203 protein-coding genes, 1 tRNA gene and 5 pseudogenes (2 of these 209 cut by a window edge) are annotated in these 230,686 nt (G+C 66.5%); 88 read left to right on the plus strand and 121 right to left on the minus strand.

The features are described 5' to 3' along the window. The 7 genes and pseudogenes from nrdE to A7U43_RS20905 all read right to left on the minus strand — a co-directional run. On the minus strand, nt 1-949 hold the beginning of the coding sequence (nrdE, locus tag A7U43_RS20880; protein WP_082902232.1) for a class 1b ribonucleoside-diphosphate reductase subunit alpha. It extends 1,220 nt beyond the left edge of the window; the window shows 949 of its 2,169 coding nt (coding positions 1-949); the start codon lies at nt 947-949; its stop codon lies off the left edge, out of view. Next, on the minus strand, nt 916-1,368 hold the full coding sequence (gene nrdI / locus A7U43_RS20885; protein WP_067999027.1) for a class Ib ribonucleoside-diphosphate reductase assembly flavoprotein NrdI: 453 nt from the start codon (nt 1,366-1,368) through the stop codon (nt 916-918). The genes nrdE and nrdI overlap by 34 nt, the downstream gene beginning before the upstream one ends. 35 nt (nt 1,369-1,403) lie before the next feature. Then, complete coding sequence (locus A7U43_RS20890; RefSeq protein WP_067999029.1) at nt 1,404-1,649, minus strand: redoxin NrdH; 246 nt, start codon at nt 1,647-1,649, stop codon at nt 1,404-1,406. A gap of 420 nt (nt 1,650-2,069) precedes the next feature. Further along, nucleotides 2,070-3,797, minus strand: a complete 1,728-nt coding sequence (locus A7U43_RS20895; RefSeq protein ID WP_067999032.1) for an amidohydrolase — start codon at nt 3,795-3,797, stop codon at nt 2,070-2,072. A 248-nt stretch (nt 3,798-4,045) separates the two neighbouring features. Continuing rightward, the gene (locus tag A7U43_RS29245; protein WP_082902234.1) at nt 4,046-4,387 is read right to left on the minus strand and encodes a DUF2202 domain-containing protein; all 342 of its coding nucleotides are present in this window, start codon (nt 4,385-4,387) and stop codon (nt 4,046-4,048) included. A gap of 43 nt (nt 4,388-4,430) precedes the next feature. Continuing rightward, a pseudogene (locus A7U43_RS29795) lies at nt 4,431-4,529 on the minus strand (universal stress protein); the annotation flags it as partial. A 468-nt stretch (nt 4,530-4,997) separates the two neighbouring features. Next, a complete protein-coding gene (locus A7U43_RS20905) occupies nt 4,998-5,558 on the minus strand; it encodes an NADPH-dependent FMN reductase (protein ID WP_067999036.1) in 561 nt (186 codons plus the stop codon). 90 nt (nt 5,559-5,648) lie between these two features. On the opposite strand from A7U43_RS20905, the gene A7U43_RS20910 reads away from it, so the two are divergent. From A7U43_RS20910 to A7U43_RS20925, 4 genes and pseudogenes are all read left to right on the plus strand, one after another. Further along, nucleotides 5,649-6,257, plus strand: coding sequence for a TetR/AcrR family transcriptional regulator (locus A7U43_RS20910; protein WP_067999038.1), 609 nt, complete (start codon nt 5,649-5,651; stop codon nt 6,255-6,257). Continuing rightward, nucleotides 6,254-7,284: pseudogene (locus A7U43_RS20915) on the plus strand (DNA polymerase IV). The gene A7U43_RS20910 and the pseudogene A7U43_RS20915 overlap by 4 nt, the downstream one beginning before the upstream one ends. Beyond that, complete coding sequence (locus A7U43_RS20920; RefSeq protein WP_067999041.1) at nt 7,278-8,432, plus strand: AAA family ATPase; 1,155 nt, start codon at nt 7,278-7,280, stop codon at nt 8,430-8,432. The pseudogene A7U43_RS20915 and the gene A7U43_RS20920 overlap by 7 nt, the downstream one beginning before the upstream one ends. A 19-nt stretch (nt 8,433-8,451) precedes the next feature. Next, the gene (locus tag A7U43_RS20925) at nt 8,452-8,664 is read left to right on the plus strand and encodes a hypothetical protein (protein WP_067999043.1); all 213 of its coding nucleotides are present in this window, start codon (nt 8,452-8,454) and stop codon (nt 8,662-8,664) included. Here A7U43_RS20925 and A7U43_RS20930 read toward each other — a convergent pair. Together A7U43_RS20930 and A7U43_RS20935 are read right to left on the minus strand one after the other, a co-directional pair. Beyond that, nucleotides 8,661-9,518, minus strand: a complete 858-nt coding sequence (locus A7U43_RS20930) for an SDR family oxidoreductase (RefSeq protein ID WP_067999045.1) — start codon at nt 9,516-9,518, stop codon at nt 8,661-8,663. The genes A7U43_RS20925 and A7U43_RS20930 overlap by 4 nt on opposite strands. Before the next feature lie 17 nt (nt 9,519-9,535). Next, nucleotides 9,536-10,180, minus strand: coding sequence for a TetR/AcrR family transcriptional regulator (locus A7U43_RS20935; RefSeq protein ID WP_067999047.1), 645 nt, complete (start codon nt 10,178-10,180; stop codon nt 9,536-9,538). 143 nt (nt 10,181-10,323) lie between these two features. Here A7U43_RS20935 and A7U43_RS20940 point away from each other — a divergent pair, with 143 nt between their 5' ends. Both A7U43_RS20940 and A7U43_RS20945 read left to right on the plus strand, forming a co-directional pair. Then, the gene (locus A7U43_RS20940; protein WP_067999049.1) at nt 10,324-11,811 is read left to right on the plus strand and encodes a cytochrome P450; all 1,488 of its coding nucleotides are present in this window, start codon (nt 10,324-10,326) and stop codon (nt 11,809-11,811) included. 122 nt (nt 11,812-11,933) lie between these two features. Continuing rightward, nucleotides 11,934-13,421, plus strand: coding sequence for a cytochrome P450 (locus A7U43_RS20945; protein WP_067999051.1), 1,488 nt, complete (start codon nt 11,934-11,936; stop codon nt 13,419-13,421). A gap of 87 nt (nt 13,422-13,508) precedes the next feature. On the opposite strand, the gene A7U43_RS20950 is transcribed toward A7U43_RS20945, so the two are convergent. Beyond that, nucleotides 13,509-13,979, minus strand: a complete 471-nt coding sequence (locus A7U43_RS20950) for a 2-isopropylmalate synthase (protein ID WP_082902235.1) — start codon at nt 13,977-13,979, stop codon at nt 13,509-13,511. Nucleotides 13,980-14,156: 177 nt separating this feature from the next. On the opposite strand from A7U43_RS20950, the gene A7U43_RS20955 reads away from it, so the two are divergent. Then, complete coding sequence (locus tag A7U43_RS20955; protein WP_082902236.1) at nt 14,157-14,915, plus strand: sulfite exporter TauE/SafE family protein; 759 nt, start codon at nt 14,157-14,159, stop codon at nt 14,913-14,915. 3 nt (nt 14,916-14,918) lie between these two features. Here the strand turns inward: A7U43_RS20955 and A7U43_RS20960 are convergent, their stop codons facing one another. Both A7U43_RS20960 and A7U43_RS20965 read right to left on the minus strand, forming a co-directional pair. Beyond that, nucleotides 14,919-16,274 (minus strand): neutral zinc metallopeptidase, encoded by a 1,356-nt coding sequence (locus tag A7U43_RS20960; protein WP_067999056.1) that lies wholly within the window; start codon nt 16,272-16,274, stop codon nt 14,919-14,921. Between the two features lie 109 nt (nt 16,275-16,383). Further along, on the minus strand, nt 16,384-17,163 hold the full coding sequence (locus tag A7U43_RS20965; protein WP_067999057.1) for an SDR family NAD(P)-dependent oxidoreductase: 780 nt from the start codon (nt 17,161-17,163) through the stop codon (nt 16,384-16,386). Nucleotides 17,164-17,262: 99 nt separating this feature from the next. Here A7U43_RS20965 and A7U43_RS20970 point away from each other — a divergent pair, with 99 nt between their 5' ends. Beyond that, complete coding sequence (locus A7U43_RS20970; protein WP_067999059.1) at nt 17,263-18,795, plus strand: molybdopterin-dependent oxidoreductase; 1,533 nt, start codon at nt 17,263-17,265, stop codon at nt 18,793-18,795. Here the strand turns inward: A7U43_RS20970 and dosR are convergent. From dosR to A7U43_RS21005, 7 genes are all read right to left on the minus strand, one after another. After that, a complete protein-coding gene (gene dosR / locus A7U43_RS20975) occupies nt 18,776-19,429 on the minus strand; it encodes a hypoxia response regulator transcription factor DosR/DevR (RefSeq protein WP_068003308.1) in 654 nt (217 codons plus the stop codon). The genes A7U43_RS20970 and dosR overlap by 20 nt on opposite strands. A gap of 13 nt (nt 19,430-19,442) precedes the next feature. After that, nucleotides 19,443-19,871, minus strand: a complete 429-nt coding sequence (locus A7U43_RS20980; protein WP_067999061.1) for a pyridoxamine 5'-phosphate oxidase family protein — start codon at nt 19,869-19,871, stop codon at nt 19,443-19,445. A gap of 108 nt (nt 19,872-19,979) precedes the next feature. Continuing rightward, nucleotides 19,980-20,708: a respiratory nitrate reductase subunit gamma gene (narI, locus tag A7U43_RS20985; RefSeq protein ID WP_067999063.1), complete on the minus strand. Its 729-nt coding sequence runs from the start codon at nt 20,706-20,708 to the stop codon at nt 19,980-19,982. A 1-nt stretch (nt 20,709) separates the two neighbouring features. Next, nucleotides 20,710-21,366, minus strand: a complete 657-nt coding sequence (gene narJ, locus A7U43_RS20990) for a nitrate reductase molybdenum cofactor assembly chaperone (RefSeq protein WP_067999065.1) — start codon at nt 21,364-21,366, stop codon at nt 20,710-20,712. Then, a complete protein-coding gene (gene narH, locus A7U43_RS20995) occupies nt 21,363-23,009 on the minus strand; it encodes a nitrate reductase subunit beta (RefSeq protein ID WP_067999067.1) in 1,647 nt (548 codons plus the stop codon). Before narH ends, narJ begins: the two co-directional genes overlap by 4 nt. Next, a complete protein-coding gene (locus A7U43_RS21000) occupies nt 23,009-26,692 on the minus strand; it encodes a nitrate reductase subunit alpha (protein ID WP_067999069.1) in 3,684 nt (1,227 codons plus the stop codon). Before A7U43_RS21000 ends, narH begins: the two co-directional genes overlap by 1 nt. Beyond that, a complete protein-coding gene (locus tag A7U43_RS21005; RefSeq protein WP_231963712.1) occupies nt 26,689-27,816 on the minus strand; it encodes a nitrate/nitrite transporter in 1,128 nt (375 codons plus the stop codon). The genes A7U43_RS21000 and A7U43_RS21005 overlap by 4 nt, the downstream gene beginning before the upstream one ends. Nucleotides 27,817-28,126: 310 nt before the next feature. Between A7U43_RS21005 and A7U43_RS21010 the strand changes: the two genes are divergently transcribed. From A7U43_RS21010 to A7U43_RS29255, 3 genes are read left to right on the plus strand one after another with little or no spacing between them, the layout of a single operon-like run. Further along, nucleotides 28,127-29,656, plus strand: coding sequence for an ATP-dependent DNA ligase (locus A7U43_RS21010; RefSeq protein WP_067999072.1), 1,530 nt, complete (start codon nt 28,127-28,129; stop codon nt 29,654-29,656). 45 nt (nt 29,657-29,701) lie between these two features. Then, nucleotides 29,702-31,990 (plus strand): carbon starvation CstA family protein, encoded by a 2,289-nt coding sequence (locus A7U43_RS21015; protein ID WP_067999074.1) that lies wholly within the window; start codon nt 29,702-29,704, stop codon nt 31,988-31,990. Next, on the plus strand, nt 31,990-32,127 hold the full coding sequence (locus tag A7U43_RS29255; protein ID WP_231963365.1) for a CstA-like transporter-associated (seleno)protein: 138 nt from the start codon (nt 31,990-31,992) through the stop codon (nt 32,125-32,127). Before A7U43_RS21015 ends, A7U43_RS29255 begins: the two co-directional genes overlap by 1 nt. Here A7U43_RS29255 and A7U43_RS21020 read toward each other — a convergent pair. Genes A7U43_RS21020 through A7U43_RS21030 form a run of 3 tightly spaced genes read right to left on the minus strand, consistent with a single transcriptional unit; the run spans nt 32,124 to nt 35,305 of the window. Next, nucleotides 32,124-33,356: a cytochrome P450 gene (locus A7U43_RS21020; protein WP_068003311.1), complete on the minus strand. Its 1,233-nt coding sequence runs from the start codon at nt 33,354-33,356 to the stop codon at nt 32,124-32,126. The two genes, A7U43_RS29255 and A7U43_RS21020, sit on opposite strands and share 4 nt — an antisense overlap. A 22-nt stretch (nt 33,357-33,378) precedes the next feature. After that, nucleotides 33,379-34,233 (minus strand): SDR family oxidoreductase, encoded by an 855-nt coding sequence (locus A7U43_RS21025; RefSeq protein WP_068003313.1) that lies wholly within the window; start codon nt 34,231-34,233, stop codon nt 33,379-33,381. A 13-nt stretch (nt 34,234-34,246) separates the two neighbouring features. After that, nucleotides 34,247-35,305 carry an LLM class F420-dependent oxidoreductase gene (locus tag A7U43_RS21030; RefSeq protein ID WP_067999076.1) on the minus strand — a complete coding sequence of 353 codons (1,059 nt, stop codon included), beginning with the start codon at nt 35,303-35,305 and terminating at the stop codon, nt 34,247-34,249. A 73-nt stretch (nt 35,306-35,378) separates the two neighbouring features. On the opposite strand from A7U43_RS21030, the gene A7U43_RS21035 reads away from it, so the two are divergent. Continuing rightward, nucleotides 35,379-36,875 carry an acyl-CoA carboxylase subunit beta gene (locus tag A7U43_RS21035; RefSeq protein ID WP_067999078.1) on the plus strand — a complete coding sequence of 499 codons (1,497 nt, stop codon included), beginning with the start codon at nt 35,379-35,381 and terminating at the stop codon, nt 36,873-36,875. Between the two features lie 115 nt (nt 36,876-36,990). Then, complete coding sequence (locus A7U43_RS21040) at nt 36,991-38,196, plus strand: integrase core domain-containing protein (protein WP_067993882.1); 1,206 nt, start codon at nt 36,991-36,993, stop codon at nt 38,194-38,196. Between the two features lie 82 nt (nt 38,197-38,278). On the opposite strand, the gene A7U43_RS21045 is transcribed toward A7U43_RS21040, so the two are convergent. From A7U43_RS21045 to A7U43_RS21055, 3 genes are read right to left on the minus strand one after another with little or no spacing between them, the layout of a single operon-like run. After that, nucleotides 38,279-39,316 (minus strand): TIGR03857 family LLM class F420-dependent oxidoreductase, encoded by a 1,038-nt coding sequence (locus A7U43_RS21045; RefSeq protein ID WP_068003314.1) that lies wholly within the window; start codon nt 39,314-39,316, stop codon nt 38,279-38,281. Continuing rightward, nucleotides 39,313-39,681 carry a nuclear transport factor 2 family protein gene (locus tag A7U43_RS21050; protein ID WP_067999080.1) on the minus strand — a complete coding sequence of 123 codons (369 nt, stop codon included), beginning with the start codon at nt 39,679-39,681 and terminating at the stop codon, nt 39,313-39,315. Before A7U43_RS21050 ends, A7U43_RS21045 begins: the two co-directional genes overlap by 4 nt. Continuing rightward, the gene (locus tag A7U43_RS21055; protein WP_067999082.1) at nt 39,678-40,733 is read right to left on the minus strand and encodes a phosphotransferase; all 1,056 of its coding nucleotides are present in this window, start codon (nt 40,731-40,733) and stop codon (nt 39,678-39,680) included. Before A7U43_RS21055 ends, A7U43_RS21050 begins: the two co-directional genes overlap by 4 nt. A 66-nt stretch (nt 40,734-40,799) precedes the next feature. Between A7U43_RS21055 and A7U43_RS21060 the strand changes: the two genes are divergently transcribed. Beyond that, nucleotides 40,800-41,417, plus strand: coding sequence for a TetR/AcrR family transcriptional regulator (locus A7U43_RS21060; RefSeq protein ID WP_067999083.1), 618 nt, complete (start codon nt 40,800-40,802; stop codon nt 41,415-41,417). Nucleotides 41,418-41,640: 223 nt separating this feature from the next. Here A7U43_RS21060 and A7U43_RS21065 read toward each other — a convergent pair. The 3 genes and pseudogenes from A7U43_RS21065 to A7U43_RS21075 all read right to left on the minus strand — a co-directional run. Then, nucleotides 41,641-42,729 (minus strand): annotated as a pseudogene (locus tag A7U43_RS21065) (flavin-containing monooxygenase); the annotation flags it as partial. Between the two features lie 10 nt (nt 42,730-42,739). Then, on the minus strand, nt 42,740-43,183 hold the full coding sequence (locus tag A7U43_RS21070; protein ID WP_067999085.1) for a nuclear transport factor 2 family protein: 444 nt from the start codon (nt 43,181-43,183) through the stop codon (nt 42,740-42,742). Then, nucleotides 43,183-44,004 (minus strand): mycofactocin-coupled SDR family oxidoreductase, encoded by an 822-nt coding sequence (locus A7U43_RS21075; RefSeq protein ID WP_067999088.1) that lies wholly within the window; start codon nt 44,002-44,004, stop codon nt 43,183-43,185. Before A7U43_RS21075 ends, A7U43_RS21070 begins: the two co-directional genes overlap by 1 nt. Nucleotides 44,005-44,096: 92 nt before the next feature. Here A7U43_RS21075 and A7U43_RS21080 point away from each other — a divergent pair, with 92 nt between their 5' ends. From A7U43_RS21080 to A7U43_RS21090, 3 genes are read left to right on the plus strand one after another with little or no spacing between them, the layout of a single operon-like run. Next, the gene (locus A7U43_RS21080) at nt 44,097-45,107 is read left to right on the plus strand and encodes a Rieske 2Fe-2S domain-containing protein (protein WP_067999090.1); all 1,011 of its coding nucleotides are present in this window, start codon (nt 44,097-44,099) and stop codon (nt 45,105-45,107) included. Further along, a complete protein-coding gene (locus A7U43_RS21085) occupies nt 45,104-45,694 on the plus strand; it encodes a cysteine hydrolase family protein (protein ID WP_067999093.1) in 591 nt (196 codons plus the stop codon). Before A7U43_RS21080 ends, A7U43_RS21085 begins: the two co-directional genes overlap by 4 nt. Further along, a complete protein-coding gene (locus A7U43_RS21090; protein WP_067999094.1) occupies nt 45,687-47,339 on the plus strand; it encodes an acyl-CoA synthetase in 1,653 nt (550 codons plus the stop codon). Before A7U43_RS21085 ends, A7U43_RS21090 begins: the two co-directional genes overlap by 8 nt. A 6-nt stretch (nt 47,340-47,345) precedes the next feature. Here A7U43_RS21090 and A7U43_RS21095 read toward each other — a convergent pair whose 3' ends face one another. Both A7U43_RS21095 and A7U43_RS21100 read right to left on the minus strand, forming a co-directional pair. Beyond that, a complete protein-coding gene (locus A7U43_RS21095) occupies nt 47,346-48,551 on the minus strand; it encodes a cytochrome P450 (RefSeq protein WP_067999096.1) in 1,206 nt (401 codons plus the stop codon). After that, nucleotides 48,548-50,053, minus strand: coding sequence for an aldehyde dehydrogenase family protein (locus A7U43_RS21100; RefSeq protein WP_067999098.1), 1,506 nt, complete (start codon nt 50,051-50,053; stop codon nt 48,548-48,550). Before A7U43_RS21100 ends, A7U43_RS21095 begins: the two co-directional genes overlap by 4 nt. A gap of 196 nt (nt 50,054-50,249) precedes the next feature. Here A7U43_RS21100 and A7U43_RS21105 point away from each other — a divergent pair, with 196 nt between their 5' ends. From A7U43_RS21105 to A7U43_RS21115, 3 genes are all read left to right on the plus strand, one after another. Continuing rightward, nucleotides 50,250-51,449 carry a cytochrome P450 gene (locus A7U43_RS21105; protein WP_068003316.1) on the plus strand — a complete coding sequence of 400 codons (1,200 nt, stop codon included), beginning with the start codon at nt 50,250-50,252 and terminating at the stop codon, nt 51,447-51,449. 14 nt (nt 51,450-51,463) lie between these two features. Beyond that, nucleotides 51,464-52,156: a TetR/AcrR family transcriptional regulator gene (locus A7U43_RS21110; RefSeq protein WP_067999100.1), complete on the plus strand. Its 693-nt coding sequence runs from the start codon at nt 51,464-51,466 to the stop codon at nt 52,154-52,156. A gap of 61 nt (nt 52,157-52,217) precedes the next feature. Continuing rightward, nucleotides 52,218-53,510: an amidohydrolase family protein gene (locus A7U43_RS21115; protein WP_067999102.1), complete on the plus strand. Its 1,293-nt coding sequence runs from the start codon at nt 52,218-52,220 to the stop codon at nt 53,508-53,510. Between the two features lie 70 nt (nt 53,511-53,580). Here the strand turns inward: A7U43_RS21115 and A7U43_RS21120 are convergent, their stop codons facing one another. Both A7U43_RS21120 and A7U43_RS21125 read right to left on the minus strand, forming a co-directional pair. Further along, nucleotides 53,581-54,432 carry a mycofactocin-coupled SDR family oxidoreductase gene (locus tag A7U43_RS21120; protein ID WP_067999104.1) on the minus strand — a complete coding sequence of 284 codons (852 nt, stop codon included), beginning with the start codon at nt 54,430-54,432 and terminating at the stop codon, nt 53,581-53,583. Nucleotides 54,433-54,453: 21 nt separating this feature from the next. Continuing rightward, nucleotides 54,454-55,980, minus strand: a complete 1,527-nt coding sequence (locus A7U43_RS21125; protein ID WP_231963713.1) for an aldehyde dehydrogenase family protein — start codon at nt 55,978-55,980, stop codon at nt 54,454-54,456. A 97-nt stretch (nt 55,981-56,077) separates the two neighbouring features. Between A7U43_RS21125 and A7U43_RS21130 the strand changes: the two genes are divergently transcribed. The 3 genes from A7U43_RS21130 (at nt 56,078) to A7U43_RS21140 (ending at nt 58,968) form a co-directional block, all read left to right on the plus strand. Next, a complete protein-coding gene (locus A7U43_RS21130; RefSeq protein WP_067999106.1) occupies nt 56,078-56,500 on the plus strand; it encodes a Zn-ribbon domain-containing OB-fold protein in 423 nt (140 codons plus the stop codon). A 2-nt stretch (nt 56,501-56,502) separates the two neighbouring features. Further along, nucleotides 56,503-57,648, plus strand: a complete 1,146-nt coding sequence (locus A7U43_RS21135; RefSeq protein WP_067999108.1) for a thiolase family protein — start codon at nt 56,503-56,505, stop codon at nt 57,646-57,648. Between the two features lie 87 nt (nt 57,649-57,735). After that, nucleotides 57,736-58,968 carry an amidohydrolase family protein gene (locus A7U43_RS21140; protein ID WP_067999110.1) on the plus strand — a complete coding sequence of 411 codons (1,233 nt, stop codon included), beginning with the start codon at nt 57,736-57,738 and terminating at the stop codon, nt 58,966-58,968. Nucleotides 58,969-59,211: 243 nt separating this feature from the next. Here A7U43_RS21140 and A7U43_RS21145 read toward each other — a convergent pair whose 3' ends face one another. The 11 genes and pseudogenes from A7U43_RS21145 to A7U43_RS21190 all read right to left on the minus strand — a co-directional run bounded on the left by A7U43_RS21145 (nt 59,212) and on the right by A7U43_RS21190 (nt 69,968). Then, the gene (locus A7U43_RS21145; protein WP_067999112.1) at nt 59,212-60,444 is read right to left on the minus strand and encodes an acyl-CoA dehydrogenase family protein; all 1,233 of its coding nucleotides are present in this window, start codon (nt 60,442-60,444) and stop codon (nt 59,212-59,214) included. Further along, complete coding sequence (locus A7U43_RS21150; protein WP_156525979.1) at nt 60,444-61,199, minus strand: acyl-CoA dehydrogenase family protein; 756 nt, start codon at nt 61,197-61,199, stop codon at nt 60,444-60,446. The genes A7U43_RS21145 and A7U43_RS21150 overlap by 1 nt, the downstream gene beginning before the upstream one ends. A 107-nt stretch (nt 61,200-61,306) precedes the next feature. Beyond that, nucleotides 61,307-61,537: pseudogene (locus tag A7U43_RS30680) on the minus strand (acyl-CoA dehydrogenase family protein); the annotation flags it as partial. Further along, nucleotides 61,537-62,712 carry an acyl-CoA dehydrogenase family protein gene (locus A7U43_RS21155; protein WP_067999114.1) on the minus strand — a complete coding sequence of 392 codons (1,176 nt, stop codon included), beginning with the start codon at nt 62,710-62,712 and terminating at the stop codon, nt 61,537-61,539. The pseudogene A7U43_RS30680 and the gene A7U43_RS21155, both read right to left, overlap by 1 nt. Nucleotides 62,713-62,714: 2 nt before the next feature. Beyond that, the gene (locus tag A7U43_RS21160; RefSeq protein ID WP_067999115.1) at nt 62,715-63,785 is read right to left on the minus strand and encodes an acyl-CoA dehydrogenase family protein; all 1,071 of its coding nucleotides are present in this window, start codon (nt 63,783-63,785) and stop codon (nt 62,715-62,717) included. Beyond that, on the minus strand, nt 63,785-64,615 hold the full coding sequence (locus tag A7U43_RS21165; RefSeq protein ID WP_067999117.1) for an amidohydrolase family protein: 831 nt from the start codon (nt 64,613-64,615) through the stop codon (nt 63,785-63,787). The genes A7U43_RS21160 and A7U43_RS21165 overlap by 1 nt, the downstream gene beginning before the upstream one ends. Beyond that, nucleotides 64,612-66,219 carry an acyl-CoA synthetase gene (locus A7U43_RS21170; protein ID WP_067999119.1) on the minus strand — a complete coding sequence of 536 codons (1,608 nt, stop codon included), beginning with the start codon at nt 66,217-66,219 and terminating at the stop codon, nt 64,612-64,614. Before A7U43_RS21170 ends, A7U43_RS21165 begins: the two co-directional genes overlap by 4 nt. Before the next feature lie 5 nt (nt 66,220-66,224). Beyond that, nucleotides 66,225-67,475, minus strand: coding sequence for an amidohydrolase family protein (locus tag A7U43_RS21175; protein WP_067999120.1), 1,251 nt, complete (start codon nt 67,473-67,475; stop codon nt 66,225-66,227). 12 nt (nt 67,476-67,487) lie between these two features. Then, on the minus strand, nt 67,488-68,309 hold the full coding sequence (locus tag A7U43_RS21180; protein ID WP_067999122.1) for an enoyl-CoA hydratase: 822 nt from the start codon (nt 68,307-68,309) through the stop codon (nt 67,488-67,490). A gap of 100 nt (nt 68,310-68,409) precedes the next feature. Then, nucleotides 68,410-69,207 (minus strand): SDR family NAD(P)-dependent oxidoreductase, encoded by a 798-nt coding sequence (locus A7U43_RS21185; RefSeq protein ID WP_067999124.1) that lies wholly within the window; start codon nt 69,205-69,207, stop codon nt 68,410-68,412. Next, on the minus strand, nt 69,207-69,968 hold the full coding sequence (locus A7U43_RS21190; protein ID WP_067999126.1) for a crotonase/enoyl-CoA hydratase family protein: 762 nt from the start codon (nt 69,966-69,968) through the stop codon (nt 69,207-69,209). The genes A7U43_RS21185 and A7U43_RS21190 overlap by 1 nt, the downstream gene beginning before the upstream one ends. A 179-nt stretch (nt 69,969-70,147) precedes the next feature. On the opposite strand from A7U43_RS21190, the gene A7U43_RS21195 reads away from it, so the two are divergent. Beyond that, nucleotides 70,148-70,888: a TetR/AcrR family transcriptional regulator gene (locus A7U43_RS21195; protein WP_067999128.1), complete on the plus strand. Its 741-nt coding sequence runs from the start codon at nt 70,148-70,150 to the stop codon at nt 70,886-70,888. Here A7U43_RS21195 and A7U43_RS21200 read toward each other — a convergent pair. The 3 genes from A7U43_RS21200 to A7U43_RS21210 form a co-directional block, all read right to left on the minus strand. Next, nucleotides 70,885-72,060: a thiolase family protein gene (locus A7U43_RS21200; protein ID WP_067999131.1), complete on the minus strand. Its 1,176-nt coding sequence runs from the start codon at nt 72,058-72,060 to the stop codon at nt 70,885-70,887. The genes A7U43_RS21195 and A7U43_RS21200 overlap by 4 nt on opposite strands. 144 nt (nt 72,061-72,204) lie before the next feature. Continuing rightward, nucleotides 72,205-73,074 (minus strand): enoyl-CoA hydratase/isomerase family protein, encoded by an 870-nt coding sequence (locus A7U43_RS21205; RefSeq protein WP_067999133.1) that lies wholly within the window; start codon nt 73,072-73,074, stop codon nt 72,205-72,207. Continuing rightward, complete coding sequence (locus A7U43_RS21210) at nt 73,064-73,834, minus strand: FadR/GntR family transcriptional regulator (RefSeq protein WP_067999135.1); 771 nt, start codon at nt 73,832-73,834, stop codon at nt 73,064-73,066. Before A7U43_RS21210 ends, A7U43_RS21205 begins: the two co-directional genes overlap by 11 nt. Nucleotides 73,835-73,925: 91 nt before the next feature. On the opposite strand from A7U43_RS21210, the gene A7U43_RS21215 reads away from it, so the two are divergent. From A7U43_RS21215 to A7U43_RS21255, 9 genes are read left to right on the plus strand one after another with little or no spacing between them, the layout of a single operon-like run. Then, the gene (locus A7U43_RS21215) at nt 73,926-74,717 is read left to right on the plus strand and encodes an enoyl-CoA hydratase/isomerase family protein (RefSeq protein WP_082902239.1); all 792 of its coding nucleotides are present in this window, start codon (nt 73,926-73,928) and stop codon (nt 74,715-74,717) included. A 9-nt stretch (nt 74,718-74,726) separates the two neighbouring features. Then, nucleotides 74,727-75,527, plus strand: a complete 801-nt coding sequence (locus A7U43_RS21220; protein WP_068003321.1) for an enoyl-CoA hydratase/isomerase family protein — start codon at nt 74,727-74,729, stop codon at nt 75,525-75,527. 2 nt (nt 75,528-75,529) lie between these two features. Next, nucleotides 75,530-76,303, plus strand: coding sequence for an enoyl-CoA hydratase/isomerase family protein (locus tag A7U43_RS21225; RefSeq protein ID WP_067999139.1), 774 nt, complete (start codon nt 75,530-75,532; stop codon nt 76,301-76,303). After that, nucleotides 76,303-77,751: a class I adenylate-forming enzyme family protein gene (locus A7U43_RS21230; protein ID WP_067999142.1), complete on the plus strand. Its 1,449-nt coding sequence runs from the start codon at nt 76,303-76,305 to the stop codon at nt 77,749-77,751. Before A7U43_RS21225 ends, A7U43_RS21230 begins: the two co-directional genes overlap by 1 nt. Next, on the plus strand, nt 77,744-79,195 hold the full coding sequence (locus A7U43_RS21235; RefSeq protein ID WP_067999143.1) for a class I adenylate-forming enzyme family protein: 1,452 nt from the start codon (nt 77,744-77,746) through the stop codon (nt 79,193-79,195). Before A7U43_RS21230 ends, A7U43_RS21235 begins: the two co-directional genes overlap by 8 nt. Then, on the plus strand, nt 79,188-80,684 hold the full coding sequence (locus A7U43_RS21240) for a class I adenylate-forming enzyme family protein (RefSeq protein ID WP_067999145.1): 1,497 nt from the start codon (nt 79,188-79,190) through the stop codon (nt 80,682-80,684). The genes A7U43_RS21235 and A7U43_RS21240 overlap by 8 nt, the downstream gene beginning before the upstream one ends. Further along, complete coding sequence (locus tag A7U43_RS21245) at nt 80,681-81,499, plus strand: SDR family NAD(P)-dependent oxidoreductase (RefSeq protein ID WP_067999147.1); 819 nt, start codon at nt 80,681-80,683, stop codon at nt 81,497-81,499. Before A7U43_RS21240 ends, A7U43_RS21245 begins: the two co-directional genes overlap by 4 nt. Continuing rightward, nucleotides 81,496-82,323, plus strand: a complete 828-nt coding sequence (locus A7U43_RS21250; RefSeq protein ID WP_067999149.1) for a TIGR03619 family F420-dependent LLM class oxidoreductase — start codon at nt 81,496-81,498, stop codon at nt 82,321-82,323. The genes A7U43_RS21245 and A7U43_RS21250 overlap by 4 nt, the downstream gene beginning before the upstream one ends. Then, nucleotides 82,320-82,811, plus strand: coding sequence for a nuclear transport factor 2 family protein (locus tag A7U43_RS21255; protein ID WP_067999151.1), 492 nt, complete (start codon nt 82,320-82,322; stop codon nt 82,809-82,811). Before A7U43_RS21250 ends, A7U43_RS21255 begins: the two co-directional genes overlap by 4 nt. Here the strand turns inward: A7U43_RS21255 and A7U43_RS21260 are convergent. The 10 genes from A7U43_RS21260 to fabG form a co-directional block, all read right to left on the minus strand. Then, the gene (locus A7U43_RS21260; RefSeq protein WP_067999153.1) at nt 82,808-83,995 is read right to left on the minus strand and encodes a CaiB/BaiF CoA transferase family protein; all 1,188 of its coding nucleotides are present in this window, start codon (nt 83,993-83,995) and stop codon (nt 82,808-82,810) included. The two genes, A7U43_RS21255 and A7U43_RS21260, sit on opposite strands and share 4 nt — an antisense overlap. A 67-nt stretch (nt 83,996-84,062) precedes the next feature. Continuing rightward, nucleotides 84,063-85,643 (minus strand): HNH endonuclease signature motif containing protein, encoded by a 1,581-nt coding sequence (locus A7U43_RS21265; RefSeq protein ID WP_197499884.1) that lies wholly within the window; start codon nt 85,641-85,643, stop codon nt 84,063-84,065. Nucleotides 85,644-85,666: 23 nt separating this feature from the next. Continuing rightward, entirely contained in the window at nt 85,667-86,890 is a 1,224-nt protein-coding gene (locus A7U43_RS21270) for an ISL3 family transposase (protein WP_197499853.1), read from the minus strand. A gap of 291 nt (nt 86,891-87,181) precedes the next feature. Next, nucleotides 87,182-88,069 carry an alpha/beta hydrolase gene (locus tag A7U43_RS21275; RefSeq protein ID WP_067999155.1) on the minus strand — a complete coding sequence of 296 codons (888 nt, stop codon included), beginning with the start codon at nt 88,067-88,069 and terminating at the stop codon, nt 87,182-87,184. Continuing rightward, a complete protein-coding gene (locus A7U43_RS21280; RefSeq protein WP_067999157.1) occupies nt 88,069-88,668 on the minus strand; it encodes a TetR/AcrR family transcriptional regulator in 600 nt (199 codons plus the stop codon). The genes A7U43_RS21275 and A7U43_RS21280 overlap by 1 nt, the downstream gene beginning before the upstream one ends. After that, nucleotides 88,665-90,011 (minus strand): flavin-containing monooxygenase, encoded by a 1,347-nt coding sequence (locus tag A7U43_RS21285; protein ID WP_067999159.1) that lies wholly within the window; start codon nt 90,009-90,011, stop codon nt 88,665-88,667. The genes A7U43_RS21280 and A7U43_RS21285 overlap by 4 nt, the downstream gene beginning before the upstream one ends. Before the next feature lie 76 nt (nt 90,012-90,087). Continuing rightward, nucleotides 90,088-90,801: a GntR family transcriptional regulator gene (locus A7U43_RS21290; protein WP_067999161.1), complete on the minus strand. Its 714-nt coding sequence runs from the start codon at nt 90,799-90,801 to the stop codon at nt 90,088-90,090. Further along, nucleotides 90,785-91,975: an acyl-CoA dehydrogenase family protein gene (locus A7U43_RS21295; protein ID WP_067999163.1), complete on the minus strand. Its 1,191-nt coding sequence runs from the start codon at nt 91,973-91,975 to the stop codon at nt 90,785-90,787. The genes A7U43_RS21290 and A7U43_RS21295 overlap by 17 nt, the downstream gene beginning before the upstream one ends. After that, complete coding sequence (locus A7U43_RS21300; RefSeq protein WP_067999165.1) at nt 91,972-93,201, minus strand: acetyl-CoA C-acetyltransferase; 1,230 nt, start codon at nt 93,199-93,201, stop codon at nt 91,972-91,974. The genes A7U43_RS21295 and A7U43_RS21300 overlap by 4 nt, the downstream gene beginning before the upstream one ends. A gap of 1 nt (nt 93,202) precedes the next feature. Further along, complete coding sequence (fabG, locus tag A7U43_RS21305) at nt 93,203-93,943, minus strand: 3-oxoacyl-ACP reductase FabG (protein WP_067999167.1); 741 nt, start codon at nt 93,941-93,943, stop codon at nt 93,203-93,205. A gap of 106 nt (nt 93,944-94,049) precedes the next feature. On the opposite strand from fabG, the gene A7U43_RS21310 reads away from it, so the two are divergent. After that, a complete protein-coding gene (locus A7U43_RS21310; RefSeq protein WP_067999169.1) occupies nt 94,050-95,231 on the plus strand; it encodes an acyl-CoA dehydrogenase family protein in 1,182 nt (393 codons plus the stop codon). Here the strand turns inward: A7U43_RS21310 and A7U43_RS21315 are convergent. Next, nucleotides 95,228-95,680: a MaoC family dehydratase gene (locus tag A7U43_RS21315; protein ID WP_067999171.1), complete on the minus strand. Its 453-nt coding sequence runs from the start codon at nt 95,678-95,680 to the stop codon at nt 95,228-95,230. The two genes, A7U43_RS21310 and A7U43_RS21315, sit on opposite strands and share 4 nt — an antisense overlap. 413 nt (nt 95,681-96,093) lie before the next feature. Between A7U43_RS21315 and A7U43_RS21320 the strand changes: the two genes are divergently transcribed. Then, nucleotides 96,094-96,843 (plus strand): hypothetical protein, encoded by a 750-nt coding sequence (locus tag A7U43_RS21320; RefSeq protein WP_067999173.1) that lies wholly within the window; start codon nt 96,094-96,096, stop codon nt 96,841-96,843. Nucleotides 96,844-97,026: 183 nt separating this feature from the next. Beyond that, nucleotides 97,027-98,850 (plus strand): putative bifunctional diguanylate cyclase/phosphodiesterase, encoded by a 1,824-nt coding sequence (locus A7U43_RS21325; protein WP_068003326.1) that lies wholly within the window; start codon nt 97,027-97,029, stop codon nt 98,848-98,850. Between the two features lie 48 nt (nt 98,851-98,898). Here A7U43_RS21325 and A7U43_RS21330 read toward each other — a convergent pair whose 3' ends face one another. Continuing rightward, entirely contained in the window at nt 98,899-99,903 is a 1,005-nt protein-coding gene (locus tag A7U43_RS21330) for an alpha/beta hydrolase (RefSeq protein ID WP_231963368.1), read from the minus strand. Between the two features lie 181 nt (nt 99,904-100,084). Beyond that, on the minus strand, nt 100,085-100,474 hold the full coding sequence (locus A7U43_RS21335; protein ID WP_067999176.1) for a hypothetical protein: 390 nt from the start codon (nt 100,472-100,474) through the stop codon (nt 100,085-100,087). A 385-nt stretch (nt 100,475-100,859) separates the two neighbouring features. Here A7U43_RS21335 and A7U43_RS21340 point away from each other — a divergent pair, with 385 nt between their 5' ends. After that, nucleotides 100,860-103,478 carry an ATP-binding protein gene (locus tag A7U43_RS21340; RefSeq protein ID WP_231963369.1) on the plus strand — a complete coding sequence of 873 codons (2,619 nt, stop codon included), beginning with the start codon at nt 100,860-100,862 and terminating at the stop codon, nt 103,476-103,478. 50 nt (nt 103,479-103,528) lie between these two features. Here the strand turns inward: A7U43_RS21340 and A7U43_RS21345 are convergent, their stop codons facing one another. Next, on the minus strand, nt 103,529-104,320 hold the full coding sequence (locus tag A7U43_RS21345) for an FAD-binding protein (protein ID WP_067999178.1): 792 nt from the start codon (nt 104,318-104,320) through the stop codon (nt 103,529-103,531). 367 nt (nt 104,321-104,687) lie between these two features. On the opposite strand from A7U43_RS21345, the gene A7U43_RS21350 reads away from it, so the two are divergent. Together A7U43_RS21350 and A7U43_RS21355 are read left to right on the plus strand one after the other, a co-directional pair. Further along, nucleotides 104,688-105,920: an acyl-CoA dehydrogenase family protein gene (locus A7U43_RS21350; protein ID WP_067999179.1), complete on the plus strand. Its 1,233-nt coding sequence runs from the start codon at nt 104,688-104,690 to the stop codon at nt 105,918-105,920. Next, nucleotides 105,921-107,036, plus strand: a complete 1,116-nt coding sequence (locus A7U43_RS21355) for an acyl-CoA dehydrogenase family protein (protein WP_067999181.1) — start codon at nt 105,921-105,923, stop codon at nt 107,034-107,036. On the opposite strand, the gene A7U43_RS21360 is transcribed toward A7U43_RS21355, so the two are convergent. Beyond that, entirely contained in the window at nt 107,033-107,290 is a 258-nt protein-coding gene (locus tag A7U43_RS21360; RefSeq protein WP_067999183.1) for a hypothetical protein, read from the minus strand. The two genes, A7U43_RS21355 and A7U43_RS21360, sit on opposite strands and share 4 nt — an antisense overlap. Before the next feature lie 187 nt (nt 107,291-107,477). On the opposite strand from A7U43_RS21360, the gene A7U43_RS21365 reads away from it, so the two are divergent. The 5 genes from A7U43_RS21365 (at nt 107,478) to A7U43_RS21385 (ending at nt 110,632) form a co-directional block, all read left to right on the plus strand. Next, a complete protein-coding gene (locus A7U43_RS21365; RefSeq protein ID WP_335582824.1) occupies nt 107,478-108,518 on the plus strand; it encodes a catalase family peroxidase in 1,041 nt (346 codons plus the stop codon). After that, nucleotides 108,515-109,072 carry a cytochrome b gene (locus A7U43_RS21370; RefSeq protein ID WP_067999185.1) on the plus strand — a complete coding sequence of 186 codons (558 nt, stop codon included), beginning with the start codon at nt 108,515-108,517 and terminating at the stop codon, nt 109,070-109,072. The genes A7U43_RS21365 and A7U43_RS21370 overlap by 4 nt, the downstream gene beginning before the upstream one ends. Nucleotides 109,073-109,216: 144 nt before the next feature. After that, complete coding sequence (locus A7U43_RS21375) at nt 109,217-109,699, plus strand: sigma-70 family RNA polymerase sigma factor (protein WP_231963370.1); 483 nt, start codon at nt 109,217-109,219, stop codon at nt 109,697-109,699. Then, nucleotides 109,696-110,298: an anti-sigma factor family protein gene (locus tag A7U43_RS21380; protein WP_067999190.1), complete on the plus strand. Its 603-nt coding sequence runs from the start codon at nt 109,696-109,698 to the stop codon at nt 110,296-110,298. The genes A7U43_RS21375 and A7U43_RS21380 overlap by 4 nt, the downstream gene beginning before the upstream one ends. A gap of 97 nt (nt 110,299-110,395) precedes the next feature. Next, the gene (locus tag A7U43_RS21385; RefSeq protein ID WP_067999192.1) at nt 110,396-110,632 is read left to right on the plus strand and encodes a hypothetical protein; all 237 of its coding nucleotides are present in this window, start codon (nt 110,396-110,398) and stop codon (nt 110,630-110,632) included. On the opposite strand, the gene A7U43_RS21390 is transcribed toward A7U43_RS21385, so the two are convergent. After that, nucleotides 110,629-112,194 (minus strand): 4Fe-4S binding protein, encoded by a 1,566-nt coding sequence (locus A7U43_RS21390; RefSeq protein WP_067999194.1) that lies wholly within the window; start codon nt 112,192-112,194, stop codon nt 110,629-110,631. The two genes, A7U43_RS21385 and A7U43_RS21390, sit on opposite strands and share 4 nt — an antisense overlap. Nucleotides 112,195-112,384: 190 nt before the next feature. Here A7U43_RS21390 and A7U43_RS21395 point away from each other — a divergent pair, with 190 nt between their 5' ends. Together A7U43_RS21395 and A7U43_RS21400 are read left to right on the plus strand one after the other, a co-directional pair. After that, nucleotides 112,385-112,981: a TetR/AcrR family transcriptional regulator gene (locus tag A7U43_RS21395; protein ID WP_067999197.1), complete on the plus strand. Its 597-nt coding sequence runs from the start codon at nt 112,385-112,387 to the stop codon at nt 112,979-112,981. Between the two features lie 36 nt (nt 112,982-113,017). Beyond that, a complete protein-coding gene (locus A7U43_RS21400; protein ID WP_067999200.1) occupies nt 113,018-114,460 on the plus strand; it encodes an AMP-binding protein in 1,443 nt (480 codons plus the stop codon). 12 nt (nt 114,461-114,472) lie between these two features. On the opposite strand, the gene A7U43_RS21405 is transcribed toward A7U43_RS21400, so the two are convergent. Continuing rightward, a complete protein-coding gene (locus A7U43_RS21405) occupies nt 114,473-115,231 on the minus strand; it encodes a DUF2127 domain-containing protein (RefSeq protein ID WP_068003336.1) in 759 nt (252 codons plus the stop codon). Between the two features lie 27 nt (nt 115,232-115,258). After that, the gene (locus tag A7U43_RS21410) at nt 115,259-117,397 is read right to left on the minus strand and encodes an Rv1355c family protein (RefSeq protein WP_067999202.1); all 2,139 of its coding nucleotides are present in this window, start codon (nt 117,395-117,397) and stop codon (nt 115,259-115,261) included. Nucleotides 117,398-117,494: 97 nt separating this feature from the next. Between A7U43_RS21410 and A7U43_RS21415 the strand changes: the two genes are divergently transcribed. Then, complete coding sequence (locus tag A7U43_RS21415) at nt 117,495-118,868, plus strand: cytochrome P450 (protein ID WP_067999204.1); 1,374 nt, start codon at nt 117,495-117,497, stop codon at nt 118,866-118,868. Nucleotides 118,869-118,926: 58 nt separating this feature from the next. Here the strand turns inward: A7U43_RS21415 and A7U43_RS21420 are convergent, their stop codons facing one another. Further along, nucleotides 118,927-119,571, minus strand: coding sequence for a TetR/AcrR family transcriptional regulator (locus A7U43_RS21420; RefSeq protein WP_068003339.1), 645 nt, complete (start codon nt 119,569-119,571; stop codon nt 118,927-118,929). A gap of 149 nt (nt 119,572-119,720) precedes the next feature. Here A7U43_RS21420 and A7U43_RS21425 point away from each other — a divergent pair, with 149 nt between their 5' ends. Further along, nucleotides 119,721-120,425 carry a dienelactone hydrolase family protein gene (locus tag A7U43_RS21425; RefSeq protein ID WP_067999206.1) on the plus strand — a complete coding sequence of 235 codons (705 nt, stop codon included), beginning with the start codon at nt 119,721-119,723 and terminating at the stop codon, nt 120,423-120,425. A gap of 21 nt (nt 120,426-120,446) precedes the next feature. Next, on the plus strand, nt 120,447-121,112 hold the full coding sequence (locus A7U43_RS21430) for an SAM-dependent methyltransferase (protein ID WP_231963371.1): 666 nt from the start codon (nt 120,447-120,449) through the stop codon (nt 121,110-121,112). A 15-nt stretch (nt 121,113-121,127) separates the two neighbouring features. Here the strand turns inward: A7U43_RS21430 and A7U43_RS21435 are convergent, their stop codons facing one another. From A7U43_RS21435 to A7U43_RS21450, 5 genes are all read right to left on the minus strand, one after another. Next, complete coding sequence (locus tag A7U43_RS21435) at nt 121,128-122,957, minus strand: putative bifunctional diguanylate cyclase/phosphodiesterase (RefSeq protein ID WP_067999209.1); 1,830 nt, start codon at nt 122,955-122,957, stop codon at nt 121,128-121,130. Nucleotides 122,958-123,071: 114 nt separating this feature from the next. Beyond that, complete coding sequence (locus A7U43_RS29260) at nt 123,072-123,329, minus strand: hypothetical protein (RefSeq protein ID WP_082902243.1); 258 nt, start codon at nt 123,327-123,329, stop codon at nt 123,072-123,074. Between the two features lie 27 nt (nt 123,330-123,356). After that, nucleotides 123,357-124,298 carry an EAL domain-containing protein gene (locus A7U43_RS21440; protein WP_197499885.1) on the minus strand — a complete coding sequence of 314 codons (942 nt, stop codon included), beginning with the start codon at nt 124,296-124,298 and terminating at the stop codon, nt 123,357-123,359. A gap of 306 nt (nt 124,299-124,604) precedes the next feature. Next, complete coding sequence (locus tag A7U43_RS21445) at nt 124,605-125,606, minus strand: NADP-dependent oxidoreductase (protein WP_067999211.1); 1,002 nt, start codon at nt 125,604-125,606, stop codon at nt 124,605-124,607. Then, on the minus strand, nt 125,603-126,202 hold the full coding sequence (locus A7U43_RS21450; RefSeq protein ID WP_067999214.1) for a TetR/AcrR family transcriptional regulator: 600 nt from the start codon (nt 126,200-126,202) through the stop codon (nt 125,603-125,605). Before A7U43_RS21450 ends, A7U43_RS21445 begins: the two co-directional genes overlap by 4 nt. A 161-nt stretch (nt 126,203-126,363) precedes the next feature. Here A7U43_RS21450 and A7U43_RS21455 point away from each other — a divergent pair, with 161 nt between their 5' ends. Continuing rightward, nucleotides 126,364-127,197, plus strand: a complete 834-nt coding sequence (locus tag A7U43_RS21455) for an alpha/beta fold hydrolase (protein WP_067999216.1) — start codon at nt 126,364-126,366, stop codon at nt 127,195-127,197. Between the two features lie 28 nt (nt 127,198-127,225). Then, nucleotides 127,226-128,098, plus strand: coding sequence for an alpha/beta fold hydrolase (locus tag A7U43_RS21460; RefSeq protein WP_067999218.1), 873 nt, complete (start codon nt 127,226-127,228; stop codon nt 128,096-128,098). A 130-nt stretch (nt 128,099-128,228) separates the two neighbouring features. Here A7U43_RS21460 and A7U43_RS21465 read toward each other — a convergent pair. The 3 genes from A7U43_RS21465 to pgm form a co-directional block, all read right to left on the minus strand. After that, nucleotides 128,229-128,301, minus strand: a tRNA-Ala gene (locus tag A7U43_RS21465). 56 nt (nt 128,302-128,357) lie between these two features. Beyond that, nucleotides 128,358-129,626 carry an MFS transporter gene (locus A7U43_RS21470; protein WP_067999220.1) on the minus strand — a complete coding sequence of 423 codons (1,269 nt, stop codon included), beginning with the start codon at nt 129,624-129,626 and terminating at the stop codon, nt 128,358-128,360. Next, nucleotides 129,623-131,269, minus strand: coding sequence for a phosphoglucomutase (alpha-D-glucose-1,6-bisphosphate-dependent) (pgm, locus tag A7U43_RS21475; RefSeq protein ID WP_067999222.1), 1,647 nt, complete (start codon nt 131,267-131,269; stop codon nt 129,623-129,625). The genes A7U43_RS21470 and pgm overlap by 4 nt, the downstream gene beginning before the upstream one ends. Before the next feature lie 95 nt (nt 131,270-131,364). Here pgm and A7U43_RS21480 point away from each other — a divergent pair, with 95 nt between their 5' ends. Next, nucleotides 131,365-132,036 carry a hemerythrin domain-containing protein gene (locus tag A7U43_RS21480; protein ID WP_068003341.1) on the plus strand — a complete coding sequence of 224 codons (672 nt, stop codon included), beginning with the start codon at nt 131,365-131,367 and terminating at the stop codon, nt 132,034-132,036. Nucleotides 132,037-132,119: 83 nt separating this feature from the next. On the opposite strand, the gene A7U43_RS30590 is transcribed toward A7U43_RS21480, so the two are convergent. Next, nucleotides 132,120-135,416 carry a BTAD domain-containing putative transcriptional regulator gene (locus tag A7U43_RS30590; protein WP_067999224.1) on the minus strand — a complete coding sequence of 1,099 codons (3,297 nt, stop codon included), beginning with the start codon at nt 135,414-135,416 and terminating at the stop codon, nt 132,120-132,122. A 48-nt stretch (nt 135,417-135,464) separates the two neighbouring features. Between A7U43_RS30590 and crcB (A7U43_RS21490) the strand changes: the two genes are divergently transcribed. From crcB (A7U43_RS21490) to mbtN, 6 genes are read left to right on the plus strand one after another with little or no spacing between them, the layout of a single operon-like run. Continuing rightward, entirely contained in the window at nt 135,465-135,860 is a 396-nt protein-coding gene (gene crcB / locus A7U43_RS21490) for a fluoride efflux transporter CrcB (protein ID WP_067999226.1), read from the plus strand. A gap of 26 nt (nt 135,861-135,886) precedes the next feature. Beyond that, the gene (gene crcB / locus A7U43_RS21495) at nt 135,887-136,231 is read left to right on the plus strand and encodes a fluoride efflux transporter CrcB (protein ID WP_068003344.1); all 345 of its coding nucleotides are present in this window, start codon (nt 135,887-135,889) and stop codon (nt 136,229-136,231) included. Then, nucleotides 136,228-137,277 carry a DUF190 domain-containing protein gene (locus A7U43_RS21500; RefSeq protein WP_067999227.1) on the plus strand — a complete coding sequence of 350 codons (1,050 nt, stop codon included), beginning with the start codon at nt 136,228-136,230 and terminating at the stop codon, nt 137,275-137,277. Before crcB (A7U43_RS21495) ends, A7U43_RS21500 begins: the two co-directional genes overlap by 4 nt. Nucleotides 137,278-137,332: 55 nt before the next feature. Then, the gene (locus A7U43_RS21505) at nt 137,333-137,602 is read left to right on the plus strand and encodes an acyl carrier protein (RefSeq protein WP_067999229.1); all 270 of its coding nucleotides are present in this window, start codon (nt 137,333-137,335) and stop codon (nt 137,600-137,602) included. Nucleotides 137,603-137,619: 17 nt separating this feature from the next. Next, nucleotides 137,620-139,194 (plus strand): long-chain-fatty acid--ACP ligase MbtM, encoded by a 1,575-nt coding sequence (mbtM, locus tag A7U43_RS21510; protein ID WP_156526161.1) that lies wholly within the window; start codon nt 137,620-137,622, stop codon nt 139,192-139,194. Beyond that, nucleotides 139,191-140,372: a mycobactin biosynthesis acyl-ACP dehydrogenase MbtN gene (gene mbtN, locus A7U43_RS21515; RefSeq protein WP_067999231.1), complete on the plus strand. Its 1,182-nt coding sequence runs from the start codon at nt 139,191-139,193 to the stop codon at nt 140,370-140,372. Before mbtM ends, mbtN begins: the two co-directional genes overlap by 4 nt. A gap of 5 nt (nt 140,373-140,377) precedes the next feature. On the opposite strand, the gene A7U43_RS21520 is transcribed toward mbtN, so the two are convergent. Beyond that, the gene (locus A7U43_RS21520; protein ID WP_067999234.1) at nt 140,378-141,007 is read right to left on the minus strand and encodes a GNAT family N-acetyltransferase; all 630 of its coding nucleotides are present in this window, start codon (nt 141,005-141,007) and stop codon (nt 140,378-140,380) included. Between the two features lie 105 nt (nt 141,008-141,112). Between A7U43_RS21520 and A7U43_RS21525 the strand changes: the two genes are divergently transcribed. Both A7U43_RS21525 and A7U43_RS21530 read left to right on the plus strand, forming a co-directional pair. Beyond that, nucleotides 141,113-141,322 carry a hypothetical protein gene (locus A7U43_RS21525; protein WP_067999236.1) on the plus strand — a complete coding sequence of 70 codons (210 nt, stop codon included), beginning with the start codon at nt 141,113-141,115 and terminating at the stop codon, nt 141,320-141,322. Nucleotides 141,323-141,345: 23 nt separating this feature from the next. Beyond that, nucleotides 141,346-142,980, plus strand: coding sequence for a patatin-like phospholipase family protein (locus tag A7U43_RS21530; protein WP_068003350.1), 1,635 nt, complete (start codon nt 141,346-141,348; stop codon nt 142,978-142,980). Here A7U43_RS21530 and A7U43_RS21535 read toward each other — a convergent pair. The 4 genes from A7U43_RS21535 to A7U43_RS21550 are packed head-to-tail and all read right to left on the minus strand — an operon-like array spanning nt 142,977 to nt 145,769. After that, nucleotides 142,977-143,372, minus strand: coding sequence for a DUF2237 family protein (locus tag A7U43_RS21535; RefSeq protein WP_067999238.1), 396 nt, complete (start codon nt 143,370-143,372; stop codon nt 142,977-142,979). The genes A7U43_RS21530 and A7U43_RS21535 overlap by 4 nt on opposite strands. Before the next feature lie 25 nt (nt 143,373-143,397). After that, entirely contained in the window at nt 143,398-144,522 is a 1,125-nt protein-coding gene (nagA, locus tag A7U43_RS21540; protein ID WP_067999240.1) for an N-acetylglucosamine-6-phosphate deacetylase, read from the minus strand. Next, nucleotides 144,523-145,308 carry a glucosamine-6-phosphate deaminase gene (gene nagB / locus A7U43_RS21545; RefSeq protein ID WP_067999242.1) on the minus strand — a complete coding sequence of 262 codons (786 nt, stop codon included), beginning with the start codon at nt 145,306-145,308 and terminating at the stop codon, nt 144,523-144,525. Continuing rightward, the gene (locus A7U43_RS21550; protein ID WP_067999244.1) at nt 145,308-145,769 is read right to left on the minus strand and encodes a PTS sugar transporter subunit IIA; all 462 of its coding nucleotides are present in this window, start codon (nt 145,767-145,769) and stop codon (nt 145,308-145,310) included. The genes nagB and A7U43_RS21550 overlap by 1 nt, the downstream gene beginning before the upstream one ends. Nucleotides 145,770-145,837: 68 nt before the next feature. Here A7U43_RS21550 and A7U43_RS21555 point away from each other — a divergent pair, with 68 nt between their 5' ends. Next, nucleotides 145,838-147,358 carry a PTS transporter subunit EIIC gene (locus A7U43_RS21555; RefSeq protein WP_067999246.1) on the plus strand — a complete coding sequence of 507 codons (1,521 nt, stop codon included), beginning with the start codon at nt 145,838-145,840 and terminating at the stop codon, nt 147,356-147,358. A 1-nt stretch (nt 147,359) separates the two neighbouring features. Here A7U43_RS21555 and A7U43_RS21560 read toward each other — a convergent pair whose 3' ends face one another. After that, nucleotides 147,360-147,908, minus strand: coding sequence for a chorismate mutase (locus A7U43_RS21560; protein ID WP_067999247.1), 549 nt, complete (start codon nt 147,906-147,908; stop codon nt 147,360-147,362). Beyond that, the gene (locus A7U43_RS21565; RefSeq protein WP_067999250.1) at nt 147,908-149,668 is read right to left on the minus strand and encodes an N-acyl-D-amino-acid deacylase family protein; all 1,761 of its coding nucleotides are present in this window, start codon (nt 149,666-149,668) and stop codon (nt 147,908-147,910) included. Before A7U43_RS21565 ends, A7U43_RS21560 begins: the two co-directional genes overlap by 1 nt. 241 nt (nt 149,669-149,909) lie before the next feature. On the opposite strand from A7U43_RS21565, the gene A7U43_RS21570 reads away from it, so the two are divergent. Next, nucleotides 149,910-150,755: a hypothetical protein gene (locus A7U43_RS21570; protein WP_067999252.1), complete on the plus strand. Its 846-nt coding sequence runs from the start codon at nt 149,910-149,912 to the stop codon at nt 150,753-150,755. On the opposite strand, the gene A7U43_RS21575 is transcribed toward A7U43_RS21570, so the two are convergent. From A7U43_RS21575 to A7U43_RS21585, 3 genes are all read right to left on the minus strand, one after another. Beyond that, entirely contained in the window at nt 150,727-151,386 is a 660-nt protein-coding gene (locus A7U43_RS21575; protein WP_156525981.1) for a TetR/AcrR family transcriptional regulator, read from the minus strand. The two genes, A7U43_RS21570 and A7U43_RS21575, sit on opposite strands and share 29 nt — an antisense overlap. Nucleotides 151,387-151,465: 79 nt before the next feature. Continuing rightward, nucleotides 151,466-152,425 (minus strand): LmeA family phospholipid-binding protein, encoded by a 960-nt coding sequence (locus A7U43_RS21580; protein ID WP_067999253.1) that lies wholly within the window; start codon nt 152,423-152,425, stop codon nt 151,466-151,468. A gap of 67 nt (nt 152,426-152,492) precedes the next feature. Further along, nucleotides 152,493-152,771: a hypothetical protein gene (locus tag A7U43_RS21585; protein ID WP_067999255.1), complete on the minus strand. Its 279-nt coding sequence runs from the start codon at nt 152,769-152,771 to the stop codon at nt 152,493-152,495. A 131-nt stretch (nt 152,772-152,902) separates the two neighbouring features. On the opposite strand from A7U43_RS21585, the gene A7U43_RS21590 reads away from it, so the two are divergent. Then, nucleotides 152,903-154,654 carry a sulfatase-like hydrolase/transferase gene (locus A7U43_RS21590; protein WP_068003356.1) on the plus strand — a complete coding sequence of 584 codons (1,752 nt, stop codon included), beginning with the start codon at nt 152,903-152,905 and terminating at the stop codon, nt 154,652-154,654. A 1-nt stretch (nt 154,655) separates the two neighbouring features. On the opposite strand, the gene A7U43_RS21595 is transcribed toward A7U43_RS21590, so the two are convergent. Next, nucleotides 154,656-155,339: a YceI family protein gene (locus tag A7U43_RS21595; RefSeq protein WP_067999257.1), complete on the minus strand. Its 684-nt coding sequence runs from the start codon at nt 155,337-155,339 to the stop codon at nt 154,656-154,658. 144 nt (nt 155,340-155,483) lie between these two features. Between A7U43_RS21595 and A7U43_RS21600 the strand changes: the two genes are divergently transcribed. Next, the gene (locus A7U43_RS21600; RefSeq protein ID WP_068003360.1) at nt 155,484-157,103 is read left to right on the plus strand and encodes a peptide chain release factor 3; all 1,620 of its coding nucleotides are present in this window, start codon (nt 155,484-155,486) and stop codon (nt 157,101-157,103) included. Between the two features lie 4 nt (nt 157,104-157,107). Here A7U43_RS21600 and A7U43_RS21605 read toward each other — a convergent pair whose 3' ends face one another. From A7U43_RS21605 to A7U43_RS21650, 11 genes are all read right to left on the minus strand, one after another. After that, nucleotides 157,108-158,061, minus strand: coding sequence for a mechanosensitive ion channel family protein (locus tag A7U43_RS21605; RefSeq protein WP_067999259.1), 954 nt, complete (start codon nt 158,059-158,061; stop codon nt 157,108-157,110). Nucleotides 158,062-158,101: 40 nt separating this feature from the next. Then, a complete protein-coding gene (locus tag A7U43_RS21610) occupies nt 158,102-158,599 on the minus strand; it encodes an O-acetyl-ADP-ribose deacetylase (RefSeq protein WP_067999261.1) in 498 nt (165 codons plus the stop codon). 13 nt (nt 158,600-158,612) lie between these two features. Next, entirely contained in the window at nt 158,613-161,723 is a 3,111-nt protein-coding gene (locus tag A7U43_RS21615; protein ID WP_067999263.1) for a helicase HerA domain-containing protein, read from the minus strand. Next, nucleotides 161,723-162,340 (minus strand): hypothetical protein, encoded by a 618-nt coding sequence (locus A7U43_RS21620; RefSeq protein WP_067999265.1) that lies wholly within the window; start codon nt 162,338-162,340, stop codon nt 161,723-161,725. Before A7U43_RS21620 ends, A7U43_RS21615 begins: the two co-directional genes overlap by 1 nt. Before the next feature lie 50 nt (nt 162,341-162,390). Next, on the minus strand, nt 162,391-163,431 hold the full coding sequence (locus A7U43_RS21625) for a DUF7159 family protein (RefSeq protein WP_067999267.1): 1,041 nt from the start codon (nt 163,429-163,431) through the stop codon (nt 162,391-162,393). Nucleotides 163,432-163,596: 165 nt separating this feature from the next. Continuing rightward, nucleotides 163,597-164,163, minus strand: coding sequence for a GIY-YIG nuclease family protein (locus tag A7U43_RS29805; RefSeq protein ID WP_156525983.1), 567 nt, complete (start codon nt 164,161-164,163; stop codon nt 163,597-163,599). Nucleotides 164,164-164,167: 4 nt separating this feature from the next. After that, the gene (locus tag A7U43_RS21630; protein WP_231963373.1) at nt 164,168-164,452 is read right to left on the minus strand and encodes a type II toxin-antitoxin system VapB family antitoxin; all 285 of its coding nucleotides are present in this window, start codon (nt 164,450-164,452) and stop codon (nt 164,168-164,170) included. Between the two features lie 84 nt (nt 164,453-164,536). Further along, nucleotides 164,537-165,340 (minus strand): RNase H family protein, encoded by an 804-nt coding sequence (locus tag A7U43_RS21635; RefSeq protein WP_197499886.1) that lies wholly within the window; start codon nt 165,338-165,340, stop codon nt 164,537-164,539. 129 nt (nt 165,341-165,469) lie between these two features. After that, nucleotides 165,470-166,045 (minus strand): DUF2510 domain-containing protein, encoded by a 576-nt coding sequence (locus A7U43_RS21640; protein ID WP_067999271.1) that lies wholly within the window; start codon nt 166,043-166,045, stop codon nt 165,470-165,472. A gap of 90 nt (nt 166,046-166,135) precedes the next feature. Next, nucleotides 166,136-166,639: a hypothetical protein gene (locus A7U43_RS21645; protein WP_156525984.1), complete on the minus strand. Its 504-nt coding sequence runs from the start codon at nt 166,637-166,639 to the stop codon at nt 166,136-166,138. A 140-nt stretch (nt 166,640-166,779) separates the two neighbouring features. Further along, a complete protein-coding gene (locus A7U43_RS21650; protein WP_156525985.1) occupies nt 166,780-167,142 on the minus strand; it encodes a hypothetical protein in 363 nt (120 codons plus the stop codon). Between the two features lie 301 nt (nt 167,143-167,443). Between A7U43_RS21650 and A7U43_RS21655 the strand changes: the two genes are divergently transcribed. The 3 genes from A7U43_RS21655 (at nt 167,444) to A7U43_RS21665 (ending at nt 169,455) form a co-directional block, all read left to right on the plus strand. Then, entirely contained in the window at nt 167,444-168,733 is a 1,290-nt protein-coding gene (locus A7U43_RS21655; RefSeq protein ID WP_067999275.1) for a plasmid pRiA4b ORF-3 family protein, read from the plus strand. A 93-nt stretch (nt 168,734-168,826) separates the two neighbouring features. Next, nucleotides 168,827-169,069: a type II toxin-antitoxin system Phd/YefM family antitoxin gene (locus A7U43_RS21660; protein WP_067999278.1), complete on the plus strand. Its 243-nt coding sequence runs from the start codon at nt 168,827-168,829 to the stop codon at nt 169,067-169,069. Continuing rightward, entirely contained in the window at nt 169,066-169,455 is a 390-nt protein-coding gene (locus A7U43_RS21665) for a type II toxin-antitoxin system VapC family toxin (RefSeq protein ID WP_067999280.1), read from the plus strand. Before A7U43_RS21660 ends, A7U43_RS21665 begins: the two co-directional genes overlap by 4 nt. Before the next feature lie 54 nt (nt 169,456-169,509). Here A7U43_RS21665 and A7U43_RS21670 read toward each other — a convergent pair whose 3' ends face one another. After that, the gene (locus A7U43_RS21670; RefSeq protein ID WP_067999281.1) at nt 169,510-170,172 is read right to left on the minus strand and encodes an NUDIX hydrolase; all 663 of its coding nucleotides are present in this window, start codon (nt 170,170-170,172) and stop codon (nt 169,510-169,512) included. A gap of 66 nt (nt 170,173-170,238) precedes the next feature. Here A7U43_RS21670 and A7U43_RS21675 point away from each other — a divergent pair, with 66 nt between their 5' ends. After that, complete coding sequence (locus tag A7U43_RS21675; protein WP_067999283.1) at nt 170,239-171,648, plus strand: ADP-ribosylglycohydrolase family protein; 1,410 nt, start codon at nt 170,239-170,241, stop codon at nt 171,646-171,648. A 160-nt stretch (nt 171,649-171,808) separates the two neighbouring features. Here the strand turns inward: A7U43_RS21675 and A7U43_RS30395 are convergent, their stop codons facing one another. From A7U43_RS30395 to A7U43_RS29810, 3 genes are all read right to left on the minus strand, one after another. After that, nucleotides 171,809-172,654: a hypothetical protein gene (locus A7U43_RS30395; protein WP_067999285.1), complete on the minus strand. Its 846-nt coding sequence runs from the start codon at nt 172,652-172,654 to the stop codon at nt 171,809-171,811. Nucleotides 172,655-172,714: 60 nt separating this feature from the next. Beyond that, the gene (locus A7U43_RS21685; protein ID WP_068003366.1) at nt 172,715-173,518 is read right to left on the minus strand and encodes a hypothetical protein; all 804 of its coding nucleotides are present in this window, start codon (nt 173,516-173,518) and stop codon (nt 172,715-172,717) included. A 150-nt stretch (nt 173,519-173,668) separates the two neighbouring features. After that, nucleotides 173,669-174,130, minus strand: coding sequence for a hypothetical protein (locus tag A7U43_RS29810; protein WP_156525986.1), 462 nt, complete (start codon nt 174,128-174,130; stop codon nt 173,669-173,671). 158 nt (nt 174,131-174,288) lie between these two features. Here A7U43_RS29810 and A7U43_RS30400 point away from each other — a divergent pair, with 158 nt between their 5' ends. The 5 genes from A7U43_RS30400 (at nt 174,289) to A7U43_RS21715 (ending at nt 177,686) form a co-directional block, all read left to right on the plus strand. After that, nucleotides 174,289-174,645, plus strand: coding sequence for a hypothetical protein (locus A7U43_RS30400; protein ID WP_231963375.1), 357 nt, complete (start codon nt 174,289-174,291; stop codon nt 174,643-174,645). 80 nt (nt 174,646-174,725) lie between these two features. Beyond that, nucleotides 174,726-175,799 (plus strand): HNH endonuclease, encoded by a 1,074-nt coding sequence (locus tag A7U43_RS21700; RefSeq protein ID WP_067999289.1) that lies wholly within the window; start codon nt 174,726-174,728, stop codon nt 175,797-175,799. Nucleotides 175,800-175,872: 73 nt separating this feature from the next. Beyond that, nucleotides 175,873-176,580, plus strand: a complete 708-nt coding sequence (locus A7U43_RS21705) for an endonuclease/exonuclease/phosphatase family protein (protein WP_067999291.1) — start codon at nt 175,873-175,875, stop codon at nt 176,578-176,580. 57 nt (nt 176,581-176,637) lie between these two features. After that, nucleotides 176,638-177,018: a hypothetical protein gene (locus A7U43_RS21710; RefSeq protein ID WP_067999293.1), complete on the plus strand. Its 381-nt coding sequence runs from the start codon at nt 176,638-176,640 to the stop codon at nt 177,016-177,018. Between the two features lie 23 nt (nt 177,019-177,041). Then, the gene (locus tag A7U43_RS21715) at nt 177,042-177,686 is read left to right on the plus strand and encodes a vWA domain-containing protein (protein WP_067999295.1); all 645 of its coding nucleotides are present in this window, start codon (nt 177,042-177,044) and stop codon (nt 177,684-177,686) included. 87 nt (nt 177,687-177,773) lie between these two features. Here A7U43_RS21715 and A7U43_RS29815 read toward each other — a convergent pair whose 3' ends face one another. The 5 genes from A7U43_RS29815 to A7U43_RS21730 form a co-directional block, all read right to left on the minus strand. Next, entirely contained in the window at nt 177,774-177,944 is a 171-nt protein-coding gene (locus A7U43_RS29815) for a hypothetical protein (RefSeq protein WP_156525987.1), read from the minus strand. Beyond that, the gene (locus A7U43_RS29820; RefSeq protein ID WP_156525988.1) at nt 177,944-178,120 is read right to left on the minus strand and encodes a helix-turn-helix domain-containing protein; all 177 of its coding nucleotides are present in this window, start codon (nt 178,118-178,120) and stop codon (nt 177,944-177,946) included. The genes A7U43_RS29815 and A7U43_RS29820 overlap by 1 nt, the downstream gene beginning before the upstream one ends. Nucleotides 178,121-178,362: 242 nt before the next feature. Beyond that, on the minus strand, nt 178,363-178,674 hold the full coding sequence (locus tag A7U43_RS21720; protein WP_068003371.1) for a type VII secretion target: 312 nt from the start codon (nt 178,672-178,674) through the stop codon (nt 178,363-178,365). After that, nucleotides 178,671-179,240, minus strand: coding sequence for an LppA family lipoprotein (locus tag A7U43_RS21725; protein ID WP_067999298.1), 570 nt, complete (start codon nt 179,238-179,240; stop codon nt 178,671-178,673). The genes A7U43_RS21720 and A7U43_RS21725 overlap by 4 nt, the downstream gene beginning before the upstream one ends. Beyond that, entirely contained in the window at nt 179,237-181,066 is a 1,830-nt protein-coding gene (locus A7U43_RS21730) for an alpha/beta hydrolase (RefSeq protein ID WP_067999300.1), read from the minus strand. Before A7U43_RS21730 ends, A7U43_RS21725 begins: the two co-directional genes overlap by 4 nt. Before the next feature lie 173 nt (nt 181,067-181,239). On the opposite strand from A7U43_RS21730, the gene A7U43_RS21735 reads away from it, so the two are divergent. The 5 genes from A7U43_RS21735 to A7U43_RS21755 all read left to right on the plus strand — a co-directional run bounded on the left by A7U43_RS21735 (nt 181,240) and on the right by A7U43_RS21755 (nt 185,347). Then, nucleotides 181,240-181,938: an endonuclease/exonuclease/phosphatase family protein gene (locus tag A7U43_RS21735; RefSeq protein WP_067999302.1), complete on the plus strand. Its 699-nt coding sequence runs from the start codon at nt 181,240-181,242 to the stop codon at nt 181,936-181,938. A 52-nt stretch (nt 181,939-181,990) separates the two neighbouring features. Then, nucleotides 181,991-182,359: a hypothetical protein gene (locus A7U43_RS21740; RefSeq protein ID WP_067999304.1), complete on the plus strand. Its 369-nt coding sequence runs from the start codon at nt 181,991-181,993 to the stop codon at nt 182,357-182,359. Between the two features lie 22 nt (nt 182,360-182,381). Next, nucleotides 182,382-183,026, plus strand: a complete 645-nt coding sequence (locus A7U43_RS21745) for a vWA domain-containing protein (RefSeq protein ID WP_067999305.1) — start codon at nt 182,382-182,384, stop codon at nt 183,024-183,026. Nucleotides 183,027-183,542: 516 nt separating this feature from the next. Continuing rightward, nucleotides 183,543-184,877, plus strand: coding sequence for a hypothetical protein (locus tag A7U43_RS29825; RefSeq protein ID WP_156525989.1), 1,335 nt, complete (start codon nt 183,543-183,545; stop codon nt 184,875-184,877). A gap of 140 nt (nt 184,878-185,017) precedes the next feature. Further along, nucleotides 185,018-185,347, plus strand: a complete 330-nt coding sequence (locus A7U43_RS21755) for a hypothetical protein (RefSeq protein WP_067999309.1) — start codon at nt 185,018-185,020, stop codon at nt 185,345-185,347. A gap of 809 nt (nt 185,348-186,156) precedes the next feature. Here the strand turns inward: A7U43_RS21755 and A7U43_RS21760 are convergent. The 5 genes from A7U43_RS21760 to A7U43_RS21780 form a co-directional block, all read right to left on the minus strand. Continuing rightward, nucleotides 186,157-186,690, minus strand: a complete 534-nt coding sequence (locus A7U43_RS21760) for a hypothetical protein (protein WP_067999311.1) — start codon at nt 186,688-186,690, stop codon at nt 186,157-186,159. Beyond that, complete coding sequence (locus A7U43_RS21765) at nt 186,687-187,214, minus strand: hypothetical protein (protein WP_197499887.1); 528 nt, start codon at nt 187,212-187,214, stop codon at nt 186,687-186,689. The genes A7U43_RS21760 and A7U43_RS21765 overlap by 4 nt, the downstream gene beginning before the upstream one ends. A 274-nt stretch (nt 187,215-187,488) precedes the next feature. Continuing rightward, complete coding sequence (locus A7U43_RS21770) at nt 187,489-188,091, minus strand: HD domain-containing protein (protein ID WP_067999313.1); 603 nt, start codon at nt 188,089-188,091, stop codon at nt 187,489-187,491. Between the two features lie 64 nt (nt 188,092-188,155). Further along, entirely contained in the window at nt 188,156-189,103 is a 948-nt protein-coding gene (locus A7U43_RS21775; RefSeq protein WP_067999314.1) for a hypothetical protein, read from the minus strand. Between the two features lie 76 nt (nt 189,104-189,179). Beyond that, nucleotides 189,180-189,551 (minus strand): hypothetical protein, encoded by a 372-nt coding sequence (locus tag A7U43_RS21780; protein ID WP_067999317.1) that lies wholly within the window; start codon nt 189,549-189,551, stop codon nt 189,180-189,182. 382 nt (nt 189,552-189,933) lie between these two features. On the opposite strand from A7U43_RS21780, the gene A7U43_RS21785 reads away from it, so the two are divergent. Together A7U43_RS21785 and A7U43_RS21790 are read left to right on the plus strand one after the other, a co-directional pair. Continuing rightward, nucleotides 189,934-190,305 carry a hypothetical protein gene (locus A7U43_RS21785; protein ID WP_197499888.1) on the plus strand — a complete coding sequence of 124 codons (372 nt, stop codon included), beginning with the start codon at nt 189,934-189,936 and terminating at the stop codon, nt 190,303-190,305. Continuing rightward, nucleotides 190,305-190,934 carry a DUF6308 family protein gene (locus A7U43_RS21790; RefSeq protein ID WP_067999320.1) on the plus strand — a complete coding sequence of 210 codons (630 nt, stop codon included), beginning with the start codon at nt 190,305-190,307 and terminating at the stop codon, nt 190,932-190,934. Before A7U43_RS21785 ends, A7U43_RS21790 begins: the two co-directional genes overlap by 1 nt. Before the next feature lie 3 nt (nt 190,935-190,937). Here the strand turns inward: A7U43_RS21790 and A7U43_RS21795 are convergent, their stop codons facing one another. The 4 genes from A7U43_RS21795 to A7U43_RS21810 all read right to left on the minus strand — a co-directional run bounded on the left by A7U43_RS21795 (nt 190,938) and on the right by A7U43_RS21810 (nt 195,605). Continuing rightward, nucleotides 190,938-191,276, minus strand: coding sequence for a hypothetical protein (locus A7U43_RS21795; RefSeq protein WP_067999323.1), 339 nt, complete (start codon nt 191,274-191,276; stop codon nt 190,938-190,940). Further along, entirely contained in the window at nt 191,273-193,687 is a 2,415-nt protein-coding gene (locus tag A7U43_RS21800) for an AAA family ATPase (RefSeq protein ID WP_067999325.1), read from the minus strand. The genes A7U43_RS21795 and A7U43_RS21800 overlap by 4 nt, the downstream gene beginning before the upstream one ends. 74 nt (nt 193,688-193,761) lie before the next feature. Next, complete coding sequence (locus A7U43_RS21805) at nt 193,762-194,499, minus strand: endonuclease/exonuclease/phosphatase family protein (RefSeq protein WP_067999327.1); 738 nt, start codon at nt 194,497-194,499, stop codon at nt 193,762-193,764. Nucleotides 194,500-194,534: 35 nt separating this feature from the next. After that, nucleotides 194,535-195,605, minus strand: coding sequence for a DUF2510 domain-containing protein (locus A7U43_RS21810; protein WP_067999329.1), 1,071 nt, complete (start codon nt 195,603-195,605; stop codon nt 194,535-194,537). Between the two features lie 600 nt (nt 195,606-196,205). On the opposite strand from A7U43_RS21810, the gene A7U43_RS21815 reads away from it, so the two are divergent. The 4 genes from A7U43_RS21815 to A7U43_RS21830 are packed head-to-tail and all read left to right on the plus strand — an operon-like array spanning nt 196,206 to nt 203,533. After that, nucleotides 196,206-197,963: an ATP-binding protein gene (locus A7U43_RS21815; protein WP_231963376.1), complete on the plus strand. Its 1,758-nt coding sequence runs from the start codon at nt 196,206-196,208 to the stop codon at nt 197,961-197,963. An 11-nt stretch (nt 197,964-197,974) separates the two neighbouring features. Continuing rightward, nucleotides 197,975-199,144, plus strand: a complete 1,170-nt coding sequence (locus A7U43_RS21820; protein ID WP_067999334.1) for an exonuclease SbcCD subunit D — start codon at nt 197,975-197,977, stop codon at nt 199,142-199,144. Nucleotide 199,145: 1 nt separating this feature from the next. Beyond that, nucleotides 199,146-202,553, plus strand: a complete 3,408-nt coding sequence (locus A7U43_RS21825) for an AAA family ATPase (RefSeq protein WP_197499889.1) — start codon at nt 199,146-199,148, stop codon at nt 202,551-202,553. Further along, nucleotides 202,553-203,533 (plus strand): hypothetical protein, encoded by a 981-nt coding sequence (locus tag A7U43_RS21830; RefSeq protein ID WP_231963377.1) that lies wholly within the window; start codon nt 202,553-202,555, stop codon nt 203,531-203,533. Before A7U43_RS21825 ends, A7U43_RS21830 begins: the two co-directional genes overlap by 1 nt. A gap of 807 nt (nt 203,534-204,340) precedes the next feature. Here A7U43_RS21830 and A7U43_RS21835 read toward each other — a convergent pair. Next, a pseudogene (locus A7U43_RS21835) lies at nt 204,341-206,878 on the minus strand (DEAD/DEAH box helicase); the annotation flags it as partial. Nucleotides 206,879-207,181: 303 nt separating this feature from the next. Between A7U43_RS21835 and A7U43_RS21840 the strand changes: the two are divergent. The 3 genes from A7U43_RS21840 to A7U43_RS21850 all read left to right on the plus strand — a co-directional run bounded on the left by A7U43_RS21840 (nt 207,182) and on the right by A7U43_RS21850 (nt 219,716). Continuing rightward, nucleotides 207,182-212,401, plus strand: coding sequence for a RecQ family ATP-dependent DNA helicase (locus A7U43_RS21840; RefSeq protein ID WP_231963378.1), 5,220 nt, complete (start codon nt 207,182-207,184; stop codon nt 212,399-212,401). Beyond that, on the plus strand, nt 212,398-218,838 hold the full coding sequence (locus tag A7U43_RS21845; RefSeq protein ID WP_067999338.1) for a DEAD/DEAH box helicase: 6,441 nt from the start codon (nt 212,398-212,400) through the stop codon (nt 218,836-218,838). Before A7U43_RS21840 ends, A7U43_RS21845 begins: the two co-directional genes overlap by 4 nt. A 65-nt stretch (nt 218,839-218,903) precedes the next feature. Continuing rightward, the gene (locus A7U43_RS21850) at nt 218,904-219,716 is read left to right on the plus strand and encodes an endonuclease/exonuclease/phosphatase family protein (RefSeq protein WP_156525990.1); all 813 of its coding nucleotides are present in this window, start codon (nt 218,904-218,906) and stop codon (nt 219,714-219,716) included. A gap of 39 nt (nt 219,717-219,755) precedes the next feature. Here A7U43_RS21850 and A7U43_RS21855 read toward each other — a convergent pair. Then, nucleotides 219,756-220,900 (minus strand): IS3 family transposase gene (locus A7U43_RS21855; protein ID WP_156525814.1). Its coding sequence is split into 2 segments (ribosomal slippage): nt 219,756-220,633 and nt 220,633-220,900, totalling 1,146 coding nucleotides; the frame shifts between segments, so codons are not numbered across the junction. 745 nt (nt 220,901-221,645) lie between these two features. After that, the gene (locus A7U43_RS21865; RefSeq protein ID WP_067999342.1) at nt 221,646-223,298 is read right to left on the minus strand and encodes a nuclease-related domain-containing DEAD/DEAH box helicase; all 1,653 of its coding nucleotides are present in this window, start codon (nt 223,296-223,298) and stop codon (nt 221,646-221,648) included. A 313-nt stretch (nt 223,299-223,611) separates the two neighbouring features. Here A7U43_RS21865 and A7U43_RS21870 point away from each other — a divergent pair, with 313 nt between their 5' ends. Continuing rightward, nucleotides 223,612-224,910 (plus strand): SIR2 family protein, encoded by a 1,299-nt coding sequence (locus tag A7U43_RS21870; protein WP_197499890.1) that lies wholly within the window; start codon nt 223,612-223,614, stop codon nt 224,908-224,910. Nucleotides 224,911-224,914: 4 nt separating this feature from the next. Here A7U43_RS21870 and A7U43_RS21875 read toward each other — a convergent pair whose 3' ends face one another. The 4 genes from A7U43_RS21875 to A7U43_RS21890 form a co-directional block, all read right to left on the minus strand. Next, on the minus strand, nt 224,915-225,949 hold the full coding sequence (locus tag A7U43_RS21875; protein WP_156525991.1) for a hypothetical protein: 1,035 nt from the start codon (nt 225,947-225,949) through the stop codon (nt 224,915-224,917). Nucleotides 225,950-226,137: 188 nt separating this feature from the next. After that, complete coding sequence (locus A7U43_RS21880) at nt 226,138-227,274, minus strand: Wadjet anti-phage system protein JetD domain-containing protein (RefSeq protein WP_067999347.1); 1,137 nt, start codon at nt 227,272-227,274, stop codon at nt 226,138-226,140. Further along, nucleotides 227,271-230,636, minus strand: coding sequence for an ATP-binding protein (locus A7U43_RS21885; RefSeq protein WP_068003399.1), 3,366 nt, complete (start codon nt 230,634-230,636; stop codon nt 227,271-227,273). The genes A7U43_RS21880 and A7U43_RS21885 overlap by 4 nt, the downstream gene beginning before the upstream one ends. After that, on the minus strand, nt 230,629-230,686 hold the final stretch of the coding sequence (locus A7U43_RS21890; protein WP_067999349.1) for a DUF4194 domain-containing protein. Its footprint extends 521 nt past the window's final position; only the last 58 of its 579 coding nucleotides appear in the window; the start codon falls outside the window, past its right edge; the stop codon is at nt 230,629-230,631. The genes A7U43_RS21885 and A7U43_RS21890 overlap by 8 nt, the downstream gene beginning before the upstream one ends.

Genomic DNA, 230,686 nt, shown 5'->3' on the forward strand with positions numbered 1-230,686 from the left:
ACAGGTACATGTCCTCGTTCTTCTTGGCCAGCTCGAAGGTGATGTCCGGGATGACCACGCCCAGCGAGAGGGTCTTGATCCGGATCTTCTCGTCGGCGTTCTCCCGCTTGGTGTCCAGGAACCGGTAGATGTCGGGGTGATGCGCGTGCAGGTAGACCGCACCGGCACCCTGGCGCGCACCGAGCTGATTGGCGTAGGAGAAGGAATCCTCCAGCAGCTTCATGATCGGGATGACACCCGAGGACTGGTTCTCGATGTTCTTGATCGGCGCGCCGTGCTCACGGATGTTGGTGAGCAGCAACGCGACTCCGCCGCCGCGCTTGGACAGCTGCAGCGCGGAGTTGATGGAGCGCCCGATGGACTCCATGTTGTCCTCGATGCGCAGCAGGAAGCAGCTCACCGGCTCGCCGCGCTGCTTCTTGCCCGAGTTGAGGAAGGTCGGGGTGGCCGGCTGGAACCGTCCGTCGATGATCTCGTCGACGAGCTTCTCGGCCAGGTCGGTGTCACCGGCGGCCAGCGTCAGGGCCACCATCACCACCCGGTCTTCGAAGCGCTCCAGGTAGCGCTTCCCGTCGAAGGTCTTCAGGGTGTAGGAGGTGTAGTACTTGAACGCACCCAGGAAGGTCGGGAACCGGAACTTCTTGGCGAACGCGCGGTCCAGCAGCGACTTCACGAAGTTGCGGGAGTACTGGTCGAGCACCTCGCGCTCGTAGTACTCCTTCTCGATCAGGTAGTCGAGCTTCTCGTCTTGCGAGTGGAAGAACACCGTGTTCTGGTTGACGTGCTGCAGGAAGTACTCCCGCGCGGCCAGCACATCCTTGTCGAACTGGATGTTGCCGTCCCGGTCGTACAGGTTGAGCATCGCGTTGAGCGCGTGGTAGTCCGTCTCCCCCGGGAGCGCATGAGCGCCGGTGGTTACAGGCTCTGCAGCTGTGACGGTTGGTGGCACGTCTGTTCCTTCCAGAATTCTTCCAAGCCGGAACGGACGGCATCGACGTCGTCCGGGGTTCCCATGAGTTCGAAGCGGTAGAGGTAGGGCACGCCGCACTTGGCGGAGACCACATTGCCCGCGTAGGCGAATTCCTCACCGAAGTTGTTGTTGCCCGCGGCGATGACACCGCGGATCAACGACCGGTTGTGCTCATTGTTCAGAAAAGCGATGACCTGTTTGGGGACATAACCCCCGCTGTTGATGTCGGGGGTGGCCCTGCCGCCGCCATAGGTGGGCAGGACGAGCACGAAGGGCTGGTCCACCTCGACACGGCCGTGAAGCGGGATCCGGGTGACGCGGTCGGCCGGATAGCCCAGCTTCTGCACGAAGCGATGGGTGTTCTCCGACACGCTGGAGAAGTACACGAGATGACTCACGGTCTCCTCCTCGCGGTCGTCGGGTGTGTCGTGTGTCAGGCCGTAACCGCGGCCGTGGTGCCGGCGAGCGCCTTGATGCGGTCCGGACGGAAACCCGACCAGTGGTCATTGCCGGCGACCACGACGGGCGCCTGCAGGTAGCCGAGCGCCATCACGTAGTCCCGGGCTTCGGTGTCGAGGCTGATGTCGACCTTCTCGTAGGCGATGCCCTCTTTGTCCAGCGCCTTGTAGGTGGCGTTGCACTGCACGCACGCGGGCTTGGTGTACACGGTGACGGTCATCTGCGGCACGGCTCCTGTGGGTGTGGAAGGGGTAGAGCTTGTAGGGCACCGGCAACTCACCGGGTACTGCTCTCTGCTGAGTTTCAGCGGACCGCGGGGCCCGGAAATTCCGGATCCGCGGAAGCTGAACCTATTGTTGCCGGGGGCACCGACACGCTTTCGATTCCTGCTCCGCCGGCTCCTGAAGCATTGGGGCCTCGCGGTCCGTCAGACACTACACCTAGTGTCCGACAAACCGAAGAGATACAAGATGTTCTGAACAACATTCGTGAAATTCCCAGGTCGTAATGACTTCCGCAAGCTCGCTCCCGGCGTGTCGCACGTCACAGCTGCTGCCGTGTCGCCCGTCGCCCGGCCCGCGTCGGACCGCCCGCCCGCCGCGGACATGCCCGGCGGCGGCCGACATGCCGGTCAGCAAAGTCAGCACTGATGCGGTTGCGCGCCCCGGATCAGGGCTCCATCGTGGCGGTGGGCGATTGCTTTGACCGACTGCATGAACCGGCCAAGGTCCACGCGACGACCCGACAGCCACGTTCCCTCGAACTGCATGGTGTCTTGCAGTTGTGCAGGATCAACGGTGTATGGGTCCGTGTTGAGCAGGGCGAGGTCGGCGAGCTTGCCCACGGCGATCGAGCCGATCTCGTGATCGCGCTTCTGCTGCCAGGCCGCATTGATCGTGTGCGCCTGCAAAGCCTCGTCGAGGGTCAGCGACTGCTCGGGACCATGCACCGTCCCGGACGCGCTGCGCCGGGTCACGGCGTTCTGAATGTTCAACCAGGGCAGCGGGGGCGAAAGATAGCCGTCGTTGTGGAAGGTGGGTCGAACGCCGCCGTCGTAGGCATCGCGATAGGGCTGCCAGCGAGCACCATATTCCGGTTCGAAGACGACCCCGTCGTAGAGGTCCCCCCAATACAGCGCCTGGAAGGGCGACATCGAGGCGCTGATGCCCAGGGCTCCGGCCCGGACACATTGTTCCCTGGAGGGCGTGGCGAAGTGCTCGACCCGCCAGCGGTGATCGGTGACCGACAGTCCGTGACGTTGCAAGGCCCGTTCGTAGCCGTCCAGCACCACCTCGATGCCCACGTCACCGTCGATGTGGGTGGCGATCTGGACATCTTTGTCGGCGAACTGACCTATCAGCGTCAGGAATTCGTCCGGCGTGTAGTTCAAGACCGACGATCCGGGCACGGTTCCGACGGGGACATCCGCGATCCGGGCGCGGGCAGAGTCCAGGTAGGGCACGCTGATGGCCGCCGTGCCGATGGACGGACTGCCATCCATCCATATCTTGTATCCGACCCGGGAGATCATCCCGGACAACTCGCCGAAGTCCAGGCTCGCGTGCGCGTCGTCGTCATAGGTGGCCTGGTACAGGGCGTACCGCACCGGGCAGTCCGGCAGCGCTGCGAGGTGCTCCATCGGCGCGCGCAGTTTGGTGACGAAGCCGAGGTCGCCTGCGGCAGTGAAGCCGTTCCGCGCCAAGGTCGAGTACCACGCACCGAGATTCAACAGCGGGGACTGGACCACCCCCGGCAGGAAGGCGCCGAGCGTCATCATCGTCGCCTGGGTTTCGAACCCGACACCCCCCGCGGTTCCATCCGGTCGCCGGGTCCACCGTGCGTCCGGAGTGTCCTTCGGCGGTACGGCGTGCATCCAGCCGAACAACCCTGTGGCGCGCGAGTTGAAGTACACGGCGTGGCCGGTGATGTCGAGGATGAGCACCGGATGGTCGGGGAAGTACCGGTCCAGGCTCGCACGATCAGGCATCGGAATCGACAGCAGAAGACGGTCGAGACCATTGAAGAGCAACGGCTGCCCGGCCGGTGTCCGACGACGGAGCTGATCGAACAGCGCCTCGACGTCGTGCCAGGTCGGGAATCCCATGAACGGTGCGATCCACTGCGCGGGCTGCTCACAGAGCACCGCGGCGGGGACCGGGTGGTCGTGTGCCTGAATGAAGCCCGGCATCAGCACACCTGGACCGAGGTCCTGCACAGGAGCGTGCAAAGCCGCGGCCTGGCACTGCGCGAGCGAACCCACAGCGACAATGGCGCCGGAGTCCATATCCATCGCCAAGGCCTCGGCGCGCGGCTGAGCAGGATTCATGGTGATGAGCGAGGCGGCGCGCAGAATCGATTGCTGTCCCAAGGCAACTCCTTCACGAAGGGCAGAACACGGTGCGACACCTCTGGTGGCAATCAAACCGTGTCAGACCCCGATTCCGTCGCAATTGGCCGCGGGTCGAAGCCGCGGAAGATCGTGCTGCGAATCTGCCGAAACCCTGGATCCACCTGGCCGATCCGCGCACAGTTGTCCCATGACCCAAGCAGGTCAGCGAGGACGAGGTGGAGAGCGCCATCCGCGCGCGATGATGCCGGGCCACGGGCACGACCGCCTCACCTGGCGGGTCGTCCCCGTCCACCGCGTTGGCCGTCACCATGTCCACCGCTGCGGGTGGCGCCGCAACCATCCCCGCCGCGCCAGCGTGGCCGCCAACCTCGGCCGCCACCAACGGGCCGGCCTGAGGTCTGCCTCTCGAATGCGCGCAGATGATTCTCCGATGCGGCGAGCAAGTTCTCGTACACCCGGCGGATGACCGCCTTGTCGCTGTCTTCCACAGCCGCGGACAGGTCAGCAATGTCACCGGTTTCGAGTTCGACGCCGTACCGCTTGAGCAGCCGCCCGACCGCGTCGTGATGACGCTGCTCGCTGGCGGCGATGTTGCCAAAGACGGGCACCCCCCGTGCCTGGTGGAAGCGCCGGTACACGTCGCGGGCGAGTCCGTGCCGAGTTCACGACTGCCCGGCTGACCGAGCCCAGCAGCATGCCCGGGAATCCGCCCCGGCCGTGGCTACCCACCAGCACCAACTGCGCGGACTCGGCCTGATCCAGCAGTCGCGGTTTCGAGCAGATCGCTGACGTCCTGTGAGCATCGGTTTGGCGGCTCAACCCGGTCCTCACTCGTCGGTCGGTGTAACCGATGGCAATGTTCGGGCGCGTCAGCAGGTTACGTGCCCTGCACCTCTGTCATTGGTTTACCGCAGCACACCTCATTGTGCTCCATCCCGGGCGGGCACGGGCACGCCTTCTCGTAAACGAGAACCGCTCCGCAATCCTTGCACTCGTACCGTTCGCCGACGCTTCGGGGCATCTTGACCTCCCTGGGTGACCTGTTCCGCACCGCCGAAATCAGCGATGGCTCGATCGACAGAGCCCGAACAGGCTGTCCGGACCGCAACGTGAGCCGACTTGCGGTTTTCAATGTAACCCCGCCAGCAGCCCCACGTACGCGAGTTGGCCTGCGTTGCGAATAGTCGCGGGGGCCGGCTTCGGCCGGAACAATGTGCCTCAGTTGACTTCGGCCGCCAGTTTCTCGACCACCTCGCGCACGTTCGCGGCGACCTCGGCGTTCTCCCGCGGATGATTGTCCCCGAACGTCTTGGACGGGATCGACAGCTTCAGATCCTCGATGACCCGCGGGCCGGCGATGCCGAAGGATTTGCGGGTCTCGTCATGCGCCCAGACCCCGCCGTAGCCACCCAGCGCGGTGCCGATCACGGCGACCGGCTTGTCCTTGAGCGCGCCGTCTCCCCACGGCCGCGACAGCCAGTCGATGGCGTTCTTGAGCACGCCGGGGATCGAGCCGTTGTACTCCGGGGTCACCACGAGCGCCGCGCCCGCGGCCGCCGCGGCCGCGCGCAGCGCCCGAACCGGCTCCGCGACATCTTCGGTGTCGATGTCCTCGTTGTAGTGCGGCAGCTCACCGAGGCGATCGAACACCTGCAGCGCCACACCCTCGGGGGCCGACTCGACAGCGAGTTCGGCCAGTTGTTTGTTGATCGAGGCGGCGCGCAGGCTCCCGACGAGTACCAGCACCTTCGCCTCGGCGCCAACCTGGTTTTCGGTCATGGTGGTGTTCCCTTCCGTGTTCTGGGGTGATCCTCACACAGCTTAACCGGACTACGGTCCGAATAATTCCGGCTGAGTTAAAGTTCAAGGGTGGGCGCCCCCGACCGGCTGAATGCACTGCCGCTGAGCACCGCCGCACCGGCCGAACGCGGCGATGCGGCGCGCAACCGTGCGCTGCTGCTCGACGCCGCCCGCAAACTCATCGCCGAACGCGGGGCCGACGCGGTCTCCATGGACGATGTGGCCGCCGAGGCCGGCGTCGGCAAGGGCACCCTGTTCCGCCGCTTCGGCAGCCGCTCCGGCCTGATGATCGTGCTGCTCGACGAGGACGAGGTGATCGAACAGCAGGCGTTCATGTTCGGCCCACCACCGCTGGGACCGGGCGCGCCGCCGCTGGAACGGCTGCTGGCCTACGGACGCAGCCGGCTCAAATTCGTCCACGTCCACCGCGCGCTGCTCTCCGATGCCGCACGTGATCCGCACACCCGCTTCAACGCGCCGGCGACGTTGCACCACACCCACGTCCGAATCCTGCTCGAAACCGCAGGGACCACCGGCGATCTCGACGCACAGGCCGATGCGCTGACCGCCCTGCTCGACGCCGACCGGGTCGCACACGAGATGACCGAGCGCGGCCGGACGCTCGAGCAGCTCGGCGATGCCTGGGAGACGGTGGCCCGCAAGCTCTGCGGCACGTGAGCAACTGGATACTGCACGTCGACCTGGACCAGTTCCTGGCCTCGGTCGAACTCCAGCGCCACCCCGAACTGGTCGGGCAGCCCGTCATCGTCGGCGGCAGCGGTGACCCCACCGAGGCGCGCAAGGTCGTCACCTGCGCCTCCTACGAGGCACGTGCATTCGGCGTACACGCCGGGATGCCACTGCGTGTCGCGGCCCGCAAATGCCCGGATGCCACCTTTCTGCCGTCGGACCCAGACGCCTACGACGCGGCCTCCGAGCGGGTGATGGGCCTGTTGCGCGACCTCGGCCACCCGCTGGAGGTCTGGGGCTGGGACGAGGCCTACCTCGGGGCCGACGTCAGCGATCCCGTCGCCCTCGCCGAGCAGATCCGCGCTGTCATCGCCGCCGAGACCGGGTTGTCCTGCTCGGTCGGTATCAGCGACAACAAACAGCGCGCCAAGGTGGCCACCGGGTTCGGCAAACCGGCAGGGGTATTCGTGCTGACGGTCGGGAACTGGATGGCACTGATGGGCGACCGACCCGTCGACGCACTCTGGGGAGTGGGCCCCAAGACCGCCAAACGGCTTGCCGCGATGGACATCCACACGGTTGCCGACCTCGCCGCCACCGACGCCGGCAGGCTGACGGAGACCTTCGGCCCCAAAAGGGTTTGGGGATTCTGTTGCTGGCCAAGGGCGGTGGCGATACCGAGGTCAGCTCACAGCCGTGGGTACCGCGATCGCGCAGCCATGTGGTGACCTTCCCGCACGACATCACCGATCCCGCCGAAATGGACAGCGCGGTAACTGATATGACTACACGCACACTCGCCGAGATCACCGCCGAGGGTCGCACCGTGAGCCGGGTGGCGGTAACGGTGCGTACCAGTACGTTCTTCACTCGGACCAAGATCCGCAAGCTGACTGCGCCCGGGACCGACCCGGCCACCATCACCGCGCAGGCGCTGGCCCTGCTGCACGATTTCGCCCTCGACCGTCCCGTCCGGTTGCTCGGGGTGCGCCTGGAACTGGAGATGCCGTGCTGAGCACCGTCGCCTTTCGCGGCTACCGTTCCTTGCGGGACCTCGTGCTGCCGTTGGGCCCGCTGACCGTCGTCACCGGCGCCAACGGCACCGGCAAGTCCTCGGTGTATCGCGCGCTGATGCTGCTCGCGGACTGCGGTCGCGGCGAGGTGATCGGCTCACTGGCCCGTGAGGGCGGGCTGCAGTCGGTGTTGTGGGCCGGCCCCGAACAGACGACGGGGGCACGTCGCACCGGTGTCACCGAGGGGACCACCCGCACTCGGCCGGTCTCCCTCGAACTCGGTTTCGCCTCAGACGATCTGGGCTATCTCGTGGACCTCGGGCTGCCGCAGTCCTCGGGGTTCCGCTCGATGTTCAGCCGCGATCCCGAGATCAAGCGGGAGGCGGTGTTCGCCGGTCCGCGGCTGCGACCCTCCTCCGCCCTGGTCCGGCGCCAGGGTGACTATGCCGAGGTGGCCGATGACACCGGGCGCGGGTTCACCGAACTGACCCGGGCACTGCCCGCCCATCACAGTGTGCTCGCCGAGTACGCGGGTGCACTTCCGGAACTCAACGCGGTGCGGGATCGGCTGCGCGGCTGGCGGTTCTACGACGGATTCCGCGTCGACGCCGCGGCCCCGGCCCGCCAGCCCCGCGTGGGCACCCGCACCCCGGTGCTCTCCGACGACGGTGCTGACCTTGCCGCCGCGCTGCAAACCATCATCGAGGTGGGCCATGATGATCTCGCCCGTGCCGTCGCCGATGCGTTCGACGGCGCCACCATCTCCGTCACAGACAACGACGGACTGTTCGAGTTGCAGCTGCGCCAGCGCGGTATGTTGCGTGCGCTCAAGCCCGCCGAGCTCTCCGACGGCACCCTGCGGTTCTTGCTCTGGGGCGCAGCGCTGTTCAGCCCCCGACCGCCCTCGCTGATGGTGCTCAACGAGCCCGAGACCTCACTGCACCCCGACCTCATTCCGCCGCTGGCGGCGATGATCTGCGCAGCCGCCGCCAACACGCAGGTCGTCGTGGTCACCCATTCCGGCGGCATGCAGGAACGGCTGGCCGTCGCAGACGCCCTGACGGTGGAGCTGATCAAGGAATGGGGCGAGACCCGCGTCGCGGGTCAGACCATGCTGACCGCGCCGCCCTGGGACTGGGGGAAGCGCTGAACACCTACCATCGACACCCATGAAGATGCGCACCCTGGGCACCGTCGCCGTGGCTTTGGCACTGTCGGGCTGTTCGAACGGCGCGGAGCCGGCAGATACCTCCACGGTGGCGCCGGTCTCGACCACCACGACGACCACCACGACGACGACGACGACGACCACCACGAAGACCGGATCGCCGAGCGCCCCCGAATTCGCGCCGGCGCCCGGCGGCGATCTGGCTCCGGCCTAGCCGCGGGGCTTGGGGCGCAGCGCCCGGGTGAACACCACGTTCACCCGGCGCATGGCCACGCTGTAGGGCCACCACGCGGCGCGCTTGAATGCATACAGCGCGCGGATATCCGGTGAGGTGTAGACCATGAACCGGTTACGCCGCACGCCGGCCAGGATCTTCTCGGCGGCCTTCTCCGGGGACACCGCGTGCCCGGCGAACCGATCCACCCACTTGGCCACCCGAGGATCCTCACGATCCACGCCGGCGATGTGAACCGTTTGCACCAGTGGAGTTTTCACCGCACCCGGCACCACCACCGACACCCCGATGCGGTGCCGCGCAAGATCGAACCGCAACACCTCGCTCAGCCCGCGCAGGCCGTACTTGCTGGCGCTGTAGGCGGCATGCCAAGGCAGCGCGACGATCCCGGCCGCCGAGGACACGTTGACCAGGTGACCTCCGCGCCGGGCCGCCACCATCGGCGGCACGAAGGTCTCGATCACGTGGATCGGCCCCATCAGGTTGACGTCGACCATCGACTTCCAGTGCTGATGGGTCAGTGTGGACACGGTTCCCCATGCCGAGATCCCGGCGATGTTCATCACGATGTCCATCGCGCCGTGCGCGGAATGAATGTCGGCACCGAAGGCGGAAACGGCATCGAAATCGGAGATGTCGAGCGCCCGGTGTGCGGGCACCTGAGCACCGAGCGCCTGGGCGTCGACCACGGTGGTGGCCAGGCCCTCGCCATCGCGGTCGGTGAGATAGAGCTCAGCACCCTGGCGCGCCAGATTCAGGGCGACAGCGCGGCCGATGCCGCTCGCCGCGCCGGTGAGCAGAACACGTTTCCCCGCAAAGCCTGTCTGCCCCATGAATCGACCCTACCGACTCAGTCCTCCCAGGACGCCGCGGTTCCCCACAGGGCGTTCAGCCACAGTCGTTCCAGCACATCGATCGCCCGTTCGGGGTCGGTACCGCGGCCGACGAACGCCGCGTCATGCGACAGGGTCATCGCGGTGGTCGCGGTCAGCATGCGGACCAACGCCGGGATGTCCTCGGAGATGGGCCGGGTGCCCTTGGCCACCTCGTCCTCGACGACACCGACGATCTTGGCGATCACCAGATCCTCGAAATCGTTCATGATGGCCGCGATCTGCTTGTCGGTGGCCTGCGCGGCGGTGCAGGCCGCCATGATCGGGTCATTGGTCGCGAAGACCGCCGCCGCACTGCCGACCATCCGTTTGGCGAACGCGGCGGGCGACTCACCCGGATCCCGCGGCGCGAAGTTGTGGGTCAGCACGTCGAGTTCGGCCAACGCCTCCTTGACGATGCACGCCAGCACCTCGTACTTGGAGTCGAAGTAGAAGTAGAAGCCCGATCGGGCCACGCCGGCGCGCTCGCTGATCATGCTGACCGACAGGTCGGCGAAGGGTTTGGTGCCCAGCAGCTCACGCACCGCCTTGACGATCGCATCGCGTTGGCGGTCCCCGCGACTGCGCCGAGTCTCGGATTCCGTTTCGGGCATGGCGCTCATGGCATTAAACCTTGGCACCGCGCCACGCCAGAACAAAACTTGACATGCGTCAAGTTTCACATACAGGATGGGTTTACAGAGTGAGATCCACCACAGTCGGCAGCCTTAACCCCGGCCTTTCCTCCAGGAGCGTTGACCGCGACATGTCCAAGACGACCATCAGCACCCCGGCCTACCTTCTCGACCAGGCCAAACGCCGCTTCACGCCCACCGTCAACACCATTCCCGGCATGGGATTGCTCGAGCAGCGCCTGTTGGAGCACGAGTGGAAACAGCACACGCTGGCCGAACCGCCACCGGGCAGCGACCTCAAGGCCATCACCGGCGACTCGGGACTGCCCCTGCTCGGTCACATCGTCGAGATGTTCCGGTCCGGTTCGGACTTCGCCGTGCACCTCTACAACACCCGCGGACCGGTGACCTTCGCCGACTCGCCGATCCTGCCGTCGATCGTCGCACTCGGCCCCGACGCGACCCAGGCCATCTTCTCCAACCGCAACAAGGACTACTCCCAGAAGGGCTGGCATCCGGTCATCGGCCCGTTCTTCAACCGCGGCCTGATGATGCTCGACTTCGAGGAACACATGTTCCACCGCCGCATCATGCAGGAGGCCTTCACCCGCACCCGGCTGACCGGCTACGTCGAGCACATCGACCACGTCGCCACCAGCGTCGTCGCGGACTGGCCGACCGACGACGCGCGGTTCCTGTTCCACCCCGCCATGAAGGAACTGACCCTCGACATCGCCTCGGTGGTGTTCATGGGCCACGAGCATGCCGGCGAGGACCACGAACTGGTCACCAAGGTCAACGACGCCTTCGCCACCACCACCCGCTCCGGCGGCGCGATTCTGCGGTTCAGTGTGCCGCCGTTCAAGTGGTGGCAGGGGCTGCGCGCTCGCAAGGTGCTGGAGGACTACTTCGTCGAGCGCATCAAGGAACGCCGCAATTCGGGCGGCACCGACATGTTGTCGGTGCTGTGCCACACCACCGACGAGGACGGTAACTCGTTCTCCGACGAGGACATCGTCAACCACATGATCTTCCTGATGATGGCCGCGCACGACACCTCGACCTCCACGACGACCACCATCGCCTACCACCTGGCCGCGAACCCGGAGTGGCAGCAACGGTGCCGCGACGAGTCCGACCGCCTGGGCGACGGACCGCTGGACATCGAGGCCCTGGACAAGCTGGAAACCCTGGATCTGGTCATCAACGAGTCGCTCCGGATGGTCACCCCGCTGCCGTTCAACATGCGCCAAACGGTGCGCGATACCGACCTGCTCGGCTATTACGTGCCCGCCGGCACCAATGTGGTGACCTGGCCGGGGATGAACCACCGGCTGCCGGAGCTGTGGACCGAGCCGGACAAGTTCGACCCGGACCGGTTCGCCGAGCCCCGCAGCGAACACAAGAAACACCGCTACGCGTTCGCCCCGTTCGGCGGCGGCGCCCACAAGTGCATCGGCATGGTGTTCGGGCAGCTGGAGATCAAGACGATCGTGCACCGGATGCTGCGCAATTACCGACTGGAACTGGTCAAGCCCGGCTACACCCCGAAATGGGACAACGGCGGCATGCCGGTACCGATGGACGGTATGCCAATCATCTTGCGCCCCATCCGCTGAGCGCATCCGGCGCGATCCTGTATGGCCAACTTGACATGCGTCAAGTTGGCCATACAGGATGGACGCACACGTGACATCGACCACAGGTCTGTGTCCGCATATCAGTGTGAGGAGCCCCGACTGTGCCGACCACCAACACCATCAACACCCCGGCCTATCTGCTCGAACAGGCCAAGCGCCGGCTCACGCCCACGCTGAACAACATGCCGGGGCTCGGCACCGTCGAGAAGCGGCTGCGCCAGCACGATTTCAAGCAGTTCGTGCTGGCCGAGCCGCCGGCGGGCAGCGGACTCAAGCCGGTGATGGGTGACTCCGGCGTGCCGATCCTGGGCCACATGATCGAGACGTTCCGCGCCGGACCCGAGTATCTGCTCGAGGTGTACCGCAAGTTCGGCCCGGTGCACTACGCCTACTCCCCCGCGCTGCCCAGCGTCGCCGCCCTCGGACCCGATGCCACCCAGGCGGTGTTCTCCAACCGCAACAAGGACTTCTCGCAGAAGGGCTGGGATCCGGTCATCGGCCCGTTCTTCAACCGCGGCCTGATGATGCTCGACTTCGACGAGCACATGTTCCACCGCCGCATCATGCAGGAGGCCTTCACCCGGTCCCGGCTGACCGGCTACGTCGGGCACATCGACCGGGTGGCTTCGGCCGTCATCGCCAACGACTGGGTGGAGAACGACGCCCGCTTCCTGTTCTATCCGGCGGTCAAGGAGCTGACGCTGGACATCGCGTCGGTGGTGTTCATGGGCCACGAGCCCGGCACCGACAAGGAACTGGTGACCAAGGTCAACGACGCGTTCACCATGACCACCCGGGCCGGTGGCGCCATCATCCGCACCGGCGTGCCGCCGTTCAAGTGGTGGCGCGGGCTGCAGGCCCGCAAGGTTCTCGACCAGTACTTCGAGGAGCGGGTCAAGGAGAAGCGCAATTCCGACAGCACCGACATGCTGACGGTGCTGTGCCACACCGCCGACGAAGACGGCAACACCTTCAGCGACCAGGACATCGTCAACCACATGATCTTCTTGATGATGGCCGCGCACGACACCTCGACCTCGACCCTGACGACCATGGCCTACCACCTGGCGGCCAATCCGGAATGGCAGGAACGCTGCCGCGAGGAGTCCGAGCGCATCGGCGACGGGCCGCTGGACATCGAGGCCCTGGACAAGCTGGAAACCTACGACCTGGTGATCAACGAATGCCTGCGCATGGTCACCCCGCTGCCGTTCAACGTGCGCTCCACCGTGCGCGACACCGATCTGCTCGGCCACTTCATCCCGGCCGGCACCAACGTGGTGACCTGGCCGTCGATCAACCATCACCTGCCGGAGCTGTGGACCGATCCGGAGAAGTTCGACCCGGCCCGCTTCGCCGAGCCCCGCAACGAGCACAAGCGCCACCGCTACGCGTTCGCCCCGTTCGGCGGCGGCGCCCACAAGTGCATCGGCATGGTCTTCGGGCAGCTGGAGATCAAGACCGTCATGCACCGTCTGCTGCGCAAGTACCGCCTCGAGCCGCCCTACCCGGGCTACCGGGCCAAGCTGGATTACGCCGGGATGCCGGTGCCGATGGACGGTATGCCGGTCATCCTGCGACCGCTCTGACCCTTACCGCCGAAACAGCATTCCGGACGGGCACCTCTCGTACTTTCCCGTCCGGAATGCTGTTTCGGCGCGGCTTTGTCGGCGCGCTCAGTCGGCCAGCAGCCGGTTCGCACAGGCGATCACGGCACGCAGCGCCGACTGGTTGGGGCACTCCGACCAGCCGATCGCCCACTCGGTGTGCACACCGTCGGTGCCGCGGATGAACGTCGCGGTCTGGCCGCCGGCCCGCAGCTGGTGGAAGTTCAGCATCTCGACGGCAATCCCGCGCTCGTAGAGCATCGCCGTCAGCGCGGCGAGCGGGCCCGACGCGGTGGCCGAGGACATGACGGCGCGATCGCCGATGGCGATGGCGGCCCGATAGGTGTGGGTATGCCCGCCGCTCGTGCGCTCACCCTTCTCCCAGGTGGCCAGGCGCACCGGCCCGGCGCTGGACCCGAAGGTGTCCGCGACGTCGTCCCAGGACATGTCGGCGGCCAGGTCACGCAACCCACGCGGCAGGGGTGCGTCGAAGAAGTCCGCGAACCGGGGGCTCGTGATGGTGGTGATCTGGGAGGTCATGTGCCGGTCTTCTCTGCTCAAAGGGAGCGACCGACGGGTAGTAGCTTCCGACCCACAGCGGGGGGTCGGTCTGGATCAGACCCCGCTGCGGGTGCTGGCTACTACGAGAAGGAGATGCACGATCGCCGAGGTTAGACCTGTTGGCCGGGTGCGCGCAACTCCTTTGAATAGTTAAGGATGTTCCCGGTGACGTGGTGGGAGATCGGGCTGCTGATCGCCGCCGGTGTCGGCGGTGGGCTGGCTGGCAGCATTGCCGGTCTGGCCTCGGTGTCGACCTACCCGGCGCTGGTGATGGTCGGGCTGCCGCCGGTGAGCGCGAACGTGACGAACACGGTGGCGCTGGTGTTCAACGCCTTCGGTTCGGTGCGCGGGTCGCTGCCCGAGCTCGCCGGGCAGGGGCCGACACTCAGGCGTCTGGTCCCGATGGCCGTCCTCGGCGGGCTGGCCGGGGCGGTGCTGTTGCTCTCCATCCCCGCCGAGGGTTTCGAGAACATGGTCCCCGTCCTGCTGGCGGTCGCGGCGATCGCCATCGCGCTGCCGCGCGGCAAGGATGTCGGCGCCGCGCCCACGGCAGCGCGGCACATCGCCGAGGGCGTCACCGTCGGTGTCATCTGTGTCTACGGCGGATTCTTCGGCGCCGCAGCGGGTGTGCTGCTCCTGGCGTTGTTCCTACGCACCGGCGGCGTCACCCTGGCCCATGCGAATGCCACCAAGAACGTGGTGCTCGGCGCCGCCAATGGCGTTGCCGCCCTGGTCTTCGCGGTCGTGGCGCCGGTGCACTGGCCGGCGGTGACAGCGATGGGCGTCGGGTGCCTGATCGGATCCCGGTTGGGCCCCATCGTGGTGCGGCACGCACCGGCGACGCCGCTGCGCCTGCTGATCGCCGTCGCGGGCCTGGCGCTGGCTGTCAAGCTCGGCTTCGACACCTACCGCTGAGTGTCAGTTCTGGTAGTCCAGGCAGCTTTCCGCGCCGTTGATGACGCCCTCGCGGAACGCCCGCACCCGGTCGGTCCCGGCGCCCTGCCGTTCGGCATCGCCGTCCCCGCGGAACACCAGCAGCGCCTTGATCCCCTCGTCGAGGTCCCCCGGTGAGATGGACCAGGAACTCGTCTCGGCGCGGTTGTGCAGGATCACGCTGGCGGTGTATCCGCCGGCCAGGCAGTCCGCGCGCAGGGTGGACGTCTTCTCGTCGGACTCGTCGCCCAGGCGGGTCAGCGCGGCCAGCCCGTACTGGGTCGCCAGCAGAGTGGAGACGGCATAGTCCCCGCCCTGGCGGTACACCTCGGGCATGGTCTCGACGTTGTCCCACCCCACGTAATCGTCTGGGACACAATAGAACAGCGAGTATCCCTCGGCCGACTGGTCACCGCACATCGGCGGGTCGGCCGGGTCGAACGCGGCCAGCCCCGCGACGGGCGTCCAGGCTTGGCCGCCGGTGAGCTCCGGATACAGCTGAGTCCAGTAGTCCTCCAGGTCGTAGGGCACCCCGTTGACGATCGAGTCGTACGGCGCGTTGCCCTCGGCGGCGGCGTCGGCGATGTTGTTGAACGGCAACGCCAGCACCATCGGCTCGTCGTCGCGGTACTCCTTGCACCGGTCCAGCCCGTTGTCGAAGCCGTCCTGGAATGCTCCGACCCGGTCGAATCCGCTGCCGTGGGCGTCCGGATCGGTCTTGGCGGTGCCCGGGTTGTCCCGCAGGTCGAGCACACCGGCCAGAGCGGAGTCGAGCCCGGAGCTGGTGACCTCGAAGACGCCGTCGTCCTGGGCGTGCCGCGCCCACGCACCGGCAAAGCAGTCGGCCTGCAACTCCCGGGTCACGGTGCGCGCGGTGAAGTTCGACCGGGCCTGCACGGCGTGCCCGAACTCGTGCGCCATCACCACCGGGATGACGAACTCGCCGAAGCGGGACTGCAGGTCGGGCAGCAGGTATTTGGCGTCCCAGGCGACCACGTCTTCGCTTCCGCAGTAGAACGCGTTGCCGGCAACCTCTTCGGGTTCGGTGGTGCACGGTGGCGCCGCGCTGCCGTCGGCGATGGCGTAGTAGCCACCGGAGATCGGCTCGAAATCCTCGCCGTAGAGCTCCGGGAAGTTCTCGCCCCAGTACTGCTCCAGGTCGGCGATCGCCCGGATCGCGATCTGGTTGACGGGTTCGGACGCGTCACCCTCGATGGTGATGCTGCCGGCGTCGGGCGGGGAGCCCTTCTGCTGGGGCTGGGAGGGAATCTCCGGCTTGGGTGATCCGCATGCCGAGACCATCAGGACGGCCGCCGCGGTAGCCATGATCTTGATCTTCATGGGCAAACACTAGCCGCCAAAACGGCAACTTGGACAGGAGTTCATCCACGTGCCATTTCGGCGCGTTCGCGGCCGGTGGGCGACCGCGAACGCGCCGAATCCGCAACGTCTACTTGGGGGCGAAGCGCTGCCCGGCATCCAGGCGGATGCACTGGCCGTTGAGCATCGGATTCTCCACGATCGCCACGGCGAGCTTGGCGTACTCCGCCGGCTTGCCCAGACGCTTGGGGAACGCGGCGTCCTTGGTCAGCACAGTGGCGAACTCATCCGGGATCCCTTCAGTCAGCCCGGTGGCGAACAGGCTGGGCGCAATGGCCAGTGCCCGGATGCCCAGGCTGCCCAGATCACGGGCCATCGTCAGGCACATGCCGGCGATGGCCGCCTTCGACGCGGTGTAGGCGACCTGGCCGATCTGACCCTCGAACGCGGCGATGGAGGCGGTGTTGATGATGACACCACGCTCTTCGGCCTCGCCCCCGTCCTCGGAGTCGACGGGCTCGTTCTTGCTCATGTGCCAGGCCGCCAGCCGGCTGATGTTGAAGGTGCCGATCAGGTTGAGATCGATGGACTGGCGGAAGGATTCGAGACTGTGCGGGCCGTCCTTCTTGACGGTGCGCTCGCCGATGCCGCCCCCGGCGGTGGTCACCGCGATGTGCAGGCCACCGAGATCGGAGACCGCGTTGGCCAACGTCTGCTCGGTGCCGTCGAAGTCGGTGACATCGACCTCGTAGAACGCTCCGCCGACCTGGTCGGCCACCTCGCGACCCTTGGACTGGGGCCGGTCGAGGATCGCCACGCTCGCCCCACGCTTGGCCAGTGCCTCCACGGTGGCGCGACCGAAGCCCGATGCCCCGCCGACCACCACGGCCTTCTTGCCCGAAATCTCCATCTGGCTACCTTTCCATATTGCGGTCAGAATGTAACGTCACGTTCAGCCGTCACACTACGGTAAGGCTTTCGGCGGCATCGCTGGTCTAGCGTGGATGGCGTGAGTTCCCCCACCCCCGGCACCCGGATTCTCAGCGGAATCGCCGCCGCCGCGGTCACCCTCGGCGTCAGCGCACTGGTTGCCGTTCCGCTCGGTTCCTCCGCCGACGCCCGCAACGCCATCGGCTCCACGGTCATCGACCTCACCCCGGGCCCGGTGAAAGAGTGGGCGATCCAGACGTTCGGCACCTCCGACAAGCTCTTCCTGGCGGTGGCGGTGCTGCTGGCCATCGCCGTGCTGGCCGCGATCGCCGGGTTGGCCGAGCGTCGCCGGGTGCCGATCGGCACCGTCATGTTCGCGGCCGCGGCCACCGCCGGCTGTGTGGCCGTCCTGTCACGGTCCGGTGCCGCACCCGTCGACGTGATTCCGACCGCCGTCGGCGGCCTTGCCGGCATCCTCGCGCTGCGATTTTTGACCTCCGGTCGGCTCAGCGACGAAACCGCCCACGAATCGGCCGAAACCGACCCGGGCCGTCGGCTCTCGTTGGCCGCGCTCGGACTGCTCGGACTCGGCGTGCTCGGTGCGGCGATCGGCTCGGTGTGGTCGCGGCGGGTGCATTCGGTGGCCGATGATCGCGCCGCGTTCACACCGCCGACGATCGCCAAGCCGGCGCCGCCGGTCCCGCCGGGGGTGCAGCCCACCGGTGTGGACATCACACCGTTCGTCACCGACAACGCCGACTTCTACCGGATCGACACCGCGTTGAGCGTGCCGCAGCTGTCCCGCGAGGGGTGGAAACTGCGGATTCACGGCATGGTCGACAACGAAAAGACCTTCACGCTCGCCGATCTCGAACAGTTCGAACTGATCGAGCAGATGGTCACGCTGGCGTGTGTGTCCAATCCGGTCGGCGGCGACCTCGTCGGCAACGCGCTCTGGGGCGGCTACCGCGTCCGGGACCTGCTGGCCGCGGCCGGCATCTCGCCCGACGCCGATATGGTGCTCTCCACCTCCAGAGACGGGTTCACCGCCGGCACGCCGACCGAGGCGATGACCGACGACCGGGATTCGTTGCTGGCCATCACCATGAACGGGCAGCCATTGCCCATCGAGCACGGCTACCCGGCGCGCCTGGTGGTGCCGGGTCTGTACGGCTATGTCTCGGCCACCAAGTGGGTGGTCGATCTGGAACTGACGAGATTCGACAAGGCCGAAGGCTATTGGACGCCGCTGGGCTGGTCCGAGCGTGGCCCGATCAAGACCCAGTCACGTATCGACGTCCCCCGCAGCGGACAGGACGTCCCGACCGGACCGGTCCGCTTCGGTGGCGTGGCCTGGGCGCAGCCCCGCGGGGTGCGCGCCGTGGAGGTCCGCATCGACGAGGGTCCGTGGCAGCCGGCCACCCTGGGCGCGGCCTATTCCGATGACACCTGGCGGCTGTGGAGTTTCGACTGGCAGGCCGACCGGCCCGGGCCGCATCTCATCGCGGTGCGCGCCACCGACAACACCGGCTACGTGCAGACCGGCGACCGCGCCGACGTCATCCCGGACGGGGCGACCGGCTGGCACACGGTCAGCTTCTCGGTGGTCTGACCTGCTGCTCCAGCTTGGACGCGAAAACCGCTGCCTGCGTTCGGCGTTGCATGCCCAGCTTGGCCAGCAGCCGGGAGACGTAGTTCTTCACCGTCTTCTCCGCGAGGAACATGCGCGCGGCGATCTGCCGGTTGGTCAGACCCTCCGACAGCAAGTGCAGCAGGGTGCGCTCCTGGTCGGTGAGCCCGGTCAACGGGTCATCGTCACGGTCGGCGGCACCGCGCAGATTGGCCATCAGCGCGGCCGCGGCCCGATTGTCCAGCAGGGAGCGGCCCGCGCCGACATCCTTGATCGCCGTGGCGAGTTCGAGACCCTTGATGTCCTTGACCACATACCCGCTGGCGCCGGCCAGGATCGCGTCGAGCATGGCCTCGTCGGAGGTGAACGAGGTCAACATCAGGCAGCGCAGATCCGGCAGCTCCGAGAGTAGATCGCGGCACAATTCGATGCCGTTGCCGTCGGGCAACCGCACATCGAGCACCGCCACATCGGGCTGGGCCGCGGGTATACGGGCCAGCGCCTCGGCGACGGTGCCCGCTTCGCCGACGACATCGAGGTCGGGATCGGATCCGAGCAGCTCGATCAGACCCCGTCGGACCACTTCATGGTCGTCGACCAGGAACACCTTCACCACCGGCATCTCCCCATCATGGCTTGTAATGCGGAACGGCCTCCTCCCGGAACTCCCGCCCCGTCATCCGATCGGTCCGGATCCGGATGAAATGATCCCGACGACCCTGCACCCACGGCTCGATGAATGTTCCGGCGACATCCACCAGATCATCGATCCCGGTGATGGGTTCGGCATGACCCACGACCGTGACGCTCCAGCCGTTGCGCAGATCGGGATCGAGCACGTCGGCCTCGAAGGCCACCACCTGGTTGGCGGTGGCCGCCTCGAGTTTGGGCCCGCCGGCCACCCGGATCACCACCTCGTCGCGCCAGACCCGGAAGTTGACCGGCTGAATGGTCGGCAGGCCATCCTCGGTGAACACCAAGCGGCCGACCCGTACCCGCGCCAACCGATCCAGGCACTGCCGGTGGTTGAGGACGTCGAGTTGCTGGGTGTTCGACATGGTCGTCACCTTTCTCTGGCCGGGCGCACGCGGCGGCGGTTTCTGTCTCAGTCTCCGGCTGGACGGTACCGCGTGGCAGAGTCAAAGGTCCCGATTTGGTGTGTGCTTTCACCAGCCTCGGCGGTGCGGGCGGGACCCCACCAGCTCGTTGCCCGCGGCCACGTCCCGGCTGCGGTAGACGATGTAGGGCCGGAACAGATATCCGATGGGCGCGCTGAACACGTGCACCAGCCGGGTGAACGGCCACAGACAGAACAGGACGAGCGCAATCAGGACATGGATGTGGAACTGCAGCGGCGCCTGCACCATCAGATCGCCGCGGGGTCGCAGAATCCAGATCGAGCGAAACCACGGTGAGACCGTCTCCCGGTAGTCGTGCTCGGCGCCCGACGGAGTCGCCCCGATCACCGTGCATGCGAAACCGGCGATCATGGCGGACACCAGCGCCAGGTACATGAGCTTGTCATTGCCGGTGGTCGCCAGGAAAACGGGGCCGCGGGTGCGGCGGCGATAGATGAGCAGCGCAACCCCGACCAGGGTGGCCACCCCGGCGGCTGCGCCGAGGATGACCGCCTGCAGATGGTAGAGGTGGTCACTGAGCACACGGCTGGTCCATGACTGCGGGATCACCAGCCCGATGACGTGGCCGATGATGACCACGAGCATCCCGAAGTGAAACAGCGGGCTGCCGATCCGCAGCAGTCGGGATTCGTAGAGTTGCGACGACCGGGTGGTCCAGCCGAATTTGTCGTAACGGTAGCGCCACCAGGTGCCGATGACCACGATCGCCAACGTCACGTACGGCGCCACGTCCCAGAAAACCACCCAGCCCGACATCTCACAAACCCCCCGAAGTGCGCCGCGGCGGAACAGTCAGTTGAAACGGCTGCAGGCCAACAGATTCCACCGGCGCACCCGCGGTACGCAGCCGGCACACCTGTTCCTCACCGGCGGCCGGCAGCGTGGCGCACACCGCCGCGACAGCGTGCGCGTACGGGGAATCGGCCTCGGCGAGCGCCCGGCGAAGGACTTCGATGGGTACCCGATACTCGACCAGCAACTCGCGACCGGCCCGCGGATCCACCGTCGCGGCGAATTCCAGAACCACCGGCAGGTGATCGGGCGCCTCACCGGCAGGCGGCGTTGTGCCGGCAGCCCGATAAGCGTGCGCGAAGGCCAGCATCTGCATCCCACGGTTGCGGGTATCGCCTGCGGTCCAGTACGTGAGCAGCAGCGCCCGGCGCCGACTCAGGTCGAACGTCTCGACGTAGCGACGGGCCACGGTCATCGCATCCTGGTCGCGTAGCTCACCGAGCGTTCGGCCGACGAGCAGGCGTGGCTCCCCGTCCAGGTGCGCCAGCAACGACTGCACCGTGTCCAGCCGCACACCGTGACCTTCGTCGGGATAGGCCAGCAGCAACGAAACCGCCTGCCACACCACACGATCCTGCAGGGGTACCGATCCCCTTCGGGCACCCCTGTCTGCCGGCCTCATGACCGGCCTTGCGGAAAGATCCCGGGTGGCACTCCGCGGCCGTCCCAGTTGAGCAGGTTGATCCGCGACGGGTTGCCCGCATTGGCACCCATGCCTTCGGTGGTCTGCCGGTGCTGCAGAGCGTGGAAGGTCTCGACTGCCACCGGTATCGGCCCACCGCTGGCCTCACCGAACGGACCGGACTCGTACATTCCGGGGCCGCCGTCGAAGGACAGCGCGCAGCCGGGTTCCTCCGGTGACGGTCCTTCCGAGCTGTACGCGGTCGGAATGACATAACGTTCTTCGTATTTCGCCAACGCCAGCAATCGATACATCTCGTACATCTGCTCCTCGGTCATCCCCACCGCCGCCGGGATGTCGGGTCGGGTCTGCCTGCCGAGGTTGATATCGCGCATATAGGAGCGCATGGCGGCCAGCCGACGCAGCACACCGTCGATGACCGCGGTGTCGCCCGCGGTGAACAGCCCGGCGAGGTATTCGACGGGGATGCGCAGTGCCTCGATGGCGCCGAAGAGGTTGCCGGCGTCCTCCCCATCGTGTCCGTCTCGACTGACCGCGTCCACCACCGGTGACAGCGGGGGGATGTACCACACCATCGGCACCGTGCGGAACTCCGGATGCAGGGGCAGCGCAACGTGATACGTCTGGATCAGGTGATACACCGGTGATCGTTGCGCGGCCTCGATCCATTCATCGGAGATCCCCTCGGCGCGAGCGCCGGCGACCACGGCCGGGTCGGTGGGGTCGAGCAGAATGCCACGCTGCGCCTCGTAGAGGTCCTTGTCTTCGGGCACCGAGGCCACCTCGAGAACCCTGTCCACGTCGTAGAGCACCAGGCCCAGGTAGCGCAGCCGCCCCACGCAGGTCTCCGAACACACGGTCGGCAGTCCCACTTCGATGCGCGGATAGCACATCGTGCACTTTTCGGCCTTGCCGGTCTTGTGGTTGAAGTACACCTTCTTGTAGGGACACCCGGATACGCACATTCGCCAGCCCCGGCAGCGGTCCTGATCCACCAGCACGATGCCGTCCTCGGACCGCTTGTACATGGCTCCCGACGGGCACGAGGCCACACACGACGGATTCAGGCAGTGCTCACAGATCCGCGGTAGGTAGAACATGAATGTCTGCTCGAGCTCCAGGCGCACCTTCTCGCTGACCTGCTGCAGCACCGGGTCGCCGGGCACGATCTCCGGTGAACCGCCCAGATCGTCGTCCCAGGCCGCCGACCACGACACCTTCATCGGCTCCCCGCTGATCAGGCTGCGCGGCGGCGCCACCGGCATGTCATCCCCCAACGGGGCGGAGATGAGATTCTCGTAGTCATAGGTCCACGGCTCGTAGTAGTCGTCGATCGAGGGCATCTTGGGATTTGCAAAGATCCGCGCCAGCTTGGCGAACCGACCGCCGTCGCGCAGACGCAAGCGGCCACGCCGGTCCAGCCGCCACCCGCCACGCCACCGTTCCTGATCTTCGTAGGTTCGCGGATAGCCCTGTCCTGGCCGGGTTTCGACGTTGTTGAACCAGACGTATTCGGTCCCGGCCCGGTTGGTCCACGCCTGCTTGCAGGTGACCGAGCAGGTGTGGCACCCGATGCACTTGTCGAGGTTCATCACCATCGCCATCTGCGCCATGACCTTCATCAGTACTGCACCTCCTGGGACCGGCGCCGCACCACGGTCACTTCGTCCCGTTGGTTGCCGGTGGGGCCGAGATAGTTGAACGCGAAGGAATGCTGGGCGTAGCCACCGGCCAGGTGACTGGGTTTGATCAGCAGCCGGGTCAACGAATTGTGGATGCCCCCACGCGTTCCCGTCGTTTCGGTGAGCGGAACATCGATCGTCCGCTCCTGCGCGTGGTAGACGTACACCACCCCGTCGGGCATCCGGTGGCTGACGACGACACGGCACACCAATACACCGTTGCGGTTCACCGCCTCAACCCAGTCGTTGTCGCGCACCGAGATCGTGGCGGCGTCCGCGGGGCTCATCCACATGGTCGGCCCGCCCCGGGACAGCGACAGCATGAACAGATTGTCCTGATACTCGGAGTGGATCGACCATTTCGAGTGCGGGGTCAGGTAGCGAACGGTCAGGCCGATACCCTCCTCGCCGAGGCGTGGTTCGCCGAACAGTCGGGACATATCCAGCGGCGGACGGTAGATGGGCAGTTGTTCGCCCAGTTCCTCCAGCCAGTCGTGGTCGACGTAGAAGTGCATCCGCCCGGTGAGCGTGTGGAACGGTTTGAGCTCTTCGATGTTCACCGTGAACGGGGCGTAGCGCCGACCCCCGGTCTCGCTACCCGACCATTCCGGACTCGTGATCACCGGAACCGGCCGGGCCTGGGTGTCGGCGTAGGTGATTCGGCGTTCCTCGCTGCCGGCGGCCAGGTGCACCAGCGGGCGCCCCACCCGCCGTTCCAGGGCGCGGAAGCCTTCGACGGCCAGCCGACCATTTGAGGTCCCGGACAACGCGAGGATGACATCTGCCATCCGCTCCGCGGTCGTGACGGCCGGTCGACCTTGTGCGACACCGGAGTCCATCACACCGAACCGTCCGGCGAGCTCTGCCACTTCGTGGCCGGGGTGGGTCGTGACGCCCTTGGTGGTGACGCCGAGGGTTTCCACCAGCGGCCCCAGAGTGGCCCATTTCTGGGCGATCGACGGATAGTCCCGCTGCACGACCGTCACCGGTCCCATGCTTTTCCCGGGCACCGGCAGCTCGCCGGTGACCCGCCAGTCTCGTTCCGTGCCGGACGGATAGGACATCGCCGCCGGGGTGTCGTGCTGCAAGGTACCCAGCACCACATCGGTACGCACCCCGAGATGGGTGGCCGCGAGGGTACTAAAGGTGCGGGCTATCGCCCCGAATGCCTCGAAGTCCGATCGGGTCTCCCACGGCGGGTCGACCGCCGGACTGAACGCGTGCACATAGGGGTGCATGTCGGTGCTGGACAGGTCTGCCTTCTCGTACCAGGTGGCCGCCGGCAGCACCACGTCGGAGAGCAGGGTCGTGGATGTCATCCGGAAGTCAATGGACATCAACAGGTCCAGTTTTCCCTCCGGCATGTCTTCGGTCCAGGTGATGCCCTCAGGTCGCAGCTCCGCCTCGGCGGGCGTCGCCTGGACGTTGGAGGTTGTGCCGAGCAGGTGCCGCAAGAAGTACTCGTTGCCCTTGCTCGAGGAGCCCAGCAGGTTGGCCCGCCAGACGTTGAGCACCCGCGGCCAGTTCGCCGGATTGTCCGGGTCGGTGACGGCCAACCTGAGATGCCCGTCGGCCAGTTGGCGGGCCACGTAGTCCGCGATCTGCGAGCTGTCGTGGCCGGCGGCCAACGCCTCGTCGGCGATATCGAGGCTGGAGCGGTCGAACTGCGGGAAGAACGGGCTCCAGCCCATCGCCGTCGCCGACGCCAGCACATCCATTGTGTGCTTACCGGCGAACCGGCCTCGACCCACCGGGCTGGCCAATGCGTCGGCGCGGTAGCCGTCGTAGCGCCACTGGTCGGTGTGCACGTACCAGTAGGAGGTGCCGGTCATCTGGCGCGGTGGCCGCGACCAGTCGGTGGCCATCGCCATGGTGGCCCACCCCGTCACCGGTCGGCATTTCTCCTGGCCCACGTAGTGGGCCCATCCGCCGCCGTTGCGTCCCATGGACCCGGTCAGCAGTAACAGCGTCAGCACCGCCCGGTAGGTGGCGTCCCCGTGGAACCACTGGCAGATCCCCGCGCCCATGATGATCATCGAGCGTCCGTTGGACTCCACGGCGTTGCGCGCGAACTCCCGGGCGACCCGGATGGCCTGGGATGCCGAGACCCCGGTGATCACCTCCTGCCAGGCAGGCGTGTAGGGCGTGGCGGCGTCCTGATAGCCGCTCGGCCAATCGCCGGGAAGGCCCGGGCGCGCCACCCCGTACTGGGCGAGCATCAAGTCGAAAACCGTACACACCAAGCGGTCTGCGATACGGCGCACCGGAACCCCACGCACCATGGTCGCGCCGTGACCGTCGACGGTGTCGAAGCGCGGCAACGTGATCTCGGCCGTCGGCCCGCCGTCGACGGCCACGGTGAGCGCCGGCATCAGGCTCTCCAGGTCCAGATTCCAGCTTCCGGCACCACTGTCCCCGAACCGGAAACCCAGCGACCCCTTGGGCACCGCCGCGCAGTCACCCGCGGTGTCCCACAGCACCGGTTTGAAGGCGGCATTCTCGACGTCCAGGCCCAGATCGGCGGCCGTCAGGTTCTTCGCAGGCACCAGCGCACCGTCGCGCTCCTCCAACGTGATCAGGAACGGAAGGTCGGTGAACGTGCGCACGTAGTCGGTGAAGAATGGAATCTGCTTGTCGACAAAGCATTCGGAAAGAATGACGTGACCCATGGCCATCGCGAGCGCCCCGTCGGTGCCCGCGGCGCAGGGCATCCACTCGTCGGCGAACTTGGTGTTGTCCGCGTAGTCCGGGCTGATCGTCACCACTTTCGTTCCGCGGTAACGGACTTCGGCCATCCAATGGGCGTCCGGCGTCCTGGTCACCGGCACGTTGGAGCCCCACATCAGCAGATACGCGGCGTCCCACCAGTCACCGGATTCGGGGACGTCGGTCTGATCGCCGAAGACCTGCGGCGAGGCCACCGGCAGGTCTGCATACCAGTCGTAGAACGAGGTCATCACCCCGCCCACCAGTTCGACAAACCGCGAGCCGGCCGCATGGCTGACCATCGACATCGCCGGGATCGGCGAGAACCCGGCGACTCGGTCCGGACCGTAGGTCTTGATCGTGTGCACATGCGCGGCGGCGATCATCTCGGTCGCCTCCGCCCAGCTCACCCTGACCAGTCCGCCCTTGCCACGGGCCTGCTGGTACCGCCGCCGACGGTCGGCATCGTTCTGGATATCGGCCCAGGCCAGCACCGGGTCGCCCAATCGGCCCCTGGCCTCGCGATACATCTCCACCAGCACGCCCCGCGCGTACGGGTATCGCACCCGGGTCGGTGAGTAGGTGTACCAGGAGAACGCCGCCCCGCGCGGGCAGCCCCGTGGCTCGTACTCGGGGCGGTCGGCGCCCACCGAGGGGTAATCGGTTTCCTGGGTCTCCCAGGTGATGATCCCGTCCTTGACATAGATCTTCCACGAACACGACCCCGTGCAGTTGACACCGTGCGTGGAGCGCACTACCTTGTCGTGGCTCCACCGGTCGCGGTAGAACACGTCACCGTCCCGACCACCGCGATGGCTGACGGTGCGCGCATCCGGGGAGATCGTTCCGGGAGTGAAGAAACGGCCGCTGCGCGCCAACAGTTCCTCGGCAGCTCCACCGATACGCGGCGTTCTCACACCGGGGCTCCCTTCGCCGCATCCGGTTCGCGGGTGTGCAGTCGCACCGCGGTAAAGACCAGCGCGATCACCGCGGTGGCCACCAACAACAACAGACCGATCGTGTAGTCGTTGCCCACCGGGTCATACGTCGCACCCATCACCAACGGTGGGAAGTAGCCGCCGAGACCACCTGCGGCAGAGACAATTCCGGTGACCGAACCGACGGACTTCGCCGGTGCACGACGTGCCACCCAGGCGAACACGCCACCGGTTCCGACGCCGAGGAAGAGCGCCAGGGCGATGAACGTGACCGCCGACCACAGATCCGGCGGTGGTTCGAAGGCCGCGACGGTGGCCATCAGCGCGGTTCCGGCGAGGGACACCAGCACCACGTATTTAGGCGGGATGCGGTCGGACAGCGCACCTCCGACCGGGCGCGCCAGCACCGCGGCCAGGGCGAACCCCGCCGTGCGGGCTCCCGCGTCCACCGCGGAGAACCCGTACACCGTTTTGATGAGCGTGGGCAGATAGTTGCTGAAGGCCACGAAACCGCCGAACACCACCGCGTACAGGAACGACATCTCCCAGGTCACCGGGAGTTTGGCCGCCGCCTTGAGTTTCGGCACCACCGGGTCGGTGTTGGGGTGGAATGCCGGGGCATCGCGCATCGTCGCCACGCACAACACCGCGGTCAGCGCGAGCGCGACCGCCACGATGACGTGGGTGCCCATCAGTCCGAACCAGTTGACGAACCTCGGTGTGAAGAAGGCCGAGAGCGCCGTGCCGACCATGCCCATGCCGAACACCCCGGTGGCAAAGCCACGACGCGCCGGTTCGTGCCAGCTGTTGACGAACGGAATCCCGACGGCGAATACCGTGCCGGCGATGCCGAGGAAGAATCCCGACACGAGCAACAACGGATAAGAGCCCGCCGTAGCCGCCGCCCCGACGGCAAGGACGGGTGGGATGGACGCCAGCGACACCGCGATGAACATCACGCGTCCGCCCCATCTGTCGGTCAGCGAACCGATGACGATTCGGCCGAGCGATCCGACGAGGATGGGAGTGGCCACCAGCATCGACGCCTGGGTGCTGGACAGGCGGATATCGCCGGCATACGTGGTCGAGAGCGGACCGATCATGTTCCAGGCCCAGAAGTTGATCGCTGAGACCCATGTCGCAAGCACGAGGTTCTTCGTTCGAGCTGAGCCGGTGGTCGGCTCGATCGCCGCGTTCACACCTCACATCGAACCACCGAACCGACACCGCAGCACGCGTTTGGGCAATCTCGCCGGAGCCCACCGATTCGGCAAATAGACCCATCGTCGCCAGCAGGTGATTCACCAGGACATGCACCGCCGAATGCGGTTCCTGTGCTGGAGGCAGCGAAACAAAACCACAGGTGAACAGTGTCTGTCGGGGAATGTCGGAGCCGGGTGGCAGGCTGGACGCGTGCTGCTCGCCGAGATCGCGGCCACCTCCACCGAGGTGGGTTCGCTGTCGTCACGCCTGGCCAAGGTCGCCCGGGTCGCGACGACACTGTCCGCGGCCGGTACGCCCGCGGAGCTCCCGGTGATCGTCGCGTGGCTGTCCGGGGAGCTCCCGCAGCGCCAGATCGGCGTGGGTTGGGCGGCGCTGCGCACCCTGCCGGAACCGGCCGGCACCGCGACGCTCACCGTGTCCGGTGTCGATGCCACCTTCACCGAGATCAAGTCGATGGCCGGTCCCGGATCGCAGGCTCGGCGCGCCGAGTGTCTCGCCGCCCTGTTCGGTGCCGCCACCACCGACGAGCAGCGGTTCCTGCGCCGGTTGCTGTCCGGAGAGCTGCGCCAGGGTGCGCTGGCCGGCGTCATGGTCGACGCCGTCGCCAAGGCCGCCACCGTGCCGGTGGCCGCCGTGCGGCGGGCCGCGATGCTGGCCGGCGATCTGCCCGCGGTGGCCGCGGCGCTGCTGACCGACGGCGCTGGTGCGCTGGACGGGTTCACCCCGCAGGTCGGTCGACCCGTCGGGCCGATGCTGGCCCAGACCGCGACGTCGGTGACCGACGCGCTCGACAAGCTCGGCGGCACAGCGCTGTTGGAATCCAAGTTGGACGGCGCGCGGGTGCAGGTCCATCGCGCCGGTGACCGGGTGTCGGTCTACACCCGCAGTCTCGACGATGTCACCGCCCGTCTGCCCGAGGTCGTCGAGGCCGCGTTGGCCCTGCCGGTCACCGCCCTCATCGCCGACGCCGAGGCGATCGCACTGCGCCCGGATGGGCGGCCGCACCGCTTTCAGGTGACCGCGTCGCGATTCGGCTCCCGGTCCGGTGAGCGGAGCCGCGAGCCGCTCTCGGTGTTCTTCTTCGACCTGTTGCACCGGGACGGCACCGACCTGCTGGACCTGCCGATGACCGAACGGCTCGCCGCGCTGGACCAGCTGGCGCCCCCGCATCAGCGGATGCAACGCGTATTGACCGCCGATCCGGCTGTCGCGCAACGATTCCTGGCCGACACGCTGGAGGCCGGGCACGAAGGTGTGATGGCCAAGGACCCGGCCGCCGCCTACGCTGCGGGCCGGCGCGGCGCGGCCTGGCTGAAGGTGAAGCCGGTGCACACCCTGGATCTGGTGGTGCTGGCCGTCGAGTGGGGCTCGGGGCGGCGCACCGGCAAGCTGTCGAATATCCACCTCGGCGCCCGCGATCCCCGGTCCGGGGGTTTCGTCATGCTGGGCAAGACGTTCAAGGGCATGACCGACGAGATGCTGGACTGGCAGACCCGACGTTTCACCGACCTCGCGGTCGACGGCACCGCGGGCCATATCGTCGAGCTGCGGCCCGAGCAGGTCGTCGAGATCGCCTACGACGGTGTGCAGGGTTCGAGCCGCTATCCCGGCGGGATGGCGCTGCGGTTCGCCCGGGTGCTGCGCTACCGGGACGACAAGAGCGCCGCCGAGGCCGACACGGTCGATACCGTCCGTGAACACTACGAACGCAACGGATGACCGGAAAGTCCCAAAGCCGCGCGGGCACGATGCAAGGATCGACGCATGGGATCACAGACCGCTCCTGAGCGCACCGAGGAGACCCGCGGCGCCATCACCTTCGTCCGCAACGACAAGGATCTGCCGCCGGTGGCGATCATCGACCGGTCCCCGATCACCGGCAAGCACCGCATCATCTTCGGCGTGATCGCCGTGCTGGGCGCGTTCGCCTGGGCCGTCATCGCGTTCTTCCGCGGCGAGACCGTCAACGCGGTGTGGTTCGTCATCGCGGCCATCTGCACCTACGTCATCGGTTTCCGGTTCTACGCCCGGTTGATCGAGATGAAGATCGTCAAACCGCGCGATGAGGTCGCCACCCCCGCCGAGGTGTTCGAGAACGGCACCGACTACATGCCGACCGACCGCAGGGTGCTCTTCGGCCATCACTTCGCTGCCATCGCCGGCGCCGGGCCGCTGGTGGGCCCGGTACTCGCCATGCAGATGGGTTATTTGCCGGGCACCATCTGGATCATCATCGGTGCGCTCGTCGCCGGCTGTGTCCAGGACTATCTGGTGCTGTCGATATCGGTGCGCCGACGGGGTCGTTCACTGGGCCAGATGGCCAAGGACGAATTGGGGGTCGTCGGCGGCGCGGCGGCGATCATCGGGGTCTTGGTCATCATGGTGATCCTGCTCGCGGTGCTGGCGCTGGTGGTGGTGAACGCCCTGGCCGAAAGTCCCTGGGGCGTGTTCTCCATCGCGATGACGATCCCGATCGCCATCTTCATGGGCTTGTACCTGCGTTTCCTGCGCCCCGGCCGGGTGTCGGAGGTATCGCTGATCGGTGTCGCGTTGCTTCTGCTCGCGGTGGTCTCCGGCGGGTGGGTCGCCGACACGTCCTGGGGTGCAGACTGGTTCACCCTGTCCAAGGTGACGCTGTCATGGTGCATCATCATCTACGGCCTGGCCGCGTCGGTGCTGCCGGTGTGGCTGCTGCTCGCGCCGCGCGACTACCTGTCGACCTTCATGAAGGTCGGCACCATCGCGCTGTTGGCGGTCGGCATCCTGCTCGCCCGCCCGATCATGGAGGCCCCGGCCATCTCGTCGTTCGCCGCCAGCGGCACCGGCCCGGTGTTCGCCGGTTCGCTGTTTCCCTTCCTGTTCATCACGATCGCCTGCGGTGCGCTGTCGGGCTTTCACTCACTGATCTCCTCGGGCACCACCCCGAAGTTGTTGGAGAAGGAAAGCCAGATGCGGCTGATCGGCTACGGCGGCATGCTCACCGAGTCCTTCGTGGCGATCATGGCGCTGATCACCGCGGCCATTCTCAACCAGCACCTGTACTTCGTGATGAACGCACCGGCTGCCGCCACCGGGACCTCCGCGCAGACCGCGGCCGATTATGTCAACGGGCTCGGCCTGTCCGGCCCGCCCATCACCGGCGGCGAGATCGAGGCCGCCGCGCAGAGCGTCGGCGAGGAATCGATCGTGTCCCGCACCGGCGGTGCCCCGACGTTGGCGTTCGGCATGTCCGAGGTGCTCCATCAGGTCTTCGGCGGCCAGAGCCTGAAGGCATTCTGGTATCACTTCGCGATCATGTTCGAGGCGTTGTTCATCCTCACCACCGTCGACGCCGGTACCCGGGTGGCCCGCTTCATGCTCTCCGATGCGCTCGGCAATCTGGGCGGGCCGCTGAAGAAGCTGCAGAACCCGAGCTGGCGGGTGGGGGCCTGGATCTGCAGCGTCGTCGTGGTGCTCGCCTGGGGCAGCATCCTGCTGATGGGTGTCACCGATCCGCTCGGCGGTATCAACACCCTCTTCCCGCTGTTCGGCATCGCCAACCAGTTGCTGGCGGCCATCGCGCTGACGGTGGTCACCGTCGTGGTGATCAAACGCGGACTACTGAAATGGGCCTGGATTCCCGGGGTTCCGCTGGCTTGGGATCTGGTGGTGACCATGACGGCGTCGTGGCAGAAGATCTTCTCCGGCGACCCCAAGGTCGGTTACTGGACGCAGCACTTCCAGTACCGCGATGCCAAGGAGGCGGGCAAGGCGACCTTCGGCGCCGCGAAGAACCCCGATCAGATCGACGCCGTCATCCGCAACACCTTCATCCAGGGGTCACTGTCGGTCATCTTCGCGGTTCTGGTGGTGGTCGTCGTCGCGGCCGGAGTGATCATGGCGCTCAAGGCGATACGCGGTTCGGGCCGGCCACTGGCCGAGGACGATCCGGTGCCGTCACGCATCTTCGCACCGTCCGGACTGATTTCCACCGCTGCCGAGAAGGAGGTGCAGAAACAATGGGACGCGCTGCCGACATCATCGGCCAGATCGGTTGGTACTGGTCATCATTGATGGGTGACAACCATTATCGTCGCTACGTCGAGCACCTCGCCCGGCGACACCCGGGTGAGCCGGTGCCCACCGAACGTGAGTACTGGCGGATGCGCCATGCCGCGATCGAGACCAACCCGCAGTCGCGCTGCTGCTAGCTGAGCCGGTACCGGATCGGCAGGTGTTTGAGCCCGCCGACGAAGGTGGTCGCCATGTGCGCCGGTTCGCCGGCCAGCTCGGCGGACTCCAGCCGCGGCAGCAGCGCGGAGAAGAAGCTGTTGACCTCGAGGCGGGCCAGCGCGGCACCTAGACAGAAGTGCACCCCGTACCCGAAGGAGATGTGCTTGTTGGGGTCCCGGCCGATATCGAACCGGAACGGCTCATCGAACACGTCCTCGTCGCGATTGCCGGACACATAGGACAGCAGCACCGATTCGCCCGCCTTGATCCGGGTGCCGCGCAGGTCGTAGTCGCGCTGCGCGGTCCGCATGAACTCCTTGACCGGCGTGGTCCAGCGGATCATCTCCTCGACCGCCAGCGGCATCAGGCTCATATCGCTGCGCAACCGGGCCAGCTGATCGGGGTGTTGCAGCAGTGCCGCCATTCCCCCGGAGATGCTCGCGCTGGACGTGTCATGCCCGGCCGCAGCCAGAATCGCGTAGTACGAGACGGTTTCGATGTCGTCGAGCGGCTTGCCGTTGATGGTCGCGTTGGCGATGGTGGAGGCCAGATCATCGGTTGGGTTGGCCCGGCGTGACGCGGTCAGCTCGGTGAAGTACTGGAACATCTCCAGCAGCGCACCCATGCTCTCCTCCATGGTGCCGCGCTGCAGTTCCTCGTCGTCACTGCCGAACAGTTCCTGTGTCCAGCGCAGCATGGAGGCGAAATCCGACTCCGGCACACCCAGCAGCGTCATGATCATGTACAGCGGGTAGTTGACCGCCACCTGCTGGACGAAGTCACATTCCGGGCCTTCGGCCGCCATCTTGTCGATGAATTGCACCGCCAGTTCATCGGCCCGGTCCTTGAGTGCGCGCATGGCCTTGGGCCGGAACCAGTTTGCCCCGATCGCCCGGAAATCCCGATGCTGCGGATCGTCCATGTGGATCAGCGTCTTGATGCCGACCGCGGCTTGCTGCTCGTCACCCTGCTTGGTGACCAGGACCGGCCGCGGCGAATTGGTGAAGATGTCGTTGGCGCGCTCGATCTCCATGATGTCGGCGTGTTTGGTGATGGCCCAGAACGGGGCGTAGTCCGGCACCTCCACCCAGGACACCGGCGCGTTGGCACGCAGGTGGGTCAGCGCGGCATGCAGCCCGGCCTCATCGGTGTAGGCCTTCGGGTCCGCCAAGACCTTTGCGGCGTCGTCCATCGTCGGTGTGCTCACCGGCGGCTCCTCACTGTTGTCATTACACGTCATCCCCCACCACACCGAGCGCGGACCGAGCACGTTGCTCATAGCCCTGCCGCGCGGCGGTGTCGAATTCCAGGAACACCTTGTCGGTGCCGACCCGGCGGCTCACCCAACGCCGGCCGCGCGGGCCGAGCAACCCCAGCGGGCCGAGCACGAACCGGATCCCGCCGGGCACCGTCACATGCGTCTTGGGTTTGTCCAGCGCCCGCACGATGGCCGCGGCGATGTCCTCGGGCTCGACGGGCCGGTTCGCCCGGTTCTGCGCGGTGCCGGAGATCAACTCGGTGCGGGTGAACGGCGGCATCACCACGCTGACTTCGATACCGCGGCCGGCGAACTCGTCGGCCATCGCACTGGACAGGCTGATCACCGCGGATTTCGTCCCGGAGTAGACGGTCTGGCCGGGCACCGGCATCAGCCCGGCCAGCGACGCCACGTTGACGATGTGGCCGGCGCCGCGCTCGATCATCTCGGGCAGCACCAACTGACACCCGGTGATCACCCCGTAGAAGTTCACCTCGATGGCCGAGCGCAGCGCCTGCTCGGACTGATCGAGGAATCCGCCGATCGGCATCACCCCGGCATTGTTGATCAACACGTCGATGCGGCCGTCACCGTCGACGCGCGCCCGATTCAGGAAACCCGTGAACGACTCGCGGTCGGTGACGTCGAGCGGATGCCCGCTGACCCGGTCATGTCCGAGCGTCGACACCGCGGCCTGCAACGCCTCGACATCACGGTCGCCGATCACCACCCGGGCCCCGCGGTCACGCAGCGCCGTGGCGGTGGCATACCCGATGCCCCGGGCGGCACCGGTGATCACCACGGTCCTCCCGCTGATCCTGTCCACACCGAACCTCTTCTCACCCATCAGCATTGGCATTCACGGTTGCTCGGCGTGACCGAACCTCGTCCAGCACCGCCGCGATCGCGGCTTCCGACATGCCGGCGGGGAAGCCGGGCAGCACCCGGTCGATGGCGCCCACGCATCGCCGAACCAAAGCCTCTGCCACATCGGGCAATTCGGCAACCACCGCGAACGTCTCGAGCACCTCATCGTCGAGCAGGGTGGCCATGGTGTCCCACTCCCCCAGCCGGGACAGCCGGTGCAGCTCCTCGTGCAGACCGCCCCAGCCGTGCAGATCGAGCACCTTCCGGTAGGCGGGTGTGGACCCATAGAACGCCAGCTGCTTTCGGTGCGCGGCCGCCGACGCCGCGAACTGCTCCTCGGTCTCGCCGGTCACCACGAACACCGGGCAGGACAACTCGACGTCCGCCCGGGACCGTCCGGCGGCATCCAGACCGGCCTGCAGCGCGGGAGCGGTCACCTCGTCCAGGTAGCGGCGGGTGGTGAAGGCGTGCGCGATCAGTCCGTCGCCCACCTCACCCGCCACCCGGGTCATCAGGTCACCGACCGCGGACACGAAGACCTTGGGCACGCCGTGCGGTTGCGGCTCGGGGGTGAACATCGGCGTCATCAGCTGGTGGCGGTAGAACTCGCCCTCGAAGCTCAGCCGCTCCCCGTTGCACCAGGTGTCCCAGATGGCGTGCACCGCGGCGACGAACTCACGCATCCGCCGGTCCGGATGGCTCCACGGCATGGAGAAGCGCTTCTCGATGTGCGCCTGCACCTGGGTGCCCAGCCCGAGGATGAACCTGCCCTGGGCGTAGCTGTTCAGGTCCCAGCCCAGCTGCGCGACCAGCATCGGATTGCGCGCGAAGGCCACCGCGATGCTGGTCCCCAGCTGCAGCCGCGACGTGTGCTCGGCAGCCAGCAGCAACGGCAGGAACGGGTCGTGATTGATCTCCCCGGTCCAGCATCCGTCGTAGCCCTGCTGCTCGATCTCGCGTGCCCGCGCCGGGACGGCATTGAGGTCGCTCGGGATACCACGATCGATGCTCAGCCGGGCGACATTACCCATGCGGGGGAGGCTACAGTAAGCACTTCAGTATGGTCAACGAACCGACGACGGTCACCGAGAACAGGACTCCTGTATGACGAACACGCCCGACTGGCAGGAAACCCTCGACGATTTGGAGCGTCGTCGCGAGCACACGCTGGCCATGGGTGGACCTGACCGTGTCGCCAAGCATCGCGCCAAGGGCAAGCTCGACGTCCGCGCCCGCATAGACCGCCTACTGGATCCCGACACGTTCCGTGAGTTCGGTACGTTCGCCGGCGGGGAGATCGCCGCGGACGGGATCGTCACCGGCTCCGGACTGATCAACGGATCGCCGGTGATGGTGGGCGCGGAGGATTTCACCACCCTGGCCGGGAGCATCGGCTCGACCGGCAACGCCAAGCGCTACCGGTTGGCCGAACTCGCCGTGCGCGACAAGATCCCGTTGGTGATGCTGCTGGAGGGCGCCGGATTCCGGCCCACCGGAGCGCATTACGGCCGCACGCCCACCGACCTCATCGCGCAGGCGCAATGCTCGGGCCGGGTGCCCACGGTGGCCGCCGTGCTCGGTCCCTCGGCCGGCCACGGCGCGCTGGTCGCGCCGGTCAGCGACTTCCGGATCATGAGCAGTCAGGGCGCCATCTTCACCGCCGGGCCACCGGTGGTGCGGGAGTCCACCGGTGAGGAGATCACCAAGGAGGACCTCGGCGGGCCGAGCGTCGCCCTGCACAGCGGTGTCATCCACAACCACGCGGACACCGACGAGGCCGTCATCGACGATATCCGCCGCTACCTGTCGTACTTTCCGTCCAGCGCATGGTCATATCCCGAACCGCTGCCCTTCGACGAGGACGCCGCCCCGCGGCCCACCCCGGAACTGCTGGAGATCATCTCCCGCGACAACCGGCGGGTCTACAACATGCGGTCGGTGCTCGACGTCGTCTTCGACAACAACGACTGGTTCGAGGTGCAACCGCAGTTCGGTAAGGCGATCGTCTGCGCGCTGGCCCATCTCGGCGGGCACCCGGTCGCCGTGGTCGCCAACCAACCGAACGTGCTGGCCGGCTCCATCGACGCCGACGCCGCCGACAAGGCCGCGCATTTCATCATGGTGGCCGACTCCTTCCACCTGCCGATCGTCTTCCTGGCCGACAATCCGGGCATGCTGCCGGGCAGCCGCTCCGAGAAGACCGGCGTGCTGCGGGCCGGGGCCCGGATGTTCGCCGCGCAGACCGCGGCGACCACACTCAAGCTGCACGTGACCTTGCGCAAGGCGTACGGTTTCGGCTCAATGGTGATGTCGCTGTTGGGATTCGACGGCCAGGAGGCGACGTTCGCGTTCCCGGGTGCGACGATGGGCGCGATGAGCGCCGCGGCGCTGTCCAGAGCCTCGCACGCCGAGTCGGATCTGTCGGCGCTGCTGCGGGAGGCCGAGCTGACCGCGTCCTACCGCTCCGCGGATCACCTCGGCTTCGACGAGCTGATCGATCCTCGCGAGACCCGCGATCAGCTGCTCGCCGCGTTGCAGCGCGGGTTGCGGTCCCGGCAGGCCGCGGCCGAGCCGGTACGGCGCACCGTCATCCTCCCCTAGCGATTTGTGGAGTTTTAGCCGCAATGGTTCCGGTGTCCGGTTTCGGGACATCGCTGACACATGTATGTCTCGGGACATCGCTGACACCTGAGTAGGGCCGCGACCAGGATGGTTCATGGCCCAGAAGGTGACGGCGATGGACATTCGCATGGCTGCGGCGTTGGCCGGGCAGATCGACAATGTGGCGGAGTTCTGCCGCCGCGAGAACATCTCCCGAGAGACGTTCTACAAGTGGCGACGACGGTTCCTGCAGCACGGCCTGGCCGGGCTGCAGGACCTGTCGCGGCGCCCGCGTCGGTGCCCAGGGCAGAGCAGCGCGGTGGTAGAGAAGCTGGTCCTGGATCGCCGGCAGCGGTTGCTTGACCAAGGCGTTGATCATGGGCCGGAATCCATCGTGTGGTCACTGCGCGACGACAGTACTGTCGATGCCGCGCTGGTGCCTTCACGATCGACGGTGTGGCGGATCCTGACTCGCCATAGCATGATCACCCCGCAGCCGCAGAAACGGCCGAAATCAGCGACCAAACGCTTCTGCTTCACCCGACCCAACGAGTGTTGGCAGTCGGACTGGACGCAATGGCAACTCGCCGATGGCACCCACGTCGCGATCGCAGGCACCCTCGATGATCACTCCCGGTACCTGGTCGGGCTGCACGCGGCCACCGGTGATGCCGACGGGGAGCTGGTCTGGGCAGTCATCATGGCCGGTATCTGGGAGTGCGGGATTCCGGCAATGTCGTTGACAGACAACGGCTCCGTTTACACCGGTCGCCTGCGCGGCCACGAGTCAGCCTTCGAGATCAACCTGCGCACGCTGGGGACCCAGACCATCAACTCCACCCCGTATCACCCGCAGACCTGCGGCAAGATCGAACGGTTCTGGCAGACCCTGAAGAAATGGCTGCGGGCCCAGAGGGCGCCGATGACCATCGCTGAACTCAATACGCTTTTGGACGCGTTCCGCGATTTCTACAACCATCACCGTCGCCACCGTGCCCACCGCGGGGTGACGCCGGCGGCCGTATTCAGCGCCACCGTATCCGCTCGCCCAGCACCCCGGCCGCTGCCGGGACCGGTCTTTGTCACCTGCAACGTCGTCGATAAGAAAACCGGACGACTCAACGTGGGCCCCTACGACGTCAATGTCGGGCTGCGGTGGGCCGGGCACCAATGCCACGCCATCCGCGACGGCGACCACATCACGATCTTCAGCGGAAACCGACTCGTGCGCACACTGGTCGCCAACCCCAAACGCAGATATCAACCCGGCGACAAGACCACCCGCAGCTATCGCACTCGCGAGCCCCAACCGGCACCATAAGTGTCAGCGATGTCCCGAGACATATGTGTCAGCGATGTCCCGAGACACGACACCGTAACCATTCCGGCTAAAACTCCACAAATCACCGGCGATAGGCCGTGACGATCGGCTCCAGCTCGTCGGGGGTGGCGCCGTGCAGGATGACCGCGTCCGCGCCGTAGTCGAATTCCTTGCGAATCCGGTCCACGCACTGCTGCGCCGAGCCGGTGGCCGAGGGTTCCAGCCACTCGTCCGGGATCAGCGTCGCAATGTGCTCGATCTGCGCGGCGGTGGCCTTGTGGTCGATGCCGCCCGCCACCGACTGCACCACCTCATCGGCGCGGAAACGTTGCAGCACAGCGGGATCCCAGTTGTTGGTGCTCACCAGCAGATCACCATAGCCCTGGAGGTAGGTGGCCAGCCGGGCCACGGTCTTCTTCAGCCGCAGTTCCTCGGGCAGATGGTCGCCGACGGTGGCGAAGCACGACCAGACCCGCACACTGTCGGGGTCGCGGCCGGCCTGTTCGGCGGCGTCCTTCACGATCTTGACCGCGCGCTGCAGTGTCTCGGGGGTGAAGTAGGTGTGCAGGATGACGTCGTCGAACTCTCGGCCACCCAGCGCGAGGGTCTGCGGACCGAACGCCACGATCGCCAGCCGAATGTCCTCGCGGAAGTCGGAGTCCAGGAACAGCAATGGGTACGTGCCGATCGGGCCGTCATGGTTGAAGATCAGCTCGCCGTGCCAGAGCCGGCGCATCACCTGCGCGAAGTCCTCCATCTGGGCCGTGGTCACCGCCGGTACCCCGAACGCTCCGTAGATGGCGGCGATACCGCGGCCCAGGCCCAGGGTGAATCGCCCGCCGGACAGCCGGTGCATGGTGGTGGCCCACGATCCGGTGATCAGCGGGTGCCGGGTGTTGTGGTTGGTCGCCCCGGTCGCGATCTGCATCCTGCTGGTGACCGCGAGCGCGGCCCCGGTCAGCGAGGACGCCTCCTTGACGTTCCACCGTTCGGAGATGAATCCGGTGCCGAAGCCGAGTTCCTCGCCGCGGCGCGCCTCGTCCATCAGCGTGGCCGGGCCCTCACCACCCGCGCCGGCCAGCAGGTAGTAACCGAGTTCATCGAGGACACGTTCGCTCACGCCCACACTCCTTGTTTGTAGCCACAATTCCAGACCTCGGTGATACGACCGTCGACCACCCGGAAGATCTCCATGCTGCCGATCGTGATCTCGGCGCCGTCGGTGGTCCGCATCGGCGACTGGTACACGATCGCGACGTGTTCGTCGTCGGCGACCACGAGCTTCAGGTCGAAGCGGATGCTCTCGAACATCCCACAGTGGTCGACGACGCGGTTGACGGCCTCCTCGTGGCTGAGCACCTTCACCTCCCCCACATCGTGACGGGTGACGGTGTCGCCCAACAGTTCATCGGCCAGCACGAAGTCCCGTTCGTTCCAGACCACCAGGTTGTACAGCTCGACGACCTCCCGGGCGGTGCGGGTCACGAGAACTCCTCCAGTGCCCCGATGTCCTCGATGGCTGCCACCGCACGATCGATCAACGTCACACAGAGTTGTCGGGACCGTTCGGGCACCACATCCCAGGTCAGCAGCGCGACCACCGGCATGTACAGCAGCAGAGCCACCCCGAAGCGGTAATGCCGCCATGCCTCGTCGAACCCGTAATCGGTGACACCACGCCGTTCCAGCGCGGCGATGTAGTCGCGCACCAGTGTTTCGTCGTGGCCGCGGCGCGCGGCGGTTGGCAGGCCCTGGCTGACCAGGTAGGCGATATCGGCGGCCCCCGCCCCTCGCACCGCCAGCTGGAAGTCGACGATCTTGAGCTCATCGCCTCGGAAGAACATGTTGTCGGCACGAATGTCTCCGTGCAGCAACATCGATCGCGCCGACAATGCGCTCAACGCCTGCGGCGCCAGCTCGCCGAAGCCATCGGCGAAGTCCGCGACCGCGGGCGGAACCGACCGGTCGGTCTTGTCCAGATACATCTGCCATCCCGGGGTGAAGGCCGGCAGGAACAGATCACGGGTCAGCTGATTGTCGATGAGCGGGAACTCCTGCAGGACAGCAGAGTCGGCCTCATGCTCCGACCAGGCGTGCAGGTCGGCCAGCACCCCGACGCACAACCGGGCACGGTCCACCGAAAGCCCGGCCAGGTGATCGGCGTTGTCCCAGTCCTGCAGATCCTCGAGCACCAGCACGAAGGAGTAGCCCTCGATGCGGGCGATGTGGCAGTGCGCCGTCGACATCGGCGCCGCCGGCGCGATGTGCCGGTAGAACGCGAGTTCCCGGCGGTAGCCACCGAGCAGTTCCATCCCCCCGCGCGCCTCTGAATCCGCGGGAAGTTTCACGATCATCGAGGCCGGCAGCCCGTCGCCGCGCAGCGACAATCGGTACAGCCGCGCCGAGAAGCCGGTGTCCTCGGCGATGCGTTCGGCACGGACATCGGTCACCGGCATCGCGATCGCCTCGGCCAGCCACTGCGCGGTCACCTCGTCGATGCTCGACGGGACCCGCGCGGGCACAGCGGGTGATGTCATCCTTGACCTCCGCAGAAATTTGACGCTGAACAAGTAAGTTAGTTGTCAGGCGTTTAATATGCAAGAGTGCCATCCCCGATCCAGGGCCTCAGTCAGCCGGAACGCGTCGAGCAGTCCTCGCGTCGGCTGCTGCAGGCGGCCGCCGAACTGATCGTCGAAAAAGGTTGGGAGGCAACCACCGCCGCCGAGATCGGCCGACGAGCCGGCTACAGCCGGGCGATGGTGCACGCGCGCTACGGCAGCAAGGACGCCATCCTGGACGCCTTCCAGCGGGGCTACGTCACCCAGCTCAATCCGGACGCCGACCCCGACGCCAATGGCCTGGCCCGGGTGCTCACCCATTTCGACCGGGTCCAGCAACTTCATGCCGAAGACCCGGCGGTCACCCGGGCGATGTTCGTCGCCGCGTTCGAAGCCGTCAAGACCACATCCCCGCTGCGCGAGAGTGTCCGGTCGCAGCTGGCCAATGCCGCGGTCAAGATCGACGCCGCGCTGCGGGCCGGGATCCAGGACGGCTCGCTGCGGCCAGACATCGACGTCGAGGCCGCGCTGCAAGACATCACCTCGTCGATCTTCGGGATCGCGTTCCAGTGGGTGACGCTGCCCGAGGACCACGACCTCGATCACGAGATCACCTGTGTGCGAGAGCGGATCATCGCCACCTACGGCGCTACGCCGCGCTGAGGAACCGCTCCGTCACCTGCTGCACGCCACCGGAGAACAGGTGCCCGACATGGCTGCCGTCATGCCAATGCAACTCACCGCCCCAACGGTCTTGCATGGCCAGCGCCGAACTCCGCATCGCCATCTGGTCGTGCCAGGCTCCCACGATCAGCCGTCGCGCAGTCACCGGGGTGGTCGCCAGCGGGTCGATGACCGAGGTCATCGCCGAGACGACATCACCCTGTTCGGTGCTGATCCCGGTCGGGGTCACCGAGATGATCGGCCCCTTCCGCAGGTCGATCAGGGTCACGTTGTCCCGGTTGAAGGTCTCGTAGTAGCCCTGATCGATAATCGGCCGCTTGCAGGCGAACGGGTGGGTGGGCACCAGCGCGGCGGCGGTCTCCGGATCCTCGACGACCCGGGCGATCGCCTCCCCGTAGAGCGCGGTCGCCATCCGGTTGGCCTCGATGTCGAAGAACACGTCGCCCCAGTTCAGCGCTCCCAGGACGCCGCGCTCGTCGATGGCCCGCAGTTGCTCTTCGCGGGTGGCCGTCGTGATCAGCGGGCTGCCCAGCATGTCGAGCAGCACCGAGAACGCGGACAGTCGGGCCGCGCCGACGGGGTGTTCGCGTTGGGCGGCGCGGATACCGGCGTAGTCGGCCTTGAGCGCGTCGAGTTCACCTGGCGCGAACTCGTGCACGGTCCAGGGCAGTGTGAACGCCGCCGAGCGCTGGAACACGCTGAGCTGCGCGACCTCGGCCGCGATCACCGGGATGAGTTGCACCCCGGTCGAACCGGTGCCGATCACCCCGACCCGCTTTCCGGTCAGGTCGACGCCGTCGGGCCAGCGACTGGTGAACAGCGACTGCCCGGCAAAGGACCTCATGCCCGGGATGTCGGGTTCCAGCGGCACCGACAGGATTCCCGACGCGGCCACCACGAACGGCGCCGCGTAGTCACCGCCGGAGGTCTCCAACAGCCACTGTGCCTGCGCCTCGTCGAAGGTCATGGCGAGCACCTCGGTGCCGAAAGCGATATCGCGACGCAGATCGAGCCGGTCGGCGACGAAGTTCAGGTAGGCCTCGATCTCCGGCTGGGCCGGCATGGATCCCGTCCACACCCAGTCCTGCTGGATCTCCTCGGAGAAGCTGTAGGAGTATTCGATGCTCTCGATATCGCACCGCGCACCGGGATAGCGATTGACCCGCCAGGTCCCGCCGACACCGGCGTCCTTCTCCAGCACCTGGACCCGCAGGCCTTGTTCGCGAAGTTTGTGCAGCGCGTACAACCCGGAGAATCCCGCCCCGATGACGACGACGTCGTAGCGCTCCATGACGTCCCCGCTACTTCGCCTGGGTGAATCGCATGATGGTTCGGGTCAGGTGCAGGCTGGTGATCACCCAGGTGCCGTCGCGGTTCTCGTAGGTCTCGTGATAGTGCCCGGCTCCGAAAAGCTCACTGCCGTCGGCGAACAACAGCAGGTCCTCCATCGCCCAGATCGCCGACGCAGTGGTGTCCGAGGTCACCGTGATCTCCGGGGTGTGCACGTGGTGTTTGGTCTGGGCATGCTCCACCCCGCCGAGCACCACCGGCAGGAACTCCTCCAGCCCGTTCAGCGGGGGCGCGGTCTGCCCGTCCGCGCCGCCGACGGAGGTGGCCATGTCCAGTGTGACCACGACGTCCGGGGCGAACACCTTCTTCCAGGCCTCGTAGTCCTTGGTGTCCAGCAGCCGGCAGTACCGCGCCTTGAGCTGACGGATCTCCTCGCGGATCTCTTCGGCGCTCATCAGAACTGCGCCATGCCGTTGTCGATGGCCAGCGCCACGGCGGTGATGTGCTTGGCCTCGTCGGAGGCCAGCCAGACCGCCGAGGCCGCGACGTCCTCGGGTTCGACGATCCAGTTCGGGGTGAACGGCGTCCCCATCTGCACCAGCGTGGGATTGGTCTCGAACGCCTTGTTCAGCGCAACCACCATGTTCCCGGTGCCCATATCGGTGATCACCGGACCGGGGTGGATGCTGTTGACACGGATGTGGTGGCGGCCCAGTTCCGCGGCGAAGGCCCGCGCCATCCCGGTGACCGCGTGCTTGCTGGCGGTGTAGTGCACCATGAACGCCTGCATCTTCACTCCGGCAAGGGAACTCACCAGGATCACCGAGCCGCCGCGGCCGCCGTCGATGATGTGCTGGGCGCCGGCCATCACGGTGTTCCAGGTGCCGGTGACGTTGATGTCCATGACGTCGCGGAACGACTCGGGGGTGATGTCATGCCAGGCCTCGGCGATGGTGATGCCGGCGTTGGCCACGATCACATCGAGCCGGTCGAGCTCGGCCACCCCGTCGGCGACCGCGGACGTCAGCCCCTCATAGTCGCGCACATCGACGATGCGGTGGAAGATCCGTCGCCCGGTGGCCTTGACCAGGTCGACGGTTTCGGCGAAGTCGTCGGGCGTCGCCGAGTCGTAGGGCACCTTCGGTGGCAGCGGGCCCGCGATGTCGATGGCGATGATGTCGGCGCCCTCATTGGCCATCCGGACCGCGTGCGCGCGGCCCTGGCCGCGGGCGGCTCCGGTGATGAAGGCGACCTTGTCGGTCAACAGCCCGGGCATTGAGCTCCTTTACATATCTCACGCTATTTGAAAAGCTTGCGGACGATACTACGGTAAGCAATTCAGTAGCGGTCCGGATCCGGAGGCACACCATGGAAGTTCCGTTCACCTGGAAGGTCACCGGCTGGTTCGTGATCGGCTGGTCGGCCGAGTTCGTCGCCGGTGAGACCAAAGCGCTCAAGTACTTCGGCGAGGACCTGGTGGCCTGGCGCGACGAGGACGGCACCCTGCACCTGATGGAGGCGCACTGCAAGCACCTCGGCGCCCACCTCGGCCACGGCGGGAAGATCGTCGGCGACTGCGTCGAGTGCCCGTTCCACGGCTGGCGCTGGGGCGCCGACGGCACCAATCGCTACATCCCGTATCAGCCCGACAAACCCAACCGGGGCGTCCGGCTACGGGTCTACCCCGTCGTCGAACAGCACGGGGTGGTGTTCATGTGGTACCAGCCGCACGGTGAGCCGCCAAAGTGGGAACTGCCCGACATATTCACCAAGCACCCCCAGTTCGAGACCGACCCGGACGCCTATTACCGGCCGTTCCCGGAGTTCTCCCGGTTCGCCGAGAACGAACCGGTCCATCCCCAGATCGTCGCCGAAAACGGTCCGGACAGTGCGCATTTCCGCTACGTTCACCGCGCCACCGTCACCCCGGTCTGCCTGGACTGGAAGGTGGTGGACAACGAGTGGCAGTTCCTCACCGGCTGGCCCGATGCCCGCAGCGAGGATCCCGACAAGATGTCGCTCTACATCCACAGCCATTTCTCCGGGCTGGGCTTCGCCATCAGCGCGTTCGAGGGCGCCGCCAACCACCGGCTGATCTTCGCGTGCACCCCGGTCGATGACCACAATTCGAACATGTTCTATTCGATCTGGTGGCCCAAGGAACCCGGGGACACCGGTGATGTGCCACCGGAAGAGGTGCGCAAACGCGTCGAGAAGCAGTACCTGGTGACGGTCTGGGACGACCTCGACATCTGGCGCTACCAGAAGTACGTGGAACGGCCGTCGCTGTCCAAGATCGACGCGAAACCCTATATGGCCATGCGGAAGTGGGCCCAGCAGTTCTACGAGGTGCCCCCGGTCGAGAAGACCAACGCGTGACCCTTGCGATCGTCACCCAGGAACTCCAGGGTGCGGTGGTCGGGCCGCGCGCCGGGCTGGCGGTGCTGGCCTCCGAGGCGCAGCAACTCGCGCTGCCCAACATCGCCCGGTTGCTCCCGGCGGCTCGGGCGGCCGGCCATCATGTGGTGCACTGTCTGGTGCAGCGCCGCCCCGACGGGCTCGGGTCCAACCACAACGCCCGGTTGTTCCCGGCAGGCACACGATCCGTCGACCTCACTCCGGGCAGCGAGGGCGCCACCCTGCTCCCCGAATTCGGCCCGGAACCCACGGATCTGATGTTGTATCGCTGGCACGGCGTCGGCCCGATGGGCGGAACCGATCTGGATGCGGTGCTGCGCAATCTCGGCGTCGGCACCATCGTCACGGTCGGGGTGTCGCTGAACATCGCGATCCCCAACCTGGTGATGGACGCCGTGAACGCCGGTTACCGTGTGGTGCTCCCCCGCGATGCCGTCGCCGGGGTCCCCACCGATTACGGCCAGGCCGTCATCGACAACAGCCTCGCCCTGCTCGCCACCGTGACCACGACCGACGACCTCATCGAGGAATGGAGCCGCCATGGCTGAGACATCCCCGCAGTTCACCGTGCCGGCCGTGGCCGACGCCGTCGCCGCGGCCGTTCCGGACCGCCCGCTGATCATCCAGGGTGACCGCCGGTACAGCTACCGCGAGGTCGTGGACCGGTCCCGCCGGCTGGCGGCCTACCTGAGTTCCCGCGGTCTGGGCTGCCACACCGAACGCTCGGCACTGTCCGGGCATGAGGTCGGCCAGGATCTGCTCGGCATCTATGCCTACAACGGCCCGGAGTTCATCGAGGGCCTGTTGGGGTCGTTCGCCGCGCGGGTCGCACCGTTCAACGTCAACTACCGCTACGTCAAGAACGAATTGCAGTATCTGCTCGCCGATTCCGCGGCGTCGGCGCTGCTGTACCACGCGGCGTTCGCGCCCCGGGTGGCCGAGATCCGCGACGAGCTGCCGCAGTTGGAGGTGCTCATCCAGATCGCCGACGGCTCCGGCAATGAGCTGCTCGACGGCGCGGTCGACTACGACTCGATCGTCGCCGCCCCGGCCCCGGGACCTGCCGTGCGGCATTCCCCCGACGACCTCTACGTGCTCTACACCGGCGGCACCACCGGCATGCCCAAGGGCGTGCTGTGGCGTCAGCACGACATCTTCATGACCTCGTTCGGTGGCCGCAACATGATGACCGGTGATCTGGTCGGCTCGGTCGAGGAGATCGCGACCCGGGTCGCCGAGAATCCCGGCACCAAGCTGCTGATCCTGCCGCCGCTGATCCACGGCGCCGCGCAGTGGGCGGCCATGACGGCGCTGACCACCGGCCAGACGTTGGTGTTCCCCAGCACGGTCGACCGGTTCGACGCCGACGAGGTGGTGCGCACCATCGAGCGGGAACAGGTGATGGTCGCGACCGTGGTCGGCGACGCGATGGCCCGCCCGCTGCTGGCGGCGATCAAGGCCGGGTCGGCGGACGTGTCGACCCTTGCCGTGGTGGCCAATGGCGGTGCGCAACTCACCCCCCATGTGAAACAGCAGTTGATCGAGGCCAAACCGGGCCTGGTGGTGATCGACGGGGTCGGCTCCTCGGAGACCGGCGCCCAGCTCAACCACTTGTCCGCCGGCGGCGCAGTGTCCACCGGCACCTTCAATGCCGGCCCCGATACAGCCGTGGTGGCAGAGGATTTCAGCGCGGTGCTGGCGCCCGGGCATGACGACCTGGGCTGGTTGGCCCAACGCGGGTACGTCCCACTGGGCTACAAGAACGACGCCGCCAAGACCGCGGCGACGTTCGTCACCATTGATGGAGTCCGCTACGCCATCCCCGGGGACCGGGCGAGGCACCTGGATACCGGCGCCATCGAATTGCTCGGCCGGGATTCGGTCACCATCAATTCCGGAGGGGAGAAGATCTTCGCCGAGGAGGTCGAGTCCGCGATCGCCTCCCATCCCGCGGTGGCCGATGTGGTGGTGGCCGGGCGGCCGAGTGAGCGCTGGGGTAGCGAAGTCGTGGCGGTGGTGTCGTTGGCCGACGGTGCGCACGCCACCGCCGAGGACCTGATCACTCACGCCGAGCAGACGATCGCCCGCTACAAACTGCCCAAGGCGGTGGTGTTCCGGCCGACGATCGAGCGAAGCCCGGCCGGCAAGGCCGACTACCGGTGGGCCCGCGAGCAGGCCCTCACCGGGTCCTGACCCGGTTCAGGGCAGGACCCGCACCGGCACGTTGCTCCACCCGGCGACGTTCTGCATGTTGACACGCTTGCAGCCGCTCCAGTCGACCTCGTAGCGCGGCATGAAGTCCAGCATCCGGTCCAGGGCCAGCGCACTTTCCAGGCGTGCCAACGCTGCGCCGAGACAGCTGTGGATGCCGTAGCCCAGGCCCAGGTTCTGCGCCTGGGTCCGGTCCCGGTCGATGTCGAAGACGTCCGGATCGGTCCAGGCCTCGGGGTCGCGGTTGGCCGACCCGCCCACCAGGAAGACCGGACTGCCGGCCGGAATCGTCACACCGTGCAGGGTGACATCGCGTTGGGCGCGGCGCACGTTGTACTGCGCGGGCGCCTCGTAGCGCAGCAGTTCCTCCACCGCGAGCGGAATCTTGCTGCGGTCATCGAGCAGTTTCTGCCATTGGTCCGGGTTCTGGGCGAACGCCACGGCCGCGTTGCCCAGCAGTTTGGTCACCGTCTCGGCACCCGCACCGCCCAGCAGCACCGCGAACTCGGTGATCTCCAGATTGTCCAGCGGCGCCATCTCGCCGTTGTCGCGCTCGATCTCGGCTTCGATGAGCTTGCTGAGCAGGTCGTCACCCAGGTTGCTGCGGCGTTCCTTGATCAGCTTGTAGTAGTACATCGACATCTCGATGGCGGATTGCAGCCCGTGCTCGCTCATTTCGACAGCGCCCGGCTCGCGATGCAGGAAGTCGTCGATCCACAATCGGATCTGCTGGCGGTCCTGGGCGGGTACGCCCTGCATGATCGTCATGATCTCGACGGGGAACAGCGCCGAGAAGTCCTGCACGAAGTCGAATCCGCCTCCGTCGACCTTGGTCAAGAACTGGTCGATGACCTGCTCCACGAGAGCGCGGCGCGCCTCGATGGCACGGGGCGTGAACACCTTGTTCAGCAGGCTGCGCATCCGACGGTGCGCCGGCGGGTCCATCGCGATGATCCCGCCGTGCTTGGTGATCTCACCGGTGCGGACCTGTGCGAGATCCACCCCGTACGCCGACGAGTAGGTCTCGTGGTCCTTGAAGGCCTCGGCCACGTTGACGTGGCGGGTCAGTGCATAGAAGTCGTACTGCTCGCTGTAATAGACCGGGGCGTGCTCCCGCATCAGGCGGTACGTCTCGTACGGGCTGGTGAAGAAGTCCTCGGAGAACGGATCGAACGAAACCGTCGCGGTGGTCATTGTGGACCTCCGTCTCGTGCGCGTGCGGCAGATCTGGTGAGACGGCGATGGGTTCTGTTGCGGGCCATCCGGAGTGAGAGATCGGCATACATTCGCATACCGCGACGGAACGGCGGCGCCGCCGACCCGGTCATGCTGAACGGCAGGTCCGTACCGACCACGGTGCGCTGATGACTGAATGCGTCGAAGCCGGCTTTTCCGTGATAGGCGCCCATTCCGCTGCGGCCGACCCCGCCGAACGGTGCGGCCGACGGGATCATCTGGGCGGCGAAGTCATTACGCGCCACACCGCCACTGCGGGTGCTGCGCACGAAGGTGCGGAACCGGTCGCCGTCGGGCCCGAACCAGTACGCGACCAGCGGCGCCGGACGGGCGTTGACATAGCCGATGACGTCGTCGAGGGTCGAGTAGCCCATCACCGACAGCACCGGACCGAAGATCTCCTCGCGGGCGATCTGCATCCGGTCGTCGATATCCCGGATGATCGTCGGCGCGATCTTGCGACTTGCCCGGTCCGGTAGGGATTCACCGACGGGGACAACCGATTCCACAGTGGCCCCGTGTCGGCGGGCATCCTCGATCAATCCGTTCACCCGATCGAAGTTGGCTTCGTTGACACTTGAGCAGTAGTCGTCATTGGCGACGATGGCGTCGAACATGCCCTGCCACGTGGCACGGACGATATCGACGAATCTGGCGACCTGATGGCCGGGAACGAAGACATAGTCCGGGCAGACGCACACCTGCCCGCCGTTGACCATGCGGGCCTGCGCAATCCGGGTCGCGGCGCGTTGGATGTCCGCGTCCGGGGCGACCACCACCGGGTTCTTGCCGCCCAGTTCCAGTGTCACCGGAACCAGGTTCTCCGATGCCGCGCGCTGAACCAGCGAACCCACCGACGGTGACCCGGTGAAGAACAGGTGATCGAACGGCAGCCGGGAGAACTCGGCGGCCACCTCCGGTCCCCCGGTCACCACGGCGAGTTCGGTCGGCTCGAAATACTTCGGCGCCAGCGCGGCCATCAGTTCCGCTGTGTGCAAGGTGACTTCGGACATCTTGATCATCACCCTGTTGCCTGCGGCGAACGCGGCCGCGGCCGGCAACACCACCAGATTCAACGGGAAGTTCCACGGCCCGATGATGCCCACAACGCCCAGCGGGGTCGACTCCACTTCTGCCCGCAGGCCGGCGATGCGGGCCGCCCGCATCAACCGGGTGCCCTTCATCCACTGCCCAACATGGGATCTGGTGTGTTCGATGACCGGGATGATGCCGACAACCTCGGTGAACAGCGTCGCGGCCCGCGATCGGGTGCCGAAGTCGGCGGCCATCGCCTCGACGAAGGCATCGGTGTTGTCGAGCACCAGCGCCATCAGTCGGTCGATGCGGTTGTGACGCAGATTCACATCGGGCGGGCCGGCAGCGATGTACGCCGCCCGCTGACGCTGCAGCAGTGCCCGCATGTCCACGTCGCGGTCGACCCGCTCATCGGTTGCGCTCATATCCTGAACTCCCTCCGGTAAGACTGACGGTAGCAGCCCGACCAGTCTTGGCGACAGCGGCACATCGAACCAGGCTGAGGCATTGAATCAGTCAGACGGGACGTTTTACTGTAAGCTTTACCGTATTATCTCGACAACGTCGTATGAGACAGTTGGAAAGCGGGGGCAGCACGTGGGAAGCCAGACAGCCGACGGTGTGGTCCCGGAGTTCGACCTGGGCGAGTCCTTCAATCTGTTGCACGACCCCTATCCGCTGTTCGCCGCGCACCGCGCCCGGCACGGCGTCTTCGAGGGCAGCGTCATGGACTGGTCCAAGACCCCCGACGAGTTCCGGCCCGAACACCAGTACGCCGCAGTCTCCTTCGATGCGGTCAACACGGTCTTCCGGGACAGCAAGTCGTTCAACTCCAAGATCTACGACGCCACCATCGGCCTGTTCATCGGCCCCTCGATCCTGGCCATGGAAGGCCAGTTGCACCGAGCCCACCGCAACCTGGTCACCACGGCGTTCAAAGCGAAGTCGCTCAAGGCCTGGGAACCCGAGATCGTCCGGCCCATCTGCGAGCAGCTGATCGACGAGTTCATCGAGTCCGGCCGGGCCGACCTGGTAAGGGATTTCACCTTCGAATTCCCCACCCGGGTGATCTCCAAGCTGTTGGGCCTACCCGAAGCGGACCTGCCCTGGTTCCGTCAGCGTGCGGTCGAACTCATCAGCTACCACGTGAAGTATCAGCGGGCCTTCGAGGCCTCGGCGGCCCTGAAGGACTACTTCACCGCGCAGATCGACCTGCGCCGCTCGAACCCGACCGACGACATCATCGGCGACCTGGTGACCGCCGAGGTCGACGGGGAGAAGCTCACCGACGAGGAGATCTACTCGTTCCTGCGGCTGCTGTTGCCGGCCGGGCTGGAGACCACCTTCCGGTCCTCGAGCAATCTGCTCTACCTGCTGTTGACCCACCCGGATCAGTTCGCTGCCGTACAGGCCGACCGCGAACTCATCGGGCCGGCCATCGAGGAGGGGCTGCGCTACGAGACGCCGCTGACCACGGTGCAGCGCTCGGCCAGTGTGGACACCGAACTCGGCGGTCTCGCACTCCCCGCCGGTGCCGTCGTCGACGTCTGCATCGGATCTGCCAACCGCGACGAAGCCCGCTGGGAGCGGGCCGAAGAGTTCAACATCTTCCGTAAACACGTGCCGCACATCACCTTTGCCGCGGGTGAGCACACCTGTCTGGGCCTGCACCTCGCGAGGATGGAGACCCGGGTGGCCATCGAATGTCTGCTCGACCGGGTGACCGACATCGCGCTCGACACCGCCGAGGATCCGCACATCGTCGGCCAACCCTTCCGGTCCCCGACCGCGGTGCCGGTCACCTTCGAACCGATCACCTGAGCCCGGGAGCATCGATGCCCAGACCCGCCGCCAAGCGCCAGCGTCGTGAACGCGGGTCGATCAGCGTCGAGGAGATCCTGACAGGCGCGTTCGAGGTGGCCGCCGAGGTCTCCATCGACAATCTGAGCATGCCGCAACTGGCCAAACATCTCGATGTCGGTGTCACCAGCATCTACTGGTACTTCCGCCGCAAGGACGACCTGCTCGATGCGATGACCAACCGGGCGCTCGACGACTACGACTTCACCGCCCCCAGCATCGACGCAGGCAACTGGCGCGAGTCACTACGACATCATGCGCGGATGATGCGAAAGACCTTTCGGGCCAACCCGATCCTCTGCGACCTGATCCTGATCCGCGGATCCTACGGGCGCGCTGCGGTACAGGGTGCGATCCAGAAACTGGAGCCGCCGGTGGCCGCGCTGGTCCGCGCGGGGCTGAGTTCCGAGGATGCCTTCGACACCTACTCGGCCATCGCGACCCATGTCCGCGGCACCGTCATCATGGAGCATCTGCAGGACAAGATGCCCGGCATCGCCCCGCGCCAGGACGGTGAGCGCAACCTCATCGACGCCGCGGCCACCCCGCACATCGCCGAGGCGACCGGGCGCGGGCACCGGATGGGTGTCGCCGACGACATCAACTTCGAGTACGTACTGGAATGCATTCTGGCTCATGCCGAAAGCCTCGCGCACCGGGACATCTGATGCTCGCGCATATCCAGCCCCCGCACTCCTATTCGCCATACCCACTCCAGAAAGGATCGCTGTGCACAAGGACGACATGATTCTGATCAGCGTCGATGACCACATCATCGAGCCGCCGGACATGTTCAAGAATCATCTGCCGGCCAAGTACGTGGATGAGGCGCCGCGGTTGGTGCACAACCCGGACGGCTCCGATACCTGGCAGTTCCGGGACACGGTCATCCCGAACGTCGCGCTCAATGCGGTGGCCGGACGGCCCAAGGAGGAGTACGGGCTGGAACCCCAGGGTCTCGATGAGATCCGCAAGGGTTGTTATGACGCCGCCGAGCGGGTCAAGGACATGAACGCCGGCGGCGTGCTGGCAACGATGAACTTCCCGTCCTTCCCGGGGTTTGCCGCCCGGTTGTTCGCCACCGAGGACACCGAGTTCTCGCTGGCGCTCGTGCAGGCCTACAACGACTGGCACATTCACGAATGGTGCGGATCGCATCCGGGTCGTTTCATCCCGATGGCGATCCCGGCGATCTGGGACCCGAAGCTGTGTGCCGACGAGGTCCGCCGGGTCTCCAAGAAGGGGGTGCACTCGCTGACCTTCACCGAGAACCCCTCGGCGCTGGGCTATCCGAGTTTCCATGACCTGGAGTACTGGAAGCCGCTGTGGGATGCGTTGGTGGATACCGACACGGTGATGAACGTGCACATCGGGTCCTCGGGCCGGCTGGCCATCACCGCGCCGGACGCCCCGATGGACGTGATGATCACCCTGCAGCCGATGAACATCGTCCAAGCCGCGGCCGATCTGCTGTGGTCGGCGCCCATCAAGGCCTATCCCGATCTGAAGATCGCCTTGTCCGAGGGCGGCACCGGCTGGATCCCCTACTTCCTGGACCGGGTGGACCGCACCTACGAGATGCACTCGACGTGGACGCACCAGGATTTCGGGGACAAGTTGCCCTCGCAGGTTTTCCGCGAGCACTTCATGACGTGTTTCATCTCCGATCCTGTCGGGGTGAAGAACCGGCACGCCATCGGGGTGGACAACATCTGCTGGGAGATGGACTACCCGCACTCGGATTCGATGTGGCCCGGGGCGCCCGAGGAACTGCACGCCGTGTTCGACACCTATGACGTCCCCGATGACGAGATCAATAAGATCACCCACGAGAACGCGATGCGGCTGTACCACTTCGAGCCCTTCAAACACATCCCGCGCGAGCAGGCCACCGTCGGCGCACTACGCAAACAGGCCGAGGGCCACGACGTTTCGATCCAGGCACTGAGCAAGCACGAGAAGGCCGACGGCGGCGACAGTTGGCAGGCGTCGCTGGAGAAGGTCACCGAGATGCAGCGCTGAGCTGCGCAGTGGACCATTCGGGTGCGGTGTCGGTCGTCACGACTGACACCGTATCCGTCCGGCCGCTACCTCACCCCTTCCAGGGCACCGTCTTGACGTAGCCGCCGGCATCGATGCGCAGTTGGCTTCCGGTGATGAACCGGGCATCGTCGCTGGCCAGGAAGACCACGGCCGCAGAGACGTCGGCCGGCTCGATATAGGGCACCGGCATCGCCTGCATGGCGGGGAAACTCGCCTCGGCGTCCTCGCGGGTGGGCTCCTTCAGATCCGGCCGGAACACCTTGTACATACCCTCGTTGTGCAGCATCGCGGTGTTGACGTTGGTCGGGTGCACCGCATTGACCCGGATGCTGCGCTTGGCCACCTGGATGGACAGATCGTTGACGTAACGTGCCACGATCTGCTTGGCGAAGCTGTATGCCGACCCGCCGGGACCCTGGTTGGTGGCACTACCCAATTGCGCGGCAAGCGAACCCGTCGCGATGATCGACGCCCCATCGTTGACATGCGGCAGGCTGGCCTGGATCACGTTGAACACGCCCACCAGGTCGGTGTCGACGGTGTCCGACCAGGACTGCAGCGTCTGTCCGCTGCCCATCGCGCAGATCCCGGCATTGGCCACGACGATATCGAGGCCACCACCGAACGCCGTCACGCCCTCTTCGACGGCCTGCCAGACCGCGGCACGTTCACGCACATCCACAATCACCGTATGCGCGCGTACCCCCTCCTTCTCGACCAGCAGTGCGGTCTCTTCGAGGTCCTCAGGTCGCGAGAGCGGATAGGTGTTTCCTTCCAGATCCGCGCAGATGTCGAGCGCGATGATGCTGGCCCCCTCCGCTGCGAGACTCACCGCATGCGAGCGTCCCTGCCCCCTCGCGGCGCCGGATACCACGGCGATCTTGTTGTCCAACTTACCCATTCGTAGCCCCTGTTTCTTTATCTACGACTGACGCGGCAGCCGCCACCCGATGGTCTTGGTCTCGGTGTACTGCGCGAAACCCTCGATGCCGCACTGCCGCCCAACACCGCTGTTCTTGAACCCTCCGAACGGCGCGTCGGCGCCGTAGTACATCCCGCCGTTGACACCGATCGCGCCGGTCCGGATCCGGCGTGCGATGCCCATCGCGCGCTCCGGGGACTTCGACACCACCGCACCGGCCAGGCCGAAGGCGCTGTCGTTGGCGATCCGCACCGCCTCGTCGTCATCGTCGAACGGGATGAGTACCAGCACCGGGCCGAACACCTCGTCCTGCGCGATGGCGGACGACGGGGCGGCGCCGGTGATGACTGTCGGGGCGACGAAATGCCCGCCGCGCAGGTGGTCGGCCAGCCCGGCGGGCACACCGCCGCCAACGACGATCTCCGCGCCGTCGCGCCGAGCCCGCTCGATGGCGTCGAGCACCCGTTGTTTCTGCGCCGCGCTGATCAGCGGGCCGACCAGGGTGCCCGGCAGTGCCGGGTCACCGACCGGAATATCCGCGAAGGCCATCGTCACATTGGCCACCGCCTCGTCGAACAGGCTGCGGTGCACCAGCATCCGGGTGTTCGCCGCGCACGCCTGTCCCGCGTGCACGCAGGCCCCGACGGCGCCGGGAATGACGTGTCCCGGGTTGGCGTCGTCGAGCACGATCATGGCCGACTTGCCGCCGAGTTCGAGGAAGGTGCGCTTCATGGTGTCCGCGCCCACCCGCATGAGGTGCCTGCCCACCGCGGTAGAACCGGTGAAGGACACCATGTCCACCCGAGGGTCGGTGCCCAGCCGCCCGGCCACCTCGTTGTCTCGCGTGGGGACCACGTTGACGACCCCGGCCGGGATGTCGGTGCGCTCGGCGATGAGCCGCCCCAGCCGGGTGGCGTTCCACGGAGTGTTCGGGTCCGGCTTGAGCACCACCGTGTTACCGGCCGCCAGCGCTGGGCCGAGTTTGTTGAGGATCACCTCGATCGGGAAGTTCGACGGGGCGATGGCCGCGACGACGCCGACGGCCTCCTTGACCACGGTGCGCGCATTGCGATCCCCGAACAACCCGCCGCCGTCGAGACGCCGCTCCCATTCGAACTCGTCGATCAACCGTGCCGGGTAGCGCAGCGCGTCGGCCAGCGGCCAGTCCAGTTGCGCATTCTGCGTCGTCATCGCCGGGCAGCCCACCTCCGCGATCAGTTCCTCACGCAGGTCCTCTGACTCCGCTTCGATCGCGTCCTGCAACTGCAGCAATGCCCGCCGCCGCAGCGCACGGTTGGTCGACCAGTCGGAGTCGTCGAAGGCACGCCGGGCCGCGCCGATGGCGCGGTCCATGTCCTCGACACCGGCGCAGGCGGTGACGCCCAGCACCAGACCCGTTGCCGGACTGAGATTGTCGAACTGTTCGCCAGACACGGCGGGGACCAGCTCGCCGTCGATGAGCATTCGACTCTCGGCGCGGCCGGCCGCGCGGCGGCCGATCTCCACGCTCGTCGCCTCGGCCACCATTTCGCTCACCACAACCTCCACTTCCGAGTGTTACCAGGCTACGATACTGTAAGAATTACAGTTGGCATCTGCGGATATCGGCCACGAGGAGATTTGGATGCAGAAAGCACTGGCAGAAGGCATTTCCACCTGGCCGGAGGCCGAGCCCAAGCTGATCGGCGCCCAATGCGGCGCGTGTGGTGCTTCCACGTTCCCGGTGCAGCGTCGCTGCCCGGCCTGCAGCAGCGACGCCATGAGCCCGCAGCATCTGCCCCGGCGCGGCACCCTGGTTGCCTGGACCACTCAGGGTTTCCCACCGGGTCCCCCGTACAAGGGGCCCACTGGTAAGGATTTCGTGCCGTTCGGCGTGGGCCTTGTGCAGCTCGGGGACGTGCTGCGGGTCGAGGGCCGGCTCACCGAGAATGATCCGGCCAAGCTGGAGTTCGGCATGCAGGTCGAGCTCACCATGATTCCGTTCGCCACCGACGCCGACGGCGACGAGCTGGTCACCTTCGCCTTCGCACCCGTCAAAGGAGCCTGATCATGCATGACGTAGCCATCATCGGGGTCGGCCTGCACCCGTTCGGCCGCTTCGAGGGGAAGTCGGCTCTTGCGATGGGCGTGGACGCCATCTTCGCCGCGGTCGCCGACGCCGGGGTCCAGTGGAAGGACATCGGCGCCGCAACCGGCGGCAGCTGGACGGTCGCCAACCCCGACGCCATCGTGGGCATGGTGGGGCTGTCCGGCATCCCGTTCACCAACGTGTTCAATGCCTGTGCGACAGCCGCAAGTGCCGCCAAAGCCTGCGCGGACGGTATCCGGTTGGGCGACTATGACATCGGCATCGCCGTCGGTCTGGACAAGCACCCGCGCGGCGCCTTCACCGAGGACCCGGCACTGGTGGGCATGCCGAGCTGGTACGCCGAGAACGGCCAGTACCTCACCACCCAGTTCTTCGGCATGAAGGCCAACCGTTATCTGCACGAGCACAACATCTCCCAGCGCACGCTGGCCAAGGTGGCCAACAAGAACTTCCGCAACGGGGCACTGAATCCCAATGCGTTCCGGCGCAAACCCATCAGCGAGGACGACATCCTCAACTCGACGATGCTGAACTACCCGCTGACCCAGTACATGTTCTGCGCACCGGACGAGGGTGCGGCCGCGGTGGTGATGTGCCGGGCCGACCTGGCGCACAAGTACACCTCCAAGCCGGTGTACCTGCGCGCCGTGGAGGTCCGCACCCGCCGCTACGGGGCGTACGAGGTGAACACCACCTGCGCGCCGGTCGTCGAGGACGTCGCGCCCACGGTCTATGCAGCGCGGGCGGCATTTGAAAAGGCCGGTGTCGCGCCCGAAGACGTGGATGTGGTGCAGCTGCAGGACACCGATGCCGGCGCCGAGATCATCCACATGGCCGAGTGCGGTTTCTGCGCCGACGGGGATCAGGAGAAGCTGCTGGCCGATGGTGCCACCGAGATCGGCGGTTCGCTACCGATCAACACCGACGGCGGGCTGATCGCCAACGGCGAGCCGATCGGCGCCTCCGGGCTGCGCCAGATCCACGAGCTGGTGCGCCAGCTGCGCGGCGAGGCCGGCGACCGGCAGGTCCCCGGTAATCCACGGGTGGGCTTCGCACAGCTGTACGGCGCGCCCGGCACCGCCGGTGCCACCGTCTTGACCCTCTGACATTTTCATCGCGAGCAGACGTGAACGTCCGCAGAATCGCCCCGAATAGCGACCCTTCGCGTCTGCTCGCCGGATAGGGAGAACCACATGACCGAGCAGTTTCGGGACGCACCGATCTTCGATGCCGACCAGCACATGTACGAGACCGGCGACGCCCTGACCAAGTTCCTGCCCGAAAAATACGGCCGCGCCGTGCAATACGCCCAGTTCGGCAGGCAGACCCGGGTGGTGATCAACAACCGCGTCACCGACTTCATCCCCAACCCGACCTTCGAGCGGGTGGCCGCACCCGGTGCACACGAGAAGTTCTTCGCCGGCGAGAACACTGATGGCCTCACGCTGCGTGAGATGCAGGGCAAGGCCATCGATGCCCCGGAGGCCACCCGCAGTCCCGAGGCGCGCCTCGCCGAACTGGACCAGCAGGGGGTGACCGAGGCGCTGAACTATCCGACGCTCGGCAGCCTGGTGGAGCACTCCAGCGCCGACGATCCGGCGCTGACGCTGGCCATCGTCCACGCCCTCAACGAGTGGATTCACGAACACTGGTCCTTCGACTACGCCGACCGGCTGTTCACCACCCCGATCCTCAACCTGTCCGAGGTCGACGCCGCGCAAAAGGAACTGGACTACATACTTTCCAAAGGCGCCAAGGCGGCGTTGATCAAGCCGGGGCCGGTGAACGGGCTGCACGGCTGGCGCTCCCCCGCGCTGCCGGAATTCGACCCGTTCTGGCGTGACGTGGAGGCCGCCGGCCTGCCCATCGTGCTGCACGCCAGCTACCCGCCACTGGACGACTACGTCAACAAGTGGGAGCCGGCGCACACCCAGAACTTCATGGCCCAGAGCGCGTTCCGCTGGATGGTGCTCGGCCACCGCGAGATCGCCGACATGATCACCGCGCTGATCTGCCACGGCACCCTGACCCGGTTCCCGAAGCTGCGCATCGCCAGCGTGGAGAACGGCAGCGGCTGGATCTTCCCGCTGTTCAACGACTTCGAGGATCTGCAGAAGAAGATGCCGCAGAACTTCCCCGAGCATCCACACGATGTGTTCCGCCGCAACATCTGGGTCAGCCCGTTCTGGGAGGGTTGCGTGTCCGACGTCGTCAACACCGTCGGCTGGGACAAGGTCATGTTCGGTTCGGACTACCCGCACCCCGAAGGCCTGCCCGAACCCCGGGGGTACTGGAAATACGCCGAGGGCATGGACGTCCGGCGCACCTACGATTTCATGGGCGACAATGCCCGTCGCTTCATGGGACTGCCCATCGCCAACCCGGATCCGGCCGCCGCCGAGCCCCCGGTGTTGACCGCTCCCTGAGCGCATCAGACGCCCGGTTCGGTACCGATCTGCAGCACCGCATCGCGGATCAGCCCGACGACCGAGTCCGCCAGGTCACTGGCCTGCTTGCTGCGCGGATAACTGCGCAACACGATCCGCCGCATGGCCCAGCGCGGTGTCGAACTTCATCTGGGCGGGAATCGATGTGCTCAGCGTGGTCGGCCAGTACCGGACCAGCGTCCGACGCGTGCCCGGGCCGGCCGAGGCGTGCGTCGCATCGAGCTAGCTGGACCGGTTGCTGCGCACCTCGTTGAACGGGACGCCGCGATCGGCGGCGAACTCACGGGGCATGTTCAGCACCCGCTCGCTGATCACATTGCGGGCCATCTCGGTGGTGCCACCGCCGATCGAGATGATCTGGCGGGCCAGCAGGTTGTGGGCCAGCGCGCGCTCCTCCGCGGAGTCGTGTGCACCGCCCACCACCACGCCCGGCCCGGCCAGCCCGACGGCCACGTCGTTGGCCAGGTGCTCGGTCTCGGCGACGAACAACCGGATCAGCGAGGCCGACGCGGCCGGGAGTTCACCGGTGGCCATCCTGCCCATAACGTGCGGGATCAGCGTGTCGTGCACCGCCCACCGCGCATACAGCCGGCCGATGCCCGCCCGGGTGGCCGGGTCCGCCGTGGTGCCCAGCGCACGGGCCAGCGCCACCAGGTCGATGTTGCGGTTGGAGTCCGGGAATTCCTCTACGCCGCTGGCGAATTCGGACCCGCCGCCCATGGCGCGGCGTTCATGACCGAGCTGGGTGGAGGCCACCGTCCATCCGTTGTTGAGCTCGCCCACCATGGCGTCCGGAGACAGCACGACGTTGTCAAGGAATACCTCACAGAACTCGGCGTGCCCGTTGATGTCCACGATGCGCCGCACCGTCACACCCGGGGCGTCGATCTTGACCAGGAACATCGTCAGACCCTGGTGTTTGGGCTCCGTCCAGTCGGTGCGGGTCAGGCACAGCCCGTAGTCGGCCGCGAACACCGCCGTGGACCAGATCTTGGCGCCGTTGATCACCCAGTTCCCGTCCTTGAGTTCGGCGCGGGTGGTGACGCTGGCCAGGTCCGAGCCCGCGCCGGGCTCCGAGAGCAGCTGGCACAGGATCTCCTCACCGCGCAGGGCGGCCGAGATGTGCTCGCGCTTCTGGGCTTCGGAACCGACGTCGAGCAGGGTGGCACAGCAGATGGCCAGCGACGGCACATTGAGCGGGTAAGGCAGTTCGTAGCCGGCCGACTCGTCGTCGAACGAGCGCTGGTACTCCCGGGTGAGGCCCAGGCCGCCGTATTCGGCCGGGAAGCAGATCCCGGCGAACCCGCCGTCGTGGATGCGGCGCTGCAGTTCCCGCGACCGCTGCCATACCGCGGTGTCGTCGATCTGATAGTTCGGCGGGTTGTCCGGGTCGACGCGCGGCATGTTGGCGGCCAGCCAGGCTCGGGCCGCGGCGCGGAACTCCTGCACATCCATCACCCGTGCTCCTTCTCGACGTGGTCGGCCAGCGCCAGCTGGTGGTCGTGCGGAGTGCCGAAGGTGTTGGCGTTCAGGGAAACCCGGCGCAGGTACAGATGCAGATCATGCTCCCAGGTGACCCCGATACCGCCGTGCAACTGGATGCAGTCGTGCAGTGCGGACACCCCGTGTTCGCCGACGAAGGATTTGGCGGCACTCAGCAGGACGTCGGCGTCGTCAGACCCCGCGGCGACGGCCGCGACCGCCGCGTCGACGATCGACTCGCAGGCCTGCAGCCCCAGGAACAGGTCGGCGTAGCGGTGTTTGAGCACCTGATAGGAGGCCAGCGGGCGGCCGAAGGAGTACCGGTCGAACGCCCACGCGAAGGTGATGTCGAAGGCCTGCCGCAGCGCGCCGACCATCTCGACGGTGCGCAGCAGTACCGCCGTCTGCCACTGCCGGTGGATGGCCCGTTCGGTCTGGGCGGAATCGCCCAGGGCCGCGCCGACCGTGACCCCGTCGAGGTCCACGGTGCCGTACTGGCGGACCAGGTCGATGGAACGCACCCGGGTGACGTGCACACCGGGTGCGTCCGCGGGCACCAAGAATTGCAGGACACCGGCGGGAGTGCCGGCCGGCACCAGGAACACCTCGGCCTGCGGGGCGGCCTCCACCCGTTCGGCCGACCCGGACAGCGTGTATCCGCCGTCGCATTCCACGGCGGTGAAACCGGTTGCCGCCCTGCCGGGTACACCGTCCCGGAGAAGGCCCACGTGGCGATCTGGGAACCGTCGACCAGCGCGCCGATCTCCGGGGCGCCGTACACGCCGAGTCCCGCGATCACGGTGCTGACCGGCAGCAGTGGCCCCGGTGCGGCGTGCTTGCCGAGTTCGGTGACCAGCGCGGCCAGGTCGGCGACTCCGCTGCCGGTGATGCTGCCGCCGCCGGCCTCCTCGGGCGCCAGCAGCGCCGTCCAGCCCGCCTCTGCGGCCCGCGCCCACCACTGCCGGTCGAAGGCGCTGTCCGCTTGGTGCAGTGCACGCAGGTCGACGACGGAGAGCAGTTGACGGGCGGTGTCGCAGAACAATTTCAGGTCGGACTCACCTTGCATCACGAGACCTTCTTGGCCGGCGGCGAGTAGTTCGGCTTGCCCATCCCCAGCACGTGCTGGGCGATCATGTTGCGGAACACCTCCAGCGTGCCGCCGTAGATGCCGACCAGCGGGGCGAACCGGTACACGTATTCGCTGCGGTCGTCGGCCCCGCCGTCGGACCCGATCGGCAGGGCCGCAACCGAACCCGCGATATCCATCAGGTCCGGGGAGATGTCGCGCATGGTCTGGGCGATGGCGACCCGGCCGAAGATGCTCGGACTGGACAGCGCCACCTCCAATCGGGCGTGCGCGCGTCCCAACCGGTAGGCGACCGACCCGTCCTCGATGGAACCCGTGCCGGCCACCAGGGCGGCGACGTTGTCGGCGGCCTCGGCCATGAACATCGCCTGATGCGACATGATCGCGACGTCGTCGAGACCGTCGTCGGCCGCGGCGACCGCGCCGTGTTCGGCATCGAGCGGTTCGCGCACCACGGTCCAGCCGCCGTTCACCTCCCCCATCCGGTACCTGTCGTCGACGCGGACGTCGGAGTAGTAGACGATATTGGTGCGGTCACCGTCGACCGTGCGGATGCCCTGGATCTCGATGCCCGGGGTGTCCAGCGGCACCAGGAACATGGTCAGGCTCTTGTGCTTCGGCGCGTCCGGGTCGGTATTGGTGATCAGGAAGACGTACTGGCAGTTGTGCGCACCGGTGGTGAACATCTTGGAGCCATTGATGATCCACTGGTCACCGTCGCGCACGGCGCGGGTCTTGCAGGTGGCCACATCGGAGCCGCCCTCGGGTTCGGTGTAGCCCAGGCACATCCGGACCGTGCCGTCGAACACGCCACGCAGCACCTCGTCCCGGACCTCGGGGGTGCTGAACTTGGCCACCGAGCGGGCGATCATGATGGTCGTCCCCCAGGTCACCCACGGCACCTCGGCGCGGCGCCGCTCCAATGCCCAGATGCGGCGCTGCACGCGGGTGAATCCGCCATCCTCTTCGGACGTGAATTCACGTTCCAGGTAACCGGCGGCGCCGAGAGCCAGGTGTACGCCTTCGTCGAAGTTGTCCCCGGTCTCCCGGTCGCGGCGGATGACGTCCTCGGTGACCACCCGGGACAGCAGGTCGCGCAGCTCGCTCTGAAAGGCCTTGTCCTCGTCGGAGAGTTCGACGCGTGAGAAGTCCATGGTCATCCCTTCACATTCGGGGCCGACTGGCTCTCCCGAGCCGAGACGATCTGGGCGATGCGGACGGCGGCAGCCCCCGGGTCGCCACCGGCCAGGGCCCAGCCACGGGCCCGGACCAGGTAGGCGGTGGCCGCCGCCTCCGCCGAGACACCGAGCCCACCCTGCACGTGCACGGCCATGGTGGCGGCCTTGGCCGCCTCCTCGGCCATGAACACGAAGGCCGACGGCCCGAGTTCGGGGCGTTCGTCGGGTTCGTTGTCCAGGAACCACGCGGCCCGGCGAGCCAACCCCCGCCCACCGTGCACGGTGATGGCGATATTGGCCAACGGATGCGAGATGCCCTGCAGGGTGGAGATCGGCACCCCCAGGGTGTAGCGGGTCTTGGCGAACTCCGCGGCGATGGTCATCGTCTCCTCGACCAGCCCGACCAGTGCCGCCGCGGTGAGCAGCCGCCATTCGTCCAGGGCCCGTTGGTACTCGGCGAATGCCTGCGCACCACCGGCCACCACGGTCCGGGAGTCCGCGGTCGCGGGATCCACCCACGCCATCGGCAGCTTGCCGATGTTGTCCACCTTCGCGGGCCGGGTCGAGAAACCGAGCTGCACGACGGCTCCGTCACCCGAGCAGTCGCGGACGAGGATATGGTCGGCGATCGAGCCGGCCGGGATCAGCCGCGCACCGCTGGGCGCGACCTGCTGGGGATCCAGTGCCACCAGCTGGGTGCCCGCCACGATCTCGGCGGATTCCAGCACCCCCAACCGGGCGAGCAGCCGGGCGGCGACGACATGGTCGATCCACGGCACCGGGGCCAGCGCTCGGCCGATCTCCTCGGCGACCAAGGTCAGGTCCACCAGGGTGGCGCCGTCACCGCCGACGGCCTCGGGTAGGCCCATGGTGGTTGCGCCCATACCGCACAACCGTTCCCACAGGCTCTTGTCGAAGCCGGACGGTTCGGCCGCGCGCACCGTCTCGATATCGCAGTGCGTCTTGAAGAACTGTCGGTACGCCGCCTGCAGATCCTTGTGGTCCTCGGTGAGGCTGTAGTCCAGCCTGCGCAGCTCGTGACGGTCCATCAGTTGCCTTTCCCGAAGAAGAAATCGTGGGCGTTGGTGTAGAGGTAGTTGTCCATCACGTCGGCGGGCAGATCCAGCGCCAGCGCTTCGGGCACCACGCGTTCCATCCGCAGCACCGGGAAGTCGGAGGCGAAGATGATCTTGTCCTTGCCACGGGTGCGCATGAAATGGATCAGGCTTTCCGGCAAGCGTTTCGGCGACCATGCCGAGGTCATCAGGCGCAGGTTCTGGTACTTGATCAGCATCCGGATCGCGATGTCCCACCACGGGTCCGCGCCGTGGATCATGCACAGCTTCAACTCGGGGAACCGCACACACACCCGGTCCAGGTGAATCGGGTTCTGCACCTCACCGGGGATGGGCGGTCCGGGCAGTCCGGTGTTCACGCACAGCGGCAGTTCCAGTTCGGCGCACTTGGTGTAGAGCGGGTAGTACACCGCATCGCTGGGCGGGTACTGCCCGTCACCCCAGAAGCTGGGGCCCACCACCGTGTAGACCACCGGTAGGTCCTTGCTGATGGCCTGCAGTTCGCGCAGCGACGGGATCGGCCGCAACAGGTTGACCCCGCCCATCGCCAGCGAGAACCGATCCGGATGCGCTTCGACGAACGTGCGGGCCGTGACCGACGGTTTGGCCAGCGAGTCCATCAGGACCGCCCGCTGCACCCCGTGGGTGTCCATCTCGTCGAGCAGCTGCCCCAGATCGATGGGGTCGTACAGCGACTTCGGGCCCTTGAAGTAGTCGTCGCGCACCTTCTTCATGAAGGTGGGCTGGTTCTCCGTCTCGCCGAAGTGCACGTTGGCCAGGCAGTCGATCACCCGCTGGGTCATGACGTCGTCTCCAGTTGTTGCGCCGCATAGGTTTTCGCCCACCGGTAGTCGGCCTTGCCATTACCCAGTCGTCGGATTCGTTCGACGAACAGCACGTCCTTGGGGATCTTGAAGCGCGCCAGGTCGGTGGCGCAATGCCGGCGCAGCGTGTCCGCGGTGACGTCGGCGCGGGCGGCGACGATCCCGATGATCTCCTCGCCCCAGCGCTCGCTGGGCCGGCCGACCACCAGCGCATCGGCGACCGCGGGATGCGCACGCAGCACCGCCTCGACCTCCTCGACGAAGACCTTCTCCCCGCCGGTGTTCACCACCAGCGAGTCGCGACCGTAAAGGCGCAGTGTGCCATCGGATTCCAGGGCCGCTCGGTCCCCGGAAACCACCACGCGCTGCCCGTCCACCTCGGGGAAGGTCTTGGCGGTGGCCTCGGCGTCGTCGAAGTAGCCCAGCGGGATCCGGCCGTTGCGTGCCGCCCAGCCGACCTGAGCTTCCCCGGGTTCCAGGAAGCGCGTGTAGTCCTCGGCCAGCACCAGTCCGCCGGCCCGCAGTTGGAAGGTGTCGGCGGTCTCGGTCTGACGCTGGGTGTGCCCGAAGCCCATGTTGCCGGTTTCCGAGGAGCCGAAGCCGTTGATGATGGTGATCTGCGGGATGTGTTCCAGCAGTGCCCGTTGGTGTTTCGGGTTGGTCGCCGCCCCGCCGGTGCCGATGGCGAACATCGAGGACAGCTCGTAGCTGCGCCGGCCGAGTTCCTCGACCAGGGGCGCGGCGTAGGCGTCGCCGACCATGGTCATCAGCCCGATCTTCTCCCGCTCGGCGGTTTCCAGCACGGTGGCCGGATCGAAGCTGGCCTTGGTGTCGTGCAGGACGACGGTCTGCCCGGACAGCAGGCCGGAGAACGCGGTCCACATCCCGGCGGCGTGCATCAGCGGGGACACCGCGAACCACGGCGGCCCGGCATTGGCCACCTTCTGGTGGATCTCGCCGACGTCTTCGTGGTCGGCGCCGTTCATCGAGGAGACGTAGATGTCACCCTGTCGCCACAGCACGCCCTTGGGTCGCCCCGTGGTACCCCCGGTACAGACCATCAACAGGTCATCCGGCGATCCGGGCGGAGCGCAGTCCGCATCCCCCTGCGCCAGTGCCTCATCCCAGGACACCGACCCGGTGATCTCGGCACCGTCGCCGTCGTCCACCGAGATCAGCAGTTCCGCGCTCAGCACGTCGGCGAACGTGGCGCCGAGCGAGCGGTGGTAGATGATCGCCCGCGGCTGCAGATACTCCAGCAGGTCAGCGACCTCACCCGGTGCGTAGTGGTAGTTGACGTTGACCGGCACGGTACGGGCCTTCAGGCAGCCGATCACCGCGTCCGGGTACAGGTCGTTGTGCATCAACAGCGCCACCCGGTCCTGCCCGCACTCCCAGCGGTGCAGCTTGTCGCGTTCGACATGCGCCCCGAGCCCATGGCGGGCCAGGAAGTTGGCCAGCCGCCGGGTCCGGTCGGCGCCCTGGGCGAACGTGCTGCGCCGGGTGCCGCACACCGTCATCTCCCGGTCCGGTACCGCGTCGGCGATGGCGTCGATGACGGCGCCGATGGTCCATTCGGTCACCGACGTCAGACCGTTGCGGTCAGATCGCGGACGCCCGGCGCGACGCGGTTGACGTCGCCGAGAAGTTCGAGTGCGTTGTCGCGCATCACCTTTCGGGTGTCCTCCAGGCTGAACTCGGGGAACTGCGGGATGTCGGCGGTGAAGGTGGTCGGGTCGGCCAGGCCCTCGCCGTGCGGCCAATCCGACCCGAACAGGATCTTGTCCACCCCGATGGTGTCGGCCAGCAGCTTCACGTCGTCTTCGTAATAGGGCGCGATCCAGAGGTGGTTGCGCAATTGCTCGACCGGGTCCTCTTTGTAGTGATAGGGCGCGTTGTTGGCGGATTTCTTGAGCCGCTTGATCAGTCGGTAGACGAAGTAGGAGCCGTTCTCGATGCTGGCCACCTTGAGCGTGGGGTGCCGGGTGAACACCTGGTGCACGATCATCGAGGCGATGGTGTCGTGGATCGCCCGGTCGTCCATGATCACCATGTCGAGCGGATCGCGCTTGCCGAAGCCCCGGAACACCCCGCTGCCACCCCACAGCGCCGGGATCGCCATATAGCCGGAGTCGGACAGGTGGAACACGACCGGCACGCCGGCCTCGGCCAGCCGCGCCCACACCGGGTCGTGCACCGGATCGCCGAGTGAGCGGGGCCGCACCTCGCCCGGCACCGGCGCCGGGCGCACGCACACCAGTTTGGCGCCGCGCCCGAGCACGAACTCGACCTCCTCGACCGCTTTCACCGGATCGGCCAGCGAGATGATCGGCGCCGAGACGAATCGCCCGTCGGGCCGGTGGAAACCCCAGTCCTCGTCCAGCCACAGGTTGAATGCGTGCACCGAGGCCATGGTGGCCTCGACGTCGTGTTTGAGGCCCTCCTCCACGCCGCAGGCGAAGGTCGGCAGCATGAACACGGTCTCCAGGCGCTGCCGGTCCAGCACCTTGAGCCGGGCGTCCCGATTCTGGTACTCGGGATGGTCGGCGAGCCGGTCGACCTTCATCAGCGAGGCCGGGTCGACGCCCTCGGGGATCTCACCGCGGAACAGCAGATCCAGGCAGCCCGGTTCGATGATCGGGTCGAAGGACGGGTTCGGGATGAAGTGGTTGACCACGCCCCCGAACACCGCGTAGATCCGTTTACCGTCGTTGAGCATCTGCACGCCGCGGCTGCGGAACTCCTTGGGCAGGTGCCGGGTGAACGCGTCGATCGGCTCGTAGTAGTGGTTGTCGACGTCGACGGCCAGATAGGGCAGGCGCTCCGGGGTGTCGGTCATGGTGTCAACCTTTCAACGCTCTTGTAACGCAGGGAAATTCGGCGGCCGCTTCTCGAAGAACGCGGTGATGCCCTCGATCAGGTCGGGGCGGACCATGGATTCGTGCATGAGCTTCTCGGCACGACCACTCACCTCGGCGACCGGGTCGTGGGCGTCGCCGTAGAGCTGACTCTTGATCACCGCCATCGACGTCGGCGAGCAGTTGCGTGCCAGATCTTCGGCATAGGCCAGCGCGGTGGGCAGCAGCTCCTCCGGCGGCACAACCGCTTTCACCAAACCGAGTTGGGCGGCCTCCTCGGCCAGGAAGGTCCGCCCGGACAGCAGCAGGTCCGCCGACGCGCCCCACCCGGCCAGCCGCGGCAGGATCCAGGTGATGCCGTACTCGCCGATCAGGCCACGCCGCGGGAAGGCGGTCGCGAACTTGGCACCGGCCGCCGCGAACCGGACGTCGCACATCAGGGCGTGGGTGAGCCCGATGCCGACGCAGGCACCGTTGACCGCGGCGATGACGGGCTTGCGCAGTGTGGTGAGGAAGTGTGGGTGCCGCTCGCCGACGATCTTGCTGACGTCGGTATCGCCGTCGATGGACTCCCCCAGGTCCTGCATGGCACCCATGTAGGCGCCGGCGCAGAAACCCTTGCCGGTGCCGGTCAGCACGATGGCCCGCACCGCGGGGTCGGCTTCGGCCCGGTCGACGCAGGCGTAGACACCGCGGGAGATGTCCGCACCCCAGGAGTTCAGCCGCTCCGGCCGGTTCAGGGTGATGACGGCGACCCCGGCCTCGGACACGTCGTAGAGCACGGCGTCGGTGCCCACACCGTCAGCAACGGTCATGGATCGGCCCCTCCCGTTCAGGCATACATACTGTATACCTATCGGTAGAGCATTCCGCAAGGGCTCGTCATGGGCTTCCACCAGCGAAAACCCGCAAGGTTCAGAGGAAGTCGCTGCCGCCGTCGACGTTGACGTTCGCGCCGGTCATGTACGAATTGCGCTTGGACGCCAAAAACGCCGCCACCGGGCCGATCTCGCTCGGCAGTCCGGCCCGCGGCAGGTGCGCGGGGTGCCCGAAGTGCTCGTCGATGGCCGCCATCAAGGCGTACGGATCGTCACCGTCCACCCCGACCGATGCCGCCCAGCCCTTCAGCGCCTCGGACGAGATACTGCCCGGTGACACCACGTTGACCATGATCTCGTCGGCCGCCAGCTGCAGGGACAGGTTCTTCGACACACTGGCCAGCGCGGCCTTGGCCGCGGTGTAGGCGGGCAGCCGAGTGCTCTGCCGCTGCGTGGAGTGCGCCGAGAAGTTCACGATGCGGGCCCATTCGGCGTTGCGCAGCAACGGCAGTGCGGCCCGCACACAGCGCACCATGCCCATCAGGCCGGCGTCGAAGGCTTCCCGCCATTGCTCGTCACTCAACTCCTCGAAGGTGCCGGCAGCATCCGGTCCCACCGTGTTGATCAGGGCGTTGATCTGGCCGCCCCACCGTTCACCGAGTTCGGCGAACGTCCGCCGGACGGCGGCATCGTCACCGATGTCGGCGACGACCGCCACCGCGTCCGGGCTCCCCCGACGGGCCAGATCCGCGGCGGCGGTGTCGAGTACCGCACGGGAACGCCCGAGGAGGGCCACCCGCGCCCCGTCATCGGCCAGGCATCGGGCGGTGGCCAATCCCATCCCGCGGCCACCGCCCACCACCACGGTGGCCGCTCCGGTGAACCCGAGATCCATTAACTCCCAGTCCAGTTCGGGGCGCGCTTTTCCGCGAACGCGGTAGCACCCTCGATGGCATCCTTGGAACCGAACACCGGGGCCATGATGGCGTTCTGCTTCTCCCACATCTCGGCCTGGCTCCACTCGGCGGACTTGACGATGATCTCCTTGGTGGCCGCCACGGCGAGCGGTCCGTTGGCGGTGATCTTCTCGGCTAGCTCCAGCGCGCCGGCCAGCGCCTCGCCGGGTTCGGTCAGCTTGTTGACGAAGCCCCATTCCACAGCCTGCTCGGCGGTGAAGTTCTCGCCGGTGAGCGCGAGCTCGAGGGCCTTCTGGTACGGGATGCGGTGCGGCAGACGCAACAGGCCGCCACCACCGGCAACCAGGCCACGCTTGACCTCGGGGATGCCGAACTTGGCTTCCCGAGACGCCACGATCAGATCGGTGGCCAGCACCATCTCGGTGCCGCCGGCCAGCGCGTACCCCTCCACGGCGGCGATCAGGGGCTTGCGCGGCGGGCGTTCGGTGAAACCGATGCCACGCCCTGGCACGTAGGGCAGTTCCCCCGAGGCGAACGCCTTGAGATCCATACCGGCACTGAAGTTCCCACCCGCGCCGGTGAGCACGCCGACCGACAGTTCGGGACTGTCGTCCAGCTCGTCCATCGCCGCCGCGAGGCCTTGGGCCACCGGCAGATTGAAGGCATTGCGCGCTTGCGGCCGGTTGATGGTGATGACCAGGGTGCGACCCCGGCGCTCGGTCAGAATTTCGTCGGCCACTCTCGGTCCTCACGGTCGGCTGAAGATGGGGCGGATCGGTCAACGGAAAACATTACTATATTGATTACGGTAGATGGGGAGAGTGCTGTATCACCAACCCGAGAATGCGCATACCCGCACGACGGTATGGCTACCGGTAAGGTTGACGGTTCACTATCCGATGTGAAAGAGGTGCCGCCGTGGCCAAGCAACCGGTCGCCGAGAAACGACAGCGACGCGAGCGCGGATCGATCAACCCCGACGACATCATCAAGGGCGCCTTCGAACTTGCCGAACAGGTGGGTATCGACAATCTCAGCATGCCGTTGCTGGGCAAGCACCTCGGCGTCGGGGTCACCAGCATCTATTGGTACTTCCGCAAGAAGGACGACCTGCTGAACGCGATGACCGATCGTGCGCTGAGCGAGTATGTCTTCGCCACACCGTATGTCGAGGCCAAGGACTGGCGCGAGACGCTGCGCAACCACGCCCAGACCATGCGCAAGACCTTCGTCGGCAACCCGATCCTGTGTGATCTGATCCTCATCCGGGCCGCGCTGAGCCCGCGCGCCGCGAAGGTCGGCGTACTGGAGATGGAGAAGGCGATCTCCGGTCTGGTGGAGGCCGGGCTGAGCCCCGAGGACGCCTTCGACACGTATTCGGCGGTGACGCTGCACGTGCGAGGTTCGGTGGTGCTGCAGCGGCTCGCCGAGAAGAACCGGGCCGGCGACGAGGGTCCGGGTGCCTTCGACCAGACCCTGGTGATCGATCCGGAGGTCGCCCCGCTGCTGGCGCAGGTGACCGGCGAGGGCCACAGTTTCGGGGCCTCGGACCAGAACAATTTCGAATTCGGTCTGAACTGCATTCTCGAGCACGCCGCCCGCCGACTGGAGAACCGGAAAACCCCGGCCCCGAAGGGCCGGGGGAAGTCCACTTCTTAGACCTCGATCACCAGTCCACCGCCCTGACCGCCGCCGGCGCACATCGCCGCCACACCGATGCCGCCGCCGCGACGCTGCAGCTCGTAGATCAGGGTGGTCACCATCCGGGCGCCGGAGGCCGAGATCGGATGGCCGAGGCTGCAACCGCTGCCGGAGAAGTTGACCAGTTCCTCGTCGATGCCGTATTCGCGTACGGCCGCGATCGGCACCGAGGCGAACGCCTCGTTGATCTCCCAGAGCGCGACGTCGGACGGTTTGAGGCCGGCGCGCTCCAGCACGTAGCCGATGACCTTCACACCGCCCAGACCGGTGTCGCGGGCGGCCACCCCGACCGAGCCCCAGGCCTTCACCGTGGCCAGCACGGCCAGGTTCTCCGCGGCCGCATAGTCATCGGCGACCACGGCAACAGCAGCGGCAGCGTCGTTGGTGCCACTGCTGTTGCCCGCGGTGATGGAGAATCCGTCGATCTCCGGATGCAGGACCTTGAGCTCGGCGAGCTTCTCGGCGGTGGTGCCGCGGCGCGGGTGCTCGTCGACGCTGAACTCGACGACCGAACCGTCGGGCTGTGTCACCTTGATCGGCACGATCTCGTCGAGGAACTTGCCGGCATCCTGTGCGGCCACCGCACGCTGATGCGAGCGGGCCGCCCAGGCGTCCATGTCCTCGCGGGTGATGCCCGCAGACTGCGCGGTGTTCCAGCCGACCGTGATGGACATGTCCCGCATCGGGGCGTCCGGGGTCTCGACGTGGGTGGGCGTCATCCACCGTTCTTCGAACTTGAGCTCCGGGCCGGGGATGCGCCAGTTGGTCAGCGGGGTCATCGACAACGACTGCACACCGCCGCCGATCACCACACGCTCCATCCCGCAGGCCACGTGCGCCGACGCGTTGCCGATCGCGGTGAGGCTACCGGCGCAGTGCCGGTTCACGGCCTGGCCGGGGACCCCGTGCCAGCCCAGGATGTCGGCACAGTAGCGGGCCAGATCGCCGCCACCGTAGTTGGATTCGGCGATGATGAGGTCGTTGATCGCGGTCGGCTCGAGGCCCGCGCGGCGCACGACCTCGGCCAGCACCGGGACCAACAGCTCCTCCGGCGGGGTGTTGACCAACGTCCCCTTGAAGGACCGGCCGATGGCGGTGCGGGCGGCACCGACGATGACGGGGCTGGGCATGAGCTGAACCTCGAATCTCTCGACTATCGATCGTACTTACAGAAACGCTAGCATTTGTAATGCCACGGTGGTCACCGAGACCGATACAGGGGTGGCATCGGCCCGCACTGTGCCGCCCGTTCGTGCGCGTGTGCGGTGGTCGGATCAGCGGGGTTCGGGGACGTGGAAATGCTCGTCACGCAGCCGGAACGCCTCCTTGGTGCCGTGCTCGGCACGGGTCTTGACGAAGTTGAACTCGCCGGGTGAGAACTGCAGGTTGGTGCCGTAGGCGTGGAACAGGTAGCTGGCCACCTCCTCGCCCTGATATGCCTGGCTCTGCTCGACGAGCCGGAAGGCCTCCTTGGCGATCACCACACCGTCGGCGGGCATCTTCGCCGCCTTGAGCGCCCAGTACCGGGCGCGGGCCTGGACCTGGGCCGCCTCGCAGGTGTCGGTGAAGATGCCCAGATGTTCGATCGAGCCGGCGTCGATGATGTCGCCGGTCAGCAGCATCCGGCGCGCCAGCACCGGACCGAGTCGGTGGAAGAACATGTGCAGGCTGCCCAGCGCCGGGCCCAGGAAGCGGGTGGCGGGCATACCGATCTTGGTGTCGCGGGCGATCACCGAGATATCGGTCATCAGCGCCATCTCGAAACCGCCGCCCAGCGCATAGCCGCTGATCTCACCGACCGTGACCTTCGGGAAGCCCAGGAGATTGTGGTAAAAGTCGAAAGACTTGCGGTCCACCGTGAGTCGGCGGCGTTGGCTGGGCCGGGACTTCTTGGGCGGCTCTTTACCCTCTCCGCCGTACCAGCCGTAGGCGTTGTTCATGTCCGCACCGGTACTGAACACCCCCTCGGCCCCGCGGAGTAGCACCACGGTGATGTCGTCGTCCTCGGCGACGGTGTCGAGATGGCGGGCGATCTCACCGCGCATCGCCGCGTCATACGAGTTGCGCTGCTTGGGGTTGTTCAGCGTGATGGTGGCGATGCGGGTCTCGGCATCGACCTCGAAGAGCACCCGGTCATCTGTCATGCGAAATCAGCCTCGCTTCAATGGTTTTGTCGCTTCCGGCGGCCAGCGTGGTCCGCCGGGCCGCGGTGAGATGGTCGGCGGCGAGCTTGGTCGCCCGGGCAACGTTGCCTTGGGCGATCGTGTCGAGCAGACGTTGGTGGTCGCGCAGGGCGGCGCGCATGGTCGCGTCCTTCATGGGCCCTCCCTCGTCTCCCCACACCGAGGATTCGTGGCTGGACCAGATTAGCTCCAGTGAACCGATCAGCAGGATCATCGGTTCGTTGCCGCACCGCGCCACCAGCGCCTCGTGGAACCGGCGGGCAGTGCGGACGAACTGTGCCGAATCCTCGAACCGTGCTGTCTGCAGATCGATTTCGGCCTGCAGGTACGGCAGCACCTCGGTGAGCCGATCCTCACGCGCCGCGCACATCCCGGCACAGATCGGTTCCAGGTGCAGCAGCGCCCCGCTGACGTCGGCCGGCGTGGCCGCCCGGGTCTGCAACACCATGCCGATCATGTGAGCGGTGCGTTCGGCCGACGGCAGCCGCACCACCGCACCCCCCATGTTGCCGCGCCGCACCGAGATCAGGCCGTCGGTCTCCAGCAGGTGGATAGCCTCCCGCAATGCCGGTGGGCTGACGCCGAATTCGGAGTACAGGCTCTCTTGGGTGGGCAGGATGTCGCCGGCGCGCAACCGCCCGGACAGGATGTCGTCGCGCAGTTTGGACGCGACGATCTCGGCAACCCGCGGCTGCCGGATCCGCCGGGCACGTCCTTCCATCGACGACCTTTCCTTGCTAACTTGTACAGGATACTAACCGCATCGCCTACTGTATGGGCAACTGTATGGATATGGAAAGGCCGGGTGCCAGGTGAGCGACGGTTCGGTGACCACCACCCGCGCGGACTCCGTCCTGCGCATCACCATCGACCGGCCCGATCGGCGAAACTCGTTGAGCCACCAGATGACCGACACTCTCGTCGACATCCTCGGGGCGGCCGCCTACGACGATTCGTTGCGCGCGGTTCACCTCACCGGCGCCGGTGAGCACTTCTGCACCGGCGCGGACTGGGTGGCGACGAACTCCGGGCAGCGACCCCGCCCCGGAGATCTGGTCCGCCGCATCCCGCACACGGCGAACCGGATCGTCGAACTGGTCGCCACCATCCAGTTGCCGGTGGTGGTGACGGTCCGGGGCTGGGCCGTCGGCCTGGGCGCCAACCTCGCGTTGGCCGCCGACTTCACCGTCGCCGATGAGGGTGCCACCTTCTGGGAACCGTTCCTGTCCCGCGGGTTCACCCCGGACACCGGGTCGACCTGGCTGCTCCCCCGCCTCGCCGGTATCGCCCGGGCCAAGCGGATGTTGCTGCTCGGCGAGAAGGTCAGCGGCGCCGATGCCGCGGACTGGGGGCTGATCCACAGCGCGGTGCCCGCCGATGAGGTCGAGACCGCCGCCGAGGAGCTGCTCACCCGGCTGGCCGGCGGCCCCACCGTCGCGATCGGCCTGGCCAAGCAGGCCATCGGCTACGGGCAACACGCCACCCTGGCGCAGTCCATGAGCCAAGAGCTCTCCAACCTGGAACTCTCCTGCCGCACCGCAGATTTCAAAGAGGGCCTGGCCGCGTTCCGGGAACGCCGCGACCCGCACTTCACCGGCCGCTGAAAGGTGAACATGTACCAGACCATCAAATACGAGGTGCACGGCCACACGGCCACCATCACGCTGAACCGGCCCGACGCACTCAATGCGCTGTCCCCGCACATGATCACCGAGCTGCGGGCGGCCTATCAGCAGGCCGAGGACGACGACACCGTCTGGTTGATGATCGTCACTGCCACCGGGCGGGCCTTCTGCACCGGTGCGGATGTCAAGGAGATCCCCGGCGACGGGAAGGTCATCAACGAACGGCCCTACCTGTCCACCTATGAACAGTGGGAGGCGCCACAGGAGGGCACCCCGCCGTTTCGCAGCATGACCAAGCCGGTCATCGTGGCCGTCAATGGGATCTGCTGCGGCGCCGCTCTGGACTGGGTCACCACCGGAGACATCGTCATCGCCTCAGACAGGGCCACCTTCTTCGATCCGCATGTCAGCATCGGTTTGGTCGCCGCCCGCGAGATGGTGCGCCTCGCCAAGGCGCTGCCCCGGTCGGTGGCGCTGCGGATGGCGCTGATGGGCAAGCACGAACGGATGACCGTGCAACGCGCCTACGACCTCGGGCTGATCACCGAGATCGTGGAGCACTCTCAACTGCTGGAGCGCGCGCACGAGATCGCCGACACGGTGAATCTCAATGCGCCGCTGGCCGTTCGCGGCACCCGGCTGGCCATCCACAAGACGCTGGATATGCCGCTGCACGAGGGCGAGATCCTCGCCGAGACGTTCCGGGAACGCGTCACCCGCACCGAGGATGCGCTGGAGGGCCCGCGGGCGTTCGTGGAGAAGCGCACCCCCAACTGGCAGGCCCGCTAGCCATGGACACCATCCTGCTCGACCTCGACCACGACAGCCGGGTCGCCACCGTCACCCTGAACCGCCCGGACGCGCTGAACACGTTCAACCGGCAGATGTGCCACGAGATACGCGACGCCTGGCACACCATCAAGGCCGACGAGGGCATCAACGCGGTGGTGCTGCGTGCCGCAGGTGACCGGGCGTTCAGCGCCGGCCTGGACATCAAGTCCAGCTACGGGCAGCCCGAGATCGTCTGGAACCACGAGGATCCCGGTGAGCTGCTCAGCCCCAAGTGGCAGAAGATGTGGAAACCGGTGGTCTGCGCGGTACAGGGCATGTGTACCGCCGGTGCGCTGTACTTCGTCAACGAATCCGATGTGGTGATCTGCTCCCCGGAGGCCACCTTCTTCGACTCCCATGTCACCTCCGGGCTGGTGTCCGCGCTGGAGCCGATCGGGCTGATGCGCCGGGTGGGTCTGGCGCACACCCTGCGGATGGCGTTGCTGGGCAACGATGAACGGGTCGGCGCCGACACCGCCCTGCAGATCGGATTGGTCACCGAGGTGGTCGCGCGCGACCACCTGTGGGCCCGCGCGAACGAGATCGCCGCGACGATCGCCAACAAGCCCCCGACGGCCACCCAGGGCACCGTCAAGGCGGTCTGGGAATCGCTGGACAAGCCCTACCGCGCGGCGATGGACCAGGGGCTGATCTACACCCGGGTCGGCAATCCGATCGCCAAGAGGGAACTCGCGGCCCGTCCGGTCCCCAAGACCCCGCACCGGATTCGCTGATGAAGCATCCGCTTTCGCGACGCATCGGCACGGTGTTGGACATCGACCCGTCCGCGCGCGCCGTGCAGTTCGACGGCACCTGGTCGAGCTGGGGTGAACTGGCGACGCTGACCCGCCGCATCGGGACGCTCACCGCCGGCGACCGGGTCGGCATCATGCTGCGCAACAGTCCGCCGCATGTGGCGGCGCTGCTCGGGGTGTTGGAGGCCGGCGGCACCGTCGTCGTCATCAATCCGTCCCGCGGGGACGAACGCACCCGCGCCGATATCGCGGACCTGGCGCTGCCGGTCATCGTCGGGCTCGCCGACGATATCGCCACCCTGCTGCCGCCGGCGTTCACCGGCGCCGTGGTCACCATCGCCGACCTGGACACCGCCCCCACCGTCGTCGGGCCCGCACCTACCGACACCGCCGCGCGCCCGGGGGTGGCGGTCTGGATGCTGACCAGCGGCACCACCGGTCCGCCGAAGCGGGTGGACCTCACCTATGACATGTTGGCCCGCAGCGTCATGGGCCGCGAACCCTGGCAGGACCCGACCGAACTGCGCCGCGGGGTGGCCATCGTCAACTCCCCGCTGGTGCATGTCGGCGGGGTGTTCCGGGTGCTGCTGTGCCTGGCCGAGGCCCGGCCGTTCGTGTTGTTGCCCAAATTCGATCTGCAACGCTGGACGGACGCGGTGCGCGAGCACCGGCCGCGCGCGGTCTCGCTGGTGCCCGCCGCGCTGCGGATGGTGCTGCATTCGGATCTGACCCGTGCGGACCTGGAGGGCGTGCGTGCGGTCACCTCCGGCACCGCGCCGTTGTCGGCCGAGGACGCCGACGCCTTCACCGCGAAGTTCGGCATCCCGGTGCTCACCTCCTATGCCGCCACCGAGTTCGGCGGCGGAGTGGCGTCCTGGACGCTGGCCGATCACCAGCAGTACTGGCGGGCCAAGCGCGGCAGCGTGGGGCGGGCCAACCCGGGTGCCCAGTTGCGGGTGGTGGCCCAGGACGGCACGGCACTCGGCTCCGATGAGGTGGGTCTGCTGGAAGTCAAACCGGCACAGCTGGATCCGGGATCCGGGTGGATGCGCACCACCGATCTGGCGCGCATCGACGCCGACGGGTTCGTGTGGATCCTGGGCCGGGCGGATCAAGCCATCATCCGGGGCGGTTTCAAGGTGATGCCCGACGACGTCCGCGCCGCGCTGGAGAGCCACCCCGCGGTGCGGGGCGCGGCGGTGATCGGCCGGGCCGACGAGCGTCTCGGTGAAACCCCGGTGGCCATGGTGGAGTTGCATCCCGACGCGTCGGCCACCGCCGACGAGCTGCTGGACTATCTGGCCGGCCGGCTGGCGCGCTACGAGATACCCACCGACCTGGCGATCGTCGAGACGATTCCGCGGACACCCTCGGGGAAGGCCGATCTGGGGGCGGTCCGGGAACACTTCAGCACCTCGAATGTCTGACACCGTCGGCGCCCTGCTCACCGCTCGTACCGAACGCGGCGGACACCCGCTGCTGATCTGCGACGACCAGACGTTGTCCTACGCGGACGCAGACCGGCGATCCGCCGAGGTCGCCTGCGGCCTGCTCGCCCTGGGTGCCGGGAAGGGCACCCATGTCGGGGTGCTCCACCCGAACGGGCCGGAGTTCGTGGTGACAATGCTGGCGGCCGCGCGGATCGGTGCGGCGGTGGTGCCGTACTCCACCTTCGCCACCGCTGCCGAGCTGCGGACCCAGCTGCGCGACAGCGATGTGTCGATCATGGTGTCCACCCCGACCTACCGCGGCAACGATTACCGGGCCCGGCTGGCGGACACCGCCGGTCTACCGTGCCTGCGGCACGTGCTCTTCGATCCCCCGGCCGGCACCGTCGACGCACAGCTTTGCGCCGTAGAAGCCGACGTGGACGGTACCGACGTGCTGGCCATCATCTACACGTCGGGTTCGACCGGGCCCCCCAAGGGTGCGATCCACACCCACGCCGGGCTGCTCGGGCACCAACGCAACCTCAACCACATCCGCGGACTCGGTCCGTCCGACGTGCTGTTCTGCAACTCACCGTTCTTCTGGGTGGGCGGGTTCGCCTTCGGGCTGCTGGCCACCATCGTCGCCGGGTCCACCCTGGTCTGTTCGAATGCCACCGATGCCGGTGCGACGCTGGACCTGCTGGAGGCCGTGCGGCCCACCGTCACCAATGGATTCGTCGCGGGCATCGCGCACCTCACCCGACATCCCAGCTTCGCGCGCCGCCGGTTCACGGCGCGGCGCGGCAACCTGTACCCGATCATGGCCCCCGAGGCCCGGCCCGCCGACCCGGAGCTGCGGCACAATATGCTGGGCATGACCGAGGCGGGCAGCGTACTGCTGATCGACGGGGACGACGGCGATCAGCCGGAGCACCGGCGCGGCAGCTTCGGCCGTCCCGCACCGAATTTCGAGACGAAGGTGTCCGACACCGGAGAACTCTGCATCCGCGGACCGTGTGTCATGCAGGGGTACTACGGCCGGGTCCGGGAGGACTGTTTCGACGTCGACGGCTGGTTCCACACCGGAGACCTGGTCCGGGTGGACGAGGACGGCTACTTCTACTATCTGACCAGGGCGGGGGCGATGATCAAGACCGCCGGGGCGAACGTCACCCCCGCCGAAGTGGTGAAGGCCATTGCCGCACAGGGTTTCACCGCGCACGTGACCGGGCTGCCCGATGACGAGCGAGGCCAGATCGTGGCCGCCGTCATCGTCAGTGACGAGCCGGTGGACACCGACGCGCTGGTGCGCGCACTGCGCGCCGACCTGTCGGTCTACAAGGTGCCCCGGCGCTTCGCGGTCTGTCGGCCGGAGCATATTCCGATGCTGTCCAGCGGAAAGGTCGACATGCCCTCACTGGCAGGACTTTTCGATGACTGACACGATCGATGCACTGTTGCGTTCCCGATCCGCCGACCACCGGCCCATGGTGATCGATCCGGACACCCGGATCAGCTACGCCGAACTCGAGAGCAGCACAGCGGAATTGGCGTCCGGTCTGCTCGACGCCGGAATCGGCAAGGGCACCCGGGTCGGTCTGATCATGGAGAACTGCACAGACTGGGTGCGTATCGCGCTGGCCGTCACCAGGATGGGGGCCGTCCTGGTCCCGTTGAGCACCCTGCTCACCGCGCCCGAACTCACCGCGCAACTGCGGACGGCCTCGGTTGCGCACCTGATCGCGGTGCCGGAGTTCCGCGGCCGCCGCTACACCCCGGGACCGGTGCCCTCGCTGCGCCGCATCTGGACCCCGGACGAGATCCTGGCCCTGCGCGGGGACGCACCGTCACCGCCGGTCCGGCCGGCCGATCCGCTGGTCATCATGTTCACCTCGGGAAGCAGCGGAGCCCCCAAGGGAGTGCTGCATTGCCATGGCAATGCCTTGGCAGCAACAGGTTCCGGCCTGGCCGCACGCGGGGTGACCCAGGACTCCCGGATGTATCTGCCGCTGCCGTTCTTCTGGGTCGGCGGCTTCGGGACCGGGATCCTCACCGCCCTGCTCGCCGGGGCCACCCTGGTGACCGAGCCGATCCCGTCCCCGCAGTCCACGCTGGCCCTGCTGCGCCGCGAGCGGGTCACGCTGTTCCGCGGATGGCCCGATCAGGCCGCGGCGCTGGCCCGACACCTGGGCGGGCAGACCCTGCCCGACCTCCAGGTGGGCAGTCTGGAGGCGCTGCTGCCCGCGGACCTCCGGTCAGCCCCGGGCACCCGTGCCGCGCTGCTGGGTATGACCGAATCGTTCGGCCCCTACAGTGGGTATCCCGCCGACAGGGATCTACCCGAGTCCGCCCGCGGTAGTTGCGGAAAGCCGTTCGCCGGCATCGACGTCCGGATCGTCGACGTCGACACCGGCCGCCCGGTATCCGCCGGTCAGATCGGTCAGATCCAGATCCGCGGTCGGCACATCCTGCGCGGGATCTGCCGCCGCAGCCGCGAAGAGATCTTCACACCCGACGGCTTCTACCCCACCGGCGATCTCGGATACCTGGATCCGGCCGGGTTCCTGTTCTACCGCGGCAGAAGCGACGACATGTTCAAGGTCAGCGGCGCCGGCGTGTACCCCGGTGAGGTGGAGCGGGCCCTGCGCACCATTCCCGGCGTGCGGGCCGCCTTTGTCACGAACGTGCCTCTCGGAGAGCACAATCAGGTTGGCGCCGCGGTGGTCGGCACCCTGAGCGCCGATGAGCTGCGGACCGCCGCCCGAACCGTGCTGAGCGCCTTCAAGGTGCCCACCCGGTGGCTGCTGCTCGACGACGAGGAGGCGGTCCCACTCGGCGCGACCGGCAAGGTCGACAAGAACGCGCTGCGGGCCATGCTCGGCAGTGGCCGCGGGGTGCCAATGGCCCGGGATGCTACAACGGAACCATGACCGACGAGGGCGCCCCCGCTGTCGACACCGCCAGATACGGTCCGTGGGCCGTGATCACGGGTGGCTCCGAGGGTGTCGGCGCGGCATTCGCACGGCGACTGGCCGCAGCGGGGCTTCACCTGCTGCTGGTGGCACGCAAGCCCGGGCCGCTAGAGGAGACCGCCGAGGGTTGCCGCGCGTTCGGCGTGCAGGTCCGCACGGTGAGCACCGACCTGTCCGATCCGTCATCGGTGCGCGCCGTCGCCGATGCGGTCTCCGATGTCGAGGTGGGCCTGCTCATCCACAACGCCGGCGCAAACACCCACAGCGCCCAGTTCCTGGACGGCGACCTGCCGTCCTTCCAGCGAGTGATCGATCTGAACATCACCACCCCGCTGGCCCTGGTGCACCATTTCGGTGCGCCGATGCGCGACCGGCGCCGCGGCGGCATCCTGCTGGTCGGCTCCGTCGCGGGCTACCTGGGATCCAACCGGCACACCGTCTACGGCGGGGTCAAGGCCTTCGGCCGCATCTTCGCCGAGAGCCTGTGGCTGGAACTGCGCGACCACAATGTCGAGGTCCTCGAACTCGTCCTCGGCGTCACCCGGACCCCGGCCATGGACCGCATCGGTCTGAATTTCGACGTGCCCGGGATGGCGGTCTCCGACCCCGATGAGGTCGCTGACGAGGGTCTGGCGGCGCTGGGGAGCGGTCCGGTGCACGTGGTGTCCAGGCACGCGAAGGTGGCACTGGCCCATGGGAATCCGGACCGGGCCACGACGATCCTGCGCACCGACGAGGTGATGCGCAAGCTGATCGGACAGGCGGACCAGTGAGGCTCGGGCTGTCCACCCCGGTGGTCATCCAGCAACCGGGCATCGCCTCGCCCTGGGAGGCCGACGCCGGCCCGGCGGATCTGGCGGCGATCGCCGCGGCCGCGGACGCCATCGGGTTTCACCATCTCACCTGTTCCGAACATGTCGGCATCCCGGCGCAGGCCGCCGACACCCGCGGCTCGGTGTACTGGGATCCGCTGGCCACCTTGTCGTTTCTTGCCGTGCACACCCGGCGCATCCGCTTGACCACCTCTGTCCTGGTGCTGGGCTACCATCACCCCGTCGCGCTGGCCAAGAGCTACGGCACGCTGGACCGGCTCAGCGGCGGACGCGTGATTCTCGGCGTCGGGGTCGGATCCCTGCGCGAGGAGTTCGACCTGCTGGGCGCCGCATGGTCCGACCGTGGCGCCGAGGCGGACACCGCACTGCGCCAGCTGCGGGCCGCCTGGGGGCAACCCGTCGTCGACGGTCTGGCGATCGAACCGCACGCCACCACAACCGATCTCACAATCTGGGTCGGTGGGCGCACGCTGCGCTCACTGCGCCGGGCCATCGAGCTGGGCAACGGATGGATGCCGTTCGGCCTGTCCCCCGACACCATCGCCGGGTATCTGGCGCGGCGCCCGGCGCCGCCGGGCTTCGACGTCGTCCTGTCCACGGATCGGGCCTGCGATCCCCTCGGCGACCCGGCAGGCACCCGGCGCCACCTGGAACGGCTGCGCGACGCCGGTGCCACGCTGGTCAACTGCGTCGTGCGGGCCGAAGATCCCGATCACTACCGTGATCAACTCGCCGCTCTACACACGATCGGAGACCCACTGTGAGCACTGAGTCCGATGTCGAGGCCCGACTTCGCCTTCTCGAACAGCAGGTACACGACCTCACCGCCCAGATCGCCATCACCGGACTGATCGCCTCCTACGGTCCGCTGGTCGACGCCGGATCCCCGGACGATGTCGCCGCGCTGTGGAGCGAGGACGGCAGCTACGAGGTCGAGGGCTGGAATATGCGTAGCCGCGCGGATGTGCGGGCGATGGTGGCCTCAGACGCCCACCAGAATCTGATCGCAGCGGGCGCAGCGCATTTCCTGGGACCCGCCCACGTGGACGTGCAGGGCGACGACGCCTACGCGGTATGCGAGTCACTGCTGGTTCGACGGCGTGAGGACCGGTGGGTGGTGGCGCGTGCCGGAGCGAACCATTTCACGCTGCGCCGGATCGACGATCGTTGGCAGATCACCCGCCGGGTGACGCGCGCACTGGACGGCAACCTGGAAGCGCGCGCCCTGCTGACCGCGGCGCCGCTGGGCTAGACGATGCCGGCGACCCGCAGATCCTCGATTTGCGCTGCGCTGTAGCCGATCTCGCCGAGCACCTCGTCGGTGTGCTCACCGAGCAACGGTGCGCGGCGGCGGATGGTGCCCGGGGTGGCTGACATACGGAACGGTGTCTCGATGATCGGCACATCGCGCGAAGCGCCGGGAAACGGAACCCGCCGCAGGTAGCCCATCGCCGCGACGTGCGGATCGTCGAGCACGTCTTGGGTCGACAGCAACGGTGCGGCAGGCATTTTCGCCTTGTCCAGCAGTTCGAGAACGTGTGCCTTCGTTTTGTCGGCACACCAAGCCGACATGATGTCGTTGAGGATGTCACCATTGCGCCAGCGGGTGTCGTCGTCGGCGAACCGTGGATCGTCGAACAGTTCTTCACGGCCGACGAGGCGGCACCAACGCTTGAACATGGGCTGTCCGGCGACCTGGAGCAGCACCCACTGATCGTCGGCGGTGCGGTACAGATCGCACGGCGCCACCGAGGCACCCTGGTTGCCCATCCGTGGCTTGTCGGTCTGCAGCAGTTCGCGTTCGATGAGGAACGCGTTGGACAGCATCAGCGCGGTGGGCAGCAGTGCTCCCTCGACGTGCTGGCCCACACCGGTGCGGTCACGGTGATACAGCGCCATCATGACGCCGATGGCGAGGGTGAGCGCGGTCCCGAAATCGGCGTAGGGCACCACGGTCCGGATCGGCTGGTCCGGGAGGCCCTGCCGATATACCGCGCCCGACATCACCTGCCCGGCGCCGTCGAATCCGATCTTCTCGCTGTAGGGGCCGCCCTCTCCGTAGGCGGTGGCGCTGGCCAGGATGATGTCCGGCCGGACCGCCCGCAGCGTGTCGTAATCCAGGCCGCTGGCGCGCATCCCGGCGGCCGGCATGTTGGCGATGACGATGTCGGCGCCGGCCACAAGTCGGCGGGTGATCTCGGCGCCCTCCGTAGTGGTGGAGTCCAGAGTCAGGGACCGTTTGTTGCGGTTGCACTGCAGAAACGTCCCGCCCTCGCCGCCCTCGGTGACGGCCTGCACCCAGCGGTCCTCGCCGCCCTCGCGTTTCTCGACGCGCAGCACGTCGGCACCCATATCGGCCAGGATGGCGCTACACCACGGCGCGGCGATGAACCGCCCGTAGTCGAGCACCCGAATCCCGTCGAGAACGCCTGGCATGCCTGCACCCATCGCCGTCGAATATTCCACTGTAAGTATTACAGTATGGCGCGGAATGGAGTCGCGTTCACCCGCCACCTTCGCCGTCGGCATTCGGCTCCTCTGGCGGGAGGAGTTCGTCGGGGTGGAAGTGGTGGTTGAGGGTGTCGCCTCCGGTGTCCATGAGCGGTGGTGGATACCAGTGGGTGCGTCCGGTTTCTTTGTCGATGCTGGTGGTCCAACCCATTTCGGCCAGCCGGTTGTCGGGTCCGCAGCCCAGCGCCAGGCTGGGCGCGTCGGTGAGTCCGCCGTTGTTCCAGCTGGGCTCGGCATGGTGGGCCTGGCAGCGGCACGCCGCTTGGGTGCAGCCGGGCCGGGTGCAGCCGCGGTCACGGTTGTAGAGCAGCAGCCGCTGGGCCTTGTTGGCCAGGCGTTTGGTGCGGCCCAGGTAGAGCGGTTCGGCGGTGTGTTTTCGGTAGACCACCAGGTAGTGGTAGGCCTGCTCGGCCAACCGGATCAGGTCCGGCATCGGCATCAGGGTGCCGGTGCCGGTGACCGCGATCCCGGCCCCCGCCTCCAACTCGGCCAAGGTGGTGGAGACGACCACGGTGACCGGGATGCCGTTGTGCTGGCCGAGGTTTTTGGCCATCAGTGCATCGCGCAGGATCGCTTTGAGTGCGTCATGGAGGCGCTGTGCCCGGGTGCGGGTATCGGAGGTGGCGAGGTCGGCAAGGGCGCCGAAATCAGTGGGGCGGGGGTCCGCGTCGCCGGCCGTATCCGCGTCGCCCGCCACACCCGCGGAGTCGTCTTCGTCCTCCGCGACGGTCTCACCTTCGGCGCCTTCCGTGTCTGCGGGTTCCTCGTCGGTCCGCGCGGCCGGGTCGGGTGCGGGCCCTTCCTCGTCCTCTAATGGGTTGGGGTCGGGGTTGAGTTTCGGTTCAGGGTCGTCGGGGTTGTTGACCCCGGGCCGACCCCACACCTCGTGGGCGGTGGCCAGATAGGCGGCCAACTCGGCATCCACCCAGCCGCTGATCCGGACCAACCCATCGGCGTCCTGCGGGCCCAGGGTGATCCCGCGCTTGTGCCGGGCCATATCGGGGCCGTCGCCGTCCTGGTTGAGCGTGTAGAGCACCCGGGTGGCGGCCTCTTTCAAGGTTTCCGGGATCGTGGTCTTGGCTGCGGCGACCAGGCTGGCCTCCAACTGCGCGAGCTCGGTACCGCTCATCCGCCCCGACACCGCCTTCAGTGTCGCGCGCACGACCGCGATGTGCTCGGCGGCGATGCTGCCCTCGGCCAGCGCGGTCGCGCACGCCGGCAGCACCGGTGCCAGCACTTCCCCGTTCATGGCGTGCCGCGGCCCGAGCACCTCGGCGTCGCGGACCCGGCGGGCAGCGTCGGTGCGGCTGATCCGCATCCGGGTCGCCAGCACATCGACCCAGGACTTCCCACCGATCTCATGCGCGGTGGCCCGGTCCATCAGGGCGGCCTGGATGCGGTGCCCGATCATCGCATCAGCGCGGGCATACCGTTCGCGTTCGGACTGGATCGCCAACAACTCTGCGGTGTCGAAGACGGTGAAGTCGGCATCCAGCAAGGCCTTGGTCGAGGCGGCGTGATCGGAGAGTGCATGCTGCACCGTCTCCCGACTCGCCACCACGTCCGACGTCATGTATCGAACATACGTGCGACTCCTCATGTTTTCGTGGGTAGTTTTGGGCGTAATCCGCCGAGGCAGAGGTAGATCATTGCGGTCAGTGCTCGGGCGGAGTGGTGGCCGTAGCCGCGGGCGTTGATGAGGCGAATCTTGGCGTTGATGCCCTCAATGAGGGCGTTGGATATTCCGAGTTCGACGGCGGCGATGATGGCGTCGAAGTGTTCTTGGAGGCGTTTGCCGAGTTCGACGAATGAGGGGATGCGGCTGCGTTTGGCCGCGGTGATCCAGGCCTTGAGGAGTGCGCGAGCGGCGCCGGGTTCGTGATCGAGTCGGTAGAGGTCGCGTAGTTGTTCTTTGAGGGTCCATGCTCGTCCGACGCGTCGGCTGGCGCGCGCGATCTGGTTGACCAGTGCCCGTTTGGTGTCGTTGAGTTTGTTCTCACCGGTACGCAGGGCCCATCGGGTTTGACGCCATTGTGCTGAGGTCATGACGACTTTGTTCGGGCCGCTGGCGGCGTCGGCGAAGACGCGGTCCAGGGCTCGGTTGACCCACAGCATGATGTGGAACGGGTCAAAGCAGATGGTCGCCGTCGGTGCGTGTTCTCGGGCGGCAGCTTGGTAGGCCTTGCTGACATCCATGCTGACCGCTTCGATGGTTTCTAGGTCCGAATCTGGTTGGGATTCAAAGAATGCTGCGAATGAGTCTTCGCTGCGTCCGGGCTGGACATTGATGACGGTTCCTGTGTCGTGATCGCCGATGATGGTCAGATAGTGGTGCGGGTGGCGGTAGCAGATCTCGTCGACACCGATGCGGTAGAGGGTGTCGAGTCGGCGTTGATCAAGCAGCTCATCGACTCCGCGGGTGATGATCGAGGTGACCGATTCCCAGCTGCACCGCATCAGGGTCGAGACCGTCGTGCGGTCGGTGCGCTGAGCAAGCCACAACACCATGTCTTCGAAGTCTCGGCTGAACCTGGCTCCCGGTCGGGCCCAGGGCACGTCTTCGGTGATGACCCCGCAATCCGGGCAGTGCAACCGGCGGATGCGGTAAATCAGCCATAGTCGTTTGGTGCCCAGGTCGAGGTGGCGCCATCGCCGCCGGCGACGGTCATAGACGGCCCTCACGCGTTTGCTGCAGGGGCAGGTCAGCAGCCGCGTTTTGGGCCGTACGGTGATCTCTACATCGTGGTCCCCGATCGACACGTCGACCACCGATGCGCCGGGGATCTGAAGAAGACGGTTAAATGCAGTACTGACGCGCACGCGGATGGATCCTCTGGTTGAGGTTGGTGTGGTAACCCCGAAACCTAGAGGCACACCGCGTGCGCGTCCTTCATCTCTACGCTGACACGCCGAGAGCGCTTGTGCTGCAGTATGAACCGGCCCTGAACAGCAGAAAAGCGCCCACTAGAACACTAGGAGCGCCACATACGTGCGACCACCGACAAAACCGGCCGAAAAGTGACCGCAGTGATCAATGAGGAAAGAAAGATTTCTGAGACCAGAGTGACACCAAAGTCACTCATAGCTCGGCACTTTCGCACCGAAGCAACCTCAACTCGGTTGCAGGACCCGCCGCAAGAACACCAACTGATCCTCGACCGTCTTGTCGAACCACTCGTTGCCCGGCCAAACGTCGAAGTGATCGCACGCGTACCGGTGCACCTGCGCACGGGCCAACTCGGCGGTCCTGGCCACCGCCCCGGCGGGCACAAACCGGTCGAAGTCGCCGATCTGCACCAGCACCGGGCAACGCAGGCTGCGCGCCGCGGCTTTCGTGCTCATCCGACCCAATTCCATCCCCACGCCGGAGTCGATCTCGTTACGCCAGGTCGGGCCCGCCATGGCGGTATAGCTCTCATAGGCGCCCGAGAGAGTCAGCGCACCGGGCTCCCCCGGGCGCCCGACGATGGGCATCAACGTGGCGGGGCCGCCGCGGGCCACCGTCACCTTGCTACGCAAACCGATGGCGGTCCAGCGCGCGGCGGTCAGGACGCCAGTGGAGGCCAACGCAGACCAGCCGGCCGCCAGACCACTGGTCATCGGGGTCAACGCGACCACCGCGGCGATATCCGCACGCCCGGCCGCCACCCGCAACACGTTGCCGCCCGACATCGAGGCTCCCCACAGCACCATTCGGTCCACGTTCGGCAGCGCCAACGCGGTGTCGACCGCACTGTTGTAGTCGGCCAGCTGCCGGTCCAGCGAGATCGTCTGCCGTGGTTCACCATCGGAGGCTCCGAAGCCCCGGTAGTCGAAGGCCAACACGTCGATGCCCGCCTCGGCGAACCGCTCGGCGAACGGCGCCAAGCCGGAGTCCTTGGTGCCACCGAATCCGTGCGCCATCACCACCGCCGGTCGCGATCGGTCACCCGATGCGCGAAAATGCCATGCACTGCAGCGTGTTCCATGCGACGTGAAGGACAGTTCCCGATAGCTCATCAGCGATTCTCTCCGTAGATCGTGCTCAGCCATATCGCGGCCGCTCCATCGATGAGCTGATCACGCGTCAGCGCACCGCCGAAGAGGAACCGCTCCACCATCCGGTCATTGAATTCCAACAGCACCGCCGCGAGCACCTCCGGATCCGGTGAATCGGCGGAGCGTTCGGCACGGATCAACTCGGTCACCGACGGTGTGAAGGCATCGCGTCCGTCATCCCAGATCTGGCGGACGGCGGCACTGGATCCGCGCGCCTCGAGCATGGCACTGAACACGTGCCGATACCGGTCCGCGCTGTCGAACAGGCCCTCCAGCATGGCATACACCCGCTCCCGCGGATCCCCACTGCCGGTGGTGAATTCGTCGCTGACGACGAACACCTCGGCCACCAGACGTTCGATCAGTGCGGCCACCGCGGCGGCCTTGTTCTCGAAGTAGAAGTAGAAAGCCGACCGCGTGACCCCGGCCTGCGCGGTGATCTCGGCGACGTTGACCGCATCCAGGCTGGATTCCTGCAACCAGCCGTCCAGGGCGTCCAGGATCGCCTCCCGACGCTCGTCGCTGCGCAGCGCGGGCCTGCGATCGGTCGGCGATCTCATACCGGGGCGAGTTCCGGGCGCGTCGCCGCGGCACGCTTGATCCCCGCCGGGATCTCCTTGGTGCGGATGTCGTGTTCGTAGTAGAAGTAGTCCACCTGCTGGGTGTGCCGGGCCCGGTTGGTGCAGTGCCCGGCATGCAGGTGTTGGTCGGCGTCGATCACCCGTTCCATCTCGGCAACGGACGGTAGCGCGTACCTGCCTGCCGCGTAGGCCGCCAGCAGCCGGGCCTGGCATTCGACGAACGGGAACAGCGTCGGGATGGCCTGTGCGAAACCGATGAACACCAGGTCCTCGAACCCCGGCTTGAACATCCGCTTGAACAAGCGGATCTGGTTCTCCGGCGCGCTGATCAGGTCGGGGTCGAAGAACGGGAAGGTGATGTTGTATCCGGTGGCGTAGATGATGACGTCGAAGACGTCCGATGTGCCGTCGTCGAAATGCACGGTGTCCCCGTCCAGTAGCGACACGTTCGGTTTCGGGATCACGTCGCCGGAACCCAACCGCAGCGGGAGCTCGACCGACTGCGTCGGGTGCGCCTCGAACAGCTTGTGATTGGCCGGCGGCAGACCGTACTTGGTCGGATCCGCACCCACCAGCGGCGCAATCGCCTGCGCCGCCCGGCGCTGCCAGGACAGTGGCAGATAGGGCGTCGTCTTGAAGATCTTGTCGCCGGGCTGCCCGGCGAGGTATTTCGGAACGATCCAGGCGCTGGACCGCGTTGACAGCGTCACCTTGTTCCGCAGCGTCTTGGAGGAGAGTTCGACGGTGATATCGGCGGCGCTGTTGCCGATACCGACGACCAGGATGCGTTTGCCGGTGAGATCCAGCGGCGTCTGAGGGTCGATGTAATGGTGCGAGTGGATCGACTCACCGGTGAATGTGCCGGGGAACTCGGCCCACCGCGCATCCCAGTGGTGACCGTTGCCGACCACCAACAGATCGAACTCTCGCTGGGCGCCGGATTGGTCCTCGATCAGCCAGCCACCGCCGTCGCGCCGGCGGGCGCTGCGCACCGCGTTGTCGAACTCGATGTGCTGGAGCAATCCGAATGCCTCGGCATAGGCGTCCAGGTATGCCTTGATATCGCTGTGATGAGGAAAGGCAGGGTAGTGGTCGGGCACCGGAAAGTCCTTGAACGACAACCGATGCTTAGAGGTGTCGATGTGCAGGGACCGGTAGGCACTGCTCAGACCGTTGGGATTGCCGAAGGCCCAGTTGCCGCCGATGCGGTCGGACATCTCGAAGGTGGTGTAGGAAATCCGGTAGTCCTTGAGCATCTTGCCCGCGGTCAGGCCGCTGATCCCGGCACCGATGATCGCCGTCCGCGGCTGGCTTCGCACCACAGTCACTCCTCGGGGTCGCTGTGATGCGGAACACTACCGAGGCCCGCTGACGCACGTCAACAACATCTGACGCTCGTCAAATCGGGGCGATGACCCCCAGCGCGGTCAGGTGTTCGCACAGTGGGTCCACGCCGACGGTGAAGTGCTCGGCCATCGCCGCCCGGGCCTCGTCGGGATCGCGGTTCTCGAAGGCCGCGATCACCCGCCGGTGGTCCTTGATGGACTGTGTGGGCCAACCCGGCAACGTCGGAAACACCGACTCGGGCTGATACCGGGTGATCCCGGACATGAACTGGGTCAGCTTGGGCGAGGCGGCGGCGACGTTGATCAACCGGTGATATTCGTGGTTGAGCCGCACCGTGCGCTCCGGATCGGATTCCCCGTAGGCCCGCTCCAGCTGGTCCTGGATCGCCCTGAGCTCGGAAAGCTGTTCGGCACTGATGTTCTCGGCCGCGCGGGCGGCGAGTTCGCCACCCACATAAGCCTGGACCTGGGCCACATCCGCGAGGTCACGAGCCGTGAACTCGAGCACCATGAAGCCGCGCCGGGGGTGCTGGACCAGCAGACCCTCGGCACGCAGGTTCAGTAGCGCCTCCCGAACCGGGGTGACGCTGATGCCGAGGTCGAGCGCCAACTGGTCCAGGCGCAGGTACTCCCCGGCGCGGTAGGTCCCGTCGAAGATCCGGCGCCGCACCACCCGGGCGACGTCGTCGGACAGTTGCGGGCGGGCCGCGAAGTCAGGTTCTCCCGCCCGCTCCAACCGCCCCGGCGCGTCAGACCCGGTACTCATCGAGCAGATTCTTGCTGATGATCGTCTTCTGGATCTCGCTGGTGCCCTCACCGATCAGCAGGAACGGCGCATCGCGCATCAGCCGCTCGATCTCGTACTCCTTGGAGTATCCGTATCCCCCATGGATTCGGAAGCTCTGCTGAGTGACCTCCGCGCAGTACTCGCTGGCCAGGTACTTCGCCATCCCGGACGCCACATCATTGCGCTCACCGGAGTCCTTGAGCCGAGCGGCGTGCACCATCATCAGGTGCGCGGCCTCGACCTTGGTGGCCATCTCGGCGAGTTGGAACGCGATCGCCTGATGCTCGGCGATCGGCTTGCCGAAGGTTTCCCGTTGCTGTGCATAGCGAATGGCGAGTTCGAAGGCCCGCAGCGCGACGCCGCACGCGCGCGCCGACACATTGACCCGGCCGACCTCGACCCCGTCCATCATCTGGAAGAAGCCCTTCCCGGGCGCCTCCCCCAGCACATCGGACGCCGCCGCCCGGTAGCCGTCGAAGATCAGTTCCGTGGTGTCGATACCCTTGTATCCCAGCTTGTCGAGCTTGCCCGGAATGGTCAGCCCCGGTAGCACCTCGCCGAACCCGGACGGCTTCTCGATCAAGAACGCGGTCAGGTTGCGGTGCGGTTTATCGGCTCCCTCATCGGTTTTCACCAGTGCAGCCACCAAAGTCGAACTGCCACCGTTGGTCAGCCACATCTTCTGCCCGCTGATCACGTACTCGTCACCGTCGCGGACCGCTCTGGTGCGGATTGCCGCCACATCCGAGCCCAACTCCGGCTCCGACATGGAGAACGCACCCCGCACCTCGCCGGTGGCCATCCGGGGAAGGTAGTGCTGCTTCTGCGCGTCGGTGCCGTGCTGGCGGATCATGTACGCGACGATGAAGTGTGTGTTGATGACCCCCGAGACGCTCATCCAACCGCGGGCCAGTTCTTCGACACAGAGCGCGTAGGTCAGCAGCGATTCGCCGAGTCCGCCGTATTCCTCGGGGATCATCAGGCCGAACAGCCCCATCTCGCGCATCTTGTCGACGATGTGCTGGGGGTAGGTGTCCGTGTGCTCCAACTCTTGGGCGTTCGGGATGATCTCCTTGTCCACGAACTGCCTTACAGTGGTGACGATTTCGGCCTGCACGTCGGTGAGACCGGGGGTGTGAGCCAAGCGGGTCATGACGGCATCCGTTCGAATATTGCGGCCAGGCCCTGGCCGCCACCGATACACATGGTCTCCAGCCCGTACCGGGCGTCGCGCAGTTGCAGCTCACGCGCCAGGGTGGCCAGCATCCGGCCACCGGTCGCGCCGACCGGATGTCCCAGCGAGATACCCGACCCGCGCACATTGGTGCGCTCGAAATCGGCGTCGGTGAACTGCCATTCTCTGGTGCAGGCGAGCGCCTGCGCGGCGAACGCCTCATTCAGTTCGATGAGGTCGATATCGGCCAGCGCCAGATCGGCCTTCGCCAATGCCTTCTCGGTGGCCGGCACCGGTCCGATACCCATGATATTCGGCGCCACCCCGGCCACACCCCAGGACACCATCCGGACAAGGGGTTTGAGGCCGAGTTCGGCGGCGCGCCGCGGGGTGGTGACGATGCACATGGACGCGGCGTCGTTCTGTCCGCTGGAGTTCCCGGCGGTGACGGTCGCCTCGGGATCGCTCTTACCCAGAACCGGACGCAGCTTGCTCAGTACCTCCACAGTCGTGTCGGCGCGTGGGTGCTCATCGACGGAGATGACCTCATCCCCCGATCGCGAGCCGACCGTGACCGGGATGATCTCCTCGGCGAGCACCCCACTGCGCTGGGCGGCGACGGCCTTCTGATGCGAACGCACCGCTAGCTCGTCCTGCTCGGTACGGGATATCCCGTACTGGCGCCGCAGATTCTCGGCGGTCTCCAACATGCCGCCGGGTACCGGGTAGTGCGTGCCCCCGGCCGTGGTCCGTCCACGGGCCAGCCCGTCGTGCACGGTGATCCCGCCGCGAGCGCCTCCCCAGCGCATATCGGTGGAATGGAAAGCGACATTGCTCATCGACTCGGTGCCGCCCGCGATCACCAGATCGCAGTCACCACTGGACACCTGCAGGCACGCCTGGATGACGGCCTGCAGCCCGGAGCCGCAGCGACGGTCGAGTTGCATGCCGGGCACCGTGATCGGCAGTCCGGCATCCAGGGCCACCACCCGGCCGATGGCCGGGGCCTCGGGCGAGGGATAACAATGCCCCAGGATGACGTCCTGCACCGCATCGACCGGAATCCCGGTGCGGCCCAGCAGGCCCTGCAGCGCCGCGACACCGAGGTCCACCGCGGTGAGAGATGTGAACATGCCGCCGTAGCGGCCGATCGGGGTGCGGACGGGTTCGCAGATGAGGGCCGCGTTCTCCGAGAGAGGCGCCATGTCAGATGTGCCGCCCGCCGGTCACTTCGAGCACGGTGCCGGTCATGTACGAGGAGAGGTCCGAGGCCAGGAACAGGGCCACCGAGGCGACCTCGCTGGGCTCCCCGGCGCGCGCCATCGGGATCTCGGCCAGCTTCTGGTCCCAGATGCGTTGCGGCATGGCCTCGGTCATCGCCGACCGGATCAGTCCGGGCTGAATCGCGTTGACCCGCACACCCAGATGGGCAACCTCCTTGGCCGCGGCCTTGGTCAGACCGACGATGCCGGCCTTGGCCGCCGAGTAGTTGGTCTGGCCGACCAGACCGACCTTGCCGGAGATCGACGAGATATTCACGATGGCACCGCTTTTCGCCTCACGCATGATGTTGGCCGCAAGCCGGGTGCCGTTCCACGAACCCTTGAGATGTACCGAGATCACCTGATCGAACTGTTCCTCGGTCATCTTGCGCATGGTCGCGTCGCGGGTGATGCCGGCGTTGTTGACCATGATGTCGAGACTTCCGAAGGTGTCCACCGCCGATCCGACGAGGGCCTGCACCTGACCGGCGTCGGTGACATCGCAGCTGACGGCCCTGGCCACGGCGGTACCCCCGAGCGCCGAGACCGCGGCCTCGGTGGCCTCCGGATTGAGATCGCCGAGCACCACGCGGGCGCCCTCGGCGACGAACCGCTCGGCGATGGCGAATCCGATCCCCTGCGCACCACCGGTGATCACCGCGGTACGTCCGTCCAGCAGAGCCATGAGAGTCCGTTCCTTCCTGAAGCCCGATCAGTATCGAACATAAAATATGATATTTCTTGTATCAAACCACCCCCGAGGTGCTCGCACGAATCCAGGAGGGCCGCCGATGGCCGAGAACACCGCCGCTGTATCGGACGCCGACTTCGCCGATATCCACGCCGCCACCCGTCAGTTCATCCGCCACCAGGTGGTGCCGCGCGAATCCGAGATCATGGCCGCGGACCGGGTGCCCGACGACATTCGCGAGCTGGCCAAGAGCATGGGGCTGTTCGGCTACGCGATCCCCCAGGAGTGGGGCGGCCTCGGACTGAACCTCGCCCAGGACGTCGAACTGGCCATGGAATTCGGCTACACCAGCCTGGCGCTGCGGTCGATGTTCGGCACCAACAACGGCATCGCCGGTCAGGTGCTCGTCGGCTTCGGCACCGAGGCACAGAAATCGCGCTGGCTGGCAGGCATCGCCTCCGGCGACGTGGTGGCCTCCTTCGCCCTCACCGAGCCGGGCGCCGGCTCCAATCCGGCCGGATTGCGGACCAAGGCTGTCAGAGATGGTGACGAGTGGGTGATCAACGGACGCAAGCAATACATCACGAACGCTCCGTCGGCCGGCCTGTTCATCGTCTTCGCCCGCACCCGCCCGGCCGACGCCGACGGGCCCGGCATCGCGGTCTTTCTGGTGCCCGCGGACGCGCCGGGCATCCAGGTCGGGGCCAAGGACGCCAAGATGGGCCAGGAAGGCGCCTGGACGTCGGACGTGACCTTCGACGAGGTACGGGTCGGCCACGACGCCCTGATCGGCGGCAGTGAGGACATCGGCTACCGAGCCGCCATGACATCCCTTGCCCGCGGCCGCGTGCACATCGCGGCGCTGGCGGTGGGCAGTGCGCAGCGTGCTCTCGACGAATCGGTGACCTATGCCGCAACCGCCACCCAGGGCGGCACTCCCATCGGAAACTTCCAACTGGTGCAAGCGATGCTGGCCGATCAGCAGACCGGCGTGATGGCCGGTCGCGCACTCGTCCGCGAGGCCGCACGACTGTGGGTCTGCGACGAGGACCGGCGCATCGCGCCGTCCTCGGCCAAACTCTTCTGCACCGAGATGGCGGGCAATGTCGCCGACCTCGCCGTCCAGATCCACGGGGGCAGTGGCTACATGCGTGAGGTGCCGGTCGAACGCATCTACCGCGAAGTGCGTCTACTGCGCCTCTACGAGGGCACCAGTGAGATCCAACGCCTCATCATCGGAGGCGGCCTGGTGAAAGCCGCCCAGCGGAAATCCTCGACCTAGGCGATATAGCGCACGATCGACTCTGCCACCGCGGCAGGCTTATCCGATCCTTCGATCTCGACGGTGATGGTCACCGTCGACTGCGCGGCACCGTCGAGTCGCGTCACATCGGCGACCACGGCGCGGGCCCGTACCTTGGCGCCTACCTTCACCGGCGTGATGAAACGAACCTTGTTGTACCCATAGTTGACGGCCAGCGAGATGCCTTCCACGCGATACAGCTGGTGGCTGAAGTAGGGCAACAGCGACAGGGTCAGCAGACCGTGCGCGATGGTGCCGCCGAACGGCCCGTTCGCGGCACGCTCGGGATCGATGTGGATCCACTGGTGATCTTCGGTGGCTTCGGCAAATTTGTTGACCCGCTCCTGGTCGATCTCTAGCCACTCCGTCGGGCCCAGCTCGGCGCCCGTGGCCCCCACCAACTCATCGAGATTCTTGAAAATGTGCATCGTTGCCCCTCCGGTCATCGCATCGAATTTCGCGATCCATACATAGCGCGTTCTTCTCGGGTGTCCTACACCGGGTCCACGTTCGAGAGCTCGACGTGACCTTGAAAAGGTAGCGAATGGTCGCCGGGCAGCCGACAGCGTGATCGATTTAGAAAACTCCTGGTGAGCCGGAAACTATTTGCCATCCCTTACGCAAGCGACAATTTTCACGAAGTTATCCTCCATTAACTTGTTGCTTCGACAATTGCCAGAACTCCACTTATGTGCGACTGGCAACTTTTTGTCAGGAACGGCAACAAATTGGCGCTGGTGAATCGCCTGGATATGGCGATACTTAACTGCACTATTTGAAAATACCTCAGGACCGTACCCCTGCGGGGCAACGTTCTGGCAACTGATCGGTGGGTCTGGGAATGAGCGTGTCTATCGCCGAATCCGCATTTGGTGGACCTGCCGATAATGCGTCAGCGCAGTGGTGGGATCGGGACACCGACTGCACGCTCGTGGTGTCCACACCGGGGGGCGAGCCAGAACTCTGGGACGATTTCATCGAGGGCGCCATGTGCAGTTACCGCAAACACGGAGTGGAACGCGCGATCGACCCGAGCGCACTGGCCGACCCGGCATCCACATCGCTGTTCCTCGCCGCAATCGACGACGCCGGCCGCGTGGTCGGCGGTGTGCGGGCGCAGGGGCCCTACACCGGCGCCGACGAAAGCCACGCACTGGTGGAATGGGAGGGGCAGCCCGCGCTTCCGCAGGTGCGCAAGATGATCGACGATCGCATTCCGTTCGGTGTCGTCGAAATCAAAACCGCCTGGACCGACGTCGGGTTTGCCCGCAGTCGGGCGCTCACCCCGGTACTGGCACGTATGCCCCTGCACGCCACCCTCGTCCTGGGCGCGAAGTTCGCGATGGCGACTGCCGCGGCGCATGTGCTGGACCGCTGGCGGTCCTCGGGCGGCGTGGTCGCTTCCCGCATTCCGGCCACACCGTATCCCGATGCCCGGTACGAGACCAAGATGATGTGGTGGGATCAGGCGGAGTTCACCAGAACTGCTGAGCCGCAACAGATTATTGCCACCCGCGCCGAGGCTCGGGTACTGCTGCCGATGTTCGATGACATCGGCACGCTGAGCGGAACGGCCGAGGCCGGACTGTGACCGGCCGGCGTGTGCAGACGCCGACGCCCGGATCTCGGAGCAGACAACGCTCGGGGGACTCGCAGGATGTCTCGGATCAACGGCGACCTCTGCAATACACTTTCCCAGGCTGACGCGGGCGTCCACCGACGCCCGCGCGTCCCGACGCGGCATCCCCCGGTGTCGCCACATCGAGAGGTTCAGGTGCCCCGCAGCCTCGAACTCGTCATCACGGCGGTCGCCACGCGCCTGATCGCCGTCGATGCCGCCACCGCGGCCGGCGTCAGCCGGCAGGTGCTGGCCGAACTGGTCACGCATTTCGGTGTCCATTCCGGCTTCCTGCGCCACAACGATCACGCCATCCATGCCACCCGACTCATCGCCGAGTGGCCCCCTCGCACCGTCGACCCGCCGGATCCCTTGGATCTGGTCTACTTCGCCGACGCCGACCCGCTTCTCGCGCTGGCCGAGCACCTCAAGGAACCTGCCGTCTTCCGGCGGGACGCACCAGAGCCGGGCCACGATGCCCGCGCCACCACAGCCAGCACGACGGCCTACGTTCCCCTGCTGTCCGGCGACGTGACGAGCGGAGTGATCGGCCTCGTCAAGGCCGGTGAACGGGACTGGACCGCCGAGGAACTCAACGCACTGGCAGCCATCGCGTCACTGTTCGCCCAGGTCCAGGCCCGGGTGTACGCCGAGGAGCGACTGCGCTTCCTCGCCGAGCACGACGACCTCACCGGGCTGCACAACCGCCGCGCCCTGATGGCCCACCTGGACCAACGGCTCGCGCCGGGAAGCCCCGGCCCGGTCACCGCGCTGTTCTTCGACCTCGATCGCCTCAAGGCCGTCAACGACTACCTCGGCCATTCCGCGGGGGATCGTTTCATCCGGGTGCTCGCAGAACGGCTGGCGCTCGCGTCGGGCCCCAGCATGATCGCCCGCCTCGGCGGTGACGAATTCGTGGTGGTCCCCGAGGCCGCCACCGGCCGGGCGGCCGCGGAGGAACTCGCCCACCGATTGCAGTCCGTGCTGTCGCGGCGGGTACCGATCGACGGCGAGATGGTCACCCGCACGGTCAGCATCGGTGTCGCCGTGGGCATGCCCGGCCAGGACAGTACGTCGGATCTGTTGCGACACGCCGATCAGGCCGTACTCACCGCGAAGAACACCGGCGGCAACCAGGTGATCATCTACTCCGACGCGATATCGCTGGAGAGTGAGTTCCGCAACGATATCGAATTGCACCTGCAGAGCGTGATCGAGACCGGCGCGCTGTTCCTGCGCTACCTGCCCGAGGTCGACATGCGCACCGGCAAGGTTCTGGCGACCGAGGCGCTGGTCCGATGGCAGCATCCCACCCGCGGTCTGCTCAGCCCGGACGCGTTCATCGGGGTGGCCGAATCCATCAACCTCGCGGGCGAGTTGGGGCGCTGGGTGTTACGCACGGCGTGCGCCGAGTTCGCCCGGTGGCGGGCCAACGGGGTCGGGCGGGACGCCGTCCTGCGCGTCAATGTGTCGTCGGTCCAGCTTGTTGCCGACGGATTTGCCGAATCTGTGGCGGACGTCATGAGTGAGTACGAGCTGCCACGGGGATCGGTCTGTCTAGAGATCACCGAAAGCATTGTGGTGCAGGATATCGACGTCACCCGGATCACCCTGGCCCGGCTGCACGAGGCCGGAGTCCAGGTCGCCATCGACGATTTCGGCACCGGTTACAGCGTGCTGTCGCTGCTCAAATCGCTTCCGGTCGACGCACTCAAGATCGACAAGAGTTTCGTGCGCGATCTCGGCGCCGATCCCGGCGATCTGGCCATCGTCCGCGCGATCATCGCATTGGCCGAGGCGTTCGGCCTGCAGCTGGTGGCCGAGGGCGTGGAGACCGAGACCGCGGCGATGACGTTGTTGCGGCACGGATGTCATCGCGCGCAGGGATTCCTGTTGTCCCGCCCGATCGCCGGCGACCAGATGGAGTCGCTGTTGCGCCGCGGCCGGGTGTCGGTCGACTTTTCGGGTGGTCCCGCCTAGCCAGGTCGACGGGGTGCGCGATTGCGTGCGCGCCCCTCGCGCCGCGAGCTATGCCCGCAGTGCGGGGCCGATCGTGGTGTTCCAGGACTCCTGCATCTCCGACTCGAACAGACCCCAGGTATGCGAACCATCCGGGCGCACCACATACGTCACCGGAATACCCGCAGCCGCAGCATTATCGGCGAACACCCGGGTGCTATCAGCGACAATCCGCTCGATCAACCCACCGGTGATATTCGGCCCGAACCCCGGCGGCAACCGATCAACCGCCCCCACATTGCCCGAACCCGACGCGGCCACATACACCGCCACACCCCGCAACTTGGCCACATTCAACGACGGATCATGCGCCACCCACAACGGCCCACCCGCCGGCCCCCACATCGCATCCGCACTCGCCCCACCACCCATCAACGTGATCGACACCTGCTGCGGATTGGCCGCCGGAGTCAACAACCCGCTATACGAACCGACAGCCCGATACACCCCCGGCGCCTGCACCGCATAATCGACCGCCGTCCCCCCGGTGCTCGACAACCCACCGACCGCATTACGCCCATTCGTGTCGTACTCGGCATCGATCAACGGCGGCAGCTCCCGCGTCATATACGTCTGATACTGCTTCCCCGGATCGGCCACCCAATCGGTGAACCAACTGAACTGCCCACCCAGCGGCGAGACCACATTGACGTTCTTATCGGCGAAAAAACCCGCAATATCGGCCATCCCGAACCAACTCTTGGTACCCGGCGCCCACATCCCACCCGGGTCCAAATTGTCCCCACCATCGATACCCGGCAACAGATAAAACGTCGGCGCCCCACCACGCCCCGCCTTGAACACATCGTTGACGATCACCTTGTTCATCGACGGCGAGAACACCGACACCTTGTCCCACCGATCGTTGACATGCTCGATCCCGGTGATACGCGCCCCCTCCGCCACCGCCACCGGAACAGCCGGCAACGACGCCGCGAACACCAGCGCACCGGCGATCGCGCCTGCCCAGCGCAGCACACGATGTCGTCGGCGCGTATCGAAAGTCGTATCCACGACAACCCCTTTGGTCTCTGCGTCGAATGGTCGCGTTATAGCGCGCAGGCACCGAGGCCTGCGCGCTACGGGTACTGTGCCCGACGAGTTCGCTCCGATACATGAGGTATTCACCCCATATTCGGCGTACACGCACTACGGTGCGGACCTGCGTGTCCACACCGTCGGCCGGGTGCTGCTCTTAGGGCACCGGTCCCTGCACTCCCGGCGGGCAGGGAGACGGCGCGAACAGACCCCAGCACCAGCCGGGGGGAATCGGCGGCGGAGGGACGAATCCCTGACCTGGCGGCGGCCCCGGCGGGTTCGGCCCGTCCCAGATGTTGTTCGCGACATTGCCTTGCCCGAAGTAGACGAACCAGTACTCGTGGCAGATATTGGTATCCCAGATCACGGGGTTGACCCGCTTGTTTCCGGTCTCCACCGGCGGATCTCCCGGGCACCACGTGTGCGGTCCGTCCGGGGGAACCTCGGCTTGGGCGATGCCGCTGGACAGCGCCGTGCCGGCGATCGCGAGGCTGGCCGACAGCAACGTCCCGGCGACGAGCCGCGTGCTTTTGTGCGTGGTCCGCATAGGGGCGTTCTCTTTCGACCTGGCGGCGCAACGCGCGCCGGCTGAGCGTTGACCGCAACCTCATGTGATCGCGGTTTGCTGATGCGGGTGCCCGCCCGCATATTCACTGTGCGTGACCGACCCGCCCCGGCACATGAGGTGGTTACCTCATTTTCGGCCTGCGAGACGGCCACGGCCCCGTGGCCGGGACGGTGCCGAAACCCTCGCCGACGATGTATGCAACGCGCGCACAGGCCGACTCGGATATTCTCTGGACCGCATTCTGACCAGAGTGCGGTTTGCTCACCTAGCTCCGCCCCGGCACGTGAGAGGTTTGTCCAACATATGGTCAGAGCTTTCTGGCCGGGAGGACCTGGCCGGCGGGCTGATCCGAGGCGGGAGGGTTGTGACCCCGAGGGAACGGCTGCTCGAGCGCGGTTCGGCGCTGGCGGAACTGGACAAGGCGCAACGGGCGGTTGCCCGCGGTGCCGGGCGGATGGTGTTGTTGCGCGGCGAGGCCGGCGTCGGTAAGACGACGGTGCTCACGCGGTTCGCCGACGGGCTCGGCCGGCGTGCGCGGGTGTTGCGGGGCTGGTGTGATCCGCTGACGTCGCCGCGACCGTTGGGGCCGCTGGTCGACATGCTCGCGGACGCTTCGGGTGAGCAGGCGGCCGGATTGCGCGCCGCGGTCGACGCGAGCGATACCGAGGCGATCTACGCCCGACTGGCCGGTGTGTTCGACAACGACACCGCATCGGTCTGCATCGTCGAGGACGTGCACTGGGCCGACGGCGCGACTCTGGATCTACTGCGCTTCTTGTCGCGCCGCATTGCCTCATTGCCGGTGCTGCTGGTGATGTCCTATCGCGATGACGAGATCGGTGCGCAGCATCCGCTGGCGGTGCTGCTGGGCGATCTGGCGACGTCGGCGGCGGTCAGCAGGATCGGGCTGCAACCCCTCAGCGAGGCGGCGGTCGCCGAGTTGTCCGCAGGAACCGGGACCAATGCCGCCGCATTGCATCGGCTCACCGGCGGCAATCCGTTCTTTGTCACCGAGGTGCTGGCCGCCGGCTCCGACGCGCGTGAAGCGCTGCCGCGCAGCGTGTCCGAGGCGGTGTGGGGACGATTGGCCCGACTGTCGAACGCCGGGCGTGAGACTGCGTACGCCACGGCGGTGTGCGGGCCGCGGGCCGACCTTGCCTTGTTGCACGAGGTGTGTCCGGCAGCGGCCGAGGGGTTGGCCGAGTGCCTGAATGCCGGGGTGCTGGTCGCCGACGCGGACACGGTGGGATTTCGCCACGAGCTGGCCCGGCGCGCCACGCTCGATCAGATCCCCGCGTACCAACGCCGAATGCTGCACAAGCAGGCGCTGATCGTTCTCGCTGAACCGCCGCTCGACCCGGATGTCCTGGGGACATTGGCTTTTCACGCCGATCAGGCCGGCGATACCGACGCGGTCATCGACTACGGGCCCGCCGCCGCCGAACGGGCGTCCGCATTGGGCGCCAACCGCGAAGCCGCCGAGTTGTACGCGTTGACCCTGCGCCACGCCGGCGCCATGCCCGACGAGCAGAAAGTCCGATGGCTCGAGCAACACGCGATCAGTAGCCATTTGAGCGGGCTGCCCGACGCTGCCGTCGGTTCGTTCCATGATGCGGCCGCGCTGCGCCGCGCCATGGGTGATCGCCTCGGTGAGGCAGAAAACCTGCGCCAGGTGTCGTACCTGTTGTGGCTGTTGGGACGCACACGCGAGGGCGTCGAGGCAGGTCGCGCGTCACTACGCCTGCTCGAAGGTGTCGGACCGTGCCCGGAATTGGCGTGGTCGCTGGTCAACATGGCGGAGCTGGCATCCGGGGACTTCGACCCGCGGCGGGCCGAGTACGCGACGCGCGCCATGGCGGTCGGCATCGAGATCGGTGAGACCGCGGTCGTGGTGCGCGCACGCGCCGCCGTCGCGATGGTCGGGGTGACATCGGGTGACACCGGATGGGATGAGGTCGAAGCGATATGGCACGAGGCCATCACCACCGAGGGGCTGACCGAACTGGGCGGCATCATCGGGTCGACACTGTGCTGGTTCGCCGCCCTACACCACCATCTGGGGCGCGCCGAAAACTACATCGCCGAAGTCTCCGCGTTCTGCACCACCCACGATCTCGGTGTGTTTCTTCCGTTTGCCACCGGCGCGGCCGCAATCTGCGCACTGCACCGCGGGGATTGGCCGCGGGCCCTTGCGTACGCCGACGATGTGTTGACTCGACCGACAACCGGACCGATGCAGCGGATCATGCCGCAGCTCACCGTGGCATTGATCGGAGCGCGCCGCGGCGAACAACCTGCCGCCGCCCTGCTGGACGAAGCGCTGGCGGCCACCGAGCCCAATGAGCTGTTTCGCCTCGGCCCGGTGTGGGCCGCACGCGCCGAGGTGGCCTGGCTCGTCGGCGATGACGACACCGCCCGCGCTGAAGCGCAGGCGGGCCTGGCCGCAGCCACCAGCCCCCATGCCGATCCTTGGCTGGTGGGTCACCTGCGTCGCTGGGCCTACCTGGTCGGCGGCCCACTCGATGACGGCCCGGCGGTCGACACCGTCACGCCCTATCGACACGAGATAAGCGGGGACTGGGCGGCGGCCGCCGCCGCATGGACGCGCCTGGGCTGCCCATATGACGCGGCCATCGCCCAGCTCGGCGGTGATATCCCCGCGGTGGAGGCCGCCCTTGAAACCTTCCGTGCCCTCGGCGCCCGTGCTGCCGCTCGTCGCGCCACGCAGCGCCTTGCGCAGTTGCGCGGCCGCAATCCAGAGACCCGTCGAAAGACGACCGCCGCCGATCCACACGGGCTGACGAACCGCGAGCGCGACGTCCTTGAGCTGCTCGCGGCGGGCCATAGCGATGCCGAGATCGCGGCCGAGCTCTACATCAGTCCAAAAACCGCCAACCGGCACGTGGGTGCCATTCTGGCCAAACTCGGCGTCCGAAACCGGACTCAAGCGGCCGCCTTCGCGCACCGGAAGTCACACCCGTAAGTGCGGTCTCGGGCATCGTCAAGACACGCACGAACTGGCGCCGCAAGACGCTAAGCGGTGGACACCGCGGCGGGCGCATCGGCCGTGCTGAGCACCTCGACACGGCCGAACCGGCTGCCCGTCAGCCCGACGAGAGCGATACGCGTGTCCGCGCCGAGCGGCCGGGTATCGGGCGGGCACGGCGGTGGGGTCAGCGCTATTCCCACGCGGGCCCGCACCGCCCACGGTCCGTCGGGCGAATCGAAGACCACGCCCACGATGCGCCCCTCTTCGAACACGAGACGCTGCAGCGGATGGTTGTCGAGCACGTCGACGTCCCGGTCGGCCACCAGGGTCTGCAGCCGGTCGGTGAATGAGCTCGCCGGCGGCACGCCCGCGGACTCGTCGAGGGCGGCTACCTGGAACGACGCACCGGTCGACGCACGCATGGTGGTGGTGGGCCAGTGCTCCACCCGGGTGAACAGCAGTCCGTACGGTGACGCGATGCAGTTCGCTGCCCAGACACCGAGCCGCGCCCCCACGAAGGTCTCGACGTGCGCCCGTCGGGACGTGTCGGCCGTCACCTCGTGCAGGGCACGAATCTGAAGCGCCTCGGCATCACCGGGTACCTGCACCGCCGGGAGTTCCTCGACGAGTGCGTCGAAGTACTCCACGGTCTCGGCGTCGGAGACGTCGGGAAACCAACCGCGGATGCCCTCGGCGACCGGTACCGGACCCGCCGGCGTGCCGGTGCCCGGCGAGGTCACCAACACCTCGAGCTCGGCGTCCACCGCCGCGACCGCGCATGCCAGACCTGCGGGTCCGGCGCCCACCGTCACCACGTCGGCAATCTCGTCCCACATACTCCGTTATCAACCTCTTAGTAGCTGTGTCACCCTCGCGGCCCGCCAGAAACCATCTCTGAGACCGGCCGAGCGCACTCTTTGTGTCCGTGTCGACCGGGCGCGCCGCAGAGTTTCGACGTCATGTGACGACACCAGCGGCAGTACACCTGGACATTCCGAGGGGTTTGCCGGCGCGAAAGACGGCAACACCCCACCTTATCACCGCAGAAACGTGCCACGACCTGCGGCGACGGGAAGGCGATACGGACCCGGCCCACCCTGGGGTCCGCGCGGCCCGACCGGGGATCACCCGCAGATTTCACAACCGGCGATCCAGCTGCTACTTATATAGCTAAGTTAGACAGCAACGGGAAGGTGGGCGCTCATGGACCTGAGCTGGTCGGAAGCGGACTCCGCGTTCCGCGACGAAGTACGACAGTTTCTGGCGGACCGGCTGACACCGGAGATCCGTCGGGCCGGACGCCTGATGACCAGCGTGTACAGCGACCACGAGGCAAGCCTGGCGTGGCAGGCGGTCTTACATGAGCGGGGCTGGGCCGCCCCCGCGTGGCCGGTCGAGTACGGCGGGTGTGACTGGACCCTGACCCAGCACTACATCTTCAGCCGGGAGTCGCAACTGGCCGGGGCGCCTTCCCTGTCACCGATGGGCATCCGAATGGTCGCCCACGCGATCATCAAGTTCGGCACGACGGCGCAGAAGGATTTCTACCTGCCGCGCATCCTCACCGGCGAGGTGTTCTTCTGCCAGGGCTACTCCGAACCCGAGGCGGGATCAGACCTCGCCGCGTTGACCATGGCCGCCGTTCACGACGGTGACCACCTGGTCTGCACCGGCAGCAAGATCTGGACAACCCACGCCACCGAAGCGAACTGGATGTTCGCCCTGGTGCGCACCTCACGCACCGGCAAGAAGCAGCAGGGCATCACCTTCCTGCTGATCGACATGACCTCCCCGGGAATCGAGATCAGACCGCTGGTCATGACCTCCGGCGAGGAGGTCCAGAGCCAGGTGTTCTTCGACGAGGTACGCGTCCCCAAGGCCAATGTCCTCGGCACCATCGACGACGGCTGGACGGTTGCGAAGTACCTGCTCGAATTCGAGCGCGGCGGCGACGCGACCGCACCGGCGCTGCAGGTGATGGCCGAGAACATCGCGGCCGTGGCCGCCGAGCAGCCCGGCCCCGGCGGCGGCGTGTTGATCGATGATGCCGCCTTCTCCCGCAAGCTGGCCGACGCTCGCATCCGCACCGAGGTGCTGGAGATCCTGGAACATCGGGTGCTGGCCGCGCTGGCCGGCGGTGGGCACCCCGGGGCGGCGTCATCGATGTTGAAGGTGATCTCGACCGAGTTGAGCCAGACCCTCACCGAACTCGCGATGGAGGCGGCCGGGCCACGGGGCCGCGCATACCAACCGCACGCCGCCTGCCCTGGCGGTCCGATCGCCGAATTCGAACCGCCGGCCGACGGATACGTCACCGGCGAACCGTGGCAAGCGGTCGCGCCGCTGCGCTATTTCAACGACAGAGCCGGGTCGATCTACGCCGGCAGCAACGAGATTCAGCGCAACATCCTCGCCAAGGCAGAGTTGGGACTGTAAATGGACTTCACGCTTTCCGACGAACAACAACTGCTTCGTGATGGGCTCGCCAAGTTCCTGTCCACACGCTACGGGCTGGAATCCAGCCGCACGGCCGCCAAGTCGGGCCCCGGCTGGCAGCCGGAGATCTGGCGTGCGTTCGCCGAGGATCTCGGCATCCTCGGCGCGGCCCTGCCGGAGGAGGTCGGCGGGATCGGCGGCGGCCCAGTGGAAGTCATGGTGATCGCCGAGGAACTGGGCCGGGCGCTGGTCATCGAGCCTTACGTCGACGCCATCGTGGTGGCCGGCGGGCTATTGCGGCGGGCGCGTAGCCCGCTCGCCGACGCCCTGCTCGAGAAGGTGGCCACCGGCGAGGCCATCGTGGTGCTCGCGGCGACCGAAGCGCAGTCGGGTGACCGCTGGCAGGATGCCCACAGCACGGCGCGTCCCGATGGTGACCACTGGCTGCTCAACGGCAGCAAGATCGTGGTGCCGCACGCGCCACTGGCGACGCATCTGCTTGTCACCGCCAGCACAGCGGCGGGCCTGTCGTTGTTCCTCGTCGACCTGGCCGACGCGGCGCCCGGCCTGGCCCTGCACGGGTATCGCACCATCGACGACCGGCGGGCCGCCGATGTGCACCTGCACGATGTGCGCGCCGCGCTGCTGGGCGCCGATGGCGGCGCCTGGGAATCGGTGGCACAGGCTCGCGACGAGGGCGCCGCCGCGGTGGCCGCCGAAGCGGTGGGGAACATGCGAAAGGTGTTGGGCGACACTGTCGAGTACTGCAAGCAGCGACAGCAGTTCGGCGCCCCGATCGGATCCTTCCAGGTCCTGCAGCATCGCATGGTCGACATGCACATGGAACTCGAGCAGGCCGTGGCCGCGGTGTATCTCGCCGCCCTGAACCTGGATGTCGATGCCCGGCAGCGCGCCCGCGCGGTGTCGGCGGCCAAGGCAACCGTCGGCCGTGCGGCCCGATTCATCGGCCAGAATGCGGTGCAGTTACACGGTGGCATGGGCATGACCGAGGAACTCGCGATCGGGCACTACTTCAAGCGGCTGACCGCACTCCAGTACGAATTCGGTTCCACCGACCATCATGTCGCCCGGTACGCCGCGCTGACCCGTCCCTAGTCGGCACGGGGCGCATACTCCCAGCTCGCTCCCGCGGTCAGGGTGCCCGGCGAGAGTTCGGTGCGGCCGGCATCGCGGACGTGCACGGTCTGGGCCAAGATCTCGTCGGGTTTGCCGCCGATGACGATGACGGGGTGGTCGTACTCGATGCCGTACAGCTTCAATGCCGCATGCACGGCGTGCGCGGCTGCCTTGCCGCGGGACATCTTGGTGTTCGAGTTGATCCTGATGACCAGCCGCTTCTCCGGATCCATCGGACGAGCTTAATAGCGCTCCGGTCATGAGAGCCGCCGACACCGGCGGAATTCGGATGAACCCCCCAGACCTCGCCGACGTACATCCCGGTGTCGAGGCGTCGAAGGCGAAGGGGAAGAGATCTTGAAGGCACGAGCGAAATTGATCCCGCCATCGTGGGCCGATTCTGCGATCGATCGTCGCAGCGTGCTGCTCGGCGCCGCCGCGATCGGCGGTTTCCTCGCCCTTCATCTGGGCTCGGTGGCCTATGCCCGTGGACCGGTGGGTTCCGGTGGGCGGTTGACGCCGCAGTCGTTCATCGACGCCTTTCAGCACGTCAACGGCGTGCACCGCGGCTTTCGCCGCAATCACGCCAAGGGTGTGTCGGTGACCGGGTATTTCGAGTCCAACGGCAACGGCGCGGATCTGAGCCGGGCGGCGGTGCTGCGTCCCGGCCGCACCAAGCTGGTCGGCCGATTCTCGCTGCCGGGCGGCAATCCCACCGTGGCCGATACCGCGGGGGCGAATCGCGGTCTGGCACTGGCCTTCGGCTATCCCGGATCCGGACAGTGGCGCACCGCGATGCTGAATATCCCTGTCTTTACCGTCAACTCGCCTCAAGGTTTCTACGACCAATTGCTCGCGTCGAAACCCGCCGCCGACACCGGTAAGCCCGATCCCGACGCAATGACCCAGTTCTTGGCCGCCCACCCGGAGGCCGCCCGCGCGCGGGACGTGATCAAGGCACAGCCACCGACGTCGGGTTTCGCCGACAGCACCTACCGCGGACTCAACGCGTTTCTGTTCGCCGACACCGCCGGGAATGCCACCCCGGTCCGGTGGTCACTGGTGCCGATGCAGCCCATCGGCACGGCTGCCGCATCCGGTGCCGGACCGAACTGGATGTTCGATGATCTCATCACCGCCATTCGCCGAAACCCGTTGCGCTGGCGGTTGATGCTGACCGTCGCCGAACCCCAGGATGACCCCAACGACGCCACGGTCGCGTGGCCACCCGAGCGGCGGGTGGTGGACGCCGGCACCGTCGTGCTCGATGCAGTCGAGCCCGAGCGCCGCGGCAATGCCCGCGATATCAACTTCGATCCGTTGGTGCTTCCGGACGGCATCGAACCGTCCGATGACCCGCTGCTGTCGGCTCGGTCGGCGGTGTATGCGGCCTCCTTCCGGCGACGGGCCGGCGAAACGTCAGGCACGCCTGCGGTCGAGGCCGGCGCGGTGTCGCGATGACCGACGAACCCACCGTCAATCGGTACAGCCCGTCCGTCCGTGTCCTGCACTGGCTCACTGCCGCGCTGGTCTTCACCGCACTGATCGTCGGCTTCGCGTTGGCCAACGCGCTCGCGGACCGCACCGTGCTGCTGGCCGTGCACACGACCATCGGGGCGTTGATCCTGGTGATCACCATCATCCGGATCGCCAACCGCGTACGCCGCCGCGCGCCGGCCATGCCCTCGACCGTGGGCCGGTGGGAGCGTCGCGTCATTCTCGGATCGGAGGTGGCGTTCTACGCGTTGCTGCTGGCACAGCCATTGCTGGGCTGGAGCATGCTGTCGGCCGCCGGCGTTCCGGTCACCGTCGGCCCCATCGCGCTCCCCCCGATCGCCCCGGTGGACGCGGGCCTGTACGCGCTGCTGCGCAATGGTCACTCGGTGCTGGCATATGCCCTGGTAGCGCTGATCTCTGCGCACGTTTCGGCGGTCCTGCTGCACGCCGTGACGCTGCGGGACGGGATGCTCGCGCGGATGGCGGCACGCCGGTGGAGCACCGTCGGTTCCCGGTGATGAACCATTCATCGGTCGGCGGCGTAGACATGGGTTGTGAACCCGACACACGCAGCACCCGACGTGCGGCGGATCTGAGCGATGCCAATGCGTCGTCCACGTCGCGGGCCCGCAGTAGCCGCGGGTCGCGCTGCCGACGGTCGCGTGTTGACCACGCTGTATCTCGCCCACGGCGACGCCGTTCGCCGCTTCGTCGCCGGCTACGTCGTCGATCCGCAACACCGTGAGGACATCGTGCAAGAGACCTTCACTCGGGCGTGGCGCAACGTCGACAAGATCGACACCGCCGGCGGTAACCCGCGTTCGTTCCTGTTCTCCATCGCCCACAACGCCGTGATCGACCAGTGGCGTGCGCGATCCCGACGCCCAGAAGTGCTGACCGACCGGGACACTGCTATCGCGACCGACGACGGCGTCGACGCCTCGTTGCAGCGAATTCTGCTCGCCGAGTCGATGCGCCGGCTCAGCGCCGACCACCGTGCGGTCATCAAAGCGTTGTACTTCGACGATATGACGCTCGCGCAGGCCGCCGATCGGCTCGGTGTCGCGGTGGGCACGATCAAGTCACGCAGCTACCACGCCGTGCGGGCGCTGCGTGCGGTCTTCGACGAGATGGGGCTGCTATGAACGATGACCCACATGTTCTGCTCGGTGCCTACATCCTCGGCGGTCTCGATCCCGCCGAGCGGCGGCAGTTCGAAGCGCACCTCCGCGGATGTTCGCAGTGTCAACGTGAGGGTGCCGACTACGCAGGAGTATCGGCATTGCTGGCGAAAGTCGACCCCGCAGATCTGGTAGTCGACGACAGCCCGACACCAAGGTCACGCAGCGCCCGCCGATGGTGGATATCAGGAGCCGCCCTCGCCAGCGCCGCCGCAGTTGCCGTGGGTATCGCTACCGTCACCGTCATCGGGCCGCCCGAGCCAACAGTGACTCACACCTACGCGGTGCAAGAAGTCAGCGGGGACGTCGCGGGCCGGGTGACGCTGACAGCGAAGCCCTGGGGCACCGCGATATCGATCGACTTCGAAAAGCTACCGCGCGAAGGTGTTTTCACCCTGCGGACGATGGATGGTCAAGGCACGATGCAGCCGGCGGCCAACTGGGCGGGCATGCCGTCCGGCAAGGGGGTGGTGCAGGGGGCCACCTCGATACAACTGCCGGAGTTGCGCACGCTCAACGTGGTCGATACGAATGACGCTGTGCTGGCGACCGTCCAGCGGTGAGCGGCATCCCGTGGCCTGGGGCAGCGGCTGTGAAGACCTGCTGACGCCGTGCACGGTGCCGCGACCGCCGCCATCCGGACGGTACGCTGATCTTGGTATGGAGATTTCGGCATTGACCATAGCCGCCTACCTGCTGGTGGGCGGTTGCAGTGGTGCCTGGTTCTGGCGAGTCATCCGATCCACCGGCCACCGTGTCAACGCGGCCCTGATCGTCGTGAGCGTGGTATTCGGCGCGCTGTGGCCGGCCATGCTGCCGGGTGTCACCGTCTACCGCTGGATGCTGCCGCGTCCCAGCGTATTCCGCGAGGACGCCAACACCCCCGCATCCCGCTAGGTGGACCGGAGCGCCGCGGTGCGCATCTCCGGTATCCCGATGAACTTCACCCGGGGCCGCGACGCGGCGGCGCCGCGCTCGCGTTCGGCGGTGTCGATGGCCCGCCATCCCTGCCAATCTATGGCCTGGACTCCCCTGTCCTGCAGCAGTTTCCGCAGTGCGTCCGGACCGCGCACATGTCGGTCCAGAGTGCCCTCGAGGTGATCACGCCACAGTTGGCTCACGGTTTCCTCAGCGCAGGTCCGGTTGGTGCCGATGACCCCGCGCGGTCCGCGTTTGATCCATCCCGTGACGAAGGTGGCGGGCACACCGTCGACACGTCCGGCCACGTTGGGCACCAGGCCCGCGGCCTCGTCGAACGGCAGACCGTCGATCGCGCTACCGCGGTACCCGATGGAGCGCAGCACCAATCCGGTATCCAGGTCGCCGCCGGTCGTGCGCAGTGCCTGGACCGCGTCCTGGCCGACGATCTCCACCGGACTGGTCATGAAGCGGAACACGATGCGCTTGTTGCCCGGAGTCACCGGACGCTCGGCGTACTCGCGCGCGATATCCAGTTTCAGGGTGGCCCACAGGTCGGTGCCCTCCGCCGGATCCTCCAGTGGCCCGTCGATGATGACATCGACACCGTCGAGGTGGCCCAGGGCAAGGAACTCGCCCACCGAAAAGGCCGCGTCGGCGACACCCCGTCGGCCCAGGATGACGACTTCACGGATCAGGCTGTCCCGCAGTGATTCCAGTGCGTGCTCGGCGATATCGGTCGCGCTCAACCTCGGCTGGTCCGTCAGCAGTATCCGCGCGACATCGAGGGCCACGTTGCCGTTGCCGACGATCACGGCGCGTTCGGTGCCGAGATCGAATGTGCGCCCGGCATGGTCGGGATGCCCGTTGTACCAGCCGACGAAATCGGCGGCCGGATGACTGCCCGGCAGGTGCTCCCCTGGGATGCCCAGTTGGCGGCTGGTTCCCGCGCCGACCGCGTAGATGACCGCATGGTGATGGGCGAGCAGGTCGTCATGACTGAGGTCACGCCCGATTTCGACGCCGAGGTGACACCCCAATCGCGGATTGGCGAAGATCCGTTCGAAAATGCCGACCAGCGCTTTGGTGTGCTGATGATCGGGCGCAACGCCGGCGCGGATCAGCCCGAACGGGGTGGGCAGCCGCTCGAACAGGTTCACCTCGACCCCGTCGATATCGATCAGTTCGGCCGCGGCGTAGCAGGCTGCCGGGCCCGCGCCCACCACCGCAACCCGCAGCTCACCGGGTGCGACGCCGGGACGGGACGGCGGCGCCGCCGTGGTGTCGGCTTCCAGCGGATGCCGGGTGAAGTACGCGGCATTGATGTCCTTGAAACGCTCCTGCCCGGCGGGTAGATCCTCCTCGTAGTGGATCGCGCCGACGGGACACTCGTCGAAACAGGCCCCACAGTCGATACACGATTGCGGGTCGATGTAAAGCATGTCCGCCGCGCCGCCGTGCACCGGACGGATGCAGTCGACCGGGCAGACGGGCACGCAGCTGGCGTCCTTGCAGCAGTTCTGCGTGATCACGTAGGCCATGGCATCCCCTTCGGCTCGGTATCGTCCTAGTCGGAGGTTACTGGACACTTGTCCGATTTTGCCAGCCCGGGAACCAACCGCACCGCACATGCTCACACCGCGGACCGTCAAATCCGGCGGATATACGCTGGATATGCGGGCTATTCGGCCGACTGTTGCCAATCGACCGCACTGGCTATACCTTGGACACATGTCCAGCCCCGTGGTGGCTGAGGTCACCTATCTGCAGGATCCGGCGCACCGCCGCAAGCACACCCACCGACAGGTGTTCGGTGCCGCGGCCGCGATCGTCGGTGCCCGCCCCGAGCCAGCCGTGGCCGAACTGTCCATGGCCGAGCTGGCCGCCAGGGCCCGTATCGACCCGTCCACCGTGTCGGCGCATTTCGCGTCCATCGACGCGATGTTCGCCGAGCTGTACCTCAACCGCGTCTACGAACTGCCGTTGACCGTCGACCCCCGCGCCGGCGCCCGAGCCCGGGTCAGTGCCCAACTGCGGGCCGTGACGCTGGTGCTGGCCGACGAACCGCTGCTGGCCGCGGCCTGTGCACGCGCACTTCTGCGCGACGGTGACGCTGCGGTGGCCGCTGTGCGCACCCGGGTGGCCGCCGAAGTGCATCGGCGGACCGCCGCCGCGCTCGGCATGGGGGCCTGGCCCGAGGTGCTCGATACCGTGCAGACCATGTTCTGGGGCGCGCTGCTCCAGGTGCAGACCAGCGTGATGAGCTATCACGCGATGGCCGACCGGCTGGACACCATGCTCGCGCTGATCCTGCCCGACACCGACTGAACCCGGCCGCGCGCGCTTGCGTAACGTCACCGGCACATGACCACCGATCTCATCCACGACCTGGTGACCGCCGCAGCCGGCACGGCACCGGACCGTGCCGCCCTCATCGAACCCGACGGCACCGTGGTCTCGTTCGCCCAGTTCGACTTCCAAGTACAAGAGCGCGCATCCTGGATCACCGAGCGCAGCCGCCCCGGTGACCGCATCGCGGTGCTCGCCGACAACAGCGCCGACTATGCGCGCCTCTACTACGCGGTACCACGCAGCGGCCGCATCCTCACCCTGATCAATCAGCGGTTGAGCGTTGCCGAGCACCTCGACCAGTTGCGCCGGGTCCGGCCCGCCCTGGTGGTGGGCGACGCCCGCTATCTCGAACCGCTCGGCGATGCCGCGCACGACATCGTGACCTTCGGTGGGCCGCTCTGGCAACAGCATTCGGCAACGTCACCGGATGTCGCGGTGCAGCCTGACGATCCCGCGTGGTTGCTGTTCACCAGCGGCTCCACCGGCACACCCAAGGGTGTCCTGCACAGCCACCGCTCCGTCACCACCGCGGTGCGCGGCACGGTCGCGGGCCGCTCGGTGCGTCCGGGCGGGGTCTACCTGCTGCCGTTCCCGATGTGCCACATCGCCGGCTACAACATGCTGGTGCACCATAGCGTCGCCGCGACGGTGCTGCCGGTGCCCGCCTTCCGACCGGAGTTCTTCGTTGCAGCGGTCAACGCCCACGGGGTGACCTCATGCTCCCTGGCCCCGACGATGCTGCACAGTCTGCTCGAGCATCTGCAGGATGCGCCGACCGAGTTGCCGACCCTGCGCGACATCTCCTACGGGTCCGCCGCGATTCCGGCCGCGCTGCTGCGTCGCGCCGTGGACCGGCTCGGTGTCGCATTCCACCAGGGCTACGGCATGACCGAAACCGGCGGCAACATAACCTTTCTCGGGCCGACCGAGCACCTTTCCGGCGACCCGGAGGTGTTGCGCAGCGCGGGCCACCCGCATGACGAGGTGTGCATCCGCATCGCCTCCGACGGTGAGATCCTGGTGCGCGGAGCCCAGGTCGCCGCGCGGTACTGGCCGGACGGTCCGGTGACCATCGATGGCTGGTTGCACACCGGCGACGCCGGGTACCTCGACGATTGCGGCCGCCTGGTGGTGACCGACCGTCTCAAGGACATCATCATCACCGGCGGGGAGAATGTGTCCTCGCGCGAAGTCGAAGATGTGCTCTCGCTGCACCCGGGTGTGGCGCAGACCGCCGTCATCGGCGTGCCCGACGAGTACTGGGGGGAGGCGGTCTGCGCGGTCGTGGTGCCCAGTGCCGCGTCACACCCCAGTGCCGATGAGCTGATCGCCCACGTGCGGGCGCACCTGGCCGGCTTCAAGCGGCCCCGGCGGGTGCTGTTCGTCGACGAACTGCCGTTGACGAGCAACGGCAAGATCGCCAAATCGGTGCTGCGAGAGGCGGTACAGCGGTAGCGCGCCGGCCGGTCAAGCCTTGTTCAAGCCGGCCCGCTCGACGCTGAGCAGGCTCTCGGTGTGGTGCTCGGCCAGATAGGCCCGCCCTCCGCCGTTGAGCCCGAACAGCCGCTTACTCCACAACAGCCACAGCACCGCCACGATATTGATCAGTACCGCCAGCAGCCGCAGGGTAGTGACCTTCTCGGTCAATTCGTAGATCTCCAGCGGGAGGAATGCACTGGTGGCCACCACCGCGAAGTACTCACCCCAACGCTTCATCGACCACAGCCCGACCGCCTCGACGAGCTCGATGAGCGCGTAGGCGACCAACCCGGCCGCAATCCACCACAATGTCGTCTCCGACAGCGTGAAGACCTCACCGATGCGCTGGACGATCTTGGAATCGTCGAGGTTCCAACCGATCTGGTCGCTCAGCGGTCTGATCAACGGGAGCTCGGCCTCGAACTTCTGCTGCAGTTCGGTGCGGGCGCTGCGCAGTTCGAATACTCCTGCCGCGACCAGCAGGATGATCAGCGCGCGGATCACGCGTTCGACGGCGAGCGCCCGCATCAGCGTGCGGTCGCGCAGCAGCCGCCCGCGGGGCACCTCCGGAGCGGTGTCGGCGGGCCCGCGCCCACGGGGCGCGCCGACGACGAACGTCTCGCAGCGCAGGCACCGCCACGCCTCACCGACCGGGGTGTCGACTCGCAGCCGATCGGCGAGTTCGACTTCATCGGGCGCGAACGTCGCGTGCCCGTGCAGACCGCAAGACCGCAGTGCGAAGTCCAGTTTCAACGTGTGTCCTCCTGCATCGAGTCAGATCACCAGCGAGAGCCGGTCCCGGCTGCGCCGGCTGGGCAGCGACGTCGGCGGGGTGCCCGCCAGACGCAGGGTCAACGCCACCGACTCGTCGGCGCCGAGCCCGATCAACGCATCGAATTCCTGTTGCAGCTCCTCCAATTCACCGGCGAAGGACGGCGACAGCTCATGCAGGTCCTCCACCGTCTGCGCGTACAGGAAGGCCGGAGATACCGGCTGGGCTCCGAAACCCCGCTGCTGGGCCGTGATCCAGACGGCTTCCACCGCGGACCCGCCGATGGCGTAATCGCGAAGATTGCGGCCCGGCACGCTGATGACCGCGAGAGCGGAGCTGGCCAGGACACGGTCGCGCATGTCGTCACCCAGCGCCGATCCGGCCTTCCACTCGGCAAGCTGAGCCATCACGTCCGGCCGTCGCAGCACGCCCAGCAATGCCATGCCACCCTCGTCGAACTCGAGGTTGCGCACGTCGATACCGGCGTCCGGGTCGGGATCTCCCGGCCAGCGCAGTTCCGAGATCATCTCCGCGTGCAGGTGTCCGGTCAGGAAACGTATCCGGTCCGCGGCAGCGAAAATTGTTGCCACCGTGTCCAGATCCGCACGACTGGTGAGCAGCCGCAGGCGGCCACCCTGCCGTTCGGCGGCCGCGGTCAATGCGGCGGCGACGTCGGGATCGACGGGTTGCGGTTGGCCGTGATGGCGGTTGGTCTCGCGCGACATCATCGCCGCGAACAGTCCGGCCAGATCGTCATCGGTGCCCGTCCCGAGATGTAGACGGGCCTGCAGCGGCACCCCGCCGGCATCCTCGGTGACGGTCACCTCGCCGAGCGCGCCGTGCGCGGCGGCGGCGATCCGGATGTTCAGCAGGGCCGCGCCGACCGCGACCGCGCTGCCGCGGAATCCGACGTCCATCGTCGACTTGTATGCCGGTGCCACCCCGATGTCGACCCCGTCCGGGCGCACCTCGATGTGCCACGGCTGGACGTTTCCGCCCGAGGGTGCCCGCATGGCCGCCACCGCGAGATCGCCCGCAAGGTCCCCCGGTGTGCACGCCGAAATGCCCGCGCCCGAAGGTGAATCGATCCACTCCGCGTCATCACCGCTGTGATGGGCCATCTCCGGCTCATGGATCTGGTCGAGTGCCCATCCGATGTCGAGGCGGGTCCGACCCGAACGCAACTCCTCGCCCAGGCCTATCCGGCGGACGGCCTCGGTCAGCGCGCACGCCCCGATGCCCACGTCGGCGGCCGTCTGCGGCCATGTCGACAACGATTTGTCGATCTCGATCAGCGAGGCCGCGATGCGCGCGGACAGCCGGTCGGCCTCCAGGTGGCGCAGGATGTGCGGGATCTTCTCCCGGTTGGTCATGCCGGGCAGCAGGTCGATGTCGAGTTGCCCGAGCAGTCCGTGCAGGATCGGCCGGCCGGGTTCGTGGTCGAAACGTTCCACATCCACGATCCCACGGTCGCTCGTGGCCATCAGCACCGGAATCCGCCGCTGCTGCGCCGCCAGCCTGAGGATGGCCTTGATGTGCAGGGCGTCGCACTCCTCCACCACGATGTCCAGACTCTCGACGAACGCGTCCAGGGTGTCGGCATTGAGCCCGGTGTCGAAGACCTCGACGGGCAGATAGGGATCGATTTCGGCGATCCGGCGTGCCGCCACATGGGCCTTGTTGACTCCCAGATCGAAGACAGTGGCCGGCACCCGGTTCAGGTTCGACAGCTCCAGCTCGTCGAAATCGGCCAATCGCAGTTTCCCGCACACTCCCTGCATCGCCAGCGTGTGCGCGATGATGTGCCCGACGCTCAGCCCGGCGACGCCGACCGAGAGCTCGCCGAGCCGATCCTGCTCGGTGGCGGTGATGCTGTTGCGGTTACGGTCCAGCCGCAGCGTACGAAAGCTGCGCGGCCCAAGTACCGCGACGGCCGCACGCCGCCACGGATAGAACGCCCATCTGGCGGGCTCGGCGAGCAGTTCCTGCTCCGGTGCCGGACGCAACTTCTGAAGGCTCGCCAGCTGCAAGCCATGGTGATCGAGGAACTCGATGCCCGGGTCGGCGCGCAGCGAGTCCAGGACCGTGCGATCCGCGGGCTCGGCCGGGTCCAGAATCTGTGCGCGGTAAGCGATCGGCATGCTGTCCTCGTCATCGTCTGGCGCCGCGGCGCGAACTCATCCGAGTCGTACACTAAGACCGATTCAGCGGGGGCGTAGCGACCGACTCGACGGAGGTATGTCTTTGCCCGACAGCACGCATGATCGCGCCGTTGCCGACCTACCGCTTGCCCCCCTCAATCCCCTGCCATATCGGCAAAGACGGGACGCGTTGCGCAACTTCCACACCGGCACCGACATCCTGCGTGACGCGGGGGGTCCGGTGACCCGCTTCACTCTCGGCCCGCGCTGGCTCATGCCCCCCATCGTGGTCGCCACCTCACCTCAGGGAATACGCGATATCGTCAGCGTCCGCGACGGTTCCATCGACAAGACGAGCGCGGTCGCCGCACAGCTGCGCAGCATCATCGGCGGAAACCTCTTCGTGTTGCCGCACGACGAGTGGCTACCTCGGCGCCGCACACTGCAACCGGTTTTCACCAAGCAACGGGTGGACTCGTTCGCCGGACATATGGCAGAGGCTGCCGAGATGATCACGGCCTCATGGCCCACCGACAGCGAGATCGATTTGGACAGCCAGGCCCGGCTGCTGTCCATGCGGGCGCTGGGCCGCTCGGTGCTGGGGCTGGATCTGGACGAACGGTCCGATGCCGTGGCCGAACCCCTGCGCGTGGCCACCGGTTACGCCGTGGCCCGCGCCCTGCGACCGTTGCGGGCACCGGCATGGCTGCCGACGCCGGCACGGCGCCGTGCCCTGGCCGCCACCGAGACCATCCGCCGGTTGGCCGACGAGATCATCGCGGCCTGCCGCGCCGACCCGACCCTGGACGCCCCGTTGGTGCACGCGCTCATCGCCGCCACCGACCCGGAAACCGGCCGGCCGCTGTCGGACAGCGAGATCCGTGACGAGATGATCATCTTCCTGTTCGCCGGCCAGGACACCACGGCGACCACCCTGACCTACACCCTGTGGTCCCTGGGACGCCACCCGCAGATCCAGGATCGGGTCGCCGCCGAGGTCGCCGCGATCGGTGACCGGAGGTTGACCACCGAGGATGTCGGCAACCTCGGCTACACCGTGCAGGTGATCAAGGAGGCGCTGCGACTGTGCCCGCCCGGACCGACCGGCTCGCGCAGGGCGACACGGGATGTCGAGGTCGCCGGCTACCGGGTCGCGGCGGGCACCATGCTGGTGTTCGGCCGGATGTCGGTCCAGCGCGACCCCACCTTGTGGACCAACCCCTTGCAGTTCGATCCCGACCGGTTCAGTCCGCAGAACTCGAAGGACCGCGACCGCTGGCAATACGTACCGTTCGGCGGCGGGCCACGCTCCTGCATCGGGGATCATTTCGCCATGCTGGAAGCCACGCTGGCGATCGCCACCATCATCCGCAATGTCCGGATCACCGCTCTGGAAGCCGAGTTCCCGCTGGCGGTGCCGTTCACGATGGTGCCGGGCGGCCCGATCCGCGCGCGGGTGACTGCGCGTTGATCCCTGGTGGGACGTACCCCACGAACACCCGCACCAGGGATCAACGCTCGCCGGTTGGTCAATCGTCGGCAGCGGCAAGGACGGCGGTGTCGAGGACCTGACCCTCCCGGATCAGCCTCGTCACCGCGGCATCCCAGCGCTGCAGTTGCGGACGGGTGACAAACGATTCGGGGAGATGGCGCTCGATGTGCGGTCGCAGGATCATCGCCCCGACCCGCAGGATCAACGGGTTCAGCGCACCCCAGACCGGATCCAGCTGGGGGCGGGTCAAACCGGCCTCGGAGAATTTCTCACCCTGTGCCGCACTGATCTGGAGCAGTCCGTCGAAGATGACCGACCCGATCTTGTCTCCCTCGACGAGTGCATGCGCGATGTAGTTCACCAGATCGGGATATTCGTAGAGCAACTGGGAGAACCGGCCACCCATATCCGCCAGGTATTCGCTGGTCATCTCCGATACCGGGGTGGCCTCGATGATCTCACCGAACACCTGCAGCACGTAGTCGTCGACGGCGGCGACCAGTCCGGCCTTGTTGCGGAAGTAGTGCTGCACCAGACCGATCGAGACACCGGCCTCCTCGGCAACGGCGCGCAGCGTGGTCGCCGCGACGCCCTTCTCGGCCAGCGTCCGCACCGCGGCATCGCGAATCCGGTCGACACTCGTGGGCTCCGGCGGCGCCGCGGGCCGGAGGAAGGCCGTCATGGCCTCGACCATACAACCAACTTGCTTTCCAATGCGACTCTATGGTGAGCCGGTATGGCACGCTGGACTCTCAATGCGCGTGTACTGCCGCCACCGTGCCGGCGTCGCAGAACCCATCAGATCCGCCCAACTGCAACGGGATACCCCACATGCCGAAGGTCACCTTCCCAGCTCCCGCCGGTCCTTTGCCCGGCTACCTTGCGACACCCGCCACCGAGGGGCCGTGGCCGGCCGTCATCGTGGTGCAGGATGTGCGCGGAATGACCGCCGACGTCCGGCGCGTCAGCGACCGGCTCGCGGCGGCGGGGTATCTGACGCTCGCTCCCGCGCTGTACGGTCGCGGACTCAAGATTGCCTGCATGCTCGCGACCATCCGCAGCCACTTCGCGGGCACCGGCGACAGCTTCGACGACATCGTCGCGGCGCGCGATCACCTGCTGGCGGACCCGAACTGCAGCGGCAAGGTCGGCCTGGTGGGGTTCTGCATGGGCGCGGGGTTCGTGCTGCAACTCGCGCCCAGCGGACTGTTCGACGCGACCGCGCCGAACTACGGGCTGAATCCGAAGAACATCGATGCGCTGGCCCAATCATGCCCCGTGGTGGCGAGTTACGGCGCGAAGGACCGCATCGCACGCAGCGGAACGGCGGCCGCGTTGGAGGCAGTGCTCGCCGCCGGCGGGGTGCCCCGCGATATCAAGGAATACGAGAACGTCGGGCACAGCTTCATGAACGACTTCGGCATCCCGGCGCCGTTCACGGTGATTGAGCGGATCGCCGGCATGGAGTACTCCGAGCCGGAGGCCGAGGACGCGTGGCGACGGATTCTGAGCTTCTTCGGTGAACATCTGCGCTGAGGCCCGCTACGCTTTGGCGCTATGGCTGAAGTGATGGACTGGGATGCCGCGTACTCCGACCGAATCTTCGTGGGGCCCCCGCCGTGGAACATCGGTGAGGCGCAGCCTGAGATCGCCGCGCTGATCGAGGCCGGCAAGATCACCAGCCCGGTCCTGGACGCCGGTTGTGGCGTCGGCGATGTGTCACTGGCGCTGGCCGCGGCGGGGTACGACGTCGTGGGCGCCGACATCTCCACCGTCGCCATCGACGCCGCAACTCGCGCCGCCGCGGCGCGCGGGCTGACCAATGTGCGCTTCGTGCAGGGCGATTTGCGCACCCTCACCGTGGACGGCGATCCGTTCAACACCATCGTCGACTGCACGCTGTTCCACTCGCTGCCGGTCGAGGCGCGCGAGGACTATCTGCGCGGTGTGCACGCGGTGTCCGCACCCGGCGCCGTCCTGCACATGCTGGTGTTCACCACCGATGCGCTCCCCCCGGATTCGCCGTTCCCGGTGCCCAATCTGGTGACCGAAGCCGAGCTTCGCGAGGTAGTGTCACGGGTCTGGACGATCGAGAACGTGCAGCCGGCTTTCGTCGCGGTGCAACTGCCCGATGTCCCGAATCTGCCCGAGCACAACTTCGCCAGCGACGACAAGGGCCGGGTCAAGCTGCCCGCCCTGCTGCTGACGGCGCGTAAGCACTGATCCGGCGGCGCCGACCTAGGGCCGCCAGGAGGTGCTGCCATCGGCCAGCATCGTGGCCATGGTGTCGGCGTCGACCGGCGGGGACAACAGAAATCCCTGTGCCTGATAGCAGCCCAACTGCACGAGCATCCGCGCGGCCGCCTCGGTTTCCAGGCCCACGGCCACCAGCCCGAGACCGAACGCCTCGCCGAGCGACACGATCGCCCGGACGATCGCGAGATCGTCCTTGCTGCCGTCCAGGTTCTGCACGAACGACCGGTCGATCTTCAACGTGTCGATGGGCAGCGATTTCAGCCGACTCAAATCGCTGTAGGCGGCCCCGAATTCGTCGAGTGCCAGACTCACGCCGAGCGCACGCAGTGCGGTGAGGATCTCATCGTTCAGATCGGCGTCATCGGTGACGAAGCTCTCGGAAATCTCCAAGCTCAACGACGCCGGATCGAGTTCCAGGTCCGCGAGCACGCGGGCCACATGGTCGACGAAACCGTCGGCCACCCGTTGCACGGGTGAGACGTTGACCCGCAGCTTCACCGTCTGTGCCAGCCCCATCGACCGCCACTGCCGCAGCTGCGCGCAGGAATCCTGCAGCACCTTGCGGCCCAATACCGCCGCCAGGTTGGAGGATTCGGCGACCGGCATGAAAGCGCTCGGCAGCAGCATTCCCCGGGTGGGGTGGTTCCACCGCACCAACGCCTCCACCGCCACCACCTCGCCGGTGCGCAGGTCAACCTCCGGCTGGTAGTGCACGACGAACGCCCCGTTCTCGATCCCGTCGCGCAGGCGCAGCTCGACATCGTTGAGCAGCAGGTATTTTTGGGCGATGACGTCGCTGAACACGGCGGCGTCGTTGCCCCCGGAATCCTTGGCGGCCACCAGCGCCAGGTCGGCGTGACGCAGCACGTCGGCAGCCGAGTCACGGCCCGGAGTTCCCAGCGCCACACCGATACTGGCGGTGCGCCGGATGAATTCGCGGCCGATGGTGAAGGGTTCCTTGAGCAGCAGGGTGATCCGTTCGGCGAGCAGCGCCGCGTCGTCGAGGTCCGTCGGGCCGGCGGGCACGATGACGAACTCGTCACCGGCCTGGCGTGCCAGAAGTGCGGTGGCGTCCAGGGATTCGCGCAGCCGACCGGCAAACTGCGCGATCAGCTCGTCGCCCGCGGTGTGACCGAACTGATCGTTGACCGACTTCAGCCGATCCAGATCGGTGAACAGCACGGCGACCGGACCGTCTTGCCCATCGGCGAGGCGGGCCGCAAGGTGCTCGGTGAGGACACCGCTGTTGCACAGCCCGGTGAGATCATCGTGCTCGGCCAGGAACTGCAGGCGCTCGATCGCGACCAACCTGGCCTGCAGCTGGGCGAACATCGTCGCAATGGTCTTCAGCGCGTTGAGTTCTTCCTCGAGCCACTCGCGGTCACCGTATTTGACGAAGCCCAATGTGCCGGTGGTGACGTCGTTCGACAGCAGGGGCACGCAGGCCAGCGAGGTCTGCGGCACCTCGGTGCCCTGCTGGATCGTCTGCTGATATTCATCGGTCTTGGGCTCCGGGCGGATGACCAGCGGCTCTTTGAGCCATTCGGCCATCGCGAACACCGGGTCCGCTTCGGCGAAGTACACGACGCCGATCGGGTCCGGGTCCGGCACATAGGTGCGGATCGGCCACTGCGCCACCAGCCGGGTCGCGTGGATCTCGTGATCGTTGTGCCGCAGGAACGCCACATCCAGCCCGAGATAGGCCGCGAGGTCGGTCAGCACCAGTTCACTGACCTCGACCGCATTCTCGGTGTGCGCGGTGATGAGTCGCTTGGCCGCCAGATCCACCAGACCGTTGAGGCTGCCGATCACATCACCTCACCATCCCCGCCAACCACCCGCATTGCGGTGGCACGTGGAGAGGCGCACATCGCCCACACTTTAGCGGCCCGCGCCGGTTTTGCAGGCGCGCCAAGCCGGTGCGGCTCAGGGGATCCGGTCCAGCAGACTGCGGGCGATGACGGTGACCAGAACGCGGTCATAGGTGATGGCGAGATCGAAGCGACGTTCCGGCTCGGGCACCGAGCCCGACGTGTCCTGCTCCCGGGCGATCAGGGCCGCGCAGTGATGCGGACCGAGGCTGAGCACGATCCACTGCCCGCACAACGGGTCCCCAGGGGCGAGATCGACCCCCCGGACCCCGGATCCCAGATCGCTGGGCAAGCCCCGGCCGAAGACGGCCACCAGCGCAGAGGTGCGCGCCAGTTCGCTCTAGCGCGCGCTGGTCGAACCCGTGAAGTGTTCTGCCAGCTGCAGCGACGCCATCACCATCGGAGGATCCGGTGCCAGCCGGGCCTGAGCCTCGATTTGTCGGGAGAACGGGATGAGGGTTGCCTTGAGTGCAGTGCGAACCGGAACCTTGTCAGCGATGAGGTCGAACGGCGAGTCACCGGTCGGCTGCACCGGGTGCTTCATCGGCGGCGGCGACCACCCCGCCGAGACCGGGCCCCTCAGCGGTCCGGGCCGGCCGAATTTGAAACCCTGGCCGAGGGTGGCACCCAGCGACAGCGCCTGTTCGAGATGCTCATCGGACTCGATTCCTTCGGCGAGGAGCACCGCGCCGGTCCGTTCGATATGCGCGAGCACGGCGGCCAGGATGCGGGCCTGGTCGTCGCTGGGATGCGACTGCACCAGGTGAACGTCGAGTTTGACGATATCCGGGCAGATGACGTCGAGCAGCGCCAGTGAGTCCGGATGGGCACCCACATCGTCGAGGGCGATACCGAATCCGTCCGCGCGCAGGGCGGCCACCTTGCGAAGCAGCGCCCGGGGGTGTTTCAGCAGGCTGCGTTCGGTCAGCTCGAACATCAACCGCAGGTGCTCGTGTGCGCGGGCCAATAGCCGGTTCCCGGCGCGATCGAGGTGATCACCCACTGGTTCGCAGTTGAGCGTGAGCAACGTGTCCTGGGGTAGCTCGCGACGCAGAGCGACGTCGAGTGCGGCCGTGATACACATCCGATCCAGCGCACCCAGCCGGCAGGTGGCCGCGGCATGCGCGAACACCGTCTCGGGATCGGGATCGCCGAGTTCGGGCCACCGGGTCAGCGCCTCGAAACCGACCACGGCGCCGTTGGCGAGCACCGTGATCGGCTGAAATGCCGTGGTCAGGCCGGCTCCGGACACGGCAGCGTCCAGAATCGCGGAGTCTGCCACGCGGTGACCGCGCCGCGACGCAATGGGCGCCACCTCATCCCCCCTGCGCTCAGAAACGCGTGACCCGGAGCCGGACGTACTCATCCCGGTTCCGGATTCCCACCCACCCCGCTCGCAAACTTTAGTCCGGTCCGGCGTGTGCCACGGCGTGTTCGGCAAGAGCGGCGGCTCCGCGCCCCGGAAACGAAACAGTCGTGAAGCGTGGAGCCGGCGGGATTCGAACCCCCGACCCCCACCCTGCCAGGGTGAATGGGCCCCTCGCGCGACGTCCACCGCGGTACCTTTATGCAGGTCTGGGTGTTGGTGTCAGTCGAGGGTGACGACGACCTTGCCGCTTTTGGCCCTGCCGTTCTCGAGGTGGGCGAGCGCGTCCAGCGTCCGATCGAACGGGAACGTCGAATCGAGGACCGGCCGCAGGCGACCCGCGTCGTATAGCGCGGCGAGCTGATGAAGCTGGGCTCCGCTGGCCTGCATGAAGAAGAACGCGTAGCGCACCCGTAGCTTCTTGGCGGCGTTGCGAACTTTGCGACTGAGGAACGACAAGACGAACTCGAAGGGCTTGGGCGCGCCCAGTTGTTTGGCGAAGTCGGCGTCTGGTGGGCCGGTGACACCGATCGCCAGTCCTCCAGGTTTGAGCACGGTCAGTGATGTGAGGAGGTTGTCTTCGCCCACCGAGTCCACGACAAGGTCGAAGCCGGAGAGCACGTCGGCGAAATCCTGTGTGGTGTAGTCGACCACGACATCTGCGCCGAGAGCGCGGACCAGCTCGGCCCGCGCACCGTTGACGGTGGTCGCGACGTGGGCGCCGAGGTGTTTGGCGAGTTGGATAACGGTGGATCCGAGCCCGCCGGCGCCGGCGTGGACGAGCACTTTCTGTCCAGGTTGGATGTTCGCCTTCTCGACGAGGATCTGCCAGGCCGCCAGGGCCACCAACGGGACTGCGGCGGCCTCGTGCATGCTCAGCGATGCTGGCTTGTGCGCGACGTCGGCGTGGTCGATGGCGATGTATTCCGCGAACGTCCCGATGCGCATGTCGCGGGGGCGTGCATACACTTCGTCGCCGACGGCGAAGCCGGGGACGCCGGCACCGACGTCGGTGATCACCCCGGCCACATCGTGGCCGAGCACGAACGGGGTCTTGTATTTGAGGAGTTGTTTGAAGTCCCCGTCGCGGACCATCCTGTCGAGCGGGTTGACGCCTGAGGCGTGGACTTTGACCAGCACGTCGTTGTGGCCGACGGTCGGCACGGGAACGTCCCTGGCCTGCACACCGTCTTTGCCGTAGTGGGTGACGACGAACGCCTTCATGATCTGGGCCTCTCTGCCTTCTCGACGTCGAGCAATGCCGTCGCGTTGCGGATCCCCGCGGCCAGAATGTCGTCGGACAGCGCCGGGTCGGACACCGCCCGGGCGAGTTGCATGCTGGCCACCAGGATGGTGAACAGTCCCAGCGCGGTGCTGCGCGCGGCCGCAGGTTCGCTTGGCGAGAGGTGCGCGGCGATGACGTCGACGATGGACGTCATGCCCTCGGTGTAGGAGTCGCGTACCGCCGAGCTGCAGCGGCCGATCTCATCGAGCAATGCGGCGTTGGGGCAACCGGCGCCCGGATCATCGCGGTGCTGCGTTGAGAGGTACCCGCGGATGTAGTCCTGCAGTGCCGCCCGGCCGGGCGGTAGCGACGTCAACGCGTCGACCTGCGCGCGCAACTGGTCGGCGACGGCGTGGGCCACCAGATCGTCCTTGGATGCGAAGTGGGCGTAGAACGCGCCGTTGGTCAGACCGGCGTCCGACATCAGCGTCGCGATCCCGGAGCCGTCGATGCCGTCGGTCTTGAATCGCGCGCTGGCCGTGGCGATGATCCGGCGCCGCGTCTCGGCCTTGCGCTCCCCGGCCTGTCGCGCCATGGGCCACCTCCCTGTCCTGTCATGAGCATCCGTCCTTGCCAAATCGTACCACTCGATATTACAGTCATAATATTATGATCGTAAGATCGTATGTGAAATCGGGGATCTCGGATGACCACTGCCCTCGACGCACCAACTCACACCCTGCTGAAAGGCACATCATGACCACCTGGAAAGACACCCCCACCCGCACCGTCAACGTCGGCGGCGTGCCCTTCGCCTACCGCGAACTCGGCACCGGCACAGGGGTTCCCGTGGTGTTCCTGCACCACTTCACCGCGGTCCTCGACGACTGGGACCCCCGCATCGTCGACGGTATCGCCGCTCACCACCGCGTCATCGCCTTCGACAACCGCGGTGTCGGTGCCACCGGCGGCACGGTTCCCCCCACCGTCGAGCAGATGGGCTCCGACGCCATCGCCTTCATCCGCGCCCTGGGACTCGAACAGGTCGACCTGTTCGGGTTCTCACTCGGCGGCGGCGTCGCCCAAATGGTGGCCCTGCAAGCCCCAGAACTGGTCCGCCGAATGATCCTGGCCGGCACCGGACCCCGCGGCGGCGGCGGCATCGACAAGATGGCCACCATCGTCGGCACCGCCTACCTCAAGGCGTTCCTCACCTGGAGCGACCCCCGCAACTTCCTGTTCTTCCCCCGCACCGCCGACGGCAAGGCCGCCGCCGGCGACTACCTGCACCGCCTCAAGGAGCGGACCCGCGACCGCGACAAGAAGATCACCCTGCGCGCAGGGGTCAACCAACTCAGAGCCATCCGCCACGCCGGCCAGAGCCAGCCCGATGACCTGTCGGTCATCACCCAGCCCGTCCTGGTCGCCAACGGTGACCACGACCTCATGGTCGCCAGCGAACACTCCAACGACATGGCGCGGCGCCTGCCCAACGCCGAACTCAAGATCTACCCGAACTCCGGACACGGCGGAGTCTTCCAGTACCACCGCGAATTCGTCGCCACCGCACTGCAATTCCTCGCCGACTGACCCGACCGCAACCAGCCAGGAGATCGTCATGAACGCCAACCACAACCCACCCCACAGAATCGTCACCTCATATCGCGACGCGCCGGCGCGCACCCTGACCGCCGGCGGGGTCACCTACGCGTACCGCGAACTCGGGCCCACCGGCGGAATCCCGGTCGTGTTCCTCGTCCACCTCGCCGCCACCCTGGACAACTGGGACCCCCGCATCATCGACCCGATCGCCGAGGGCCACCACGTCATCGCCTTCGACAACCGCGGCGTCGGAGCCTCCACCGGAAAAGTCCCCGACACCATCGAAGCGATGGCCGAGGACGCATACACCTTCATCACCGCACTCGGACACACCACCGTCGACATCTTCGCCTTCTCCCTCGGCGGGATGATCGCCCAAGCCCTCGTGCTCAAGCATCCCGAACTGGTGCGCAAACTGATCCTCACGGGATCCGGCCCCGCCGGGGGCAAGGGCATCGACAAAGTTGCGGGCACCACCTACTACGACATGGTGCGCGCCACCCTCACCCGAAGCGACCCCAAGGAATTCCTGTTCTTCAACCGCGACGCCACCGGCAAGGCGGCCGCCCGCGCCTTCGTCAAGCGCCTCGACGAACGCATCCACGACAGAGACGCGAAGATCACCGTCAGGGCCTTCCAGACCCAGCTCAAAGCGATCAAACGCTGGGGCCGGTCCACACCGGCAGATTTGTCCAAGATCACCCAACCGACACTGATCGCCAACGGCGACCACGACCGCATGGTCCCCAGCACGCTGTCGGAGGACATGCACCGACGGATCGCCGGGTCGGAACTGGTCATCTACCCCAACTCCGGGCACGGCGGGATCTTCCAGTACCACCACGAATTCTCCAGGACCGCAGTTGCGTTCCTCGACAACGATCGTTAGGGAGACGGCCTTGTAACCGCCGGGAAGTCGCCCTTCTGGGAGAGCACTGTGGCGTTCATGCATCGGCGTGAATCGAGACGCAAAGCAAGAAACCCGCCCAGACCAATGGTCTGGGCGGGTTTCTCGAACGTGGAGCTAAGGGGATTCGAACCCCTGACCCCCACACTGCCAGTGTGGTGCGCTACCAACTGCGCCATAGCCCCGTTTGTTGTGCTGTTGAAAGGTACACCACTGTCCCGCGCAGGTTCAAAACAGCTGGTCAGGGCACCTCTCCACCGGCCTCCGGGCCGAGCGGACGGGCCGGGGTGTGCTCAGCGGGCGGCCGGCCCCGGGTTTCGGGGGCAAAGACCCAGCCCAGCGCCGCCACCAGCAGGATCGCGCCGCTGATGATGAACGCCCAGGAGAACGAGAAATACTGCGCGATCAGACCCACCAGCAGTGAGCCGCCGATCGAGCCGACATCGGCCATCATCTGGAACGTCGCGACCGCGGTCCCGCCGCGCGACCGGCTGCCCACCACGTCGGCGACCGCGGCCTGCTGCGGGGAGACGAAGATGCCGGTCGCCGCGCCGGCGACATAGGCCGCGACCAGGAACACCGGCAGCGATGTGGTGAACCCGACCAGCGCGGTCGACACCGCGGCCAGGGTGAGCCCGAAGATCAGCAGCCGGCGCCGGCCCAGCCGGTCGGACAGGTAGCCGCTGGGGATGACCACCGAGATGTTGCCCACCGCGAAGGCGGTGAGCGCGAGCCCGGCCACCCCCGGACTGCGGCCCAACACCTCGACGATGAACAGCGGGACCAGCGCGATGCGCAGCCCGAAGGAGGCCCACCCGGTGGCGAAGTTGGACAGCAGCGCGGCCTTGTAGGCGCGGTGGCGCCACACGGTGCGAAACGGCACCGGCGGGCCGTCATCCTCGTCCGAGCCGCCGATCACCGTCGAATGACGCAGGTTGACGAACACCACCGCCGCCGCGACCAGCAGCGCGGCCCCGTAGATGAGAAACGGTGCGGCCAGGCCGAGCCCGGCGGTGACCGCGCCCAGGATCGGACCACCGACCGAACCGATCATGAACCCCGAAGAGAACAGCCCGGCCACCCGCCCGCGGGCATCCGGCGGTGAGATCCGGATCATCAGTCCCAGCGAGGACACCGTGAACATCGCCGAACCGATGCCGCCGAGCGAGCGGAACAGCAACAGCTGCCAGTAGGTCTCGGCCAGCGCGCAGGCGGCCGTGGACACCGCGACGATGATCAGCCCACTGATGTAGACCCGGCGCTCCCCCAGCCGCTGGACCAGGAAACCGGCCGGCGGCGCCCCGACCAGGCGCATGACGGCGAACGCGGTGATGACGAAGGTGGCCGCGGCGATGCTGACGCCGAAGTGCCGCGCGTACTGCGGCAGGACCGGGGCCACGACCCCGTACCCGAGCGCCACCACGAAGTTCGCCGCGACCAGGACCCAGACCTCGCGCGGTAACCGCGGCCTGGATCGGGTGGTGCAGTCACTTTCGCCGGCAGAGCTCACGCGATGACTGTATTGACCACCGATTTGGCGGCCTCCTGGACCTCCGCCAGATGCTCGGGACCCAGGAAGGACTCGGCGTAGATCTTGTACACGTCCTCGGTGCCTGAGGGCCGCGCGGCGAACCAGGCGTTCTCGGTGGTCACCTTGAGCCCGCCGAGCGCCGCCCCGTTGCCGGGCGCGGCGGTGAGTTTGGCGATGATCGGTTCGCCGGCCAGTTCGGTGGCGGTCACCTGCTCGGCGGACAGTTTGGCCAGCCGCGCCTTCTGGTCCCGGTCGGCCGGTGCATCGATGCGTGCGTAGGTGGGCGCCCCGTACGTGGCGGCGAGTTCGGCGTAGCGCTGCGACGGGGTCTTACCCGTCACGGCGAGAATCTCCGAGGCCAGCAACGCCAGGATGATGCCGTCCTTGTCGGTGGTCCAGGTCGAGCCGTCGGTCCGCAGGAAGGAGGCGCCCGCGCTCTCCTCGCCACCGAAACCGATTGTGCCGCCGATCAACCCGTCCACGAACCATTTGAAGCCGACGGGCACCTCGACCAGCTCGCGGCCCAGCCCGCCGACCACGCGGTCGATGATCGAACTACTCACCGCGGTCTTACCGACCGCGGTGCCGCCCGGCCAGTTCGGCCGGTGGGTGAACAGGTAGTCGATGGCCACGGCCAGATAGTGGTTGGGGTTCATCAGCCCACCGTCGGGGGTGACGATGCCGTGCCGGTCGGAGTCGGCGTCGTTACCGGTGGCGATCTGGTACTCGCCGGGATTGTCGTTGACTTTCCGCAGAAGTCCAGCCATCGCGTTCGGCGAGCTGCAGTCCATCCGGATCTTGCCGTCGGTGTCCAGCGTCATGAACCGCCAGGTGGCGTCGACGAGCGGGTTGACCACCGTCAGGTCCAGCTGGTGGGTCTCGGCGATCGCGGCCCAGTAGTCGACGCTGGCCCCGCCCAGCGGGTCGGCACCGATGCGCACGCCCTGCGCGCGGACGGCGTGCAGGTCGACGACATTGGGCAGATCCTGCACGTAGGCGTTGAGGTAGTCGTGGCGCTGGGCGACCTGCAGGGCGCGCGACAGCGGCACCCGCTTCACCGCCCGGATCCCCTCACACAGAATCTCGTTGGCCCGCTGGGCGATGACGCTGGTGGCGTCGGTGTCGGCGGGCCCGCCGTTGGGCGGGTTGTACTTGAAGCCACCGTCGCGGGGCGGGTTGTGCGACGGGGTGACGACGATGCCGTCGGCCAGGTCGGTGTCGCGGCCCCGGTTGAACGTGAGGATGGCGTGACTGACCGCGGGGGTCGGGGTGTAGCGGTCGGCGGCGTCGATCATCGCGACGACATCGTTGGCGGCGAGCACCTCCAGCGCCGAGACCCAGGCCGGCTCGCTCAGCGCGTGGGTGTCGCGGCCGATGAACAGCGGGCCCGTGGTGCCCTGCGCGGCGCGGTATTCCACGATCGCCTGGGTGGTGGCCAGGATGTGCGCCTCGTTGAAGGCGCCGTCCAGCGCGGACCCGCGGTGCCCGGACGTCCCGAACACCACCTGCTGGGCGATGTCCTCGGGGTCGGGCTGCACCGTGTAATACGCGGTGACCAGGTGTGCGAGGTCGACGAGATCTTCGGGCTGCGCCGGCTGACCGGCTCGCGGATTGGCCACCATGACACCATCCTTGCCTACCCGCGTCGCCGGTGTCTCGTCGTCACCCCAAGCCCGTCACAAGTTCGTCGCAAGTGGACACCGTCAAGGTGATCTCCATGAACAGCTCCGAACGAGAACACCAACTCCTCACCCTGGAACCCGACCTCAGCGGCATCATGCTGGCCCACCGCGCCATGGTGGCCGATATCGGCAGGCTCGCCGACCTGACCACCGCCATCGCCCAGCGCCGCATGCCGTGCACCCCCAAACGCGCCCGGGCATTCACCCGCTACCTGGAGCTGATGTGCGAGTCGATCCACCATCACCACACCATGGAAGACGATGTGCTGTGGCCGGTCATCGAGGCCGCGGCAGGCGACTTCGTCGACCTGACGGAGTTGACCGCGGATCACGCCGCACTCGATCCGCGGTTGGACCGGTTGCGCGAGCACGCGGCGGCCTTCGGGCGTTCGGGCGATCCTGAGCTGGCCCGGCCGTTGGCCGCCGGCCTGGCCGATCTGCACCGGCTGTTGGCAGCCCACATCGCCGATGAGGAACGCGACCTGTTCCCGGTGATTCGGCGTCACGTCACGGTGGCGGCCTGGGAGGCCGTCGAGACCGCCGCACGCAAGACCGGGCGGTTGTCCTTCGACGGGCCGCGGGTCCTGGCGGTGGCCACCGATGCCGAACGCGCGAAGATCGCCGCCGCGGTACCGGGTCCGCTGATGCTGCTGCTGGGCTACCTGGCCCGACGGCACCGCCGGTTGGAGCGCGCCGTTTTCGGCTGACCGTCTCCCGCCTGGCGAAACTCGCGTACCCGTCGTCTCCGCGGCCGAATTTGCGACCGGTACGCGAGTTTCGCCAGTGAGATTCAGCCGATCAGGGCCCGGGCCTGCGCCGACAGTCGACGGGTCAGCTCGCCGGCGGCCCGTCGGTAGCGCGCCGCGCCCACCCGGTCACCGGTGGCCTCGGCCACGGCCGCCAGGGCGGCATCCACCGGACCGGTGAGCAGGGTCCCGTTGTCCAGTCCGGCGAAGCGCCCCGAATACGGCAACAACTCCGCGGCGGTGGCGGTGGCGGTGTCCAGGTCGCCCATGGCGACGGCGGCGTGTGCCCGCAGGGTCGCCATGGCCACGAAGAAGAAGGACCGTTCGATCGGTATCCGCTGGGCCCAGATCTGCTGAGCCTCTTCGGTTCTGCCGGCCTGGTGCAGCGCGATCACGGCGCCGTCGGCGATCATCCGGGACACGTGGCGATGCACGGCGACCAGCTCGTCGGCCATCGGGGCGAGGCTGCCGCGGACCATGTTCGCGCTCACCCGGCCCACGATCCCGATATGCGCCCCGTTGGCCACCCCGTATTCGGCGAGCTTCGCCGACACCGCGACATAGGCCTGCTCGCCCGCATCGGTCCGGCCGGCCAGCACGGCCAACTGCGCACCGAACGCGTCGAGAACGCCGAGCAGGAAGCCCAGCTGACCGGTCCCGGCCCGCGCCACCGCCTGGTCGACGTGCGCGGCCGCACCCGCCAGGTCGGACCGTCCGGAGGCATCCAGGAACGCGAACCAGTGCGCCACCGCCTGGTAGTCGGTGGCGTCATAGGCTTCGGCGACCGCGAGCAACTCGGCCACGATGGCTTCGCGCTCATGCGCCAGGTCCGGGCCCAGGCATGCGAAGGCCCGCACGTTCAGCGCGGACAGCAGCAGCCGCTGGTGGCCGGCCGGGTCCTCGGCATACAGGCACCGGGCCAGCTGCAGCGCTTCGTCAGCGGCCGCCAGCGCCGAATCATGTTCCACACCTTCGAGTTCGGTGAACAACGTGAGAAGCAGCCGGGCGCGGATCTGCGGGGGCTGGTCGCGGCCCAGCACCCGGCGCAACGGGCCGACGATGGCGTCGTCGATGGCGTCACCGGCCCGCACCCGCCATACCAGCGGGGCATCGGCGGAGGTCAGCGCCCGCACCGCGGGCTCGTCATGGTCGCCGACGGCGATCATGGTGTGGTGTAACTCTTCGCGGGACCCGAGCGCGTCCCCGGCCCGGGCGAGGGACGCGATGAGACCGCACCGGGCGGGCACCGTCACCGCGTGATCAGCACCGCCCAGCTCGAACATGCGCACCGCGGCTCGCCATTGCCGGGCGGCTTCCACCGGCGCTCCGACGCTGTCGGCCTCCGAGGCCGCAGTCATCGCGAAAGCCGCTGCCTCGTGTGCAGTTTCAGACGTTGCGGCGGCGACGGCGTGGTAGGCCAGCGATGCCGGGTCGGCGCCGTGCCCCGGAGACCGAAGCAACTCCAAGGCGGCCGCGTGCAGCCGGGAGCGCCGCAGCACCGAGGTATCACCGTACAGCGTGTCCCGGATCAGGTTGTGGGCGAACCGGATCCGCCCAGGGGACGGTTCGTCGAGCAGGCCGGCCAGCACCGCGGGCTCCAGCGCGTCCAGGAGTTCGTCGTCATCGCTGCGGGCCAACTCCGCCAACAGGGTGACATCGACCTCGCGACCCAGCACCGCCGCCTGGCGCAACGCGGTCGCGGTCTGCGGCGGCAGCCGGGCCAGCCGGCGACGGACCACATCTCCGACCCCCGCCGGGATCCCGGCGTGCGCGGCATCGACACCTTCGGCGACCATCAGCCGGGCGAGCTCCCGGACGAACAGCGGGTTGCCTCCGGTGCGTTCCCGCAACAGCCGCAACGTTTCCCGGGTCACCGCGGGCAGCCCGCAATCGGTGGCCAGCGCGGTGAGCGCGGCATCGTCGAGGCCCGACAGGATCAGGTGCGCCGCGGTGTGATTGGCCAGCGCGGCGCGGGCCTGGCCCAACTCGGCACCCGATTCCGAGGGTCGGTAGGTGCCGATGACCAGCAGTGGCGCGGCGCCGAGCCGGTCGGCGATCAGGCGCAGCAGCTCCAAGGTCAGGCCGTCGGTGCGGTGCAGATCTTCGAGGATTATGAGCAGCGGTGCGCGCTCGGCGGCCTGCCCCAGCACCTCGGCCAAGGCGTGCGCGATCCAGAACACCGTGCCCTCAGCGGCCTGCCCGGGGGTCATCCGTTCGTCGTGCAACAGCGGGGCCAGCGCCGCAGACTCACGGGGTTGCAGTGTGCTGGTGAAACTTTCGAGGACCTCCGTCCACGCCCAGCCGGGTGGCGCGCCGTCGACCTCGGGGCTGCGCCCGGCCACCACCGTCCAGCCGGCGGCGAGCAACCGGGCCGCGGCGGCCTCGACCACGGTGGTCTTTCCGGCGCCGGCTTCACCGCCGACCCACACCACCCGCAGCCCGCCGCGCGCGGCGGCACCCGCCGCCGCGTCGATGGCGGCGAGTTCGCTGTTGCGGCCGCGGGCGGGGTTGACAACGGGAGTCTCGTGCGGCGCAGGCACCGGCACCGGCACCAGTGCGATGGGATCGAGGTGCTCGGCGTGGCGCAGGATGTCGCGTTCCAGTTCGCGAATCGCCCGGCCGGGTTCGAGCCCCAGCTCCTCGATGAGGTAGGCGGTGCTGCGGCGCAACACATCCAGGGCCGCCGCCTGTTGACCACAGCGATACCGAGCGACCGCCAGCAGGCAGGCCGCCGCCTCCCGGTCGGGGTGATCCCGCACATGCGACTCCAGCACCCGGGCCACCACCGCATGTTGCCCCAGCGCGGACTGCGCCGCGGCGTGCGCCTCGGTGACCGACAGCCGCAGCTCGGCCAGCCGAGCCACCTCCGGCGCCGCCCACAGGGCGTCGCGCACTTCGGCGTAGGGCTCGCCGGACCACGCAGCCACCACATCGTCGAGCATTCGGGCGCGCTCCTGCGGATCGCCGCACTGTTCGGCGGCGGCGATCGCCGCCTCCAGCGACCACACGTCGACGGCGTCATCGGGCAGGCGCAGGCAGTATCCGGGCGCGGCGCTGACGATCACCCGGGCCGCGGCCCGGCGCTCCCGCCCCGGTTCCAGCACCCGGCGCAGATGAGAAATGTAGGCCTGCAGCGCCGCCAGCGCCTTCGGCGGCGGCTCACCGGCCCACAGATCCTCGATCAACCGGTCCACGGACACCACCTCGCCGTGCGCGAGGACCAGCCGGATCAGCACCGCACGCTGCTTGGGTCCGGCCAGATCCACCGGCCGGCCGGCCACCCACGCCCGGACCGGCCCGAGTACGGAGATCCGCACCGGGATGAGATCCTGCGCCGTCATGGTGAGCCGACTGTATCCGTACCGCCGCGCGGCCTCATACTCTGCGGTGTGGCAATCACCGACCGGCGCGAACTCGCCGCCGTCTTCATCGGCGGCGCGCTGGGAACTCTGGCGCGCGCCGCGCTCAGCCATGTTCTTGCGGTCCCGCCGGGACACTGGCCGTGGGCGACGTTCGTGGTCAACATCGTCGGGGCCGCCCTGCTGGGGTATTTCACGACGCGGCTGCTGGAGCGACTGCCCGCCTCGGGGTACCGCCGACCGTTGCTGGGCACCGGTCTGTGCGGTGGCCTGACCACCTTTTCGACGATGCAGGTGGAGGTGTTGGTGATGCTGGAGCACGGTTTTGTGCTGTTGGCGGCGGCCTATACCTCGGTGAGTATCGCGCTGGGGCTGCTGGCGGCGCAGGGCGCCACCGCACTGGTCAGACGGGTCCGGGTCCGGTGAACACGGCACTGGTGTGGGCCGCGGTGATGGTGCTCGGCGGACTCGGAGCGGTGTGCCGGCTGTTGGTCGACCGCACGGTATCGGGCCGGGTCAAGCTCGCCAACGGCCTCCCGGTGGGCACCCTGGCGGTGAACGTCAGCGGCGCCTGGCTGCTCGGCCTGCTCGGCGCGCTGGCGTTGACGCCGCAGATCGCGCTGCTGGCCGGAACGGCGTTCGTCGGCGCCTACACGACGTTCTCCACCTGGATGCTGGAAACCCAGCGGCTGGCCGAGGAACGACAGGGCGCCGCGGCGGCGGCCAACATCGTCGTCAGCATGGTGGCGGGGGTGGCGGCAGCCTGGCTGGGCCAGCTGACGGGACGGGCACTGTGAGCGACGAACTGCTGAAACTGACCGCCTACTTCGGCGAGCGGCTGCGCGGGGAGCACGGCTTCGTCGCCGACGAACTGCTGGACCTCTTCGGCCGCGCCGCGGTGTCCAACAGTGTGGTGCTGCGCGGTATCGGCGGATTCGGACCCAGCCATCAACTGCGCACCGACCGGTCGCTGTCCACCTCCGAGGACCTGCCCGTCGCGGTGCTCGCGGTGGACACCGCGGAGCGCATCGCGAGCTTGGCGCCGCGGGTGGTCGCCGGCATCGCGCGGGGCATCGTGACCCTGGAGCGCGCCGGCACCGCCGTGCCGGGTTCGGACTCGGCAAAGCTCACGGTGTATGTCGGCCGGCAGACCCGGGTCGCCGGGCGGCCCGCCTACCGGGAGGTGTGCGCGCAGTTGCACCGGATCGGATTCGCCGGTGCGGCAGCATTTCTCGGGGTGGACGGTACCGACCACGGGACGCGCCGGCGGGCCCGGTTCTTCAGCACCAACACCGCGGTGCCGATGCTGATCACGGCCTCCGGCACCGCCGATCAGGTGGCGACGGCGCTGCCATGGCTTCGTCAGCTGCTGCCCGAGGCGACGATCACGGTGGAACGCGTGCAGCTCTGCAAGCGGGACGGCAGGCTGCTGGCCCGTCCGGCCGCGTTGCCCCCGGCCGATCCCGACGGGGTGCCGTTATGGCAGAAGCTGACCATCCACACCTCGGAGGACACCCTGCACGACGGCGTCCCGATCCACCGGGCGATCGTGGCGGCGCTGCGCGGCCGGCACGTCGTCGGCGGCGCGACTGCGCTGCGCGGGATCTGGGGTTTCCACGGCGATCACGAACCGCACGGCGACCGGTTGTTTCAGCTCGGACGTGAGGTCCCCGTCACAACCGTGGTGGTGGACACCCCCGCGCGGATCGCCGCGAGTTTCGATCTGATCGATGCGTTGACCGGGGCGCATGGCCTGGTCACGAGCGAAGTTGTGCCCGCACAGGTGTCGATTGACGGAGGCATGAAAAAGGGCGATCTGACCGTCGGACACCCGCCACGGTGATCTCAGCTTCGGTAAGCCTACCCTGAGTAAATTCTCAGGTGTAGGGTCGCCGAACATGGAAATGTCACATCCCGAAGCGGTCAAACCGGAGCTTCTGGCCATCCTGCGCGACGATCTCAACATCGACATCTCCCGGGTCTCCCGCGACTCCCGGCTCGTCGACGACGTCGGCATGGACTCGGTGGCTTTCGCGGTCGGCATGGTGGCCATCGAGGACCGTTTGGGCGCGGCGCTTTCCGAGGAAGATCTGCTCAGCTGCGAGACCCTCGGCGATCTGGAGACCGCGGTGCTGGCCAAACTGCCAGTGGATCAGGCGAACTCGTGACCGGCGCGCCGTGGGGGCTGGCGCAGGCGCTGACCGATGCGATGACCTCCAGCGACCGGGCGCTGGCGGTGCTCGACACCGACACCGGCACCTGGAACCGTCACCCGTGGGGCGAGATCCACGCGCGCGCCGAGAACGTGGCGGCCCGCATCTGCGCTGACGGCACACCCGCAGTCGGTCTCGTCGGTGAACCCACCGCAGAGTTCATCGCGGCCATCCCCGGCGCGTTTCTGGCCGGTGCGGCCGTCTCGATCCTGCCGGGGCCGGTGCGCGGTGCAGACCCGAAGCGCTGGGCGCGCGCCACCATGGAGCGATTCGCGGGCGTCGGGGTGCGCACGGTGTTCAGCCACGGCTCACATCTTCGTGAGCTGTCCGGCGTGGAAAGCGCTCTGGCGGTGCACGATATCGGTGCCGTCGCGCACCCGCGGCGGTCGAGCACGCACACCGGGATGGTGACCGGGACCGGCGCGGCAGTCCTGCAGGGCACCGCGGGTTCCACCGGCACGCCGCGCACGGCTCAGCTGTCGCACGAGGCGGTGCTGGCCAATATCGGCGCGCTGGTCGAGCGCGTCGGGGTCACCGATGCCGACTGCGGCCACTCCTGGCTGCCGCTGTACCACGACATGGGCTTGTCGTTCCTGCTGACCCACGCGCTGGCGGGCGCGGATCTCTGGCAGGCACCGACGTCGGCCTTCTCGTCGTCTCCGTTCGGGTGGATCACCTGGCTCACCGAGAGCCGTGCGTCGATCACGGCGGCACCGAACATGGCCTACAACATCATCGGCAAGTACGCGGGACTGGTCAGCGAGGCCGACCTGTCGAACCTGCGCTTCGCGCTCAACGGTGGAGAACCCGTGGACTGCGACGGCAGCCGGACCTTCGCCACCGAGATGGCCAGGTTCGGGCTGTCCCCCGCCGCGCTGGCCCCGTCCTACGGTCTGGCCGAATCGAACTGTGCGGTGGCGGTGCCGCGGCCCGGCGGTGGACTGCTGGTCGACGAGATCCAGATCGTCACCGATGACGGCGGTCACCGACGCAAGCACGCCGTGCTGGGCGAGGCCATCCCCGGGATGCAGATCCGTATCGCACCCAACGAGCAGTTCAACGCCGACGTCGCCGACCGCGAGGTCGGCGAGGTGCAGATCCGCGGCACCTCGATGATGAGCGGCTATCTGGGCGAACAGTCCATCGAGCCCCAAAATTGGTTCCCCACCGGTGATATCGGCTACTTCCTGGACGGACGCCTGGTCATCTGCGGTCGCGCCAAGGAGATCATCACCGTCGCCGGGCGCAACATCTTCCCGACCGAGATCGAGAACGTGGCCGCCCGGGTCGACGGGGTCCGGGCCGGTGCCGTCGTGGCCGTCGGGACCGACGGTCCGGCCGCCCGTCCCGGGCTGGTGATCGCCGCGGAGTTCAAGGGCGCCGATGAACCCGCCGCCCGCACCGCGCTGGTCGAGCTGATCGCCTCCGAATGCGGTGTGGTTCCCGCCGATGTCGTCTTCATGCGGCCCGGATCGCTTCCCCGGACGTCGTCGGGCAAGCTGCGCCGGCTCGAAGTCAAGCGCAATCTGGAGGGTGCAGGACAGTGACCACCGCCATCGACGTCACCGAACCGAATGCGCCGGCCGACTTCGAGCAGTTGCTCGGCCGGGTCTTCGACGACCGCGTCCGGGCCTGGACCGCCGAGGCCGAACGCACCGAGAAGTTCCCCCGCGAGCTCATCGAATATCTGGGCGCCGAAGGCGTTTTCGCGGCCAAATGGGGCGATTCCGAGCACCCCGACGTGGCCAAAGTGATCGCGCTCGCACTGGAACTGGGCAAGCTGGGATCGGCCGGCATCGCGGTGGGGGTCAGTCTGCACGACTCGGCCATCGCGCTGTTGCGCCGATTCGGGCGCTCGCAGCATCTGCGCGAGATCACCGAACAGGCCATCCGCGGCGAGGTCGTGCTGTGCGTGGGGGCTTCCGAGGAGTCCGGCGGGTCGGACCTCCAGATCGTCGAGACCAAAGTCCGTTCGGTCCGCGACGGTTTCGAGGTGAAGGGCATCAAGAAGTTCGTCTCGCTCTCCCCCATCGCCGACTATGTGCTGGCCGTCGCGCGCAACGTCGACAACGACCCGGACAGCCGGCACGGCAACGTCGTCGTCATCGCCATCCCGCTGCGCGGGCCCGGAGTCCAGGTCCAGCGGCCCTACCACAAGGTCGGCGCCGGTCCGCTGGACACCGCCGCGGTGCACATCGACACCTGGGTACCCGCCGAGGCCCTGGTGGCCAGGGCCGGGATCGGTCTGGCCGCGATCTCCTGGGGACTCGCCCACGAGCGCATGTCGGTGGCCGGACAGATCGCCGGCAACTGCCAGCGGGTGTTGGGAATCACATTGGCCCGCATGATGAACCGCAGCCAGTTCGGGCACACCCTGTACCAGCACCAGGCGCTGCGGATGCGGATGGCCGATCTGCAGGCGCGGGTGGAGATGCTGCGCCACGCGCTCACCGGGATCGCCGCCGGCGGGAAGCTCGACCTGCGCACCGCGGCGGCGATGAAGGTGTGCGCGGCCCGGCTCGGCGAGGAAGTGGTCTCCGAGTGCATGCACATCTTCGGCGGCACAGGCTATCTGATCGACGAGACACCGCTGGGACGGTGGTGGCGCGACATGAAACTGGCACGCGTCGGCGGCGGCACCGATGAGGTGCTGTGGGAACTGGTCGCCGCCGCGATGAAACCGGATTTCGACGGCTACGAGGAGATGATGCGCTCGGCGTCCTGACGCAGCTACTTGTGTGCCGGGACGTCCTCGGGGGTACGCGGGAAGACGTACAGGGCCATCGTGCGATTCGCCATCCGGTGCTCGCCGAGGAAACTGCAGCCCACGTACTCGACGAGCCGGCGCGCGCCGATATTGCGGTGGTCCGGGTCGAACATGACACGCCGGCACTCGGGTTCCCTGGCGAACATATCCTTCAGCAGCCGCGGCAGCATCAGCGGTGCGATGCCGCGGTTGACCAGTTTGGTGTCCGCGATCGCGGCGTGCATGCCGAGGTCGTGCGGGTGGGCGTCGTAGCGGGTTGCGATGGAATCCTTTGCGGCCCGGTACAGCTCGACGTAACCGATGTCCTCACCCTTGCGGCTGGTGAGAAATGGGCGGGAGAACGTCCCAGCCAGTTGGGCTTTCAGATACAGCCGCCAGCGCTCCGGCGGCCATGCGTACTCCCAGGCCTGGGCGAGGTGCGGGAGGTTCATCCACTCCGAGATCATCTCGGCATCGGTATCCGGGTCTACCAGTCGCGCGGCGTAGGGCGCATCGATGTCCGGTATCTGCGGCGGGCCGACCCGCCGCACGGCGTCCGGGAGGTCGGTGAGTTCACGCGGGAGAATCGGCAGTGCCTCGTCAGTGTCGATCATTTGAGGCCCGAGCCTACCCAACGCGGGGAATGCTGAGGGGTCTACGCGCCCGGAACGGCACGGGTCGCCGGCCTGTCGGGCACCCGCACGGGGCAAGATGGACCCATGGCCCGCGACCCGGTCGAGGAACTACGCCGCTGGGAAGACTCCGGCGCGCACTGGCAGGTGGTGGCCCGCACGCCAGACCGGCTGACCATAGCCCTGCTGCGGTGCGACGGCGGCGAGGAGGTGGAACGGCTGGTCTCCGATGACCCCGCGCTGCTGGCGTTCGTCGGGACGCGGGATCGCTCCGACGGACTGACACCGGACACCTAGAGTCTCTGACTGTGCAGACCCCCATCCCCGACGCCGAGCCGGCCGACTCCGCCGAGGAGCAGGAGAACGCCGAGGCGCTCGGCGCGGACCTGCCCTCCGGCGAGCCGGCACTGGCGCTGCAGAAGATGGAGAACCGGCTGGTCCGGCTGAACCTGGCGCACCCGGACGTGCTCAGCGCCGAGCAGCTGCGCAAGCTGCGCTACCTGCTGAATTTCGCCAAGCTCGCCGATTTCGAGCCGGGTGCGGCCGGTCCGGGTGGCCGACGCGGGCGCGGTGACGTGTCGGTGGGCGCCGAGCAGAGCGGCTGGCAGTCCCGGGTAACCGACGCCCTGCACGGACCGCTGCGCGAGGAGAAGCACGGGGCATCCGCGCTCGTCGCCGCGCGGGAGGTGCTCAACGCGCTCACCGAGGACCAGGATGCCCAGCGGCTCCAGCTCGCCGACCGGCACGGCAGTCTGTTCGCCCTGGCCGAACTGGACGCGGAGGTCGGGCACAAGAAGCTGGTGACGGTGCTCGGCGGTAGCGGCGGGGCCGGCTTCGTCTATATCGGCGGGATGCAGCGGCTGCTGGAAGCCGGGCAGGTGCCCGATTACCTGGTCGGCTCATCCATCGGATCGGTGATCGGTTCGGTGATGGCCCGCACGCTGCCCGTGCCGATCGAGGAGTACGTGGCATGGGCGAAGACGGTGTCCTACCGCGCCATCCTCGGACCCGAGCAGATGCGCCGCAAACACGGACTCACCGGGGTCTTTTCGCTGCGCTTCGACCAGTTTGCGGATGCGCTGTTCACGCGCCCCGACGGCGAGCAGCTGCGGATGGCGGATCTGGGGATCCCGTTCGACGCGGTGATCGCCGGGGTACGCAGGCAACCGTTCGCCGCCCTGCCCGCCAAGTTCCGCCATCAGGAGCTCGCGGTGCTCAAGCTGCGGACGCTGCCGTTTCTGCCGATCGGGGTCGGCCCCGAGGTGGCGGCCCGGTTGTGGCAGGCCGCCGCGTTCATCGATTCACGGGTGGTCAAGGCGGTCGTGGTCGGCGGCGACGACCTCACCCGCGACGTCAATGTCGTTGACGCCGCTTCGTTCTCGTCGGCGATCCCCGGTGTGCTGCACCACGAGACCCGGGACCCACGGATGCTCCCGATTCTGGACGAGATGCTGGCCGCCAACGATGTCGCGGCGTTCGTCGACGGCGGCACCGCCAGTAACGTGCCGGTGGAGTTGGCCTGGAAGCGGATCCGCGACGGCAGGCTCGGCACCCGTAACGCCTGCTATCTGGCTTTCGACAGTTTCCATCCGCAGTGGGATCCGCGCCATCTTTGGCTGGTGCCCATCGCGCAGGCCATCCAGCTGCAGATGGTGCGCAATCTGCCCTACTCCGACCACATCGTCCGGTTCTCGCCCACCTTGTCACCGGTGAACCTGGCGCCGTCACCGGGTTCCATCGACCGCGCGTGTGCGTGGGGGTACAAGCGGGTCAACAAGGCTATCCCGATCACCTCGGCTCTGCTGCAACCGATTTGGTGGGAGGAGACGCCCGCATCGGCCGGGCGTGGTCCGATGGTGTCGACATCGGCCGCACCCCCGATGAGCGAGGTGCTCTCCGAGGCGGAGCGGCCGCGCAACAGGTTCGAGCGCTGGCGCAACCGCTACCTCACCTAGAGGTCGCTGGCGTCATCGGGAACGTCCACGGCGTGTTCGGCGAGGGCCTCCAACCCGACGACCTGCAGGGTGCTCTCGTGGGTGCAGGCCAGCACCACCGGGGCTGCGCAGCCGTCCTGGTAGGCGCGCAACCAGTTCACCGCGGTGACACACCAGCGGTCGCCGGGCGTCAGGCCGGGGAACCGGTACTGCGGCATCGGCGTGCTGAGGTCATTGCCGATCGAGCGTTGGTGTTCCAGGAATTCGGCGGTCACCACCGCGCAGATGGTGTGCAGGCCCACATCCTCGGGGCCCGTCGAGCAGCAGCCGTCACGGTAGAAGCCGGTCACCGGATCGGTGCCGCACGGCTCCAGCGGTCCGCCCAGCACATTGAGTTCGGGTTCCTCGGGCATGACCCCATCATGGCGCATGCCGGCGTCAGACCCACGCCCCCCGGTGCAGAACACCCGTCACGGCGAGATCCTCGTCGAGGGCCACCAGATCGGCGGTGGCTCCGGGTGTCAACTCGCCCGTCGGGAGCCCGAGCGCACGGGCCGGGTTGATCGAGGATTGGGCGACCGCCTGCAGCAGTGCCTCATCGGGCGCCAATCCGCTGTGCCGAACGGCGAACCGGAACACCCGGTCCATGGTGGCGGTGCTGCCCGCGATGGTGTCGGTGCCCGCGACGCGCGCCACCCCGCCGACCACATCGACCCCCAGCGGGCCCAGTTCGTAGCGTCCGTCGGACATCCCGGTGGCCGCCATGGCATCGGTGACCAGCGAGACGCGCTGGGCACCAACGCTTTGGGTGACGAACCGGTAGATCGCCGGATCGATGTGGACGCCGTCGGTGATCTGCTCGACGCTCACCCGGGCATCCTCCAGCAGCGCGACGACCGGCCCTGGCTCGCGCCGGTCGATCGGGCGCATGGCATTGAAGAGGTGGGTGCCCACGGTGGCGCCGGCCTCGATGGCCGAGCGGGTCTGTGCGTAGCTGGCTTCGGTGTGCCCGACCGCGACGACCACACCCGCAGCGGTCAATTGTGCGATCGCCGCCAGTGCGCCCTCGCGTTCGGGCGCCAGTGTCACCATCGCGATGGCGCCGTCGGCGGCGGCGAGCACCCGGTCGATCTCCTCCGGATCCGGGTCCCGCATCAGCGCGGGCTGGTGCGCCCCACACCGGTGCACCGACAGCCACGGCCCTTCCAGATGGATCCCGGCCAACACGCCGGCACGCACGTCGGCGGCCAAACTGCGCACCTGCCACAGCAATTCGACCGGTGCCGCGGTGACGAGCGAGGCGAGCAGGGTGGTGGTGCCGTGCCTGCGGTGCAGCGCGGCCGCCGTCGCGGTCTGCTGCGCCGAGGCGGCCGAGAAGTTCGCGCCACCGCCACCGTGCAGATGCGTGTCGACGAAACCGGGCACCACGACGGCCGCCGTGCGATCGGCCGGGCCCGGCGGGCTCCCGGCACCGAGGGCGCGCACCGTGGTGCCGGCCACGTTGATCCAGCCGGGCCGCAACAGATCCGCGCCCGTCAGCAAGGTGTCGGCGGCCAGCAGCACTCAGATACCCTGCCAATCGGGTTTGGACCGGTAGGTCTCGCGGTAGTAGTCGGCCAGCTGCAGGCGCCGCGCGGCGGCGTCGTCGAGCAGCACCGTCACGTGGGGATGGTGCTGCAGCACGCTTGCCGGCCACATCGCACTCACCGCGCCCTCGACGAGGTGGTGCACGGCCTCGGCCTTCTGCCGACCGGTCGCGACCAGCACGATGTGGCGGGCGTCGAGGATGGTGGCCAGCCCCTGGGTCAGGCAGTGGGTGGGCACCGCGTCGATATCGTCGCCGAAGAACCGGGCATTGTCCGAACGGGTCTGCGCGGTCAGGGTTTTGATGCGGGTTCGCGAGGCCAGCGAGGATCCGGGTTCGTTGAAACCGATATGCCCGTCGGTGCCGATGCCGAGGATCTGCAGGTCGATACCGCCGGCCGCGCGGATCGCCTCCTCGTAGGCGGTGCAGGCGGCCGGAATGTCGGCGGCCAGCCCGTCGGGCCCCTGCACCGCACCGGGCGCGAAATCCATCCGGGACACGAACACGTCGTCGATGACGTTGCGGTAGCGTTCCGGGTGTTCGGCGGGCAGACCGACGTACTCGTCGAGGGTGAATCCGCGGACCCGTCCGAACGACAGCTGCCCTGCCGCACAACGGGACACGAGTTCGTCGTAGATCGCCAGCGGGGAGGACCCGGTGGCCAGCCCGAGCACAGCGTCGGGCTTGCGGTGCAGCAGCGCGCCGATCGCGTCGGCGGCCAGCGTGCCGATCTCGGACGGACCGCCGACGATGATGACCTCCATCAGCGCTGCGCCACGAACAGTTCGCCGCCGCTGGCGATGGGGGCGCCGAGCGCGGCGGTGACCGAGATGTTGCCCGGTTCGCGTTCGTCCATCACCACCACGGGCACCACCGGATCGAGTCCCTTGGCCACGATCGCCGGAACGTCGAACGTGGTCACCGGTTGCCCGGCGCGCACCTGCTCGCCCTGCTGCAGAAGGGTCGTGAAACCCTGCCCGTCGAGTGCGACGGTGTCCAAGCCGAGATGCACCAGCACGCCGACATTGTCGGCGGTCAGCACGACAAAGGCGTGCGGCATCAACTTGAGCAGCCGGCCGCCGACCGGTGCGACGGCCGTGATGACCTCGCGCGGGGGGTCGATCGCGGCGCCGTAACCCACCATGCCCTGCGCGAACACCGGGTCGGGCACATCGCCGAGGCTCATCGCGCGTCCGGGGACCGGGGCGATCACTGTGGTCGTCATGGCCTCAACCCTACGAGCGTCACCGAACATGGTCTTGGCTTCGCCGCTTCTCGTTTAAGCTCGCCCGCATGGGTGGGTCGACGAAATCTCAAAGCAGTCGCCGAGTTCCGGGGTTCGCGCAGTTGCAGCGGCTCGGCAAGAGCCTCATGCTGCCGATCGCGGTGCTGCCGGCGGCGGGAATCCTGTTGCGGCTGGGCCAGCCCGACCTGCTGGGCCGCATCGACGCTCCCGTCATCGGGCCGTTCTTCCAGGCGATGAGCGCCGCCGGTGGGGCGCTCTTCGACAATCTCGCGCTGCTGTTCGCCGTCGGTGTGGCGATCGGCTTCGCGAAGAAGGCCGATGGTTCCACCGCGCTGGCCGCCGTCGTCGGCTACCTGGTGATGGACAAGGTGTTCCAGACGATGTCGCCGTTCGTGCTCGACGGGGTGCTCGACAAGGCCGGCGAGCAGGCGCAGATCAACTACAGCGTCTTCGGCGGCATCGTGATCGGCCTGCTCACCGCGTGGCTGTTCGACAAGTACCACACTATCGAACTGCCCTCCTATCTCGGCTTTTTCGGCGGTCGCCGGTTCGTTCCGATCGTGGTGTCGCTGACCAGCCTGTTCGTCTCGTTCGCGATGAGCTACTTCTACCCGATCTTCGACGCCGGACTGACCAGCCTGGGCCAGTTCATCGGCGGCGCCGGCGCGTTCGGGGCGTTCGTCTATGGGTTCGCCAACCGCATGCTGATACCGGTGGGCCTGCACCACATCCCGAACTCGTATATCTGGTTCCTCTACGGTGACTACGACACCCCCGAGGGAGTCGTCACCGGTGAGCTGACCCGGTTCGCCGCGGGTGATCCCACCGGCGGACACCTGACCGCCGGGTTCTACCCGATCCTGATGTTCGGTCTGCCCGCCGCGGCGCTGGCCATGATCCACGTGGCCAACAAGAAGCAGCGCAAGGTCGCGGTCGGTATCTTGTCCGCGGCGGCGCTGACGGCATTCCTCACCGGCGTGACCGAACCGCTGGAGTTCGCGTTCATGTTCGTGGCGTTCCCGCTCTATGTCATCCACGCGGTGCTCACCGGACTGTCGCTGGCCATCGCCTACCTGCTGGACATCCATCTCGGTTTCTCGTTCTCGGCAGGCCTGATCGATCTGCTGCTGTACGGCACCGCACCGGCGGCCAAGAACATCCCGCTGCTGATCGGGATGGGCGTGGTCTTCTTCGTCGTCTACTACCTGCTGTTCCGGTTCGCGATCACGCGGTGGAACATGCGCACCCCGGGCCGCGAACCCGAGGCGGAGTTCGAGGCCGAAGAGGCCGCCAACCTGGGTGCGGGCGGCCCGTCCACCACCGCCGTCACGCCCGAGGACAGCCGCGCCGAGCAGGTGATCGCCGCGTTCGGCGGCCGGGACAACCTGGTCAATGTCGATGCCTGCATCACCCGGCTGCGTATGGAGGTCGCCGACCCGTCGAAGGTGGATCAGGCCAGGCTCAAGAGCCTGGGGGCGGCCGGTGTCATCGAGGTCGGCAACAACGTCCAAGCGGTGTTCGGGACGGCGGCCGAGTCGCTGAAGAACGACATCAAGGATGTGCTGTAGCTTAGCGGCAGTAGTCGTGGGTGGCGTACTCGAGCGCGCGCCGATATCGCGGGTCCAGCTCCCGGTTCACAGCCACCTCGTCGATGGTGGCGTCCAACTCGGCGCGGCAGGTCGGTGCCTGCAGCTCCGGCCACTGATGGGCGATCTCGGCGACCATGGTCTGGTTGAGGCCGTCGATCGTGGCCCGCGTCGACGCCAGGTCCGGGGCGCTTACCGGCGCAGCGGCCGGGTCGACCTTCCAATCACCGAACAGGCTGTACTGCAACGACACCGTCGCGTCGATCTGGTCGCGGAACACGTCGCGGACGTAGGCCGGGTCGGCGCCCTGGGCCTGGGCCGCGGCCGCCACGGTGTCGAGGACCTGGGCTTCGCGCTGTGGGTCCTCGATCTGCCCGCCCGTCAGGTACTTGCTGGCCGCCACCGGTTCCGCGGTCAACAGCCGTTGCGCGGCGGCATCGACCAGTGGGTGCAGCGGGCTGAGGACATCAGCCCGCGCGATCGGTGCGCTCGCAACGGCCAGGGCCGCAAGGGCGATCGCCAGCGGCCGCATCAGCGGCTCCCCCGGACCAGCCGGCCCGGTCGGGCACCGGTGTCCACCCCGTCGCGACGGGTGATGACACCGTTGACGATGGTGGCGGTGTAGCCGGAGGCGCCCTGGACCAGGCGATGCCCGCCGGCGGGCAGGTCATAGGCCATCCGCGGAGCGTGCAGGGTCAGCGCGTCGAGGTCGATCACGTTGACATCGGCCTTCTTTCCGATCTCGATCACGCCGCGGTCGGTCAGCCCGAACAGTTGCGCGGTGTCGCGGGACTGTTTGCGAATCACGTACTCCAGCGGCAGCTTATCGCCGCGGTGCCGGTCGCGCGCCCAATGGGTGAGCAGGAACGTCGGGTAGGAGGCGTCGCAGATCATGCTGCAGTGCGCGCCGCCGTCGGACAGGCCGAGCACACCGGCGGGGTGGGTCAGCATCTCGCGGATCGCGTCGTGATTGCCCTCGGCGTAGTTGAACATCGGCAGCATCAGCATGGTGGCGGCGTCGGCCTCCAGCATGAGGTCGTACATGGTGGTCAGCACATCCTCGCCGCGTGCCTTGGCGATCGCGGACACCGTGCGCTCGGCGGTGGGCTCGTAGTCCGGCGGGTTGCCCAGCGAGTAGAGCCGGTCACCCGAGTACTGCGCCAGCGCGAACATCCCGTCGAAGAGCACGTTGGGGTCGACGGGCAGGTCCTCTTCGGACAGGATCGCCGCGCGCACAGCGGGTTCGGCGAGCTTCGCCGCCAGCTCCTCGCGGCTGAGTGCGGCCTTGAGCTTGCGGTAGGTGGGCCGGTGGGTGAAGGCGTGGTGGCCCGGGAAGCCGAGCAGCATGCCGAACGGGCGTGCCGCGACCTGCGGGTAGAGCCGGCTACCGGCCTGGTGCGCGGCCGCCGACAGGTCGAGCTGTTCGCGCCACAGGTTGGGGTCGGCGTCGACCTGGATGAGGGCGAAACTCAGCGCGCAGTCGATCTCCTCGCCGAGCCGGCGCATCCACTCCAATTCCTTTCGGGGCGCGACGATGTCCTCGCCGGCGGCACCTTGGGGGGCGAGTTCGAACACCGCACCGCCGCCGGCCGCGGTGGCCCGGCCGAGCGCGAACAGTTCATCCTCGGCGGCGAACGTGCCGGGGACGGGTTCGCCGTCCATGGCGCGGTGGGCCAGGGTGCGTGATGACGAGAAGCCCAGTGCGCCGGCCTCGATGGCCTCCTGAACGATCCGGCTCATCGCAGCGATGTCATCTCCGGTGGCGGGCTCGTTGCGGGCGCCGCGCTCCCCCATGGCGTACGCGCGCACGGTGCCGTGCGCGATCTGGCTGCCCATGTCGACGGCGAGTTCGCGGCGGCCGATGACATCGAGGTATTCGGCGTAGGTCTCCCAGCCCCAGGTGATGCCCTCGGTGAGCGCGGTGCCCGGGATGTCCTCGACCCCCTCCATCAGTTCGATGAGCCACTGTTCCCGCCCGGGGCGTACCGGCGCGAAACCGACTCCGCAGTTTCCGGCGACGATGGTGGTGACGCCGTGGCTGCTCGACGGTTCCAGCAGGTCGTCCCAGCTCACCTGGCCGTCGTAGTGGGTGTGGATGTCGACGAAGCCGGGCGCGACGATCTTGCCGGTGGCATCGATGGTCTCGGCGGCATCGGCCTGCAGGGTCGGATCATTGGCACCGCGCCTGCGGACCTCGACGATCTTGCCGTCCTTGATGGCGACGTCGGCGGTGAACCGGTCCGCACCGGTGCCGTCGACGACGGTGCCGCCGGTGATGAGCAGATCGAACACGAGGCACTCCCTTGGCCGGCGTCTGTTTCGTTGTGTGTAACACGACGACACCGACGGACTAGGCAGATTTCCCAAAGTGTTCACTACCGCCGCGCGCGGGTGGAGACACCCGTGGGGTTCCCTAGGCGCGAGATCGAACCCATGGCGGTGAATCCGGGCGGATTCCCGTCGATCCACAGCCCTCACGTCGATCTCGTCCCTAGGGAGTTGTTCTGTCGGTCCCCCCGATCACGATGGCCCCATGATTGCATTCGTGGGCAGCGAGGCCATCGCGTATCGAGCCGTGAGCCGCGGTGTGCTGCGATCGCGATACACGGCGATCCTGCCGAACATCTACGTCCCCAACGGGACTCCGCTCGACCTGGAGGTCCGCGCTCAGGCCGCCTGGCTGTGGTGCGGGCGGTCCGGCGTCATCGCGGGCCGAGCCGCCGCCGGCCTGTACCTCACTCCAGGTGCCGTGACCGCCGAGCCGATCGAGGTGATCGCACTCAAGAGCAAGCACCCGCCCGGCGTGATCGTGCGCAATGAGCGGATTGCCGTCGAAGAGATCACCATCCGACAGAATCTGCCCGTCACGAGCCCGGCTCGCACCGCCCTGGACCTGGCCCGGCGCCTGGACCGGGCGGACGCCGTCGAACTGATCGACCAACTCATTGCGGCCACCCAGGTCTGCGAGGACGACATCCGGCGGCTGGCCGGTAGATACCCGCGGGCCCGTGGGATCGCCGCCGCGAGGGCAACCATCATGGATATCGACGGCGGTGCGTTGAACGCGGAGGAAACCCGCGTGCGCCTGATCCTGACGGACGGCGGGATGCGCCCGACACATACCCAGATTCGCGTCACCGACGGCTTCAGAGAGACGGTGGTCGCGATGGGGTGGCCCGCCCACAAAGTGGGAGTGAACTGTCATGATCCTGGCGCGCAGCGCTTTCCCTATCAGGCGGTGGCCGCGGCGGACCTGTTGCGTGACCTGGGCTGGCTGGTGATCGACGTGCTTCCCGAACATGGTCGGGGGCGAATCATCGACCGGACGCGCACGGCGGTGTGGTCACGGACTAGGAAGCGGCCGGCTGGCCCGCGCTGAGATTCGGCAGCGGCCGCGAACAGACCTCGCGGGCATCGTCCTCGGACATGCCGAATAGCCGCAGCACATCCATGGTCACCGCATCCGAGGAGTGGGCATCGTCGCGATCGGGTTGGGCGGCAAGCAGATTGCCCAATCCGAGCAGCGCACCGCCGGCCACCGCCAGCGCCAGCTCGGGGTCCTCGACGCGGAACCGGCCCGCCGCCAGCCCGGCACGGATGTCACGCAGCGCCCGCGGCGCCAGCCCACGATCGGATGTCAGCAGCGTCATGCCGTTGGCCAGCAGCACCTTGCTCTCTTGCGGCCGGGCCCGGAACAGCCGGCCGGTCATCCGGAAGCTAGCCGCGAAGATCTCGGCGGGGTCGTCCAGGTCCGCGGTGCAGGCGTCCAGGATGTCGCCGTGCCGGTCGAGCACCTCGGTGACCGCGACCTCGAACAGCTGCTCGCGGGAGTCGAAGTGGTTGTAGAAAGACCCCATGCCGACATCGGCGGTCTGGGTGATCTCCAGGATCGGCGCGTTGAGCCTGCCCGCGGCGATGAACGACTGCGCGGCGGCGATGAGCGCGGCGCGGGTGCGCTGTTTACGCCGGGTCGTGCGGCTGCCTTCGGACACCCGAACAGTGTGCCTCATTTCTGATGAAATCATCAGAACCTCGTGACCGGATGCCCACGCACGCACCGGTGGTCGTCATCGGTTGCGGGTGGTCGCTTTAGAGCGCCTCGAAACAGGAGTCGCTCTCCCCGGTCGGGATCGCCGCATCGGTGGACGAGAACTTCCCGGTCACACCGGTGCTCGTCACCGCGACGCTGTCGGCCTTGATCCCGAGCGGATAGTTGTCGTTGAGGGTGGTGGTCAGCTCGTTGAGCGCGGTCTGCACGGCGTCCCTGCCGAACGGGCCGGTGACGTCGACAACGTTGAGCTGCAGGTTGCCGGCATCGACCTCGGGGCGCGCGGTGATGGTGGTGCCGCCGGTGGCGTCGAGGATGAGAGTCCCGGCCGCCGCATCGGTGCGCACGCCGGTGACCAGGTCGCCGACGACCGGCAGGTTCTCGGCGACGGTCTGCTTGATGCCGTCGGCGGTCCAGTCCAGGGTGGCGCTCACCGACCCGATGGTGCCCTTGGCATCGGCGGTGGGCCGCAGGTCGATATCGCTGAGCGTGACATCGGCGGTCATGCCCTTGGCTTCCTCCACCCGGTCCCCGGTGGTGATGACCGAGATATCGGAGTAGTGGTCGGTCAGGTACTGCCACAGGAACGGCGGTGTCACCGAGTAGGAGACCTCGGCGGTGTCCTCGACCAGGCAGTCGGTGATACCGGAGAGCACGGTACCGGCCCGGTGCCTGGCGTAGAGCTCCGCGGCGGCGAGCCCGCCGACCAGCACCGCCACCACGATGACGGCGATCAACGCGATGCTCTGCTTGTTGCGTGGCTTGGTGCGTGCGGCCGGGGGCGGCGGGGGCGACATGCCGGGCGCCGCCAGCGGCGGCGGGGGTGGTGGCTGCGGCGGTGGCGGTGTGCGGATCTGCTGGGTGACCGGGTCGGGGACCCGGATCTTCTGGGTGGGCGGCTCCGGGCGCGGGAGGCGCTGGGTCGGGGGCTCGGGCCGAGGTGGTCTCGGTATCCGCCGGGTCGCCGGGTCGCGCGGCGGTTCGGGCGGCTGCGTCGGCATCTGCCCAGTCTGCCAAAAGACCGGCGGCGGGAAACCGGAGTTCCCCGCCGCCGGTGCTGACGTGGGCTTACTGCTCGGGCTTCTCCTCGGCGGTGCTGTAGCGGGTCCAGAAGGCGAACGCGGCCAGGCCGGCGGCCACCGCGACGACGATCCACACCACGAAGGAGATGATCAGCGAGATCGGGGACAGCCCGTAGCTCGACAGCGCAAAACCGGCGTAGACCAGCCACAGCAGCCGGTACACCGACCACAGCGCGGTCAGGCCGCTGAAGAGCGCGATGATCAGGGCCGGGGTCTTCTCGACGCGCTTGGTCAGGGTCTGGAGCTGGGCGGGGATCACGTTCATGTGTTGTTCCTTTCGGGTGCGCCGCCGCGGTGGCGTCGTCATGGCGCAAGTACAGCCGGGCGCATTCGCTACCGATCCCAACAATCTGGTGTTGAATTTGACGGGTGAGTCAACCCGACATCGTCATCCTGATGACCGACGAGGAACGCGCGGTGCCGCCCTACGAGTCACCCGAGGTGCTGGCCTGGCGGCAGCGCACGCTGTCCGGACGGCGCTGGTTCGAGGAGAACGGTGTCAGCTTCGCGCGGCATTACACCGGGTCGCTGGCCTGTGTGCCCAGCCGGCCGACGCTGTTCACCGGGCACTACCCGGATCTGCACGGTGTCACCCAAACCGACGGACTGGGCAAGCGTTACGACGATTCGCGGCTGCGCTGGCTGCGCCCCGGTGAGGTGCCCACGCTCGGGAACTGGTTCCGCGCGGCCGGTTACGACACCCACTACGACGGCAAGTGGCATATCTCGCATGCCGACCTACAAGACCCGGCGACCGGCAAGATCCTGGCCACCAACGACCGCAAAGGGGTCGTCGACCAGGCCGCCGTCGCGGCCTATCTCGACGCCGATCCGCTGCGTCCCTACGGGTTCTCCGGCTGGGTGGGACCGGAGCCGCACGGAGCGGCCCTGGCCAACAGCGGCTTTCGGCGCGATCCGCTGTTCGCCGACCGGATCGTGGCCTGGCTGAAGGACCGCTACGCGCGCCGGCGCGCCGGCGACGCGGCGGCCCTGAAACCGTTTCTGCTGGTCGCGAGTTTCGTCAATCCCCATGACATAGTGCTGTTTCCGGCGTGGTCGCGGCGCAGCCCGCTCAAGGCCGCGCCGTCGGATCCCCCGCACGTGCCGCCCGCGCCCACCGCGGACGAGGATCTGCGCGGCAAGCCGGCGGCGCAGGCCGCGTTCCGCGACGCGTACTACTCCGGGTACGGACCGTCCGCGGGCGTCGCCCGCACCTACCGCCGCAAGGCGCAGCAGTACCGCGATCTCTACTACCGGCTGCACGCCGAGGTCGACGGCCCGCTGGACCGGGTGCGCCGCGCCGTCACCGAGGGCTCCACCGAGGCGGTGCTGGTGCGCACCTCCGATCACGGGGAGTTGCTCGGTGCGCACGGCGGGCTGCATCAGAAGTGGTTCAACCTGTACGACGAGGCGACCCGGGTGCCGTTCGTCATCGCCCGCATCGGCGCGAACGCCACGGCGGCGCGCACGGTCACCGCCCCCACCTCACACGTGGACCTGGTGCCGACACTGCTCGGCGCCGCCGGCGTCGACGTGCCCGCGGTCGCTGCGGAGCTGGCCGCCGAGTTCAGCGAGGTGCACCCGCTGCCCGGCCACGACCTGATGCCCGTCGTCGACGGCGGGCCGGCCGACGAGGACCGCGCGGTGTACCTGTTGACCCGCGACAATGTGCTCGAAGGTGACACCGGGGCGTCCGGGCTGGCGCGTCAGTTGGGCCGTGACGTGAATCCGCCTGCCCCGCTGCGGATCCGGGTACCCGCCAATGTCGCCGGCAACTTCGAAGGCATGGTGGCCCGCGCGGACGGCCGGCTGTGGAAGCTGGTGCGGACCTTCGACGACCCGGGGACGTGGACCGAGCCCGGGGTGCGGCAGCTGGCCTACACCGGCCGCGGCACCCAGCGGTATCGCAGCGATCTCCTCGACGACCAGTGGGAGCTCTACGATCTGACCGGCGATCCCGCCGAGGCCGTCAACCGCTGGGACGACCCCGCGCTGCACGAGTTGCGGGCAGCGCTGCGCGGGCAGCTCAAACAGGTGCGGGCGGCCGCGGTGCCGGAGCGCAACAATCCCTGGCCCTATGTGCGCCGGCAGCCGCCGGTGGCCTCGGACGGGCTGCTGCAGCGGGTGTGGGCCCGGTTGCGCCGCTGAGTCAACCCTTGGCCAGGTGCACCAGGAATTCGATGGTGGCGACCGGCTGAACCGCGAGCAGCGACGCGGGCGGCTTCGGCGGGTCCACGTTGAAGTCGAAGAACCTGATCGGGATGGTCCCGGCCACGTCGACCCGCTCGGCGGTGCGCTGGACCTCGATCTGCGCGGTCTCCCGCCGGGTCACGCCCTTGAGCGTCAGGTGGACCGGCACTTCGAGCCGCGCCGCGGCGCCGTCCTCGGGGATCGCGGCCAGGTCGACCGGCGTGTTCATCCGGACCGTCGCCGTCGGGAACGACGCGCTGTCCATCACATCGGTGCCGCGGAACCGCTCGTCCCGCCCGGGCCTGCCGGAGTCGAACGTGCCGACGTCGACGGTGAAATCCGCCGACACCAAACGTGATTCCCGGATTTCGGCACCGCCGGTGACGGCGTCGGTGCGACCGTTGACGTCCACCATCTCCCACAGCAGCTGCTGCTGCACGCGGTAGCCGACCAGCGACCCGGGTTGCACCGTCCAGGAACCGTTGACGTCGGTGGCGGCGGGCTGGGCCCCGGACGGCAGCGCCAGCACGGGTTCGGGCGGACGTTCCACGAACGTCTTGTAGGCCCACGGTCCCGCGGCGACGGCGCCCACTAGTACCACAGCCAACAGACCCGCGAAGATCAACCACCCCTTTTTCCGCACCGGGCCATCGTGACAAAGAGCTGGGCCGCTGGGGTGATCTTGAAGGAATTGACGCCGCCGCAGGCAGGCGGCAGGGTGCACGGCGCGGATCGGTGTATGGCGATTATCGGTTTCGCCACCTGGGCAAATATCATCGGAGACGAGATGAGCGACAACACCCTGACCACCACCGACACCAAGTCCGCCGCCCGCGTCACCGCCGAGGCCGCCCGGCGCCGCACGTTCGCCGTGATCAGCCACCCCGACGCCGGCAAGTCGACGCTGACCGAGGCGCTGGCTCTGCACGCGCGGGTCATCACCGAGGCGGGCGCCATCCACGGTAAGGCCGGCCGGCGCTCCACGGTGTCGGACTGGATGGAGATGGAGAAGGCCCGCGGTATCTCGATCACCTCGACCGCGCTGCAGTTCCCGTACCGCGACTGTGTCATCAACCTGCTCGACACCCCCGGCCACGCCGACTTCTCCGAGGACACGTACCGGGTGCTGACCGCCGTCGACGCCGCGGTGATGCTCATCGACGCCGCCAAAGGCCTTGAGCCGCAGACGCTGAAGCTGTTCCAGGTGTGTAAGCACCGCGGTATCCCGATCATCACGGTGATCAACAAGTGGGACCGCCCCGGCCGCCACGCCCTGGAGCTGATGGACGAGATCCACGAGCGCATCGGGCTGCGCACCACTCCCCTGACCTGGCCGGTCGGCATCGCCGGGGACTTCAAGGGCGTGATGGACCGCCGCAAGGGCCACTACATCCGGTTCACCCGCACCGCCGGTGGCGCCACCGCCGCCCCCGAGGAGCACATCCCCGCCGATGCGGCCGCCGACGCCGCAGGCACCGACTGGGAGACCGCCGTCGAGGAGTCCGAGCTGCTGTCGATGGACGGCTCCGACTTCGATCCGGACACCTTCCGCACCGGCGAGTCGTCCCCGGTGCTGTTCACCTCCGCGGCGCTGAACTTCGGCGTCAACCAGCTGCTCGACGTGCTGGTGGAGCTGGCGCCCTCGCCCGGGCCCATCGTCGACGTCAACGGGGTGCCCCGGCCGGTCGAGTCGCCGTTCAGCGCATTCGTGTTCAAGGTGCAGGCCGGAATGGACTCCTCGCACCGGGACCGGATCGCCTACGCCCGGGTCTGCTCGGGCACGTTCGAGCGCGGCGACGTGTTGACCCACGCCGGCACCGGCAAGCCGTTCGTCACCAAGTACGCACAGTCGGTGTTCGGCCAGCAGCGTTCCACCCTGGACGACGCCTGGCCCGGGGACGTGATCGGCCTGGCCAACGCCGCGGTGCTGCGCCCCGGGGACACGCTGTATCGCGATGTGCCCGTGGTCTATCCGCCGATCCCGAGCTTCTCCCCGGAGTACTTCTCGGTGGCGCGCGGCACCGATCCCAGCAAGCACAAGCAGTTCCGCAAGGGTATCGAGCAGCTCGACCAGGAGGGCGTGGTGCAGGTGCTGCGCTCGGACCGCCGCGGCGAGCAGGCCCCGGTGTTCGCCGCCGTCGGACCCATGCAGTTCGAGGTGGCCCAGCACCGGATGGCCACCGAGATCGGCTCCCCGATCGCCTTGGAGTCGCTGCCGTATCAGGTGGCGCGCATCGTCGATCCCGAGGACGCCGAGTTCATGAACAAGCAGGTCTCCGCGGAGGTGCTGACCCGCAGCGACGGCGTGATGCTGGTGCTGTTCTCCACGCCGTGGCGGCTGCAGGGCTTCCAGCGCGACAACCCGGACATCAAACTCCGGTCGCTGGTGGCCGCGGCGGAGGGCTGACGGCCTACTCCACCCCGGCGGAGGCCCGCAGCTGCGGGTAGGGCAGCTCGATGCCGTTCTCGTCGTAGGCGCGCAGGATCTCGCGGCGCAACCGGCGCTGCACCGACCACTGGGCGTTGGGCTTCGTCTTCAGCGTGAGCCGCAGCGTCACCTGGTCCGAGGACATGGTCTGCACGCCCAGCATCTGCGGCTCACCGATCACCTTGGCGGCGATGGCCTCGTCCTTGATCGCCTCCCGGGCGGCCTCGAGTGCCACGTTCTCGGCTTCGTGCAGGTCCGCCTTCAGCGCGACCGGCACTTCGATGCGGGCGACGGCGTAGTCCTGGCTCATGTTGCCGACCCGGGCGATCTCGCCGTTGCGGACGTACCAGAGGGTGCCGTCGATATCGCGCACGGTGGTGATGCGCAGGCCGACGGATTCGACCTCACCGGTGGCCTCACCGAGGTCGACGGTGTCGCCCACCCCGTACTGGTCTTCCAGCAGCATGAACACCCCGGTCACGAAGTCACGCACCAGGTTCTGCGCACCGAAGCCGATGGCCAGGCCGACCACGCCGGCCGAGGCGATGAACGGCGCGATGTTCACCCCGAGCACGTTCAGAATGGTCAGCACCACCCAGACCAAAAGCACGATGGAGACGGTCGATTTCAGTACCGAGCCGATGGTCTGTGCGCGCTGCTGACGCCGCGCGACCACCTTGGCGGAGTTCGCCGAGCCGGCGCGCTCCCGCAGATTGCGCAGCAGCGGTGGCTTTTTCGACGACGTTTCGCCGGCGTCGGGCTGGGCCTCGGCGATGATCTTGGGGTTGCGGCCGGTGGTGGCACGGTCGATGGCCCGGTGGATCAGGTAGCGGGCGATCAGCGCGATGATCAGGTACGCGGCGACTCTGATGGGCACTTCCACCAGCCAGTGCTTGTTGGTGTCGGTCCATTCGAAAGCAACGTTGTACACATCCATGCTTTGGACGGTACCCATAATGCGGGGCGGGTCAATCTGGTCAACCCAGGTTCGCGCGCATTGCCTCGAAGGTCGTGATGTCGAAGGCGACAATTGTCACAGCGGCCACGTTGGTCTCCGCGCCGGCGATCGTGTCGATGGCCGTGGCGATGGCATCGTCCTTGGGCCAGCCGTAGATTCCGGCGCTGATCAGCGGGAAAGCGATTGCGGCGGCACCGAGTTCGTCGGCGACCTGCAGCGACCGCCGATAGCAGGATTCCAGCAGGGCGCGGTCGCGCTGACCTGCGTTGTAGTTGGGTCCGACGGTGTGCACCACCCAGCGGGCGGGCAGATTTCCGGCGGTGGTCCAGCCGGCGTCGCCGGTGGCCAGGCCGTCGGGGAAGCGTCTGATGCAGTCCTGCAGCACATCGGGGCCGCCGGCGCGGTGGATGGCGCCGTCGACGCCTCCGCCGCCGCGCATGGCGCTGTTGGCGGCGTTGACGATGGCGTCCACGTTCTGCCGGGTGATGTCGCCGTGCACGGCGGTGATGGTCGGCATGGTGTCAGTACTACTACGTTGCGGGCTGCGGTGTCTCCGCCTGCGCCAACGCCAGCACGTCCTCGGCCGACGGCGGGCTGGCCGCGTGATAGGACAGGCACCACGGTGCGACGATGCGGTGGAACGCCTCGCCCTCGGTGGCGACGTAGAAGTTGCCGGCCCGCAGGCGGCTGATATCGGGCACCAATCCGCCCTTTGCCCTGGCCATTTCCTCGGCGGTGCCGATCTGCACCGGTGAGTTCAGCAGCCCGTAGAACTGGGTGGTCGCATTGCCGGGGATCTGGTTGTGCAGACCCTTCGGGGACTGGGTGGCGAACACCAGGCCCAGCCCGTACTTGCGGGCCTGGGAGGCCAGCGCCAGCGTGCTGCGGGTGCTGGCGGTGGTGCCGCGCGACGGCGCCAGGGTCTGCGCCTCGTCCATCACGAGCAGCCCGCCCAGGGGGCGCTCCCCCGCCGGGTTGCGTTTGATCCAGGCGAACAGCGCCATCTGCAGCTGGTTGACGAAGCCCTGGCGCTGTTCGTCGGATTGCAGACCGATCATGCTGATCACCGACACCCGGGCCCGCTTGCCGTCGGTCGGGGTGAGCAGCACACCGGGGTCGACGGGCTGGCCGGCGCCGCCGAACATCGGGTCGTTGACCATCGCGGCGCGCAGGTCCTGGGCCATGTCCGCGGCGATGCGGCGGCCGTCGGCCAGGTTGCTGACGTCGTCGGGCAGGTCGGCGAGCATGTCGATGAACCCGTCCAGCGTCGGCGCCGGTTGACGGCCGTACTGCTGCAACGCTTCCCGCAGCACCGCGCGGGACCGGTTGGCCTTCTGCGTCTGCCCGGCGATCAGCGCGCGCGGTTCCAGTGCGGCGCAGGCCGATTCGACGGCATCCTGGTACTCGTCGCAGTCATCGACGACACTCGGGAAATCGGGCAGCGGCTGGAACGCCAGCGGGCGGCCGTTGGCGCGCCGCGGGGTCCAGATGACGACCTCGGTGTTCTGCAGGTAATCCTGGGCGCGGGCATCGTCGGAGGGCCGCCAGCCGTTGGGCAGCTCCGGCCACGCGGTACCGAGGCGCGCCAGGTCGTTGTTGGGGTCCAGCACGATCGAGGACACCCCACGCAGCGCGCACTCCTCGACGAGGCGGCGGATCAACACCGTCTTGCCCGACCCGGAGCCGGCGAAGATGGCAATGTGCTTGCGCAGCATGGCCAGATCGATCGCCACCGTCTCGTCGGTGTGCAGGTCGATGCCGAGTGGGATCTGGGTGTCGGACACCGTGGTTTCCGGCAGCGGTTCGGCTTCGGGTTCCGGTACCGGCTCGGTGACCTCCACGGCGGCGGGCGCCTCGAAGTCCAGGGCCTCCTGCAGCAGCGTGATGCCGTGCGCGGGCCGGCGTTCGCGCAGCCAGTCGGTCAGGCCGTGCACGTCCTCCGCGATCAGGTCGCGCAGCGCGGCCATGGTGCGGATGTCGTTGTCCGACAACGTCAAAGTGCGCCCACCGGCCGCCTTGACGTCATCGATCAGACTCTGGGTCTTCGGGCCGCTCGGCCACGGGTCGTTGCGCAGCAGGAACAGTCCGCGCCGGTCCGATCCGGACCCGAGACCCGTTGCGCTGTAGGCCTTCTTGATGCGGTTCTGGGCGGCGACGGCGTTGGTGGCGCCGACCGCGCGAAAAGCCCAGTGCCGTTCGTCGTCGGTGGCCGAATCGATGGTCTGACGCAGCCGGGCGTGCAACACCACATGCGAGCCGGGTGGCGGGTCGCACTTGTAGGACTGGTCATCGCCGTGTTCGACGATCCAGGCCGTCAGGGCGGCGTTCAGCAGCGCCGGTACCGCGGTGTCCTCGCCGTCCTGGTCCAGGGCGGCGGCGGTGACGGCGCGGCTGCGGTACTCCGCGAAGCGCCGGTCGATCGGCGAGGTGTCGATATCGTTGTCCGGCTGGGGATCCGACGGTTTGGGCACCGCCCCGAAGCGGTGGATCTCGATGACCTCGCGGCGCAGCAGGCAGTCGCGGACGTGTTTGTCGGCGCGGATCAGCAGCTGGCGCGGGGTGTGCCCGGCGGCCCCGTCGAAGGCCGCGGGCAGGATCGGCCAGCTCGGGTACGGCGGGGTGAAGCCGACCGAGGCGTAGCTGGCGGCGAAGCGGCGTTCCAGGATGGCGCGGCCGATATCGGCGCTGGGCAGCGGCGCGAGCGGCGCGGTGACCCGGAACCGGTCGGACACGCTGGCGGTGGCGTGATCGCGGATGCGTTCCCACGCCGAGGGCAGGCACGCCACCACCGCGACGGTGCGCCGCATGGACTGCCGCAGCGACATCAGGCCGTGCGCGACCTGTTCGAGCACACCGTCGGCGTCGGGTCCGGCCTCGTCGGTGCGCGTGGAGGTCTGCGCGAGCAGGGTGTCGATCTGGTCGAGCGCGAGCACCGCGGGACCGGCCAGCGCGGTGAGCCGGGCGATATCGCGCACGCACTGCTGCGCGGACGGGCTGGTGCCGCGCAGCCGCCAGGCCTGGCGGTCCTCGGCGCCGACCTCCTCGCTGGCCTGCAGGTAGGCGTCGCCGATATCGCGGGCGCCAAGGTCGTTGGCGGCCAACAACACCAGCGCACGCAGGGTCTGGTGGCAGTCGCGGACGTCGCGGCGCGCCTTGGCCAGGGTGTTGACGAAGTCGTCGAGCACCTCGGGTTCGAGGTCCTCATCGCCGATGATGGCGCGGCGGTCGGCCCGGGAGACGTGCGCGATGGAGGACAGCTCCCAGAGCAGGTCCTTGAGCTGGGTTTCGCGGTTCTCGCCGGGGCGCCCGAGGCTTTCCAGGACGCCGCTGCGCACCGATTCCCAGAAGCTGGCGGCATCCAGCAGTTCGACGACGAAGAAGAATCCGCCGCCGGTCTGCACGCGTTGGCGGATCTGGCCGAGCAGGTGGGTCTTGCCCGAGCCGGCCTGCCCGCGGATCGCGACGCCCAGCGGGGCGGTGTCGGGGTCGCGCAGCGCGTCGCCGAACGCGTCCATGACGTCCTCGATGGCGCGCTCGTTGAGGCCGTCCACGTGGGTGGCCTGCGGGCGCCACAGATCGTCACTGGTGGGCGCCCAGGTGAGGCGAAGCGCGGCGAGCGCGTCGCGATGTGCATCCTGCATCAGCTCTCGATGCTAATCAGATGCTTGGCCTGATTGCCGACTTCCAGCGCGGCGGCGCGGTCTGCCGGGGTGAGGACCTTCTGGTTTTCCTCGGGGATGAGGCTGATGGCGCCGGCGCGGTAGAGCTCGCCGAGGGCGTCGTCGATGTCGGTGCGGGGCAGGTCATCGAGCTGCGTGCGCAGTGTCGTGAGCGCGACCCAGGCGCCGGGGCGGGCGGCCAGGGCGGAGTAGGCCGCCCGGATCCGGTCAGCGGGGCCGCTCGGCGTGTCGGGCCAGAACACGTCGGCCAGGCTCAGATCGGCGCGCCGCAGGTAGCGCTCGAACCCGTGCAGGATCGTGGCCAGGGTTTTCGCCGGTCCGGTGGCACCCGCCGGCGGACCGGCGCTCAGGATGTCGCGGCACACACGCCAGCCGCGGTCGGTGAGCTCGTGCACGAAACGGCCACCGGTGCGGTCGGATTCGATCAGGCCGAGGCGGTTGAGCTTGTCGCGGCCGGCCTTCTCCAGGCGGGGGCCCAGCGCGATCAGGTCGGGGTTGGGCACCGGGCCGGATTCGGCCATCAGGACCAGCAGCACAGCGCGCTCGGTGCCGGTCAGGTCTGCCGGGGTGACACTCACGGCTTACAACGTAGCGGGATGTGCGTGGCGCGTCAGAGCGAGCAGGTAGCTCAGTTGAAGCGGCCGATGATCGGGATGCGGTCCAGGATGCGGTCGCGCAGCCGCGGCTCCTGCACCGAGGGCACCGACGGTTGCAGCGGTGCGGGGGCCGCGGCCGGGGGTGGCGGTGGCGCGGGTGCAGCCGCCGGTGGTGCGGGAGCGGCAGCTTGCGGTGGTGGCGGCGCAGGGGCGGCCGGGGCGATGTTGAGGGTCCTGGCCATCTCCCGGGACGCGCGGGGCGGTACCGGGCTGAGCGGCGCTACCGGCGGCGGTGCGGTCTCCGCGGCGGCCACCGGGCGGGGCGGTGGTTCGGGTGCCTCCGGGGCGGTCAGCGCGACCGACAGCGACACGACAAAGACGACCGCCGCGGAGCCCAGCGCGATGGCCAGCGCGCCGTCGCGGGTGATGCGCTTCTTGGTTTCGCGGGTTTCGGGCGTGTTGGCGGCCAGCGCGGAGGCCAGGGCCGCGCCGCGGGTGAGCGCGAAGTCGGCCTGGGTGGCGGTGATGACGGGGCGGTCGGTTTCCTCGGCGACGGCAGCGACGAGGTCGTCGGGGTCCTGCGAGCCCAGGATGTAGACGGCGTCGGGGCTGGGGCGGGCGGCGCGCACGATGGCGCGGACCCGGTCGTTGAGGGTGGCGGTGTCGGCGTGGTCGATGTGCTCCACGTGGATCTCGAAGCCTTCGACGGTGGCGACGACGGCGCCATCGGGTTCGACGACGCAGATGACGGCGAAATCGTGTCCGGCGATGTCGGCGATACCGCGGGCCAGGGCCGCGGTGGCCTCGACATCGCGGACGGCGACGATGGGTGCGCCGCCGGCGTAGGCGTCGAGGGCTTCACGGACCTTGACGGCCTCGGTTTCGGCGTCGTGTGACCAGGTGATGCCGACGGCGCGCAGGTCGGCGTCGGCCGGGAGTTCGGCCAGAAAGTCTTCGATGTGGTCGGCGTCCACGATGGCGCGGTCGATCGGGTGGCCCTCGCCGGTGTCGCCGTCGACCAGCTCGCCGTGGATGTCCTTCGATGTCACTGATAGGCCCAGTACGAGGCTCATGGTTGTCTCCCTGATCCGTCGTCCATTGGGGTTGAGGTTACCCGGGAGGTTTGGGTTTATTCGGGTCAGCGGGTTTCGGTGGGTGGATCGGGTCGTCGGACACAGCCGTTTGTGGCGTCGCCGCGCGGAGAATGGGCAAGCGTATGCCCACCTCGGAGCGACAATTCAGCGCGAGATCCGGGCTCGGAGTGCGGTCAGACGGGCGCGGGCCGCAGATGACGGGCAGTGGTCCAGGTTCAGTGGCGGATCCAGCTGATCCAACAGAGCCTGTTCAACGCGGCCGAGGGCATCCCTGTCGTCGACCGCGACGATGCCGACTGTGAGGTGCTCGGCTATCCACTGTGAGACGACCGCGTTGCTCGGACTGTCCAGTCGTCCGCCGCCTGCTGGCACGAGCTGCAATTGGTCCAGCAAGAGCGCGGAGATCGTGCGACGAAATGTAGACGATCGGGCGTTCCCACGGATGTGTTGGCGGCCGATTCGGGTGGCGAGCGTGGCAGTCGATCGCTTGCCGGAGGGCCATTTGGTCGCGCCGGCCTGGCCGACGTAGAGCAAGGACGGAAGTTCTACGCCGAGTTCGGCTCCAAGGACCGTGCACGCTTCGGCATCGCCCCACCACGCATACATGCCCGGCCGCTGAGCCAGCTGTAGATCTGCCGGAAAGCACTTTGGATCAACGGCATTCGAGGAATCGGAAAGTACGTCGAACACTGCTTGTACGTCCGGTGTCATATTGTCACACCGGCAGCCCCTGGTCGTCGTAGAGATCCTGCTGATCGACGTATTTTCGCTCTGCCAGCGACATGTCCAATTCGGACAACAGCATGCTGACCTCAGCGCGCCGTGCGCTTCGGCGCTGAGTCGCCTCGAGCTCAGCAAGTTTGGCCGCGACCGCCATCTCCACCGCGGCGGACTGGCTGAGCCCGGTGCGTCTCGCCAGTTCTCGGACAAGTTGCTCCGTCCGGACGTTCGAAATGTGTACACCCATAGGCGGATTCTCCCTCAATTCTGCGCCATTCATCAGCAAGCGCACCTTCTTCGACCGGGTCGGCCGTGGATAGCCTTCGATGTCGCCAAAGGCCCACACCGGCGTCGCGCCTAGGAGTCACCCAACCGCCCGCCCCGACTCATCGCCGATCCGGCGAAACTCCGAGGCGAAGCCCTCGGCAATCCCAGCGGCCCGGCGACGGTATTCGTCAAAGTGCAAGTCCTGGTCACCGCGCTGATGCCGTGACGCCAGCCGGGCCAGGGCGTCGGCGCCCTCGTTCAGCGGCTCCCCGCAATGGCCGGGGGCCCAGCGCACGTCGATCCGCTGTCGGTCGGCGCGGATCTGTCGTCGCGCGACGTGCAGCGGACCGTCAGCCGGGTACTCGCCCGGCATCACCGCCTCCCCGCGCTTCCAGCGGTCCACCATCGCGACGGCGTCCTGGCTGTCGGACACAATCGACAGCCACCGACGCGTCAGTTCACGCACCGCGTCACCGATCGCGAGCAGTTCGGCGACGAGTACCGGTTGCGTTCCCACCGTGTTGAGCGATGAGCGATATCCAGCCATGCCGTAGTGCCCGGTGCAGGACAGCCACGCGAAGCCGGCATTCTTGCCGCGCACGGAGCCGTCGGCGGCGACCGTCATCGGTTCCCGATCCACCGGCAGGGACACCGCGGGTGTGGGCGGGGCCTGTCGCACCAGCGCTACTGCGGCGTCCACTAATGGTTGTTCCGCGGTGTCGGGACGCTCGACCCACCAATGGATCTGGTGGGCCTCTCGCCACAGCGGGCTGCTGCCTTTCAGGTTGACCAGGAACCGCATCCGTAGGTGTCTTCCGTGTTCGGCACGGATGCGGGTGATGGCCTCCAGCAGAGCGGCTTCTTTGCTGGGCGCGGCGATGAACCCTGTCCAGGACTGCAACTCTCCGATGGCGGCGTAGCGGTAACCGAAATCTACTGCGGCGACTGCTATTGCGATTGTCTCCGGTGGGCGCGGGCGAGCGAAGGCGAGGTCGACCGGTCTGGGTCGAGCTCGCGGTAGCGGAGCCATCTACCCGCAGTCCGGCGGGAGGTACTGGCCGTGCACTCCACGCGGATCACCCCGGAGGTAGAGCTTGTCCTCGTGCTCGGCGCGCTGTGCGAGCATGTCGCGCTGGAACTGCTCGCGGCGCCGCTCTTCCTCGCGCCGTTGGGCCGCCTTCAGCGCCCAGAACCCGCCGCCGGACAGCGCCCCGATCACCGCGAGAACGGCGAGCAGCCAGGGGTGTTGGGCGATCAGACCCATTAGAAAGAAGCCACCGAAGACCGCGAGCGCGATCAGCGGCCGCCAGTTCGCGGTGCGTACCGTCGCACCGTTGCCGGCGACCGCAACCGATGACGATCCGCCGCCGCCGAAGATTGCGGCCAGGGCCCAAATCGGCAACCACAGGCCGCAGGTGAACACCGTCAGCACCAGGTGCAGACCGTGACTGGTGCCGCCGCCGTTCGATACCGCGACCGCCACGGCCTGTGCCGGCGGCGCCGGTGGCGGGGTCGGCGAGAAGTGCTGTGTCCAGCGGTGACCGTCGTGATAGCGCTGGCCGGGCTGGCCGGCCGGATCCGGGTACCAACCGGGGTGTGTGGTCATGGTGTCCTCCGTCGATTCGCTTCGTGCTCAAGCGAGCCGGACAGAATGACAGAGGGCACCGACAAGTTCCGGCGCAGAGCCTCCGGACCGTCAGGAGCGACGTCGGGGTCCGTCGAGGTAGTAGCCGACCAGGTACGCGATCGGCGGAAGCAGGAAGACCGGAATCGAGCTGATGACGATCAGCGCCAGCTGCACCCACCGGCGGCGGGCGATCGGGAATCCGTCGTAGGAGTCGATGTACCCGGTGATGGCCAACATCGCGACGGTGAGTGTGCCGGCCCCGAGCGTTTCAGGCCCCATGCCGAACATCAGCGCGCTGGTTCCCGTGACCACGCTGAAGACCGTCAAGAGACACCAATGCGCTGTCGCGGTGACCTGCCCGCGGTACGCGTCAGGCGGTGGGACCACAGGGGGCGCGGGACTGCCGTCCTGCGGCGGATCGGGTCGGGTGCGGGCGATCGCGTAGGAGTAGATTCGCCCGCCGATTTTGAGATAGGACGTTCTGAAGTAGGCGAGCAGTACTCCCAATGCCGCCACCAGTGCATAGACGACAAGTGCTGTCCCCCAGCCTCGATGCACTACTCCGAATGTCATTACGCCGGGGCTTAACAACCAGGTCGACCAATAGACTCGGCGTTCAATGCGCACGTTATGGATAAAGCCAAGGGCGATCGAGCCGACAATGCCTATGGCGAGTCCGGCCTGGAGCCAGACACTGCTATTCAACCGTCTGCTCAGTCCCAGTCTTGGGCGGCGAACATGAAGAGCCCCCAGCTGAAGCCTGCTCCGTAACCGCGGCCGTTCCAACTGAACCCATACTCTTGATAGTTCGCCAAGTACTGGTCATTGAGTGGACGCAGGGGGCCGGGGGTCAGCGGGCCAAAGCGTCGGGCGAAGTCGTTGACACCCACTTCCCATGGACCAAACTCTTTCGGAGACTCCACTTGCGGGACCTGTCCGCGCATTCGCCGGTAGTTCATTGACTGGGTCGAACCGCTTTCGGCCGCCACCGCTTTGAAGTCGAAGTCCGGCCATAAAGCACTGGCAAATTCCAGCGACGTAGCGTCGCTGTCTGTCCCGGTGAGTAGCACCTTCAAGTTCCGGAAGTAGCGAAGCCTCGTCTCCAAGTGAGGATGCGACGCGGTCGCGCGCCCGCTCCCGATCTTCGACAGAAAGTCCGTGCTCCGACAACTTCGCGTGTAGATGTTCGGTGATCTGAGACATCGACATCCGCAACTTCATGGTCATCAGCACATAGATTTCGAAATCAACGATGGCCGACTCTGCAATCTCTGTCATGACAGGCCCTTTACTACCTGAGGTCAACTGTCGAGGTTACCTCCGATATCGGGGTTGGGTTGTCACCATTTCGGCCACTTCCCTCGTAGGCTGACCCGCGTGGGCAGCACCATCACAAGCAAGGAAGCCAAGAGCAATACCTACCGCGTGCTGGTGGACCTGGACGGCTCCACCCCGCCGATCTGGCGGCGCCTCGATCTCCGTGCGGATCTGCCGCTGGACGTGGTGCACCTGGTGGTGCAGGCCGCGTTCGACTGGGAGAACCGGCATCTGTACCGCTTCGCCATGGGTGGAGGACCATTCGATGACCGCAGCCTGAAGGTCCTCTGCGACGAGGACATCGCCGAGGGTGAGGATCGTGGCCTACCTGCGTCCCAGACGTCGTTGGGCGCGATGATGAGTGAGCCCGGCGACCGGCTGGGCTATGTCTATGACTACGGCGATCTCTGGGAACTGACACTGGAACTCGAACAGGTACTCACTCCGATGGACAGCTACCCCGCCGCCGTGGTCATCGACGGCGAACGGGCCGCACCGCCCGAGGACTGCGGCGGGATCACCGATGCCGTGCAGCTCGCCACGGTGCTGCCTGATCCGGAACTGTTTGACCTCGCGCGGCTCAACGAGGCACTGCACGGTCCCTTCTTCTCCGCAGTGCTGGCCGGGCTGGATTCGCGGCTCATCGCCCTGTTGAGCCGGTTGCCGGACGGTCCCGTGCTCGTCAACTTCGTCGCGGGCCTTGTCCAGTTGAGTTCGGCACCCACCATCGTCGACGACGACATCCTGCGAGCCAATCTGACCGCACACCAATGGTTCTTGGACCGGGCGGCGAAGGACGCCATCCCGTTGACATCGGCCGGCTATCTGAAACCCTCTGACGTGACCGCCGCAGCAGCAGTGGTGCCGCAGGTGGCCGAGTGGATGGGCAAGAACAACCGTGAAGCCAATTGCCCTGCACTGCTGAACTTTCGGGAGTCCTTGCAGGCGATGGGATTGCTGCGCAAGCTGAAAGGCTCGCTGGTGCTGACCAAGGCCGGCATCGCCGCCCAGCGCGATCCGGCGGTGTTGTGGCGCCATCTCGCATCGCGACTGATTCCCTCTGACGGCGAAGCGTTCGAATGCCACGCCACGCTGTTGTTCCTGGCACAGGCCGGCGGCGCGGAGGACAGCGGCGTTCGGTTCAAAGACATCGCCGAAGCGTTGACCCAGCTGGGCTGGCGTCGCGAGGACGGTGAACCCGTCCCGTCAGACGTGCTGTACCGGCTGACCGCGCACGATGTGCTGGTCAACGTTTGCGATCGGCCGCGGCGGCTCGCCGACCTCAACTGGATCAGTCCTGCAGCTGCCGCGTTGGCGAGGGCGGCGCTGCGGGCCGGGCGTCTTACTTGAGGGGAAGGCCTGATCGCTTGCTGCCCTCGGCCTACCGATCTTATTACGCTAGTTACGCTAGCGCGATTAGCTTCTCCGATCTACCATGGGCGGATGGAGAGCACGGTGACCAGCACGGAAGCCAAGAACCAGCTGAATCGCATCCTGGCCGAAGTTGAACGGACCGGCGCATCTGTGACCATCACGAATCACGGCCGCCCCATTGCCAGGCTGGTACCGGTGCAGCCCCTTCCGCGCACATTCGGCCAGTTGCCAGCCCTGCGCATCCCCCATGACTTTGATGAACCGCTGCCCGAGGCCGAACTACACGCATGGGACGGCGCAGACGAGTCGTGAACGTTCTTCTGGACACCCACACCCTCCTATGGCTGGCCAGCTCACCGGCCGAAGTGGATGCCGCAGCCATGGCAGAGCTGATCAAACCCGAAACCCACGTCGTCGTCAGTGCCGCTTCCGCGTGGGAAATCGCCATCAAAACCAGGATCGGGAGACTCGATGGTGAGGCGTTACTGTCGGCTTGGCCGGACATCATTGCCGGCATGAGCGCCGTGGAATTGCCCATCGAGTCTGCCGACGCGATTCTCGCCGGACGGCTCCCGTGGCAACACAAGGACCCATTCGATCGGGCGATCGTGGCGCAGGCACTGCGCCGCAACCTCACCGTTGCCACTCGTGACGACAAGATCATCGACGCTGCACTGGTGGCCGTGATCAGGGCCTGATCACGGCCATCAGTAGGAGATGCTGGCGCCGGCGAGCGCCGCTTGAAAGTCAAGTCAGGTGCGATGTGCGTTGCGCCGGAACAGTTCAGCCGGACGCCCCCGACCGAGGGCCACCCGTTCACCGGTGGGCTCCAGGTGCGGCTCCATGGCGCGACGGAAGGTGTCGCGCTGCAACGACTCCCCCACGATCGACTCGTGCACCCGCCGCAGATCCCGCAGCGTGAACTCCTCGCCGAGCAGGCGGTCCGGGTCAGGGCCCGCGGCGTGGCGCGCGCGCACATCGTCGACAGCCAGCGCGATGATCTCGGCGTGGTCGTAGACCAGCCGGCCGGGCGCGCCCACCGGCACCAGGCGGGTCACCTCGGTGAAGCGCGTCGACACCCTGTCGGCGGGCACCACCGCAACGTGCGCGACGGACAGCACCCAACCCCGATCATCGCGGCCGAGCGCATCGAAGACATGCAGCTGGCGTGGCGCCAATCCCTGGATGCCCGCCTTGTCGGCCAGCGAGCGCTGCACCGCCTCGGCGAGCGTCTCCTTCTCGTGCAAGAAGGTGCCCGGCAGCGCCCATCCCCTGCCGTGTGCGCGACGCACCTGCAGCACCGCCAGACCCAGGTCGGGGTCCGGCGTGAGGACCGCGGTGTCGACGGCAACAGAAGGCCGCGGGTAGTCCGTGAGGGCCCGCCCGCTGCTGCTCACAGCATTTCCGTTGTCCATGTCAGTGCCTCAGCGTACAGTCAACCATCAATTAGCGCAGATTCGCGCAAATTGGGGAGGCTCGAGATGACATCACGCAACGATCGCGCCGAGGGCGTGCTGCTGGGCACCGCCGCCGGCGACGCCCTGGGGGCGCCGTACGAGTTCCAACCGCCTCGCGGCGCCGAACTGCCGGTGGAGATGACCGGCGGCGGGCCGTGGGAGCCCGGCGAGTGGACCGATGACACCGCGATGGCCATCGCCATCGCCGAGGTCGCCGCGACCGGCGCCGATCTGCAGGACGAGGCGGCCCAGGACGCGATCGTGTCTCGCTGGCACACATGGTCGTTGACCGCCAAGGATGTCGGCATCCAGACCCGGTCCGTGCTGTCGGCGGCGGCGCGGCACGCACCGATCACCGCGGTCGCGGCCCGCGCGGCGTCGGCGGATCACCACCAACGCACCGGCCGCACCGCCGGTAACGGCTCGCTCATGCGTACCGCTCCGGTGGCGCCGGCCTACCTCGACGACGAGGACGCCATGGTGACCGCGGCGCGGGCCATCAGCGAGCTCACCCATTTCGACCCCGACGCGGGTGACGCCGCCGTGTTGTGGTGCTGCGCGATCCGGCACGCGGTACTGACCACCGAACTCGACGTCCGGGTCGGACTGCGCCACCTCGACGCCGACCGTCGAGCCCTGTGGACTGCTCGCCTGGATGACGCCGAGGCGCTCCGTCCCGCCGAGATCCCCAACAACGGTTGGGTGGTCGCCGCACTGCAGGCCGCGTGGTCGGCCATCGTCACGACCCGCGGTGGCGGGCCCGCGCACCTGCGCGCTGGGCTCGACGCGGCCGTGCGTGCCGGTTTCGACACCGACACCGTCGCGGCCATCGCCGGCGGACTGCTCGGCGCCGCATACGGGGCGTCGGCTGTCCCGTTGCAGTGGCGCAGCCGGCTGCACGGCTGGCCCGGCATGACCGCACGGGATCTGGTCGGCCTGGCGACGGCAATCCAACGCCCGGGTGCGACGAGCACCGGACCGACGTATGCGGGGTATCGCACCGATGCCCTTGTCACCCATCCCTTTGACGATGGCGTGCTGATCGGTGGCATCGGGGCGCTGCGGAAGTTGCCGGCCGAGGTGGATGCGGTGGTGTCGCTGTGCCGGGTGGCGGACGCCGATGTGCCGACCGGGATGCCGCATGTCGAGGTCCGGCTCATCGACAGCGTCGACGCCGACGAGAACCCGCACCTCGATCATGTGTTGCTCGACGCCGTCGGTGCGGTCGAAGAGCTCCGGGCGCAGGGCCGCACGGTGCTGTTGCACTGCGTCGAGGCGTACAGCCGCACCCCGACCGTCGCGGCGCTCTACGGTGCCCGGGTCCGCGGGGTCAGCGGCGATGAGGCGCTGCGGGCGGTGCTGGACGTGCTGCCCGAGGCGAATCCGAATGCGGTGTTCCGGGACGCGGTGCGACGGTTGGGGGTGGCGACGTGATCGACTGGCTGGCTGGGCTGGTCGAGCCTCTGAACGCGGTGCTGTTCAGCATCGGTGGTGATCAGGTCAGCACCGCAGAGCTGCTCGGTTTCGTCACCGGCGGCCTGTGCGGTTCGGGGAGCCGCTGCGCGGGCCGGGGTTTGAGGCGACCGAGTAGCAGCTACCACTCATGCAAGCAGACCTCGCAGCGCCAGGTCTCCTCGCGCGGGCAGCAGCCACCCATGGTCCGCCACGGCGCCCATGACTCCGGATTCATGGGCATGCCGTACCCGATCGACTGGGTGCGCCGCGCCCCACACTCACCGCACGCGGGATGCCGATTGAACTGGAAGTCGATGAGCGACCGGAAGTGACCGTCTCGCATGCGCACGTGGCAACGGTCGCACAGCACGCCCGGCCAGTCGCGCGCCGACTCCCGCAGCCAGGCCTGATACGGCCGCGCGGGCCCCGATTTGTCGTACGTCCTGATCGGCGAGTCCGGCACCGGCCTCGGTATCGGGTCCACGGTGTGGACGTGGACCCGGTCACGGGCATCGTGCCCGCTGAGGTCGATCTCCTCGGCGCAGCAGGCGCACTTCCCGTTGCAGCGGAGCAGGATTCGCGCGGCCGCCACCGATGAGTGTCCCCAGCGATAGGCGACCCGGCCGTGTATCGGGGTCTCGTGCAGCGCGAGGATAGCCCGCTCGGCGTCATCGTCGTCGAATCGCCAGCTGTCGAACGCGCTGGGCAGGTCGAGCACCATCGCAAGCGTCGTCAGATCGACGAGATCAAGGCGATAATCCCGTAGCAAGGCGCCACCGAGCGGACCCTCGTGGTCGATGCGGGCCAGCTTTGTCAGCACCGACGCCGGGTCGGTGCCGAGCACGACTATCGCGTAATCGCCCGGCCGGGACTCCCCGAAGGCGTACTGCCAGGGCCGGTAGGGCGACGTGGGTTCGAGCAGGGTGATGATACCGTCTTTCCAATCGGCGGCCTCCAGGATGTGCAGGCGGATTCTTTGCGACATCCTGCAATTATTCCAGTCAGGTATGACATTTTCGCTTGCTTGGACTTTGCTGCCAGGCGCTCAGGGTGTCGTGTCGCGCGCCCGTTCGATCTGGCTCTTGATCTCCCGGTAGGCCTGCACCCGCGCCATGACCGCCTCGACCGCCGAGTCCGTCGGCGCGGCTTCCGGTGTGGCCTCGATGCCGTAGAGCATCGCGCTGAGCTTGCCGTGCAACTCGGCCCGCTGTTCGGCGACCCGGGCGTCCTCGCGCTCGGTGCGCAGCGACTCGTCGATGAGGTGCGCCTCGGTGGCGCACCTGACGATCAACGCGACTCGCTCGTGGGCGGCGCCTTCCAGGTTCGCAATGGTGGTTCTGGCCTCGGCGAGGAGTCTGCGGTCATCAGCACTGGGCTTGTCCAGCACTGACAGCTTGCCGGTGACGGCACTCAGGGCGTGTGCTTTCGCGAAGCCGTCGGCGATGCCGGCGATATCGGCGCTGAAGTCGATGTCGCCCAGCCACCCAGCACGCGCGGCCTCGGAGCCAGCCACCTCTTTGACCGCGCTCAGCGCAGACTCCATCAGCACGGCATTCCGGTGGCCGAGCAGATCGATGCGCGACTGCTTATCCCTGCGCTCCCACTCCTCGCGGTCACGCTTAGCGGCCGCTGCCTGCGCCGCGCGTTCCACGCGTGCTCGGTCCTCGGCCTCTGCACGGCGCTGTTCCGCGGCTTTGATTGCCGCGGAGGCGATCCAGCAGACCAACATGAACGCCGCCAGGGCCCCGAGGGCGATCCAGACCTCTTTCGGCACCGCGGCGATGAGTACGACGACAAAGACAAACAGGACGCCCGCCCCTCCAGACCCGCCGGATGAACCCTTACTCACCGTTCCGCTCCATTCACCATCGGCTGCACCGGATGTGCGCATGACAGCCGGACAGAATGACAGCTGCCACCGACAAGTTCCCGGCTCAGCGCAAGCAGTGCCGGGGCGAAGCGGACCCGGGGTGAGTGCGCGCTGAGGGACAGGCGCCGCTCAGGGCTGCGTGCCGCCCGGCTCGAGCCACAGGGGTAATGCTCGTTCTTCGACTCCGCGCGCCCGGACGTCCTGTAGCCACAGCGCGTAGGTGTGTTGGTGGGTCCTGCCCAACGACTTCCCGTTGTCCGTGAGGCGCAGCCATACAGTCCATGGCCAACCGGCACGGTCATGGAAATTGTCTACGTATTCGACCGATAGCCGCCGCAACGATGCATCTGGTGATGCGCTCCACCGCTCGAAGCGCGCACCGTGCTCACGCAGGCCACCGATCTCGGCGACGCCCTCACTTATCAGCGAGAGAACCAGTCCCATCACCGTCTGTTGAACCTCTTCAAGGCTGGACGAGAGATTTTCTTCGGCTACGTGTCGGTGGACCTGCCACAGCTTGAGCCAGTCATGCAGGCCCTCCACAAGCAGTTTCTCTCGTGCCGAGAGGGCGTCGCGGGGATGCGCGGTCATGGTCTCGAAGGTATCGAACCGACGCCGTCGCGGACGCGGGATGCTGACCGGACGTGTCGGAGCTATCGTGACTGCCGGTCTCTCGTGCGGCGGGGCCAGGTGGGGAGAGAGTTGGCGATGAGGCAGAGCGGCGGAGACACTCGTCTGATAAATGGGAAGTGAGCAGCACGTTGGTTGAGACGGGTATTATTCTCTGCGCCGCAGCGTCTTTCGTCGTCGGCATTGTGGGCAGCGCCTTTCCCATCCTCAAGTCGCGGAAACTTTCAACGGCATCCATACAGCGTCGTTTCTATTGGACGGGATGCGTGTCGGCGCTGGCGCTTCTGTTCCTTGCCCGTCTCGACAGGTGGCCGTCCAACCTGTACTTGATCTTCATCTGCGGCACAGTCGTGATCGCGATCGCTTTCTTCCGAACGTCACACATCAAGATCAATGGTCGGATCTGGGCGGCATACGCAGTGCTCCGTCGGCCCGATGCGCCGCCCGCGGTGCCGCAACATCACGACGAGGTCTGACTCAAGCAGTCTGGGCGCGGTCGACTGGGAATGACCCACTTCAGCGGTCCTTGAGACCCGCCTCGTGGTACCAAAGCAATGTGCCGGACGCCATCGATCCCCTGCTGCTCGGGCAGCGTGTGGTGGCGATCCTGGAGACCGGCCTGCGGGTCGCGACCTACAAGCTCGCAACGCTGATGGCGCTCATCGACCATTGCATCGAGAACCTGCCCGAGCACCCGGCGGACCAACTGGCCGTTTCGATCCCCGATCTCGCGCACCGTGTCCTCCAGCTGTACTGGCGCCAGGTCCGCCCATTCGAGGGGCATGACCTGCGCCAGTCCAGCGGCGAGAAAGAGCGAATCCCGCGTGCCGTCAGAGCGTTGCGCGCCGCCACGCCGGCCTCCTCGTTGAGCGTGGCAATGATGGCTGCCCCGGAGGTCTACCAGACGTCCATTGACGAGATCGGCTTGTGCCTGGCTCAGCAGCCGCTGTACCGGCTGCAACGATTGCCCGGCGGCGACCTCACCGATCCGTTCCTGTACGACGACAGCTTCCTGCACTCGAATGTGTCGCGGCGTACGTTGCGTGCCCACAATGACGCGATCGTGCTGATGCCGGGGGTGGCAGCCGGTCTCGCCCGGCTGGCCGGTCTGCTCAAGCCCGCGCTGGAGATCATGTGGGTCGACGATGTGCGACGGATGAACAAGTTCCTCACCGCCGAGGTGCCGGATATCGCCGGGCACCTGTTCGGGCGGGACCGCACGGCGCTGGCCGCGGTACGTGGTCCGTTCAAAGATGCGTTCGGCGCGCGTTGCTTCTACTGCGATACCCATCTGCCGGCCGACAACCCGATCGACCATGTGCTGCCATGGTCACTTGTCGGTATCGACGGACTGGCCAATCTCGTGTTGGCGTGTGCGCGGTGCAACACCGACAAACGCCATGCGCTGCCGGCGGTCGACCTCGTCGACAGAGTGCTCGGCCGTGACCGCGGGGTGCTGGAGCAGATCGCCGGTGAGATCCGTTGGCCGACCGAGTACCAGCGCGTCGCCGCCGCGGCGCGTGGGATCTACGGGAGTCAGCCACCGGGAATTGCGACGTGGTCGGGGTACAAGGCCAGCGTGCGTCTCGACATCGGGTTCCCGCCCCGATGGATGGATTCGCCCAGCTGAGCGGACTTGTCGGTGGTGACCCTCATACTGATCGGCTCGCTGGAGATTCCACGTCGAGCGAGAGGACACTCCAGTGGGCACGAGGCTCGCGACGAACAACATCCGACACGGCGGCACCAAGTCCGCCGAGGCGCTGACCACCCGACTGCTTGGCTACGACGCCGACATCCTGGTGGTCACCGAGTTCCGCGCCAACGCGGCCGGCGCGCGGCTGATCGACCGTCTGGAGCAGGCCGGCTACGACACCTCGCATCCCGCGGTCGGGCCGAAGTTGAACACCGTGCTGATCGCCGCGCGCATCGGTATCGACCGGTCATGGTTGTTCAGCGAGTCGCTCGATCCGCGACATCTGTGGTGCGCCGAAATCGACGGCGCCTACGTGTGCGGGGTGTACATGCCGCAGAACACCGCGAAGTTGCCCTACTGGGAGGCGCTGATCCGGGATGCCCCGACGAGTGGCATCGACCTGCTGATTGGCGACTTCAACACCGGTACCAACGATCTCGACAAGGATCCGCACGGAGCCAAGTTCATCGGACCGGAGATGCCCGGCCGCCTGATCGACTCCGGATACACCGACATGTGGCGATCGCTGCACCCCGATGTCCGCGAGTACTCGTGGTTCAGCCGGCCCGAGGACAACGGGTTTCGACTCGACTACGTGTACGCAGCGCCGGACCTCGCGCAGCGGATTGGGTTCTGCGAGTTCGACCATGCCCCACGGTTGAAGGGCGAAACCGACCATTCAGGCCTGGTAGCCGTCGTGCAGGACTGGCCATGACCGATTCCTGCATCCGCAGTTATTGCGGATTCCGCACTTTGTGCGGTATTGTGGTACATGCCCAGCCGGTACGAACACATCCGCGCAGACCTCGCACACGCCGAGACTGCGACCTCCGCAGACCAAGCCCTGCAACACCTTCGGTCGGTTCTCACAGAGGTCGGCCAGCTACTCGACGAGCAGTTGGCGCGTGCTGTCGTCGACGACGAAATGTCGATCGCGGCGGCCGGGAAAAGTGCCGGGCTCACCGAGAACGCGGTCGGCCCGCGCCTGGCCAGCACGCCGAGGCTGAACCCGTACGTCAGCAGTGGCGACCGGATCACCGCCGAAGACGTCAAACGCGCCCGTAACGACAAGCACGCCAAGACTCCACTGCCACCCGCTCCCCCGACCGAACCGATGCGGTTCAAGCCGCGCCGAAACAGCAAGCCTCGCTAGTTCACCACCGAAAGGAACCGACCATGTCGAACCAGAACCTCACTCTGATCGCCTTCCTGCTGGATCGCTCCGGATCGATGCAATCGATCAAGTCCGACGTGGTCGGCGGCTTCGATGCCTTTCTCACCGAGCAGCGCGCCGGCGACGGCGAATGCCGCGTGACCCTCGCCCAGTTCGACAGCGAATACGAGGTCGTCTACCACGCCCTGCCCGTCGATGAAGTGCCTGCGCTGGAACTGAATCCACGCAACAGCACCGCGCTGCTGGACTCGATGGGCAAGCTCATCACCGACACGGCAGCCGAGATCGCCGCACTCGGCGAGGACGACAAGCCGGGTTCTGTCATCGTCGCGATCATGACCGACGGCATGGAGAACGCCAGCCACGAATGGAGCCGACCGGCGATCAAATCGCTCGTCGAGCAGCAGACCACTGAATTCGGTTGGGAATTCCTCTATATGGGCGCCGATCAGGATGCCGTCGAGGTCGGCAAGGATCTCGGGGTCAAAGCCGAGCAGGCGGTCACCTACGGCCGGGGGAAGTCCCGGGAGGCGATGGCTGCAATGTCGGGGAACGTGCGGGGGTACCGCCGCGCAAAGATGGCCGATGTCGATGCTGGGATGCCCGGGTTCAGTGAGGACCAGCGGTCAGAGTTGTCGGACGACTGACGCAGGCGGCCGAAGCGGCGATGTGTGGCGCTATCAGTACGTTCGACGTACGAGGCCGAAGAGTCAACCCAGACACCGAATCAAGCGTTACCCGGTCTCGTTCGTCAGGGCCAATTCGGCGTCAGCGAAGAGGACTTCCAAAGAGCGCTTCCATGGTGGCAGATCGCGCGACAGCGTCAGCCACGTGAGTTGGCGGTTGACCTCGTCGGCGAGCCACCCCTGAATGTGCAGTAACTCCTTGGCCGCCTTGCGATCCATCAGAGCAGCACCGCCTCACGGTGGATGTCGTCGTCGAGCTTCGGGGCGGACTTGAGTTGCTGGCTCACTGCGGGCTGGCTGACACCCAACTCCTGGGCGGTCTCACGCTGGGACTTTCCGGCGGCCAGCATGGCACGCAGTGCCGGGACGCGGCGCAACCGCGCGGTGCTTTTCATCGCGACGAGCGCGCTGATACTCCGCCCCTAGCTCCATAGGGACACCCAATCACCCTCGTGTGCTCGTGGGCCGTTGACCGCGGCCGGGCATTCCTGGGTGCTAATGACCGGGACGCTGGTGCAGCGGGTGGATGTCGCGACACGGACGGTCGAGCCGCTGGTGGCGTTGCGGGCGCGGTTCGGGGAGCCGTTGCGCGGGCCGGCGTGTGAGCTAACGCGGTGAGCCGAATTGATCTGTCGCCCTACTCGTACCGCACCGCAGTATCGAGAGCCCCGCCGGCCTCCTGGTCCTGCCGGTCATAGACATCGGCAGCGGCGCGTAACGAATCACCCAGGGCCGTCAGGTCAGAACGTAGCCGTGCCGCCTGTGCTTCCAGCACGTCGATAAACTTCCCGAAGCCGGGTGTGCCCTTTTCCTTCCAGGCCGCGCCTTGGGTCGAGACACTGTCGGCGACCGCCGCGCGATTGGAGGACGCCTCGCCGGCGACTACCGCCATCTGATCAGCGGACAGCCGGACCTGGGCCGTCGACACGACGATGCTCTCGTGACTCATGGCGCGCCGCTCCCCCCGGCGGGCAGTCGGCACGCAATGGTGCCCGTGATCAGTGACGCCTCGATCGAGCCAAACCTCAGCTCACGACCGTCGTCGCTGGTGATCCGAATATCATGGGCACCTGAAGAATTGTGCATGGCTGAACCGTTCGTCAAGCCCTCTTCAGCAGCCAGACGCTCGACGGCGGGCAGCACGAGCGCCCACTCCTCATCGGTGAACGAATGTTGTGAGGTGAGGTTCGCGAAGTACATCCGGACCCCCCTCTGCCCGTTGTTGTCACAGGCGCCCCGCGACTCTTCACGACGCCAGGTCCATGGGTCGCTCGCGGGTACCAGCCGGGAGACCTCGGTGCGGACCCGCTCGATGAGGTCCAGCATCTGGGCGCGGGTGGCTTCGATATCGGGCAGGTTCTTGATATCCACCTTGGGTACATCCTCGTTGATTATCGGGGAGTCGTAACTGGGGTCGGAGCCGAAACTGTCGCCACCGCCGCAGCCAGCGAGGGCCAGGGTCGCGGCCGCAAACGCTACCGCCAGCCACAGACCAGCGACTCGCGTCGTCCTCATCGCACCAACCTTTCTCCACCGTCTTCACCCAACGGTACGTTCGCCAACCCGCCCGCGATGATGGCCAGGTTGTATCCGGTGGTTCGCAAGACACCATTGTCCGATCGCGGGTAATCAGCGTGGGCCTCGGCTCCGGTGCGGGACACGTTGTCGGTGGGGCTCACCGCAGCGTTTGACGACAGCTGTTCCAGCGGCAGCGTCGTCGGGTTGGGCCCGAACTGACCGAGGTCGCCTGCCGACGGCAACCCGAAAGGGCCCAGCTTCGGGTCGCCGGATATCCAGTCACCGGGTGCGGTCATGACGTATGAATGGCCGTCAGGCAGGAACATATCGGGCTCGTCCATGATCGGCCGCATCACTTCGAGCGGTACGCCGTGCGTGCCGATGTAACCGCCGACCTCGTTTGTGTGTCCCAGTCCCGGTGAGCCGTAGAAGGCCGCGTCATCGACGACGCCCGTGTGACCGAGCTCATTGAGCGCCTGGGCGGTGGTCAGCGATCCGTAGGAGTGGCCGAACGCCGACAAGTGGACGTCGGATCCGTGCTCGTTGGTCGCATTGATGCCGCGGTAGAACTCGGCCAGATCGGGTGCGGCCTCGTTGGCTCGGGTCTCGAATCCTGCCTCCAACACCGAGATGTCTTTGCCCGGTGGTTCGTAGCCCAGCCAGGCGATGGTCGAAACTTCTTCGTCATACCGCTCAGCCAAGTCCAGCTGGGCCCGTGTTTCTGTGCGCAACGCATCTGCTTCGTCAACCATGCCGGGCATGCTGGTGGCCCTCGTGTCCACGCCCGGCGTGGTGACGCTGACATGGTCGGCGGTGTCGGGGTTGCCGACCGCGATCGCGGCCCGAGTCTCCCGGCCGTCGGGATATTCAAGCATCATTAGATACTTATCCGGGTCGTAGTCCATGTCGGGGTTGCCGTCCAAGGACATGGCCCCCTTCAATGCCCTCGCTTCGTCCAGCCGAGCGTGTCGATCCGCCACCATGCGGTCGTATTCGGCGCGCTTCGAAGCCGAACCGGGGCCGCCAACTCCGGCGCCGGCGTACTCCTGGAAGGTCGGAATCTCGTCGACGGACCGTTGCGCGTCGGCGAGCTCCTGGTCGAGTTGTCCCTTGTTGATCTCGCTGCGCACCGGGGTGGGCACACCGGCACGGTCGCCGATCCACTCCGGATGCTCGGACCGGACCTTTGCCTGCTCCTCCTCCGACAGGGCATCCCACCACGCCTTCACGTCGGTGGGCATCACACCCTCACCATCAGGTGGGTACGGCGCGGACAATCCGGACTGCTCACGGCCCATCTCTTGGGCGGCTGCGAAATCCGGTGCTCCGCGCGCGGTGATGTCACCGTTCTCGACGTGGCCGAACACCTCGGCGCAGTCGGCGTCGATGTCCTCGGCCTGGTGGATCAGCGCCTTGGCCCGCGTCTCGATGTCCTCGGCGACGTGCTTGAGTTCCTCACGCACATCCGGAGGACCGGTGACGGTGACATCGCCGTTGTCGGCGAGCACCAGAAACCCGCCCTGGGCTGCGACATCGGCGCGCACCGCGTCCACACCGGCCTGCACCGTCGCGACCGCCGCCGCGGTCTCCGATGCCAGCTGCGCCACGGCGCCGATCACCGCGGCGTCGTCGAGAACCCTGCCGGTGGACTCGGCGATCTTGCCGCGGGCGGCGTCGGCGGCCGGCGACTCCCACCCGGGCAGGCGAGAAATCAGCTCCAGATCGGAGGCCACGCCCTCGATCGTCGTCAGCTCGTCCCCGAGTTCATGCGCGATCGACTGCAACGCGCCCACATTCCAGGACTCGATATCACTGAGCAGCACCGCCGACTGTTCCCCTTCCCCACGGATACGCTATCGCGCCGCCGGAGGGGTTCGGTGCAGCAATTGCCGTCCCGTGCCGTCGTCCACGCACGCGCAGCGGGACTTGTCGGTGCCCACCCTCATACTGATCGGCTCGCTGGATTCACCACGGCGAGCGGAGGGACCAGACCGAGATGACCACGCGGATCGCCACACTCAACATCCGCCAAGGCGGCACCAAGCACGCTGAGGCGCTGACCGCCCGACTGCTGGGGTATGACGCCGACATCCTGGTGATCACCGAGTTCCGCGCCAACGCCGCCGGCGCGGGGTTGATCAACCGACTCACGGAGGCCGGTTACGACACCTCGCATCCGCGTGTCGCGCCGAATGTGAACACCGTGCTGATCGCGGCGCGCGGCGGGATCGAGCGGTCGTGGGCCTTCGGTGATGCGTTGCACCCGCGACATCTGTGGTGCGCCGAGATCGACGGCGCCTACGTGTGCGGGGTGTACATGCCGCAGGGGAAAGCCAAACTCCCCTATTGGGCGGCGCTGATCGACAAGGCTCGTTCTGCCGGTGTCGACCTGTTGATCGGTGATTTCAACACCGGCAACAACGATCTGGACAAGGATCCGCGGGGATCGAAGTTCATCGGGCCGGAGATGCCCGGACGGCTCAGCGCGACAGGCTATCTCGACGTGTGGCGGGCGCTGCATCTCGGAGTGCGGGAGTACACGTGGTTCAGCCGGCCCGGGGACAACGGGTTCCGGCTCGACCACATCTACGCGGTGCCGGAGTTGGCGCAGCGGATCGTGAAGTGCGAGTTCGACCATGCGCCGCGGGAGGCCGGCGAGACCGCTCATTCTGGTTTGGTGGCGCACATGCACTGAACCAGAATCCGCAGTTATTGCGGACTCCGCAGATTGTGCGGTACACTCGGTCATGAGCCGCTACGAACGCATCCGAGACGACCTCGAACAGGCCGAGCGCGCCACATCCGCAGAACACGCCCTACGTCACCTCCGGTCCGTCCTGACCGAGGTGAGTCAGCTGCTCGACGAGCAACTGGCACGCGCCGTCGTCGACGACGAGATGTCCATCGCCGCCGCCGGCAAGAGTGCGGGCCTGACCGAGAACGCGGTCGGCCCACGCCTGGCCAGCACGCCGAGGCTGAACCCGTACGTCACCTCCGGTGACCGGATCACCGCCGAAGACGTCAAACGCGCCCGCAACGACAAGCACGCCCGCACTCCCCTACCGCCGGCCGACCCGCCAGAGCCGATGCGATTCAAGCCTCGACGAAATCGATAGTCGCCCAACGAAAGGAATCGCTATGCCGAACCAGAACCTCACCCTGATCGCCTTCCTGCTCGACCGGTCCGGTTCCATGCAGTCGATCAAGTCCGACGTGGTCGGCGGGTTCGACGCATTCCTCACCGAACAGCGTGGCGGCGACGGCGAATGTCGAGTCACGTTGGCGCAGTTCGACAACGAGTATGAGGTGGTGTATCACGACGTACCCGTCGGTGAGGTGCCGCCACTGGCGCTGAATCCCCGTGGCTCGACGGCACTGCTGGATTCGATGGGCAAGCTGATCACCGATACCGCGGCCGAGATCTCCGCGCGTGCCGAGGAGGACAGGCCGGGCTCGGTGATCATCGCGATCATGACCGATGGGCTGGAGAACGCCAGCCACGAATGGAGCAGGCCGGCGATCAAGTCGCTGGTCGAGCAGCAGACGAACGAATTCGGTTGGGAGTTCCTCTACATGGGCGCCGACCAGGATGCCGTGGAGGTCGGCCGCGGTCTCGGCGTCAAGGCCGAGCAGGCGGTCACCTACGGCCGCGGGAAGTCGCGGGAAGCGATGGCCGCGATGTCGGGGAATGTGCGGGGGTATCGGAATGCGAAGCTCGCCGACATGGACGCGGCGATGCCGGCGTTCAGTGACGAGCAGCGGGTGGAGTTGTCGGAGGAATAAACCGCCTTGAGGGGGACCCGTTGGTGGTCCAGCGCTATGCGACTTGCAATGTTCCGCGGCGGTCAACGTTGAAGGACAGTACCGCGCCGCGTCCCTAGCACGAGGAGAAAGCTCGCAGGAAAACCACCGGATGTAGACGGCCGCTACAATGGCGGTCGCTCACGGGGGATTTTCAACGAGCACATCTGGGGCACCTCCCTGAGCCTTGTCAGACATGCAGGTCGATGGTCAGGGGGGATCGGTGTCAAAGCCACTTCGCGTAAGCCCCGATGGGCTGCACTCGGCGTCGGTTGAACTCGGGTTTGGCGCGGCACAGTTATCCGATGCCACGACCACCGGCGGCGCAACGAGTGGAAGACCATCTGGCGAGGGAATTCGCCAGGCTGCGGCAGCGGTCGCCGCGCTGGGGACGGCGTATCAAACCAGGATCGACCGTCACGCCCAAGCAGCATTGGCGGCCGCCGCGAACTACACGCGTACCGACTCCAGCGAATCCGACGCTGTCGCGAGAACGATGTGAGCATCAAATCCGGGGACCTCGGTATGCAACGAGTTCCCGCGGTTGCACCCAACGCAGTCGCACCGGCGGGTCTGCCCACAAGGGCGGATATCGAAGAGTGGACCGATGCAATCACTGACTTGTCCACTGCCGCCGCAGAATATCGACAATGCGCGCAGGGCGTCGATGCCGTCGCCGATGCTCACTGTCAATCGCTGTCAGCGCCGGGCGGAACCGAATGGGACGGTGACAGTGCTGATGCAGCGAGAGAAGCAGCCTACGGCGATCGAGGCATTATCTGGCGGGCGACCGACCACATGCGAAACGGACTGGCAAGGGCGGCTGACGCCGGAGCGCAAGACATCCATGCCGCACGAAGTCGGGTGCAGGACGCGATCGAACTTGCGGAGCGCGACGGATACACGGTCGGTAACGACCTTTCGGTCGTCGACAACAACACCTATACCGTGGCGTCGGACTACGACGCCAGGCAGGCCAAGGCGTTGGAACATCGAGAAGAAATAACCCGGCTTGCTGTCGTACTTGTCGCCGAGGACTCTCAAGTCGGCGAAAAACTCAGCACGGAAGCCGCTGCTCTGGACGCCATCATTCCAGCAAGCTGGGGCGCCGGAAGGCTCCCTGCCGAAGCGCCACGGTTCGACGCGGTGGATAACGAAGTCGACGAGCCGCATGCGCAGTTTGGCAGCGAAGTGCAGCAGGAGGTGCCGCCCAATCGGTTTATCGACGACCAGCGGTTTGGGCATTGGGAAAGTGTCGTCGCACCGCCATACGTCGGCGATCAACCGCCACCATTGAGTTCCCAATACCGACCACTACCCGTCGGTGATGATCGGACAAAGTTGGGCGGTACGACTGGCATGTACACACCGGGAAAACACTGGATCCAGGATGCATCGGCACCGCACGCTGAGTACCGAGAGGAATACAAGTTTCGTATTGTCGGCCAAGAAGCGACAACCCACACTCGGATGGTCAATGACAACGGCGTGTGGAAGCAGGAACGCTGGGTACAGAATGTGTACGAATATCAACGTAATACCCAAGTGACATTCAATGGTGACGTCAGTAGGAACGGCACGAGGGGCAGCTTGGATGGCCTGCCTGATCTGACAAATTTCGACAACAATTGGAAGCCAATTATCCCACAGGAAATCGTATCCTTGTCTGCTCGTAATCCTACTGTTGACTACTATCTTCCTGACGGGTGCGGCGGTCAGTTCACTATTCAGGAAGGCGTCCCCGTCGGCGGCTACAGCGGCCTCCCGCCCGTATCCATGACGCCGACTCCCGGTACAGGCGAAGTACCTCCGAGTATGCATCGGCCGCGGTAGTGGCGCGCCTCAACACGACACCGACACGATCGAAGTGGCGTCTGGTCACCGGGATCGGCTCAGTCACGTTCATAGCTATGGCCGTTGTCGGGTGCCAAACGTCGAATCATCCGACCTCAGATTGCGGAACCGCGCGGCTGATGATCGACTACAACAACGAATTCAACGAAGACGTTCGTGAGCGCACCGACGAGCAGGTCGAAACCAGCGTCGACGACTACAAGAGGTGGGCATCGCGGCTTCAAGAACTTGCCGACCAAATCAAGGACGATGCGGCACTGGCGGAGCGAGCCGACGAACTGGCCGATCTGGCCGGCCAGACGTCAGCCCTGATCCCGCGATACCGAGCCGAATCGTCGGCTATGTCTCCGCTGGATCCGTCGCCTCCGGCATCTGTCAGTGAATACTCCCGAATTGGTCAGAAATTTCAGGAAAGTCTGGTCGAACTCGACCACGCCTGTCCTAATTAGGGGGCGACTCGCGATTCGCATCGTCATTGTCATCGTCAGCCCAATACGCCCACTCCGGGAGTGGAGTGGGCGGAACTCCGATCGTCGACAACGACCCTAGGTTCGGGTCAGGTTCGGCACGAAATCTCACTTTCGGGCTCCTACGAACGTAAGCGATCAACAGAATCGCGACGCCGACAGCAATGAATACCACCAGACCGCACTTAAAAACTGTCAACCACACGGGCGCCCTCCTGATCTGAAGCTATATGAGTTCTCGAAGGTTTCCATTCGGCGAATCTGAACTCTTATACCCGCGGCTCCCTCGATCGCCGCTCATGCTGATCCAGTTCGGCGTTCCTACCAGCGCGACCGCACGTCACGGCCGCATCCCCCACTATTCGGCCCAGGTGGCCGGGCATTCGTCCTTAACATCGGCGCAGCTCCATGACCTCCATGATTGCATTGCCTGGGTATCGCCACGAACGGTCGGCATTGCCGCCACGTCTCCGACCCTCCAGCAACCGAGGCTTAGGTCCTCGCCAGGCAGCACCACAGTGCTCGTCGATGACCGCCTCTGATACTGACTGCTTTCAGTCGCAGTGAAGGCCGGGGATGCTCGCCGTGTGGCCGGCCGGGTGTGAGTACGCGGTGTAATACAGCTGTCTCCGAATCTATTCGGATAAAGTCAACTACGGCGGCGGGTTCATGGACGCGGCCATGCCGGCGTTCAGCGACGCGCAGCGGTCGGAGTTCACGGACGACTGAATCGCCTGAACTCGGCACCGATAGGGCGACCAGACTCCGGTCCGGAGCCGTGAACGAAACGGTCAGCTCCCGCGATTGATTTTTGCTGCGTCATGGATGGCGGCCGCGAGCTCATCGTACGTGCACTCCCGCGGAAGAAGGGCTTTCAGTCGTCCGAGCCCAATTGTCTTCTGCTCCGGAACTTGTCGGTCAAGTTCGATCGTAGGAAGCACATAGAACGTCCATTGCGCCACTTCCAGCGGATCGATGCGTTCGCGGGCCTCACCCTCGAGCAGACAGAAGACATACACGTCGGCGCTTCGCTTTGTGTCAGTCGCATAGACGTTGGTGCGGGCATTCCAGCCCTTTGCGGGACGGATGCCGAACGAGATATTTGAAAGCTTGGTTTGCTCCCATGTTTGCACGTAGGCAGCCGATTTCACCTCCACCCCGACTCCGTCGATATCCAGGTCGTACATATCCCATTCGAGGCGCGTCGTATCGCGAATGCCGAGCGCTTTGGCCACGATGTACTCAGCCAGCACTCCGCGGGTGGTGTTCGTGAGTAGGTCGTCGTACGCCCATTTGAGGAACTCCTGCTTGTTCAGGCGAGTCATCGCCGAGCCTTCAAAGCTCGAGCAGTTCCCTGGCCCAGTACGGTCGTCACCTTGAGCCGGTCGATGTCAGCGAGGGTCATCAGCGCCTCAGGCCGCGTAATCCGCTTGATGTCCTCCACGCGCGGCTGCGGCACCTCGAGTGCCAGGTCGCGCGCCTCATAAACATCGATGTTCGTGTGTATCCACTGGCTCTGCTCGGTGAGCTTGTGGTCGACGCTCACGAACCAGTTCGCCATGAATTCCTGCAGGTGCGGGATCAGTGTCCACACTTTGCGCCGGGCGAGTGCCGACCGTACATCAGGTCGGGTGAATGCGAGCCACGCCAGTTCTCCACTGCCTGCCTCGGTGAGCTTCCAGAATGCCCGGCCGTTGTGCGCGATGAGATTAGTCGAGCGGGCGACGACATCCTGTCCGATCTCCCGGGCCAGCCTTCGGTAATCGGGCAGGGTGTCCTTCCAGTCGGGGACGCTCTCAAAGTAGTCGTGTGGCCGCTTCCCAGGTCGTCTGCCACGAACATCGTTCATCAATCGCATCCCCTCACCCGCGGAAGCACTGCAATCGCCCCGCCCGTTCCCAACACTCGGTTTCCCGGGTGCGTCCAAACCCTCATCATCCTACGTCGGAAGGCGCCTCTGGTCGGCCCGAAAGCGGTGATCGACTCGAAAAGACTTGGCAGATCAAGCATCGTGAACTTGTCACCGGCCTGTCGCGCCATGGCGGGCCCAGTTGTGCGAGGCGTTGTGGCGCACTAGCTAGAAGACGATTGATTTCATTCGCGGGGAAATCTGGATCAGGGCGCTATCTGCCGCTGGCGGGTTCGACAAGCACGGCGATCTCGTCAACCGCGTGCCGCAGCTCATCTACCAACCAACTGTCACTTCGCTTTTCGAACGCACTCAACAGAGCGCGGTAGTACCACAGGTGTTCCTGCGGGTCCGTCACATTGAAGCGTCGCCACAGTTGCTCACCATGCAGGCGGAGATCTCGGAGGATTGCCCGGGCGTTGTCGACCTTATCGGCAAGGGACACCAGGACGGTCATGTCGGCGACGTCCTGCAAATGCTGGATGTACTTCTCCTTGCGCTGACGCCACGGCGGCTTGGGCACCTCGTCTGTATCGCTGCACTCGGCGACGATCTTGGCTACGGACGCACCGAAACGCGCTTCGATCTCGGCCAGGGTCGGCTTTCCGCCCTGGTCTTCAACGGCATCGTGCAGTAGCCCCGCGATCGCTTGCGTCTGGCTGCCGCCCGCCTCGATCACCAGTGCAGACACTGACATCAGGTGCCCGAAGTAGGGGATGTCCCCGCCCTTCCGGGTTTGCGTCCCGTGCAGTTTGGCCGCATAGACCAGCGCATCGGCGAACTCGCTTCCGAGCTTCGGCGTGGTTGTCGACTCCATAGGTAATTCCCCCTGTCCTCGGGGTTCAGTGTCGCAGGGGGCCGTGGCCTGGGGTGCGGATCCTTCAGCGTCGCGCTGGTCGGGGCCGTGATCCGCGCCTGAGGTCGTCTTCGGCTTCCGCCCGCGCACTCCTCCAGGTGTCTCGCTCGAGCCTGACGCGTTTGCGCGTCAGCCACTTGGCGGACTGACTACTTTCATCGAGCGCGTCCATCGTCTGCAGTACCTCAGCGCGAGGCTCACGGACGCCGCTGCGCATCTCCAGTGCGAGTGCGATGATGCGGCATTCTTTCCTCAGGTCGGCGAGAATCTGGCAGGCCTCGGGTACGCGACTTGCGGCAAGCGCAGCTTGAGCTCGCAGAAGTTCGTTGCGCAGCCTTCCCAAATCGACCAGCACGGCCTGGCCGTTCCGAGACCGTCCCAAGACGGGTGCCCAGTCGCGTAACGCTCCGATCACCCGCCGCACACATTGGTCGATCAGCTCCCTGCGCCAGGCCTCCTCGCCCTGCACAAGGTGGCGTGGCGGCGGGTCGCGGCGCGGATCACTGGGTGATGGGCCTCCGGTGTCGAGCCGATTCAGCAGTCCGCGCCGTTCACGCAGCCAGCGTAGAGGCCTGCCATCTGCCGACCAGTCACCCCATCGCTCTGGGTCAGGCGGCTGTGGTGCCGACACCAGTGCAATCACGACTTCGTGGTCGACAACGCCGCCCATCCCGGCGGCGGTGACGCTGTCATCTAGTTCGGATTGCACGCGCGTGTCGTGTGCCTCAAAGGCAAGAAAGCCAACGCCGACCAGGAGCAATGAACTGAGAACCGCGCTCAGCACGGCATGATCCGCCCAAAATTGTGCCAGCACCCCCGATGGCCAGTCAGTGAGCAACATCGCCAATAACCCACAGCCGCAGAGAATTGCGAGCGTGATGAGCCAGCTTCGCTTGACCCGCCCAAAATGGATCGCCGCCACCAGAAGGAAGATCAAGAAAGCTGTGGCGAGAACTGCGACCAATCCGATCATGCTGAGACCCGAATATTCAATCGCAAAGCAACCGCGCTTATCTGCGACGCCAGGTCTGCTTGCCCGGCTAGGTGCGTCATGCCGACCGGTCCCCCTGCATCTCAAGCACCGTCGGCCGCGTCGACCGAATATGTACCTCCGGGAACTTCGCCACCAACGCACACACAAACGCTGACCGCTTGACGTTCAGCTCGTTGAGTAGCTCCTGCTGACTCAGCTCCCCCTTGTCGCACAACCGGTCCCACGCGACGGCGATCATCCAGGCCGGCACCAGCTGCGGTCCCGATCCGAGACTCATCGAGCGTTCGGTTTCGACCCACACCCCTTTGCGGTCGACCGCGGAGACCCGGTTGAGGTTCTTGGTCGACAACGTCAGGATCGCAGTGCCTGGGCCCACCACGTCCGATATCCGGTCGAACAACTCGTCGTCGAACTCCGCTGCGCTCATGCCGATCCGACCACCACGATTCCGGATGGCTGCTGTTTCAATGCACCCACCTCCAACGCCCGCTCCCAAGCTCCACCCAGGTGAGCACCGGCGCCCTTTCTCGTCAGCCGAATACTTCTGTGCCAGCAACCGAAGCCATGTAATCACGCACACACACTTTCGGGGATGCGAACGTATCGGTAAATTCGCCAGGGAACGCCGTCACAGCTTTATCGGTCGGGCCAGTCTGGAGACAACGAGGCGGACGGTGCCACACGAGTAAAGCTCCGCAATCTCGCCGGCCGTGTCGTACCCCACGGTTATGGTTTGCGAGATTTCATGAACCGTTGACCTTGGGGAGGATGCGCGGGTGTATGGACGCAGCGACGACGAGTGGGACCGGATGGTCGACGATGCCATCAGCTTTCTGACTGAACAGGCGCAGTCGAAGCGCATCACCAATTACAGCGACCTGAACTCGGCATTGGTTCGGGCCGGTCACGTCCCGTTCGACTTCGGATTGGAGCGGGACCGCGCCGCCGTGGGGGCAGTCCTCGGCGGTGCGGTGCAACGCACGATCGACGACTCCAAAGTCATGCTGTCGGCGATCGTGTCCTATATCGGCCAGAACGATCCCGGACCGGGTTACTACAAGTTCGCCACTGAACTAGGGCTGCTGCCCAACACAGCCACCGCTGACGACAAGCTGGCTTTTTGGGCGCGCCAGGTCAAGGCAGTTCACGAGCGCTACGCGCGACCGGTCGGGCGGCCGTGATGACCGATCTGCAAGACCGAGTGCTGTCCTTCGTCTGCGAGCCCGCCCAGCGGCTGGTTGAACAATTCTTCGACACCGACGGTCCGTTCGCCGCCACGACCTACGACACCCTGCCCGACAACGACCGCAATCGCTTCACCACAACGGACCTACTGGCGGTGACTCTGCTCGACGTCGCACTCCCACCTCCTGCGGTCCGCAGCCTGTTGGAAACCGACGCGGAGACGTTCAAAAACCTCCTCTCGGCCGTGCCCGACGATGTGGACCTGTGGGATGTGTCCGACGAGAATGTGGCGCACGCTGAAGCTCTGTACTGGGCGCTGCGTGATCTCCCTAAAGTCGGCCGAACTCGGGCAAGCAAGCTCATGGCCCGTAAGAGACCACGGCTGATCCCTGTGGTCGACAGCGTCATCATTGCGGCCTTGAATCTCGGGGACGATTCCTGGGTCGCCCTGCGTGCCTGCCTGAGTGACCCCAACGTGCGGGAATCGATCGAAGCCAGTCGTCCAGACAACGCACCGGCCGACTCGATTTCGACACTTCGCCTGCTTGATGCCGCGGTGTGGATGCGGTGCAGTCAATCGCGCCATGCAAAGAACGCAAGGCGGAGGGCCGGAATCACCGCCTGACACTCATGCCGGCAGCAGCGACGCCACAACCCCACAAAGGTGCCTAACCTCGGCGGCTGACGGCTGCAGCTCGAACGCATGCACGTGGCACGCGCTGCTGAGCCGGTTCCACGCGATCGCAGCAGAGTCGGCAGCCTCTTCTGAATCCAGGGACCTCAGAACCACCAGCTTGCTGCGTGTACTGGCCCACGCCACTGGCGCACCGAGACGCTCACAGCGTTGCTCGATGAGCTGTTCCAGCGCCTGACGGGCCAGAAATGCCGCCATGCGCGAGGAAAGGCCATCCGGCCGTGGTTCATTGAGGATGCGTTGCGCCTGACCCAACAGCTCGACGGCGCTCACTGCGCACCGACGAGATCCGCTACCGCGCGTTCGAGGTCACGCACATCGGCCTTGGTCAGCGTGCCCACCTTGCCGTGTGCGCCGGTATTGCCGATGTCCAGCACGTTTTTTCGGCCCGGCTGCGCACCGAGCCAACCCGACACATCGGCCTTCGCATCGCCCAGGACCGCCAGCGCGAGGCGCTGGCGAGTGGTCTTCGCCGCCTGCCACTGCTCCTCGGCGACAAAACGTTCTGTTCCCGACGTCGACTGCCGTGCGTAGTGCGCCTGTTTGGCCGCCGACTCCAGCGCCATCCGGAACAGGTTCGGCGCGACGCGGCCCTTCACATCATCGTGCAGTTTGTCGTCCTGGATCATGGCGAACGCATCGCCGATCAGGCGCCGGGCGGGGTCGATGTTGAGACGCGCCCGGACCTTGGAACCGGATTCACGGACGACTTCGATCAAGCGTGCGTCGATCCCGGTTTCCCGGATGACCGAGGCCAGCCGGTCGTCGTGGGAGAACACCACCACCTGGTGGGTACGCGCGATGTCGGTGAGCACCCGGACGAACCCGTCGATCTTGGATGGATCCATGGCCTGAATCGGATCATCAAGCACCACAAAACGGAACGGACTTCTGACCGAGGTGGCGCGCGGTAGGAACAAGGCCAGCGCGACGGCGTTTTGCTCACCCTGGCTCATCACCGACAGGGCTTGTGTCGGCTCGCCGTCGACCGATCCTCCGAGAACCGCCTTGCGTTTGGTCGCGGTGCCGGTCAGCGTGATGTCACCCAGGTCGACGTTGCTTTCCTGGCGCAGCTCAGCCCAGATCTGACGGGCTTGCGCGGCAATCGGTTTGAGGCGCAGATTTCGGAACTCGGCGCCCTGTTTGGTGGCCCAGTTGCGCGCAGCGGTAATCGCCTTGAATTGGTCGTCGAGTTTTTGGGCTCGGCGCTCGGCCGGGATCCACGCTGCCACTTTTTCGGCCAGCGGAGCCCAGGCATCCTCGCGGTCGGCCAGTGCACTGGCCGACTCACCCCGCAGAGCCTCGGCCGCGCCGACGGCGTCGAGCAGCACCGTTTCGAGATGGGTGGCGCATGCCTGGTGATCGGCGGGTAATGTTCGCGCGCGCTCGGCGGCGGTGATATACGGGTCGAGCGCCGCGAGCTCCACACCGGGGACCGCCGGCGCGGGCGGCAATTGTGCGGCAAGGGTATCGGCGTCGGTACGGGCAGCCTTCACTTCGGCTAGTGCGGCACGATACTCGCCGACCGATCGCTCACCCTCGGTGACCGACGTCCTCGCACGGTCAGCCCAGTCCGCATCAAGGCGGCCCTCCCCGCATACCGGACATTCGGTATCCCCCGCGCGGGAGTGATAGTCCAACGCACTGTGCAGCAGGTCCACGCGTTCGGCGGTCAGCGCGGCCAGGTCCTGCTCGGTGCGCCGCAATGCCTCGGCGGCGGTGCGCAACCGGGTGGCGCAGCGTTCGATGTCCGCGATTTGGGGTCCAGCGATCTGGCTGAGTGTTTCGAGTGGTCGAATCACCTCGCGATCGATGTGGCCCGACCCAGTCACCGCGGCCACGATCTCGTCAAGCGGACGGATGTGCTTCTTGAGCAGCTTCACCAGCGGAGCCGCGCGTTCATCGTCGGATTCCGATAGCGCGGCGATGGCCTGTTTGCGCACGGAGTCAGCCGTATCGCGCACTGCCTTGGCATCTTTCAGGTCGGCGGCCAGCTTCTTCTCCACGGCGGCAAGGACTTCGAGACCGAGAAGCTGAGCCAGTGCGTCGTATAGCGCGGACGGTCCCCCATCGAACAGCCGGCCGAGCTCCTCATAGGTCAACACCGGACGGTAGAGCTCCAGTGCCTCCACCCACCCGAGACTGTCGATGCCGTCGGTTGCCTGCTCACCGTCGCGCTGGGTCCACAGGGTGCGATCGGCCAGCTCAGCCTCGGGTTCCCAGTCGACTCCGACTTTGACCGGCCCGCTGCCCTCGCGGGTGAATCCGACCCGCAGCGCGCACGGGTTCGGCTTGTGTAGGTTGCGCCAGGATTCGGACCAGAGCGCCTGTTTACCGCGCCATCGGTAGCTGCTGCCGGTCAGAGCGAGCTCGACGGCTTCAGCGAAGCTGGACTTGCCGGAGCCGTTGCGACCGCTGATCACCGTCAGCCCCGGCGCCGGGTGGAGGTCGAGTTTGGCGGTGGAGCCGATCCCGCGGAACCCGGACACCGTGATGTTGGTCAGGTACGTGGGCGACACGTCGGCTGTTATCCCGCCGTTCTCATCCACCACCTCGGCAAGGGCGCCGACGACGAGGTCGCGGGCAACGTCGTCAAGGGCGGTATCGGCGTCGAGCAGATGCAGGATGGCGTCCTGGACGGACTGCTCGGCATGACTTGACCCCCCGGGCTCAATTTCCTCCACGAGACGATTGAACTACGCACGTCTGACATTCCCGACGTGAATCGCCGGATCAACGGCCACAACCACATTGGCGATCACTTTGTACCGTCTTGTGAGCACGGAACGTCCAGATCAATGATCGTCGGGCTGTGGTCGCTGTACGCAATCCAATCGCTGAATGAGCCTGTTACGACATTCTTGATGGCGTCGGGACGGGATACGAAGGTGTAATCAATGTGGTAGGTGGCGTCTTCTTTACGACGCCACCAAAGAGTGGGATCGGGTTCTGCTCCCAAATTCCATCCGTGATGATGGTGGTACACGCTGACAAAGCCACGGTACTGTAGCTCGCGGTTCAGATCGCCAAAGTTTCGGAGTTTCCCCGGCTTATCCCAGATGACCGACGCATTGAAATCTCCACTGATTAGGCTGAGGTCGGCGTCCCCAGCTAAGAAATCTGCGTAATGCGGCAGTGCGGCCCGCACCGAGCCACGTTGTCGCGCCTCCGGATACCCGGTGCCACGCCTGTCCATCTCCCACACGGCAAGCACCCGCAGATCCCTCGGCCCACTGAGGTGAAGCGGCAGCACCCATTGGTATCCCGGGTCGTAGCTGGCGTCGACATCCAGCTGCCACTCGCCGAAGCTGGCCGCAAGCAACCCCTTGTTTGGGTTGGTACCGATCCACCTGATAGAAGTGGCGCCTATATCCCGCAGGGCGTTTCGGGTGCGCTCGGTGTTGGCAGACTCCGGAAGGATCGCAATGGTGGGTTCTAAGTCGGAGAGAAGATGAGCTTTCTTGTGGAGTGACATCGCGACGTTCCACTCGACCACCCGGACCGGCAGCGTGGCGTCCGGTATCAAAGCCCCTACCTGACTTTCGGTGCCACGTGCTCGGTCCAGCGCAGCCCGTCCCAATAGCGAAACATCCGATGATTCTGCGGATCGTCGTACCACGCTGCGGGTGGCAGAGGAGGCGCCGCCGGCGTGGAGGACGTGGTCGATTCGGGCTGAGATTCATAGGAGTGCCGCGCGCCGGTTTGAACCGCCATATCGATCCATCCGGGAAGTGCATACGTCTCCGGGTCGTCCTGCTTATCTATCAGCGCCGGCAGCGTCACCGGTTCACCGTCAAGGACGACTTCATCTGCCTCGTTGGCCTTGATGCCGTCGATCCGCACCTCTGCAGCTACCGCCGATCCCTTGATGTCACCCCAGCATGCAGTGACCAGTCCACGCGACGCAAGGTGTCGGATCATTGGCAAGAACCGCTGGCTCATCTGCGGTGTCAACTGACCGATTCGCTCGTCATTAATACGCACTTCGACGACCGGCTTCGCGGATGCCGCCCGGCCCGAGACACTTTCGTGCAAGGTCACAAACAAGGTGCCATACCCTGACCCGGGGACGAACTTCAGCAATGCGTCGGTGTGCTCGTCTTCCTTGGTGACCTGCACGATCGCCGACCGCGGGATCATGGTGTAGGGAACCGTCGGCGGATTGTTGATCGGCAACGCGCCGTCGGGATCGCCGAGCTTAATTTGCACGGTCGAAGCAAACTCCCGGGGCGGGTCGTTCTCGCCGTCCCATTCATCCCAGTTCTTGGCATCACGAGCGTAGATGCGGCCCGGAACCATCGCGATCAGGCCGGAGGCGGCAACCCGTCGGACGACGTTGGCCCATGACTGGCAGTCCTGACGTGGGATGTAGCCAACCGTCTTGCCGTCGGCGCGCACAGAGATCGCCCACCGGTCGTGCGGATTCGCTGGTTCTGGGACCAGTTCGAACATCCGCTGCGTTTCGAAGCCTTCCCTTGACCAATCGTCAGGCAGCAGACCGTAAATGGCCACGCCGTGGTATTGCTCGCCGACAATGTCGTAGTTGCACCAGTCGCCGCGTAGCTCGTTCCATAGCAGATACTGTCCGGGCTTCTCCCCCATCTATCCCCCTAGATTTCCGAGCACCGTCGGCCGAGTCTGTCGAATTCTCACGTGCGGAAACCTGGCCACAAACGCACACGCGAACGCCGACAGCTCGACGTGCAGACCGTCGAGTAGCCTCTACCGGAGGTCGCTTCTCATAAATATCATCGCGAACGTTAATTTGCCAGGTATCGTCGTAGCGAAGGTTAGCGCAGCTAGCACAGGGGTGGTGACAATGACTGGAAATCGATCATTCTTGCGTTCCATCCGTTGGCTTCAGACGACCGCGAGATGCGCGCGAGCCAGAGTTGTAGCGGGTGCCCCTGAGCAATCAGTTCAGTTCCACCGACGCTGTCAGACTACGCAGCTATGGTTTGCGAGATTTGATGATCCGTTGATCTTGGGGAGGACGTGCGGGTGATCGCACACAGTGAGGACGAGTGCATCGCATCGTTTTCGGTACATGAGGCGGTGGCCAAAATTGGCCTGCCCTGACCGAATTGGGTCCCGCTTAGTGACTATCGTCGGTAATTCGAACGTTACAACGGCATACGAATCACTGACCTGCGCGCGTTGTCACCACGTTATCTGCGGCGAGCGCAGAGGGGGCCGACCGTCGTGACTAGCGACCCACCCAACGCACACGTGGATAACGCCGGCGCCGTCGGGCAGGTAGTGGGGACCGAAGACGCCACGCCCCTGGTGTTCCACGTCGCCCTGTACCCAGACGCCTACCTGCAACTCGACGATGTGGTGGCGACCTCGCGCGAAGTGCCCGGCAGGGGCACGGTAATGACGTCGGGCATCGTCACGGATGTCCGGTCCCGGCACGAAGGGGCCACCTTCGGCAGCGACGTGTTCCTCGTTTCCGAAGGTGTCCTGCCGGCGCGGGTGCAGGAGATCGCCGAGGTCACCACTACGCGGGTCGAGCCCGAACTGTATGTGCCGCCGCGGCCCGGCGCGGTGGCTCGGCGCGCCACCGGCACCGAACGATCCGAGGCGCTGTACTTCGATCAGATGCGACGCAGGCTGCCGGTCGGGGCGGGACGCGACGGCGAGACTGTCTTCGTCGACCTGGATTTCATCGACGGCAACCGGGGCGCACACATCTCCATCAGCGGCATCTCCGGTGTTGCGACCAAGACCTCGTTCGCGCTGTTCCTGCTGCACGCGCTGTTCAACGGCGGGGTGCTGGCGCACGCCCACAACGCCAAGGCGCTCGTGTTCTCGGTGAAGGGTGAGGATCTACTGTTCCTCGACAAACCCAACACCAGGCTCAGCGGCGACGACGGTGACGGCCTCCGGGACAGCTACGCCCGACTCGGCCTGCCCGCGGCACCGTTCAAGTCGGTCGGATTCTTCGCGCCCCCAACGCCGGGCGACAACAACGCGCGCCCCAACGTCACCGGGCGCACTGATGGTGTGCACGCCTTCTGGTGGACGATCGATGAGTTCTGCACCGACGGGCTGCTGCCCTACGTATTCGCCGACGCCGAGGACGAACGCAACCAGTACACCCTGGTGGTGCATCAGGTCACAGCGAAGCTGCGGCGTGAGGCGGCGCCGGTGGGCAGCGACGGCGCCGTGACGGTTGACGGTGTGCACTGCCGCACCTACGCCGAACTTGTGGAGTTCATCGTCGACCGGGTCACCGACCCAGCCACCATGGCGGATTGGGCCGGGCCGGCCATCGGTGCTGGCACCGCGAACGCCTTTGTGCGCCGGTTGCGTTCCAGCCAGCGGGCGCTGGCCGAACTGATCCGTGGCGACATCCCGGACCGGGCCACCCGGCAGATCACTACGGCCAACCAGCAGGTGACGGTCGTCGATCTGCACAACCTGATGGAACGGGCCCAGCGTTTCGTCACCGGTGTCGTGCTCGCCGCCGAGACGGCCCGCAAGGAGGCGGCCGGCCCCGGCAGCCTGCTGTTCACCATGCTCGACGAACTGAACAAGTACGCCCCGCGCGAGGGGTCAAGCCCGATCAAGGAAGTGCTACTCGACATCGCCGAGCGTGGCCGGTCGCTGGGCATCATCCTGATCGGAGCCCAGCAGACCGCCAGTGAGGTCGAGCGCCGCATCATCAGCAACAGCGCCATCAAGGTGGTCGGTCGGCTCGACTCCGCCGAGGCGTCCCGCCCCGAGTACGGATTTCTGCCCTCAGGTCAGCGAATGCGCGCTACCATCGCCAAACCCGGGACGATGTTCGTCAGCCAGCCCGCAATCCCGGTGCCGCTAGCGGTGGAGTTCCCGTTTCCTGCCTGGGCGACAAGACTTTCCGAGGTCGGTGCTGGTCCCGGGCCATCGGCGGCTTCATCCGGGGGCACTGCGTTCCCGAGTCGACTTCCACAACCCGACGACGATCCCCCATTCTGACGGAGCGCACCGTGAAGTTCCTCCACACCTCCGATTGGCATATCGGAAAGACACTAAAGGGGCGCAGCCGGCTCGCCGAGCAGGCCAATGTGCTCAAGGAGATCGTAGGTATCGCGCACGACGAGGCCGTCGATGCGGTGCTCGTTGCCGGTGACCTCTACGAGACGTCGGTACCGTCGGCGGAGGCTCAGCGACTTGTAGTCCACGCGCTCATCGAGCTCCGCAAGGGTGGTACTGAAGTCATTACGATGGCCGGGAACCACGATCACGCAGGGACTTTCGATGCGTATCGGCCGTTGATGGCCGCCGCCGGCATCCACTTGCTCGGCCAGGCCCGGCAGGCCACCGCCGGCGGCGTGGTGTCATTTCACGCCAGGTCCACCGGCGAACCGGTGAACGTTGCGGTGCTTCCGTTCCTCACCACCCGCTATGCGGTTCGCGCAACCGAACTATTGACACAGACACCGGCCGAGCACGCCGGTGTGTACGACCAGCAGGTGCGGGAGTTGATCGACCATCTGAAAACCGGATTCACCCCGGACGCGGTGAACATCCTGATGGCCCACCTCACCGTCACAGGCGGCCTGCTCGGCGGCGGCGAGCGCACCGCACAAACCATTTTCGACTACTACGTGCCCGCAACGGCGTTCGGTTCGGACCCGCACTATGTCGCGCTGGGACACCTACATCGCCGTCAGTCGATGCCCGCTGCCTGCCCGGTGCACTACAGCGGATCACCGGTCGCCGTCGACTTCGGGGAGGAGGAGAACGTCAATGTTGTTCTCCTCGTCGAGGCTTCACCCACCAGCCCGGCGAGCGTGGAAGACTGTCCGATCACCGCAGGTCGGCGGCTACGGACGGTCCGGGGCACTGTTGCCGAGCTTGCCACAGCTGCAGCTGATTTCGGTGACGACTATCTGAGGGTCTACGTTCAGGAACCCACCCGGGCCGGACTGCGCGACCAGGTGATCGAGCTTCTTCCCAATGCGATCGAAGTGCGCATCGATCCGAAGTTCGCCGCCCCCAGCGACAGGCCCGCACCCCAGGATCGTTCGGACAAGTCTCCTGTCGAGCTGTTCGACGAGTTCTGCGCCGAACAGCAGATTGCCGATCACCGGCTCGACACATTGTTTCGTCAATTGCTCGATGAGGTCACGTCGGCGGACTCGGAGGGTTCCTGAGATGCGACCAATCCAGCTCGATCTCGAAGGATTCGCGTCCTACCGCTCAAGAACCATCATCGATTTCCGGGACGCCGACTTTTTCGTCCTCGTCGGCCCGACCGGGTCAGGGAAGAGCACCGTCATCGACGCGATGGTGTTCTCGCTATACGGGACGGTGCCGCGTTGGGATGACCGCAACGCGGTGGCTCCCACACTGGCTCCCACGGTGAATCGCGGGGTGGTGCGCCTTATTTTCGATGTCGGCGGGGAGCGTTATGCGGCACTACGCGATGTTCGCCGCAGCGGTGGCAAGAACCCGACCGTCAGCGTCAAGGAGGCACGCCTGGAGCAGTTTCAGTCCCCGGATGCGACCGGTGATCCCGACGATGAGGTGATCACCTTGGCGACCGGACGTGGGGTCAACGCGGCGGTCGAGCGACTGCTCGGCCTGAGTTTCGCGCAGTTCACCCAGTCGGTCGCTCTACCCCAAGGCGAGTTCGCCCAGTTCTTGCACGCCACCGACGCCGAGCGCCAAGCGATTCTAAAGAACCTGTTGGGCTACCACGTCTACGACCGCATCCAGAGGGCGGCGTACAGCCGCGAGTCCGACGCACGGTCCCGGTCCGACGTAATGACCGAGCAACTCGCCCACTTTGCAGACGCCACGCCGGAGCACATCGACTCCCAGCGGCGCATCGTCGAGGGCCTGCACGAGCTAAGCGATCACGTCAGCTCGGTCGCGCTACCCAATTTGAAGGCAGCATTCGCCGCCGCCGATGCTGCCCAGTCCGCATTGCAGAAACTCACCACCGAACGCGAAGGGCTACGGACTATCGAAAAACCGGCGGGTGTCGAATCACTGGATGCCCAGAAGAGTGCGGCCGACAGCCGGCTTCAGTCGGCCGAATCAGATCAACGCGCGATCGAACAGCGGGACAATGATATTCGAGTTGCGGTGCAGGCGTCGCGTCCGCGGCACGAACTGGAGCAGCTGCTGTCACACTGGCACGAACTGAATGAGCTGGATGTGCAGCTACCCACTCTCACGGAGACCGACGAGGCGGCGCGCGCAGCCCTCATCGACGCCAAAGCCGCGTGCGAATCTGCCGCCGAGACAGCGCGACTGGCCCGTGCCGCCAGCGACACCGCGGCGCAGTACGCGGCTGAGCAGGAACGCGACTGTGACACCGCACGCACTCATCTCGGGTTAGTCGAGGTCCTACACACCCCCGATGACATCACTGAGATCGCGGCAGCACTCGCGTCCGCGAATGAGTCGCTATCGGAGGCCCGGCGGCGCGTGACCGACTGTGAGGCAGCCCAGCAGGTGTTCGTCGAGCAGTTGGCCGGTCTGCCCGATGCGACAGCAGTATCAGCGGCCGATAGCGCCGCCGAGCAAATCGTCACCATCGTCACACAGGACAATGACGAAGCCGAACAACGCACCGCGGCGTACACCGCCGCCGACACCGCACATGCGGTGAGCGTGACTGCGGCAGATGGACTCGCAGCTGCCGAACGTGCACTGCGGGAGGCCGAACAGTCCGACCAGGCGGCCGCGCTGCGCTCCGACCTACATCCAGGCGACGACTGCCCGGTGTGTGGACAACAGATCACCGACCTTCCCCATGCCGGCGATGTCGACCTCGCGGCGGCGCGAACGTCGCTGGATCAGGCCAAAGATGAGGATGCCCGGGCCCGCGCGGCGGCAACCAAGCTGGACCGCGAACACCAGAACGCCCTCGCGGTGCGCACCGAGCGGCTGAATCAGTGCCATTCGGCCCGAACATCGTTGATCACTCACTTGACCAGCCTCGGAGCTGATCTCGGTGCGCTCAGCGAGCCGATGGACAGCGATTGTCTGGGCGCGGTGCTGGCCGCCGCGCAGATGGCGCGACAACACCTCTCCGAGTTGACTCGACAGCGCACCGCGTTGGACGCTCACCGCCGCGACGCAGACACCGCAGCGACGGCTGCCCGCGCGGCTGTGCGTGACGCCGAGGGGGCCGTGGAGTCCGCACAGCAGCGGGCCCGACAGGCGCAGACTGCGCTGCACACCGCTCGAGATACGGTGGGCGCGCTGAACCCTCCTCCGATCGACGATGGCGACGTCGGCGCCGCGTGGAGTCAGCTCACCACCTGGGCTGAAGCACGACGTGATTCACTCATCGGTCACATCGAGCTGCTGGCTCCGCAGGCGGCGCGGGCACGCTCGGACGCCGAGGCTGGCGCTGCAGAGGCTGCTGCTGCGGAGGGCCGGGCGCAGTCCGCCCAGACCGCGCTGACCGCGGCGAGCGTAGCCGCATCGCAAGCCGGAACGGAGCTGCAGACAGCTTGGGTGCGGAAGACAGGACTGGCCGGCCTCCTCGCGGATGAGGCATCAGCCGACGCCGCACGGGCCGAGCTGGATCAGGTAAAGGCCCTCGAACAGCAGGGCGCCGAGGTGAATACACAGCTGCTGCAGGCCAGGTCGGCGACCGGGGTTGCCCGCGCAGCCGTCGCCACCGCGGCATCAGCCATCGCCGACAGCTGGGAGCGGTTGAGGCGACTGCGTGATCCTCTGACGGCGTTGGGCGCCCCGGAGGTGGCGGGGGTGAGCCTGCTCGCCGATTGGGATCTGCTGACGGCCTGGTCCGCCGAGCAGGCGCAGGCCAGAACGAGGGCCATCAACGACGCTCAGGACGCACTGGGCAACGCCGATCGGGATGCCGTCGCCGCGGCGGACTCCCTGATCAGCGCGATGACCGGGCACGGTATCGAGGTTGCTCCCGCCACCGGTCCCGCCGAGCTGGTGACCGCGGCACCAACCGCGGTCGCCGCCGCCGTCGCCACCGCCGAGGGATCGCTGCGACACATCGAGGATCGGCACCGGCAGTCCGAGCAGATGCGGGCCGAGACCAAGACGCTCACCGAGTCCGCCGACGTAGCGCACCTGCTGTCGAACTTGATGCGCGCCAATCAGTTTCCTCGTTGGTTGATCGCCAGTGCGTTGGACGCGCTGCTGCTGGACGCTTCCCGAATCCTGCTGGAACTGTCGGGAGGGCAGTTCGAACTGACCCGCAGCACTCAAGATCTCCTCGTCATTGACCACAACGACGCCGATATGTCGCGTCCGGTCAAGACCCTCTCCGGTGGCGAAACCTTCCAAGCGTCGCTGGCACTGGCGTTGGCGCTGTCGGAGCAGGTGACCGCGCTGGCCGCGGAAGGGGCAAGCAAGCTGGAGTCCATCTTCCTCGACGAAGGTTTCGGCACCCTGGACGAGGCCACCTTGGACATCGTCGCCGGCACGTTGGAGAACCTGGCCTCCTCCGGTTCGCGGATGGTCGGCGTCATCACCCATGTCGGGGCGCTCGCGGAGCGTATTCCGGTGCGTTTCGAGGTGGTCCGTGACAGCGCGGGGTCGCATATTGAGCGGGTGTCGGTCTAATGATGCGATTCAGTGTCGACGGCTGGGATCCAGGCTACGGTTCGGCATTGGAGACGCTGGATCTTTCCGAAACCTCAGCGAAAGTCGACACCACACTGGAGGTTTCGAGTTCCTCGTGGGAACCCGTCCCGCCGGTTTCCGGGGCTAGCGTGCCGGCAGCGGTGCTGTTCGTCGACGGTGTGCGGCGCATCGACGCCCGGGCCTGGATCGATGATGCGCAGGGCGCCGACGGTGACGGCGCGCGTGCGGTGCCCGGCCTGTGCGCGAGTTACGCCGCGGGGGTGGTGTGCTCCTGTGCCGCGGGCGCGCATATGGTGACCTCGGAAGTGCGGCGTGGGTTGTTCACCGACGCGCACACCGGCGCGCACATCAACACGGGCTCCGGCCGCTACGCCTTCCATCGCACCGTCTCGTCCCCGGATCAGCCGCCCACTGCGACGCTGACCAACGCGTTACAGCGCGCGCTGACCGATCTGGAGGTCAACGTGGCCGTCGACGCCCGCACGGCCGGTCACACAGGTGACGATGATCTGTTGGTCGTCGACGGGCCACTGCGCGGGCGGGCACATCTGCCGCGTGCGCTCGGCTATGTGAAGTCACACAACGCGCAGTACCTGCCAAACGATCTGAACAACGTGGTGGCCGAACTCGGGAGAAACGAACGCACACCAGTGTTCGCTATCGGGGGAAGCTGGGACCGCTACTCATGGTATCTGCGGTTGCCATGCCTGCCGGCGGGTCCGTGGGCGGGGATCGTCCGTCTGGAGGCCGCGATCGAACTGCCACTGGCGGATGTGGTTGAGCTGGCGAATGTTACGCAGTCGTTGCTGGGCCGGTTCGCCTCGGTGGAATACAAGGACGGGCGGGCACCGCAAAACCTGGTGCCGATTGCCGGGTTGGAGCGGGAGCTGAAGCACCGGTTGGGTTTGGCGCCGATGTTGTACCGGGAGTTGAGGGCGGTGGCGGTCCGTGTCGGCTAGAAAAATCTGGATGTCGCCCCCATAGCCGCTGGCGCCTTCGTCCTGTTTCACGCCCCAAGTGGTTCGAGGCATTCTTATCAGGCACTCGGACGCCACAGATCGCGCTGGACGTACTTTCATCCATAGTCGCCTGGTGGCCCACGCTCGGGCCGAGAACACGAAGCCTAAATAGGGTGAGATGAGCGAGAACGACGAAGAGTTGACAATCCATCGCTTCGTGGTGCTTCCCGCAGGGTCGGCATCTTCCGTCGACGAGTCGACCCGCCTGCTCTGTGCGATGGGTGCCGGTCAGCTAGAAAGCATCGAACGATGCTTCATGAAACATCTGTGCACGCGGGTGTTTACTCTAATTCCACAGATTCCCAGGACAAAGCCGACTCCCAGTCGGTGCTGGCAGTTGCCCATCCCCACAGCACTCGTTGCGCCAGCTGACGATCCGGTGTGACTGCCTCATAGTGCTGATCGGTCTCGAATCTGTGATGCTCGACCACCACCGGCTCTCCACAAGGAAAATAGGACTGGATGTAGTCGTCAGAGCCAGCGCGTACGACTATCGCAGTAGGCGCGTCACTCGGGTAGTCGAATATTTCGGCCAGTAGCCCAGGACTGAGATAAGGCACTTTCGATCCCTCCCCGAGCTCTACCTCCACACTGGCGATACTGCCGCGCGGATCGTAGAGCCGGTCGTATCTGGGATCGTAGAGCGCAAGTCCGTGGTCGCGCGTCAACTCCAGGAGCGCCGCGAAGTACGCTCTCTCCCGAAGCATGTCCTCGCGGGGCCGATCTTCGATCTCGCTCAGTGCCACTCTCATCGACAATCTCCTCGCGGTGAAGAGCGTTGATTCCCTCGCCAGGACTGGTAAATCCACCGCCGCCCGGAAACAGCGAGTAGAACAGCATCTGAGCCAACCGCTGTTCAGCCACGGAGCCGCCCGGGCCAGTCCCCGCGAGCATCGCCCGGTAGGCATCGGCGCGGCGGCGGTCATCGACATGAGCGATCGCCTTAAGTCGCTTGACCAGTTCAGTTTCCCGCGGGCCGGCGTCGGCTGACAGTTTGCCGGCCGCCCGACACAGCGTCGTCCACGAACGATCCGCACGTAGGACATCGTCCAAGCCACGCTGGTACTCGTCGAGATAGCCCGCAAGATCTTTGCCCGCATACCCACGGATCTCCGTAATCAGCGCAGCCTTCTTTGGAGCGACCTGCTGCTTGATGTTCGCGAGCACCAGCTCCTTGGCCACCGTGTCGAGAATGATCTGGCTGCCCGAGGGCAGAAAGGGAAAGCCCTCCTGCACTTGGCGTTCCAACTGCTTGCGGGTCAGTCCAGTCAGCGCTTGAAAGCGTTGGTCGAAGCGAAACTCGCGGTGCTGGTGACCGACGAAATCAAGGGCGGTCAAGACCGACTTGCCAGGAGCGAGCCGAAGCCCACGGCCGAGCTGCTGCAGGAACACCGTGGCGCTCTCGGTGGGCCGCAGGAATAGCACCGTGTCGACCACAGGAATGTCGAGGCCCTCGTTGAAGAGATCGACGGTGAAGAGCACGTTGATGTCTCGATCACGAAGCGCAGTAAGGGCGCCACGGCGTTCGGTTGTGTCATCGAGGCCCACGATGGCACGCGCCGGGATACCCGCCTGCATGAACTTCCCGGCCATGTACCGCGCGTGTTCCACGCTGACGCAGAATCCCAGGGCACGCATGTCACCGACATCGGTGATCTTGTCGCGCAGTTGGTCAAGCACGATGCGGGTACGAGCGTCGTTTCCGGTGTAGAGGCTGTTCAATTGAGCGAGGTCATAGCCGCCCCGCTTCCATTGCAACGCTTCGAGATCGGTGTTGTCGTGGATACCGAAGTAGTGGAACGGACACAGCAGATTCTGCTCAAGCGCGTCCCACAAGCGCAGCTCCGCGGCGGTACGCCCACCGAAGAACGCACGCACATCGATGCCGTCGCTACGTTCCGGGGTTGCCGTCAGACCGAGCAGTTCGACCGGCTCGATATGGTCCAGCAGCCTCCGGTAGGACGCCGCTTGGGCATGGTGGAACTCGTCGATGACCACCACATCGAAGTGGTCAGGCTTGATGCCGGTGAGGCGGTCAACCGAGAGCGATTGGATACTGGCGAACACATGCTGCCACCTCTGCGGCTGCTGACCGTCGACGAGCATCTCGCCGAAGGTCGCGTCGGTGAGGACCTCCCGGTACATGCGGCGGGCCTGTTCGAGGATCTCCTTGCGGTGCGCGACGAACAGCAGCTTCAGGTTTGAGTTGTGCGCCTCGCGGAGTCGTCGGTAGTCGAGCGCAGCGATGACGGTCTTACCTGTACCGGTGGCGGCGACGATCAGGTTGCGATGCCGGTCGTGCAGGACGCGCTCGGCATCGAGTTGCTCAAGCAGTTCGGCCTGATACGGCTTGGCGGTCACCTCCAATCCGGACAGGGTGATGGCGAGCGGATCGCGCTCCCTCTTGCCGGATGCGACTTCCAGGGCCCGCCGAAGCCGGTCACCGTCTTGCGACGGCGAGTACGGTTCGAATTCGCGGTTCTCCCAGTAGGAGTCGAACGTCGCGCTGAACTTCTCCAGCAGGTGCGGGGTGGCGATTGCAGACAGCCGCACGTTCCATTCAAGCCCGTCGACCAGCGCACAATGAGACAGATTGGACGAGCCCACGTATGCGGTGTGGAAACCAGTGTTCCGCCGAAGCAGCCACGCCTTCGCGTGCAGCCTGGTCATGTTGGTGTCGTAGTTGATCCGGACCTCGGCACCGAACTCGTCAACAAGCCGGTCAAGCGCCTTTGCGTCGGTGGCGCCGATGTAGGTGGTCGTGATGACACGCAATGGGACGCCGCGGTCGCGTAGCTCGGCGAGTTGGCTTTCCAGCAGGCGAAGCCCGTGCCACTTGACGAACGCGCACAACAGGTCGACACGGTCAGCGCTGGAGAGTTCTGCCCTTAGCTCGGCGGCCAGCGTTGGTTCGTTGCGTGCGTTTGTCATCAGCGCTGCGTCCGATAGTGGAGTGGCCGGCCGCGGTGGCCGCTCGGCGCCAAGCACATCGGCAGTGACCGCATCGAGTCGACGAATCTTGCTCGGGTCGTCCTGATAAATGCCCTCAGTCAGGACGTCCTCTGTCCCCAGAGCGTCGAGGATCTTCGCCGTCAGTTGGGCCCGCTCCTCGGCGCCGCGCGCCGACCGCAGCTGCCGCTCAATAAGCGGACTGAGGTGTCGCGCGAGAACCAGTGCCTGCTCGGCGTCGTCGACGGTGCTCAAATCGGCGACGAGGCCAGGAGCGTCCTCCAGTTCAGCCCTGAGTCGCGCAGTCAGAAGCGATTCATACAGTCCGGCGTCCACGTGCGGAGGTTATCCCGACGGGACGACAAACCGGGCGCACCCAACTTAATCGGACCGCCCCCTCGATGACGCTCTTGCATCTCCGCCCTGCGCAAGGTTCGGGAAATGTCCCACCGGCAGATGATTTTGTCGCTAGAACTAAGTATGGTTTGCCCAAACGTTCGCCGTTGACGCGAACGTCAGTATGGGTGTTTGCCGCTTGGTGGGGGTTTTGAGGGTGCTGGCATTCTGCCGAAAAGTGCGATCTGCGTCGTTGCTGCACGTCAGTCGGCTGCGCGACCGATGACCACCTCGACTCGACCGATGCCTCCGGCAGCCGAGGCTGCCCATCAGGCGCTTTCTGAGTTCGGGCCACTGGCTGCGTCCGAGCTTCGCGAGAAACTTCGGCCGCGCGGCTTTGTCCAGCCGATCGAGCGCCTGCAGCAACTCGCCGACAGGTTTCCTCATCGCTTTCAAGTGAACCCCGACGGGCTTCTCGCCGTCGCGACCACGTCTGCCACCTCCAGAGACGACGATCCCGACCGTGCCCCAGGAGACGACGTCGACTGGTACCGCCCGCACCCTGATCGCATCCCGCTCGACCGGGTCGCCGTGCTCGACCTGGAGACCACCGGACTCAACCGAGCCACCGATTTCATCACGGAGATCGCAGTCGTCCGACTCGACGGCACACCCCTGCTGGACGTAGCAATCGAACTTCCACCGGGAATCGATCGTCCCGCTCCAGCGCGATCAGAACCAGTACCCCTTGGCGAGGCGCTTCGCCGGTTCGAGACTGACATTGCGGACATCGGCCTCCTCATCGGCCACAACATCGTGAACTTTGATCAGAAGTTCCTCATCGCTGCGGCCAACCGCGCAGGCCTGCACCCTCCACGGCTGCCACCGATCATCGACACCCTGCACTTGTCCCTCCTTGTCGACGTCGCCCTGCCTAACCGGGGCCTTGCCGATCTGACTCAGATGCTGAATGTCGACCACTCCGCACGCCATCAGGCTCTTTCCGACGCGACTGCGACCGCCGCCGTATCCAGAAAACTGATCGCTTCGGTCGACGCGACAGAACCCAGTTGGGCACTCGCCATTGCCGCGCTCGAGACACACTCGCACCCGCTGGCTTTGATCATGCCGCCGCTGAGCTCCGTCCCCGAGCTCACAACATTGACTCGAGATGCCGACGCGCTGCTGACGCCAACAGGGTCGGCGTCCCCCGATGCGTGGTCCGCCACCCGGAACGCATTTCCCGTACTGCACCGGCAGCGGGGCCTTCGATCGCGTCCCGCACAGCAAGAAATGGCACATGCCGTCGCGCAGGTCTTCGACAACGGCGGCCGGGTTGCCGTCGAGGCCCCGACCGGAACTGGAAAGTCGCTGGCCTACCTGCTCCCGGCGATCGGTCGCGCGTCGCGCCCCCGACAACCCGTGTTGTTGGCAACCGCCACGAAGGCTCTGCAAAGCCAGCTACGTGACGAAGCTGCGCGACTGCAACAAGAGAATCTGCTCGCCGCACCGTTCCGCCAGATTCAGGGCGTCGGCAACTACGTCTGCGCGCGCGAGCTCGAAGATGCCCTGCCAGATGTCGACGCCTCCGGTCTCGCGCTGGCAGTCGCTGTCCGTGCACTCGCCACATCTCCCACCGGCACGTGGGACGACGTGACCGACGACGTGGTTCGGCGCGCCGACACCCGATACGCACGCACCCGCGCACGTATCAAGACAAGTTCAGGCGGGTGTGATCGCACGTCGTGCAAGTGGGCCTCGTTGTGCCCTCTGATGCGTCAAATTCAGGGGCTCGATAGCTCCCCCGGCATCGTGTCCGTCAATCACGCGCTTATCGCCAGTTGGATAAAGCTTGCGCAAAGCGGCATCCCCGCACCCGGAGACGTGCTGGGCGAAGGCCGCGCCGACCTCGTTCTCGACGAAGCCCATGCGCTTGAAGACTCACTTACTGCTGCATGGACCGAAGGGATCGACGCGCTCGAACTTGAGATCCTCGTCAACAGTCTGTCGCGGCGATCGCGGTTGGTCCGCGAGATTCAAAAGCGCGCACCTGGGCGCACCGACGTAGTGGACGCCTTGCAAGCAATCGCTGCCACGCTGCCGCAGATTCGCCCAGCCGGCACCGAACTCTCCGAAGCCATCGCGACGTATCTGCATGAGTATGCCGGCCGGGCGGACGCTGTCGTCCTGCGTTCTGGCGTAGTCGACGGTCGCCCGGAGTTCAGGATCCTCCGCCAAGCGGCCCGCCAAGTCCGATACCAGCTGATCCAATTGGCGAAAGCCGTTTCGTCGCTGCGCAGCTCACTGAGTGACGTCGCGGGAACTGGATCCGCCCGACAACGTCTCCGCGGGTATGCCGAACGTCTCGACAATGCCATCAATCTCCTCGAGACACTCGGACCGCTACCAGACAGCCACCTGTGGGTGTACCGACTGGCCGCCGAGGAGGACGATCCCGCCGCGTGGACTTATGAGCGGCTCCCGATCCATATTTTCCCGGAGTTCAAGCAGTGGGTTGTCGATCGAACACATTCGACGGTGCTCTGCTCGGCAACGTTGACGGTTGAGCACCGCTTCGACTACACCGCCTCCCGACTTGGCGTCCGTATTGATCCCGAACCAGGCGACGACGATTTCCGAGCCCTTCGCTTGGCATCGCCGTTCGATTACCAGAACCAATCGGTGGTAGTGCTCACCAACCACCTTCCGGTGCCGATCCCGGTCAACGAGCGGGAGTTCTGTGAAGAGATGGCGGCAGACCAGGCCGGATTTCTGTCACTGGCCGGGGGTCGGACGCTCACCCTCTTCGCTGCCCGAAAGCGCATGGATGCAGTGGCAGACGGAGTCCGCACAAAAACCGCGGAACTTGCGCAGCGCGGCGTTGAGCTGCTCGTCCAAGGCGAGCTCGGCCGATCACAGATCGCACACCGATTTCGGAACGAACAGGGAACCGTTCTGTACGGACTCAAGTCGTACTGGGAAGGGTTCGACGCACCCGGAGAGACCCTGTCCTACCTATTCATCGAGAAGCCACCCTACCCGCATCCCGACGATCCACTCGTGTCCGCACGGCAACGAGCGATCGCTGAACGCGGCGGAGATCCGTTCCTCGACTACGTACTCCCCATGACTGCCATGCAGTTCACCCAGGGCTTCGGGCGCCTCATTCGGTCCGAGACGGACAAGGGCGCGGCACTGATTTGTGATCGCCGACTGCACGCGCCGACTCAAGCACAACGGGTCATGCTGGGCTCGCTTCCGGGGCCAGCGATACACGAATCCCAGGACCGTGACGACGCGTGGACTCGCGCTATCGAATTCGTCACTGGAGAAGCTCCCGATCTGTCGACCGCGATCTCATTCGGGCGCGACGACGTCACACAACTGCTCGAGTCGCTTCGCCTCATCGAGGGGGAGGATCCGACCGCCAAACTCATCGAAGCAGCCGAGAAGCTGTTCGGCATTGCCGAACTGCATCCAAAGCAACTCGAAGTGATGCAAGCGATCATCGACGGCAGAGATGTTGTCGCCATTCTTCCGACAGGATTCGGAAAGTCGGTGTGCTTCCAGCTGCCGGCGCTCCTCGCGCCTCAGGCCCGCGCGACGGTGGTGGTGTCTCCGCTGGTGGCACTCATCAAAGATCAGGTCAACGATCTTCGCGGCCGCCGAGGCATCCGTCCGGTTCAAGGAATCACCGGTACGACCTCTCGGGTTGTGCAAACTGAGATCCTGCGCGACACCGCCAAAGGTGACGTGCGCTTGCTCTACGTCTCTCCCGAGCGTCTAGCGCGCGACCCAGTGCTACGCGGGGCGCTCGGACGCCAACAGCTGAACCGTGTCATTGTTGATGAAGCGCACTGCATTTCAGTATGGGGCCACGATTTCCGTCCGGAGTTTCGGCAGGTCCCGGCATCGGTCGCCTCGTTCGACACGCGACCGCCCCGCGCCGGCCTAACCGCGACAGCAACACCTGACGTCGAGGTTGATATTACCGGCGCGTTGGACATGGTCGAACCCGTGAGTGTTCGCGAGCCCAGCGACCGCCAGAATCTCAGATTTCGCGTCGTGCATTGCGCCGATGAACGTGACCGCGCGCGGGAGTTGCTCCGGTTCGTCACGTGGTGCGCCGGCGTTCCCGGCATCGTCTACGTCTCCAAACGCGCTCTTGCAGAGGAAATTGCGGCGTTGCTCCGACGAGCCGGATACTCCGCCCGGCCGTATCACGCCGGTATGGTGCCCGAACAGCGGGATGCTGTGCAAGAGGACTTCGATTCCGACACCACGCAAATCATCGTGGCGACTAAGGCTTTCGGCATGGGCATCAACAAGCCGAACATCGGCTGGGTGCTGCATTACGACCTCACAGATTCACTGGACGGCTACGCACAGGAAGCCGGCCGCGCAGCACGATCCCGCGACCTCACAGGCAATTGTGTTCTCCTTTACACTAACTCGGATCTTGCCCGGCGCCGCCGGCTCATCGAAGCGAACAGCACGAAGGCGGATGCAGCGATCACTCAACGGCTGCTGGCTCTTCTGTGGACATGTACCGAGCGACGCGACAGCCGTGTGTTCGACATCGATGAGGTCGCCGACCAGCTTGGCATCGATGATGACGAAGTCAATGTGCACTTGGCCCAGCTTGAACGTGTCGGAGCGCTAGAGCAAGAACTGGATTGCTCAGCGCGCGGCACCGTTGATGTCGGTTTTCGCGAACCCGAAGATGAGCGTGAGCGCACGCTGTTCCGAGAGCTCTTCTACCGGGCCCATCGGGCGCGGCCGAATGTCCGGATTCAGATCGACTTCCAACAGCTAAAGGACGCGCACGGCTACGACCCCGACGACCTTGAACGACAACTCATCGATTGGTCCCTCGACCGCTTGGTGACCTTTTCGAGTTCACGCCGACTTCGCCGCGTGCGTCTGCTCAAGCGCGTCGCCCCGGAAGATGTGCTGGCGCGTGAGTCTGCCCGCTGGAAGTGGTGGCAGAAGCGTCGCCTTCAGGCGATGATCGACTACGCCACAAATGAATCGGACTGCCGTCGGATCATCGTTGGCCGACACTTCGGTGACGAGATCGCCGACTGTGGAAGCCGCGATATCGTCACATGCGACATCTGCGAAGGCACGCCGGCGCCGTGGGCATCGACTCCAGATCACCTGGTTCCCGATCCTGAACTCCTCGTCAACGCCGAACTCACTGCCCTACAGGCGATCGCGTGGTCGTCGTCGTACCGCCGCGGCGCCTACGGCGAGGCCAGTTTGAAAGCGGCCGTGCTGGGCCGAGAATCCCTCGGTGAGGGCCGGCCACTGGGCGCCGGCGTTCTCAGTTGCCCGCAGTTCGGCGCGCTGCGGCACGTCCGCAATGGCGAACGCCGTTGGGACGAAACCGTGCACAACCTGCTTGACAAGGGCCTGATCGAGCGACGTGCCGTCGAACGAGAAGCGACACGCACGGCGTACCAGAGTTTGGCACTCACCGCCCTTGGGGCACAAACACTCGGCGTACCGGGAGCACAATGATCGAGAAGCGCATCACCCAGCCGCTACTGGAGTCAGGCCAGCTGACTCTCACCGAACGAGAGTGCAGTGCGCTCACCCTGCCGGAACACAGCAGCAGCATCGATCTCGAACTCGAGGGCGAGCCGTTCCACGCCCAGTGGAGTGGCCGCAGCCGTCAACTGACCGGCGACGTCCTCACCGAGCGACTGCAGGACTACGGCCAGGACGGAGGGCTGCTTCGGCTGCGGCTGGTCGACCAGGTGTACCGACTTCAGTTGCTGCCCCCTGGGACGGCCAGCCAATTGACCGTTGCTCCACCACCCGCGCCGATCACCACCCGCGCGAAAGCAACCAAGACCAAGCGTCGCGCAACGGTCGACCGACAGTTTCATGCCGACACCGAGTACGACTGGGGCACCGGCGGTACAAAGACCATCGGGTTCCTTGCGGCAGCCAAAGAACTTCTAGGCGATCAGCTCAAGGCCGCTGGGTTTGATCCATTGGAACTCGTTGAACTTCGTCTTCAAGGCGAAGAACTAGCGACTTTGGATGATTTCGAAGAGCTCCTCGCTGTCGACGTCGCCAACGTGGACCGGATGCCACATCAGGAATCGGTTGCGCGTCATGCGCTATCCCGTCTGCGAGGACGAGCGGTGCTGGCCGACGAGGTCGGCCTCGGCAAGACCATTGAGGCAGGTCTGGCCGTCAAGGAGCTGGCGTTGCGTGGCCTAGCGAAACGTGTCCTCATTCTGTGCCCGGCTCCGCTGCGCGAACAGTGGCGTGACGAAATGAACCAGAAGTTCGATCTTGCCTTCGACATCGCTTACCGAGGGCCTGAGATCAAACAACAAGACAAACTGATTCTTAGCCTGACCCTCGGTAGATCGAACGCCGACCAACTGACCAAAAAGCCCTGGGATGTCGTGATTATCGACGAGGCTCATCGGGCGGCCGGTCAAGGTGCCAGAAAAACACGGGACCTCATCACTTCGCTGACCACCGCCTGCCGCTATGCATTCTTTCTTACTGCTACACCAGTGCAGAACGACCTGCTCGAGCTGTACCGGCTGGTCGAACTTCTGCGCCCGGGAACATTCGAATCGGTCAATGCTTTCAAACGTCAGTTCATGCAGTCATACGATCCACGGACGCCGAACGACCCTGCCGCTCTACGCAGGCTGATCAGTAGCGTGATGGTTCGAACCACACGGGCCCAGGCTGGTGTCGACCGCGTTACCCGCCGCGCGGTAGATGTGCCGGTCGACCTCGGGCCGCGCGAGCGCGAACTGTATGCCCTCAGCACGGACTTGCTTCGAAATGTTATGCGCGACTCCGGGGACACGATGCGCCGCAGGAGCCTCGCGCTTCGACTGACGGCGAGCCCCTTCTCGATGGGGACCACTGCGCTGCGGATGGCTGATCGACACCCAGACCATCGGGTCCGCGAAGTTCTTGGTCGCGTCGGCCATTTGGCGATGGACATCCAGGGCTCAGCCCGCGAGAACAAAGCCATCGAGATCACCCGCAAATGGCTTCGCGACCACGGCCGGGTCCTGATCTTCACCCAACACACGGACACCGTCACCGGACTACTGCGGCGGATGGCAACCGAAGGCATAGTCGCGCGAAGCTTTCACGGCTCAATGTCCGCGAGCGAACGCGCTGCCACTATTGCAGCATTCAGATCAGGCGACGCGCCCGTGATGATCTCAACCGACGCAGGAGCCGAAGGCCAGAACCTCCAGTTCTGCAACTGCGTATTGAACTACGACTTACCGTGGAATCCGATGCGGATCGAGCAACGGATCGGTCGCGTCGATCGATTGACCCAGCCAAAAGACGAAGTTCACATCGCAAATCTCTACGCACGCGGCACGATCGACGAAAGCGTCTACAAACTGCTGGCGGAAAAGCTTCGCATGTTCGAGCTGCTCTTTGGCCAGGTGACAACGATCCTCGGTGAACTTGACGAAGCTAAGTCCGCGACCTTCGAGACCCGCGTCCTTGAGGCACTTTTCGCAGACAACGACAAGAAGATGGAGGGGCTGCTCGGCAAGCTTGGCACCGAACTTGTACACGCCCGGGAGAAGGCGTCTGAGCTCATCGCCGCCGACAGCGGCCTCAGTAACTGGATGGCAGAGGCCTTCGAGCACCGCAAGGGTCTGACAAAAGCCGGCAGTAATGAACTCGCACCAGAGGCGATCGAGCGCGCCCGGATGCGACAGCGCCGTGTTCAGAGCTGGGTTCGCAGTGTGCTTAAAGCGCTTGATGTGCAACTGCTTCACGACACAGGCGAGGGCGATGGCGCATTCCTCACAGCGCATTTCGACGAGGAGTTTGACGCAGAGCTTGGCGGTCGCACGCTGATGCACCTCGCCTTCGACCGACTGGGCTTGGAACACCACCCCGATGCCGAACTATGCGCCGTTGGGTCGCCGGTTTTCGACGAGCTGCTCGGACTACTTCGGGTGCGCGGAGACATGCACGCTACTGTGCCGATCATCCCCGACGATATTGGCGGTAGCCCACTCAAGCACGCACCCAACGTGACGCTGACGCGACGTCGCCTGGTCCCGTCTGGCTCATGGAGCGGACAGGCAACATATCGCGCCACGATCGGTGAAGCCGAGACCACGGAGCACCTCATTACCGCGGACATCAACGGTCACAGCCAACAGCGGCTCGACCGACGTCCGTTGCAGGACGGCGAAACCCTCCCCTCTGCCTTCGACACCCCGTCAAAAGTCATCGCTGCATTCGAAAAGGCTGCGACGAGTCAACTCGAACGGCTCCGCCGCGACCGGTCGAAGAAGGTTGAGTCGGACCAGGCGATCGAGCTCGATCGCATCACTAACGGTTACAGGGCTCAAATTGCCGAGGCCACGGGTGAGGACCGAGCGCGTCTCCAGCGCGCCCTGCGGTCCGAGGAACGCCGATTGAACCGTCAACCCGATGTACGTGCTCGCGCCAAGGTACTGGCTTTGACACTCGACGAAGACGATTGGCTTGCCGAAGAAACGTGGGCGGGGCCGAATGGTTCCGAGACCACACTCACGTATGCCTGGGAGGATCCCGAGCCGCCGCTCGTCGAGAGCGATGCGTCGGGCAACCCGATCGACGTTCTAGCGCTCTGCTCCGACTCCCATACCGTCGACGAGTCTGAAGCGCTGCATTGTGGTTCGTGTGACCATGTGCGGTGCAAGGCTTGTGGCGTCGATGCTGAGTTCGCCGATTGTCCGTTGTGCGGTACCGACTCATGTGGCGTGTGCCGCACGGCCACCGGCGGGCTCTGCCGGCCGTGTGCATCGCCAACCCGCGCCCCAGACCTCGACGAGGAGTTTGCGATCGGCTGGCGCCTGAACGGCGGCGCCACGCTCCTTGTTGGACCTCGTGTCGCTGAGTTGGTCCGACCAAGCGGTTGGAGTCACGTGCTGGTGCCCGACGGGGATGTTGAAGACCGCAATCGCCAACGCATGCGGTCCTACGCGAAGCAACACGGCCTACCGCTGGACTCCGGCGTGGCGTTTCGCAATCTGACAGACCGCGCGGACTCCGACAACGTGAATCGTGTGCGACTCAAGACGTCAAGCGCTGTCGCGGTCGAGCATTCTATCTCTGCCGGGGGCGGCACAGGCATCAACGCCTCCGCGATCGATGACATTGCCGACGGACCTGCAGTAGAAGCATTGTCGGAACGCACATTCCACGTTGAGTCGCTCTTGCAGAGTTTGCGCTCTCAGGTGCCGCCTCCGCTGCCGCCAGCTGTCGTAGTGACTTATCGATCGACGTTTGACGATATGTATCTTGATTCCGATGGCCTAGCCAGAGAACACTCGGTCACCGACGATGACGGTTCGCTCAAGGTTGTCCAAACTGAGTCAGTACCGTTCTCCTGGTATCAACCGCTGACACATAGCTCCGACCTGGCGGCCGCGGATCTTGGGGGCCTTCGCGTCTCGCTGCAGCGGCGCAACGAATGCGTCCTCGTCCAGTGCCGAGATGCCATCGATGCATCTGTTCAACAGTGGGCAGCTCTCCCTCACGGGCACAACCTGAATGCAGAGCTCGGTTGGTTCCGCTACCTCGAATCACTTGGAATGCCGGGAGGACGGCTGGGGAAGTTTACTGAGGAAGTTCTCACCCTGGTGACACCGTTCCCGGTGCCCTCTGAGTGCGAACTCATCGACCGGACAATCAAGCCCGTGACCGTACTTGCGGAATCCGCGCCTGGCGACGAGCTGGTCTCCGCCAATGACTCGATGCTGGAGTTGGTAGGCCATACGCCCGACGCTACAGCGGGCCGGAGCATTGCAGCTCTGCCCGCTGCGATGAACCATGATCTGCTACAACGAGTTGCCCGTTCTTACACCGCTGCACTCCGCAACGGACTCGAAATCACCGAGGTATGGCAAGGCCACGGCCGGGCTACGCACCGGTATTCCGTCTTCAATGGTCACGCACTAGCGCCGGTTCTTAACGATGGCCAAGACCGCGAGTCAAACTTTGGCGTCTGCCGTGACGGCCACTTCTACGCGGCAGGGACAGCCGCTCTGTGCGGCTCATGTGACTCCTGGGCCTGCCGGGCGTGCGACGAGATTACAGGGCTGGCGTCATTGACCTGCTCGGGCTGCTCCGTGTCAGTGTGCCAGCGTTGTGCAGCTACAGAGCACGCAGTCCCGATAGCATCGTGCGTTGTTTGCCGGGATCACGCTTGCTCTGACTGCGGCCGTGATCCGTCCGTCATCGGTTGCGAGATGTGCGGGCGCGATGTCTGTCGCTCATGTCGGTCCGACAAGACCTGCAAGGCCTGTGCACATCTCGCTCCCGCGGCGGAGGAACAACTTGCTGAACTTCCTGTTGAGCTCATCGCGGCGGGAGCGACAGTGCTCATAGGCTCAGACCCCGACGCCACCGTCGTGGTGCTCAATCGGGGCGGTGCATACGAGCAGGCGATCATCCGGAATGGTTTAGTCACCCGCTGGACCGCTTTCGGCCGATCAACGATCAACCACGAGTACGAATTGCGGTTGGCAGCCAGCCGACAGGCCGGTACCCAGGTCGTTCCCGTACGAGCTGCGAAGACCCTTGCTGCGACGCTGTCCGATCCGCACATCGTCGTCGCCGCGGATTCTTCGTACTTTCCTGCATGGTCAATGCCAGAAAAGGCGCTTCACGGCAGATCGACGACTTCGTTCGGTCGGCCGGAGTCTGACCTGATGCAGTCCGTTGTGAAAGAGTTTCCGACGCCAGCAGTGCTACCGCATCCAGACTTCACCACGCCGCCCGCAATGAAGTCCGTCTTCAGTGCAATGGATCGACCCTCGCCCATTCACCTCGAAGTGGGTTGGGAGAGATCTGGTTTCGAGTTTGCAGTAACGTCGAAAGGCATCTTGTGCCGGCACTTTGACGGAACCGAGGAACAGAGCGCATTCACAGCTTGGACCTGGGCAGACGCGCCCACGATGCGCTGGGTTTCGGAGGCCTGGGAACCGGCACCCTCCATCCGCGCGCATGCACTGTCATCGGAAGTCGAAGCTGCGCTTGTGAGCATTGCGTCGCTGTGGGCACTGGGCGTACGCACACCTCAAGGAACACGTTGGTACAGAGTGCGGGCTTCCGATTCTGCCGTGGCCGCAACCGCTCTTTCGCGGTGGATGGGGCTCGACGACGCAGACGAGGTCGGTGTCTTCACCGATCCGAAGGCCGTCAGACTCTCCCAAGCGAGAAATGCTGCTCGGGTAGACGTTACGACCCGTCCGGCAGGATCCCTGAAAGCTGGAGTGAAAACCGCTTCAAGTAATGCGGCGAAGGCGCTGTCCGCGTGGGCGCCGCCGGCGGGAACGAAACAGCCGGAACTTCAACAATTGCCGCAGCCATTGAAGCTGGGGTTGGAGCAGTTAATCGGCCCTGTCCTCAACTGGATGCAACTCGACGTCGGCGCACACGTTGAGCAGTTGACAACAATGCCCAACGGGCATGACTGGTTGTACCAACGCACCCTTCCGGCGGGACAGATTGACGCGCGTCGAACCAACGCAACGTCGGGCCACGTGCTCGACGAAGGCGTAATCGACCGCGAAGGACATTTCGGCGTCGCGTCGACGCAATGCCAGTACTGCGGCGGAATGACCTGCGCCGTCTGCACGTCCAAAACCGTGGCCTGCGACTGCTGCGCAATCGACATCTGCAAGCTTTGCATCAGAGAGCCCCACGACAATCTGTGGCTATGCCCGGCGTGCATTGGGACGCGACGGCCCAATCGGAGCGAGGCCAGGGAGCATGGACGATTACTGTCCACACGCCGAATGCTCATCGGTAACGATCCGCGACACGCGGTCGTATTCGAACGTTCGAAACAACATTGGACACGTCGTGATGCTGCCGGAGGAGCAAAGCAACTGATCGCTAATCCATCAGTCACCGAGTACCTGGACGGACGGTTGGCGCAGGCCGAGTAGCAATCGTTGGCGGGGCGCACCTTTTCCACGAGGCATCTCGCCGTAAACAAATTTTTCGCAAGGCAGTGACCACATCTACCGAACAACAAGATTCAGGGGCGAATGCAGTGCGATTCCTGACATGGAACATTCAAAGCGGTGGCGGCAACCGCATCGAGATGATCGTCGACGAAATTGCTAAACTTGAGCCAGACGTAGTTGGGCTTACCGAAGTGAGGCACGGCAACCTAGGCTCGCTGCGTGGCGCACTACACCAGCGCGGCTACGAGTTCATCGAAACAACGTGCTCCACCGGCAGCACCAACAGTGTCCTCATCGCGTCAAAGCTTCCCCTCAAGTCTATTGACGAACCAGTCGCCCATGACCCCGAGCGCTGGCTACCTCTGCAAGTCGCCGAGAGCGATCTTCACATCCTGTGTGTTCACATTCCTGGCGGCACCGACAACAAGTTCGGTGCCGACGGCTTGGGTATGTCGGGAAAGAAGCGGAAAGAACTCCTGTGGGACGAGGTCATTGCATATGCTCGACGGCACCGTGATCAGCGCGTCGTCTTGCTAGGCGACTTCAACACCGGTCTGCCGGAAGATGCGCAAGGAACGCCCTTCGTCCTGTCTGACTACATTCGTGTGTTGCGTCTTGAAAAGTACGTTGACACTTGGCGGAACCGCAATCCGAAAGCGCGCGAATACACGTGGTACACGAAGCGGAAGAACAAAGAGACACAGACCTCGGACGACTACAACGGTTTCCGGCTCGACTACATCTTCGTTTCACCGACCCTTCGTGACCGAGTTGTCGACGCCAGACATGTTCACGATGTGCGGATCAACAAGGTATCGGACCACGCGATTGTCCTGGTGACGAGTCCCCGTTACTGAGTCCACCCGGTTTTGGAGTCGGGTTGGTGTAATCCGTTCTCAGTTGATGCTGCAGGCCACCGGGGTATGGGTGCACCTGCACGCCGCAGCGTACTCGGCCGGTGTGCGGTAGCCCAGGGCCGAGTGGCGGTGTCGATGGTTGTGTTCGTGCTTGAAGTCGCCGATGACCACGCGGGCCTCGAACAGCGTGTTCCAGTAGTTGCGGTTGAGGCATTCCTTCCGGAGTCGGTTGTTGAACGATTCGATGTAGCCGTTGTCCCACGGGCAACCCGGCGGGATGTACACCATTCCGGTCTTGTTTTCGCAGAACCGTTGCAGCGCTTGAGAAACCATCTCCGGTCCATTGTCCATCCGAAGCACCTTCGGTGGGCCGCCACGAGCGGCGAACACCTTCGTGAGTTCCTCGACCAGCCGCTCGCCAGTGATCGAGCGCTCCACCACATTCAGTAGCGATTCGCGGGTGTGCTCGTCGATCATCGACGCGATCTTGATGGCCTTACCGTCGATGGTGGAGTCGAACTGGAAGTCGATCGCCCACACCACCTTCGGCGCATCGGCGAGGATCGGCGGCACTGAGGACACCCCGGCCCGCTTGCGGGGCGAGACGACCTTGACCTGTAGGCCTTCTTCGCGCCAGAGCCGGTGGATCTTCTTCTTATTGACCTCACGGCGCTCGTCGTAGCGCAACGCCGCCCAAGCACGCCGAAACCCGTGGCACGGGTGTTTGGTGGCGTAGCCGCGCAGCCAAGCCCTCATGTCGGCATCCGGATCGGTCGGAGTCTGCGCCAACGGCAGGCGACGGTAGGTAGAGCGGGCCAGCCCAACAGCTTTGCACGCCAACCGTTCCGACATGCCCAAGGTCTCCTTGAGCATGTCCACGGCGCGGCGCTTGGCAGCTGGGCTCAGAATTTTCCCTTAGCGACCTCCCGCAGGGCGTCCTTCTCAAGTTCGGCGTCGGCCAGCAGCCGCTTGAGGCGGGCGTTCTGATCGCGCAGCTCCTTGAGTTCCTTGGCGGCGTCGGTGTCCATGCCGCCGTACGTGCGCCGCCAGTTGTACAGCGTCGCCGGCGAGACCTGCAGCTCGGCGGCGATCTCCTCACCGGTCTTACCTTCGGCAGCCAACTCATCTGCCCGGCGCAGCTTGCGCACGATGTCCTCCGCGGAATTCCGCTTCCGACCAGCCATGTGTTCATCGTCCCTTCTGGCCCGACATCGGGCCACAGGACTCTAAAACTGGTCGGACTCATTCAGCGGGAACACGCCACTTGCAGACGTGGATGTGACGACGTGACTCAGACGTCCCCCGGCGATTTGCCACGGAAGAGAATCCCTGTCCTTCGCGTTCGCGACACTCCCCAGCGACGGGCCGTCATAGCTCGCTATGACGAGTTCGAGAGGCGTACCAGTCCTTCTGTCCCACGCTTCTTGAGCATCACTGAGTTCGCGCATTATTTCGGACTCCCGGGGTCGACCTCGTTGAAGGCACAAGTGCTGCCCGAACCAGACGCGATAATCGGAAGCATCAAGGGCTGGTCACGGTCAACGGTCGATACGTGGGCCGCCAAGCCGCGAAGCGCTCCAAACGAATGTACCGCCGTCGGAGCCCGGTACCTAAGTCGGACGGAGGTCGCGAAAGTCCTCGGATTCGTGTCTGTCGATTCGATGTCGAAGTTCCCGCTTCCGGAGCCCGACGCCATCATCGGAGAAATCAAGGGCTGGAGACTGTCTAAGATCGAAGAGTTGAGTGCCGCAAGACGGCCCGGTCGCGGTCGCCCCGCAATTCAGCGCGTCGCGACGAGACGAGCTCCTGAGCGCCAGCGCGCCCTAGCTAACGGCAATCCCCACGAAAGCCCCGATTCGGTGTCGGATCGACCGGCTTGGACTTACTTGGAGTAGCAGCAGAGGCCATCGGGCAGCGGCTCGAAGCGCACTAGTCGACAATTCCCAACCGCCGCGCCAAATCCGCCCCACCCACCGCCGCGATGAACTCCGGGTCCCCACAAACCACCAACTGATCCCGCGCCCGTGACAACCCGACGTACAGCCGCTCCCGGGACCGCTCGAACGCGGACTGCTCATTGACCACCAACACCACCGCACGTCGCTCGAGACCCTTGAATCCGAGCACATGGCCGTAGAACACCTGCTCGGCGTCCCAGAAGCTGTCCCAGTATGCGGCGCTGCCTGCGGCCTGGCGCTCACGCTGCTCCGGATGCCTTGTCCCGGTCGTCAACAGCGCCACATCCTCGGGCCGCCAGCCCTCCTCCAGCAAGATCTCCACTTCGTCGTCACCGACATTCATCGCGTCTTCGGCCGAGCAGGCGACGAGCTTCACCGCGGGACCGTCCCCACCGAGGAACCGCATCGGGTGATCGACCAATGGTTGAAACGCCGTCGCGATCTGCCGGGTGTTGCGCAGGTTGTGGTCGAGTACCAACGGGACCAGCGGCACCGGCGGTGAGCCGTGCCGGTTGAACACCCGCTGCCCCTCGTCGGTGAACAGGTACAGCCCACCGCTCTCGTCGTCCTTCAACGCCCCGAGCAGCGGATCCCACCACGCGTCGGCGAAGTCCTGCGCCTCGTCGACCACGATCGCGTCGAACCGTTGACCGGGCTCCAAACCTGCTGCCAGCTCGGCCATCTGGGCGGGCAGATCGTGCTCCCAGAACTGCACGGTGTCCTCGGTGCGCAGCGATTCGTCCGGGCCCTCGGGCGCACCCCACATCTTCCCGAGATCGTGGAACTCCCCGACATAGGCGGGCTGCTGGCGCCGCGGCCACCCACCGGTGATGCGCTCCAGGTACGAGGCCAGGCCATGCGAGTAGCAGACCAGCGCCACCCGCTGCCCGGCCCGCGCCAACCGGCGAGCCTGCTCCATCGCCAAGAAGGTCTTGCCGCTGCCGGCGCCGCCGCGGATCTCTACCCGATTCAGCAGCCGGATGGCATCGAGGATCACCGATTGGTGCTCGGTGAGCACGTCGGCGGCGTCCTCGTTCTCCAACGCACGGGCCACCACATCGCGCTGCGGCAGACCGCGTCCGCTCAGCGACACCATCAGCTGATCGACCCCATCGGCACTCAGCACCGGACGGTCAAGCTCCTGGCTGTGCAGGTTATTACGCATCCGCCCCACGAGATCACCAAGATCATTGCGGTCGAATGCTTTCCAGCGCGGACAGTCGGCCAGGCCGAAGTCCTCGGGCAGCTCGGTGTTGGGCAGCACGATGACGTGGTCCCAGCGCAACCGCCCCTGCGTCCACCGGGGGTCGTGCTCAACGAAGCTGCGCAGCGCATAGCAGGCCTCGCGGGCCTGCCGGACCGGTTCGATCTCGCATTCCCGTCCCCGCCGGATCTGGCGCCAGCTCTGACCGTCGTGCCAGACGTCCCCGCCTTTGACCTCGACGCAGACGATGCCCGCACCCTCGATCGCGACCAGGAAATCCACCTCGTGGTCCTTGAGGTGGTCAGTGACCCGCTTACCGGCGATCACGACACCGTCATCACCGAGCTGCTCGACGAGCAGATGGTGAACCCGGCGTTCGGCGGCGTTGGCCAGCCGCGGTCCTGCCACATCGGTGCTCATGCCGCCTCCCCCGCTTCTGTTCGGATGGTAACGAGCAGTGCAGACAAGTCACGAGTCCTCGAAGTCCGTGTCGCGCGCCGTGTTGAATAGCGCCATGGCGGGACATTTGTTTGTACTTCGCGGGGACCTCGTGCGGCTCAAGTGCAGCGCAATCCTCATCCCCTGCGATACCAATTGGGAATTGACGAACCATTGGAAGGCTCTGCTCCAGATCGACAAGTTCGACGAGTCGCCCTGGGGCCTTCGGCTTCGTGCTCGCCCGGCAGACGCACGGTTCGTCGACCTGGCAGATCATGCCGGGCGACGAATCCGCATGGTCCCGACCGCCAACGACGCGGTTCTCGATCCGCATTGGGTGGCAGAGGGAGTCGCCGCGGCGATCAGAGACTTCGCGATCGGGCTTGAGACCGTGTCGGGCAGGATCAAGCCTCTGGTGGCGCTACCGTTGGTGGGCACCGGCGCGGGTGGATTCGAGCACCGGCGCGGCGCGCTGATCGCAGCACTGCTACCCGCACTGCAGCGTGTGGCTCGCGACACCGACATCGACGTGGCACTGGTGCTCTACCACGAACGCGACCACACCGCCGTCCAAGCTCTCCGGTCAGAGAACGACTGGAGCGAGTTCGCGAAAGAGCAGCTGAACGTCGCGGACACACTCGGCCGGCGGGCGGCGAAACAAGAGCTCGCGCTGTTCCTCGGTTCCGGCATCAGCGTCCCGCTCGGACTTCCCGACTGGAAAGGACTGCTGACCGAACTGAACGGCGCCGAACTGGAGAATTACTCGGCTGCCGACGCACCGAAGATCGCACAACAACTCGCCGACAAACTCGGGGCCGCCCATCTGCACCGCGTCGTCGCCGACCGCACAGCGATCTCCGACGTATCCCCCGCCCACCTCCTCCTCGCCGGCCTCGGTGTCCGCCAGAACGTCACCACCAACTACGACCTGGCCTACGAATCGGCCCTGTCCGGCACGCTGGGCACCGACGGATTTCAGACTCTGGCCCGCCAACTCGCTGACCAGTCCAAAACATGGCTGTTGAAGATGCACGGCGATGCCCGTCGGCCCGACAGCATCGTCCTGACCACCGACGACTACACACACCTCGAGTCCGAGCTGCGGGCGGTGCTCGCCGTGGTCGAAACCTTACTTCTGACAAGCCATCTGCTGTTTGTCGGCTACAGCATGGAGGACGACGACTTCAGCGCGGCCGCCGACCGCGTGCGCAGGATCCGCGCACTTGCCGAGGCACCGTCCGGCGACGACTTCGCGACCGTGCTGGCGTTGCACCCGGGGTCGGTGAAACCCCAGCCGGGCCTGAAGACGATTTCGATGTTGGACTCAGCCGACACCCTGGCTGCGGCACGCAAACTGGAGATCTTCCTGGATCGCATTTCGTGGGCCGCCGCGCGCGCAGACCAACGCTCTCACGCACACCTGCTCGATCCGCACTACGACGACCTCTTCGCCGACGACCCAGCAGACACCCGACTGCGCGAACTACTGGCCACCCTCGTCAGCCTCGGCCCCGACGATCCCGCACGCAACAGCAGCGCATGGGAACGGGTGGAGTCGTTACTGAAGGATCTCGGCGCCGACCCGCGCCCCTGATGCGCTACCCCACGGCATCCCAATACTGCTGCAACCCACTGCGAACCCGGTCCTTGAAACCCTTCTGCACCTCGTCGATCATCGCGAGCGTCTGGGCCGTCAGCTCCGCACCAATGCCGCTGCGTCCGTGGGCAAACGGGACAAAGGCACGCAGCAGCGCAGGCAGGCGAAGCACCGTCTCCACTGGTTCGTTCCTGCCGTCCGGCAAGTCCCCTACTGCATAGATGACCCGGAATGCGCTCCAGCGCTGCGGGTCCCCGCTACGCATGCCGATCAGTTGCTCCAGCACCTCACCGAACTCGGCAAAGCCGAAGCGCCGTCCCTCCGGAGAAGCAAAGAACGCCTCGACCACGTCCGCCACGCTCTGATCGGCGCCATCGCCCTGGTATTGCCGCCCGCCTTCGGGCAGCCGAGCAGCCAGCCACTTGATCACGGCCGAGAACCCCGGACGCCTTTCCCTGACCGGGCGGGCAATGCCCCAGCCGAACGCCTGCTCGATCCATGCCCGCGCGTCGGCCGTCGTCATCTGCATCGGGTGGCCCACCCATTCCCAGGACTCCAAGAGGACGAGCACGGCATTCAGCGGCTTGTCCCAGATCCCGACATCCTTGACCGTCGAGTACTCCAGATGATCGATCAGCACCCCGCAGGTGATCGCACGACCGTCGGCCAACCGCACCTCGAACAGGACTTCATCCAGATCACCGAACGCATCGGTCAACCGGATCGCTCGGCCGACCGTCAGCTCCGGCAGATCGGTGATCCAGCGCGGCACCGCATCGGCACACGCCGCGACCTCCTCGCGGCACCACTGCTGGAAGTGCTCGTCGCCGACCGCCATCTCACCGAGCAATGTGACCACCGCGGTGTAGTCCGGTGGCCGCGCCGCGGCGGCCTCGTCGATCAGTTGCGTCGGATCGAACCGCTCCTTGCTGAGGCTCGCGAGGTACGAAAACTCATGCGGTAGCAGCACTTCGATCATCCGCCCCACGAAGAGCAGCATGTCCAGCGGATGCTCCGCAGTCGATGCGCTCCGCACGGGGTCGATCCTGCTCGGTTCCGGGCGCACAGCCCGCCGTCGCGCGTCTCGGCGGGCCCGCTTGGCCTGTCGCCGCTTCCGTCCGTCGTTCATGAGCCGGAAGCTACGCCCGCTCCCCGACAGACCGGCGCCAACAGAGCCCGGCCGTCTGCCAGGGTTGTGGATAAACCCACAGCCGACTGTGGCTGTCACCGCAACCGCCGCAGCACCCAACCCCAATCGATGCGTTCCTGTTCCAGCCGCACCCGCGTCCCCAGGCTCGATTCCACCAACTCGGTGTACAGGCTGAACTCCGGCGGCGTCAGCCGGGTCAGGATCGAGGACGCCGGACGATCTTCGGTGCCCCAGCGGTCACGGTGGGCCAGCAGCGTCTCCCGATCCATCAGCACCGAGCGTGCCGCCGGCAGCCAGGCCCGCAGCCGATCCAGGATCGCAAACCCATGCGTGTCGATATCGCCCCAGTACACGACGTCGGCGCCCACCAGCCAGGGCAGCCGACCGGCGTTGTCGACCTCGAATCCCTTGCCCCAGATCACCACACCGTCCTCGGGGACCGGGACGCTGAGGTAGCTGATCTCGTTCTCGACGATGATCGCGACGCGGGGCGCCACGTCGAGGTCGACCAGTTCCGAGGCGCGTACCGCCAATTCGGTCAGCGGGCCCGGCAGCCCCAGCGACGCGGCCGGGCGCAACCGCACCAGCGTCGGCTTGGCTCGCAATCCGAGGTCTGCCAGAAACCCCGACGCCGATGAGGACACCCCCAACATACCCGCCACATCGGCGCGATACCGCTCGGCGAACTTGGTGTCCACCCCCGGCGCGCTGATCTCCCGCAGGTACCGCCCCGAATCCCGGTGACCGTCGAGCCATTCGTAAGCCGCGACCAACCCCGGCAGCTGCGGCGCGAGGGTCAGCGCGCGATGCGGGTGCGCGATGATCCAGTCCCGGATCCCGGGGTGGGGCGCGGCGAGCATCTCGTCGAAACACCGGACCTCGGCCGCCACACCGAGCAATGCCCAGGCCTGCTCACGGGTCGTGATCACGGCACGGACTGGCAGCTGATTGCGGCCGATCTGCCGGCCGCCCACGGTCTTCCATTCCAGCGCATACCGGGTGTCCTGACGTCGGCCGCGGTCCAGGTCGGCGACCCACTCCCGGGCGGCGCCCACATCGTCGCCGATCTGCGCCGGGGTGGGACCGCGTAGGGACACCGCGATGGGCTCGAACGGTTCACCACGGGCGTGACCACGCAACAGCGATCCGTCGTCCCAGCGGCGTCGGATCTTCGCGGTGATGTCGGCGACCGTGGTCCACGCTGCACTCACGTGCGGTCCCGCCGATCACGGAACTCCTCGATCGTCATGGTCTGCAGCCGAGAATAGGTGCCGGTCGGATTGTCGACGATGCCAATGGCTTTCACGTACGGCTCGATGACGTGCACCTTCTGCAACGGTGTGACAATCAGCAGCTGCAGCCCCAGTGTCGCGAACAGATCCAGTGCGTAACGCGTAGAGACATCCGAACCCCGACCGAAGGCCTCGTCGATCACGGCGAACCGGAAGTCACGGGACTGCGCGGCACCCCATTCCAGCCCGAACTGATACGCCAGCGACGCCGCCAGGATCGTGTAGGCCAGCTTCTCCTTCTGCCCACCGGATTTGCCGTCGGAGTCGCTGTAGTGCTCCCATTCGACGTCGGTGTCGCGGTCCCGCTCGGAGGCCGAGAACACGAACCAGTTGCGCACATCGGTGACCCGCCGCGTCCAGTTCTTGTCCGATTCGGCGTAGCCGTCGCGGCCGCGGAACCGTTCGATGATCCGCTTGACATCCAGGAACCGCTGCTCGGAGTACTGTTCCCCGTCGACAGCCAGGGTGTCGTTGGTGAGGTTGCGCAGATCTGAACGGAACTGTGCGACATCCTGATTGGTGGTCGGTTCCTTCTCCAACCGGATGAACCGGCCCGGGTTGTAGGGCACCGCACCGAGTGCCTCGTTGATGCGGTCGACGCGCTCGTCGATGGCCGCGGCCTGCCTGCCGAGCCAGTTGTTGAACCCGGCCAGCTCCTGGATGGCGTTCTTGTTGAGTTGCTCCTTGAACTCGGTTTCGAACCGTGGCAGGTCGTCGGTGGCCACCCGTTCCCGGAACGCCAGGAAGTCCCCGCGGGCTTCCACGGTGGCATCCATATCCGCGCGCAGCTCGGGCCATCGGCCGAGGACCACGGCCATGGACTGGCCCAGGTTCAGGCCGTGCCCGTTGAGTTCGCGGGTGAGTCGCTCGATGCGCCGATGCAGCTCATCGGTCAGTGCCGACTCGACTGCGGCGCAGTCCGCGGCCCGCTGGGGTTGCTGCTTGCCGAGGCGCTGCTGCAGCGCCGGATACGCCGCGCGGGCCTCCTGCAGCCGTTCGGCCGGCTGCGCGGCGACCAGCTCATCATCGCGGATGCGATCGGACTGCGCGCGCTGCACGGCCGCCTGGGTCGTGGCCAGCTCGCCGGTGAGCTTCTTGATCAGTTCCTTTGCGGCCGCTTCGTCCTCGGCGTTGCGGTCCAGCGCCCGGGTGATCTCCTCCAGCCGCGATGAGCCGGCCTGCAGTCGGATCCGTTCGGCATCATGGTCTTTGGCCCGGGACTCGGCCTCCTCGACATCCAGATCAGCCCAGGACCGGAAACCCTCGACACGCAGGAACGCATCCAGTCGGCGCTGCAATGCGTCGCGCTGCTCACCGAGTCGCGCCGCCTCGGCGGCGGCGAGGTCGCGGTCGTGTTCCAGTTCGGTCAGCTCGTTGCGCAGCGCGGCGATCTTGCGCTCGTTTACCCACCCCAGCACCCACCGCCGCGGATCGTCGACGCGGTGCCGGTCATCCTTCTCGTGCCGGTCACCGGAGCGCACCTGCCCCTGCCGGGTGACCGCCCGGCGCTGGGCACGGAACTCGTCCAGGGTTGCCGCACAACGGAAGTCCGCCCGCTTGGTCAGCTCGTTACGCAGATACTCGGCGAACGGTCCCTCCCGCACATCGAGGCAGTCGGCCAGCAGCAGCCCGTCGACGGCGGCCGGCTGCAACCGGACCCGATGCTCGGGCACCCGTTCGTAGACCAACTTGGCGCCGCGGCCCGCGACGCTGAGCCGGCGGCCGTCGACCCAGCCGGTGACGGCGTCGTAGTGCCGCTGCGGAACCAGCAGCGACAACGCAAATCCGCGCAGCACCCGCTCGGCGGCGCCGCGCCAGTCGGCGTGCTCGTCGGACACGTCGAGCAGCTCGCCGGCATACGGCAGGTCCTCGTGCGTCAGCCCCAGCGCCGCACACAATTCGGCGCGGATCGCGACCTGCTCGTGCGGCAGATTGTTGGTCCGTTGCTCCAGGCTGGTGATCTCTTCGGTGAGGGCGCCGCACCGGCGTTGGGCTTCCTTTTCCCGGCCGATCGCCTCGACGGTCGCGGTGTCCAGATCACGTTTCTCGTCGGCGAGCCGCGGACGCTCGGCGGCAACCAGGGCAGCCAGCGCGGTAAATGCCGCATTGTCGACGGCCGCCGGCAGCCCCGCATCACTGACCGCACCATCGAACAGCGTCCTCGCCTGCCTGCGTGTGCCGGCTTGAACGCGGGCCTCCTCGGCGAGGCGTTCCAGTTCACCGATCCGGTCCCCGCCGGCCTTGGCACGCTCCTCGATGAGGGCCTCGCGGTCCTGAGTGAGCTTGCGCTGCTGGGCTTCCGCGGCATCCTGCCGCTGCCACAGCGCCCCACCGTCGACCTCCAGTCGGTTGATCTCCGCAGTGAGCAACCCGGAGCGCAGTTCGGCGATGAACAGTCGGACCGCCGAGCGCTCCGACTCCAACCCGTCACGTTCGGAGTGGGCGGCATCGTACTTGGCGGCGGTGTCCACGATCGGCTGCAGCGCCTCCAACTGCTCGCGGGCACGTTTGACGGCGTCGTGCGCCTTGGTCAGATCGTCAAAATGGCCGATGATGTCGGCGACCCGGGCACTCGAGTCGCTCGGTTCGAGCATGTGGTCGCGCACAAAATCGTTGAGGTTTCCCACCGATTTCATCGATACCGTCTGGTGGAACAGTTCCAGCGCCTGCTCGGAGCGGATACCCAGCAGTCGTCGCAGTGAGGTGGCGTACTTGGGGAAATCGTCGAACACATCGGCACCGGCGGAGCGCAACCGCTTACGCAGGTCGCGCAGATCGGTGCCGAAATCGGCGAAGTCCGTCGCGATGGACAGTTCCTTGGCGCCGGTGACGAAGAACCGGTAGGGCTGACCGGTGCTCTCACGCTGCTGAAATACCTGCGCCAAGGTGACTGTCTCGTCGTGGCCGTGGTTGTGGAACACTCCGAGGATCACCGAGTACGTACGCTTGTTCTCCCGCAAGCCTTTTGGCCGTGACTTGCCGGTCGCCTCGTTGCGTTCGGACTTGTAGTGCCCCTCGACATAGGAGCGCAGGGTGCGTTCCTTGGCGTCGGCGCCGGCGGCCTTGTTGTAGGCAGCCTTGTGCGAGGGCACCAACAGCGTGGTGAGCGCATCGACGATCGTCGACTTCCCGGAACCGATGTCCCCGGTGAGCAGTGCGGTATCAGTGCCGGCGGTGAAGCGCCAGACGCGGTCGTCGAACGTGCCCCAGTTATATACCTCGGCGTACCGCAGCCGATACCCCGCTCCGGGTTCGGTTGTGCTGAAAAATGTTTCACTCATCGTCGGCCGTCGCTCCGGCATACTCACGCAGCTTGGCCGCGAAATCGTTC

Source organism: Mycobacterium adipatum, assembly GCF_001644575.1.
Lineage (GTDB): Bacteria > Actinomycetota > Actinomycetes > Mycobacteriales > Mycobacteriaceae > Mycobacterium > Mycobacterium adipatum.

Coding starts and splice junctions, on each gene's coding strand:
- A7U43_RS20890 (WP_067999029.1), bottom strand. CDS start 1,649: ATGACCGTCACCGTGTACACCAAGCCCGCGTGCGTGCAGTGCAACGCC.
- A7U43_RS20905 (WP_067999036.1), bottom strand. CDS start 5,558: ATGACCGAAAACCAGGTTGGCGCCGAGGCGAAGGTGCTGGTACTCGTC.
- A7U43_RS20925 (WP_067999043.1), top strand. CDS start 8,452: ATGAAGATGCGCACCCTGGGCACCGTCGCCGTGGCTTTGGCACTGTCG.
- A7U43_RS20930 (WP_067999045.1), bottom strand. CDS start 9,518: ATGGGGCAGACAGGCTTTGCGGGGAAACGTGTTCTGCTCACCGGCGCG.
- A7U43_RS20935 (WP_067999047.1), bottom strand. CDS start 10,180: ATGAGCGCCATGCCCGAAACGGAATCCGAGACTCGGCGCAGTCGCGGG.
- A7U43_RS20940 (WP_067999049.1), top strand. CDS start 10,324: ATGTCCAAGACGACCATCAGCACCCCGGCCTACCTTCTCGACCAGGCC.
- A7U43_RS20950 (WP_082902235.1), bottom strand. CDS start 13,979: ATGACCTCCCAGATCACCACCATCACGAGCCCCCGGTTCGCGGACTTC.
- A7U43_RS20955 (WP_082902236.1), top strand. CDS start 14,157: ATGTTCCCGGTGACGTGGTGGGAGATCGGGCTGCTGATCGCCGCCGGT.
- A7U43_RS20960 (WP_067999056.1), bottom strand. CDS start 16,274: ATGAAGATCAAGATCATGGCTACCGCGGCGGCCGTCCTGATGGTCTCG.
- A7U43_RS20965 (WP_067999057.1), bottom strand. CDS start 17,163: ATGGAGATTTCGGGCAAGAAGGCCGTGGTGGTCGGCGGGGCATCGGGC.
- A7U43_RS20980 (WP_067999061.1), bottom strand. CDS start 19,871: ATGTCGAACACCCAGCAACTCGACGTCCTCAACCACCGGCAGTGCCTG.
- narI (WP_067999063.1), bottom strand. CDS start 20,708: ATGTCGGGCTGGGTGGTTTTCTGGGACGTGGCGCCGTACGTGACGTTG.
- narJ (WP_067999065.1), bottom strand. CDS start 21,366: ATGAGGCCGGCAGACAGGGGTGCCCGAAGGGGATCGGTACCCCTGCAG.
- narH (WP_067999067.1), bottom strand. CDS start 23,009: ATGAAGGTCATGGCGCAGATGGCGATGGTGATGAACCTCGACAAGTGC.
- A7U43_RS21005 (WP_231963712.1), bottom strand. CDS start 27,816: ATGATCGGTCCGCTCTCGACCACGTATGCCGGCGATATCCGCCTGTCC.
- A7U43_RS21015 (WP_067999074.1), top strand. CDS start 29,702: ATGGGATCACAGACCGCTCCTGAGCGCACCGAGGAGACCCGCGGCGCC.
- A7U43_RS29255 (WP_231963365.1), top strand. CDS start 31,990: ATGGGTGACAACCATTATCGTCGCTACGTCGAGCACCTCGCCCGGCGA.
- A7U43_RS21030 (WP_067999076.1), bottom strand. CDS start 35,305: ATGGGTAATGTCGCCCGGCTGAGCATCGATCGTGGTATCCCGAGCGAC.
- A7U43_RS21035 (WP_067999078.1), top strand. CDS start 35,379: ATGACGAACACGCCCGACTGGCAGGAAACCCTCGACGATTTGGAGCGT.
- A7U43_RS21040 (WP_067993882.1), top strand. CDS start 36,991: ATGGCCCAGAAGGTGACGGCGATGGACATTCGCATGGCTGCGGCGTTG.
- A7U43_RS21055 (WP_067999082.1), bottom strand. CDS start 40,733: ATGACATCACCCGCTGTGCCCGCGCGGGTCCCGTCGAGCATCGACGAG.
- A7U43_RS21070 (WP_067999085.1), bottom strand. CDS start 43,183: ATGAGCGCCGAAGAGATCCGCGAGGAGATCCGTCAGCTCAAGGCGCGG.
- A7U43_RS21075 (WP_067999088.1), bottom strand. CDS start 44,004: ATGCCCGGGCTGTTGACCGACAAGGTCGCCTTCATCACCGGAGCCGCC.
- A7U43_RS21080 (WP_067999090.1), top strand. CDS start 44,097: ATGGAAGTTCCGTTCACCTGGAAGGTCACCGGCTGGTTCGTGATCGGC.
- A7U43_RS21090 (WP_067999094.1), top strand. CDS start 45,687: ATGGCTGAGACATCCCCGCAGTTCACCGTGCCGGCCGTGGCCGACGCC.
- A7U43_RS21095 (WP_067999096.1), bottom strand. CDS start 48,551: ATGACCACCGCGACGGTTTCGTTCGATCCGTTCTCCGAGGACTTCTTC.
- A7U43_RS21100 (WP_067999098.1), bottom strand. CDS start 50,053: ATGAGCGCAACCGATGAGCGGGTCGACCGCGACGTGGACATGCGGGCA.
- A7U43_RS21110 (WP_067999100.1), top strand. CDS start 51,464: ATGCCCAGACCCGCCGCCAAGCGCCAGCGTCGTGAACGCGGGTCGATC.
- A7U43_RS21120 (WP_067999104.1), bottom strand. CDS start 54,432: ATGGGTAAGTTGGACAACAAGATCGCCGTGGTATCCGGCGCCGCGAGG.
- A7U43_RS21125 (WP_231963713.1), bottom strand. CDS start 55,980: ATGGTGGCCGAGGCGACGAGCGTGGAGATCGGCCGCCGCGCGGCCGGC.
- A7U43_RS21130 (WP_067999106.1), top strand. CDS start 56,078: ATGCAGAAAGCACTGGCAGAAGGCATTTCCACCTGGCCGGAGGCCGAG.
- A7U43_RS21135 (WP_067999108.1), top strand. CDS start 56,503: ATGCATGACGTAGCCATCATCGGGGTCGGCCTGCACCCGTTCGGCCGC.
- A7U43_RS21140 (WP_067999110.1), top strand. CDS start 57,736: ATGACCGAGCAGTTTCGGGACGCACCGATCTTCGATGCCGACCAGCAC.
- A7U43_RS21145 (WP_067999112.1), bottom strand. CDS start 60,444: ATGGATGTGCAGGAGTTCCGCGCCGCGGCCCGAGCCTGGCTGGCCGCC.
- A7U43_RS21155 (WP_067999114.1), bottom strand. CDS start 62,712: ATGGACTTCTCACGCGTCGAACTCTCCGACGAGGACAAGGCCTTTCAG.
- A7U43_RS21160 (WP_067999115.1), bottom strand. CDS start 63,785: ATGGACCGTCACGAGCTGCGCAGGCTGGACTACAGCCTCACCGAGGAC.
- A7U43_RS21165 (WP_067999117.1), bottom strand. CDS start 64,615: ATGACCCAGCGGGTGATCGACTGCCTGGCCAACGTGCACTTCGGCGAG.
- A7U43_RS21175 (WP_067999120.1), bottom strand. CDS start 67,475: ATGACCGACACCCCGGAGCGCCTGCCCTATCTGGCCGTCGACGTCGAC.
- A7U43_RS21180 (WP_067999122.1), bottom strand. CDS start 68,309: ATGACCGTTGCTGACGGTGTGGGCACCGACGCCGTGCTCTACGACGTG.
- A7U43_RS21185 (WP_067999124.1), bottom strand. CDS start 69,207: ATGGATCTCGGGTTCACCGGAGCGGCCACCGTGGTGGTGGGCGGTGGC.
- A7U43_RS21200 (WP_067999131.1), bottom strand. CDS start 72,060: ATGCCCAGCCCCGTCATCGTCGGTGCCGCCCGCACCGCCATCGGCCGG.
- A7U43_RS21205 (WP_067999133.1), bottom strand. CDS start 73,074: ATGACAGATGACCGGGTGCTCTTCGAGGTCGATGCCGAGACCCGCATC.
- A7U43_RS21210 (WP_067999135.1), bottom strand. CDS start 73,834: ATGGAAGGACGTGCCCGGCGGATCCGGCAGCCGCGGGTTGCCGAGATC.
- A7U43_RS21220 (WP_068003321.1), top strand. CDS start 74,727: ATGTACCAGACCATCAAATACGAGGTGCACGGCCACACGGCCACCATC.
- A7U43_RS21225 (WP_067999139.1), top strand. CDS start 75,530: ATGGACACCATCCTGCTCGACCTCGACCACGACAGCCGGGTCGCCACC.
- A7U43_RS21230 (WP_067999142.1), top strand. CDS start 76,303: ATGAAGCATCCGCTTTCGCGACGCATCGGCACGGTGTTGGACATCGAC.
- A7U43_RS21235 (WP_067999143.1), top strand. CDS start 77,744: ATGTCTGACACCGTCGGCGCCCTGCTCACCGCTCGTACCGAACGCGGC.
- A7U43_RS21240 (WP_067999145.1), top strand. CDS start 79,188: ATGACTGACACGATCGATGCACTGTTGCGTTCCCGATCCGCCGACCAC.
- A7U43_RS21245 (WP_067999147.1), top strand. CDS start 80,681: ATGACCGACGAGGGCGCCCCCGCTGTCGACACCGCCAGATACGGTCCG.
- A7U43_RS21260 (WP_067999153.1), bottom strand. CDS start 83,995: ATGCCAGGCGTTCTCGACGGGATTCGGGTGCTCGACTACGGGCGGTTC.
- A7U43_RS21265 (WP_197499884.1), bottom strand. CDS start 85,643: ATGACGTCGGACGTGGTGGCGAGTCGGGAGACGGTGCAGCATGCACTC.
- A7U43_RS21275 (WP_067999155.1), bottom strand. CDS start 88,069: ATGAGCTATCGGGAACTGTCCTTCACGTCGCATGGAACACGCTGCAGT.
- A7U43_RS21280 (WP_067999157.1), bottom strand. CDS start 88,668: ATGAGATCGCCGACCGATCGCAGGCCCGCGCTGCGCAGCGACGAGCGT.
- A7U43_RS21290 (WP_067999161.1), bottom strand. CDS start 90,801: ATGAGTACCGGGTCTGACGCGCCGGGGCGGTTGGAGCGGGCGGGAGAA.
- A7U43_RS21295 (WP_067999163.1), bottom strand. CDS start 91,975: ATGACCCGCTTGGCTCACACCCCCGGTCTCACCGACGTGCAGGCCGAA.
- A7U43_RS21300 (WP_067999165.1), bottom strand. CDS start 93,201: ATGGCGCCTCTCTCGGAGAACGCGGCCCTCATCTGCGAACCCGTCCGC.
- fabG (WP_067999167.1), bottom strand. CDS start 93,943: ATGGCTCTGCTGGACGGACGTACCGCGGTGATCACCGGTGGTGCGCAG.
- A7U43_RS21310 (WP_067999169.1), top strand. CDS start 94,050: ATGGCCGAGAACACCGCCGCTGTATCGGACGCCGACTTCGCCGATATC.
- A7U43_RS21315 (WP_067999171.1), bottom strand. CDS start 95,680: ATGCACATTTTCAAGAATCTCGATGAGTTGGTGGGGGCCACGGGCGCC.
- A7U43_RS21320 (WP_067999173.1), top strand. CDS start 96,094: ATGAGCGTGTCTATCGCCGAATCCGCATTTGGTGGACCTGCCGATAAT.
- A7U43_RS21335 (WP_067999176.1), bottom strand. CDS start 100,474: ATGCGGACCACGCACAAAAGCACGCGGCTCGTCGCCGGGACGTTGCTG.
- A7U43_RS21345 (WP_067999178.1), bottom strand. CDS start 104,320: ATGTGGGACGAGATTGCCGACGTGGTGACGGTGGGCGCCGGACCCGCA.
- A7U43_RS21350 (WP_067999179.1), top strand. CDS start 104,688: ATGGACCTGAGCTGGTCGGAAGCGGACTCCGCGTTCCGCGACGAAGTA.
- A7U43_RS21355 (WP_067999181.1), top strand. CDS start 105,921: ATGGACTTCACGCTTTCCGACGAACAACAACTGCTTCGTGATGGGCTC.
- A7U43_RS21360 (WP_067999183.1), bottom strand. CDS start 107,290: ATGGATCCGGAGAAGCGGCTGGTCATCAGGATCAACTCGAACACCAAG.
- A7U43_RS21370 (WP_067999185.1), top strand. CDS start 108,515: ATGACCGACGAACCCACCGTCAATCGGTACAGCCCGTCCGTCCGTGTC.
- A7U43_RS21380 (WP_067999190.1), top strand. CDS start 109,696: ATGAACGATGACCCACATGTTCTGCTCGGTGCCTACATCCTCGGCGGT.
- A7U43_RS21385 (WP_067999192.1), top strand. CDS start 110,396: ATGGAGATTTCGGCATTGACCATAGCCGCCTACCTGCTGGTGGGCGGT.
- A7U43_RS21390 (WP_067999194.1), bottom strand. CDS start 112,194: ATGGCCTACGTGATCACGCAGAACTGCTGCAAGGACGCCAGCTGCGTG.
- A7U43_RS21395 (WP_067999197.1), top strand. CDS start 112,385: ATGTCCAGCCCCGTGGTGGCTGAGGTCACCTATCTGCAGGATCCGGCG.
- A7U43_RS21400 (WP_067999200.1), top strand. CDS start 113,018: ATGACCACCGATCTCATCCACGACCTGGTGACCGCCGCAGCCGGCACG.
- A7U43_RS21410 (WP_067999202.1), bottom strand. CDS start 117,397: ATGCCGATCGCTTACCGCGCACAGATTCTGGACCCGGCCGAGCCCGCG.
- A7U43_RS21415 (WP_067999204.1), top strand. CDS start 117,495: ATGTCTTTGCCCGACAGCACGCATGATCGCGCCGTTGCCGACCTACCG.
- A7U43_RS21420 (WP_068003339.1), bottom strand. CDS start 119,571: ATGACGGCCTTCCTCCGGCCCGCGGCGCCGCCGGAGCCCACGAGTGTC.
- A7U43_RS21425 (WP_067999206.1), top strand. CDS start 119,721: ATGCCGAAGGTCACCTTCCCAGCTCCCGCCGGTCCTTTGCCCGGCTAC.
- A7U43_RS21430 (WP_231963371.1), top strand. CDS start 120,447: ATGGCTGAAGTGATGGACTGGGATGCCGCGTACTCCGACCGAATCTTC.
- A7U43_RS21445 (WP_067999211.1), bottom strand. CDS start 125,606: ATGAAGGCGTTCGTCGTCACCCACTACGGCAAAGACGGTGTGCAGGCC.
- A7U43_RS21450 (WP_067999214.1), bottom strand. CDS start 126,202: ATGGCGCGACAGGCCGGGGAGCGCAAGGCCGAGACGCGGCGCCGGATC.
- A7U43_RS21455 (WP_067999216.1), top strand. CDS start 126,364: ATGACCACCTGGAAAGACACCCCCACCCGCACCGTCAACGTCGGCGGC.
- A7U43_RS21460 (WP_067999218.1), top strand. CDS start 127,226: ATGAACGCCAACCACAACCCACCCCACAGAATCGTCACCTCATATCGC.
- pgm (WP_067999222.1), bottom strand. CDS start 131,269: ATGGTGGCCAATCCGCGAGCCGGTCAGCCGGCGCAGCCCGAAGATCTC.
- A7U43_RS21480 (WP_068003341.1), top strand. CDS start 131,365: ATGAACAGCTCCGAACGAGAACACCAACTCCTCACCCTGGAACCCGAC.
- A7U43_RS30590 (WP_067999224.1), bottom strand. CDS start 135,416: ATGACGGCGCAGGATCTCATCCCGGTGCGGATCTCCGTACTCGGGCCG.
- crcB (WP_068003344.1), top strand. CDS start 135,887: ATGGTGCTCGGCGGACTCGGAGCGGTGTGCCGGCTGTTGGTCGACCGC.
- A7U43_RS21505 (WP_067999229.1), top strand. CDS start 137,333: ATGGAAATGTCACATCCCGAAGCGGTCAAACCGGAGCTTCTGGCCATC.
- A7U43_RS21520 (WP_067999234.1), bottom strand. CDS start 141,007: ATGATCGACACTGACGAGGCACTGCCGATTCTCCCGCGTGAACTCACC.
- A7U43_RS21525 (WP_067999236.1), top strand. CDS start 141,113: ATGGCCCGCGACCCGGTCGAGGAACTACGCCGCTGGGAAGACTCCGGC.
- A7U43_RS21535 (WP_067999238.1), bottom strand. CDS start 143,372: ATGCCCGAGGAACCCGAACTCAATGTGCTGGGCGGACCGCTGGAGCCG.
- nagB (WP_067999242.1), bottom strand. CDS start 145,308: ATGGAGGTCATCATCGTCGGCGGTCCGTCCGAGATCGGCACGCTGGCC.
- A7U43_RS21550 (WP_067999244.1), bottom strand. CDS start 145,769: ATGACGACCACAGTGATCGCCCCGGTCCCCGGACGCGCGATGAGCCTC.
- A7U43_RS21555 (WP_067999246.1), top strand. CDS start 145,838: ATGGGTGGGTCGACGAAATCTCAAAGCAGTCGCCGAGTTCCGGGGTTC.
- A7U43_RS21560 (WP_067999247.1), bottom strand. CDS start 147,908: ATGCGGCCGCTGGCGATCGCCCTTGCGGCCCTGGCCGTTGCGAGCGCA.
- A7U43_RS21570 (WP_067999252.1), top strand. CDS start 149,910: ATGATTGCATTCGTGGGCAGCGAGGCCATCGCGTATCGAGCCGTGAGC.
- A7U43_RS21575 (WP_156525981.1), bottom strand. CDS start 151,386: ATGAGGCACACTGTTCGGGTGTCCGAAGGCAGCCGCACGACCCGGCGT.
- A7U43_RS21580 (WP_067999253.1), bottom strand. CDS start 152,425: ATGCCGACGCAGCCGCCCGAACCGCCGCGCGACCCGGCGACCCGGCGG.
- A7U43_RS21585 (WP_067999255.1), bottom strand. CDS start 152,771: ATGAACGTGATCCCCGCCCAGCTCCAGACCCTGACCAAGCGCGTCGAG.
- A7U43_RS21590 (WP_068003356.1), top strand. CDS start 152,903: ATGACCGACGAGGAACGCGCGGTGCCGCCCTACGAGTCACCCGAGGTG.
- A7U43_RS21600 (WP_068003360.1), top strand. CDS start 155,484: ATGAGCGACAACACCCTGACCACCACCGACACCAAGTCCGCCGCCCGC.
- A7U43_RS21605 (WP_067999259.1), bottom strand. CDS start 158,061: ATGGATGTGTACAACGTTGCTTTCGAATGGACCGACACCAACAAGCAC.
- A7U43_RS21610 (WP_067999261.1), bottom strand. CDS start 158,599: ATGCCGACCATCACCGCCGTGCACGGCGACATCACCCGGCAGAACGTG.
- A7U43_RS21615 (WP_067999263.1), bottom strand. CDS start 161,723: ATGCAGGATGCACATCGCGACGCGCTCGCCGCGCTTCGCCTCACCTGG.
- A7U43_RS21625 (WP_067999267.1), bottom strand. CDS start 163,431: ATGAGCCTCGTACTGGGCCTATCAGTGACATCGAAGGACATCCACGGC.
- A7U43_RS29805 (WP_156525983.1), bottom strand. CDS start 164,163: ATGACACCGGACGTACAAGCAGTGTTCGACGTACTTTCCGATTCCTCG.
- A7U43_RS21630 (WP_231963373.1), bottom strand. CDS start 164,452: ATGAATGGCGCAGAATTGAGGGAGAATCCGCCTATGGGTGTACACATT.
- A7U43_RS21640 (WP_067999271.1), bottom strand. CDS start 166,045: ATGACCACACACCCCGGTTGGTACCCGGATCCGGCCGGCCAGCCCGGC.
- A7U43_RS21645 (WP_156525984.1), bottom strand. CDS start 166,639: ATGACATTCGGAGTAGTGCATCGAGGCTGGGGGACAGCACTTGTCGTC.
- A7U43_RS21660 (WP_067999278.1), top strand. CDS start 168,827: ATGGAGAGCACGGTGACCAGCACGGAAGCCAAGAACCAGCTGAATCGC.
- A7U43_RS21670 (WP_067999281.1), bottom strand. CDS start 170,172: ATGGACAACGGAAATGCTGTGAGCAGCAGCGGGCGGGCCCTCACGGAC.
- A7U43_RS21675 (WP_067999283.1), top strand. CDS start 170,239: ATGACATCACGCAACGATCGCGCCGAGGGCGTGCTGCTGGGCACCGCC.
- A7U43_RS30395 (WP_067999285.1), bottom strand. CDS start 172,654: ATGTCGCAAAGAATCCGCCTGCACATCCTGGAGGCCGCCGATTGGAAA.
- A7U43_RS29810 (WP_156525986.1), bottom strand. CDS start 174,130: ATGACCGCGCATCCCCGCGACGCCCTCTCGGCACGAGAGAAACTGCTT.
- A7U43_RS21710 (WP_067999293.1), top strand. CDS start 176,638: ATGCCCAGCCGGTACGAACACATCCGCGCAGACCTCGCACACGCCGAG.
- A7U43_RS21715 (WP_067999295.1), top strand. CDS start 177,042: ATGTCGAACCAGAACCTCACTCTGATCGCCTTCCTGCTGGATCGCTCC.
- A7U43_RS29815 (WP_156525987.1), bottom strand. CDS start 177,944: ATGGATCGCAAGGCGGCCAAGGAGTTACTGCACATTCAGGGGTGGCTC.
- A7U43_RS29820 (WP_156525988.1), bottom strand. CDS start 178,120: ATGAAAAGCACCGCGCGGTTGCGCCGCGTCCCGGCACTGCGTGCCATG.
- A7U43_RS21720 (WP_068003371.1), bottom strand. CDS start 178,674: ATGAGTCACGAGAGCATCGTCGTGTCGACGGCCCAGGTCCGGCTGTCC.
- A7U43_RS21725 (WP_067999298.1), bottom strand. CDS start 179,240: ATGAGGACGACGCGAGTCGCTGGTCTGTGGCTGGCGGTAGCGTTTGCG.
- A7U43_RS21735 (WP_067999302.1), top strand. CDS start 181,240: ATGACCACGCGGATCGCCACACTCAACATCCGCCAAGGCGGCACCAAG.
- A7U43_RS21740 (WP_067999304.1), top strand. CDS start 181,991: ATGAGCCGCTACGAACGCATCCGAGACGACCTCGAACAGGCCGAGCGC.
- A7U43_RS21745 (WP_067999305.1), top strand. CDS start 182,382: ATGCCGAACCAGAACCTCACCCTGATCGCCTTCCTGCTCGACCGGTCC.
- A7U43_RS21755 (WP_067999309.1), top strand. CDS start 185,018: ATGATCGACTACAACAACGAATTCAACGAAGACGTTCGTGAGCGCACC.
- A7U43_RS21760 (WP_067999311.1), bottom strand. CDS start 186,690: ATGACTCGCCTGAACAAGCAGGAGTTCCTCAAATGGGCGTACGACGAC.
- A7U43_RS21765 (WP_197499887.1), bottom strand. CDS start 187,214: ATGAACGATGTTCGTGGCAGACGACCTGGGAAGCGGCCACACGACTAC.
- A7U43_RS21770 (WP_067999313.1), bottom strand. CDS start 188,091: ATGGAGTCGACAACCACGCCGAAGCTCGGAAGCGAGTTCGCCGATGCG.
- A7U43_RS21775 (WP_067999314.1), bottom strand. CDS start 189,103: ATGATCGGATTGGTCGCAGTTCTCGCCACAGCTTTCTTGATCTTCCTT.
- A7U43_RS21780 (WP_067999317.1), bottom strand. CDS start 189,551: ATGAGCGCAGCGGAGTTCGACGACGAGTTGTTCGACCGGATATCGGAC.
- A7U43_RS21785 (WP_197499888.1), top strand. CDS start 189,934: ATGGTCGACGATGCCATCAGCTTTCTGACTGAACAGGCGCAGTCGAAG.
- A7U43_RS21790 (WP_067999320.1), top strand. CDS start 190,305: ATGACCGATCTGCAAGACCGAGTGCTGTCCTTCGTCTGCGAGCCCGCC.
- A7U43_RS21810 (WP_067999329.1), bottom strand. CDS start 195,605: ATGGGGGAGAAGCCCGGACAGTATCTGCTATGGAACGAGCTACGCGGC.
- A7U43_RS21825 (WP_197499889.1), top strand. CDS start 199,146: ATGCGACCAATCCAGCTCGATCTCGAAGGATTCGCGTCCTACCGCTCA.
- A7U43_RS21830 (WP_231963377.1), top strand. CDS start 202,553: ATGATGCGATTCAGTGTCGACGGCTGGGATCCAGGCTACGGTTCGGCA.
- A7U43_RS21840 (WP_231963378.1), top strand. CDS start 207,182: ATGCCTCCGGCAGCCGAGGCTGCCCATCAGGCGCTTTCTGAGTTCGGG.
- A7U43_RS21845 (WP_067999338.1), top strand. CDS start 212,398: ATGATCGAGAAGCGCATCACCCAGCCGCTACTGGAGTCAGGCCAGCTG.
- A7U43_RS21865 (WP_067999342.1), bottom strand. CDS start 223,298: ATGAGCACCGATGTGGCAGGACCGCGGCTGGCCAACGCCGCCGAACGC.
- A7U43_RS21870 (WP_197499890.1), top strand. CDS start 223,612: ATGGTCCCGACCGCCAACGACGCGGTTCTCGATCCGCATTGGGTGGCA.
- A7U43_RS21885 (WP_068003399.1), bottom strand. CDS start 230,636: ATGAGTGAAACATTTTTCAGCACAACCGAACCCGGAGCGGGGTATCGG.